This window comes from Streptomyces sp. NPDC028289 (assembly GCF_055565975.1).
In genome coordinates this window covers 1-230,686 of record NZ_JBVHTI010000009.1, presented here as the reverse complement: position 1 = coordinate 230,686, position 230,686 = coordinate 1, and the positions used below count along the sequence as shown (strand labels likewise).

Below are 230,686 nucleotides of genomic sequence, written 5' to 3'. Positions count from 1 at the left end.
TCGTCTGGGCGCTGGCCCAGGGCGAGAGCGATGTCACCGGCCTCGCCGAGCGGGTCGGCGGCGCGCTGCCCGCCGTCAGCCAGCACCTCACCAAGCTGAAGCTCGCCGGCCTCGTCCGCTCCCGCCGGGAGGGCCGCCGCCAGGTGTACCTGGTCGACGACCCGGACGTCGTCGACGTCGTACGCCTGCTCGTCGGCCGCCTCACCGCCCGTACCACCGGCGCCGAGCTCCCGGCCCCCCGACGGCTCCATGGTCTCTGAGGGCGAGGCCGCCACCTCGTTGCAGGTGCTGCGCCGACTGGACACGGGACCGCGCGGGCTGACCGAGGCCGAGGCCGCGTCCCGGCTCGCCGACCTCGGCGAGAACTCCCCGCCCCTGCCGCACACCGCCTCCTGGCCGCTGCGCGGCGCCCGTGCCCTGCGCGACCCCTTCACCGCCGTCCTCCTCACCCTCGGCCTGGTCTCCGCCCTCGTCGCCTCCTGGGGGACGGCCGTCGTGATCCTCGCCCTGGTGGGGGTCAGCTGCGGACTGCGCGCCGCCGGCGAACACCGCGCCGACCGCTCGCTGGCCGCCCTGCGCGAACTCGTCGCCGGCACCACCACCGTGCTGCGCCGCGCCGGCCCGGACGCGGAGCCGCGGGCCCGGGAGGTCCCGGTCGCCGACCTGGTCCCGGGCGACGTCGTCCGGCTCGGCCCCGGCGACCTGGTCCCGGCCGACGTACGACTGCTGCGCGCCCGCGGCCTGACCGTGCACCAGGCCGTGCTCACCGGCGAGTCGGCGCCCGTCGCCAAGGCCGCCGTCGACGTCCCCGCCGTCGCCGACGCGGCCGGGGGGACCGGTGCGGCCGACGCGGGGCCCTTCCAGGAGCCGTACCTCTGCTTCCAGGGCAGCGGGGTCGCCTCGGGCAGTGCCACGGCGGTGGTCGTGGAGACAGGGGAGCGGACCCGGTTCGCCGTCGCACAGGGCGCGGCCCCGCCGCGGGAGGCGAGCGCCTTCGACCGGTCCGTGCACGGCATCTCCTGGGTGCTCATCCGGTTCATGCTGCTCACCCCGCCGCTGGTCCTCATGGCCAACGCCGCCCTGCGCGGCCGCGGACTGGAGACGCTGCCCTTCGCCGTCGCGGTCGCCGTCGGGCTCACCCCCGAGATGCTCCCGGTGATCGTCACCACCTGCCTGGCCCGGGGCGCCGCGCTGCTGGCCCGCGCCCACCAGGTCGTCGTACGACGGCTGCCCGCGCTGCACGACCTGGGCGCCGTCGACGTGCTCTGCATCGACAAGACCGGCACCCTCACCCAGGACCGGCCCGTCGTCGAGCGCGCCCTCGGCCCCGACGGCGCCGACGACCCCGAGGTGCTGCGCTGGGCGGCCGCCGGCGCCTGGTGGACCCTGCAGCTCGCCGACCTGCCCGCCCCCGACGCCCTCGACGAGGCCCTGCTCACGGCCGCCGGGCCGGTGGGAGAGGAGTACGACGGGATCGGCGCCGTGCCCTTCGACCCCGAGCGGCGCACCGCCACCGCCGTCGTCGCCGGCACCCTCGGCACCCATGTCCTCGTCACCAAGGGCGCCGCCGAGGACGTACTCGACCGCTGCGACCTGGACCCCGCCGCACGCGAGCGCCTCCTCGCCCTCGCCGCCCGCGAGGCCGGGGCCGGGCTACGGGTCCTCGGCGTCGCCACCGCCCGACGCCCGTCCCGCGCCCGCCCCTACACGGCCGCCAACGAGCACGGGCTCACCTTCCGAGGCCTGGTCACCTTCCGGGACGCCCTCGCCCCGGGCGCCGCCGAGGCCCTGCGCGGTCTCACCGGCCTCGGTATCACGGTCCGGATCCTGACCGGCGACCATCCGGCCACCGCCGTGCGGGCCTGCCGGGACCTGGGGCTGGGAGCCGTCGAGGCGGGGGTGGCGGCGGACTGGGCCGGTCCGGAGGCGGGCGGGGCGGAACCGGACGGTGCCGTGGCGGTCCCCGGCCCCGTCGTCGTCGCCCGCTGCACCCCCGAGGACAAGGCCCGGATCGTCGCCGGGCTGCGTGCCGCCGGGCACACCGTCGGGTTCCTCGGGGACGGCGTCAACGACATCCCAGCCCTGCGCGCGGCCGACGTCGGGATCGCGCCCCGCACCGCCGTGGACCTCGCCCGCGAGACGGCCGACGTGGTGCTGGCCGAGAAGGACCTCGGCGCGATCGGGCACGCCGTCACCGCGGGCCGGCACAGCAGCGCCAACATCGCCTCCTATCTACGGGTCACGCTCTCCTCCAACCTCGGCAACGTCATCGCGATGCTCGCCGCCGGTCTGCTTCTCCCGTTCCTGCCGATGCTCCCGGTCCAGGTGCTGGCCCAGAACCTCTGCTTCGACGCCGCCCAGCTCGCCTTCGCGTACGACCGCCCCGGGCCTGCGGCACTGATCCGCCCGACCGTGCTGCGGCCGCGTGCCTTCCTGCGGTTCATCACCGGCTTCGGGGTGCTCAACGCGATCGCCGACCTCGCCACCTTCGGCGTCCTCGCGCTCGCCCTGCGCGGCCCCGACGCCCTCGACGACCAGGCCGTCTTCCACTCCGCCTGGTTCACCGAGAACCTGCTCACGCAGGCCCTGGTGATGTTCCTGCTGCGCGGCGGCAGCCGCTCCGGGCCCGTCGGCCGGGCCGCTGCCGCGCTCGCCGCCGTCGGCCTGCTGCTCCCGCCCGGCCCGCTGGGCGCGGCCCTGGGCATGACCGGGCTGCCGCCCGCCTACCACGCACTGCTCGCCGCCGTCCTGGGGCTGTACGCCGTGGCGCTGCGGGCGATCCGGGCACGCCACGACGGTCGCCGCCCGGCACAGTCGTAGGGCCGGGTTCGGACACTGTCTCCCAAGAGGGTTGTACAGTTGCGCAATGTAGCAATCGTGGCTGCCCGGCCGAGGCGCGTGAAGCACTCTCCGTCGGCACGAAACAACGTGAGAATGGGAGGGGGCGGTCATGCTCCGCAACGGACTCGAACCCTGGCACCTGCTGATCGTCGCGATCGTCTTCATCGTGCTCTTCGGTTCCCGGAAGCTGCCGGACACCGCCCGGGCCCTGGGCAAGTCGATGCGCATCCTGAAGAGCGAGGCGAAGGCCATGAAGGCCGACGAGGGGGTCGCGGCGGCGCCCGTGGAGCCGACGTCGGTGCAGATGGCGGCGGAACCGGCCGCGACTCCCGCGCAGCCGGAGCCCAAGACGGTCGGCGAGCCGACGGCCACGACGGGCTGACGTCACCTGACCCGTGCTTCGCGGGTCTCCGACGCGTACGGCGCGTCCGGTCCGGGCAAGCCCCGGGTCGGCCACGTCGCATGCACGGCGGGGCGTTTCGCCGCCCGACCGGCCGCCCCGACCGGCCGCGAGCGGTCGGCGCGGGGCGGTCACCGCCGGGCGGTGATGAAGGCACTGACCTTGTCGGCCAGTTCCTGTCCGGCCTGGTCCTTCCCGGCGTCGGCGGGCGCGGCGATGGCCGAGATGTGCGGGCGTGCCGAGGTGGCGCCGATGATCACGAACTCCTGGTGCGGGTTGGCGCGGGCCGCGGCCTCGGTCGCGGGTCTCATGCCGGTGCCGACGGTGACGATCAGCCCGCAGTGATGCTGCACGGCGCCGTTGAAGTACGGCAGGGCGGCCTTGGCGTCGATGGTGGGGGCCTGGAAACGCTGGGCGTTGACCCCGCCGGAGCGCGCCGCGTCCTGCATGCCCTGCCAGGACGCCTGGCTGAGCCGGGCGTCCGTGGCGCCCGCGGGCGAGACGAGCAGGCAGGCCCGGAAGTTGCGGGAGACGTTGGCGGCCCGGGGCCGGCCGCTCCGGCCCCCGGCGAGCAGCGCGGTGAGCGACAGGGCCGCCACCAGGACGGCGGCCGTGGTCGCCGCGATGACCGGGTGGCCGCGTACCAGACCGGCGAAGCGGTGGACGGGGCGCGCGGAGAGAGCCGGGAGCCGCATGCTGATCGGGTTCCTCCTGTGGATCACGTACGACGGCGGGAACGGCGGCGGCGGACGAGGAAGCCGCCCACCGCGGCGGCGGTCACCCCGGCCAGGGCGCCGACTGCCGCGATCGTTCCGCCAGGAGTGCCGCCCGTCGCGTCGGCCGCCTTCGGGGCGCCGTCCCCGGCGGCGGTGACCAGCGGATCGGCACTGGCGGCCGGAGCCGGCGCGCCCAGGGCCTTCAACGGGTCGACGATGCCGAAGCCGAAGCGGTCGTCCCGGCCGGAACCCCCGCCGGGGCGGTCGGCGGTGCCGATGAGCCGGGCGATGATCTGCCCGGCGTTCTCCGACGGGTACGCGGCACGCAGCAGCGCGGCGGCCGCGGAGACATAGGGAGCGGAATAGCTGGTTCCGTCCTTGCTGAGGTAACCGCCGCTGTTCCTCGTCGAGTAGATGTCCACCGCCGGGGCGGCCAGCGCGACGTAGGAACCGGACTCGCCGGAGGCCCAGAAGCCGCCGGCCCGGGTGGTGCCGGAGACGGCGACCACGCCGGGGAACGCGGCCGGATAGGTCACGGGGTTTCCCGCCCGGCCGTTGTTGCCCGCCGCCGCGACCACGACGATGTCGTGGCGGCGCGCGTAGGCGACGGCGTCGCGGATCTGTGGGTCGGGGTCGGTGGTCACCATCGAGATGTTGATGACCGAGGCCCCGTGGTCGGCGGCGTAGACGATGCCCCGGGCGAGGGCGAGCGGATCCGCGGCGTTGTCGGCGCTGACCCGGACCGGGAGCACCGTCGCCCTGGGGGCCAGCCCGGCCATGCCCTTGCCGGTGCCGCCGGAGCCCGCGATGACCCCGGCGACCGAGGTGCCGTGCGAGTCGGACGAGAGGTCGACCCGGCCGTCGGCTGCCTGCTGGGTGACGTCGGTCCCGGGCAGGACCCGCCCCGCCAGGTCGGGGTGACGTGCGTTCACCCCGGTGTCGACCACCGCGACCTTGACACCGGCACCCTGGCTGAGCCGCCAGATCCGTGAGGCGTCGAAGTGCTGTGCGTCCAGCGGCCATTCGGCGCCGAGGGGGGTGGGTGCGGCGGACTGCCGCGCGACGGCCGGAGATGCGGCGGCCAGGAGGAGCAGCAGTGGCAGGCCGGTGTATGCACAGGCGCGTAAAGCCCCCGACGGTCCCAGTCTCATCTGCCCCCGCAGCCCCTCTGATGTCCTGTGAGAGCAGCCTTACTCGCCAACTGGAAAGGTTGGGGCGGGAGTTGGGCAGGAAAGCTACAAGGCCTTGCAATGTACCGGTCAACCCTGGAGCGCAATGCCGGTCTTTGATGCGAATGGCCCGGGATATATGGCTGTCCCCGGTTGTCCTCGCGCTGATAGAAGATCCGGCTGTCCGGAGTTGGATGTTGGGCATCGCTGGGGGCAACGATGATGGGCCGTTTGTGGAGATCCGTCCGGCACGTGCCGTTGGCATTGAGAGCCACGGCGTTGGTGGCGACCGTCGCGCTGATCGGCGTACAGGGCAGCCAGGCCGCCCAGGCGTTACCGGGAACGGCGGCCACCCCGGCCACTCCGGGACAGCAGACCGGCACCGCGGCGGGCAAGAAGCACGCGGTCCCGGCCTCGGCGACCGGGAGCAGAGCCAGAACCGTGCTGCCCAACTCCCGTCCCGGCCGGGTCAAGGGCGCGGTGGGAGCGTACAAGGCCCACGGCACGAAGAGCGACCCGGTGAACTCCGGCAGCCGGATCCACAAAGCCCCGAAGCCCGTCGCCGCACCGGTGACGAAGAAGCATCGGGGCTTTGTCGCGTCCACCAGCGTGGAGCAGCCCAAGCTCGACACCGCCACCACGACCGTCTTCAGGAACGCCGACGGAACCTACACCGCGCAGGTCCATACACACGCGGTCAACTACCTTAAGCCGGACGGCACCTGGGCGCGCATCACGGCCGCCACCGGCACCTCCGCCGGCACCCCGGGAACGGCTGACGCCGCCTCCTACCGGACGGCCGCCGCCGCGGGCAACCCGACCGGCCAGGGCAACGCCTCCTCCTCGACCTACGTCGAGTCCGGCGTCACCCAGAACTTCCACGGCAACGGGCAGCTGTACGTCGGCAAGTACCAGAGCCACGACTACAACTCGTTCCTCCAGTTCAGCGGCTTCGGCACCCAGTTCGCCAACGACTACGTCGTCAACTCGACGCTCTGGCTGGACACCGAGTACTCCGGCCTGGACACGACCGGCACCTGCTCCGCCCAGGCGGTGAACGTCTACCCGGTCAGCGCCTCCTGGGATCCGGCGAAGATCAACACCTACCCGGGCCCGGCCTACGGGGCGCAGGCCGGCAGCGCCTCCTTCGCGGCCGGCACCGACTGCTCCAACGGCCGCCAGTGGGAGGGCATCTCCCTCGACACCAAGACGGTCATGAACTGGGCCCACGGCTGGGCGCCGAACTACGGGCTCGCACTCACGGCGGCCAGTACCGCCGCCGCGGCCAAGGAGTTCTACGCCGACGACCCCTACCTGGCCATCGAGTACACGCCCAACGGCGCCGGAGCCTCCTACTCCGAGGTGAGCTACGCCTCGCCGTGGAACAACCAGCCCGGCTGGGGCAAGGTCACCGTGCAGAACCGCGGTACGGCCACCTGGACCCCGACCAACGGCTACAAGCTCTCGTACCAGCTCTACACCGTCTCCGGCACCACCCGCACCCTGCTCACCAGCCCCGCCGCGACCCCGGCGGTGATGCCCTCGACGGTCGCACCGAACAAGCCGGTCACCGTCACCGCGTCGATCCCCGCGCTCACCGCCGGGCAGACCTATCTGATCTGCTGGGACATGTCCTACAACGGGACGCTGTTCTCCACCTACGGTGTCCCGCAGACCTGTTACTCCCTGCCCGTGGTCAACAACCCGCCGATCGTCGACACGTTCACGCCCGGCAACAACGGCTCGGTGTTCAGCCTCACCCCGACGCTGGCCGTGACCGCGCACGACCCGGACAACTACCCCGGCACCGCGCTCAGTTACTCGTTCAACGTCTACGCCAACGGCTCGACGACCGCGCTGGCCTCCTCGGGCTCGCTCACCACGTCCACCTGGACCGTCCCGGCCGGCAAGCTCGCCTACGGCAAGACGTTCTACTGGACCGCACAGGTCAGTGACGGCAACGCCGCCTCGTTGTGGTCCGCGCCCGACTACTTCACCATCCCGGCCGCGCCCCAGCCGCTCGTCACCGCGCATCTCGGCGCGGCTCCGTACGACGCCACCGTCAAGGGCGTCGACCCGCAGCTCGGCGACTACTCGACGCAGACCACCGACGCGACCATCCCGGGCCCGTCCGACGGCCCGACGCTCAGCGTCCAGCGCACCTACAACAGCCTCGACCCCGGTGTCTTCAAGGCGTTCGGCGCGGGCTGGTCGTCGTTGCTGGACATGCGCGCCACCGAGGACGCGGACGGTTCGGGCAACGTCGTGATCACCCTGGCGGACGGGCGCCAGGAACGGTTCGGCGCGAACGGCGACGGGACCTACAGCCCGCCGGCCGGCGACTACGCCGTCCTGTCCGCACCGGCGTCCGGGTACGGCACCTCCGGCTTCATGCTGACGGAGAAGTCGGGCACGCGGTACTTCTTCCAGAACCAGGTCACCGACCCTGTCACCGGCCAGACCTACTGGGGTCTGACCCAGTACGGCAACCGCAACGGTCACGGCCTGGACATCCAGTGGCTGCCCGTCACCCTCACCCTTCCGGACGGCAGCACCATCAAGCCCGAGGAGCCGACGGGGTTCGGCTACGTGCTCAGTCAGGACAACGGCTACAACAACGGCGACTTCAACGGTGCCGACATGGGTGTCACGCTCCAGCTCACCTGGGACGTCCAGCAGGTCACCGCCTCCGACGGCACCGTCAAGAACGTCCCGCACGTCGACAAGGTCACCTCCAAACCAGGCCTGTTCGCGACCACCCGCAACCCGTGGACGTACGGCTACGACTCCGCCGGCGACCTCACCTCGGTCTGCCCGCCCGCCAGCAGCAGCACCACCGCGACGGCCTGCACCCAGTACAGCTACACCTCCGGCGCCGGCTCCGGATCGCACTTCGCCTCGATGGTCCTGGACTCCAACCCCACGGACTACTGGCGGCTCGGCGACGCGACCGGCTCGGCCACCGCCAAGGACGGCGTCGTCGCCAACGAGGGCACCACCGACGCCACCGCGGCCAACGTCACGTTCGGCCAGGCGGGCCCGCTGGCCGGCACCCCCGCCACCGCGGCCTCCTTCAACGGCACCAGCTCCTACCTGGCGCTGCCCGACAACCTGCCGGCCAACGCCGGCAACCTCGCCCTCGGCATGTGGTTCAAGACCACGCAGGCGGGCGGGACGCTCTTCTCCTACCAGAGCGGAAAACCCGGCACCGCCGTCTCCGCGAACTACACCCCCTCCGTCTACATCGGCACCGACGGCAAGATCCATGCCGAGTTCTGGGACGGCAAGGCCACGCCGATGGCGTCGCCCGCGGCCGTCAACGACGGCAAGTGGCACTACGTGGTGCTGTCGGGGGCCCGCACCAGCCAGACCCTGTTCCTCGACGGTGCCCAGGTCGCCACCCGCACCGGCAGCACCATCACGGTGAGCGGCCAGCCCTACACCACCGTCGGCGCGGGCGAACTCGCCGGATCCTGGCCGTCGATCCCCTCCGGCAACGCCCTGGGCTGGTTCAACGGCCAGATCGAGGACGTCTCCTTCCTCCAGCACCCGCTCGGCCTGCCCGCCGTCCAGCAGGAGTACGCCTCCGCCACCCTCGCCTCCCGTGAACTGACGGGCACCACCCTGCCCTCCGGCAAGACCGCGCTCGCCGTCGGCTACGACGCGCTGACCGACCGCGCCTCCTCCGTCACGGACGCCGACGGCGGTGCCTACCAGCTGGCCACTCCGGTCACCACCGGGAGCAACGGCTACTACTACGGCGCCGTCCGCGGCACCCGGCCCGTCCACGACTACCCGATGACCGAATCGGCCGGCCTCACCGCCGCCGACCAGTACGGCGTCGACCGCCCGGCCGACGGCACGTCCGACGGCATCTACAACGACGTCATGCTGGGCGAACCCGGCATATTCGGCCCCGGCGGGGACACCGCGGCCGGCTTCAACGGCACCGACTCCTCCCTGTCGCTGCCCACCGGAGCCCTCGACGACAGCAGCGGAAACGCCTCCGTCGCCCTGTGGTTCAACACCAAGCAGGCGGGCGGCGTCCTCCTCTCGTACCAGAACGCCCCGATCGGCTCGGTGCCCACCAGCTACACCCCGGCCCTCTACATCGGCACGGACGGTCTGCTGCACGGGCAGTTCTGGGACGGCAGCCTCTCCCCGATGGCCTCCAAGGCGGCGGTCAACGACGGCAACTGGCACCTCGTGGTGATGACCGCGAGCGGCACCGGCCAGACCCTGTGGCTCGACGGACAGAGCCAGGCCACCCGCACCGGCAAGACCATCGCCGGCCAGGTGAAGACCTGGGGCGAGACCACGGTGAGCGTCGGCGCCGGGTACGTCGCCGGTTCCTGGCCGAAGCCGCCCGCCAACGCGCAGGGATACTTCAACGGCGAGATCGGCCAGGTCGGCATCTACCAGACCGACCTCGGCCAGAGCAGCGTGGAGGCCCCGCTCGGGCTGTACACGGCCAAGGGCTCGGCCACCCTGCTCATGCCGTCGACCACGCTGACCGTGACCGACCCCGCGCAGCACACCGAGACGTACACCTTCGACCCGTCGAACCGGAACCGCACCACCTCCGTCACCGACGCGGGCGGCGGCCGGACGACCTATGCCTACGACTCACTCGGCTTCCAGGACGCCGTCACCGACCCCGACGGGCACTCGACCAGCCGTCAGCACGACACGTACGGCAACGTCCTGGCGACCACGACCTGCCGCCAGGTGAACTCCTGCCAGACCTCCTACTTCAGCTACCACACCAACGCGTCCGACCCGATGGACCCGCTCAACGGCAAGGTCCTCTACGCGGCCGACGCCCGCTCCGGCGCGACCGGCACCGCCAACCCGGCCTACCGGACGGCCTACACCTACACCCCGTTCGGCGCCCTGGCCACCGTCACCACGCCCCCGACACCGGACTACCCGAGCGGCCGCAGGACCAGATACACGTACTACAACGACAACGAGACCTTCACGGACAACATCGGCGTGGCGTACACCGAGGTGTACGGGATGCTCGCCACGGTCACCGACCCGAGCGGCAAGGTCACCCGCTACCACTACTGCGGCACTGACCGCCTCGGGAAGGTGTGCAGCGAGACGGACCCATCCGGCCAGGTCACCTACTACTTGAACGACTTCCTCGGCCACCTCACCACCAAGGCGGTCAGCACCACCGCCTACCCGGTGACGTTCAGCTCCTCCGGCGCGCCGGTCGGCGGCGTGCAGACCACGTACACCTACGACGCGCTGGGCCGGACCCTCACCGAGACCGGTCCGGCGACCACCGACGCGGTCAGGGGCGTCACCCATACCCCGAAGACGACCTACACGTACGACGCCGACGGTGACCTGACCGGCACGTCGACCGCCGACACCACCGGCCACGACGCCACCCGTGCCACCGCCTACGTCTACGACGACAACGACCGAGTCAAGACCGTCACCGATCCGGCCGGCCAGGTCACCGGGTACACCTACGACAGCTTCGGCCACAGGACGACCGAGACGAACCCGGCCGGCACCACCTACCGCTACGCCTACTCGCCGACCGGCCAGCTGCTCACCACCACCCTGCTCGGCTGGACCGGCGACCCGACCGCCCCCTCCGACCCGACCGACCTGGTCGTGGAGTCCCGGGCCTACGACCCGGCGGGGCGGCTCGCGTCCGTCACCGACTCCATGGGCCGGACCACCGCCTACAGCTACTTCGACGACAACCTGCTCCAGTCGCAGACCGACGCCTCCGGCACCTCCGTCGCGACCACCACCAAGGCCTACGACTACGACGCCGCCGGCAACATGACGTGGGAGTGCGACGTCTGGTCCGGCACGGCCTGCCTCAAGCAGACCCAGTACACCGTGGACGCCGCCGACCGGACGACGAAGACGGCGGTCGACCCGTCCGGGGTCAACCGGATCACCGTCAACACCTTCGACCCGGACGACAACGTCCTGTCCCGCATCCTCACCGGCGGCGGCCAGACCCGGCAGATCGGCTACTCCTACGACGCCGCCGGGAACCGCATCGCCCAGTCCGTACGCACCGACACCACGGGGCCGACCGGCTACTGGCCGCTCGACGAGGGCGCGGTCACGGCCGCCGACTCCTCGGGCAGCGGCTTCACCGGCACGCCGTCCACCGGCACCTCCTGGGGGCCGCCCGGCAGCAACTACACGTCGTTCAACGGCACTTCCGGCGCCGTCCTCACCAGCGGCACACCCGTGGTGGACACCACCAAGGCCTTCTCCGTCTCGGCGTGGGCCTACCTGAGCGCCACCAGCACCACCAAGGACTTCACGGTCGTCAGCCAGCAGGGCGCCCAGAACAGCGCCTTCCAGCTGGAGTACAACCACACCACCAAGTCCTGGGCCTTCGTCCGAGCGAGCAACGACACCAGCACGGCCACCAACTACGTCGCCAGCGACCCCACTCCGGCCACCACCGGCACCTGGACCCACCTGGTCGGCATCATGGACGCGCTCGGCAACATGAGCCTGTACGTCAACAACGTCGAGGTCAGTGGTATCTGCCTCAACTGCACTCTGGTGACCGACCCCACACCGATGGCCAGCACCACGGGCGTGGCGATCGGCCGGGGCAAGGCCGCCGCCGCCTCGGTCAACTGGTTCGCGGGCCGGGTCCGCGACGTCCAGCTCTACGGGCGTGAACTCAAGCCCGTAGAGATCGGCCAGCTCTACACCTCGGCCACCACCACCGGTGAGTCCCCGGTCACCGTGGGCGCGGCGGGCTGGTGGAAGCTGGACGACGGTGAGAACCCGTCGGCCGGCGACCACTCCGGCGCGGGGAACGCCGCGACGCTGAACGCCTCGACGAACTGGTCGACGGAGAACGGCGGCTCCGCCGTCTTCGCCGGGGCCGGCCAGATCGCCACCGGCGGCCCGGTGGTCGACACCACCAAGGGCTTCTCGGTGTCCGCCTGGGCGAAGATCACCAGTACCCCGACCGGCACCTGGCAGACCGTCATGGCCCAACAGGGCACCCAGGCCTCCGGCTTCTCCCTCGACTACAACCCGACCGCGGGCCGGTGGGCGTTCGACCGGGCCACCACCGACGTCGCGTCCCCGACCCTCGCCGGTGCCACCTCCACCGCCGCCCCCACCCTCAACACCTGGACCCACCTGGTCGGCACGTACGACGCGAGCAGCGGCAAGATGACGCTGTACGTCAACGGCACCGCCCAGAACACGGCGACGGACACCACACCGATCGCGAGCTCCGGGGCGTTCGTCATCGGCCGGGGATACACGGCAGGCGCGGCCGCCCAGTACTTCAACGGCTCGGTCGGCAACGTCCAGACGTACAACCGCGTCCTGTCCGCCACCGAGGTCGCCGCGCTGCACACCTCGTCCGGCACCGCGGGCTCCGCGCCGCTGACCACCACCTGGACCTACGACCAGCGCGGCCTGCCGGTCACGATGACCGACGCGCGCGGCAACGCCGCCGGTGCCACCGCGTCCGCGTACACCACCACCTACGCCTACGACGAGGACGGCCGGCTCACCACCACGTCCTCGCCGCCCGTCAGTACCGAGACCGGCGGGGGCGCCGCCCAGCAGACCGTGGCGATCGCGAAGTCGGGCTACGACACCTTCGGCGAACCGGTCGAGACCGACGACGCCGACGGCAACATCGTCACCACCACCTACGACCTCGACGGCCGTGTCCAGGCCGTCTCCCAGCCGGCGTACACCCCGCCGGACGGCTCCGGCACCATCACCCCGACCACCTCCTACACGTACGACGCGCTCGGCGACGTGCACACCGAGACCGACCCGCTGAACCACACCGCGTCGTACGTCTACGACCAACTCGGCGACCGGGTCCAGCAGACCCTGCCCGGCGGTCTGGTCACCCACGTCGGCTACGACACCGACGGCGAGGTCCTCAACACCACCGACCCGACCGGTGCCAGGACCGAGGCGACGTACGACGCGCTCGGCCGCGAGGCCACCAGCACCCAGGTGGAGCGCAGGCCCACCCCGGCCGCGTACACCACCCACTACGGCTACGACGGCCTCGGCGACCTCACCTCGATCCAGGACCCGCTGGGCAACACCTCGGCCGCGGGTTACGACGCCCTCGGTGAGATCAGCTCGGTGACGGACTCGCTCAACAACACCACCTCGTACGCGTACGACGTCGCCGGACAGGTCGTCAGAACCACGGCCGCCGACTCCACGGCCAGCACCGAGAGCTACGACCAGGCCGAGCGGCTGGTCTCCATGACGCAGCTCGACGCGAACGGCGCCACCCTCGCCTCGACCTCGTACGGCTATGACGCGGCGGGCAACCAGACCACCGCCACCGACCCCAGGCAGCACACCAGCACCACCACCTACGATGCCTTGAACCGGGTGACCGGCCAGACCCAGCCGGTGGACGCCACCACCTCGATCACGACCTCCTTCGGTTACGACGCCGCGGGCAACGAGACCCGCTACACCGACGCCGACAAGAACGTGACCTACTACACCTACAACCCGCTGGGAGAGCAGGAGACCAGCGTCGCCCCCAGCGTCACCGGTCTCACCTCGGCCGCCGACCGCACCACGACGTTCTCCTACGACGCCGACGGCCACGAGCACAGCATCACCCGCCCCGGCGGGGTCAGGCTCACGGAGTCCTACGACGACAACGGCATGCTGACGGCGGAGTCCGGCAGCGGCGCCGAAGGCGCCACCGCGAGCCGTTCCTTCGGCTACGACGACGACGGCCGCCTCACCTCCGTCTCCGCACCGACCGGCACCGACACCTTCACCTACGACGACCGAGGCCTCCTCCTCACCCTGGGCGGTCCCAGCGGCACCGCGAACTACGCCTACGACGCCAACGGCGGAATCAGCAGCCGCACCGACGCCACCGGTACCGCCACCTTCGGCTACGACGCCGACGAACGGGTCAACAGCGAGACCGACCCGCTGACGGGCACCACGGCGACGCTGACGTACACCAAACTCGGGCAGCCCAAGACCGTCACCTACGGCACGAACGGAGCCACCCGCGGTTACGACTACAACACGCTGCACCAGCTCACCTCCGACGTCCTGAAGACCCCTTCCGGGGCCACGGAGGCGTCGGTGGCGTACACGTACAACGCCGACGGCCAGATGGCCACCCGGACCACCACCGGGACGGCGGGCTCCGGCACCAGCACCTACGACTACGACTACGCGGGCCGCCTGAAGTCCGCCACCACCGGCTCCTCGACCACCGCGTACGGCTACGACGCCAACGGCAACCGCACCAGCGCCGGTTCGAGCACGGCCACGTACAACGCCCGCAACGAACTGATGTCCGTCACGTCCGGCTCGACCACCACCACGTACGGCTACACCGCGCGGGGCACGACGTCGAGCGTCACCTCAGGCGGCTCCACCACCACGTACACCGCCGACGCCTTCGACCAGCTGACCGCCACCAGCGCGGGCGGCGGCTACACCTACGACGGCCTGGGCCGGCTGGCCACCGCCGCTTCCGGCGGCTCCACGCACACCTTCAGCTACGCCGACGGCACGAACAACGCCGTCTCCGACGGCACCCAGGACTTCGCCCGCGGTGCGGACGACGGCCTGCTGGCGGTGAGCGCGGCGGACGGCACCTCCCCACGGCTGGCCCTGACCGACAGCCACGGCGACGTGACCGCCACCTTCACCGCCACCGGCTCGGCGCTCGCCGGCTCCACCGCCTACGACCCCTACGGCACTCCCACCGCCACCAGCGGCAGCCAGACCGACCTCGGCTACCAGTCCGGCTGGACCGACCCGGGGACGGGCTACGTCAACGCCGCCGCCCGCTGGTACAACCCGGCCAACGGCGACTTCACCAGCGCCGACACGGTGAGCAACCCGCCCACCCCGGCCGTCAACGCCAACCCGTACGCGTACGGCAACGACGACCCGCTCGACGCCACCGACACCTCCGGCCACGACGCCTGCACTAGTGACGACATCAAGGCCCAGGAGGAGGCGTACGAGGCGCAGCAGGCCTGGCTCAAGCAGTGGCAGGCGGGTGCCTGGGACCGGATGGAGAAGTACTCCCAGGACCAGCACAAGGCCTGGGAGCGCGAGAACGCCCGGAAGATGGCCCAGAACGAGGCCGACGAACGAGCACTGCAGCAGCAGATCGCCGACCAGGAGCGGCAGTTCGAGAACGAGTTCAACGACGCCATGAACTGGGAGCCGTCGGGTCACTCGGGCGGCCACGGTTCGGGCTCGGACTCGGGTTCGTACAGCGTCTCCTACGGCAACTCGTACGGTTCCTACGGCTCGCACGGCTCGTCCGGCAGCAACTACTCGTTGTACTACGGAGTCGCGGCCGGAGGGGCGCTGACCTACGGCTACGGCGCTGCGAGCTCCGCGAGTGGCGGGGCCGCGGCCGAGGGGCTGGAGGCGGTCGGCGACGTCATCTGGGAGGAACTCGCCTCCGCCAGCGCCGAGGAACTCCTCTTCGGCCTCGCCCTGGCCGCCTCGGCGGACGACGACTGCGGCGCCCACGGCATCCCCACCCGTCCCAAGAACCAGAACCTCGGCGGCGTCAACACCACCCCGGTCATCGGCACCACCCCGGACGAGGACCCGGCCGCCGCGGCGGGACACGATGCGACCAGCTCGTCCGCGGCGCAGGACACCGACGCCGCCACGGCCGACAGCGGCGGACTGGGCGACGGCACCGGGACCAACAGGCGCGACGACCGCTGTGACACAGGCGCGGGATTCAACAGCAAGGGCAACATCGTCTACCTGCCACGCCATCTGCAGGCGGGTGAGTGCGTGGCCACGGGAGCGTTCGCCAGCCTCGACAAGTCCGACTACACGCCACCGCCCAGACCCAACCTCAGGTTCGGCCTGCCCGGACTGACCAACCTGCCGTCCGACAACCGTGCGAGAGGGCATCTCATCGGGTACGCGTTCGGCGGTTCCAACAAGGACACCCGGAACTTCGTTCCCATGTACCAGGTCGCCAACCAGGACATGTTCGACTACGCGGAGGCACCGGTCCTGAAGGCCATTCAGGGCGGTGGGCACGAGTTCATCGAGGTGACCCCCGTGTACGGTAATCCGTCCTCGCCGATTCCGACCGAGGTGCACTTCGTCGCCTTCGGCACCACCGACCTGGAGTGTGTCATCGAGAACACGCCCACGGGCGGTGCCCATTGCACGTAGACAGAGAAAGGCCGTTGCCGTGTCAGCCGCAGATGTCCTCACCCCCGTTCTCGGCCGGCCCCCGCAGCGGGCCGCGGGCACCTTCGAAGCTCTGGAAAGGGAATGGGGGGTGACCTTCCCCGAGGAATACGTGGACTTCGGCCGTGCCTACGGGGACGCGACGATCTCGGATTTCGTCTTCGTCTGCGGCCCCCGGACGCTTGAGTCGTACGCCGCGAGGATGGGGCCGAGGATGGAGCGCAGCCCCTTCGTGCCGGGGGAGGTGCTCCCCACCAAGGGCGGCATGCTGCTGTGGGGGAACACGGTCGAGGGCGACCAGCTGTTCCTCGTCGACCGGGGCGACGGCCGGTGGACCGTCGCCGCCTTCCGGCGCAACTGGGCGGACTGGTACGAGTCGGACCTGACGCTGCTGGAATGGCTGCGCCAGGCCCTCACCGGACAGACCGCCACGGACTGGCTGCCGGTCTGGCCGAGGCGTCACACCCTCGTGCCGGCACAGGAGTGATCGCGACACGTGCGCTCGGAAGGCGAACCGGTCCCGGCCCCGGCTTCCCGGGTGGCCGGGACCGGCCCCGCACATACGGAAGAGGCGGACCGAAACTCGTCGGTCCGCCTCTTTCACGGTTTCAGGCCGGTTCTCCCGCGCCTTCCCCGAAACCCTGCGCCTGCTGCGCAGCGGCCCGCGCGGCCCTGCGGCGCTTGCGCCGGCTCACCCGCGGTTCCTGGTCCGGCAGCCAGCCGAAGATCAGGCAGCTGCCGACGGCCCCGAGGGCGAGGCCCACGAAGAAGCCGCCCAGGTTGGAGGTGACCCAGCTGGCCAGGGAGCACAGCATGCCGAGGATGGAGTAGAAGAGGCGCTGTGAGGGGCTGAAGAGGGTCAGCAGGCCGCACAGCACCATGACCGCCGGCAGCAGATAGCCCGCCACACCCTGCACGCCGATATGGACGACGACCTTCAACGAGGCCTTCACGGTGAGCAGGATCCAGCCGCCGCCCAGGGTCAGCAGCAAGCCGCCCAGGAACGGCCGACGGGCCCGCCAACCGCGGAAGGCGGGCCGCCATCCTTGATCTGGAGTGTCTGTGCCGGACATCAGCAACCCGTGTCGCTGAAGCTGAGTTTCAGGCCGGGAAGCGTGAACGTCCCAGCGGTCGTCTTGTAGTTGGTCTGCCGCAGGTTGTTGATGTGCACGGTGTCGGACTGCTGGGCGAAGACGCCTATGGGTCCCTTGACGCCCGCCTTGTCGAGCTGGCTCGCGTCGTTGCCGATCTCGATGTTGGTGAAGGACGCGTCACCCGAAAGCAGGGTCGAGTCGGTGGTGAGATCGGTCGCCTCCACCTTCGACGAGCCGCTGCCCGCCTTGATCAGCAGGTTGGTGCCGCCGAGGTCGACGCTCTGGCACAGGCTGTCCAGGGTCGCCTTCTTGATCGCGGAGGTGACGACCAGCACCTGGCCGCCGGTGTCACCGGCGTTCGGGCTGCCGTCGGCCATGGTGTCGAGAGCGCCGAACTGTTCGAAGCCGGTGCCGTCGAGCGACTTGGCGGTGACCGTGAAGGGCATGCCGGAGATGAAGAGCGTCACCCCCAGCACCCCCTGGGCGGTCAGGACCCCGATACCGGCGAGGGCCAGGGTGGCCGGCACGGCCATCATGGCGGCCCGGCGGCCCCGGACCCGTCCGCGTCTCGGTGCCCCTCCGGTACCCCCGGTGGTCTCTGGTGTTTCGGAAAGAGAACCGCTTCCCGGGTTCTCAGGCGTGTTGTCGGCGGACGGAACGTCCGGGGACTCGGCCATGTCTGCTCCCATGCATTAGGTCACGCGGGTTGGGCTTCAGTGGCACGTTGTCCTGGCGCGGACAGCGGCTGCCGCGCACGCCTCCTCGCAACTCCCGGCGGGTGCAAGGGCTTTCTCGTTACGCAGCAGTAGCCAAGCCGAAAGTTACCGGCGGTTACTTTTCAGGGTCAAGACAGTTGTGAAAAAAGAGTGTTGAATTCGCGTCAGTTGTGTTCCGACCATGCATTCCCTTGATCGAATGCTCAACTCGCCTGATCGGCCTTGACGTTGACGGGTGATCAGGTCTACAACTCTCCCTGTTTCCTTCGGGTCCGTGGCGCCGGATCCGCCGAGCGGCATCGACCGCTTCCCGGCCTCTTCGATCACCGCTCCGCTCAGCGGCGTCGGCACGGTCGCTTCCCCCCAGGGGCCGTGCCCGTACGCCTTTGACCGGCCCGGTCGGAGGCCTAACCCCCCCAGGCTTTCGGCCGGTGTCCGGCCTGACCGCCGTTGCCGGCCCGTCACGTACGGAGAAGGCGTGACGAGCCGGCAACGGCCGGCGCTGCATTCGCGCGCCCTCGAACCCCCCACCTCACCCCACGCAAGACCCCCCAAAGAAAGAGGCAAACCCGCATGCGTACGCGATCCCTCCTCGCCCTCGCCGGTACCGTCGTCGCCCTCTCGGTCGCGGCCACCGTTCCGGCCTCCGCCGACGGCGCCGTGCTCACCACGGGCAGCGCCGGCGGCACCGCCGTCGCGGTCGGCGACACCCTCAGCGCGTCGCTGGCCAGCGGCACCACCGCCACCCTCTACTCCAGCGCCACCAGCACCAGCGGCATCACCTGTGCGGCCTCGACCTTCACCGCGACGGTCACCGACAACCCCGCCGCCTCCGGCACCGCCACCGAGTCGGCCACCGCGCAGACCTTCAGCAGCTGCACCAGCAACGTGACCGGCGTGACCGGCGTCTCCAGCATCACGGTCGACAACCTGCCCTACACCACCGCGGTCTCCTCGGACGGCACGGTCGCGGTCACCCCGCCGAGCGGCTCGACCATCCAGACCACGGTGAAGCTGACCACCCTCCTGGGCAGCATCACCTGCGTCTACCAGGCCGCGAGCCTGTCCGGAACCAGTTCCAACACCGACAACAGCCTCGCCTTCAGCAACCAGGCGTTCGCGAAGTCCTCCGGCTCCATCCTCTGCCCCTCCGCCGGCTACTTCACCGCCAAGTACGCCCCGGTCAGCGACAACGGTGCCGCCGTCTTCGTCAACTGACCTCGTTACACAGGCCGTTAGCGTCGACGCAGACGCAACGCCAGGGCGGCGCCGCCGGTGAGCACCAGCACCGCGGCGGCGCCGCCCGCCACCAGTGGCGCCGACGGGCCCGAACCGGAGTCCGTGTCGGAGGCCACCGGGGTGCTGTCGGCGGCGGTGCCGGTCGTTGGGGAGACCGGGGCCGCCGCCGTCCGTTGTACCCGGCCGGTGACGCTCGCCGAGGCGCTGGGAGCCGGCGTCGTACCGGACCGCGGTTTCGCGCCCGCCGTCGCCCCGCCGTCCTTCTCCGCGCCCGTCGGAGTGTCCTTCGCAGGGTCCTTCTTCGCGGCCTTCTTGGCCGTGAACACCACGTCGGAGCACGAGTAGTAGGTGTCCGGCGTGCTGCTGGTCTGCCAGACGGTGTACAGCACCTGACGTCCCGTCCGGTCGGCGGGCAGTGTCGCGGTGAAGTGGTACGCCCCGTTCGTCAGCGGCGGGTCCTTGAACTCCGCGAAGGGCCGCGCGGGCAGCTCGGACCACGTCAGCGGCTTCGCCGGGTCGTACCCGGGCTTCGTCAGATAGAGCCTGAACGTGCCGGAGTGCGCGATCGTCGCCGCGTACGTCATCGTCAGCCGGGCGCCCGGGGTCAGTTCGGTCGAGGGCCAGTCCGCGCGCGCCAGGTCGAGCCCCTTGTACGCCGGCAGATTGCCGCTGCACAACCTGCCGTCCGGAATCGCCTGCCGGTCCCGGCCGTTCACGCCCGCCACCCGCACGTCGTCCCAGGCGACGAAGTTCTGCCCGCTCGCCGCGATCGCCGCCTTGCAGGCCGCCGTCGAGGCGCTGCCGCCGCTGGGGGAGCAGGCGTAGGCCCGGCTCACGGGATAGGTGGGCGCGCCGTGTGCCCGGGCGGACCCCGCCGCCCACGACAGGAGCAGGAGCGGGGCCGCGACGGCGGCTCCCGCGACTCTCAGGCGGGCGGTCGTCCGAGTCATGCGGGACGTCTCCTCGGCGGGTGGCGGGTACGGGGTTCTGTCCGGTTGAGTACGGGAATCGGCGCCGCACTGTTCAGCGCGGTTGGTCACAGGGCCGGTTGAAGTGCACGGCACCGACCGGATCGCCCGTTTTGCAGTCTTTCCGGGTGTCATTGAGAACCAACCGTGCGGCTCGTATCGTGGCGATCACCGATGGCCGCCCGGTGGGCCGCGGCATTCGGGATACCGGCGCGGACGCTGGGGAGGCGCGTTCTGATCTCGTCCGTTCGTGCACTGCGGACCCGTTCACGTGGTCGCACGCGCGACTTGCCCGCGTCCCTCACCAGGTCCGCACAGTTGCCTCCCGTTGCCGCACGGTGAGCTATCGTGTGCACGGGGTAAAGAAACAAACCGCATGCCCCGTCGGTTTGGAAGCCGTGAAGCCCAGAGGGCGTCGAGCACTGAAGCCGTGTAGTCGTGAAGTCGTGGAGCCGTGAAGGAGCGTCGAGTCGATGGCGAGGCAGTTACGCGCGGAGCAGACCCGTGCCACGATCATCACGGCCGCCGCCGACCTCTTCGACCGGCACGGCTATGAATCCACCAGCCTGAGCGAGATCGTCGAACACGCGAAGGTCACCAAGGGGGCGCTCTACTTCCACTTCGCCGCCAAGGAGGACCTGGCGCACGCCATCATGGAGCTCCAGTCCCGCACCTCCAGCCAGCTGGTGAGGGAGATGGACAGCCGTGGTTACTCCTCGCTGGAAGCCCTGATGCGCACCACGTTCGCGATCGCGCGGCTCTCCGTCGACGGCCCGATCCCGCGCGCCGGGCTGCGCCTGGCCACCGCGGACGTCACCGTACGGCCGCCGCTGAGGCACCCGTTCACCGAGTGGCTGGAGTTCGCCACCCGCAAACTCATGGCCGCCGTCAAGGAGTCCGACGTCCACCCGGACATAGACGTCGGCGCGGTCGCGCACTCCCTGGTCTGCTTCTTCGTCGGCACCCGGGTCGCCGGCCGCAACCTGGAGCCGGTGGGGCGGCTGCCTCGCAGGGTCGCCGAGATGTGGCACCTGATGATCCGCAGCCTGGTCCCGGTGCACCGGCGCGCCCGCTACCTGACCCTCGCCACCCAGCTGGAGCGCGAGATCAGAACCGCCTGACAGGTGCCCGGCGGTGCGGCGGAGCCGGGCGGCCCGCGCGATAGCGTGGAGCCCATGCCCGACTCCGTCGCCGCACCCGTGATCCTCGGCACCACCGGCCCGTTCCCGCACAGCGTGCTGGCCGAACGGCACCCCGCGATCATCCGCCAGGTGCGGGACGCCTTCCCGTACGGCCCCGAGCAGCACCGCGCCCTCGACGCGCTGCTGCACAACTGCACCGAGGGCGTGATCGAACCTCTGCCCGGCGACGCGGGCGGCTGGCGTGACTGGGGACTGGACACCTACGTCGGCCGGTCCTGGTTCGACGTGCCGTGGCTGTGGTCGGAGAGCTGGTTCTACCGCCGGCTCCTGGACGCCGTCGGCTACTTCGGCCCCGGCCCCTGGCAGGGCATCGACCCCTTCCGCCCCTTCAAGCTCGCCGAACTCGACGCCAAGGAGACCGACGAGGAACTGGCCGCGCTCGACGACCTCGCCGGCGATGCGGACCGGGCCCTGCTGCACGGCTCCCTGTGGGGCAACCGCGCCGACCTCGGCTTCCGGCTCTCCGCCGCCGAGTCGGGCGAGGCCGTCGCCGCCCTGGTCGCCGACGACGCCGCCGCCCTGTGGCCGCTGCTCCACGGCGGCGGCACCCTGTGCCTCGTCGCCGACAACGCCGGCCGCGAACTCGTCCCCGACCTGCTGCTGATCGCCCACCTCCTGGACACGGACCGCATCGCACGGGCGGTCCTGCACATCAAGCCCCACCCGTACTACGTCTCCGACGCCACGACCGCCGACGTGCTCGACGCCCTGCGCAGGCTCACCGCGGCCCCGGGCGCCGCCGCCGGGTACGGCCGTACCCTCTGGTCGGCGATGGCCGACGGCCGCCTCACCGTGCGCGCCCACCCTTTCTCCTGCGCCCCGCTGCCGTACGCCGAGATGCCCGGCGACCTGCGCGCCGACTTCGCCTCCGCCGCGCTGACGATCTTCAAGGGGGACCTCAACTACCGTCGTCTGGTGGGCGACCGGCTCTGGGCGCCGACCACCCCCTTCGCCGAGGTCACCGCCTGGTTCCCGGGCCCGGTGGCGGCGCTGCGCACCCTCAAGTCCGATGTGGTCACCGGACTCTCCGCGGACACCGAAGCGGCCCTGGACGCGGCCGAGCCGGAGCGCTGGCGCACGGCCGGCACCCATGCCCTGATCCAGGTCAACCCAGGTGCATCGGCAGCGACTTGAGCCCGTTGATGAAGTTCGACACGAGCCGCCCGGCGGGACCGGCGGGTTCCAGCACGGCCGGCGCCTGCGCGTAGAGAGCGCGCAGCTGGAGCCGGGCGAAGTGGGCGCCCAGGCAGACGTGCGGTCCGTCCCCGAAGGACACGTGCGGGTTCGGCGCCCGGGTGAGGTCGAGCCGGTCGGGCCCGGCGAAGGCCCGCTCGTCACGGTTGGCCGAGGCGTGCAGGACGACCACCTTGTCGCCCGCCCTGATGCGCCGCCCGCCCAGCTCGGTGTCCCGCGCGGCCGTACGGCGGAAGGTCAGCACCGGGGGATGCCAGCGCAGCAACTCGTCCACCGCGGCGCCCGCCCCGGCCTTCCCGGCACGCAACAGGCGGTACGACTGCGGGTGTTCGGCCAGCGCCAGCAGTCCGCCGGGGGCGGCCGAGCGCACCGTGTCGTTGCCCGCGACGGTCAGCAGGAAGAAGAACATCTCCAGTTCGCCGTCGCCGAGTTCCGGGTCGTGGGCGAGGGCCGTCATGACGTCGTCGGCCGGGTTCCGGCGCTTGTGCGCAGCGAGTCGCCGGGCGTACCCGAACATGTCCCGGAGCATCGCGGGCGACCGCGGATCGACCGGCCTGCCCTCGCCGTCGAGCATCCCGGGCCCGGCCTCGTCAGGGTCCTGGTAGCCGATCACCCGCCGCGTCCAGTGCAGCAGCAGCCCCCGGTCGCTCTCCGGGACACCCAGCAGATCGGCGAGGTTGAGCAGCGCGTAGTCGTCGGTGACGGCGGCGACCAGGTCCACGGTGCCGTCCCCCGCCCGGGCCGCCTCCAGCGCCCGGGCGAACAGGGTCCGCGCCCGCTCCCGTACCACCGCCTCGAACCGCTCGATCCTCCCCGGAGTGAAGGCCCGGCTCACCGTCCGCCGCAGCCGCCCGTGGTCCGGCGGATCCTGATTGAGCATCATGCGCCGGATGAACGGCAGGTCCCCCGGGGCAGGGTCCCGGATCTGGGTCGCGCCGAGGTGCGACGAGTACGTCCCCGGGTCCTTGAGCACCCGCACCACGTCCGCGTGCCGTGCCACCGCCCAGAACCCCGGCCCGGCCGGCCACCCCAGTACTTCCGGCTCCCGCTGCCAGGACACCGGGTGGTGGTCGCGCAGGACGCGGTAGGCGGCGTACGGCACGCCGGCCGCGTACCGGCGCGGATCGAACACATCGGGGACGGGCGGGGCTGCACCGCCGTCGGCAGAGGTGGTCATGCGACCACGGTGGCCCGTGCGGCGGGACCGGGCAAGGCGGGCCGCAGCAGGGCGGCAGCCCGAAGGCGCGCTCCGTGAACGCCTCGCAGGGCCTTGTCCGCCCGGAATTCCCGGATTCCGCCCCGGTTCACGCGATGGTGTGATCATGTGCCCCGCGGTGGATGGCACTTGTGGCGCGCGGGTAGGGCCCCGGCCATGACGCAGCCGTTCGAACTCCCGCACTTCTACATGCCGTATCCCGCGCGGCTCAACCCGCATCTGGAGGAGGCCCGGGCCCATTCCACCGAGTGGGCCCGCGAGATGGGCATGCTGGAGGGTTCCGGGATCTGGACCCAGGCCGACCTGGAGGCACACGACTACGGCCTGCTGTGCAGCTACACCCACCCCGACTGCGACGGTCCCGCCCTCTCGCTGATCACCGACTGGTACGTGTGGGTGTTCTTCTTCGACGACCACTTCCTCGACATGTACAAGCGCACCCAGGACCGCGCCGCCGGCAAGGCCCACCTCGACCGGCTCCCGCTCTTCATGCCGCTCGACCCGGCGACGCCCGTGCCGGAGCCGCAGAACCCGGTCGAGGCGGGCCTCGCCGACCTGTGGGCGCGCACGGTGCCGTCGATGTCGGTCGACTGGCGGCGGCGCTTCTCGGTCGCCACCGAGCACCTGCTGAACGAGTCGATGTGGGAGCTGTCCAACATCAACGAGGGGCGGATCGCCAACCCCGTCGAGTACATCGAGATGCGCCGCAAGGTCGGCGGCGCCCCCTGGTCGGCGGGCCTGGTCGAGTACGCGACGGCCGAGGTGCCCGCCGTCGCCGCCGGCTCGCGGCCGCTGAGGGTGCTCATGGAGACCTTCGCCGACGCCGTCCACCTGCGCAACGACCTGTTCTCCTACCAGCGCGAGGTGGAGGACGAGGGCGAGAACAGCAACGGCGTCCTGGTCCTGGAGACCTTCTTCGACTGCACCACCCAGGAGGCCGCCGACGCGGTCAACGACATCCTCACCTCCCGCCTCCACCAGTTCGAGCACACCGCCCTCACCGAAGTCCCGGCCCTCGCCGCCGAGAAGGGTCTCACCCCCGGCCAGGCCGCCGCGATCGCCGCCTACACCAAGGGCCTGCAGGACTGGCAGTCCGGCGGCCATGAATGGCACCTGCGCTCCAGCCGCTACATGAACCAGGGCGCCGTCCCGTCCTCCCCCTGGCAGCACCTCACCGGCCCCGGAACCTCCGCCGCCGACGTCGGCGCCCTACTGGCCGCGGCCGCCGCGATGGGGGCACCGCCCGCGCCCTTCAGGCAGCGGGGGAGACTGCGCCCCTACACCCATGTGCCCTTCCAGCAGGTCGGCCCCTCCCTCCTGCCCGACTTCCACATGCCGTACGAGGTCGGGCTCAACCCGCATCTCGACGCCGCCCGGCCCCGGCTGACCGCCTGGATGCACGGCACCGGAATGCTGTCCGAGGGCGTCTGGGACGAGGACCGGCTGGCCGCCTCCGACCTCGCGCTCTGCGCCGCGGGACTCGACCCCGACGCCGGCCCCGGGGAACTCGACCTCAGCTCCCAGTGGCTGGCCTGGGGCACCTATGCCGACGACTACTACCCCCTCTGCTTCGGCACCCGGCGCGACCTGGCCGGCGCCCGGCTCGCCACGGCCCGCCTCTCGGCGTGCATGCCCCTCGCCGACGAGCCCGTGCCGGTGCCGGCCACCGGCATGGAACGCGGCCTGACCGACCTGTGGGCCCGCACCACCGCCGGGATGAGCCCCGAGGACCGGCTCGCCCTCAAGGAATCCGTCGACCGGATGACCGAGAGCTGGCTCTGGGAGATGTCCAACCAGCTCCAGCACCGCATCCCCGACCCCGTCGACTACCTGGAGATGCGCCGGTCCACCTTCGGCTCGGACCTCACCCTGAGCCTGGCCCGCCATGGCCACGGCCCCGCGATTCCCCCGGAGGTGTACCGCAGCGGCCCGGTGCGCTCCCTGGAGAACGCCGCCATCGACTACGGCATGCTCGTCAACGACGTCTTCTCCTACCAGAAGGAGATCCAGTACGAGGGCGAGCTGCACAACGCCGTCCTCGTCGTCCAGAACTTCTTCGGCGTCGACTACCCGACCGCGCTGCACGTCGTGCACGACCTGATGACCCAGCGGATGCGGCAGTTCGAACACGTCGTCGCAAGCGAACTCCCTGTCGTGTGCGACGACTTCGAGCTGTCCGCCGAGGCGCGCGAGGCCGTGCACGGCTACGTGCGCGACCTGCAGAACTGGATGGCCGGCATCCTCAACTGGCACCGGCACGTCGACCGCTACCAGGCGGACCACCTCGCCCGCCGGGCCCACGGCTTCGTCCCGGACCGCCCACCGCTCGCCCCGTCGCTGCCGGTCGGCTGACGGCGCCCGTCGCGCGGGTTCCTACCGGAGGGAGGTGTACAGACCCCGGGCCCGCTCGGCCTGCGCCAGGTCGCCCAGCCGCTCGAACTCCCCGGCCAGCCGGAGCAGCGGCGCCGGATCGAGGTCCTTTCTGCTGCCTGGCCGCAGCAGCAGGCTCTGGTCCATGAAGATGTCGTCGAGGCGGCGGATCAGTGCGACCCGGGCGAGCTCGGTCATCCCCTGCTCGGCCGCCAGCCGGGTCCACGTCGACAGCGGCTGGTCGGCCGGGTCGCCGGGGACCTCGTGCCGTACCGATGCCCACAGGGGCGGCCGGGGGTGCGGGTCGAGCAGGTCGTAGGCACAGCCTTCGTCCGCGTTCAGCAGGAGGAAGCCGGGCTCGGTGCGCAGCAGGGCCGCGTGCAGCATGCCGAGCAGCTCGACGGGGGAGCGGTCGGGCAGGCCCAGGGCGGCGCGGAGCTCGGCGCGCTCCTCGTCGATGCCGTGGTACTCGCGGATCTCCTCCTCGATCTCGGCGACGCGCGCGAGGATCGCCGTCTCGCCGTCCGCCGGAGACAGGTGCAGGAGGTCACGCCAGCCCGGCAGGCCGATCACGATCTCCAGCGCCTCGTCGACGGACGACCCTATGATCCCGGCCGAGCCCTCCGAGTCCGCGTAGAGCAACGAGCCGTCCGCGCACCCGAAATAGGTGCCGCCGGTGTCGCTCCCCGCCACCACCTCCAGGGAGCCGCCGGAGGCGAGGCGAACCGGCTCGGCATGGCCGTGGGCGGCTCGGTCCAGGTCGAAGTCGAAGGGGAACGCGGCCAGTTCGGCCAAGCGGCGGTGCTGCCGGAGCAGCCGCAGGCAGTGATCGGTCATGTCACAGAACGTAACAGCCGCCACTGACAACGGCCTCGGGTTCCGGCGGGCGGCGGAGCGGCGCCGCCCTCACACCGACGCGCGCGCCCGCTCCGTGGCGTGCGCGACCGCCGCCCGGGCCAGCGCCCGGATCACCGGATGCGCACGCGAGCCGTCGCCCGACAGCTCCGGCTGGAAGAGCGTGGCCAGGAAGAAGGGGTGGCCGGGCAGTTCGGCGACGCGGACGTGCCCGTCCTCGTCGTGGCCGGACAGCCGCAGCCCGTGGGCGCGCAGGATGTCCAGGTGGCGGGAGGGGCCGTACGAGCAGAAATAGCGCTCGACCGTGTGCCCGGAGCCGATCGCCGACTCGGCCAGTGTGCCCGGCTCGACCCGCACCGCGGCCTCGTGACCCACCAGCGAACAGGCCAGCGGCTCGATCAGGAGGTCCTCGGCGTCCGGGTCGTTCTCGGCGTGCGCGACCCGGGTCAGGCCGCAGACGTCGCGGGCGTACTCCAGGAGCGCGTGCTGGAAACCCCCGCAGGTGCCGAGGAAGGGGATGCCCTCCTCACGGGCGGTGCGGATCGCGCGCAGTACGCCCGCCTCGCTGCGGTACGGGCTGCCCGGCAGCACCCATACCGCGTCGAAGCCGCGCACCGCGTCCGCGGACTCGGCGTCCTCGGACGGGATCCAGTAGGCGTCGAGGACCAGCCGGTCGCGCTGGGCGAGGGCGTCGAGGAGGAACGGGATCCGGGTGTGCGACACGACGTTGGGGGAGCGGTCCCCGACCAGGGCGATCGTGGCGGTCCGAGCTGCGGAGTTCGTCATGGGCTCATCCTGGGCGCGGGGTCCGGTTCACGTCCAACGATCAATGATGCACTCTCGATAAGCATCACTGATGCGATCCTGTGCGGCATGGACCCGCACCTCCTGCGCACGTACGTCACCGTGGCCCGCCTCGCGTCCTTCTCGGAGGCCGCGCGCGAGCTGGGCTACACCCAGTCCGCGGTCTCCCAGCACATCGCCGCCCTCGAACAGGACCTCGGCGCCACCCTGCTCACCCGGCGTCCGGTGACCCCGACGGCCGCCGGTGACCGGCTCCTGGAGCACGCCGCCCCGCTGCTGCTGCGCCTGGAGGCGGCCCGCGCCGACGTCGTACGGATGGCCGCCGCGCCCGCGCCCGGCCTGACCCTGGCCGCCACCCCGACCGCCCTCGGCCCCGCCGTCCTCGCCGCGCTCCCCGCCGCCGGCGTCACCGTGCGCGTCCTGTCCCGCGACGGGATCCCGGCCGCCGTCGCCACCGGCACCGCCGACCTGGGCCTGCTCGACGGCCTCGCCGCCCCCAGCGACCCGCTGCGGCTGCCCGACGTGGCCCCCCTGACCACACGCGGCGCCGGCGAGGAGCCCGTCGCCGTTCTGCTCCCCGCCGGGCACCCCCTCGCCCGCCGCCCCGGACTGCGCCTCGCGGACCTGACCGACGCCCGCTGGCTCGACGCACCCGACGCGGCCCCGCCGCTGAGCCGGCTGCGCACCGCGACCGGCGGCGGCGCCTTCCGCCCGGCCCTGCGCTACGACGGCTCCGACGTGCGCACCCTCACCGCCCTGGCCGCCGCCGGCCACGGCCTCACCCTGCTGCCCCTGCGCGCGGCCACCGGCGTCCCCGGCACGGTCGCCGTCCCCGTCACCGCCCCGCGCCTCGTCCACCGCGTGGAACTGGTGTACGCCGGGACCCCCGCGGGGGCGGCGGCGGACCTGGTGGCGAGCCTTGTCGACGGTGCGCCCGTGGCGCAGGTGAGCGCTGAGCCTTCCCGCCCTTGACCCGGGGTCAGTCTCACTCGTTCGTGGTTCGTCGCGCCCGCGTGCGCCGGGTAGGGCTCGGGGTGGAGGCGAACCATGGAACAGACCGCATTGCGTCCCAAGCCGATCCCCGGTCAGGAACGCGGGGACAGCACCCCACCCGACCCGGCCCACCGCCCGCACGCCGCGCGCCGCCGCGGCAACCGGATCAGGACCCTGCTGCTCGGATCGTTCGTCGGCACGGTCCTGGTGCTGTCCGGGGTCGGCATCGGCACGATCGGCGCCACGGTGATCGGCATGAGCAGACTGGCGGAACTGCGGGAGCAGACCCCGCCCGCGAAACCGAGCCCCGCACCTCCGGCCACCCCCACCCCCTCGCCGACGGCCGCCGCGACCCTGGGCCTGGAGGCCGTGGACGCCGAGAAGGTGGGCGCCATGGTGACGGGCGTCCATGTGCCGGGCCCGGGCTACTCGGCGGGACTGGTGCGCGGCGACGTCCTGCTCCAGTTCGGCGCCCGACGGATCGACACCGCGGCCGACCTGGTCCGGGCGGTGACCGACGCCCGGCCGGGCAAGGAGGTCGAACTCACCGTGCGGCACGCGAGCGGGGGCTACCAGCAGCTGACTGTGGTGCCGGGCGTCGTCATCTGAGAACACCCGCACGGCTGCAGCCCAAAGGGGCGCGGGGAACTGCGCGACCGGCCACAACCCACCCGCACCGGCCACACAACCGCAACCCACAACGGCGGCTCTGCCCAACCGGCTCGCGCGCCCCCGCCGCACCCGGCAGGATGCATGCGGAGGCCTGCACAGCCCCGTCACCCGCGCAAGGAGGCCCAGGATGACCGGCACCACCCCCGCCGCCCCCTTCACCGCCGGCGACTACGAGTCCCGCATGACGCGCGCAGCGCACACCGCTGCGGACGCAGGCCTCGCCGGCCTCCTGATCGCCCCCGGCCCCGACCTGGTGTGGCTCACCGGCTACACCCCCACCGCGGTCACCGAACGGCTGACCCTCCTCGTCCTGGCCCCCGGCAGGGACCCCGTACTGATCGTCCCCACCCTGGAGGCCCCCGACGCCGAGAAGGCCGACGGCGCGGCCGTGCTGACCCTGCGGGACTGGATCGACGGCACCGACCCCTACGCCGTGACCGCCGACCTGCTCGACGGGACCGGCCGGTTCGGTATCAGCGACAACGCCTGGGCCATGCACCTGCTGGGCCTGCAGAAGACACTCCCCGACACGTCCTACGCCTCCCTCACCGACGCGCTGCCCATGCTCCGCGCCGTGAAGGACGCGGCCGAGCTGGAACTCCTCGCCGCGGCCGGAGCCGCCGCGGACTCGACGTTCGAGGAGATCCGCAAGGTTCCCTTCGCCGGCCGCCGCGAGTCCGACGTCGGACACGACCTCGCCGACCTGCTGCGCCGCTTCGGCCACGACCAGGTCGACTTCACCATCGTCGGCTCGGGGCCCAACGGCGCCAACCCGCACCACGAGGTCGGCGACCGGGTCATCCAGGACGGCGACATGGTCGTCCTCGACTTCGGCGGCCTCAAGGACGGCTACGGCTCCGACACCACCCGCACCGTGCACGTGGGCCCGCCCACCGCCGAGGAGCGCGAGGTGCACGACATCGTGCGCGCCGCACAGGAGGCGGGCTTCCGGGCCGTACGTCCCGGCGTCGCCTGCCAGGAGGTCGACCGGGCCGCCCGCGCGGTCATCACCGACGCCGGGTACGGCGAGTTCTTCATCCACCGCACCGGCCACGGCATCGGCGTCACCACGCACGAGCCGCCGTACATGATCGAGGGCGAGGAGCAGCCGCTCGTGCCCGGCATGTGCTTCTCCGTGGAGCCCGGCATCTACCTGCCCGGCCGCTTCGGGGTGCGCATCGAGGACATCGTCACGGTGACCGCGGACGGCGGCCGTCGTTTCAACAACACCACCCGCGAGATGGTGGTCGTGGGCTGACCGGCCCGGCCCCGGAACCATCCGCTCGCCCCTACCCCATCCCGAACGGCAACGGCGCGATCCATGACCCAGGCACCGACTCCCACCGCGGACACCGTCCGCCGACTGGTCCGTTCGCTGCTCAAGGAGGGCGCGGGCGGCGCCTCGGGCCCCGACGTGCGGCCCGTCGGGGAGGGCGGTGAACACTCCACCTGGTGGGTCGGCACCCGGCATGTGCTGCGCCTCGCCCCCGACCGGGACGCCTCCGTCCGCCAGCGCCGCGAACTGCGTCTGCGCGACCTGATGCGGCCGCACCTGCCGGTCGCCGTCCCGGCCGGCGTGGCGCACGGCGAGTGGGCGCCGGGGCTGACGTACACGCTGGACACCGTGCTCCCCGGCGGTACGGCCGAGGAGCACGACGTCTCCGCGGTCGGCGAGGCGGACCTGGCCGGGCTGCTCACCGGGCTGCGCGAGGTGCCCGTACGGCAGGCCGAGACGCTCGGCGTGCCGCGCACCCCGCCGCGCTCCCTGGAGGCGCTGCGCCGGATGGCGGTGCCCGCCGCCGAACGGCTCGCCGCCGCGGACGAGTTCGACCCCGCCCGGCTGCTCCAGCTGACCCCGCCGGGCGCCGCCCAGCTCGCCGCCCAGCCCGGTACCGCCGTGCTGGTCCACCACGACCTCAAGGGCGAGCACCTGGTGGTCAGCGCCGACGGCAGGGTGCGCGGCGTCCTCGACTGGACCGACGCGGCGGTCGGCGACCCCGCCGAGGACATCGCGGGGCTCGCCCTCGCGGTCGGCTCCGGCGCCGCCGTCCGCGCGGCCACCCTCGCCGGCTACGGCGCCCGCCCCTGTCTGCGCGGCCTGTGGCTGGCCCGCTGCGACACCGTCGTCCGCCTCGCCGGCCGCCTCGAAGGCCGCGACGACAGCCCCCTGCCGTTGCTGCGCACCCAACTCCGGCGCGCCTGGGAGGCGATCCTGCTGGAGCGGGTGACCGAACTGCGCGAGGACGCCGAGGACGACGAGGAGCTGTAGCGGCCCGCCCGGTGCCCGGGAACGACCCGGACGTGGATCAGGCCTGGGTCAGCACCACGCACGACTCGCCCGGCACCCGCAGCACCCCGTCCGCGTCCGGTGCCGCCACGCTGTCCCACGCGGCCAGGACCTCCACCCGGCCGGTGCCGAGCGGGATCTCGGCCGGCTCCTTGCCCAGGTTCACCGCCACCCGCACGTCCCCGCGCCGGAACGCCAGCCAGCGTGCCGCCTCGTCGTACGCCACCTTGGTGTCGGCGAGATCGGGATCGGTGAGGTCCGCCTGCTCGCGGCGCAGCGCCAGCAGGCGGCGGTACCAGGCCAGCACGCGCGCGTGCGGCTCGTGTTCCGGTTCCGACCAGTCCAGGCAGGAGCGGTCCCGGGTCGCCGGGTCCTGCGGGTCGGGCACGTCCTCCTCGGCCCACCCGTGCGCCGCGAACTCCCGCCGCCTGCCGCGTCGTACGGCCTCCGCGAGGTCCGGGTCCGTGTGGTCGGTGAAGAACTGCCAGGGGGTGCCGGCCGCCCACTCCTCGCCCATGAACAGCATCGGCGTGAAGGGCGCGGTCAGGCTCAGCGTGGCCGCGCAGGCCAGCAGGCCGGGGGAGAGGCTTGCCGAGAGCCGGTCGCCCTGGGCGCGGTTGCCGACCTGGTCGTGGGTCTGGGTGTAGCCGAGCAGCCGGTGCCCGGCCACCTGTGCGCGGTCCAGCGGGCGGCCGTGCCGGCGGCCGCGGAAGCTGGAGTACGTGCCGTCGTGGAAGTAGCCGCCCGTGAGCGTCTTGGCGAGGGCGGCGAACGGGGCCCGGGCGAAGTCGGCGTAGTAGCCCTGGGACTCGCCGGTCAGCGCGGCGTGCAGGGCGTGGTGGAAGTCGTCGTTCCACTGCGCGTCCAGGCCGAACCCGTGCTCCGTGCGCGGGGTGATGACCCGCGGATCGTTCAGGTCGGACTCGCCGACGAGGAACAGCGGCCGGCCCGACTGGGCCGCCAGACCGGCCACCGCGGACGACAGCTCCTCCAGGAAGTGGCACGCGCGCGTGTCGCACAGCGTGTGCACCGCGTCCAGGCGCAGCCCGTCGATCCGGTAGTCGCGCAGCCAGGCCAGCGCGCTGCCCACCAGGTACGCGCGCACCTCGTCCGACCCGGGCGCGTCCAGGTTGACCGCGGAGCCCCAGGGCGTCTGGTGCGCCTCCGTGAAATACGGCCCGAACGCGGGCAGGTAGTTGCCGGACGGGCCGAGGTGGTTGTGCACGACGTCCAGGACGACGCCGAGGCCGAGTTCATGGGCCCGGTCGACAAACCGTTTCAGCGACTCGGGGCCGCCGTACGGCTCGTGCACCGCCCACAGCGAGACGCCCTCGTACCCCCAGCCGTGTCGGCCGGGGAACGGGCACAGCGGCATCAACTCCACGTGCGTGATGCCCAGTTCCCGCAGGTGTTCGAGGCGGTCGGCAGCCGCGTCCAGGGTGCCCTCGGGGGTGTACGTGCCCACGTGCAGCTCGTAGAGCACCGCGCCCGGCAGCGCGCGTCCCGGCCAGGCGGCTCGCCACTCGTGGCGCTCGTGGTCGACGACCGCGCTGAGCCCGTCCGGTCCGTCCGGCTGGCGGCGCGATCGCGGGTCGGGCAGCACCGGGCCGTCGTCCAGGGCGAACCCGTACCGCGTGCCGTCCTCGGCGTCCGCCTCCCCGGTCCACCAGCCGGACCGTCCCGGGGCGCGCTCCAACGCGCGCGTGGCGCCGTCGCAATGGAGCGTCACACGGTCTGCCTGCGGTGCCCACACCTCGAACTGCACGGACGGTCCCCTTCGTCTGGCTCATCGTGAGGTAGTACGTCCATCGTGCCGTGAAACGAGATCAATCCGCTTTGAATCCCGGCTTTGCGGAACGGGTGTCGCCGTACGTACGCGCGCGTGACGGCCGTTTCCCTGTTTTCTGGACACCCGGGGTTCACTGACCCAGAATCGGCAGCGTGACGTCGTCCTTCGAGTTCCACACCTACCCCGCGCGGCTGTCCGACGCGGAGCGCGACAAAGTGCTGAGCGTGCTGCGTGACGGCGTCGCCATGGGACGGCTGTCGCACGACACGTTCGTGCGCCGCATGGAGCTGGCGCTGGCCGCCCGCCGCTCCGACGAACTCGCCGCGCTCACCGCCGACCTGCCGCAGGAGAACCGCTTCACGCGCATGCTCTTCGGCACCGTCGAGGCCGTCTCCGGCTTCACCGTGCGGCTGCGCCGGGCCTGGCAGGCCGAGCGGCTGCCCAAGCTGCTGCTGCCGCACCCGGGCAACGGTCACCCGCTGCGCATCGGCCGAGACCCCGCCAACGGGCTGCGGCTCAACCACGAGACGGTGTCCCGGGTGCACGCCGAGCTCCGCCGCCAGGGCGGCCTGTGGGTCCTCAGGGACCTCGGCTCCACCAACGGCACGACCGTGAACGGCCGCCGGGTGATCGGCGCCGCCGTCGTCCGCGAGGGCGACCAGGTCGGGTTCGGCCGGATGGCCTTCCGGCTCGCGAGCGACTGAACCCCGGGCCCGCCCGCCGTCACCCGGACCCGTCCTGCGCGGTGGCTGAAAAGTGTTTGTCCGTCGTGGTGTTGACGAACCTCCCGAGTCGTGACTGACTGTGCGTACACCGTGCACACCATGTGAACCGACGGCACCGCTCTGTGGAGGTGTGACCTGCCGCCCCTCCTCCGCTACCCGTCCGTGGACGAGCTCGCCTCGCGGGCGGCCGCACTGGTCGCCGACCGCCCCCGGGACGCCCGGCTGCGCAGGGTCGGGACCTCCCGTGCGGGCACCCCGATGTGGCTGCTTTCCATCGGTCACGGCACCCGACACGCCCTCGTCGTGGCGGGCCCGCACGCCAACGAACCCGTCGGCGGCGCCACCGTGCTGCGCCTCGCCGACCGCGTCCTCGCCGACCCGAGGCTCACCGAGGACGCCGACGTCACCTGGGACCTGCTGCTGTGCCTGGACCCCGACGGCTCACGGCGCAACGAGGGCTGGCTTGCCGGGCCTTACACCCTGGGCCACTACTTCCGGAACTTCTTCCGGCCCGGCTTCCTGGAGCAGCCCGAGTGGCTGCCCGACGGGGCGGACGCCGCCGCGCTGCCCGAGACCCGGGCACTGCTCGACCTCCAGGACGAGCTGCGGCCCTTCCTCCAGTGCTCGCTGCACGGCGTCGACGTCGGCGGCGGCTTCGTGGAGCTGACCCGCGAGCTGCCCGGCCTCGACCGGCGCCTCGCGCACACCGCCACCCGGCTCGGCATCCCCCGCGAACTCGGTGCCTACGACACCCTGTACTGGCCCACCCTGGGCCCGGCCGTCTACCGCGTCCCGCCGCCCCGCCGGGGCGACCTGGCCGCCGCCATCACCGAGGCCGCCGTCGAGTCCACCTGGTTCCACCCGTACCGGCACGGCACCGTCACCGCCATCGTCGAGGCGCCCATGTGGGGCGTGGCCGCCGTGCAGGACGGCACACCGCCCGCCGACCGGGACGCGGCGCTGCGCTCGGTCAGCCGGACCCTGCGGCGCGACACGGAGCTCCTGGACGGCATCCTGGCCCGGGTCCGGCCGCAGCTGTCCGCGGCGCCGGACGCGGCCCGGCTGCTCGCTCCGGTCGACGACTACCTGCTGGTCTGCCCCGGCCTCGCCGACGCCTGGGACCCCGACACGGACACCCGCAGCACCCGCCCGCTGCCCCCGCTCAGCTCCGCCCACCTGGCCGCCCTGCGCATCGCCGGGCGCCGGCTGGCCCTGCGCACCGCGGGCATGCTGCACCAGCTCCTGCGCAGCACCGGCCACGACCCGGCCGCCGCCCTGCCCGACCTGGACCGGCTGATCGACACCTGGTGCGCCGGCTACCGCGACGCCCTGGGCGCGCGCTGGATCCCGGTCGCCCGCCAGGCCGAGTACCAGACACGGATGGTCCTGAACGCCTTCGAACTGGCCCACCGCCACCTGCGCGGGCTTGCCCGATCGGGTGAGTCGGACTGGGGGACCGAGCCCGCCGTGCCGATGCACGGGGAATGACACATCTCAGAAAAGCGACAGCGGCCGCCGGCGCCCTGCTGGCCGCGGCCGCCCTTCTCGCCGCCGGCCCCGCCCAGGCCGCGCCGGCCGGAACGCGCGGCGACGACTACCTGTACCTGACCGTCACCCAGGGCGAGAACCTGTCCGGCGAAGCGCGCGGCACCGTCCTGCTGTGCGACCCGCCCCAGGGGTACTCGCACGCGGCCGAGACCTGTGCGGAACTCGCCGCGACGGGCGGCGACATCGGGCGCCTCACCCCGGCCAAGGACGCGATGTGCCCGATGGTCTACGCCCCGGTGACCGCCCAGGCGAGCGGCCAGTGGAACGGCAGGCCGATCGAGTACCGCGAGACGTTCCCGAACTCCTGCCAGATGGCGGCCCGGACCGGCCCGGTCTTCGCCCTCGACGACTGAGCCCGAGGGCGGCGTGCGGCCCCCGGGGCAGGCCCCGGGGCGGGTCCTCACGCCGCCCGCTCACGGGCGTGCTGCGCGGCCGCCAGCACGGTCCGGGACTGATGCTCCACCTGGCGCTCCAACGGCACCCAGCGGGCCCCGAAACGCTCGCCGTAGGCCTCGCACCAGGCGGCCACCAGCTCCTCCAGCCGCGGCGCCGCGTGGTCGTCCGCCTCCCGCAGCACCCGCAGCAGCATCGACGCGGCCCGCAACGGCAGCCGCCGCCCGAAGGCGTCGACGCTGCCGACGTACGCCATCGTGGTGTCGACCGGCGGCCGCTGGATCCAGTCCTGGGCCAGCCCGGGGATCAGCCCCAGCGCCCAGCGGGCGGCCCGCAGCAGCGGCCCGTCCAGGCCGCCCAGGCCGTCCAGCCGGGGCAGCACCTCGGCCAGCACCCGCTCCACCTCCCGCGAGTCCCGCAGCAGCCGGCGCGCCAGCCGGCGCATCGCCGCCGCCGGCGCCGGGTGCGGCGCCGGGTCGTCGACCAGGTCGCTCGCCCACATCGGCACCTCGACCACCGCCGTGAGACCGCCGTACCGGTGCGCGTGGTACCAGGTGCTGTGCCGTGCGTCGTCCGGCATGCTCGGGTACGCCACCCCGGTCTCCGGACCGGGCATCACCCGCACCCCGGGCCCGGAGTGCGGCCAGCCCGCGGCGTCCGAGGCGCCCGTCTCCACCGGGATGTGCAGCTCCGCCGCGGACTTGGCGAACGGTTCGGCGAGCCCCGGCACGTCCCTCGTCAACTGCACCCAGCTGCCGCCCAGGTCGGTGCCGTGCAGGGTCACCTGGAGGTAGGGGCGCAGTTCGTCGATCACCCCGAGCAGGGCCCTGGTCTCGGGCGGCAGCCGGTCCGGCGGCAGCACCGACGGCGACCACTCCGGCTGCTCAGGTCCCGCCGGCCGGTAGAAGCCGAGGTGGTAGTCGAACAGGCTGCGCGGGGCCGGGGTGACGTGCAGGCTCGCCCCGTCCGGGTCCGCGCAGAGCAGGAAGTGCCAGGAGTTCTCCGCCCGCAGCTCCCGCTCGTTCAGCACCCGTTCGGCCAGTACCTGGAGGGTGCCGCCTCCGGTCGGCTCGTTGGCGTGGGCACCCGCGACCACCAGGACCGCCCGGCGGGCGTGTCCGACGGACAGCAGGTGCAGCGGTCTTCCCGCGCGGGAGACCCCGATCTGCCGCAACGTGCACAGGCCGGGCCGGTGAGCGGCCAGCGCCCGGGCGGTGGCGACGAGTTCGGGAACACTGGGGTAACGCAGCTCCGGCAGGAGACTCACCCCCGACTTGTCCGCCCGGCTTCGCATTCCCCAGTCCCGCACGGCATAGGTGAACTGTCAAGAACTTCCCGGGGGAGGCTCCAGGGGGCGCCCAGAGGCGTGTGCGGTCGGCCGGCGGGGCTGATGGCGCGGACGGGGGTGCGAAGCCATTAAGGGGCGCGGAACGGCTCCGCGCGCCGATAACCGACGCCGTCGGCGCCCGACGAGTTTCAGTAAACCGACGGATCAGCCACATATTCACTCGTACGAGTGAATTCTGACGCCAGCCCCCGTCGGCTCTCGTCAGTTCCTGTCAGTTCCTGCCGGTTCCGGTGAGTTGCCTTCAGTCCCCCTCTCCCACCCGCTCCAGCAGCGCCACCGGCAGCCCGTCGAAGAGCTCGCCCACGCGCGCGTGCCCCGTGAACTCCCGCGCCGGCGCGAGCACGTCGGCCCACCGTCCCGGCGGCAGCGCCAGGACCGTGTCCCGCCAGCCGCCCGCCGCGGCCAGTCGCAACGACAGCCGGGTCACCGCGGTGACCACCTCCCCGGAGCGCGCGAACGCCAGGCAGTGCGCCGCGGCCGGCCCCTCGGCGGTCAGCGGCGCGTACGTCGCCGTGTCGCCGAAGACGTCCCGGCGCCGTGCCCGCAGCCGCAGCGCCGCCGCCGTCACCGCGTCCTTCTCGCCCGGATGTTCCGGCGGGAAGGAGACCGGCCGTCGGTTGTCCGGGTCCACCAGCGCCCGGTACTCGCCCTCCGTGCCCTGGTAGACGTCCGGTACCCCCGGCATCGTCAGATGGACCAGGGCCGTGCCCAGCACGTTGGCCCGGACGTGCGGCCCCAGCGAGGCCCGGAAGGCCGCCACCTGCTCTCCTGGCGCCCCGCACGGCCCCGCCGCGACGAACGAGACCACCGCCTCCTCGTACGGCGGCTCCTGCTCCGTCCAGCTCGTGTACAGGCCCGCCTCCCGCACGTGCTTCACCAGCGCCCCCCGGACCCGCTCCGGATCCGCCGGGCCGAGCCCGAACACCGTCTGCCAGGCCGCCCAGGCCAGCTGCGCGTCCGGCACCCCCTCCCCGTTCCGGGTCACCTCGGCCAGCACGTCCGCCCAGCGCTCCGGACACTCCGTCAGCACCGCCAGCGCGGCCCGCACGTCGGCACTGCGCTTGGTGTCGTGCGTCGTCACCACCGTCCCGGTGAGCGGCCAGTCGCGCTGCACGCGCGCGCAGTACGCGTGGAAGGCTTCCGGGGAGACCCCCGGACTGCCCGGGTCCCCGCCCACCTCGGTCGCCGACAGCAGCGGCACGTAGCGGTAGAACGCCGTGTCCTCCACGGACTTGGCCCGCAGCGCGGACGCGGTCTGCGCGAACCGCGTCCGGAACTCCGCGAGCCCCGGCCCGTCACCCGCCAGGAGCAGTCGGCGCACCACGTCCACCGCCCCGCCCTCCTCGGGCACAACGAAGGCCCGCCGGGCGTCCTCGGCGGCCTCCGCGGTGACCACGGCGGCCGCGTCACCGGAGGCGTACGGCCGGTACACCCGCATCCGCACCAGAAGCTCCTGCAGCGCGGTGCGCAGCGCCCAGGGCGCCCGGTCGCGCAGCGCGGGATCCGGCGACGTCGCGCACACGCGCGTGGCCGCCCGCGTCAGCCGGTCCGTCTCGGCCGCCAGCTCGTGCGTGATCACCTTGTACGCCGCCCGCCGCGCCGTGGCCGCCCAGTCGCCGCCCCGGTCCGTCTGCGGGGCCGCGAACCTCCGGTACTGGCCGAGCAGTTCACCGGCGCCCGCGGGATCCGTGAACAGGCCGTCCACGTGCCGCAGGGCGTCGTACCCGGTGGTCCCCGCGACCGCCCAGCCGGCCGGCAGGTGCTCGCCGTCGGCCAGGATCTTCTCCACGACCGTCCAGCGCCCGCCGGTCGCCTCGTGCAGCCGGGCGAGATAGCCGTCGGGGTCGGCGAGGCCGTCGGGATGGTCGACGCGCAGCCCGTCCACCACGCCCTCGCGCAGCAGCTGGAGGATCTTGGCATGGGTGGCCTCGAACACCTCCGGGTCCTCCACCCGCACCCCGATCAGCTCCGAGATGCTGAAGAACCGCCGGTAGTTCAGCTCGGTACGGGCCAGCCGCCACCACACCGGGCGGTACCACTGCGCGTCCAGCAGCTCCGGCAGCGGCAGGTCCGCGGTGCCGTCACGGAGGGGGAAGGCGTGCTCGTGGTAGCGCAGCACGTCACCGTCGACCACCAGCTGCCCGAGCACCTCGCCGACCGGCCCGCCCAGCACCGGCACCAGCAGCTGCCCGCCCTGCGCCTCCCAGTCGACGTCGAACCAGCGCGCGTACGGCGACTTCGGGCCCTCCCGGAGCACCTCCCACAGGGCGTGGTTGTGCCGGGGGGACATCGCCATGTGGTTGGGCACGATGTCCACGACGAGGCCGAGACCGTGTTCCCGCGCGGTGCGCGACAGCCCGCGGAGCGCGTCCTCGCCGCCGAGTTCCTCGCGCACGCGTGCGTGGTCGACGACGTCGTAGCCGTGCGTGGAGCCCGGGACGGCCTCCAGGACGGGGGAGAGGTGGAGGTGGGAGACGCCGAGCGAGGCCAGGTACGGCACGGCCGACGACGCCGCCGAGAAGGGGAAGCCGGGCTGGAGCTGGAGTCGGTAGGTGGCCGTGGGCGTGGCGGAGGAGGTGCGCTCAGCTGTCATGGAAACCTCGTACCCGCCCCGTCGGCTTCTCTGTCACCGGGTACGGCACCGCGCCCCGTAAGGGGCGCTGGGGGTACCCCCGGCCGAAGGCTGGGGGAGGAACTGCGCGACCAGCCCCCACCGGCCCGCACCCGTGCAACAGCCCGCCGGAGCCCGTTCCCTACGCCGGCCTCTTCAGAACGGTCAGGCTCCGGCCGATCAGCGTCAGCCGCTCTCCGGCGTCCACCTTGGGTCCCGGCGGCATCCCGTCCGCCCGCGCCGTGTCGACCACCACCTCCCACTCCCGGCCGTGATTCACCGGCACCACGAAGTCCAGCGGGTCCGGTGACGCGTTGAACATCAGCAGGAAGGAGTCGTCGGCGATCCGCTGCCCCCTGGTGCCCGGTTCCGAGATCGCGTTGCCGTTGAGGAACACCGTGAGGGCCGACGCCTGGGCCGAGTCCCAGTCCCGCTGGACCATCTCGTGGCCCTCCGGGGTGAACCAGGCGATGTCGGAGAGCTCGTCGTGGGTGCCCTCCACCGGGCGGCCGTGGAAGAAGCGGCGGCGCCGGAAGACCGGGTGCTCCTTGCGCAGCCGCGCCATCGCGCGCGTGAAGGTGAGCAGTTCGCTGTCATCCTCGGGAGCCGGCCAGTCCACCCAGGACACCTCGTTGTCCTGGCAGTACGCGTTGTTGTTGCCCTGCTGGGTGCGTGCGAACTCGTCGCCGTGGCCGAGCATCGGCACGCCCTGGGACAGCATCAGCGTGGCGATGAAGTTCCGCATCTGGCGCTCGCGCAGTTCGAGGATCGCGGGGTCGTCGGTGTGGCCCTCGACCCCGCAGTTCCAGGAGCGGTTGTGGCTCTCGCCGTCCCGGTTGTCCTCGCCGTTGGCCTGGTTGTGCTTGTCGTTGTACGACACCAGGTCGTGCAGCGTGAAGCCGTCGTGGCAGGTGACGAAGTTGATGGAGGCCAGCGGGCGGCGGCCGTCGTCCTGGTAGAGGTCGGAGGAGCCGGTCAGCCGGGACGCGAACTCCGCGAGCGCGCGCGGCTCGCCGCGCCACAGGTCGCGCACGGTGTCCCGGTACTTGCCGTTCCACTCGGTCCACAGCGGCGGGAAGTTGCCCACCTGGTAGCCGCCCTCGCCGACGTCCCAGGGCTCGGCGATCAGCTTCACCTGGGAGACGACCGGGTCCTGCTGCACCAGGTCGAAGAACGACGAAAGGCGGTCCACCTCGTGAAACTGCCTCGCCAGCGTCGCCGCGAGGTCGAAGCGGAAGCCGTCGACGTGCATCTCGGTGACCCAGTACCGCAGCGAGTCCATGATCATCTGAAGGACGTGCGGGGACCGCATCAGCAGCGAGTTGCCGGTGCCGGTGGTGTCCATGTAGTAACGCGGGTCGTCCGTCAGGCGGTAGTACGACTGGTTGTCCAGGCCGCGGAAGGACAGGGTCGGGCCCAGGTGGTTGCCCTCGGCGGTGTGGTTGTAGACCACGTCGAGGATCACCTCGATGCCGGCCTCGTGCAGCGCCCGGACCGCCGACTTGAACTCCAGGACCTGCTGGCCGCGGTCGCCCCAGGAGGCGTACGCGTTGTGCGGGGCGAAGAAGCCGATGGTGTTGTAGCCCCAGTAGTTGTTCAGGTCCATGTCGACCAGCCGGTGGTCGTTCACGAACTGGTGGACCGGCATCAGCTCCAGGGCCGTGACGCCCAGCGCCGTCAGATGGTCGATGACGGCCGGGTGGGCCAGGCCCGCGTAGGTGCCGCGCAGCTCCTCCGGCAGGCCCGGGTGGCGCATGGTCAGGCCCTTCACGTGGGCCTCGTAGATCACGGTGTGGTGGTACTCGGTGCGCGGCCGCCGGTCGTCGCCCCAGTCGAAGTACGGGTTGATCACCACGGACGTCATGGTGTGCGGCGCCGAGTCCAGGTCATTGCGCTTGTCGGGGTCGCCGAAGTGGTAGCCGTACACCTCCTCGCCCCAGCGCACCGACCCGCTGACCGCCTTCGCGTACGGGTCGAGCAGCAGCTTCGCCGAGTTGCAGCGCTGCCCGCGCCCGGGGTCGTACGGGCCGTGCACCCGGAAGCCGTACCGCTGGCCGGGCATCACGCCCGGCAGGTACGCGTGCCGTACGAAGGCGTCGCTCTCCCGCAGTTCCACCGCCGTCTCGGAGCCGTCGTCGTGCAGCAGACACAGCTCCACTCGGTCCGCGGCCTCCGTGAAGACCGCGAAGTTGGTCCCGGCGCCGTCGTACGTGGCGCCGAGCGGATATGCCTCTCCAGGCCAGACCTGCATGAAGTCGACTCTTCCAGGTGTGTCCCGCGCCCGGGGGCGCCTTGGTCATGAGTCTGCCCGAAAGTAATGGAACCCCTCCTGGCTTACGGCCCTCTTACCCGGCGACCAGTGCACACAGCGGCTTATGTGGCGAAGTGTGCCGAACCAGTGGGGCAATCACGTACTCCCTGTGACCAAGGGGGAGTAGGGGGAAGATGTGCGCAAGATAGTGCACCGCCATCTGGGCAAGGTGGTGGCCGGTGCGGGACTGGCGGTGGCGGGGACCGCCGTGATGGTCGGGATCACCCTGCCGGGCACGGCAGGGGCGAACGAGTCGGGAGGGAGCGACGGGAACGGCGCGGTCACCGCGCAGCAGGCGGGCCAGGGACAGGACGCCGCCAAGCCGGGCGTGGTGGAACAGGCACCGGCCGAGGGGAAGAAGGGCACGGGCAGCGACCCGCTGACCGACGACGAGACCAAGCGCGTCGAACAACTCGCTCTGACCAAGCAGATGTTCACCGCCGGGGAGAACGTCGAGGGCCGGCGCGGCCCGGAGCGGCTCAGCGTCGATCTCGCCGAGCCGGACGCGAGCGAACTGGACAGCTCGAACGCGCCGCGCCGCGCGGACGTGACGTTCTACGACTACCGGGACGACACCCTGGTCACCCGGACCGTCAACCTCGACACCGGCAAGGTCGAGCAGACCACCAGCCGGACGGGCGTCCAGCCGCCGCTCAGCCACGACGAGAACGTCGAGGCGCTCAAGCTGCTGATCGCCGACCCGCTCGGCGCCGGCCTGAAGGCGGACTTCAAGGACGCCACCGGCAGCGCGCTGACCGACCCGGAACAGCAGCTGCTGCTCAACAGCGCGGTCTACCGCGCCACTCCGGGGGCCCAGCCGGCCGCGCTCGACGCGTGCGGCGAACACCGCTGTGTGCGGCTCTTCCCGAAGGTGAAGAACGGACCCTGGATCGACGCCAGGTCGCTCATCGTCGACCTGAGCGCGCGCAAGGTCGTGAAGCTCGGCCGCTGAGCCGGCTCCTTCGGTCACCTTTCCACCCTGCATCTCCCGTACCAGGAGTCATTTCGTCATGCACGTGAACCTGCGCGCGAGCACGCGTGCGCCCAGAATCAGCCATGCCCGCAGGACGGCCGCCGTGGGCCTGTCCGCGGTCGCGCTGGCCGCCGGCGCCACCACCGCGGCCGGACCCGCCGTCGCCCAGCCGAAGCGGGCCGCCGCGGCCGCCGCCGACTGCTCCGCGGCCTACCGCATCGAGCAGAAGCTCTCCACCGGCACCACCTGGCGGATGTGCTGGCGCTACGACAGCAAGGCCGGACTGGTCCTGGAGCACATCTCCTACCAGCCCAAGGGCGAGGCCGCCCCCATCAAGGTGCTCTCCAGCGCCCGGCTCGCCCAGATCGACGTCCCCTACGACGACGGCAGCGTCGAGTACGACGACCTGACCGGCTTCGGCTTCGCCCAGGGCCTGGTGCCGCTCGCCTCGGCCGAGTGCCCCGGCGGCACCATCAAGACCGTCAAGGTCCCCGAGGCCTGGGATCCGGCCCACCCCGACGTCAACGGCCTGTGCACCACCACCCGTTCGCGCGGCCACGCGTACCGGATGCAGGCCGACACCGGCAACCGGGTGTACCAGCAGCAGGGCAAGGACCTGCTGATCTACACCGTCAACAAGGTCGGCTGGTACGAGTACATGACCGAGTGGCGGTTCCAGGACGACGGCACGATCAACATGAACGTCGGCGCCACCGGCAGCCTCTCGCCGGGCGACTACGACGCCGGGGACGGCCGCGGCTGGCCGATCGGCAAGGGCGCCCACGCCTACGCCACCAGCCACGCCCACAACGTCTTCTGGAAGCTGGACTTCGACCTCGACGGCTCCTCCAAGAGCCGTATCGAACAGTACGACTCGAAGGTCAGCGCCCCTGTGCACGGCCAGGAGGCGCCCAGCAACAAGACCACCCGCACCAATGTCACCAAGGAACTCGCAGGCGACGCCGAGAACATGCGCTGGTGGCGCGTGGTCAGCACGGCCGGCAAGAACAAGGACGGGCACGCGCGGTCGTACGAGATCGTCCGGGGTGCCAGCAGCAAGTACCCGGGTCACGCGTTCACTTCGCACGACGTCTACTTCACCCAGTACGACAAGTGCGAGCAGTTCGCCAGCAACAACCCGGGCTGCGCGACCGGTCACCCCAAGACGGTCGACAAGTTCGTCAACGGGCAGACCCTCACCAACCCCGTGGTCTGGGTGAACGTCGGCTTCCACCACATCGCGCGCGACGAGGACCAGCAGCCGATGCCGGTCCACTGGCAGGGCTTCTCCATCGCCCCCCGGGACGTCACCGCTATGAATCCTCTCACTCCGGCCGCCCTCGCTGATCAGAACGGACAGCCCGGAAACGGTAGTTGAGAAACGACCTGTCCATCCGGCTGCACCGCCGACCACTCCCGGAGTACCCTTCCTTGATCGTTGGCACAGGGAGAGCTCGGGGGAGCGGAAGGCGGTGCACGGGTGGGCTCGGGAGGCCTGGAGCTGCCCCCTGGTGACGAGGGTCACGAGGGGAACTCCAAAGACGTCCCGCCCGGCGCGGTGTCCCTGGCCCGGCCGATGGACGCCACGGGCTCCATCGGGCCGGAGCTGGAGTGGGACGCCGACGCCTGGCTGGAGGTGCGTACGCGCGCCCAGCGGGCCGGCCGGGCCTACATCTGGCTGAACCTCGTCGAGCAGCGGATGCGCACGGTCGTGGCCGCCGTGCTGCGGCCCATCTACGAACCCGTCCACGGCGACGAGTGGGTGGTCGCCGCGGCCGGTCCGGCCGGCCAGGAGTGGGTCCAGCGGGCCGTCGCGGTCCGCGAGGTCAGCCGCCGCAAGGGGTACCTGCTCGACCCCGCCGACGACAACGTGCTCAGCTTCCTCACCCTGCCCCAGCTGCGCGAGCTGATGGTGCAGCACTGGCCGTGCTTCGAGCCGTACTTCGACGAGCGCCGGGACGTCGAACTCGCCCTGGACGAGCTGGAGGTGACCCGCAACGTCGTCTCCCGCAACCGGGCGCTGTCCGGGGCCGTCCTCGACCAGGCCGAGCGCGCCTCCGCGCGGCTCCTGGAGATGCTCGGCGCGGGCGGCGACGTGCCCTCCGCGCGCCGGCTGCCGGTCGACGCCGTGGAGGACCTGGTCGGCGACCGTTACGCGGACGTCGTCGCCGTCCACCCCGACCGGGTCCGCCTCATGCGCCAGTTCCCGGCCGAGGACCTCTTCGGCGGCGCCCGCCGCCTGGACGCCATCGGCATCGGCCTCAACCTGCTCGTGCAGAACTTCTCCGGCCGCCGCCTGGTCCGCCTCGCCGAGACCGGCTGCCGGGTCCGCCTCCTCTTCCTCAACCCCGCCTCCAGCGCGGTCAAGCGCCGCGAGCGCGAACTCGGGATGAAACGGGGCGAACTGGCCCGCTCGGTCGAGATGAACATCCTCCACATGCGCCGGGTCCGCTCCCGGCTGCGCGACCCGGGCGCCTTCGAGATCCAGGTGTACGACGACACCCCCCGCTTCTCCGCCTACCTGGTGGACGGCGACGGCGCCGACGGCGTCGGGATCATCCAGTCCTATCTGCGCGGGGCGCGCGGGATGGAGTCACCCGTCCTGGTGCTCCGCAACGGCAGCAAGGTGGTCACGTCGGACGACGTCGTGGAGACGGGTCTCTTCCCGACATACCGCGAGGAGTTCGAGACGGCTTGGGCGGATTCGCGTCCGGTGTCCTGACGCGCGTGTGCGACCCGGACGTGCCGGTAAGCGGAACGCGGTCGTCTGATTGTCAGTGCCGCATGCGAGGGTGGAGACCACTGGGGGAAAGCACCACCAAGAAGGGGGGCCGCCCATGGGCTGGCACCAGGAGCTCCTGATCGGCTTCGACCTGGAGACGACGGGTACGGATCCGCGCGAGGCACGGATCGTCACGGGGGCCGTGATCGAGGTCAGGGCCGGGCAGGAACTGGGCCGCCGCGAGTGGCTGGCGGATCCGGGAGTGGAGATCCCGGCCGACGCGGTGGCGGTGCACGGCATCAGCAACGAGCGGGCCGCGGCCGAGGGCAGACCGGCCGACCAGGTCGCCGACGCCCTCGCCGACGTCCTCACCGGCTACTGGAAGACCGGTGTCCCGGTCGTCGCCTACAACGCGACCTTCGACCTCACCCTGCTCTCGGCGGAGCTGCGCCGGCACGGACTCCGGTCCCTCTCCGACCGCCTCGGCGGCCTCGACCCGGCGCCGGTCGTCGATCCGTACACCATCGACCGCTGGGTCGACCGCTACCGCCGCGGCAAGCGGAACCTGGAAGCGGTCTGCGCCGAGTACGGCATCACCCTCGCCGCGGCCCACAACGCCTCGGCCGACGCCCTCGCCGCGGCGCGGCTGGCCGGCGCGATAGCCGAGCGCCACCCGAAGATCGCGGCGCTGGGTCCGGCGGAGCTGCACCGGCGCCAGGTGGAGTGGTACGCGGAGTGGGCGGCGGACTTCCAGCAGTTCTTGCGGCGCAAGGGGGAGGCCGACGCGGTGGTGGACGGGGCGTGGCCCCTGCGGGAGCTGGCCGACGTCGTCTGAGTGCCCGGAAACGCTGCGGTGCGTGGTCGTTCGGCTGCGGCGCCGTCGTGGCTGGTCGCGCCCACGCGGCGGTAGCCGCACATCCAACACAGCCCCGCGCCCCTTTGGGGCGCTCCTCGGCGGGCGCTCCTCAGAAGGGGTACCAGCGCACCGACTCGTCGTCCTCCCGTAGCGACGCCACGCGGCGTTCGAACTCGGCCAGTGCCTTCGGGTTGCTCGGCGCGTGCTGGGCGACCCAGGCACAGCTGGCCGTCTCCCGGGCGCCGCGGAGTACACCGCAGCCCTCCCACTCGCGTACGTCCCACCCGTAGGCCGTGACGAACGAATCGTAGGCCTCGGCCGGCATCCCGTACCGGTCCCGGGACAGTGCCATCACCACCAGGTCGTGCTCGCGCAGGTCGGAGGAGAAGGTCTCCAGGTCGACCAGGACCGGGCCGTCCGGACCGACGTGCACGTTGCGGGGGAGCGCGTCCCCGTGGATCGGCCCCGGCGTCAGGCGGGGCGTCAGCGCGGCCGCGGCCGTCGCGAAGCCGTCCCGGCGCTCCCGGAGGTACGCCGCGTCGGCGGGGGCGATCGCGTCGCCGGCCAGCCGCAGCCAGCGCTCCACACCGTCCAGCAACTCGCGGGGCGGCAACGCGAAGGAAGGAGAGGGCAGTGCGTGCACGATCCGCAGCAGTTCGGCCAGATCCCGCGGCTCGGCCGGCCGCACCGGATCCGGCAGCCGGTGCCACACCGTCACCGGGTGGCCCTCGACGAGCAGCGCCTTCGGCTCGGCGGTGCGTACGGCCGGCACGTCCGCCTCCGCCAGCCACCCGGCGATCTCCAGCTCCCGGCGGGCCCGGTCGAGGAGCTCCGCGTCCCGGCCGACCTTCACCACCAGGTCCCCCGCGGCGAACACCGCGTTCTCGCCCAGCGCGAGCAGCGAGGCGCCGGCCGCCGCACCGGGCAGCACACCCGCCGCCGCCAGTACGTCCCGCGCCCTTGCCTCGTCCATGGTCCGCCTCCGTGTCCGTCCGCGAAGCCCGCGCGCCCGTGGCTGTGCGCGTGCACACGGCGTCGTCTTCTCGCCATCCGGCGGTCAGTCTCGCATCCACGGAGGCCGGACCGGGTGCGCGGTGCCTTGACGGGCGTATCGCAGCGAAGTTGGCAGACGGCGACCTTCGGCGACGGCATCTACCTTTGGCCTTGCGCAGGGTTCTCCCGTTCACGGCGGAGGTGAAGGGCATCTCAATATTGCTCTGCCCACGGCCTTTGGACGAGGATCTGCGCCGTTGGCCTTGGTCAGGTCATACGGGGCGCTGCTGGTTCTCGATGTACTGGCGTACGACGGTCAGCGGTGCTCCGCCGCAGCTTCCGGCGAAGTACGAGCCGGACCAGAAACGTCCGCCCCGCAGGTACCGGCGTACGTGCGCGTCGTACTCCTTGCGCAGGTAGCGGGAGGAGACGCCCTTGAGGGAGTTGACCAGTCTGGAGAGCTGGACCTTGGGCGGATAGTGCACCAGGAGGTGCACGTGGTCCTCTTCGCCGTTGAACTGCTTCAGCTCGGCCTCGAAGTCCTGGCAGACCTCCCGCATGATCTCCTCGCACCTGGTCAGCATGGCGTCCGTCATAGCCTTGCGCCGATACGTAGTGACAAAGACCAAGTGCACATGCAGGTTGTGGACGACGTGACGACCGGTGCGTACATCGGGATTCGGAATCCACCGTGGTGACATGAACCAAATGTTATCGTGTTCGAGTGATCACGGAACGTGTATGGAAGAAGCGGCAGTTCGGGCATCGTGCCCGACTCGCGCTGCCCCCTGCGCAGATCCGGCTCATGGACGACCAGGCGCACGCGGCCCGCACCCTGTGGAACCTGCTGCACGACTGGTGGACGATGCTGCCCAGGGACAAGCGTTCTCTGGCTGCCGCGGACACGGCGATCCGCCAGGCCCGAAGCGAGATCGACTGGCTCGCCGTCCTCCCCGCCCAGGCCGCGCAAGCCGTACTGAAGACGTACTTCCAGGCATGGAAGAACTGCTGGGACGGCCGCGCCGACGCGCCGAACTTCAAGGCCCGCATTCGCACGGTGATGTCCGTGGACATCCCGCAGGGGCGAGACTTGACCATCACCCGCGTGCACCGCCGCTGGGGCCTGGTCACCATCCCCAAGACCGGTCGGGTCCGGTTCCGCTGGACCAAGGACCTTCCCGTGGGCAAGCGTGCCGACAAGGAGAACCGGATCACCGGGGCGCGGCTGGTCAAGGACGAGCTCGGCTGGCACATCGCCTTCCGCGTCCAGACCCTCGAAGCAGGGCCCGAGCCCCACCAGGGAACCGAGGTCGGCATCGATGCCGGGGTGAACCTGCCCCTCGCTCTCTCCGACGGCGACCACCAGGACCACGGACGCCCGCCCCGCCTCCCCGGCGGGACAGCCGACCGGGACAAGTGGCTGAACCCGCGGGAGAAGGCCAAACTGCTTGGCCTGGAACAACGCGCCGCCAGGCGTCAGCACCACCGCAAGCGCGGGGAGAAGGCCTCCCGCCGCCTGCGGCACACCTACGACCAGATCAAGCGGCTCCGCGCAACAGCCACGCGCCGCGCCGTTGACTGGCAGCACAAGACCACTACCAGCATTGCCAAGCGGTACGGCACTGTCGTGGTCGAACAGCTCACCATCAAGAACATGGTCAAGTCCGCCAGGGGCACCATCGAGGAACCCGGTAGGAACGTCGCGCAGAAGTCCGGCCTAAACCGCTCCATCAGCCAGGAGGCATGGGGCCGCACCGTGACGACGCTGACGTACAAGACCGCCCGCCACGGAGGCACCCTGCACAAGGTCCCCGCCCCCGGCACCTCCCTGTGCTGCTCGGCCTGTGGTTTCACCACACCAGGCAGTCGGGAAGAGCAGGCCACGTTCGTGTGTGAAAACCCCGACTGCGGGTGGTCGGGCAACGCCGACTGGAACGCAGCCCGGAACATCCTGCACCTGTACCGGATGGGCCACGCGCTCATCCCGGCTGCCGGGAGGGCAGTCGTCAGGCGTCCCCGTGGCGTCAAGCCCGCCGCCGCAAGGTAGGCAGGAGTCTTCCTCGTTCGCGAGGGAGAACACTTCAACGTCAGCAGATCGTCCAGCAGGCGCCCAAGGGCTTCGACTGGGAGGTGCTGCCCGCCCCGGCCGGCGCCGACGGACTCGCCCAGGGCGTCAGCCCGCAGACGCTGTCCGTCGCCGCGGACAGCCCGCACAAGAAGGAGGCGGCCGAGTTCATCGACTTCCTGCTGCGGCCGCAGAACATGGTCCGGCTCGCCCTCGGCGACTGGATGCTGCCCACCGGAACCCAGGCCCTGAAGGATCCCGCCCTGCGCACCGCGAAGTACGGCTGGGCCACCGGTACCGCCCTGGCCGGGCGCCTGAGCCCGGCCCCCGCCCGGACGGTCCGCGGCTACCCCGAGTGGAAGGACAAGGTGGCCACCCCGGCCCTCCAGGAGTACTACAGCGGGGCCATCGGCCTCGACGAACTCCGCCACCGCCTGGAGAAGGACGGCAACCTGGTGCTGGCCCGCTACCAGCGCTGAGGCCCACAGGGGACAGGGCCCGTTGGCTCCCCCGGAGACCAACGGACCCTGTGTCGAAGGGTGTTGCCGCACGCGTTGCCGCAGGTGCTGCCGCACGGCTCAGACCGGCAGCCGCTCCTGCTCGCCCCGCGCCACCGGCGCGTCGGCCTCCGGCGACTCGTCGTGGGTCAGGTCCGGCAGCCACCGCAGCCAGCTGGGCAGGTACCAGTTGCGCTCGCCGAGCAGCGCCATCACCGCCGGGAGCAGCACGCCCCGGATGATCGTCGCGTCGATGAGGACCGCGGCCGCCAGGCCCACGCCCATCTGCTTCATGGACTGCATGGACAGCGTGCCGAAGATCGCGAACACGGCGACCATGATGACGGCGGCGCTGGTGACGACCCCGGCCGTGGTGACCACTCCGTGCTGGATCGCCTCCCTGGTGGACCGGCCGCGCAGCCGGGCCTCACGGATCCGGGAGACCACGAACACGTGGTAGTCCATGGACAGGCCGAACAGGATCACGAAGAGGAACAGCGGCAGCCAGGTGACGATCGCGCCGACGCCCTCCGCGCCCACCAGCGAGGCGCCCCAGCCGTGCTGGAAGACGGCGACGAGGATGCCGTAGGCGGCGCCCACCGAGAGCAGGTTGAGCAGGATCGAGGTGACCGCGACCGTCAGCGAGCGGAACGAGAGCAGCATCAGGAGGAAGGCGAAGACGACCACGAAGGCGAAGACCGGGACGACCGAGCCGAGCAGCTGGTCGTTGAAGTCCTGGTTGCCCGCGACGTTTCCGGTGATCGGCGCCTGCACGCCGGCGACCTTGCCGAGGGTGGCCGGCCGTACCTCGTCGCGCAGCTTCTGCAGGCTCTTGCCGGCCTTGTCCAGGTCGGAGCCGCCGACCAGCGGCACGGTGATCAGGGCGACGTTCTGGGCGTCGTGCAGCTTGATGTCGACGGGGCCGCGCGAGGCGCCCGAGCTGATCGCCCGCTCCTTGAAGTCGGTCAGCGCCTGCCTGACCTCCGGGGCGTTGATGTCCTTCGCCCTGACGACCACCTCGGCCGGCTCCGAGCCGCCCGGGAAGGCCTGGTTGACGCGGTCGTAGGTCTGCACGATCGGCAGCGAGTTCCCGAACTCCTGGTCAAGGGTGAGCTGCGAGGTCTTCATGCCGAGGGCGGGAGCGGCGACCGCGAGCAGCGCGCCCACCGCGACGAGCACGGAGACCAGCGGCCTGGCGAGGACGCCCCGCAGCACGGCCGTCCAGAAGCGGCTCTCGGACGGCCCGTGGGCCCGCTGGCGGCGCCGCAGGAACGGTATACGACCCTTCTCCACCCGGTGGCCCAGCAGGGAGAGCAGCGCGGGCAGCACGGTCACGGAGCCGACCATGGCGACCGCGACGACCATCAGGGAGGCCAGGCCCATCGCCTCGAACTCGGCGAGCCCGGTGAACAGCATGCCCGCCATCGCCACGCACACCGTGACACCGGAGACGATGATCGCCCGGCCGCTGGTGGCGGCGGCGATCCGGAGCGCCGCGCCCGCGTCCCGGCCGGCCTCCCGCTCCTCGCGCTCCCGGCGCAGGTAGAACAGGCAGTAGTCGACGCCGACCGCCATGCCGACCAGCAGCATCACGGAGTTGGCGGTGTCACTCATCGGCTGCAGGTGGCTGACCAGGCCCATCAGGCCCATCGTCGCCATGATCGCGGTGATCGCCAGGCCCACCGGCAGCAGGGCCGCCACCAGCGCGCCGAACGCGATCAGCAGGATGCCGAAGGCCACCGGCACGGCGGAGTACTCGGCCCGCTGGAAGTCCTTGCCGAAGGCGTCGTCGTACTGCTTGTTCATGCTGGCGCCGCCGATCTCCTCGATCCGCAGCGTGCCGTGCGCCTTCTGCACCCCGGCCACCGCGTCGAGCACCGGCTCCACCCGGTCGCCGGCGGTCTCGGAGTCGCCGCGCATGTCGAACTGGACCAGCGCGCTGCGGCCGTCCTTCGAGATCGTCCCGGTGACGTACGGCGAGGTGACGTCCGTGACCTTGCCGGTGCCGTCGACGGCCTTCACGACATCCGTGACGGCTGCCTTGAAGGCGGCGTCCGTGGCCTTGACCGACGGGTCCTTGGACTGGATCAGGACGGTCTCGCTCGCCGGTTCCTTGATGTCCGCGTCGTCGATGATCTTCGCCGCGGTGTGGGTCTCGCCCTTGAGCTGGTCGCTCTCGTCGACGTCGACCCGGCCGGCCGCCGAGCCGAGCCCCATCGCCAGGACGACGAACAGCACCCATATGCCCACGGCGGCCCAGCGGTGCCGGGCGCTCCAGCCGCCGGCCCGGGCCGCCAGCCCCCGCACCCGCGTTCCGTTCCCCATGACGGGATCCATGACGGGTATGCCCCCCTCGTGTGCGGTGACGGCCCCGGCCGCCACGTTCTCTTCACGACTTCCTTCGTTCGATTCGAAGGTATGGGCCGGATAAGACCGACTCCTCGTGCTGCCCGGTGAACTCCGGCGGCCGTCCCTCGTCGCCTGGGAGGATGTCGGGCCCTTACATCTATCCACCCATCTCGGGGGTGATGATCAGGGACGTCCCATCCGACGCCGTGGATCCTCTTTGTGATTACGAAACCTTGTTGAACAAGTCACAGGTGCGTGTAGGAGTTGATCCGGACCGGTCGGATCGGCCAGAGTTTCGGGCAGCCCGGCCTGACCGGCACGGCCGTCGTGCCAACCCCCACGGGGCACGACGGCCGTTCTAAGGTGTTCGAATGACGACGTATGCGGCGCTGCTGCGCGGGATCAACGTGGGTGGCAACAAGAAGCTCCCGATGGCCGACCTGCGCGCGCTGATGACCGGACTGGGGTACGACTCCGTCCAGACCTACCTGCAGAGCGGACAGGCCGTCTTCGCCGCCGCCCACGGGGACGCCGACTCCCTGGCGGCCGAGCTGACCGGGGCGATCGAGGAGCGGTTCGGGTTCTCCGTCGACGTGCTCGTCCGCGACCACGCCTACCTGGCGGCGGTCGCGGCGGCCTGCCCGTTCCCGGCCGCCGAACTGGCGGCCAAGCAGCTGCACGTCACGTACCTCTCCGCGCCGGTCACCGCGGAGCGCTACGCGGACATCGACCCGGCCGCCCACCTCCCCGAGGAGTTCCGCCTGGGTGACCGCGCCCTGTACCTGTACGCCCCGGACGGCCTCGGCCGCTCCAAGCTCGCCGAGGCGCTGTCCCGGCCCAGGATCCACAAGGGGCTGACCGCCACGACCCGGAACTGGAACACGGTGGTCAAGCTGGTGGAGTTGACGGCCGAGGGGGCGTGACCCTCCGGGTCCGAGGACCGGGGCCGGTGACCAGACCTTACATACTGATCGGATGAATCAAGGGAGTTGGCTGGATCCGGGCGACTAATTCCGTCACATTCATTGACCGGGGCATCCAAATGCTCCTACCTTTCCGGGCGTTGGGTACAGGCTGATCCCACGGGAGGGGTACATGCCCACGCACCGAAGAGCCGCCCTCGTCACCCTGGTCGCCGCCGCTCTCACCCTCGGCACCCCGAGCCTCGCCGCCCCGGCCGCCGCGGCGAAGGCCGAGGCCGGCGCCGATGCCACCGCATCCTCCGACGTCTACGTGGCACCGACCGGCGACGACCACGCCGACGGCAGCGCCCGCCACCCTGTCCGCACCCTGGACCGCGCCCGCGACCTGGTCCGGGCCAGAGTCGCCCACCAGCGCGCCGACCTGACCGTCCACCTCGCCCCGGGCACCTACCGCCGCACCGGGCCCCTCGTCCTCGACGCCCGGGACTCCGGCGGCAACGGCCACAAGGTCATCTGGCAGGGCACCGGCGACGCCACCCTGATCAGCGGCGGACGCCAGGTCACCGGCTGGCAGCGGGTGCCGGGCCGCGCCGGACTGTGGTCCGCACCGGCACCCCGAGGGCTCAGCGACACGCGGCAGTTGTACGTCGACGGGGTGCGCGCGCAACGGGCCCGCGGGGCCGTCCCGGTGACGCTCGCACAGACCGCCACCGGCTACAGCGCCTCCTCCGACGCCATCGCCCACTGGAAGCACCCGGCCGACGCCGAGTTCGTGTACACCAGCGGCGAGGCACTCTGGAACGTCGAGCGCAACGGCCTCGGCCAGTGGACCGAGCCGCGCTGCCGCATCGCCGCCGCCGAGGGCACCACGATCACCATGACCCAGCCCTGCTGGGACAACTCCAACAAACGCGTGGAGTTCCCCGACATCCCCGGCCGCACTGTGAGCATGGTCGGTCCGGGCAAGCTCACCAACGGCGGCGAGCCGTCGTACGTCGAGAACGCCTACGAACTCCTCGACCAGCCCGGCGAGTGGTACCTCGACCGGAGCGCCCACCGGGTCTACTACCTGCCCCGCAAGGGCGAGCACCTCGGCCGGGCCGACGTCGAGGCCGCCGCTGCCGAGAAGCTGGTCGAGGGGCGGGGCACGGCGGACGCGCCCGTGCACGACATCACCTTCAAGGGCGTCGAGTTCGGCTATGCCACCTGGCTGACCCCGTCGACGGCCGAGGGCTTCTCCGAGATCCAGGCCGGCTACACCATCACCGGGGACGAGGGCTGGGCCACCCAGGGGCTGTGCCAGTACGTCGAGGGCGGCACCTGCCCCTTCGCGTCCTGGACGAAGATGCCGGGCAACGTGTCCTTCGCCCACGGCCGGCACATCGACTTCGCCGACGACGTCTTCGCCCACCTGGGCGCGTCCGGACTGGAGTTGGGGGCGGGCTCGACGGACTCCGCGGTCAGCGGGAGCGTCTTCACCGACATCTCCGGAAACGGGGTCGAGGTCGGGGGCGTGGACGGCCAGGACCCGGCCGCGGGCGTCCAGGTGACGGACAACCACCTCTACGGGCTGCCCCGCGAGTACCACGGCGGAGTCGCGATCCTCAACGGCTACACCCAGGACGACACCATCGCCCACAACCAGATCGACCACGTCGGCTACTCGGCCGTCTCGCTGGGCTGGGGCGGCTGGCCCGACAAGATCGGCGACCCGGCCACCCCGAACCCCAGCCACGACAACGCCGTACGGAACAACCTGATCTTCGACTACATGCAGATGCTCGACGACGGCGGCGGCATCTACACCCAGGGACTGACCGGCACCTCCATGACCGACGGCGAGAAGGTCACCGGGAACGTCATCCACGACCAGTGGGGCCTCGGAAAGAACGTCTACACCGACAACGGCTGCACCTACGAGACGGTCGAGGGCAACGTCCTCTACAACGCCTCCTACGCCAACGTCGCCTCCCGGCACACCGACTACCGCGACACCCTCGGCAACAACGACCCGACCCTGGTCAAGGACAACTGGTGGGAGGAGGGCACGGCCGACGGCGACAACAAGGGCCTGGTCACCACCGGGAACCAGATCATGGCGGGCCTGTCCGACGTACCGTCGACCGTCCTGGACGCAGCCGGACTCGAACCCGCCTACCGTCACCTGCTCGACCGCCGGACCGGCGCCCTCTCCGTGCCCGAGGCGCCCTCCCGGGTCGGGACGAGCACGGCCGGTGCCGACGCGCTGTGGGTGACCTTCAACCCGGCCTTCGCGGACGGGGGTTCGCCGGTGACCGGATACACGGCCCGGGCCTACGACGCGGCGGGCCGTCAGGTCGCCGAACAGGACGTCTCCGCCGCCGAGTTCAAGCGGACCGCGCTGATCCGCCTCGGGGTGCCGGAAGGGAGCCCCGTCACGGTGACGGTCACGGCCCGCAACGCCCGCGGCGAGAGCGCCCCCTCGCTGGCCTCGGCGCCCCTGGCCCCGGCCGCCGCGAGCACTCTCCCGGCCGCGCCCACCGGCCCCAGGCTGCGGACGGCGGCCACCGCGGCCACCCTGGCCTGGACCCCGCCGACCGCCACGGGCGACGCCGAGGTCGTCGGCTACCGGGTGACCGTCTCCGACGGCCGTACCCCGATCGACGTCACCGGACGGGACGTCCTGGTCACCCGGCCCTCCGCCAAGGGCATGTTCCGGGTGATCGGCGGACTGCGGCCGGGCACCCGCTACACCGTGACCGTCGCCGCGGTGACCGCGGCCGGCGTGGGACCGGCGGCCACCGTCAGCGCCACCACCGCGTCAACCACCCAATAGAGGACATGTCGTTGGGCATCTGAACCGGTAAAGCGCCAGGTGTGACACCTTCGCCGTCCGATACGCAGAACCAAGTGCCGGCCACGGCGACGAGGCTCCCCGGAGCCCCGCCGCGGGCCGGCCGTTCGCGGTCCGACGGAGACCAGGGGAGCGCCGGACCGCGAACGCCTGCGCCAGGCCGGTCAGGCGCCCAGGGCGGCCAGGGCCGGGGTGCGCGCCGCGTCGTACCGCTCCAGCAGCACCCGCGCCACCTCCGGCGCCGGGCCGAGCACCTCGGCCAGCACGTCCGCCTCCGCCGCGCCCCGCGCGATCCGGTCGGGCAGGAAACCGGGGGCGAGGACGTACGGGGCCACCGCGACCCGGGCGCAGCCCAGCTCCCGGAGCTCGCGTACCGCGTCCTCGGTGCGGGGCAGGGACGCGGAGGCGAACGCGGGCCGCACGGCACACCAGCCGGTGTCCCGCCACTTGCGCGCGAGATGCGCGATCACCGCGATCGCCTCCGGGTCGGAGGACCCCGCCGAGGCCAGCACGACCCCGGTCGAGGACTTGTCGGCGGGGGCCAGCCCTGCCTCGTACAGCCGCCGTTCCAGGGCCGACAGGAGCAGCGGCGACGGGCCCAGCACCTCCGCCTGCCGGATCCGCAGCCGGGGCGGCGCGTCCCGCAGCACCGCCGGGATGTCCGCCTTCGCGTGGAAGGCGCGGGTCAGCAGCAACGGCAGGGCCACGACGTCACCGACGCCCTCCGCCGCCAGGGACTCCAGCACCCCGTGCACGGACGGGACGTTGAAGTCCAGGAAGCCCGTCTCCACGCGCAGCCCGGGCCGCAGCGACCGTACCCGGCGCACCAGGGCGTGGACGGTCGCGGCGTGCCGCGGATCGCGGCTGCCGTGGGCGATGACGAGGAGAACGGGCTTCGCAGGCATGGACCTCAGCTCTTCACCAGCAGGCCGCGGCTGCGCAGCACCCACCGCTCCAGCGGACTGAAGATCAGCAGGTCGATCGCGATACCGACGAACAGGATCAGGATGATGGCCTCGAACACCATGGCCATGTCGCTGGCGGTGCGCGCGTTCTCCAGGAGCTGGCCGAGGCCCACGCCGAGGTCCGGGAAGCTCGCGATGATCTCCGCCGCCATCAGCGAGCGCCAGGAGAACGCCCAGCCCTGCTTCAGACCGGCCACATAGCCGGGCATGGCGGCGGGCAGCACGACGTGCCAGATGCCCTTGACGCCCGTCGCGCCCATGGTGCGCCCGGCCCGCAGGAACAGCGGCGGCACCTGGTCGACGCCGGACACCAGGCCGTTGGCGATGGACGGGACCGCGCCGAGCAGGATCACGGCGTACATCATCGAGTTGTTCAGGCCCAGCCAGATCACGGCCGGCGGCACCCACGCCACCGACGGCAGCGACTGGAGGCCGGACAGGATCGGGCCGATCGCCGCGCGCACGAACTTCACCCGCGCCACCAGCAGCCCGAGCGGGGTACCGATGACGAGCGCGAAGAGGAAGCCGAGCAGGCCGCGGCTGACGCTGGTCCAGATGTAGCCGAGCAGGTCGCCCTTGAGCCAGGCGTCCTTGAACGCGTCGCCGACCGCCGTCGGCGAGGGCAGCTTGGACGGGTCGTCGACGACCGGGACGAGAAGCGTCCAGACCACGAGGACCACGGCGAGCGCGATGATCGGCGGCAGGATCTTGGCGGTGAAGGTCTGGCGGAGGGCCGGCCGGCCGGTGGGGGTGGTCTCCAGCGCGTCCAGGCCCGCCTCCACGCTCCCGGAGTCCGGGGAGGCTGTCGTGTCAGTGCTGGCCATGGCGGCGGATCTCCCCACGCAGTACATCGGTGATCTGAAGGGACAGCTCGGCCACCGGCGCGTCCTCGATGCGGCGCGGTTGCGGTATGCCGACCTCCCACTCGCGGGCGATCCGGCCCGGCCGGGACGAGAGCAGGATCACCCGCTGGGCGAGCCGTACCGCCTCGCGCACGTTGTGCGTGACGAACAGGACGGAGAGCCCCGTCTCCTGCCAGATCCGGGTCAGCTCGTCGTGCAGCACGTCCCGGGTGATGGCGTCCAGGGCCGAGAACGGCTCGTCCATCAGCAGGAGTCTGCTCTCCTGGGCGAGCGCGCGGGCCAGGGCCGCCCGCTGGCGCATACCGCCGGACAGCTCGTGGACGCGCTTGCCGTACGCGCCCCTCAGCCGGACCAGTTCGAGCAGCTGCTCGGCCTTGTCCCGGCGGTCGTTCTTGGGAACCCCCCTGAGCTTCAGGGCGAGTTCGATGTTCTTGCCCGCGGTCAGCCACGGGAAGAGGGCGTGCTCCTGGAACATCAGGGCGGGCCGCCCGTCCGTCGCGATGGAGCCCGCGGTGGGCCGGTCGAGCCCCGCCACCAGGTTCAGCAGCGTGGACTTGCCGCAGCCCGAGGCCCCCAGGAGGGTGACGAACTCGCCCGGCGCGACATCGAGGGTGATGTCGTCCAGGACGAGTTGCTGCCCGCCCGGAGTCGCGAAGGACTTCGAGACATGCTCAAGGCGTGCCGCGTACTCGACCGACTCGTCGGCCTTGGCGAGTGTCGTGGTCGTGGCCATGGTCGTCACCTCCTGGGATCTCGTCGGGACCGGCGTCAGCTGCTGCCGAGACCGGCGGCGTCGACCGGGCTCTGGCCGTCGGCCTTCAGCACCTTGTTGAGGATCGTCAGGTCGTAGATGTTCTTCAGCAGCGGGTCGGTGAGCAGACCGGCCTTGACGGCGTGCTGGGCCTCGGTGTTGAGGGTGGAGGCCAGCGGGTCGTCGGTGAACTTGATGGATGACCAGGCCGAGTTCAGGACGTCGTCGGGCAGCGCCTTGCCGGAGTCGACCGCCAGCTGCTTGTTGGCGGAGGCCTTCGCCGCGTCCGGGTTGGCGTTGATCCACTTGTTGGTCTCGACCGAGCCCTTGAGGACCGCCTCGACGACCTTCGGGTGCTCCTTGAGGAACTTCTGCGACACGATGATGTTCGTGATCACGAACTTCTTGTCGGGCCACAGCGAGGACTCGTCGAGCAGCACCTTGCCGCCCTCGGCGACCAGCTTGGACGCGGTCGGCTCCGGCACCCACGCGCCGTCGATCGAACCGGCCTTGAAGGCGTCCGGCGTGATCTTGTTGTCGGTGCGGACGACCGTGACGTCACCCTTGCCGCTCTGCGCGTCGACCTTCCAGCCCTGCTCGGCGACCCAGTTGAGGAACGCCACGTCCTGCGTGTTGCCCAGCTGCGGGGTCGCGATCTTCTTGCCCTTGACGTCCGCCAGCGACTTGATCTTCTTCGGGTTGACGACCAGCTTCACGCCGCCGGACGCCGAACCGCCGATGATCTTCAGGTCGGTGCCGTTGGACTTGGTGTAGCCGTTGATCGCCGGGGAGGGGCCGATCCAGCCGATGTCGATCGAGCCGGAGTTGAGCGCCTCGATCTCGGAGGGCCCGGCGTTGAAGATCGCGTACTTGGCCTTGGTGGCACCGAGCTCCTTCTGGAAGAAGCCCTTCTGGTTGCCGACCAGGGCGGTCGCGTGGGTCAGGTTGCCGAAGTAGCCGATCTTGACGGTGTCGAGACCGTCGATCTTCTTGGCCCCGGCGGCGACCTTGGTGGTGTCGCTCTTGTCGGAGTCCGACCCGTACCCGCAGGCGGCGAGCGTGAGCAGGGGGAGCGCGGCGAGCGCGGCTATGCCGCGGCGAAGGAGCTTGGAGCGGTAGGCAGGCACGGGAGGCTTTCCTCTCGTTGGCCCGGCGGTCACGGTCTCTCAGGTCGTGGCCGGGAGGTCGGCAGGTCTTCGTCGCATCCGGGACGTCGGGTGGGGGGCCAGGGCGCGCAGGCAGTGCGCGTACGTCAGCACGCACATCGCGCCACCCCGCCCTGCCCGCTCCCGAGGTCGCCGCTGCCGACGCGGCCGCCCTCCTTCGCGAACGTCGAGTAGACGTCGGTCATCGTCATGTCAGAAGTCCCAGCCGTCGTCTTCGGTCTCGTCCTTGACCGGCTCGGGGGAGGCGAACGACTCGCCGACCATGCCCGCGGTGAGCGTGGTGCCGTCGGCGGGGTCGATCAGGATGAACGAGCCGGTGCGGCGCGAGTCGGCGTAGGAGTCGACCGGCAGCGGCTCGGCGGCACGGATCTTCACCCGGCCGATGTCGTTGGCGACGAGCTGTCCCGGGTGCGGGTGCAGGGACAGGTCGTCGAGCGTCAGACGGGACGGGATGTCCTTGACGACCGCCTTGACCGTGCGGGTGCCGTGCTTGAGCAGCACCCGGTGGCCGACGGTCAGCGGCTGGTCGGCGACGTGGCAGACGGTCGCCTCGACGTCCTGGGTGGTCGCCGGGGCGTCCTTGGTCGGGACGATCAGGTCGCCGCGCGAGACGTCGATGTCGTCCGCGAGCAGGAGGGTCACCGACTGGGTGGTCCACGCCGTGTCGACCGGGTTGCCCAGCAGGTCGATGCCCGAGATCGTCGTCGTCCGGCCGGACGGCAGGACCGTGACCGGTTCGCCGACGTGGAAGGTGCCGGCCGCGATCTGGCCGGCGTACCCCCGGTAGTCCGGGTGGTCGGCGGTCTGCGGGCGGATCACGTACTGCACGGGCAGCCGGGCGTGGCAGTGCGCCAGGTCGTGGCTGACCGGGACGGTCTCCAGGTGCTCCAGGACGGTCGGGCCGCCGTACCAGTCCATGTTCGCGGACGGTTCCACGACGTTGTCGCCGACGAGCGCCGAGATCGGGATCGCGGTGATCTCCGGGACACCCAGCTCGGTCGCGTACGCCGTGAACTCCTCGGCGATCCCGGCGAAGATCGCCTCCTGGTAGCCGACCAGGTCCATCTTGTTGACGGCGAGGACGACGTGCGGGACGCGCAGCAGGGCGGCGATCGCGGCATGCCGGCGGGTCTGCTCGACGACGCCGTTGCGGGCGTCGACCAGGACCACGGTCAGCTCTGCGGTGGAGGCACCCGTCACCATGTTGCGGGTGTACTGCACGTGCCCGGGGGTGTCGGCGAGGATGAACCGGCGCCGGGGCGTGGCGAAGTAACGGTACGCCACGTCGATCGTGATGCCCTGCTCCCGCTCGGCCCGCAGCCCGTCGGTCAGCAGGGCGAGGTCCGGGGCGTCCTGGCCGCGACTGGCGGAGGCTCGCTCGACGGCCTCCAGCTGGTCGGCGAGGACCGACTTGGAGTCGTGCAGCAGCCGTCCGACGAGGGTGGACTTGCCGTCGTCGACCGAACCGGCGGTCGCGAACCGCAGCAGGGTCGTCTCGGTGAGGCCGAGTTCCGTGGTGCTCGTGCTCATGGTTAGAAGTACCCCTCGCGCTTGCGGTCTTCCATCGCGGCCTCGGAGAGCTTGTCGTCGGCACGCGTGGCGCCGCGCTCGGTGAGCCGGGAGGCGGCGATCTCGGCGATCACGGCGTCCAGCGTGCCGGCGTCGGAGTCGACGGCACCGGTGCAGGACATGTCGCCGACGGTCCGGTAGCGCACCTGGCGCTTCTCGACGGCCTCGGCGCCCTTCGGGCCGCCCCACTCGCCGGCGGTCAGCCACATGCCGTTGCGCTGGAAGACCTCGCGCTCGTGCGCGAAGTAGATCTGCGGCAGCTCGATGCCCTCGCGGGCGATGTACTGCCAGACGTCCAGCTCGGTCCAGTTGGAGAGCGGGAAGACGCGGACGTGCTCGCCGGGGGCGTGCCGGCCGTTGTAGAGGTTCCACAGCTCGGGGCGCTGGCGGCGCGGGTCCCACTGGGAGAACTCGTCGCGCAGGGAGAAGACGCGCTCCTTGGCGCGGGCCTTCTCCTCGTCGCGGCGGCCGCCGCCGAAGACGGCGTCGAACCTCTCGCTCTGGATCTTCTCGGTCAGCGGCAGCGTCTGCAGCGGGTTGCGGACGCCGTCCGGGCGCTCCTTGAGCACGCCCCGGTCGATGTAGTCCTGCACGGAGGCCACATGCAGCCGCAGCCCGTGCTTCTCGACCGTACGGTCCCGGTACTCCAGCACCTCGGGGAAGTTGTGTCCCGTGTCCACGTGCAGCAGCGAGAACGGGACCGCCGCGGGCGCGAACGCCTTGAGCGCCAGGTGCAGCATGACGATGGAGTCCTTGCCGCCGGAGAACAGGATCACCGGCCGTTCGAACTCACCTGCCACCTCGCGGAAGATGTGGACCGCCTCGGACTCCAGCGCGTCCAGGTGGGACAGGGCGTACGGGGTGCCCGTGCCCTCCCCGTGAGCCGCCACGGTCGTCGTCATGCCAGTCCCTTCCCGCTCAGCAGGGCGTACACGGACGCCGCGGACTCCTGCACGCTCTGGTGCTGCGACTCGATCCGCAGATCGGGCGTCTCGGGCTCCTCGTACGGGTCGTCGACGCCGGTCAGCCCGGTCAGCTCGCCCGCGGCCTGCTTGGCGTACAGACCCTTCACGTCGCGTACCGAGCACACCTCGACCGGGGTCGCCACGTGCACCTCGACGTACGCGGTGCCGTTCTCCTCGTGGCGCTTGCGCACCGCGTCGCGGCTGTCCGCGTAGGGGGCGATCACCGGGACGAGCGCCTTGACGCCGTTGCGGGCCAGCAGTTCGGCGACGAAACCGATGCGCTGCACGTTGGTGTGCCGGTCCTCGCGGCTGAAGCCGAGGCCCGCGGAGATGAACTCGCGGATCTCGTCGCCGTCGAGCACCTCGACGAGGTGGCCCTCCTCGCGGAGCCGGCCTGCCAGCTCGTACGCGATGGTGGTCTTGCCGGCGCTCGGCAGACCCGTGAGCCAGACGGTGGCTCCGGTCGTCACGTTGTTCTCCTGGTTCGTCGAAGGCCCGGTGGTCGTCATCCGTGCAGTCCGCACTCGGTCTTGGCCCGCCCCGCCCAGCGGCCGGCGCGTGCGTCCTCGCCCTCCAGCACCCGGCGGGTGCAGGGGGCGCAGCCGACGGAGGTGTAGCCGTCCATCAGCAGGGGGTTGGTCAGTACGCCGTGTTCGGCGACGTAGGCGTCCACGTCGTCCTGGGTCCAGCGGGCGATCGGGGAGATCTTGACCTTCTGCCGCTTCTCGTCCCAGCCGACGACCGGGGTGTTCGCCCGGGTCTCCGACTCGTCACGGCGCAGCCCGGTCGCCCAGGCGGTGTAGTTGTTCAGCCCGCGCTCCAGCGGCTGGACCTTGCGGAGCTTGCAGCACAGGTCGGGGTCGCGGTCGTGCAGCTTCGGGCCGTACTCCGCGTCCTGCTCGGCGACCGTCTGGCGCGGGGTGAGGGTGATGACGTTGACGTCCATCACGGCCTCGACCGCGTCCCGGGTGCCGATGGTCTCCGGGAAGTGGTAGCCGGTGTCGAGGAAGACGACGTCCACGCCCTTCTGGACGCGGGACGCCAGGTGGGCCACCACCGCGTCCTCCATGGAGGAGGTCACGCAGAAGCCCTTGCCGAAGGTGTCCACCGCCCACTGGAGGATCTCCAGCGCGGAGGCGTCCTCGAGGTCGCGCCCGGCCTGCTCGGCCAGCGCCTTCAACTCGTCGGTCGTGCGGTCTTCCTGAGCCGTGGTCATATCTGTTCCCCTCCAGCTTCGGAGTGCTTCAGCCCCCGGGCGAGCAGCCCGAGGAACTTCAGCTGGAATGCGCGGTTGCAGGCCGCGCATTCCCAGGCGCCGTGGCCCTGCTCGCTCGGACGCAGATCCTCGTCGCCGCAGTAGGGGCAGTAGAAGGGGGCGGCCCGCTCGCTCATGAGAGGGCCTCCTCGCTGGCGCGGGACGCCCAGGCGGCGAACCGCTCGCCGTCCGCGCGCTCCGCCAGGAAGCGCTTGAGCACCCGCTCGACGTAGTCCGGCAGCTCCTCCGAGGTCACCTTGAGACCACGGACCTTGCGGCCGAACCCGGCCTCCAGGCCGAGCGCGCCGCCCAGGTGCACCTGGTACCCCTCGACCTGCTCGCCCGCGTCGTTCAGGACCAGCTGGCCCTTGAGACCGATGTCCGCGACCTGGATACGGGCGCAGGCGTTCGGGCAGCCGTTGAGGTTGATGGTGAGCGGCTCGTCGAACTCGGGGAGCCGCCGCTCCAGCTCGTCGATCAGCGCGCTGCCGCGCTGCTTGGTCTCGACGATGGCGAGCTTGCAGTACTCGATGCCGGTGCAGGCCATGGTGCCGCGCCGGAACGGGGACGGCTTGGCGGTCAGGTCCAGCGCCTCCAGGGCCTCGACCAGCGACTCGACCTGCGCCTCGGTGACATCGAGGATGATCATCTTCTGCTCGACGGTGGTCCGCACCCGGCCCGAGCCGTGGGCCTCGGCGAGGTCCGCGATCTTCGCGAGGGTGGCGCCGTCCACGCGGCCGACGCGCGGGGCGAACCCGACGTAGAAGTTGCCGTCCTGCTGCCGGTGCACACCGACGTGGTCCCGCCAGCGCTGCAGCGGCTCGGCCGGCGCGGGGCCGTCGACGAGCGCGCGCTTGAGGTACTCGTCCTGGAGCACCTGGCGGAACTTCTCCGGGCCCCAGTCGGCGACCAGGAACTTCAGGCGGGCGCGGGTGCGCAGCCGACGGTAGCCGTAGTCCCGGAAGATGCCGACCACACCGGCCCACACCTCCGGGACCTCCGCCAGCGGAACCCAGGCGCCGAGCCGGACACCGATCTTCGGGTTGGTGGACAGGCCACCACCGACCCACAGGTCGAAGCCGGGGCCGTGCTCGGGGTGCTCGACACCGACGAACGCCACGTCGTTGATCTCGTGCACGACGTCCAGGAGCGGGGATCCGGAGATCGCCGTCTTGAACTTGCGCGGCAGGTTGGAGAACTCCTTGCTGCCGATGTACCGCTCGTGGATCTCGTCGATCGCCCAGCTGCCGTCGATGATCTCGTCCTCGGCGATGCCGGCCACCGGCGAGCCGATCACGACACGCGGGCAGTCGCCGCACGCCTCGGTGGTGGACAGGCCGACCGCCTCGAGACGGTTCCAGATCTCCGGGACGTCCTCGATGCGGATCCAGTGCAGTTGGATGTTCTGCCGGTCGGTGATGTCCGCACTGCCCCGGGCGAACTCCTGCGAGATCTCGCCGATCACCCGCAGCTGCTGCGTGGTGAGCCGCCCGCCGTCGATGCGCACCCGCAGCATGAAGTACTTGTCGTCCAGCTCCTCCGGCTCCAGGACGGCCGTCTTGCCGCCGTCGATGCCGGGCTTGCGCTGCGTGTACAGGCCCCACCAGCGCATCCGTCCGCGCAGGTCGTTGGGGTCGATCGAGTCGAAGCCACGCTTGGAGTAGATCGTCTCAATGCGTGTCCGCACATTGAGACCGTCGTCGTCCTTCTTGAACTGTTCGTTGCCGTTGAGCGGGGTGTAGTGACCCATAGCCCACTGACCCTCACCACGGTGACGGCTCACCTTGCGGCGGGGCGCGGAGGCGGCAGGGTTCTGCGGGGTGGCGGCCATGGCGATATACGTCCTTCGGGACAGGCGGGAAGCGGCTCTGACCTGCGCTTAGGGGCGCATGGGGCATGTCTGCGCGGCGTTGCGCAGGGGGAGAGGTCTGGACAGGACAGCGCGGCGGTGCTGTGCTCTCAGCCCGCCGGACAGATGGCGCTGGACATGCGGCCGAGGTCGACGTGCCGCCGACTCACCAAGGCAATTCCAGTTCCAGACATGACGGAAGCGTGTCACGCGGATCTCCGGCCAGTCCACCATCGTCCGCGATTCGGACTAATCTATTCTGAATATTGAGACAGAGTGTTGTGGGTCACGCCGGGTTTCACGCGGTGGTGTGCGCCCCGGGCCACGGTCCGGGCGCCGAGACGTCCGGTTCCTCCTCGGCCTTCGTGTCGAAGAGCCGGAACCCCCGCCGCTGGTAGTTCGCCATCGCGTGCTCGCCGTCCAGGCTGCACGTGTGCAGCCACACCCGCTTCGTCGGCGGCAGTCCGTCCCACCGCTCCGCCAGGTCCCAGGCGCGCGCGGCGCCGTACGAAAGCAGGTGACCGCCGATGCGGCGGCCCCGGAAGGCCGGGACCAGGCCGAAGTAGACGATCTCCACCACACCGTCGTCCTGCGGTTCGAGTTCCACGTAGCCCGCCGGGGTGCCCCGGTCGTACGCGACCCAGGTCTCCACGCCCGGCCGCGCCAGGTGCTGCTGCCAGCGGGCGTAGCTCCAGCCGAGCCGGTCGGTCCAGCGGATGTCACCGCCGACCGAGGCGTACAGGAACCGGCTGAACTCGGGGGAGGGGACCTCGGCGCGGACGATCCCGACCGTGCCGCCGTCCGGGGCGGCGGCGGGCAGGAGGTCGGCCGGGGAGGTCTGCTCCAGGGACCAGGTGGTCACGACGATGCTGCTCATGGGGCCAGGCAATCATCCCGGCCCCGGACGTGTCGACGGCTGTTATCCGAGTGACGCGTCGATCGAGCGCAGCGGGACCGAGAACAGCATGCGGTCCGAGACCGACCACACCTCGCCCGTGTCGGGCGCGTAGGAGAGCGAGCCGGTGTCCTCGGCCCAGCAGCGGTGCGAGGCGTCCGAGCCGCAGCGGGCTCCGTCCGCGCCCTCGGTGTCCTGCCGCCACAGGCTGCCGTGCCCGTCCATGGCGCCGGGCAGGTGCCCGACGTACCACTCGGAGCCGGTCGCGCCCGGCGGCCGGTACGACAGGACGCCCCGGATCTCCGAGGCCCCGGTCCGGTACGCCTCGACCGCGTCCGCCCGGCCGGAGGGGTCCGTGGCGAGCAGTCCGGCACGCTTCGGGTTCTCGTCGAACGCGTACCGCCACAGCCGGGCGTGCTGGTCGCTGCCGGCGGGTGTCCACTCGCCGAGGACCAGGCTGTCCGGGGCCGTCCCCCGGTCCACGGAGAGCGCGCTCGGACAGGGCGCACCGGTCCGGGAGCAGGGCCCGGCGGTGAAGCGGTACGAGCCCACGGCCGGCATCACGTACCGGAAACCGTCGGCCGACCAGCCGCCGGACACCCGGCCGACCGCCTCGGTCAGCACCGAGGTGCGCTGGATGCGGTTCAGGTCGTAGACGTAGAGCGCGTCGGCGCTGCCCTGGACGGTGGTGACCAGGAGCTTGTCCCCGTACCAGGCCATGCCGGAGATCTGCGAGGCCAGGCCCCGGTAGTTGCCGCCGTCGGCGCTGGGCACGGCCAGCAGGACCCAGGAGTACGAGGGGTGGGCCGGGTCGTTCGCGTTGATCACCGCGACCCTGGCCAGGCCCCGGGAGGCGGCGGGACCGGTGGAGGTGCTGTGCGTCCAGCCGGCCAGCACGACGCGGTTGGCGCCCCACAGGCCGTCGTCGTCGGCCTCCGAGGAGGTGGTCACCGAGGCCGGCTTCCAGTCGTCGGTGAGGGTGTCGGTGGGGTCCCAGCAGTACGCCGCGGTGGCGGCCGGGGTGACCGGCAGCGAGTCCCGGTCGTCGGAGTCGCAGTCGGCCGCCTCGCGCAGGGTGTGGTCCGAGGCGGCCAGTATGTCGGCGACCCCGACCGTGCCGCCCATCGCCGAGGCGAGCCGGTCCAGCGAGCGGCGCGGTACGAGGTGCTCCCGGAGTTGCAGCCGGGCGGTGTCGGCGGTGGAGGTCAGTGGCTTCAGCGCGCCGGGGTCCTCGGCGACCGTGGCCTGTGAGGCGCTGACGATCGTGGCCGCCGCGGTGAGCGCCAGCGCGGTGCCGGCCAGGGCAGCGCGCAGGGCCGCACCCCGTCTGCGCCGCCGGTGTCTGCCGCGATGCTTCATGTCTCCTCCCGAGGCGGGCCAACTGCGCCTGATGGTCAAAGCGTTGACCGAGGAGCAGGTGGGGAGCCCGTACCGGGATGCTACGGCAGCCGGGGCCGCCGTATCTCGAAGACCCCGCAAATATGCGGAAGATACCTCCCTGACTGCCCCGGATGCGTTAAATACGGCTGTGTTAAATACGTCCGGGCGTCCGGGACGCGGTCACCGCCGGGGCGGTCGAGGACGGCAGCAGGTCGCGCGGGTCGTCGGGGAGCAGCACCTCGATCTCCGCGTCCTCCCGGAAGCGGTAAGGCCGGTGTTCGAGAAGCGCCCCGAGGTACCGCCGGATCCTGGACATCTCCGCGCGTACGGTCACGGTCCGCGAGGCGTCCCCGAACACGTCCTCGGCCAGCCCGGCCGCGCTGCGCCCGCCCCGCCGCACCGCCAGCAGGTACAGCAACTCGGCGTGCCGGGGACTGAGTTCATGGGACCAGGAGACCGCGCCGCCGCCGACCGTCACGCACGGGCGGCGCGGCCGGGCCAGGTCGAGCACGAGCCGGTCCCCGCCCGCCGGCGCCGGCTCGTCCACCGCCCGCAGCAGCCAGCCACCGGCCAGCGGCTCCACCGCGCACAGCCCGAGCGCGGGCAGCCACCGGCGGCCCGGCGACAGCGACTTGGGCAGCGCGAGCCGCCGTGGATACGGCATGCCGGTGACCGCCGCGGTCCAGCCGTCGGCGTCCACCACCAGCGCCCGCCCGCCCAGCCGGGCCAGCACCGGCGCCGCGACCGCCCGCAGCCGCTCCAGCGCGTCCAGGTGCACCTCCCGCAGCCGGGCCTCGGCGAGCTTCGCCACCGAGTCCACCCAGGCCAGGGTCGCCGGATGCATGGTCTCCAGCGGGCCGCTGACGTCCACCACGCCGAGCAGGCTGCCGTCCCGGGGATCCGTGATCGGGGCGCCGGAACACGTCCAGGAGACGTGCGAGCGGACGAAGTGCTCGGCGGCGAACACCTGCACCGGCCTGCGCACCACCGCCGGGGTGCCGATCCCGTTGGTCCCGACGACGTCTTCGCGCCAGTCGGCGCCGAGTTCGAAGCCCAGCCCGTCCGCCTTGCGCAGCACCGGCGAGGATCCCTCCCGCCACAGCACGCGGCCGGCGGCGTCCGCCACCACCATGATGTGCTGGGCGACGTCCGCGACCGAAAGCAGTCCCTCGCGCAGCACCGGCAGCACGTCCTTGAGCGGTGACTCCTCGCGTCTGCGCCGGACTTCGTCGGCGGACAGCAGCCCGGACCGGAAGTCGTGGTCGGGGTCGACGCCGCTGCGCAGCATCCGCCCCCAGGACTGTTCGATCACCGGTCGGGGTGAGACGCGCCCACGCTGTCCGGCGAGTCTGGCCTCGCGCACCTCGTTCAGTACCCGCGCCGTCTGCGCCGCGTCCTTCGCGGCGAGTCGCGCCACGTCCATCGGCGGGTTCCCCACTGAGGTCCTCCCGGATACGCCTCGAAAAGGCATCGATGAGTCGCTGTCAAGCCGTCCGGGCGGCGGTTTCCGGTCCGACTGCGCGTCTCATACTGCCGTTTTCCGGTGCCGGAGGCACACAGTCCGCACACAGACACCAATATGTTGCAACCCCTTGCAACCCTGGTGAACGGGCCGGGGGTGGCCGAAACTTGAGCCGACGCCGCGGCGTCAGTGGCCTGTACATGGGCCGAAGAGGCGGGGGTGGTGCCGTGTCGGCGCAGCACCACCCCTGCCGCAGCCTGCGGCGCCTTGGCCGTGCGCGGCAGGGGGTGCGTTGTTGCGGTGCGTTGGCGGCTGACGGTTGTGGGGGGTTGCTCGCGCAGTTCCCCGCGCCCCTTTAGGTAAGGCAGGTCCCCTGGGTCAAGAAGTCACCCGGGCTCGATCCACTACTGCCGTGAGGTCCAGGCCGCCTGGCAGCGTGCCGAAGGTCGAGCCCCAGTCGTGGCCCAGACGGGACGCGCAGAAGGCGTCCGCCACCTCCGGTGGTGCGAAGCGGACCAGCAAGGAACCCTGGAGGACCGTCGCAAGCCGTTCCACCAGTCGCCTGGCGCGGGACTCCATGCCCTCCAGGTCGGCGAGTTCGGAGAAGAGGTCCTTGACGGCGCGGTCCAGGCGGTGGTCGGCGCCGTGGGCGCGGCCGATCTCCTGGAGGTAGGCGTCCAGCGCGCCCGGTTCGCGTTGCAGGGCGCGGAGCACGTCCAGGGCCTGGATGTTGCCGGCGCCCTCCCAGACGGAGTTGAGCGGCGACTCGCGGACCAGCCGGGGCAGGCCCGACTCCTCCACGTAGCCGTTGCCGCCCAGGCACTCGGCGGCCTCCACGACGAGCGGCGCGCAACGCTTCGTCACCCAGTACTTGGCGGCCGGCAACGCCAGCCGCAACAGGGCCCGTTCGGACTCGCTCCCGTCGTCGTAGGCGGCGGCCAGCCGCAGCGCGAGCGTGGTCGCGGCCTCCGACTCGATCGCGAGGTCGGCCAGGACGTTGCGCATCAGCGGCTGGTCGGCGAGCTTCGCACCGAAGGCCTCGCGGTGCGTGGCGTGGTGCACGGCCTGCGCCACCGCCTGCCGCATCAGCCCCGCCGAGCCCAGCACGCAGTCCAGCCGGGTCGCGGCGACCATCTCGATGATGGTCCGCACCCCACGCCCCTCCTCGCCCACCCGCCGGGCCCAGGTCCCGTCGAACTCGACCTCGGCCGACGCGTTGGACCGGTTGCCGAGCTTGTCCTTGAGCCGCTGGAGGAGGAAGACGTTGCGGGTGCCGTCCGCCAGGACGCGCGGCACGAGAAAACAGGTGACGCCGCCCGGGGCCCGGCCCAGCACCAGGAAGCCGTCCGACATGGGTGCCGAGCAGAACCACTTGTGTCCGGTCAGGGTGTACGTCCCGGCCTCGGCGAGCGGGGCGGCGGTGGTCGTGTTCGCCCGTACGTCGCTGCCACCCTGCTTCTCCGTCATGCCCATGCCGAACAGGGCGCCGGCCTTCCGCGCGGCGGGCCGCAGCTCACGGTCGTAGATCATGGAGGTCAGCAGCGGCTCCCACGCGGCGGCCAGCTCCGGATCGGTGCGCAGCGCGGGCACCGCCGCGTTGGTCATCGACAGCGGGCAGCAGTTGCCGGCCTCCACCTGGGTCCAGACCAGGAAGGCGGCGGCCCGCCGGACGTGCCCGGACGCCCGCACCCAGCCGGCGGTCAGGCCCGCGCCGACGCCCTTGCCGAGCAGCCGGTGCCAGGCGGGATGGAACTCGACCTCGTCGATCCGGTGGCCGTAGCGGTCGTGGGTGCGCAGCCGCGGTGGGTGCTCGTTCGCCTGGGCCCCCCACTCCTGCACCTGCGCCGAGCCGGCCGAGGCGCCGATCCCCGACAGCTCGGCGCGCACCTCGTCGAGCAGCTCCGGGTCGGTGTGCCGCCCGACGGCCTCGACCAGGGCCAGGTCGGCACCGAACAGGTCGTACCCGACCAGCGGGGGCGGCTGGTTGGTCACGGTGTGCGTGGTGTTGCCTGCCATGTCTGTGAACCTACCCCGGAAGGCGGCGGTGGCATCCAGCCTGACCCAACGGCCCCGGTCACCGCGCCCGCCCCGGCCGGAGCCCCGTGAGGTGAGGACGGCCCCGGACGGCGGATACCGTTAGGGCGTGCAGCCAGCAAGCGATACCCCCGAGCGGCCCTCCGGCCGGCTCCACCGGGCCAGAGCCCTCTACCGGAACGTCTCCAAGCGCAGGACCGCCTGGCTGCTGATCAAGGACACCGTCAATTCCTGCATGGAGTACCGCATCCTCGGCCTCGCCGCCGAGGCCGCCTTCTTCACCCTGCTGTCCGTCCCGCCGCTGCTGCTCAGCCTCATCGGACTGCTCGGCTACGTCGACGCCTGGACCGGCGCCGACACCATCGCCAGCCTGGAGAGCAACCTGCTGGAGGCCTCCCGTACGGTCCTGTCCGACAAGGGCGTCAAGGAGATCGCCGAGCCGATCCTGCACGACGTGATGAAGGGCGGCCGCCCCGACGTCATCTCCATCGGCTTCCTGTTCGCCCTGTGGTCGGGCTCCCGCGCGGTGAACGTCTTCATCGACACGATCACCGTGATGTACGGCCTCGACGGCGTCCGGGGCATCGTGAAGACCCGGATCGTCTCCTTCCTGCTCTTCATCGCCGCGCTGCTGATCGGCTCGGTCGCGCTCCCGCTGATGGTGGCCGGGCCGGACGCGGTGGTCGGGATCGTGCCCTGGTCGGAGACGCTCGTACAGGTCCTGTACTGGCCGGTCGTGATCGTCCTGTCCATCGTCTTCCTCACCACGCTGTACCACGTCTCCGTGCCGGTGCGCTCCCCGTGGATCGAGGACGTGCCCGGCGCCCTCGTCGCCCTGGCCATGTGGGTCCTCGGCAGCTTCCTGCTGCGCATCTACCTGACCAACACCATCGAGGGCGCGACGATCTACGGCTCCCTCGCCGCGTCCGTCGCCGTGCTGCTGTGGATCGGCGTGTCGGCCTTCGCCGTACTGGTCGGGGCCGCCGTGAACGCCGCGATCGACCGGGTCTGGCCGGCCGCCGCGACGGCCGCGGCGCGCGCCGCCAACGAGCGGCTGCGCGAGGCCCAGGTCGCCGAGTACGTGGCCCGTGCGGCCGCGGCGGCCCGCGAGGCGGGTCCGGACGACCCCGACGACCCGGACATGCCGTCGGAGTTCCCGGAGCGCTGGTCGCGGTTCCTGCCGCCGGAGGACGTCACGGCGCGGCTGCGGGCGCATGTGAAGAGCAGCCATCCGCCGCCGCGGAAGCCGGAGGCCTGAGGGGCCGACGCCGGGTTCGTCGTGGGGGCTCGCGCGGGGTGCGGTCTGCGGGCTCGCTGTGGTTGCTCGCGCCCGCGCGGCGGCAGCCGCATGTCGAACACAGCCCCGCGCCCCCAAAAGGGGCGCGTCTACGCTGGTGTCTGTGTACAGGGAACGGGCGTCTCGGCTCCCCGGTGCGGTCGTTTGGGTGAATACCCCCGTCGGGGACGGTCGCGTGCTGCCCGACGGCTGTATGGATCTGCTCTGGCACGAAGGGCGGCTGCTGGTCGCCGGGCCTGATACGCGCGGGTACGTCACCGGGGGCGGCGGAGGCCAGTGGGTGGGCCTTCGTTTCTGTCCCGGTACCGCGCCCGCCGTCCTCGGTGTGCCGGCGTACGCACTGCTCGATCAGCGGGTCGAGCTGAGTGACCTCTGGCCGGCCGGGGACGTGCGGCGGCTGCGGGACCGGGTCGCGGGTGCGGGTGATCCGGCCGCCGCGCTGGAGGAGATCGCTCTCGAGCGGGCCGTCCCGCCCGATCCGTCGCTGCGGCGGCTCGTCGAAGCCCTGGACGCCGGGCGGTCCGTGGCGGCCGCCGCCGACGGACTCGGTCTCGGCGCACGACAGTTGCACCGTCGAAGCCGGGCCGCCTTCGGCTACGGGCCCAAGACGCTCGCCCGGGTGCTGCGGATGCAGCGGGCGCTCGCGCTCGCCCGGGCCGGGGTTCCGCTCGCGGACACGGCGGTTCGGGCGGGGTACGCGGATCAGCCTCATCTCTCCCGGGAGGTGCGGGAGCTGGCGGGGCTGCCGTTGGGCGGGCTACTCGGCGGGTAGCGGCGCGAACAGGTCGACGCCGTTGCCGTCGGGGTCGTGCACGGTGGCGTACCGCTGGCCCCAGAACGCGTTCCAGGGCTTGAGCTCGCCGTGGTGGCCGGCGCCGACCAGGTCGTCGTAGAGCGCGTCCACCTCGGCGGGTGAGGCGCAGCGGAAGGCGAGGGCCGTGCGGCCGCCGTCGGTGGGCGGGCGCCAGGCCGGGTGGAAGGAGCGGATCGTCTCCTCGGTGTCCAGGGCCAGGGTGAGCCCGCCGGGCAACTCGGCCTCGACGTGCGGCTGTTCCTCGGCGCCGGCCGGGAACTCCAGGCCGAGGCGGCGATAGAAGGCGAGGGAGGCGGCCAGGTCGGAGGTGACGAGACCGATCACGGCGAATCGTGGAGTCATGCGGTCACCGTAGGCGGGGACCGGCCGGCGGTCTTGAAGGAATCGGACACGCGGTTCAGCGAAAAGTCCCTACGGGGGGAGGGGAGCGACAGGACCGCCGGCAGCGGAAGAAAACCGCTCCCCTGTGGAACACCTGTGCGGCACGATGGGCTCATGATCCGTGCCGTGCGCGTCCTGCCGACCCTGTTCCTCGCCGCCGCCCTGCTCACCGGCTGCGGAACCGAGAAAGCGGGCTCCGGAGACTCGGGCAAACCCGCCGACCCGGCCGAACTCGCTTCCAGGGCGAAGGCGTTGGGCATGGACCCGGAGTTGGTCTACGTCACCCGCGCGCCGGGCTTCACCCTCGCCCAGCAGTCCGTCGGCGTGCAGGGCGACGACGGCTTCTCCGCCTCGTACACGGACACGACCGGCGCCGTCATCCACCTCTACACCGACCACCCGCGCTACGCGGGGCAGCACAAGTACGAGGTGTCGGAGAAGAACTGCGTGGTGTGGCTGGAGGGCGAGGGCGGGGTCTCCGACGCGGTGCTGGGCAAGGCGCTGCGCACCGTCCACCGCCCCACCGCCGGCGAACTGGAGACCCTGCTGCCCACCCCCGACCCGGCCTTCACCGACGACCAGCCGGTGCAGCGCGGCGACCTGCCGACCAACGGCGACGGCGGGCCGCCCGACAACAGCGTGCCGACGCCCGGCCTTTGAGCCGGCCCCGGCCGTGGGCGATCATGCGGGCATGGCCCCGCGACTGCTCGTCCACACCCGCACCACCGGCTACCGCCACGACTCCATCCCCGACGCCCTCGCCGCCGTACGGGGGTTCGCCGGTGTCGACGCCGACGCCACCGAGGACCCGGCCGCCCTCGAGCAGCCCCTGGACGGGTACGCGGCCGTCGTCTTCCTCTCCACCAGCGGCGAGATCCTGACCCCGGCGGGGCGTGCGCGGCTCGCCGCCTACGTGGCGGCGGGCGGCGGCTTCGCCGGCGTGCACGCGGCGGCCTGCACGGAGTACGACTGGCCGTACTACGGCGAACTCCTCGGCGCCCGCTTCGACCGCCACCCGGAGTACCAGCCCGGCCGGGTGCTCGTCGAGGACCACGACCACCCCGCGACCCGGCACCTGCCCGCCGTCTGGGACTTCACCGACGAGTGGTACGACTTCCGCGACAGCCCGCGTGGCCGGGTGCGGGTCCTGCTGCGCGCCGACGAGGCGTCGTACGAAGGCGGCGGGATGGGGGACGACCACCCGCTGGCCTGGTGCCACGAGCAGGGGGCCGGACGGGTGTTCTACACAGCCCTGGGACACGCCCGGGAGGCCTACCGGGATTCCGGCTTCCTGGCCCACCTCCACGGGGGTGTCGCCTGGGCCGCACGGCTGGTCCAGTGACGTTTCTCCGGTGAACCGGATCCGCCATTGGGGTGAGTAAAGGTCGCGCACGGAGATGGTCACGTGCGTATCTAGAGATGCTCTTGTCTTGGCAAAGGGCTGCAGAGACGCGGAGGCCGGTCGTGCCGCCGCGCCACCCACAGGAGGAGCCGGACCTTGACTTACGGGAAGAAGCTGCGCGAGCAGATCGCCGGGCCGGGGACCACCCCGCTGATCGGCGTGTACGACATGTACTCGGCGTCGATCGCGGCCAAACACTACGACGGGATGTTCGTATCGGGCTTCGGCTTCGCCGCCTCGTACTACGGCCTGCCGGACATCGGATTCATCGCCTGGCCCGACATGGTGGCCTTCGTCCAGCGGCTGCGGGGCGCGTTCCCGCACCACCATCTCCTCGTCGACATCGACGACGGCTACGTCGACCCCGAGGTCGCCTGCCACGTCGTGGAAGGCCTGGAGCGGATCGGTGCCTCCGGGGTGATCCTGGAGGACCAGAAGCGGCCGCGCCGCTGCGGACACGCCGACGGCAAGCAGGTGCTGCCCCTGGAGGAGTACCTGGACAAGCTGGAGAAGGTCCTGGAGACCCGCCAGGACCTGGTCGTCGTGGCCCGTACGGACGCCACCGACGAGCACGACATCCTGCACCGCGCGGAGCGGCTCGCCGCCACCGACGCCGACGTGATCCTCGTCGACGGGGTGCGCAGCGAGGAGTGGATCCGCCGGATCCGCAAGGTCGTCGGCGACAAACCGCTGCTCTTCAACCAGATCGCCGGCGGCAAGTCGCCCCGGCTCTCGCTCACCGAGCTGGACGAACTCGGCGTCGACGTCGCGATCTACTCCACGCCCTGTCTGTTCGCCGCGCACGAGGCGATGGACCTGGCCCTGAGCGAGCTGAAGTCGGCGGACGGCCGGCTGCCGTCCGTCGACGCGGCCAGTGGCGTGGGCGTCAAGGCCTCCACCACCCTGCTGGAGCGCAACATCGCCCGGGAACGGCTCGACGAGCCCGAGGGCGTGGGCGTGTGACGAACCCGGGGGTGCGGCTGCGGGCGGCCGTGGTGGTCGCCGCAGCCCTGCTGGGCGGGGCCGCGGGACCGGCCTGTGCGGGCGGGAGCCTGATCACCGTGCTCGACAACTCCCACGCGGACTCCATCCTGGAGGTGGACCGCACGGCCAACATCCAGGCCGGGAGAGGGACGGCCGGCAGCGACCACGACGGCAGCGCCGTGGACGCGATCCAGGCGTTGATGGGGGAGCCGCGTCAGAACGACGACGACTGAGCGGCCGGTGGGGAACTGCGGGACCGTTGTGGCTGGTCGCGCAGTTCCCCACCGGCCTTCGGCCGGGGGTACCCCCAGCGCCCCTTTGGGGCGCCTTGGGCCTCAGTCCTCGTTCAGGTCCGGCCGGCCGTTCTCGTCCAGCTCCACGTCCTCCTTCGGGTCGTGCTCGTCGGTCGGGGTGGCGGCCACCGTGGCGTGGTGCTGGGCCGGGGCGACCGTCAGGGTCGTGGCCCGGGCGGTGCCCAGGGCCGTGGTCACGGCGGCTGCGGCCAGAGCAAGGGCCGCAGCGGTGCGCAGGGTGAGTTTCATGCCCCGGAAACGATCTTGAGAAGGGCGTGGTCACCGTCGTACGGCCGAACGGGCCGCCGGCGCCGCCGTACTCGCCCGCTCCACCAGCCTGGTCGACAGCTCCGTCCGGGTGCCCTCCGGGCGGTCCCCGTGCATCATCCGCACGAGCAGCCGCAGCGCCGTCGCCGCCATCTCCGAGAGCGGCTGGCGGACCGTGGTCAGCGCCGGGGTGCCCCAGCGGGCCTCGGGCAGGTCGTCGAAGCCGACCACGCTGATGTCGTCCGGCACCCGCAGCCCGCGCTCGGCCAGCGCGGCGTACACCCCGAGCGCCATCCGGTCCGAGCAGACGAACACGGCGGTCGGCGGCTCCGGCAGGTCCAGCAGTTCGTGCATACGGTGCCGGGCGGTGTCCTCGTCGAAGCCCGCGTGCCGGACGTACTCGCCGCGCGGGCGCTGCCCCGCCGAGGTGAGTGCCGAGCGGTAGCCGGACACCCGGGCGCCGCTGCACATCCGGCGCCGGTTGCCGGCGATCACCGCGATCCGCTCGTGGCCGAGCGCGAGCAGGTGCTCGGTCGCGGTGACCCCGCCCTGCCAGTTCGCCGCCCCGACGGAGACCACGCCGACCGGGGGTTCCTGGACCGGGTCGATCAGTACGTACGGGATACGGTGGTGCTCCAGCCAGGCATACTGCGCCTGCGTCAGCTCGGCCAGGTTGAACAGCACCCCGGAGGAACCGCGCGCGGTGAGCTTGTCCAGCCAGCCGCGCTCCGGGCGGCCGGCCCGCGTCCGGGCCGGCCCCGCCGACAGGATGACCTCCAGCCCCGCCTCGTACGCCGCCTCCTCCACCCCGTGCAGCACCGCGCCCGACCACGAGCTGTCGAGCGTCTGCACGACCAGGTCGATCAGGGTGGGGGCCTTCGTCGCGTCGAAGCGGGGTCGGCGGACGTAGCCGAGCCGTTCGAGGGCCTCGGTGACCCGGCGGCGGGTCTCGGGGGCCACGTCGTCACGGCCGTTCACCACCTTCGACGCGGTCGGTACGGAGACGCCCGCCTCGCGGGCCACCACCGCCAGGGTCGGACCGGCCGCCGCCACGCTCGTACCTCCGGCACGGACCATGGGGAACCCGCCTCTCCGGCCCGCCTTTGGGCCAACGAAAGTAACGAAAGTTGCGACCAACGCTGCTTCCGCGGTCTGCGTGCAAGCCGTGCAGTAAGCGCTTCCTACGATAGGTGCGCGTCAACACGGCGTGAAGACCTGGGAATTCGCGGGATCTTCGCGGGCGGGACTTTCGAAACTTCGAACAGGACGGGTCGGAGTTTGCGGGGTTATGCCGGTGTGCAGGTGACTCGGAAGTCCGTGAAGTCCGCGGTGAAGGAGGCGCCGACGAGGTCCACGGCGTGGATGGCGGCCATGGCGCCGGTGAAGCGGAGGCGGGTGCCGTGGTCGTCGGAGAGGCGGGTGAAGTCGAGGGGCGGGCCGATGGGGTGGCAGGGGCCGTTGGCCGCGTACCAGAAGCGGGCGTCGGCGCGGTGCACCGTGACGCCGAGGGTGAGGGGGCTGGTGGCGTCGACTTCCTGTACGGCTGCGCGGCGGGTCTCTGTCTCGTCCCGGGTGGTCAGGGCGAGCACGGTTCGGCCCGCGTCCTGCCACTGCTGGCCGTGCTGCGATTCGCCTTCAGGTTCTGTCCAGGTGAGGTCCAGGGCGTAGTAGGCCGAGGTGTTGTACCAGAGGAGCAGGCCGGCGGACTGGGTGAAGGTGGTGGGAGCTGCCTGGAGGGTCACCCGGGCCTCGGTGTGGTGTTCGGTGATGCGGCGGCCCAGGAGGTGGTGGGACCAGAGGGAGTCGGGGCCGTGGTGGCCGCGGAGGCGTAGCCAGCCGGGGCGGGTGGTGTCGTCCGTCCAGTTCGGGGCTGCTGGGGAGCGGAGGGTGTAGTAGGGGGGTGCGTTGTCGGGTGCGGCGCGGTGGGGGCTGGTCGCGCCCACGCGGCGGTAGCCGCATGTTGAATGCAGCCCCGCGCCCCTGACGGGGCGCCTGTGCTGGGGCGTCTCGACGGTGACCGCCGGACGAGGATCCCCGTGCCCGAGTCTCGGCCAGCCGTCCGCGTCCCACGTCACCGCCTGGATCGCCGTCTCGCGGCCGAGTGGGCACCGTAGGCCCTCTGGCGTCTTCAGGGGGCGTGCCGTGAGGTGGCTCAGGAACCACTCGCCCTCCGGTGTTTCCACCAACTCCGCATGCCCCGCCTTCTGCAACGGCCACTCCGGGTCGTCCCTCGACGTCAGCAGTGGCCGTTCGTCGAGTTCGTACGGGCCCGTCAGCTTCCTGCTGCGGGCCACCCGCACCCCGTGCTCGAACCCCGTCCCGCCCTCCGCCAGGACCAGGACGTACCAGCCGTTCCGCTTCAGCAGCTTGGGGCCCTCGATCAGCCGGTCCTGCTGGAGGAGGAGGTGGGTGGTGCCCACGGGGGTGAGCGTCTCCCGGTCCAGTTCCGTGGCGACGATCCCGGCGAAGCGTCGGCCGCCGGGGCGATGGTCGTTCTGGAGGTTGAGGACCCAGACGTGGCCGCCCTCGTGGAAGAGTGCGGGGTCGAAGCCGTGGCTCGGGACGCGGCGCGGGGGGCTCCAGGGGCCGGACACGTCCGGGGCCGTACTGATGTAGGTGTCCAGGTCGAAGTACGGGGTGCCGACCGAGCGGACGACCGAGTAGACCACCCAGAAGCGCTCCCCGTCCCAGCTCAGCGAAGGGGCCCAGATGCCGCCCGAGTCGGGGACGCCGGCCAGCGAGTCGCCGGGGGCCGCGCCCTCGACGTGGCCCGCGTACTCCCAGTGCGCCAGGTCGCGGGAGCGGTGGATCGGGATCGTCGGGAACCACTCGAAGGAGCTGTTCGCCAGGTAGTACCAGTCACCGGCGCGGACCAGGGAGGGGTCGGGGGCGAAGCCGCGGAGCACCGGGTTGTGGAGCCGGGTCACTTGAGGGCTCCCAGGGTGACGCCGGTACGCCAGTAGCGGCGCATCGCGATCATCATGATCGCCATCGGGACGATGGACAGGAGCGCGCCGGTGAGGACCAGGCTCGTCAGGTCGACGCCCGATTCCAGACGTTTGCCGGACCAGTTGTACAGGCCCAGGTTGAGCGTCCAGTTCTGTTCGCCGCGGAGCACGGTGAGGGGGAGGAAGAAGGCGTTCCAGGTGTTCACGAAGGCCAGGAGGAAGACCGTGGCGCCGCCGGTCGTCATCATGCGCAGGACGATCGAGAAGAAGATGCGTACCTCGCCGGCGCCGTCTATCCGGGCCGCTTCGAGGAGTTCGTACGGGACCGTGGCCTCGGTGTAGACCTTCGCCAGGTAGACGCTGAACGGGTTGATCAGGCAGGGGATCAGCATCGCCCAGGGGGTGTCCACCAGGCCGATCTTGGAGAACAGCAGATACAACGGCAGTGTCAGCAGGGCGATCGGTACCAGGAAGGAGCCGACCACGCACGCGAACACCAGGCCGCGGCCGGGGAACCGGAAGCGGGCGAGGCCGTAGCCGGTGGCGAGGGCGATGAGCGTGCCGCCGAGGGAGCCGACTCCGGCGTAGAGGAAGGAGTTGGCGGTCCAGCGCAGGAAGATGCCGTTCTCGTAGGTGAACAGCTGGTGCAGGTTGTCCCAGAGGTGCCAGCCGGAGAACCAGAGGCCGTTGCTCTGGTAGAGGGCGGTGCGGTCCTTCGTCGCGGCGACGATCAGCCACCAGACCGGGAAGAGGCTGTACGCGCTCGCCAGGGCCAGGCCGACGAGGAGGAAACGCTGTCCGCCCCGGGAACGGGCCGCCGGGTCGGGCCTGGTGATACGGCGGACGGGGTTCGTCCTCGGGCGCTCCTCGGTGAGTGCCATCAGTCGGCCTCCTTCGCGGTCAGCCGATAGAAGAGGAAGGAGGCGACGCCGAGGATCAGGGCCAGCAGGACCGAAAGGGCGGCCGCGTAGTGGTAGTTGCCCGCGTTGAAGGCCTGGTTGTAGATGACCATGATCGGGGTGAAGCTGTCGCCGACCGTCTGGGGTGTCACGTTCCGGAACAGCGCGGGCTCGTTGAAGATCTGGAGCATCTGGATGATCGACAGCATGCCGGTGAGGACCAACGCGCCCCGGACGTAGGGGACTTTGATGCTCAGGGCGATGCGGGACTCGGAGGCGCCGTCCAGCCGGGCCGCCTCGAAGAGTTCGCGCGGGACGCCTTGCAGCGCCGAGTAGATGATCACCATGTTGTAGCCGATGCCGTGCCAGGTGAGCAGGTTGCCGATGGACGGCCACACCATCGACGGCGCGAAGAAGTTCCAGTCCAGGCCGAACGCCTTGCCCAGGGGGGTGAGGGGGCCGACGTCCGGGCTGTAGAGGTTGATCCAGACGATCGCCGCGACCACGCCCGGGATCATGTACGGGACCAGGAGCAGGATGCGGAAACGGCCCGCCGCCCGCGACGTCAGCGTGTCCAGGAAGAGCGCGAGGAGCAGGCTGATCAGCAGCATCACGGGGATCTGCACGCAGGCGAAGACGAGCACGCGCAGGACCGAGTCGAGGAACGCCGGGTCCGTCAGGCCCTGCCGGTAGTTGGCGAGGCCCGAGAACCTGTCGGAGGTGCCGCCGAGGCCCAGGCCGGAGGACTGGGAGCGGTACAGCGACTCGTGGACGGCGTAACCGATCGGGATCAGGTAGAGGAAGACGAAACCTAGCTGGAAGGGCACCGTGAACGCGGCGCCCTTCCAGCGCTGGGAGCGGACCATCCGTGCGCCGCCTCAGCCCTTGACGCTGATGCCGCGGGACTTGAGGTCGTCGACCGTCCACTGCTGCATGTGGGCGAGGAGGTCGGTGACCTTCTGCTGCTTGGTGACCACCTTCGCCCAGCCGCTCTGCAACTCCGTGAACATGGCCGTCCAATCGGGGCCGAAGGCCCAGTCCGTGGTGACCGTGTTCAGACTGTCGGCGACCACCTTCTTCGCCGGGTCGTAGTTCGTACCGAGGAGCTTCTGCGAGATCGCCTCGTCGACATAGGCGCTGCTGTCGGCGAGCGCGGGCATCACCCCGTTGCCGGTGGTCGGGCTGGCCATCGTCTTCACCGCGCCGGAGTCGGTGGACATCCACAACGCGGCCTCCGCGGCCTGCTGCTGGTGTGCGCACTGCTTGGTGACGAGGGTGACGCTGCCGGTGAGGTTGGTGCCGGCCGGGGTCTTCGCGGCCTCGCCGGTGAAGGCGGGCCAGGGGGCGAGGGCCCACTTGCCGAAGGACTTGGTGAAGTTCTGCACCATGCCGGCCATCTGCCAGGTGGAGATCTGCCGGGTCGCGGTGCCGCCTACGTCGTAGTTGCGCTGTACGGCCGCGTAGTCGGCGAACGACAGCTTGGAGTCCAGGTCGTCGTCGATGATCTGCTGGATCACGTCGGCGGCCTTGAGGGTGCCCGCGTCCTGGAAGTCGACCTTCCAGGAGTTGCCGTCGATCGCGTACCAGTGGGCGCCGGCCTGCATCGCGAGCACTTCGAGCGTGCTGGGGTCCTCGCCCGCGTAGTTGGTGATCTTGATGCCGTGCTTCTTCAGGACCTCGCCGGCCGCGATGAACTCGTCCCAGGTGGTGGGGGCCTTGAGGCCGTACTTCTGGAAGATGTCGGTGCGGTAGATCGTGAAGTTCGGCGCGGAGCTGGTGGGGACGCCGTACAGCCTGCCCTGGACCTGCGCGGCCGACCAGGAGCCGGAGTTGAACCTGCCCTTGGCCGAGCCGACGTACTTCGTGATGTCGGCGAGGGCGCCCTGGGCGACCCAGCTCGTGACGTACTCGGCGGTGTTCTGCACGAGACAGGGCGCGTTGCCCGCCTTCACCGCGTTGGTGAGCTGCTTCTGCATGGTCAGCTGGTCGGTGACCTTCGTGTACTTCAGCCGGACGCCCTTGTGGGAGGCGTTGAACGCCTTCACCACGGCCTCCTGGCCGTTCGCCCAGCCCCAGAAGGGCAGCGTGACCGGGCCGGAGGCCGCGTCGGAGCCGCCGGAGCCGGAGCCCGATCCGCCGCAGGCGGAGAGCAGACCTGTCAGCGCGAGGCCCGCGATCGCGGCGCGGACCAACCTGGTGGAGTTCATTGGTGCTCTCCTTCGTGGATACCCCCGGCTTTAACTGGGGGAGGAAGCGAAGTTCCCGCGGAGCGGTCCAGGGAAGTCGGAATCGCCGCCAGGGCGACTTGGCGTCTGCTGGCCACCAGCCCAAACCTCGGGCTCACACAGGATCTGATAGAATGTGAGGTGTGACGCAGCAGGTCAAGCGGGCTTTCAAGTACCGCATTTACCCCTCCGACGAGCAGGCAGCGGAGCTGTCGCGCACGTTCGGTTGCGTCCGCCTCGTGTACAACAGGGCGCTGGAGGAGCGCACCCGCGCTTGGTACGGCGAGCAGCGACGGATCTCCTATGTGCAGTCGTCCGCCGCGCTCACCCAATGGAAGAAAAGCGAGGAACTCGCCTTCCTGGCCGAGGTGTCCTCCGTCCCGCTCCAGCAGGCGCTGCGCCCTCTTCAGAGCGCGTTCGCCGGCTTCTTCGCCAGGCGCGCCAAATACCCGCGCTTCAAGTCCAGGAAGAAGACCCGTGCGTCGGCCGAGTACACCCGCAGCGCCTTCACCTGGCGTGACGGGAAGCTGACCCTGGCCAAGATGGCCGGACCACTGGACATCCGCTGGTCGCGCCCTCTGCCCGAGGGTGCGGAGCCGACCACGGTGACTGTATCCCGCGACAGCGCGGGCCGCTGGTTCGTGTCCCTGCTCTGCGAGGACTCCATCCCCTCGCCACCCGCCGCCAATGCGGCGGTCGCCATTGACGCCGGGATTTCCTCCCTGGTGACCCTGTCCACCGGAGAAAAGATCGCCAACCCAAGGCACGAGCGACGGGACCGTGCCCGATTGGCCAGGGCGCAGCGGGAGTTGTCCCGCAAGGTCAAGGGTTCCGTGAACCGGGAGAAAGCCCGGCATCGCGTCGCCAAAGTGCACGCGCGGATCGCCGACCGGCGCCGCGACTTCCTGCATAAGCTGTCGACTCGTCTCGTCCGTGAGAACCAAACGGTCGTGATCGAGGACCTCACCGTCCGCAACCTGCTGAAGAACGGCAGGCTCGCGCGCGCCATCTCCGATGCGTCGTGGACGGAACTCCGCTCCATGCTGGAGTACAAGTGCGCCTGGTATGGGCGCGAACTCGTCGTGATCGACCGCTGGTTCCCAAGCTCGAAGCTGTGTGGGGCCTGCGGCACGGTCCGCGAGCAGCTGCCGCTGAACGTCCGCGAGTGGACGTGCGACCACTGCGGCACCGTACATGATCGCGATACGAATGCGGCACACAACATCCTGGCCGCCGGGCTGGCGGCGTCTGCCTGTGGAGACGGTGTAAGACCTCAACGGGAGTCCTCCCGGACGGGGCGGTCGTCAGCGAAGCAGGAACCCCAGCGGGCGACCGCTGGAATCCCCCGCCTGTAGGCGAGGAAAAGTCAACAGACCGTGTTCCTTCGGAGGTTGGTGCTCTGGGGGAGAGGGCGGCGGCTCGGCAGTACCTTAGAAACCGGTTTCCACGGGACAGTAGGACGGCTCTACCGCTCCCAGCAAGGGGTATGAGCCGGAATCTTTCGACGTGTGACGGGCCGAACGGTCCGTGCGCAGCAACCGGTGCGCATGAACAACCGGTTGCCGCCGAAGGGTTTTCGAAAGTGCGCCACGCCTCTTGACGATGCTCTCGCACGGGTTGAAGCTCCCCTCACCGCTCATGGCAACCGGTTGCCTAACCGAGTCGACGCCCCGTAACCCCCGAGCAGAGAGTGAGCAGTCCATGCAGAGGCATGCCCGTGCCCCGGTCGGCCGGCGCCGCTTCCTCGCGCTGGGGCGGCACCGCAGTCGGCGCGGCCGCCCTCGGCGGCTGTGCCCTTCAGGTGTCCGGCAGCGTCGGCGGCCCGGGCGAGACCGTCACGGTGATGGCGAAGCCCGACGACATCTCGACACCTCATCAAGCAGGCGCAGCGCGACCTGGGCGTCAGGATCAACACGGTGCTCTACAGCACCAGCAAGCTGATCGCGATGATGACCAACGGCACCCCGCCCGACCTGGTGCGCGGAGTCGGTGCCGTGGACGCCCCCTACTTCGCGGCCCGGGGTGTGATGGAGAACCTGGATCCCTACTTCGCGAGGAGCACCGTCCTCAGGCCGGCCGACCTGGACCCGGTCAACGACCTGTGGCGCTACGACGGCCGTACCCAGGGCAGGGGCCCGCGCTACGGCATGGCGAAGGACTTCTCCCAGGACTCCATGTACTGGTACAACACCGCGCTCTTCGACCGGGCAGGCGTCGACTACCCGCCGGAACTGGAACCGGTCACCTTCGACGGGTGGCTGGACACGGCCAAGCGGCTCACCCGGCGCAGGAACGGCCGTCGTCCCCATCCTGCTGATCTTCCTGATCGCCCAGCGCGGTTTCGTCGCCGGGATGTCCACGACCGGCCTGAAATAGCCCACTGTCGCAAGGAGTCACGCATGAACACGCCCCTGTCCCGCCGTACGGCCCTCCAGGCGGCCGGCGCCACCGCCCTCGCCGCCGGTCTGACCGGTCTGACGGCCACGGCGGCCCGGGCCGACGCCTCCGGCAACCACTCCGCCCCCAAGCTGGTGACCTACCCCCGCCCGGCCACCATGCCCACGAACACCGGCTTCAGGGTGAGAGTGCGCACCGCCCCCGACGGCGACTGGCAGACCCTGGACATCTGGCGGCCCCAGCTGGAGGAGATCAACGCCACCACCGGATCCGGCAAGGTCTACAGCACGTCGATGGTGTACTTCGACTTCCGGGGCTCCGTCGAGATCGAGGTCACGTACCTCAAGGGCGGGACCACCAAGGCCAGGATCCGCCCGGACGCGCTCGGCATCACACCCGAACTCGGCGGCGACACCCTGGTGTTCACCCTGGACGAGCCGAGGGACGTCGTCGTCCAGATCAACGACGAGATCTTCGACTGCCTGCATGTCGTCACCAACCACGTCGACTGCGATCCGCCGTCCCCCGACGACCCCGACGTCATCTACTTCGGTCCCGGTGTGCACTCCGTCCCCGGCAACGTGCTGACCGTGCCCAGCGGCAAGACCGTCTACCTGGCCGGCGGCGCCGTCCTGACCGCCCAGGTCTACTTCAAGGACGTCGAGAGGGCCGGCCTGACCGGACGCGGGGTCCTCTACAACAACCCGGGCGGTGCCATCCTCAGCGAGGGCAGCAGGAACATCCGGGTCGAGGACGTCATCATCCTCAACCCGGCCGGCTACGCGGGCACCTTCGCCGAGAGCCGGAACGTCCATGTGAAGAAGGCCCGCGCTTTCAGCTCGAAGGGCAACGGAGACGGCTTCGACGTCTTCTCCTCCACGGGGGTCACCTTCGACGGCTGCTTCATGCGCAACTCCGACGACTGCATCGCGATCTACTGCCACCGCTGGAACTACTACGGCGACACCCGCGACGTCACCGTCCAGAACTGCACCCTGTGGGCCGACGTCGCCCACCCGGTCAACGTCGGCACCCACGGCAACACCGACGCCCCCGAGACGATCGAGAACCTGCTCATCAGGAACATCGACGTCCTCGACCACCGAGAGCCGCAGATGAACTACCAGGGCTGCATCGCCCTCAACCCGGGCGACTCCAACCTCATCAAGAACGTCCGTATCGAGGACGTCCGCATCGAGGACTTCCGCTGGGGCCAGGTCATCTACATGAAGGTGATGTTCAACCCGAAGTACAACACCTCGGTCGGCCGCGGCATCCAGGACGTCTACGTCAAGAACCTCACCTACACCGGCACCCGTGCGAACCCCTCGCTCTTCCTCGGCTACGACGCCGACCACGCCATCACGAACGTCACCTTCGAGAACCTGGTGATCAACGGCCTGGTCGTCGCCGACTCGATGAAGAAGCCGACCTGGTACTACACCACCGACGAGATCCAGTGGTTCTACAACGAGCACGTGACGAACCTGAAGTTCCTCACCACCGCCGAGGCCGAGGCGGCCACCGCGTCATGAGCCTGCCCGCCACCAGCCGCCGGGGCTTCCTCGGCGGCACGGCGGCCCTGCTGCTGGCGTCGGGTACGAGCGGTCTGCTCGTGCCCGGCACCGCGGCGGCCGTCGAGACCGACACCGGTACCGGAGCCTTCGTCCACCCCGGCCTCCTGCACACCTCCGCCGACCTCGCCCGGATGAGGGCGGCGGTCGCGGCCGGGCAATCACCCGTCCACGACGGCTACCTGGCCCTCGCCGCCCACGCCCGCTCGCAGTCGACGTATCCGATCCAGAACACCGGCCAGATCACCTCCTGGGGGCGCGGCCCCGCCAACTTCCAGAACCAGGCCGTCGCCGACTCGGCCGCCGCCTACCAGAACGCCCTGCTGTGGGCCGTCACCGGCGACCGCGCCCACGCCGACAAGGCCCGCGACATCCTCAACTCCTGGTCGGCCTCCCTCACCGTCGTCACCGGCGCCGACGGCCCGCTCGGCGCCGGCCTGCAGGGCTTCAAGTTCGCCAACGCGGCCGAACTCCTGCGCCACACGGGCTACGACGGCTGGACGGACGCCGACATCGCCCGCTGCGAGGCCTCCTTCCTCGACGTCTGGTATCCGGCCGTCTCCGGCTACATGCTCTACGCCAACGGCAACTGGGACCTGACCGCCGTGCAGACCGTCCTCGCCATCGGCGTCTTCTGCGAGGAACGCACCCTCTTCGAGGACGCCCTGCGCTTCGCCGCCGCCGGCGCGGGCAACGGCAGCGTCCGCCACCGCGTCGTCACCGACGCCGGGCAGGGGCAGGAGTCCGGACGCGACCAGGGCCACGAACAGCTCGCGGTGGGCCTCCTGGGCGACGCGGCCCAGGTCGCCTGGAACCAGGGCGTCGACCTCTGGGCGTACGACGGCAACCGCATGCTCGCCAACGCCGAGTACGCCGCCCGCTACAACCTCGGCGGCGACGTCCCCTTCACCCCCGACCTCGACCGCACCGGCAAGTACCTCAAGCAGACGGTCTCGGCGGTCTCACGCGGCAGCCTCCCGCCGATCTACGAGATGTACTACGCCCACTACGCGGGCGTCCGCGGCCTGGAAACCCCGTACACGCGAGCCGCCGTCTTCCGCGGCACCGGCGGGGCCCGGGTCGTCGAGGGCAGCAACGACGACCTGCCGAGCTGGGGCACCTTCGCCTACGCCGGTGCGACGCCGTCCGCGGCGAGCGCGCCGACCCCGCCCGCCGGTGTCACGGCGGTGGGGGAGGACGGGGCCGTGACCGTGACCTGGCTGCCGTCGGCCTGGGCCGACTCCTACACGGTGCTGCGGGCGAGCGCCGCGGACGGCCGTTACGAGGAGATCGCGTCCGGGATCGCACGGCCGGCGTACACCGACCTGGGCGTGCACGCCGGACGGACCTACTACTACACGGTCACCGCCGCCAACTCCATCGACAGGAGCGGGAGTTCCGCGTGGGCGGCGGCCTGCGCAGGTCTCCCTCTTCCCTGGGCGACCCAGGACGTCGGGGAGGTGCGGATCCCCGGCTCCGCGGCCTTCGACGGCGAGCGTTTCGTCCTGGAGGCGAGCGGCACCGACGACACCCACCGCCTCGTCCACCTGCCACTGCGCGGCGACGGCACGGTCACCGCGCGGATCGTGTGGCCGCTCAGCTCGCAGTACTCCAAGATCGGTGTCACCGTCCGCGCCTCGCTGGACGCGACCGCCGCGCACGCCTCCATGCTGATCCAGGGACTGCCGCTGCACACCTGGAGCGGGGTGTGGACGGTACGGCCGGCGCGGGGCGCGGAGGTCTCCGCGACCGGGAGCACGCCCGTGCCGCCCTCGCAGCAGCAGGCGATCACGGTGAACGCGGCCTTCCCGCTCTCCGGCCTCGGTGCGCTGCCCGAATCGGCGACCCCCCTGGAGGCGCCCCACGTCGAGGGCGCGGGCGACGGCTACCGGCTGCGGGCGCCCTACTGGGTGCGCGTGACCCGGACGGGCCCACGCTGCACGGGCGCCATCTCGCCCGACGGTGTCCACTGGACAGAAGTCGGCTCCACCGACGTCGACCTGGGGAGGACCGCGTACGCGGGTCTGACGCTCACCTCCTGTCTCGGCGTCGACGAGGACTACGCGGAGACCGGCACCGGTGCCTTCGACAACGTCAGCGTGACCTCCCCGTCCGGCGCGGTGTGGTGTGTGCCGCGCCCCGCCCGCCCCGCCACCGACCTGCGCGCCGTCACCGGCACCGACGCCGTCGAGCTGGCCTGGAGCGACCCGGACCCGTCCGCGCGTTACACGGTGCTGCGCGCGACCCGGGCCGACGGCCCGTACCGGACTCTGGCCACCGGCGTCGGCCCGGTCGGCTTCGGCACCCGTGTCCGGTACGCCGACGCGACCGGGACACCGGGCACGACGTACCACTACCAGGTCGCGAAGACCAGCACCGCAGGCCGCGGCCCGCGCTCGGTGCCGGCCGCGGCCGCCATGCCGACCCCGACACCGCCCCGGCTCACCTCCGCCACCACCGCGTTCGCCAACCAGGGCGTCGGTTTCCGGCAGCTCCTGCGGGCCGCGCACGAGCCCGTGCTGTTCACGGCGGACGGACTGCCCGACGGGCTGCGGATCGACCGGCGGACCGGTCTGGTCTCCGGAACCCCCGCCGAGAAGGGCGAGTTCACGGTCACGACCACCGCGGCCAACGCCTCCGGGACCACCACCGGCACCCTCGCCCTCACGGTCGGCACCGCGCCGCCCGATCCGTGGACGTACGGGGACCTCGGCGACACCGTGCTCGACGACCGCGCCTTCGGGACGCTGGGTGTGGTCGCGATCACCACGCCGGGCAGTACGTCCTACGACGACGGCGCCTTCACCGTGCGGGGCGCGGGCGTCGACCTGAACGCCAACGGCCAGGGAATGACCGGCCAGTTCGTACGACGGCCCGTCAGCGGCGACTGCGAGATCGCCGCCCGGCTCGTCTCCCGCACCGGCGCGGGCGCCGACCGGGTGGGGCTGCTGATGGCGAAGTCGCTGTCGCCGTTCGACCAGGCCGCCGGAGCCGTCGTGACCGGCGGGACCACCGCACAGCTCATGCTCCGCAGGACCGTGGCCGGCGCCTCCGCCTTCACCGGCGGCGCGGCCGTCATCCTCCCCGCCCTGCTGCGGCTGAAGCGTACCGGGACCGCCTTCAGCGCAGCCCTGTCCACCGACGACGGCGTCACCTGGACCCCCCTCGCCGACGGAGAGATCCCTGCCTTCGGTGACGCCCCCTACTACGTGGGCCTCGTGGTGTGCTCCCGCACCCCGCTCGCCCTCGGCACCGCGCAGTTCGAAGAGGTGAGCGTCGCACTCACCTGAACTCCCCCCACCGAAGGAGAACCATCGCGATGAGCCGCCGCGAACAACAACAAGCTGATCCGGGCGGGTTGAGCCGCCGTGACGTCCTGAAGGCCGCCGCCGCCCTCGCCGTCGCCGCCTCGGTCACCGCCCCCGGGGTGGCCGACGCGGCCCCGTCGGCCTTCACCCACCCCGGCATGCTGCACAACGCCGGTGACATCAACCGCGCCAAGGTGCGGGTCGCCGCCGGCACCGACCCCTGGCTGTCCGGCTGGAACAGGCTGACCGCCAACTCCCACTCCCAGTCGACCTGGACCAACCGGGCGACCGCCACGATCATCCGCGGCGGCGACGGGCAGAACTACGGCCTGCTCTACAACGACATCGCCGCCGCCTACCAGAACGCGCTGCGCTGGAAGGTCGGCGGCACCGAGGCCAACGCGGCGTGCGCCGCCGCCATCCTCAACGCCTGGTCGACGACGCTGACCACCGTCACCGGAAACGCCGACCGGTTCCTCGCGGCCGGCCTCTACGGCTGGCAGTTCGCCAACGCCTGCGAGCTGATGCGCGACTACGACGGCTTCGACCTCGCCGCCGCCCAGGAGCTGCTGGCCGACGTCTTCTACCCGCTCAACAACAGCTTCCTGACCAACCACAACGACGCCTGCATCACCAACTACTGGGCCAACTGGGACCTGTGCAACATGGCCTCGATCCTGGCCATCGGGATCCTCAACGAGGACAGCGCCAAGTACGACCAGGCCGTCGCCTACTTCAAGTCGGGCGCGGGCAACGGCTCGATCGAGCACGCCGTGCCCTACCTGTACACCGACTCCGACGGCTACGCACTCGGCCAGTGGCAGGAGTCCGGGCGCGACCAGGGCCACACCGTCATGGGCATGGGCCAGATGGGCGCGGTCTGCGAGATGGCCTGGAACCAGGGCGATGACCTCTACTCCTACGACGACAGGAGGTTCATGAAGGCCGCCCAGTACGTCGCCAAGTACAACCTCGGCGACGACGTCCCCTTCACCACCTACACCTGGGGCACCGGCCAGAGCTGCGCCCAGTCGTCCCAGACCGTCGTCTCCGACAGTTCCCGGGGCCAGATCCGCCCGGTGTGGGCCATGCTCCACTTCCACTACAACCGGCGCCTGTACCTCGACGACAAGTACATCTCCGCCATGTACGACGACCTCGTCGCCCCCGAGGGCGGCGGCGGGGACTACGGCTCCGACAGCGGCGGCTACGACCAGCTCGGCTTCGGCACCCTGATGTACGCCAAGTAGCCGCGCGTATCCGCCCGACCGCCGTAGGTGCCGGAATACCGGAAGCAGATGTGATGCTCTTGTCATACCGGCGTACTGGCGCGCGCGGCGGGAGGAGCTGGTGGGCGGATGACGGCAGACCGGAGGGACCTGGCCGGGCCTGTGGCCGACACTCCGTACGGGGTGGTGCGCGGCAGGTGGGAGGACGGCGTCGCCGTGTTCCGCGGTATCCCCTACGCCGCCCCGCCCTTCGGGGAACACCGGTTCCTTCCGCCCGTGCCGCCCGAGCCCTGGGACGGCGTCCGGGACGCGGGCGCCTTCGGGCCGACGGCGCCCAAACCGCCGTACTCGGAGGCGTTCGCGCAGTACCTGTCGGATCCGGTGATCCCCGGCGACGACTGCCTCAACCTCAACGTCTGGACCCCGGAGCCGGGCCCCGGTGCCCGGCTCCCGGTCCTGGTCTGGCTGCACGGCGGAGCCCTGACCAGGGGGTCGTCGGCCGTACCCGTGTACGACGGTCATGCGTTCGCCCGGGACGGGGTCGTCCTCGTCTCGGTGAACTACCGGCTGGGCGTGGAGGGCTACGGACTGTTCCCGGACACCCCGCCCAACCCCGGCCTGCGTGACCAACTCGCCGCCCTGCGCTGGGTCCACGAGACCATCGCCGCGTTCGGCGGCGACCCGGACCGGGTGACCCTGTGCGGCCAGTCGGCCGGCGCCATCAGCGCCGGCGCGCTGCTCGCCGCCCCCCAGACCCAGGGCCTGATCCGCCGGGCCGTCCTGCAGAGCGGCCCGCCGGAGGCCTCCGAGTGGGACAAGGTACGGCGCATGGTCCGCCGGATGGCCAGCCGGCTGAAGATCCCCGCCACCGCCCAGGCCTTCGCCGAGGTCGACCGCGAGCTGCTGCTGCGCACCCAGGCCGAAGTGGGCAGGCTCAGCAGCCCGGTGCTGGGCGGCCCCGCCTTCGGGATCGTCGTCGACGGCGACCTCGTCCCGCGCGACCCGCTCCAGGCCCTCCTCGACGGCGAGGCGGCCGCGGGCGTCGACCTCCTGATGGGCTGGACCCGGGACGAGTACCGGCTCTGGCTGGTCCCCGGCGGCCTGCACGACCACGTCGACCGGCTCGGCCCGGTCGCCCTCGCCGGCGCCATGGCCCGCTGCCGCGTCGGCCACGAGGTGCCGCGCGGCTACCGCGTCCTGCATCCCGAGGCCGGTACCGCCGAGACCGTCGGCCAGATGGTCACCGACCACCTGCTCCGCCTCCCGCTGCACCGGCTGGCCGAGGCCCGCCCCGGCTCGTCGTACCTCTACGAGTTCGCCTGGCCCTCCAACCGCCCCGGCCTCGGCGCCTGCCACGCCCTGGAACTGGGCTTCGTCTTCGACACCGGGGAGGACCCCGAATCGGCCCGGCTGGCCGGCGCGGGCGCCCCGCAGGAGCTCGCCGACGCGATGCACGGCGCCTGGGTCCGCTTCGCCACCACCGGCGACCCCGGCTGGTGGCCCTGGGACGACACCCACCCGGTCCGCGTCCTCGGCGACGGCGAGCCCCGCACGGTGTCCGGCCCCCGGGACGCGGAGTTCGCCCTCTGGACCCGGCCCACCCCCGCCCACCCCGAACGCACCGTCGAACTGGCCCTGGCCGTACGCCGGTTGCGGCGCTCAGTCGCCGTCGTGCGGCGCCACTGACTCCCGTACGACCACATGTGTGCCGAGGAGCAGATGCTCGTCGGGCGACTCGCCGCCGCGGTGCTGGAGCGCGGTGCGCACCGCGAGCCGCCCCAGCTCCTCGTAGGGCACGTGCACGGTGGTCAGCGCCGGGTGCAGATCGCGGGCGAACGGTATGTCGTCGTACCCGGCGAGCGACACGTCCCCCGGCACCGCCAGGCCCGCCTCGTGCAGCGCGGTCAGCGCGCCCGCGGCCACCATGTCGGTGGCGGCGACCACGGCGCTGAACTCCAGCCGCCGCGCCAGCGCCTGCCGCAGCAGCCGGTGCCCGGAGTCCCGGGTGAAGTCGCCGTGCAGGAGCAGTGCGGGGTCGGGCTCGATGCCGCGGGCCCGGTGCGCGGCGAGATACCCCCGCTGCCTCCCCATCGCGGTCGTGTGGTCCGGCTTCCCGCCCAGGAACAGCACCCGGCGATGCCCCTGCGCGAGGACATGCGCGACCAGAGCGTAGGCCCCGCCCTCGTTGTCGTACTCGATGACCGTGACCGGCGCCCCGGGCCCGAGCGGCGGCCGCCCGCACAGCACGAGCCGGGAACCGGCGGAGGCGAGCGAGTCGGCCACCCGACGGGTCCGTTCCCGGTACTCGGCCGTGTCCGCCGCGCCGCCCACCAGGATCACGGCGGCCGCCCGCTGGGCCCGCATCATCTCGATGAACTCCAGCTCGCGCCGCACGTCCCCGTCGGTGCTGCACACCAGCGACAGATGCCCGAGCCGCGCCGCCTCCCGCTCCACGCCGTGCGCCATGTGCGCGAACGACGGCCCCGTGATGTCCTCCAGCACGAACGCCAACGTGGGCGTACCGGCCCCGGCGATCGCCTTGGCCCGGGCGTCGGCGACGTAGTCCATCTCACGGACGGCCCGCAGGACGCGGCTACGGGTGGCGGCACTGACGGGATAGTCGCCGCCCAGCACCCGGGACACGGTGGAGGCCGACACCCCGGCACGGGCGGCGACATCGCGAATGGTGCTCCGCCCCGCCTCTTCGCTCTTCCTGGTCAACCCCACCCCCGCCAACCGGTTCCCGAGGGGACCCTAGCGCCCCGTCCCGGACACGGGGAACATGGGGGACACGGCGACTGCAGCGCCCCGTCAGGGGTGCTGGGGGTACCCCCGGCCGAAGGCTGGGGGAGGAACTGCGCGACCAGCCCCCACCGTCCCGCAGTCGCGCGCGGCCCGCACCACCCACGACGAACCGGCGACCCTCAAACCACCCGGGCGATCCCGGCGATGGCCTCCGGCCCCACCCGACAGCACCCCCCGATCAACCGGGCCCCCGCATCCCGCCACCCCGCCACCTGCTCGGTGTCGAACAACGACCGGCCGGTCCACGCCCGAGCCTCCGCGTCCCACACCTCACCACTGTTGGGGTAGACGACCACCGGCTTCCCGGTCACCCTCGCCGCCACCTCAACCGCGTCTGACACATCCTCGGGCGCACAGCAGTTCACGCCCACGGCGATGACCTCGTCCACGTCCGCGGCCAAGGCGAACGCCTCCTCCAGCGGCTGTCCCGCCCGGGTCCGCCCGTCCGCCACGCTGTACGACAGCCAGGCCGGCACCCCCAGTCCCCGCACGGCCCGCAACAGCGCCTCGGCCTCGTCCGCGTCCGGCACGGTCTCCAGCGCGAGCACGTCCGGTCCCGCCCCGGCCAGCACCTCCAGCCGTGGCCGGTGGAACCGCTCCAGCTCGTCGACGTCCAGCCCGTACCGCCCCCGGTACTCGGACCCGTCCGCGAGCATCGCGCCGTACGGCCCGACCGACGCGGCCACCCACAACGGCCGTTCGATGCCCTCCGCCCGCGCCCGCCGTACCGCGTCGCGCCCCAGCTCCACGCTCAGCGCGAGCAGCCGCGCGGCCTCCTCGTGCGGGATCCCGCGCTTGGCGAAGCCCTCGAACGTGGCCTGGTAGCTCGCGGTGATCGCGACGTCCGCGCCCGCCCTGAAGTACGCGAGGTGCGCGTCGCTGACCGCGTCGGGCCGATCGGCCAGCAGCCGTGCCGACCACAGCTCGTCGCTCAGGTCGTGCCCGGCGGACGCCAGCTGGTTGGACATGCCGCCGTCGAGCACGACCGTCCCGGCGGCGAGGGCGTCGGCGAGGCTGGGGGAGTTGTCGCTGGTCATGCCCCCGACGCTAGTCGACCCGGCACCTAAGGACCCATTGTGTCCACTGTATGAACAGATGGCCCATCATGTGGACACCGGGTATACGATCACCCGACTCCCCTCCCCCCACCCCCCACTCCCCCCCCGAACGCCCGCACGCACATCCCCCGGAACCGCCATGACAGCCCCCGTCCCCGTCCCCGTTCCCACCCCCGCCGAGGCCACGGAACCCACCCCGGCCCCGTCCGGCCCCCGCCGCACCTTCGGCCTCGCCGCCGCGACCGCCCTGGTCATGGGCAACATCATCGGCGGCGGCATCTTCGCGCTGCCCGCCGCCGTCGCCCCGTACGGCACGGTCAGCCTGCTCGCCTTCGTCGTCCTGTCCGTCGCCGCCGTGCTGCTCGCCCTGCTCTTCGGCAAGCTGGCCCGCCGCAGCCCGGTCACCGGCGGCCTGTACGTGTACCCGCGCGACGCGTTCGGCCCGTTCGCCGGGTTCCTCTCCGCGTGGTCGTACTGGACGATGTGCTGGGTCAGCATCGCGGCCCTCGCCGTCGCGGTCGTCGGCTACGTCGACGTCCTCGTCCCCCTCCACGGCAACCACGTCCTCGAAGGCGCCGTCGCGCTCGCCGCGCTCTGGCTCCCGGCCGCCGCGAACTTCGCCGGCACCCGGTACGTGGGCGCGGTCCAGATCGTCTCGACGGTCCTGAAGTTCGTGCCGCTCCTCGTGGTCGCCACCGTCGGCCTGTTCTTCGTCGACACCGACAACTTCGGCCCGTTCAACGCCTCCGGCGACAGCACGCCGGGCGCCCTCGCCGCCGCGGCGGCCCTGCTCCTCTACAGCTTCCTGGGCGTCGAGTCGGCCGCGGTCAGCGCGGGCGAGGTCGAGAACCCCGAGCGCACGGTCGGCCGCGCCGGCGTGCTGGGCACGCTGGGCTCCGCCGTCGTCTACATCCTCGGCACGGTCGCCGTCTTCGGCCTGGTCCCGCACGACAAGCTGGTGAAGTCCGGCGCGCCCTTCGCCGACGCGGTGAACGCGATCACCGGGGGCGGCTGGGGCGGCACCGCGATCGCGCTGGTCGCCGTCGCCTCGATCGTCGGCTGCCTCAACGGCTGGATCCTGATGGCCGCGCAGATGCCGTACGCCGCCGCCCGCGACGGCCTCTTCCCGAAGCCGTTCGCGAAGGTCGGCAAGGGCGGGGTGCCCGGCTTCGGCGTCTGGGCGGTCGCCGTCCTCGGCACCCTCCTCATCGCCCTCAACTACACGGCCGGCCCCGACACCACGTTCCGCGTCCTGGTCCTCATCACCACCTTCACCGGCTGCGTCCCCTATCTCCTCTCCGCCGCCGCCCAGCTCTACTGGCTCGCCCAGGGCACCCGCGACCGGGTCCGCCCGGCCGGCCTGGTCCGCGACCTGATCGTCGCCGCCCTCTCCTTCGCCTTCTCCTTCTGGCTGATCGCCGGCGCCGGCTACGCGGCCGTCTACCAGGGCGTGCTGTTCCTGTTCGCGGGGATCCCGGTGTACGTGTGGCTGCGCGGGCGGCAGAGGGGGGACGCCACCCCCTGACGCCACCAGGCCGGGCTCCTCTACGCTCGCTGCCGTGACCGTCACCATCGTCCGTGCCTGCCTGCGCGACGGCCGCGGGGGCAGCCCCACCGCGGTCCTGGACGACCTGCCGCTCACCGACGAGGAACGGCGCGCGGTGCCCGCCCGGACCGGCGCCTCGCACGCGGTGTTCCTGTCGACCGACGAGGCCACCGGAGAGACATCGCTCCGCTTCTGCACCGCCACGGGCGAACTCCCCGGCTGCGGCCACGGCACCGTCGCCGCACTGGCCGTACTCGCCGAACGCACCGGGACCCGGGACGTCACCCTCCACACGCGGACCGGCACCCTCCAGGGCCGCGCGGTCCGTCACGCGAACGGCGTGCTGGAGGGCTGGTTCGCTCCGGGTCCGGTACACCTGCGCACGCCGACCGGCGCCGAACTGGACGACGTTCTCCCCGCCTTGGGGCTCTCCGGGAACGCCCCCGGCGCGGTCGTCGCCTCGCTCGGCCGGCCTCGTCTCCTGGTCCCGCTGCCCACCCGGTCCGCCGTCGCCGCGCTGACCCCCGACCTCGACCGCCTCCGCGCCGCCTGCGACCGGTCGGCCCTGCTGGGCTGCTACCTGTACTCGGCCCCGACACCGGACGGCCGTGTCACGGCCCGCATGTTCGCCCCTTCGATCGGTGTCCCCGAGGACATCGCCAACGCCAACAGCACGGCCTGCCTGGCCGCCCGCCTCGCCCCCGAGGGCTTCCCGGCCCTCACCGTGGACATGGGCGACTCCCTCGGCACCCCGGCGACGATCAGGGCGGTGGTACGCCGTACCGGGAACGGCACGCGGATCCTCGTGGGCGGCACGGCGGAGATCACCGGCGGACCGAGGGGCGTCCCGGTGTCGTCTCCGACGTGAGATCCCATTCCCCGCAGGGAATTGGCGGCCCCGGCCGCACGCCGCAGGATCTGGGGCGAAGCAGCCTTCCCGCCCAGGAGACAGACATGATCGAGATCGACCCGCAGCACCTTGCCGACCGCTACATGGCCCAGACGCCACGCACATCCTCCAGCCGCCCGTCGCGACCCGCCGGCCCGCCCGTCCGGCTCGGCTGCGCGAGTCCCACCGCGCCGGCCCACATAGGCCGGACGTACGACGGCCGGCTGCCCTGTCCGCCCGCCCCCGGCGACTACGCGTCCGGCCTGCGCGAGGTCCGTGGAGCGGCGGCCGACGCGGGCCGCTCGGCCGGGGACATCACCCCCGCACTGTTCGTGTCGGTACGGATCGACGACGACACCAGAGTGCGCCCGGCAGGCGCTGGACGCCTACGCACGGGCCGCCTACGGCATGCCACAGCCCGAACCGGAGAGGATCCAGGCCGTCGTCGCCGGTTCCGCCGCCCAGGTGCTCGAACGCCTGCGTGCGTACGTCGCCGCCGGCGCCCGGCACATCGTCGTACGTCTCGGTGTCCTGGACCTGCGCTCCCAGCGCGACCAGCTCGAACGCGTCGCGGATCTGGTCCCCGCCCGCCGGACGGCAGGGACCACACCTTGACCGCGACCCGGCGGGCGGCGCCGGTAGGCCGTCAGGACGCCTGCCGGCCGCCCTTGCGGCGTCCCCGGCGCTGGGTGCGCAGCCCCGCCGGGACCACCATGCCGCCGAGGAGGCCCAGGGCGAGGGCGTACGGCCACCAGCCGAAGGCGTCGTCGGCCGGGTTGGCGGCGGTGCGGGTGGTCACCGTCGGGGGAGCGCTGGGTGTGGTGTCGGGTGTGCCGGCCTCGGCCGAGGAGTGTGCCGACTCCGCGTCGAGGACCACGTCGTTGCCGTCGCCGCCCCGGTAGGTGATCCGGTAGACGGTGTCGGCCAGTTTGACCGCGGTGCCCTCGGTGAGGCCGTCGAAGGCGCCGGTGGTCGGGGCCCTGCCGGTGTGGTCGATCACGGTGATGCGACGGGCCGGGGCGGTGCCCGCGGCGGACAGGTCGAGGGCGCCGGACAGGGCGACGCGGCCCGTCACCTTCAACGGCTTGTGCTGCAGCGCCAGTTCGCCTCGCTTGTGCTGGGTGTAGTCCCCTTTCACCGTCAACCCGGTCGCCACCAGGCTGTCGCTCGTGACGGATCCCAGCACGGTGCCTTTCCCGGAGAGCGCGGTCAGCACCCGCAGGCCCGCCGCGCCCGGGTCCAGACGGGCCCCCGGCGAGGTGAGCCGGATCGCCTCGCTGTGCACGAGGGTCGCCCCGGAGCGCAGGGCGAGGGTGCCCTGGCCGACGGTGGTCGTCCCCGTGTACGTCACCGCGTCGCCGGTGAGCGTGGTGGTGGCCGCCCCCGACTGCACGAGGGACCCGGAGCCGCCGACGTGTGCCAGGCGGACCGGCGTCGAGGTGTTGCGGACGATCAGGGTGCCGTCGTCGTCGACGCGTCGGCGCTCGGTCCCCGTGAGGAGCGAGCCGTCGCCGCCCTTCGCGCCCGAACCCAGCCGCAGCACCGCACCGTTCTCGATCGTCGTCGAGCCGTCGTAGTCCTGGGCGGCCGCGAAGGTCACGTCGTTCCCGCGGGTGCCCGCGATCACGATGTCCCCGGCGCCGGGCGCGGCCAGCGTGTCGTGGTAGCGGCCGCCGCCGATCGGGGCGCCCAGGGTCACCGGGCCGTCGTAGTCGAAGGTGAGCCGGGAACGGCGGCCGCTCGCCTCGTGCAGGTTGATGTAGACGGTGTCCTTCGTCCCCGGCATGAAGATGCGGTGGGTCGTCCCGTCACCCCAGTGCACGTCGGCTCCTTCGATGTTGGTGCCGCGCTTGTTCGACTGGTGGGGAATCGCACGCCAGTTGAGCGAGGAGTCGCTGAGTGACGGGTTCGTGTCGCCGCCCCGGTCGCTGTAGCTGTACTGCCCGGTGAGGACCACCTTGCTGCCCGGCCGCGAGTGGACGTTGACGTCGCTGCCGTACTCCCGCTGGTAGAAGTCCTGGCGCAGGGTGACCGTCTGGCCGAGCGGGGTGTCGATGATCCAGGAGCCCTGGTTGAGGATCGCGCGGGCGTCGGGGAGGGACACCGGGTACTCGGGGCGGCCGACGGCCATCCCCGTGCCGTTGTCGATGACGCCGGAGAAGGGGTGCGTGCCCGCCAGGTCCAGCGTGCCCCACATGTTGCGGGGCTGGGTCACCAGGCCCGAGCCGCTGATGGTGCCGATGTTGAAGGTGCGGGTCAGGGACAGGCGCAGGGTGCCGTCGACGCGGATGTTGAGCTGGTTCAGCCGGTAGCCGGGGGTGTTGTAGGGGAAGTGGCCGATCAGACCGGTGCCGCCGCCCGTGCCGTACTGCAGGGTCGTACCGCGCTCGACGGTGATCGCGGGCGGGTCGGGGCGGGTGACCGTCGTGTACGGGTGGTTGCCGCCCTGGGTGCGCACGACCTGCCGTTGCCGTGCCTTCGGCAGGGTGAAGTCGCTGTCCCTGGTGAGGATCAGGGTGCCGCCGCCGCGCACGGTGAGCGTGCCCTCGCCGTGCAGGACACCGTCGTACGTCGTCGTCCCGGCGGGCACGGTGACGACCGTGTCGCCGGTGAGGGTCACGTCCCGGTCGGCGAGCACGTCGGCGGTGACGTCGCGGGCGCCGGCGGCACAGGCCGGGTGAGCGGAGGCCAGGAGGGCGGCGAGGGCGCCGACGGCCGCTGCGGTGGTGTGGAGATGGGTGCGCACGTGATCGGAGACGGGCCCGGACGGGCGTGGATAACAGAAAACCGAGTTCCGCGAGCGCATCACTCGGAAATCGCTTTCCCCCTTGTCTTGTCAGACCCGTTGACCTTCTCGTAACACACCCTTACCTTTTCGGCGATCTCAGAATCCCCCAGAACCCACCAGGAACACCCAAGGAGCGTGTGTGAGATGAGACGTGCGTACGCGATCCTGTTGTCCCTCTGCCTGGCGGTGATCGGCGCCCTGGCCGCCGCGGGACCGGCCGCGGCCGCCTCCCGGACCGTCACCAACGGCACCCGGTTCACCGACACCTCGGGGAACGTCGTCCACGCCCACGGCGGCGGGGTCGTCAAGGTCGGCAGCTACTACTACTGGTTCGGCGAGGACCGCAACTCCGACAACACCTTCAAGTCGGTGGACGCCTACCGCTCCACCGACCTGAAGACCTGGGAGTTCCGCAACCACGTCCTCACCCAGTCCTCCGCCTCCGAACTCGGCACCGCCTACATCGAGCGCCCGAAGGTCATCTACAACGCGTCCACGGGCAAGTTCGTGATGTGGATGCACAAGGAGAACGGCGTCGACTACAGCCAGGCCCGCGCCGCCGTCGCCGTCTCCGACACCGTCGACGGCACCTACACCTACCAGGGCAGTTTCCAGCCGCTCGGCCAGTACATGTCCCGCGACCTCACGACCTTCGTCGACACCGACGGCACCGCCTACATGGTCTCGGCGTCCAACGAGAACGCCGACCTGCACATCTACAAGCTCACCGCCGACTACACCGGCATCGACAGCCTGGTCGCCAACCCCTGGGCCGGCGCCAGCCGCGAGGCCCCGGCCCTCTTCAAGCGCAACGGCGTCTACTTCATGCTGACCTCGGCCGCCACCGGCTGGAGCCCCAACCAGCAGAAGTACGCCACCGCCACCTCGCTCGCCGGCCCCTGGACCTCCTGGACCAACGTCGGCGACTCCACGGCGTACGGTTCCCAGACCGCCTACGTCCTCCCGATCAGCGGCACTTCGGGCACCTCGTACCTCTACATGGGCGACCGCTGGGGCAACTCCTTCGGCGGCACGGTCAACGACTCCCGTTACGTCTGGCTGCCGTTGACCTTCCCGACCGACACCTCGATGTCGATGTCCTGGTACCCGGAGATCTCCGTCGACACGGCCGCCGGCACGGTCGGCGGGACCAGCGCCACGTACAACACGCTCATCGCGCGGCACAGCAGCAAGTGCGCCGACGTGCCGAACCAGTCCCTCTGGGAGGCCGTCGCGATCAGCCAGTACACGTGCAACGGCGGCACCAACCAGAAGTGGTGGTTCAAGGACCTGGGCACCGGCTACTACGAGCTGATGGGCCGCGGCAGCTCGCTCTGCCTCCAGGAGAACGACACGAACGTCACCCAGGAGGACTGCACCGGCGCCACCACCCAGCAGTGGTCGGTCGTCACCTCGGGGTCGTACGTGAACATCAAGGCCCGCACGTCCGGCGAGTGCCTGGACGTGAGCGGCGCGTCCACCGCCAACTCGGCCGCCGTCATCACGTACGCGTGCAACGGCGGCACGAACCAGCAGTGGACCCGCGGAACGTGATGGCGCCTCGGCTCAGGCCAGCAGGTCGATCGCGTCGATCGACGTGCCGGCGCTGAGGAACGACGTCGTCCCCGAGCCGCTCGCCACGTAGATCTTCAGCGTGTTGTACGCGCCGGTGTCCGTCAGCCAGGCGGACGCCGGCACGCTGTAGGTGAACGTGTAGTTGTTGCCCCGGTACGAGCCCACGGTCAGCGACCGGGTGCTCGGCTGGGTGGGCGGCGAGGGGACGGCCGAGGTCCAGGTGTCGTTGACGACGACCTGCGGCCGGCCGTTCGCGTAGGCCGTCGTCACGCCGATCCTGAGGGTGTGCGCGGCGGCGGCCTGGGCGGCGGTCAGCCTGAAGTAGACGACGATCCCGCTGTTGACGTCCTTCCACAGGTAGCAGGGGAAGGCCGAGGTCTCGGTGCCGCTGCCGATGACCACGTTGCCGGTCCAGGAGGCCGCCCGCACGTCCGACGGGTGCATGTACGTCATCAGGTCGGCGTTCTTGAACCCGCCCGGGGTGCCGTCCCAGTTGTTGATACGCCAGATCGCGGAGGCGTTGCTCGGGTCGTTGGAGGACGGGATCGCGATGGTGTTCAGGGTGGTGGTCGAACCCGCCGAGACGCTCACCGAACGGGTGTAGACGGCCAGTTCGCCCTTGAAGACGGTGAGGGTGTACGTCCCCGGCAGCACCCCCGCGATCGAGAAGTAGCCGTCCGACGGGCGCGCCGAACCCCAGTACTGCGCCGCCGGGTTGGCGAGGCCCACCGTGTACGCGTACGCCGTGTCCCGTCCCGAGATGCCGACGCCCGCGACCCGGCCGCGCCCGCCCGCCGCCACGTACCCGGAGATGCCGAGCGAGTCCGCCCACGTGGTGGTCAGGGTGCCCGGGTAGAGGGACGAGGACGGTGCGCCGCCGTCCGTGAAGGCGATGACGTACGGGCCCTGGAGACCGTAGCGCTCCGACTCGGTCTGGTTCTCGCCGTAGTACAGGATCTCGTACAGCCCGCCGCCGTCGGCGCTCTGGTGGCGCAGCAGCGAGCGGTAGAACGGGCCGCCGGAGGCCTTCTCGTGGTTGCTGCGCACGATCCACAGGCCGACGCTGCCGGTCGTCCAGCCGATGTAGTCGTAGTCCATCACCCGCAGCTTCGAGTAGTGCTTGGCGCGGGTCTGCCCGTCGGACTTCTCGAAGATGTCCGCGGACTCGATGACGGTGGGCGCGTAGGTGTAGGAATCCGGCTCGTCGTTGAGGAACAGGCCGGCCTTCACGCGCACGATGTAGCGGGTGGCGGTGACGGACGAGTCGGCCTTGTTGGTCCAGAGGTAGACGTTGTTCTCGCCGCTGCGGGCCGCGTAGTAGTGCTTCAGCGTGCCGTACGCCACGGAGACCAGGATCGTCGACCCCGACTGGGCGATGGTCACCGTGGAGGTGCCGAGCCCCGACTCGACGTGCGAGTTCTTGCCGCCGTAGCCCTGGTACTCGGTGCCCTTGTAGACCAGCGAGGTCAGGTCGCCGTTGGTCTTGCTGACCTTGAAGACCAGGCTCGCGCCGGTGTCCACGACGTAGTCGGAGCCGTCGTCCGACCAGCCGAAGCCCGCGGCCGAGGCGGTCTCGGCGAGCGGGCCGGCGAGGGCCGCGGTACCGGCGGCGGCCGCGCTGCCGAGGACGAAGGTGCGGCGTCCGAGCGGTCTCCCGGTGGATCCGGACATGGGGGTGCCTCCTTCGGTGGGGCGGGGGTGCGGGTGAGTGTGAGACTGACAGTTGAATCGATTTCGCGAAAGGGCTTTCGCCATCGTGGGGTTGGCAGTTTGCCGAAATGGGTCCAGGGGCTGGAAAGCGCTTGCCGATTAGGGGTACGGTCCGCGCCAGGTCATGTCGCCACGACGGAGGAGTCCCGAGTGAGACGTTTCAACGGTGTTCGCGTCGCCGCGCTCGCGGCGGCCGTCCTCGCCGCCTGCCTGACGGCCGCCCCCGCCGCCCAGGCCCATGGACGGCGGCCGCCCCTCGGCATCGAGAACTGCACCGCGACCGCCTGCCACTTCGACGTCCCGCCGGGCGACTACGACGTGACGGTCCGGCTCGGCGGCGCGACCGCGTCCGGCACGAGCATCAGCGGGGAGACCCGCCGCTCGCTCCTCCCCGAGACGGCCGTCGCCGCGGGGCGGCACGCGACCCGCAGCTTCACCGTCGACGTCCGCACCCCGGAAGGCGAGCCGACGGGCCCGGACGGAACCCCCGGGCTGGACCTCACCATCGGCGGCCCGGCCCCCGCACTCGCCGACATCCGCGTCACCCCTTCTTCCCGGCACACCAGGCAGCTGTTCCTGATAGGCGACTCCACCGTCTGCGACCAGCCGGCCGACCCCTACTCCGGCTGGGGCCAGCAGCTCCCGCAGTTCCTGCGCACGGGCGTTGCCGTCGCCAACTACGCGGACTCCGGCGAAAGTACGGTGACCTACCTCCAGAACCCGCAACTCTGGGGTACCGTCCAGCCGTTGATCCACCCGGGTGACCTGGTCCTCATCCAGCTGGCGCACAACGACAAGACGACGGACGAGGCGACCTACCGCGCGAATCTGGAGACCCTGGTGGCGGGCGTACGGGAGAAGGGCGGGCGGCCGGTGCTGGTCACACCCATCGTGCGCCGCTGGTTCAATGCCGACGGCACGCTGAACAACGACATCGCGCTTCTGGTCAACGGGCTCGGCGTCAATCATCCTGAGGTGATCCGCTCGGTCGCCGCCGCCGAGGACGTTCCGCTGATCGACCTCACGGCGAAGACCAAGGCGCTGGTGGAGTCGCTCGGCGTGGAGGGCTCCAAGGCGCTGTACCTGTACAACGAGAAGAAGGACAACACGCACACCTCCGCGTACGGAGCCACCGTCTACGCGGGCCTGGTGCGCGACGAACTGCTCGCCCAGCACCTGGTGCCCCGGGGCACCGTGCGGGCGCGATGAGCCCCTGGGGCGTCCCGACCGGAACCGGGGCGCCCCAGGTCCGAACGGCCCGAGGTTCGGTACGAGCGAGAAAGAGCACCGATGCAGCTGCCTCCCGAGGACCGCAGTTCCAGCCCGCGCACCGGCTACACCCGGGCCCACTGGGAGGCGGCGGCCGACGCCCTGCTCGCCGCCGTGGAGCCGTACGCCACCGACGACCGCGCCCTCTACCACCTCCCCGGCGACCGCCAGAGCTGGTCGGGCCGGCTCTCCGACGGCCTGGAGGGCTACGCCCGCACCCTGCTCCTCGCCGCCTTCCGCCGCGACGAGACCGCGCTCCAGCGGTACGCGGACGGACTCGCCGCCGGTGTGTCCGGTGTCTGGCCGCGCATCGAGGACCGCAGCCAGCCGCTGGTCGAGGCCGCCTCGATCGCCCTCGCCCTGCGCCTGACCCGCCCCCTGCTCTGGGACCGGCTCGACGACCCGGTACGGCAGCGCGCCGCGGCCTGGCTCGCCGACGCGCTGACCGCCGAACCCTGGCCCTGCAACTGGGAGTTGTTCCCGGTGACGGTCGGCGGCTTCCTCGCCGAGATCGGCCACGAGACCGAGGCCGCGCGCAAGGCGGTCGACCACGGCCTGGCCCGCATCGAGGACTGGTACGTCGGCGACGGCTGGTACACCGACGGCGACGGCCGCAAGTACGACTACTACAACGGCTGGGCGATGCACCTCTACCCGGTGCTGCACGCCTGGCTCGCCTCGGACGCAGAACTCCTCGACCTGTACGGCGGCCGCCTGGAACGTCATCTTGCCGACTACGCCCGCCTGTTCGGCGGCGACGGCGCCCCCATGCACCAGGGCCGCTCCCTGACGTACCGCTTCGCGACCACGGCACCGCTGTGGCTGGGCGCCCTCACCGGCCGTACGCCCCTGTCCCCCGGGGAGACCCGGCGACTGGCCTCCGGAGCGCTGAAGTACTTCCTGGACCGAGGCGCGGTGGACGCCCACGGACTCCTGACCCTCGGCTGGCACGGGCCCGACACCGCCGTGCTGCAGGGTTATTCGGGGCCTGCGTCTCCGTACTGGGCGAGCAAGGGCTTCCTCGGGCTGCTGCTCCCGCCGGAGCACGAGGTGTGGACGGCGACGGAGCAACCGGGCCCGGCGGAACGCGCCGACGCGGTCACCCCGATCGCCCCCGCCAACTGGCTGCTCCAGTCGACGCGTTCGGACGGCGTCGTCCGCCTCCACAACCACGGCAGCGAGGACGTCCGCTACGACCCGTACTACACCCGGCTCGGCTACTCCACCGTGACCGAGCCCTCGGCGTCGTACGACAACAGCGTGCTCGTCGGCGACGACCCGAGCCGCACGCGGATCGAGCCGCTGGGCGTGGGGGAGGGCTGGGCGGCCTCCCGGCACACGGCCGGGGCGGGCGCCCGGGTGACGAGCGCCGTGCTCGTGCACGGGGCCGCGGAGGTGCGGGCCTTCCTGGTGGCGGGGGCGCGGCCCGGGACGCCGGTCCGGGTGACGGGGTGGGCGGCACCCGAGGGCCTCCGGGCCGAACTGCTGCCCGCCGTGGGCCTCGACGACACGCTGACCGGGGCCACGGGGGACGGCCCGACCCTGTTCGTCGCACTGAGCCGCCTCACCGGCACGGCGGACGCCGAGCCGCTGGGGGAGACGGTGACCGTCCGCGCCGACGGCGACCGGGAGCTGACCGTTCTGTGGAGCGGGGGCGTCGGGCTGCGGGTCCGGTGGCAGGGGGACGGAGTGGATGTGGAGGACATCGGGCGGGGCTGAGCCGGGTCGGGCGCGGTGCGGACACCGCGCGCCGCCGCCCTCCGCCTCCGCCTGCCGGTGCGGCGGTCGACGCGGTTGCTGCCGCGCGGCGGCACTGCCGAGACGGCCGCCCGCGATCCGGTGCCGGCCCGTCGAGGTCATGCGCCGGATCGCGGAGTCGGTCACGGCGTGAGTCGCGCGATCCGCAGCGTCGTCGTGGTCGGGGACGACCCGTGAGCGGAGTGCCGTAGTTCGGGGTGACGGGTGCGTAGGCCCAGGTGAGGGAGCCGTCCTTGAGGACCGCTAGGTCACCGGTGAACCGCGCTCACCACCTTGTCGGCGCTGACGGGCGTGCCGTTCCAGTCGACCAGCCGAAGGTGCGTGCCCGTGAAGGTGCCGGTGCAGGTGCCGGCCGAGCACTTGGCGTTCTTCAGGGACTCCCAGAAGACCAGGAGCTTGTCCTTGCCGTACGGGGCGAGGTGGACGTCGACGTTCTCGACGGTCCTGGCGCTGGTGAGGTAGATCGCTTTGCCGGGGCCGGAGTTGCGGTTCTTGAGGAAGGCGATGGCGACCTGGTGGGTGGCGGTCTTCGGGGTGACCGTCCAGCCGCGGCCGCTGCTGTCGTCCGGGTTCTTCCTGGCGGAGGCCGCGCCCCGGGAGGCGAAGGCGGTCGCGTATTTTCCGGCGGACGACTTGACGAGGTCGCCGGTGCGGCCGGGGAAGGTGCCACCGCAGTACCCCGCCCAGCACTGCTCCCGCTGGACGACCGGGGCCACGTCCGGGGCGCCGATGCCGGTGGAGACGAACAGGCCCGAGCGCCAGTCGGCGAAGCAGAGGGAGGTGAAGGCGCCGGAGGCCTCGGCGTGCAGGGCGATGCCCTCGTTGTGGCTGCAGCCCCAACTCCAACCGCCGCTCAGCTTCTTGCCCGCCGCGCTGACGTACGACAGCTTGTCGCCGAAGTGCCCGTCGGCGAAGCCGCCCGCGCCGTGCACCACGAAGTAGGCGCCGTACTTGGAGCCGTTCCAGGTGAGCTGGCCGTCGAGGGTGGGGGAGGTGTCGTGGGAGGCGGTGCCGGTGAGCTTGGTGGTCCAGGTTCGTCTGCCGCCGGTGTAGCGGATGATCGCGGCGGCCGTCTCCTTCCACTTGTTGGTGTCGGCGACCCTGGTGAGCAGCGCGAACCCGTTGGTGTGGGCGACCAGACCGCCCACCTCCTTCGCGCCCTTGACGACCGTGTCGGCGCCGGACCGCTTGCCGCCCGCGGTGAGCGGGGTGACGTGCACCCCGTCGGCGGCGGGCCAGGCGACCCGGACCGTGCCGTCGGGGGCGACCGCGGTGGCGGTTCTGTTCCACTCCCGGGTGTTGTTGTAACCCGCTGAGAGATAGGGGTACTTGGCGCCGAGGCTCACCGCACCGTGGTCACCGGAACGTCGGCCGCCCGGAGCTTGGCGGCGTACGCCTCGCCCTCGTCGCGCAGCACGTCGGCCTCGTCGACGATCAGCAGCGCGGGCGGCAGGCCGGAGAGCTGCTCGGCGGTGGCCCTGGTTGGGGGAGGCGGTGATCTCTGCGCGCTGGTCCGAGTCGGTCGTGTAGGCGTCCCAGAACCACTCCATCAGCTTGCGGCTCAGGTAGTAGCCGGTGGCGAACTGGTCGTAGGAACCGGTGTTCATCGCCGCGTCCGTCACCGGGTAGTACATCGACTGCTGTACGAACGTGACGTCACCGCGCTCCTTGGCCATGAGGGCGAGAGCGGCCGTCATGTTCCCGCCGACCGATTCCCCGGCCACCGCCATGCGCTGTGCGTCGAGCCCCTTGGACGCTCCGTCGCGGACGATCCACTGGGCGGCGGCGTAGCCCTGCTCGATGGCCACCGGGTAGTGGGCTTCGGGGGACGGCGTGTACTCCACGAAGACCACGGCCGCACGTGCGCCGACCGCCAGTTCCCGCACCAGGCGGTCGTGGGTGCCGGCGTTGCCCAGCACCCAGCCACCGCCGTGCATGTACAGCACGACGGGCAGCATGCCGGTGGCGCCCTGCGGTTTGACGATGCGTACCCGTACGTCGCCGACGTCGGCCGGCACGGTGACCCACTCCTCGTCGACCGGCAGCTTGTCGACCGGCGCGGCCTGGAGGTCGTCGAGGACCTTGCGCGCCGCGGCGGGATCCAGCTCGTACAGGAACGGATGGTGCGAGGTTGCTTCGGCGACCTCCCGTGCTTCGCGTTCGAGGACGATCGAGGCGGTCCGGGAAGGGCATGGCGCCGAGTGCACAAGGCTGACGAGCGTCGCGATGCGCCGGCGCCGTGCGGCGGCCTGCGGAGTCTGCGCCCTGGGTCAGCCCCTCGGTGAGGACCCACTGTCCACCATAATCACACCTCCTCCGTCGCTGCATTCCAGGTGCGCGGCCGGTTGCTCTGCGTCATCCCTGCTGCGTCGCCCCTGCTGCGTCATCCGTGCGGTGTCACCCGGCCCCGAGCAGCGTCTCCCTGACCCGGTCGGCGAATCCGGCCGGGTCTTCCAGGGGGCCGAGATGGCCACCGGGGAACTCCGTGAAGGCCGCGCCGGTGTGCTCGGCGACGAACTCCGCCGTGCGGTACAGGAGCTGGTCCTTCGAGGCGGTTCCGGCCGCGATCGTGAGGCGGGGCAGGGCGGCCGGTGGGCGGTAGGCGGTGAAGGGGCGGAGGACGTGGGCGAGGAAGACGGCCATCGGGGTCCCGGGAGCCGGGCGGGCGGCGTCGAGCTGCTCGACGAGCTCGGTGCGCAGCCGCTCGCCGTCCGGCAGCAGGGTGACGCACGGCGGCTCGTGCGCGATGACGTGCCGGAGCCGGTCCGGGTGGCGGGCCAGCAGGTCGAGTGCGGTGATTCCGCCGGCGCTGGTGCCGAGGACGTACGCCGGCTCGCCGTCCGCCGGTACCTCGGCCAGCACCCGGTGCGCGCCCTCGCTCCAGTCCCGTACGGCCTGGTCGGCGACCGGGTCCCCGAGGTGGCCGTGGGCGAGGCCCAGCGGGTCGTACGTCACGACCGTGAAGTGCGGGGCCAGATGTTCCGTGAAGGGGCCCAGGCCCATCGGGTGCCCGGCTCCCCCGGGGACCACGAGCAGCACGGGGCCGCTGCCGGTGACGTCGTAGTGCAGGTCAGACATGGTGGTGCGTCTCCTCGCGGGGCCAGTTCTCGAGTGCGACGTGCAGGGCGCCGATCGCCCGGTCCCAGGAGGCGCGGACGTCGCGCGGCGCGTTGAAGCCGCCCGAGGCCTCCAGGGCGCAGTAGCCGTGGAAGGTGGCGCGCAACAGGCGTACGGCGTCGGTGAGATCGGGCTCGGCCAGGCCGTAGCCGCGCAGCATGCCGTAGGTGATCTCCACGGTGCGGCGCATGGCGGGGTTCCCGGGGTCGACGAGCGCGGGGTCGATACGGATCTGGGTCGCCGCGTAGCGCCCGGGATGGGCGAGCGCGTACGCGCGGTACGCGTCGGCGTAGGCGGCCAGCGCGTCCCGCCCGGACCGGCCGGCCACGGCGACGGCGATCCCGTCGATCATCTCGCCGCCCGCGAGGAGGGCGAGCCGGTGGCGCAGGTCCTGGAGGTTCCGGACGTGCGAGTAGAGGCTCGCGTCCCGTACGCCGAAGTGGCGGGCCAGCGCCGACAGCGAGACCTGCTCGAAGCCGGCCTCGTCGGCCAGCTCGGCCGCCGCCGCGACCAGGCGGTCGGCGGTGATCCCGGCACGTGCCATGTGATGCCTCCGTCTGGGGGTTCTAGGAGAAAGCCTAGAGACCCTAGGTATGGGGGGCAAGCGATTATGGCGCCCGCCCGGCGGCATAGGGTTGTGGACGAGCGGAAGGGGGAGCCGTGGCGTACGGGGCGCGACGGGTGGCGCGGGCGGGACAGAGGCGTGCGTCAGACGGCCGACCACTCTGGAGACAGCGGGACTTCGGGTTCTTCTGGCTCGCCCAGACCCTCTCCGTCCTCGGCGACTCGTTCAGCCTGGTCGCGCTCCCCCTGCTGGTGCTCCGGGCGACCGGCTCGGTGGCCCGGATGGGCCTGCTCACCGGTGTCGGCGGGGCCGCGATGGTGCTGGCGGCCGTGTTCGCCGGCGTGGTCGTGGACCGGGTCGACCGCCGCAGGCTCCTCATCGCCTGCGACCTGGTCCGTATGGTCCTCTACGGCCTGGTCCCGCTCGTCTGGCTCGCCGGGCCGCAGTTGTGGCTCCTGTACGTGGTCCTGCCCCTGTGCGAGGCCGTCGGCATGCTCTTCGCCGTCGGGTATGTCACCGTCGTCCGCGGGCTGGTCGGCACCGGCCGGCTCACCGAGGCCAACGGGCGGCTGAACGCGACGGCGGCCGCGGCCGGTGTGCTGGGCCCGCTGGGCGCGGGCCTGGTCGCCGCCTGGACGGGACCGGCCGACGCCGTGGCCGTGGACGCGGCCAGCTACGCGGTGTCGGCGGGCTGCCTGTTCTTCGTACGGCTGCGGGAGCGCGCCGGGGACGAGCGCGTGCCCAAGGACACGAGCGTGGGGCGCGACCTGCGCACCGGCATCGCGTACCTCGTCCGCCATCCCGTCCTGCGCTCGCTCACCGGCCTCCTCTCCCTCTTCAGCTTCCTCACCCTCGGCATCAACGACCTGGTGATCTACCACCTGCAGCACGATCTCGGCCACGACGACGGGACGGTCGGCACCGTGCTCGCGGTCGGTGCGGTCGGCACGATCACCGGGGCGCTGCTGGTCGCCCCGCTCCGCCGGCGGCTCGGCTTCGGGCCGACCTGGATCGGCACGACCGCGGTGTGCGGACTGGCCTTCGCCGGGCTCGGCAGGCTGCACACGGTGCCCGCCGTGGCCCTCGTGACCGCGGTCTACCTGGCCTGTGTGGGCGTGGCGGGCACCTGCTCCATGTCGCTGCGCCAGGAGATCACCCCAGAACCCCTCCTCGGCCGCGTCACCTCGGCGCACTGGACGCTCCAGTACTCGACGGCCCCGGTCGGCGCGGCCGTCCTCACCTGGGCCGCCGAGCGTCACGGCACCGCCCCAGTGGCCGCCGCGGCCGGAGTCTGCTGCACCCTGATCGCCCTCGCCGGCCTGTGCACCCCGATCCGTGGCGCGGGCCGCACCTGACCCGCGCGGGGACGGTCAGCCGTTCACCCCCGTGTAGTGCCCCAGCGCCCACCGCCACAGCAGCCGGGCGGCCAGGTAGGCGAGCAGACCCAGGAGGGGGGAGGCGGCCGCCAGCCAGTAGGGGGCGCCGGTGGAGTGGCCGTGGCCGGTGAGGACGGCCGCCGGGAAGTAGGCGACGAAGGCGAGCGGGAGGCCGTAGGTGAGCAGTCCGCCGACCGCCCGGGGCAGCACGTTCAGCGGGTAGCTGCCGAAGGTGCCGAGGAGTTCCTCCAGCCAGCGGCTCCAGTAGTCGGCGGCCGGGTAGCGCAGCGAGGCGCAGGCGACCACCGTGAACAGGGCCGCCTCCAGCAGCATCCCGCCCAGGACCGCCGCGATCAGGTACGAGACCCGGCCCGCCGTCCAGTCGAGGTGACTGCGGCCGAGCGCGCCCGCCATCAGGCCCGCGGCCACCGTCAGGTCACCGATGGCGTTGGTGGGGAAGTACTCCAGCTGCACCTGCCGGTACACGGGCATCGGGCGCAGCAGATAGGCGTCGATCCTGCCTTCCTGGATGTACCGGCCCACCCCGTGCACCCGGCCCAGGACCAGTACGAACAGACCGTGCGCCAGCATCCGCGTCGCCGGGATGAGCAGGACGTCCGAGCTGTCCCAGCCGCCCATCCCGGTGAACCGGGTGAGCAGCACGGTCGCGAACACGATCACCGACACCTGCCAGACCGCGCCGATCGCGATCATCATCAGGAACTCGGTGCGGTACTCCAGCTGCGCACGGAAGTTGAGGCGCGTGATGCGCCAGGCGATCCGGACGGCGTTCAACGGCCTCAGCCTCCCTGGGAGATGACACGGCGGGCGGCGCGCCGCCACACGAAACGGGTGAAGAGATACAGCGCCACGACCCAGCCGGCCTGGACACCGAGCTGCGGCCCGGCGTCCGACAGCGGGATCCGGCCCACGTACAGCGACAGCGGCACGCTCAGCGTCGCCTGGAAGGGCAGGAAGGAACTGAGCGTGACGAACCAGTGCGGGAAGAACCAGAGCGGCGCGTACACCCCGGACAGCAGGTTCTGCGCGAAGACCAGGATCAGCATCGCCGCGCTGTTGCGCAGCGTCCAGAAGCAGAACTGGTCGATGAGGAGCATGACGTAGTAGAGGACCAGCTGGCCGAGGAGCAGGCTGAGCGCGAACACCGCCGCCACCGCGGCCGACCGCGGCGGATCCACCACCCCGGCCGCCAGACAGACCGCGTATCCCGCCGACGCCCAGGTCAGCCCGTACAGTTGCTCGCCGACCGCGCGCAGCGCGTGGTAGCGCTGGGGCGGCAGCGGGCGCAGGTACCAGTAGACGATCGTGCCGAAGTGCATGTGCTGCATCACGGAGTCCCGGCCCGCGTACTGGTCCAGCTCCCGCAGCCGGGAGGCGAGCACGGCCAGCACCGCGTAGGTGACGGCCTGGCCGCGGTCCAGACCCGCGGTCGTACCCGTCTGGGAGTACAGGCCCCGCCACAGCGAGGCGACCAGCACCACCTGCACGGTCAGCCGCAGCAGGACCCCGGTCATCCGGGGCGGGGTGTACAGCTCGCCGAGCGGGGTGACCCGGGCGGCGCGCCAGGCGTACAGGAGGGCCATCTCAGACCGCCTCGGCCTTCGCCTGCGCGTAGGCCGCCCGCATCACGTCCTCCAGGTCCGCCTCGTCCACCGCCACACCGGTCACCTCGTACCGCTCGATGACCAGCTTCAGCGCCTCGTGGACCGTGGGCGCGGCCGGACCGTCCGGGCCGAACACCACCTGCGGGCCCTCCCGGCGCACCAGGGTGATGCCGGGCAGCGGGACGACCGGCGTGTGCGCGTCGGCGAGCGTGGCCCGCACCTGCCAGGTCGAGCCGAACCGGCGCCGCATCTCGTCCAGCGAGCCGTCGAGCACCAGCCGCCCGTGGTTGACCAGCACCACCCGCTCGGCGAGCCGCTCGACCTCGGTCATGTCGTGCGTGGTCAGCAGCACCGTACGGCCGCGTTCGGCCACCTGGTACCGCAGGAACTCGCGGACCTGCTCCTTCACCACCACGTCCATGCCGATGGTCGGCTCGTCCAGGAAGACGACCGGGGGATCGTGCAGCAGGGCGGCGGCCAGGTCGCAGCGCACCCGCTGGCCGAGCGAGAGGTGCCGGACCCGGGTGTCCCAGAAGGCGGAGAGTTCGAGAAGGTCGTCGAACTCCCCGAGGCGTGCCGCGTGTTCGGCCTTCGGTACCTCGTAGATGTCGCGGAGGATCGCGAACGACTCCCGCACCGGCAGGTCCCACCACAGCTGGGTCCGCTGTCCGAACACCGCGCCGATGTTGCGGGCGTTGCGCTCCCGTTCCCGGTACGGCACCACGCCCGCGACCCGGGCCTCGCCGGAGGTCGGGGTGAGGATCCCGGTGAGCATCTTGATGGTGGTCGACTTGCCCGCGCCGTTCGGGCCGAGCAGGGCGAGGAGTTCGCCCGGGGCGACATCGAAGGAGACGTCGGAGACCGCGTGTTTCTCGACGCGTTCGGGGTTGACCAGGGATCGCAGGGCGCCCGCGAAACCCGGGCGCCGGACGGTGGTGTGGAAGGTGCGGGACAGACCGCGGACCTCGATGGTTCCGGCCACGCTGGGGACCCTCTCGTTCCGTGCACGACGTGCGGCCGGTCGGCTTGTGAGGCCGACCGGCCGCGGATACGCCACGACGGTCGCAGAGCGCCGAGTAGCCCGGCAATGGATTAATCGAGCCGCGATTTGGACTATTCGATCACCGGGACGGCGGCGTCCACGGCCGGGAGGACCGCGTCGGCGGCCCGGAAGGCGGGGCGGTCAGCGGGCAGCCGGCACGGTGCGGCCCGGGCGTCCGCCGCCGCGTAGGCCCACCGGGCGCAGCGCGCCCTCCAGCGCGAACGTGGCCGCGCCCAGGCAGACCGGGTCGGTGGGGATGGGGGAGAGGACGATCTCGGTGGCGGCGAACGGCCGCCCGAGCGCGTGCCGCCGGACGGCCTCGCGCACCTCCGCCAGCAGCGGCTCCCCGAGCCGGCGGGCCACCCAGCTGCTGAGCACGACCAGTTCGGGGTTGAGCAGGTTGACCAGGTTGGCGATCCCGGCGCCGATGTAGCGGGCGGTGTCCCGTACGACCTCGACCGCGACCGGATCACCGTCCGCCAGGCCCTGGGCCAGCGCGCCCACGGTGGCCGTCTGGTCCTCCGGGTGCAGCAGCGGGCTCTGCGGGCTGAGCTCCTGCAGGTTCAGCATGATGCCGGGGGCGCCGACGTACGTCTCGACACAGCCGTGGTTGCCGCAGTGGCACGGCCGCCCGTCCAGGACGAGCGTCGTGTGTCCCCACTCCCCGGCGCTGTTGCTGACCCCCCGGTGCAGCCGGCCGCCGAGGGCGAGCCCGGCGCCGACCCCGGTCCCGAGGTTCACCACCACGGTGTCCCCGCGCCCCCGCGCCGCCCCGAACCACTGCTCGGCCACCGCACACGCCCGCAGCGGGTTGTCCAGGTGGAGCGGGTAGGCGATGTGTTCGGCGAGCAGGTCGAGCAACGGCACGTCGTGCCAGTCCCAGTTGGGCGCGTACTCGGCGATGCCGGTGGCCCGGTCGACCTGCCCCGGCACGCTCACCCCGACGCCCAGCACCCGCGCGCCTTCGATCCCGGCCTGCGCCACCACCGCGCCGACCGCCGCGGCCACCTGCCCCACCACCTGCTCCGGCCGGATCTCGCCGGGTCGCATGTCCTCCTCGGCGCGGGCCAGCACGTTCAGGGCGAGGTCGAACAGCTCGACGTGGACGTACGTCTCCGCGATGTCGACGCCGATCAGCGCGCCGCCCGAGGCGTTGACCGCGACGAGTCCCCGGGGACGGCCGCCGGCGGAGTCCTCGAAGCCGACCTCCGTGATCATCCGCAGCTCCAGCAGCTCCCCGACGAGGGTGGCGACCGTGGCCAGGCTCAGCCCGGTGACGGCCGCCAGCTCCTGCCGGGAGGTGGGAGACTCGGCGATGATGTGCCGCAGTACCTCGTAGCGGTTCGCGGTGCGGATGTCACGTGATGTGTGCTTCACGCGGCGCAAGGCTATGGCCTGGGAAGCGCTTTCGACAAGGCATTACGTTAAGGGTTTGATTAAGTCCGTCGGTCAGGTCCGTCAGCCGTCCAGGAGATCCGCCACGAAGGGGTTCGTGAACTTCCCGTCGGGGTCCAGGTCCCGGGCGAGGGCGCGGAAGTCGCCGAGGCGCGGATACCGCCGGCGCACGTCCGCCGCCGCGGCGGCGAAGACCTTGCCCCAGTGCGGCCGCGGGTCGAACGGCTCCAGCGCCTCCTCCAGCCGGCGCACCACGGGCAGGACGGCCGACAGGTCGTCCACCCAGGTGAAGTGCAGGGCGACCGAGTCACGGCCGTGGGCGGGGCTGAGCCACTGCGGATCGGCGGCGATCGTCCGCACCTCGCAGGTCTGCAGGACGGGGGAGACCGTCTGCCGGACGGCGTCGACGGCGTGCAGTGCCTCGAGGGCCGTCGTCCTCGGCAGCAGGTACTCGGACTGGAGCTCGTCGCCGCTGCTGGGGGTGAACTCCGCCCGGAAGTGCGGCAGCCGCTCGTGCCAGGGTCCCGGCACCCCGAACTGCTGGGTGCAGTTGCCGGCCGGCATGCCCGGCACCGGGTGCATCGCCTCGGTCGCGGGCGCGGCCCACCCGAAGTCCACGGCGGGCCGGTCGGTGCGCCGCTTCACCCACACCTGCCGGAAGCCCGGCTCCCGCCAGTCGGTGAACAGGCTGACGCTGTGGGCGGCGCCGGACACGGCCGGGAAGTCGAGGCCGTCCAGCGGCAGTTCGGTGTATACGGTCTGCGCCATGTCATAGGCCGCCTCCAGGTCCAGGGTGAGCGCGGTGACGGCCCCCAGCACCCCCAGCGAGGTCACCGCTCCCTCGAACCCCGCGTCCCCCCGCGCGATCCTCGCCGTCGAGCCGTCGGCGAGCACCAGCTCCACCTCCCGCACCGGCGCCGCGAGCGACCCGTTGGCCACGCCCGAGCCATGGGTGCCGGTGGCGACCGAGCCGGCCACCGAGATGTGCGGCAGCGAGGCCATGTTGGGCAGGGCGAGACCGTGCGCATGGACCGCGCGGGCCAGTTCGGCGTACCGCACCCCGCCCGCGACCCGGACCGTACGGGCCGCCGTGTCCACCTCGATCACCGGCGGCAGCCCGGCGATCGAGACCAGCACGCCCTCCGGGCCCGGATCGGCGATGTGGTTGAAGGAGTGCCCGCTGCCCAGCACCCGTACCCGCGCACTGCCGGCCACCAGCGACCGGAGCGCGTCGAGCGAGTGCGGGCGGTGGAACTCCTTCGCGGTGTACGTGATGTTGCGCGCCCAGTTGGTGACCGTCTGTGCCGGATCCGTCATCTCTGCCGTCCCATCCCTGTCGTTCGCCGGAGAGTGCCGGCCGTCCTTCGAGGAGTGTCCTTCGAGGAGTGTCCGCCCCCTCCGGGGAGTGCCTCTCCATTGACCCTCTCATTCGCCGAGACCTACGGTAGAGACCGGTTGCTATCCGCGCGTCACCGAGCCGGAAGGTCACTTCCTTGCCCGAGCGTCCCCAGGCAGTGTTCGCCATGACAGCCCAGAACGTGCCGCACATCTTCCCGCCGGAGGTACTGGCGCGACTGCGCGAGTGCGTAGAAATCGATCCCACTCTGGTGGTGCACGACTTCGCCGATCCCCGGGTACGGGAGACGCTCGCCCGCACCGAGGTCCTGGTCACCGGCTGGGGCTGCCCGGTCCTGGACACGGCCGCCCTGGACGCGGCGCCGAAACTGCGGGCGGTGCTGCACGCGGCCGGCTCGGTCAAGGGCTTCACCACGCCCGAGGTGTGGCGGCGGGGCATCGTCGTCTCCTCGGCCGCCGCCGCCAACGCGCTGCCGGTCGCCGAGTACACCCTCGCGATGATCCTGCTCGCCGGGAAGGACGTCTTCGCCTTCCGCGACCTGCTGCGCACCCGCCGCACCTTCCCGTACGGCGACATCGTCCCCGGCATCGGCAACTTCCACCGCCGGGTCGGCATCGTCGGCGCCTCCCGCATCGGCCGCCGCCTCGTCGAACTCCTGCGCCCGTACGACCTGTCGGTCACCCTCGCCGACCCCTACGTGGACGAGACGGAGGCCGCCCGGCTCGGCGTCCCCCTGCTGCCCCTCGACGACCTGCTGCGCACCTCGGACATCGTCAGCGTGCACGCCCCCCAGACCCCGGAGACCCGGCATCTCCTCGGCGCCCGCGAACTCGGCCTCATGCCGGACGGATCGGTACTGATCAACACCGCGCGCGGCTCCCTCCTCGACCACGACGCCCTGATCGCGGAGCTGCGCACCGGCCGCCTGACCGCGATCCTCGACGTGACCGACCCGGAGCCGCTGCCCGCCGACTCCCCGCTCTTCGACCTCCCCAACGCCTTCCTCACCCCGCACCTGGCCGGCTCGCAGGGCAACGAGGTGGCACGGCTCGGCCTCACCGTCGTGGAGGAGGCCGGCCGACTGCTGACCGGTGTCGGTCTCCTGCACGCCGTCGACCAGTCGGCCCTGGAGCGGGCCGCGTGACGGGCGGTCCGCCGGGCACCCCGGCCGTCTCGTAGGGTGACCTGAACACATGACGAAGGGGAGCCGAGCGGTGGCGAAGCGGACACAGCCGGCGCCGAACGGGGACGCCTCGACGGTGCGGGACGTGGCCGCGCGGGCCGGGGTCTCCGCGTCGACCGTCTCCCGGGTCCTCGGCGGCACCTACCCGGTGGCCGCCGCCACCCGCGCCAAGGTCCTGAAGGCCATGCGCGAGCTGGACTACGTGGTCAACGCGCACGCCCGCGCCCTCGGCGGCGCCACCAACAACACGGTCGCCTTCGTCGTCGACGACGTCACCGGCCCCTTCTACGCGCACATCGCCCGCGGGGTCGAGGAGCAGGCCTCGGCGGAGGGCAGGCTGTGCATGCTGTGCACCACGCACGGCGACCCGCGCCGCATCCTCGCCGTCGTGGAGACCATGCGAGAGCAGCGGGCCGACGCGGTGATCGTGGTGGGCGGCGCCCTTGAGGACAGGGCCTACCACGACCGCATGACCCACTTCGCGCACGCCCTGGACCGGTCCGGATCCCGGCTGGTCCTGGTCGGCCGCCCGCCGCTCGGCCCCGGCGTCCCGGCCACGGTCGTCGACTACGACAACGAGGGGGGTGCCTTCGCGCTCACCGGTCACCTTCTCTCCGGCGGCCACCGGCGCATCGCCTACCTCGGCCGGGTGCCCGGCCTGTCCACCAGCGCCCAGCGCATCGCCGGTTTCACCCGCGCCCACGAACTCCTCGGCCTCGCCCCGGACCCGGACCTCGTCCTCGACGGCGTCTTCTCCCGCTCCTACGGCTACCAGGCGACCCGTGAACTCCTCGCCTCCGGACGCGGTTTCACCGCGGTCTTCGCGGCCACCGACATGATCGCCACCGGCGTGATCCAGGCCCTGCGGGAGTCGGGCCGCCGCATCCCCGACGACGTCGCCGTGGCCGGTTACGACGACATCCCGGTCGCCCGGGACGTCTACCCGACGCTCACCACGGTCCACGTACCCCAGGAGGAACTGGGCCGCGCCGCCGTCCGCCTCGCCCTGCACCGCGACGAGCTGCCGGACGGGCAGCATCTGGTGCTGGGGACGCACGTGGTGCTGCGGGAGTCGACGCGACGGGCTGCCGGCGGTTGAGCGACCGGAACGCGGTCTACGGATTTCGTTGTCGCAGGCGTTGATCATTGCTGTAAACGTTGGCGGTATGGCCATGATGCCGCGATATCGGTAGCGTACGGGTATGACCCCCGATCCGCTGTCCCCGCGCCTTCCGGCGACCGACCTCACCCGCCATCGCCGGCTCCGCGAGCAGGGCAGCCTCGACCGGGCCGATCTGGAGGCGATTCTCGACGCCGGGTTCGTCTGCCATCTCGGGGTGGTGGTCGAAGGGCGTCCGCTGGTCGTGCCGACGGTGTACGGGCGGGACGAGCGGCAGCTGTACCTGCACGGCTCGGTCGCCAGCCGCAGCCTCGCGGGCGGGACCCCGGTGTGCGTCACGGTCACCCACGTCGACGGCCTGGTGCTGGCGCGGTCCGTCTTCGAGCACGGCGTCAACTACCGCAGCGCGGTGATCCACGGCGCCGCCCGCAAGGTGACCGACCCCGAGGAGAAACTGACGGGGCTGCGCCTCCTCACCGAACACACGGCCCCGGGCCAGTGGTCGTACGCCCGGCAGCCGAACCGCAGGGAGCTGGCCGCCACCACTCTCCTCGTCCTCTCCCTGGAAGAGGCCTCCGTCAAGATCCGCACCGGAGCTCCGGAGGACGGCGACGGACCGGACGCGGAACGGGGGCTGTGGGCCGGCGTTCTGCCGCTGACCTCGGCCTGGGGCGCGCCGGTGACGGATCCCGCACTGCACCCGGACACCTCCGTACCGGGACACATCGCGCGCCGAGAGGGGACCCGGCACGGCTGACGGCGAGGCGGGGGCATACCGTGAGGAGCTGAACGCCTGAGCCGGGAGGAGACACGGGATGGGCAGCCGTACCGCGCTGGTCGAGGATCTGATGGAGAGGTTCCCGCAGGTACCTCGGGAAGCCGTCTTCAAGGAGGACCTGCTCCGGGGCGGTGTGGCCTTCGACCCGTCCGCGCTGAGCGACAACGAGAGCGGCGAGGTCAAGCCGAAGTCGTACTTCATCTTCTCCTTCGACCACGGCACCCTGCCCGAGCTGGGCGAGGCCGCGCTGCGCCGGCCGCCGGAGGAGATCATCCTCACCGGCGGGCCGTACGACCTGCGGCGGACCGTGGTGTCCGTGCGGGTGAACCCGGCCTCCCCGTACCGGGTGGCCGCGGACGAGGAGGGCATGCTCGGGCTCTACCTCGACGGGAAGCGGATCGCCGACGTCGGGGTGCCGCCCATGCCGGAGTACTACCGGCACAAGCTCGCCAACGGGAAGTCCGTGATGGAGGTCGCCCCGACCATCCAGTGGGGCTACCTGATCTACCTCACCGTCTTCCGGGTCTGCCAGTACTTCGGCGCCAAGGAGGAGTGCCAGTACTGCGACATCAACCACAACTGGCGCCAGCACAAGGCGGCCGGGCGGCCGTACACGGGCGTGAAGGACGTCGAGGAGGTCCTCGAAGCCCTGGAGATCATCGACCGGTACGACACCGCCAGGACGTCCACCGCCTACACGCTGACCGGCGGCGCGATCACCAAGACCGTCTCCGGGCGTGACGAGGCCGACTTCTACGGCCACTACGCCAAGGCCATCGAGGAGCGGTTCCCGGGCCGGTGGATCGGCAAGGTCGTGGCCCAGGCGCTGCCGCGGGACGACGTGCAGCGGTTCAAGGACTACGGCGTGCAGATCTACCACCCCAACTACGAGGTGTGGGACGAGTACCTGTTCAAGATGTACTGCCCGGGCAAGGAGCGGTACGTCGGCCGGGACGAGTGGCACAAGCGGATCCTGGACTCCGCCGAGATCTTCGGCGCCCGGAACGTGATCCCCAACTTCGTGGCCGGCGTGGAGATGGCCGAGCCGTTCGGGTTCAAGACCGTCGACGAGGCGATCGCGTCCACCACCGAGGGGCTCCGCTTCTTCATGTCGCAGGGCATCACGCCCCGCTTCACCACCTGGTGCCCGGAGCCGACCACCCCGCTCGGCAAGGCCAACCCCCAGGGCGCCCCGCTGGAGTACCACATCCGGCTGCTGCAGGCCTACCGGCAGACGATGGAGGACTTCGGCCTCTCCTCGCCCCCCGGCTACGGCCCGCCCGGACCCGGCCGCGCCGTCTTCTCCGTCAGTTCCTTCATGGACAGCCTGCCCGCGGAGGCGCCGGCGGAGGTGTGATGCACAGGGCGACCCGGGGCTCGGCCGGGCGGGCGCGCAAGTGACTTACGGGAACGGTGAGTCGAAACGCGGTCGCTGTCCGTACTAGGGGCCGGAGTTGTGGGTCACGGCGGACACGAGGGTGTTCTCCGGGCGGCCGGCACAGTGGTTGACGTGAGGCCGGGGGCCGGTGGTATGGGTGTGACGGGGAGAATCCGTGGCACGACCACCGGTAACCGGTTTTGAATATGCCGCTTGTCAGTTGTGCAGGAGACGTGAAAGGCTCTGGGCCTGCCGCGAGGTTCCCCCCAACTCCGTTGCCGATACGGTGAGTTGACCTCGCTTTGGATGCAGGAGACCCATGCCCGACCTGCCGACCCCTCAGGACGCCGCCGAGGCAGCGCTGTTCTCCGAATGCTGGGACGCGGTGCTCTCCTACGCCGACCTGTGCACGTCCGGCTCTCTGACGGCCAATCAGCTGGCCACCGAGGCCTTCACGCTCGGCATGCGTGAGGCCCGTGAGGCGGACTTCGCGCCGGTCCGCAGCTCCGGGCGGCGCGCCGCCCGGCTTCCGATGATCCCGCTGCTGCTCACCGCCGTGCGCAACACGGCCGCCACCTGGGAGGCCGGGGGGCTGGGGCACAAGCTCGATCCGGACCTCCGGCTGTGGCTCAACTCGGAGAAGGCCACGCGCTACACGGGTCCGCCGCTGCAGCGGCCCGTCGCGCTGCGCGGCCTGCGCGACATGCAGGAGGCGGACGCCTCGCTGCTGTGGCTGGCCGAGGTGGAGGCGCTGCCGCTGTCCTCCGTGGCGCGCCGGCTCGGTCTCGACCAGGCCGTCGTCACCCAGGAGCTGGAGCAGGTGCGCGGACTCTTCCGCGACCGCTGCCACCGCGCCCACCTCGACACGCCGATGGAAGCCGAGTGCCGCAGCTACGCCCGGCTCCTCGACGCCGTCACCCGGTCCTCGGCGGCCGACACGCCCGATGACCTCTCCCGGCACCTCGCCACCTGTGTGCAGTGCGCCGAGGCCGCCGCCTGTCTGCGGCTGCACGGCGGCGGACTGCCCGCGGCGCTCGCCGGCGGGGTCATCGGCTGGGGCGGACTCGCCTACCTGGAGCGCCGTCGGCGCGCCGCCGAGGTGCGGCTCGGCGCGGGCCGCCCGGCCACCGCCGACAACGATGGCGGCGAACCCAAGGAGAGCGGCGGGCGGGGCAAGGTGCTGCGGCACGGTCTGCTCGGCGCGGCGGTGCTGATCTCGCTGGTGGCGCTCGGCGTGTCGATGATGCCGATGGGCGACGGCTCCGGCGACGACACGGTCACCGCCTCCCACGACGACCGTCAGCCCGTCGCCGACCCCACCGCCGCCGTCCCGTCGGCCGACCCGACCGCCACGCACACCGCGTCCGCCTCCGCGGCCCCCTCCTCCTCGGCCACCGCCGGGAAGCCGGGCCACAAGAACCCCGACCCGGAGCCCCAGGGCACCTCCTCGGCCACGGCGAGCACCGGCCACCACGGCACCGCCTCCGCCGGCCCCACCGCCCACGCGGCGGCCGGCTGCCAGGTCTCCTACGACCTGGTCAACCAGTGGACCGACGGCTTCCAGTCCACCGTCACCGTCACCACCACCCAGGCCCTGACCGGCTGGCGGGTCCAGTGGTCCTTCCGGGACGGCCAGAAGGTCACCCAGATGTGGGACGCGACCGTCAGCCAGAGCGGCGGCCGGGTCACCGCCGACGCCGCCGACTACAACCAGTCGGTCGCCGCGAACGGCTCCCTGTCCTTCGGCTTCCTCGCCACCTGGAGCGGCAGCAACTCGGCGCCGTACGCCTTCACGCTGAACGGCGCGTCCTGCTCGCTGAACTGAGCCGGGCCGCCCGCACGACCGGCGGCCGGGAGGACCCAAGAGGGTGGTCCGCCCGGCCGCTGACCGTACGTCAGGCCGGTTCTGCCGAACTCCCGCTCAGCACTGCGACTTGTAGAAGTACTTGCTGACCGACGGCTCGTTCATGTTGTCCTTGGTGATCGCCACCATGTTCGTGCCGATCGACTTGCTGACCGACTTGCCCTCGAAGGCGTCGGCGAGCTGGTCCACCGCCTGCCGTCCGATCGCCGCCGGGTCCTGGGCGACCAGCACCTGGAGGGTGCCCGCCTTCAGGGAGGCTATCTCGTCGGGCTCGGCGTCGAACGCGGCCACCTTCACCGCGCCCTCCTTGCCGGCCTGCTTCAGACCGGTGGCGATGCCCTGACCGGTGTTGGTGTTGCCCGCGAACACCCCGCCGAGATCCGGATGCGCGGCGAGCGTCGACTGGATCTGGGAGGCCGCGGTGGCCGGCAGGTCGTTGTCGTAGAGCGTGGGCAGCACCTTGATGTCCGGGTACTTGCCCATCTCCTCGGTGAAGCCCTTGATCCGCGCGTCGGTCGTCGACACACCGGGCTTGACGCTGATGACGATGACCGAGCCCTTCTCCTTCATCAGCTTGGCCAGCGCGTCGGCGGCGACCCGGCCGCCCTTCTCGTTGTCCGACGAGATCCGGGTGATGCCGATCGACGTGTCGGTCACCGTCGTGTCCACCAGCGCCACCTTGGTGCCCGCCGACTGGATCTGCTTGAGCGACGGCGTCAGCGCGCTGGTGTCGACCGGCGAGATCAGCAGCCCGTCGGGCCGGGACGCGGCCACCGAGTCGAGCAGCGGCCGCTGCACCGACACGTCCCACTGCGCGGAACCGTCTGCCGTGAAGTCCATCCCCTTGGCCTTGGCCTCCGCCTGCGCGGCACAGGTCATGGTGATGTAGAAGGGGTCGCTCTTCACGCCGGTGATCAGCCGGACCTTCTTGCCCTTGGCGCTGCCCGAACTCCCCGAGCCGCCACCGTCGTCGGACGAACCGCAGGCCGAGGCCCCCGCACCGAGGGCCAGGACCGTGCCCACCGCGACCAGCAGCCGGCGCCTGCTGCGAACGTTCCTCATCACAGAATCCTCCCTAGTCATGCGCGTTCCCGGGTCTTCCTGCGCAGCTGGTCGACGTAGACGGCCACGACCAGCACCACGCCCACCGCCACGTCCTGCCAGTACTGCTGGACGCCGATCACGATCAGCCCGGTGGTCAGCACCGCCGGGATGAACACACCGATCACCGTGCCCAGCACCGAACCCCGCCCGCCGAACAGGCTGGTACCGCCGAGGACCACCGCGGTGATCACCTTGAGGTTGTCGGTCGAGTGCCCGGCGATCGACGTCGTGCCGTACGAGGCCAGCCACATCACCGCGCCGAGCCCGGCCAGCAGCCCCATCAGCCCGTAGACCTTGACCAGTTGCCGGCCCACCGGAATGCCCGCCCGCCTAACGGCGGTCGGGTTGGACCCGATGGCGAGGGTGTGCTCGCCGAACCGGGTGCCGGCCAGCACCGCGCCGAAGATCGCGGTCACCACGGCCGCCAGGATCACCATCCAGGGGATGCCGGCCACCTTGCCGAAACCGAGGCTGTTCTGCAGATGCGTGGAGGCCGCCCCGGCCGGGTCCTGGCCGCCGGTGGCGAGTTCGGCGATCCCCAGCGCCGCGCCGAGCCCGCCCAGCGTCACGATCAGCGGCGGCACCTTGCCGGTCGCCACCACCGCGCCCTGCAGCGCACCCCACGCCGTGCCCACCGCCAGCGCGATGACGACACAGAACGCGACCGTGCCCCAGCCCGAAGTCGCCCCGCCGTGATGGATGTTGTACTCGCCCGCCGCCACGGCGGCCAGCACCAGCACCGAGCCGATCGACAGATCGATGCCCGCCGTGATGATCACGAACGTCATGCCGACGCCGAGCACCAGGTAGATGGCCGCGTTCACGGCGATCTGGGTGATGTCGTACGTGGTGAAGAACTTGCCCGGCGCCGCGATCGTGAAGAACAGGACCAGCGCCACCAGGATGACAAAGGTCCACAGTTCGTTGAGTGTTGCCGCGCGGCGCACCCAGTCGGGCACCCCGGACCGGCCGCCCACGGCCGCCGGGGCCTTCTCGCTCTGCGCCGTCATCGTGCGCCCTCCGCTTTCCCGGTCCCGTTCTCCCGGGTCCCGTTCGCCCCGTCCAGCGAGCCCGTCATCGCCCCGACCAGCTCCTCGATCGTCGTGTCGGCGGCGGTGTACGACGCGACCCGCCGGCCCAGCCGCAGCACCTCCACCCGGTCCGCGACCGACAGCACCTCGGGCATGTTGTGGCTGATCAGCACGACGCAGATGCCCCGGTCGGCGACCCTGCGCACGGTCTCCAGGACCCGGGCGCGCTGGACGACGCCCAGTGCGGCGGTCGGCTCGTCCATGAAGATGACCTTGTGGGCGAAGGCGACGGCACGGGCCACCGCGACCGACTGCCGCTGCCCGCCGGACAACGTTGTCACAGCGGCCGTCACATCCTTCAGCTCCACGCCGAGTTCAGCGAAGGCCTTGACCGCCTCCCGGCGCATCGCGGGCCGGTCGAGCACGCCGAGGCGTCCGAGCAGCCCCCCGCGCACGATCTCCCGGCCGAGGTAGAGGTTGGCCGCCGCGTCCAGGTCGGGCGCGAGCGACAGGTCCTGGTAGACGGTTTCCACGCCCTGCCGCTGGGCGTCCATCGGACCGGAGAACCGCACCGGCGCACCGTCCAGGCGGACCTCGCCGGCGTCGGGGGTGAGCACGCCCGACAGGACGTTCACCAGAGTGGACTTGCCGGCACCGTTGTCACCGATGAGGGCGACGACCTCGCCGGGGTATGCCGTGAAATCGGCGCCCGAGAGCGCCTGGACGTGGCCGAAACGCTTGACCACCCCATGTGCGGTGAGCAGTGGTTCCCTTGCAGAGGCCATGTTGTGCCTTCTGGTTGGTATCGTTAACAGCTTGGCTGATTCTTGGGGCGCCCACAGCGGGGTGTCAAGGGTGGTGCAGCCGGTCGCCGAGCGCGTATGTCGCGTCTCATCTCCCGCTGTTTGCAAGGGCGTTGATACGCGTGCGAGTTGGTAACGTTAACGAGTCGACGCTCAAACGTGACGCAGCTGGAGGACGTGGCGTGGCAGCCACCCGGCCGACCATGAAGGACGTTGCCGCGGAAGCGGGCGTCAGCACGATGACGGTGTCCCGCGTCGTCAACGGCGATTCGGCCGTCGCCCCGCGGACCGCCGCGCGGGTGGAGGCCGCGGTCCGCAAACTCGGCTACCAACGCGACGACGTGGCACGACAGTTGCGCCGCACCCATGAACTGAGCCAGATCATAGGCCTGTTGGTCGACGACGTGACCGACCCCTTCATGGCCGCGGTCGCCTCCGCCGCGGAGGACGTCGCCCGGCAGCGCGGCAGCATCATGCTCATCGGCTCCAGCCGCGCCGACCTGCGCCGCGAACGCGAGGTGATCGCCGCGTTCACCGCCCGCCGCGTCGACGGACTGATCCTCACCCCGGCCGCCGGCAGCCACCGCTTCCTGCGTCCCGCGCAGGCACAGGGCACCAAGATCGTCTGCGTGGACCGGGCGGCACCCGGTCTGGACGTGGACGCCGTGGTGGTCGACAACTTCGGCGCGGTGCGGGGGGCCGTGGAGCAGCTGGTGGCACACGGCCACCGCAGGATCGGCTACATCGGCGACACGCCGAAGATCTGGACGTTCGGCGAACGGCGGCGGGGCTATCTCGCGGCGCTGGCAGCCGCGGGCATCGCCGCCGACCCGGCGCTGGTCAGGGACGCCGTGCGCACCGGGCCCGAGGCGGCTGCGGCCGTCACCGGAATGCTTTCACTGCCCGACCCCCCGACGGCCCTCCTCGCCGGCAACGAACTGCTCGCCTTCGGCGCCCTGACCGCGGCCCCCGGCGATCTCGCCTTCGTCGCCTTCGACGACTTCGAGCTCGCCGCCCGGCTGACCCCGCCCGTCACCGTGATCGCCCAGGACCCGGTGGCCCTCGCGACCAGCGCGGCACACCTGCTGTTCGCCCGCATCCACGGCGACATCTCACCACCGCGCACGGTGGTCATGCCTACCCGGCTGATCCGGCGGGGGTCCGGGGAGATACCCGGGCCGTTCGTGGCAGGGACGTAGGGCGTCGATGCGGGCGTGGTCCGGCCGGATTCCGGATGCGGGCCGGTGGGGGCGGGCCGCGCAGTTCCCCGCGCCCCTTCAGGGCGCGACAGGTGCCGGTCCGCTCGATGCGCGCCGCGACATGGCCGGCGCGGGGAACTGCGCGACCAGCCGCGATGGCGCCGCAGTCGTCTGACGGCATGGCGCGGCACTTCCGGCGGAGCGCTCAGGTGGCCGTGGTGCGGCGACCCCCTCGGCTGCCGGAGCCATGGCCGCTCGTGCCGGCGGCCCCGCCGGAGGGCGTGCGCCGCCGGGAGCCGCGGTCGTCCTTGCCTGATGCGGTGCCGGTGGTGGTACCGGCAGCGGCTCGGCGGTCGGAACCGCGGCCGGCCGCGCCGCCTGCGGACCCACCGGATGCGGCCCGGCGCTCGGCACCACGGCTGTTGCCCGCGCCGACGGAACCGCGACCGCTCGTGCCGGCTGCACCACGGCCACCCGCCCCCGCGGCGTCCCCCGTGGCCCCGGCGGTCCCCTTGCGGCGGGCGGAGCGGCCGTCCGCCGCGGGCGTGCCAGCTCGTCCGCCCGTGGCCGTACCCGTGGCCGTTCCGGTGCCAGCGCTTCGGCGTCGGCGGGCGGAGCGCCTGCCCGGCTTGGGGTCGGTCTTCTGGTCCGGGCGGGACGCCGACGGCTGGGGGATCTCGATGACGACGGGCACACCGGAGGGCTCACGGGCGCCGGTGAGGGTCGTCAGCTCGGCGTCGCCCGACGCGATGCGGGCCGTGCGGGGGCGGATGCCCGCGTCCGACATGAGCCGGGTGACGTCCCGCTTCTGCTCGGGCAGGACCAGCGTGACCACGCTGCCCGAGCCCCCGGCGCGGGCTGTACGGCCGCCCCGGTGGACGTAGTCCTTGTGGTCGGTCGGCGGATCGACGTTCACGACGAGGTCGAGGTCGTCGATGTGTATGCCCCGGGCCGCGACGTTCGTCGCCACCAGAGCGGTGACATGGCCGTTCCTGAACTGCTCCAGCGTGCGGTTGCGCTGCGGCTGGGAGCGGCCGCCGTGCAGCGCCGCCGCGCGGACGCCGACGGCAAGGAGCCGCTTGGCGAGCCGGTCGGCGGATCTCTTGGTGTCGAGGAAGAGGATGACCCGGCCGTCGCGGGCCGCGATGCGCGTGGTGACGGCCTTCTTGTCGGTCTCGTCCTGGACGTGGAGCACGTGGTGCTCCATGGTGGTGACCGCCCCGGCGGACGGGTCCACGGAGTGCACCACGGGGTCGGTCAGGAACCGCTGCACCAGGCGGTCGATGTTGCGGTCGAGGGTGGCCGAGAAGAGCAGCCGCTGTCCGTCGGGCCGTACCTGCTGGATCAGCTTGGTGATCTGCGGCAGGAAGCCCATGTCGGTCATCTGGTCGGCCTCGTCCAGCACCGTGATGCGGACGTCGCCGAGTGTGCAGTCCCCGCGTTCCACGAGGTCGTTGAGCCGGCCGGGACTCGCGACGACCACCTCGGCGCCGCGCCGGAGGGTGGCGGCCTGCTTGGTGATCGACAGTCCGCCGACGACCGTGGCCACCCGGAGGTTCACCGCCGTCGCGTAGGGGGTCAGCGCGTCCGTCACCTGCTGGGCGAGCTCACGGGTGGGCACCAGCACGAGCGCGAGGGGCGCCTTGGGCTGCGCGCGCAGCCCTGCCGTACGGGCGAGGAGCGCCAGCCCGAACGCGAGGGTCTTGCCGGAGCCGGTGCGTCCCCGTCCCAGCAGGTCACGGCCGGCGAGTGAGTTGGGCAGCGTCGCGGCCTGGATGGGGAACGGGGTGGTCACCCCCTGCGCGGTCAGGGTCTTCAGCAGCGCCGCGGGCATGTCCAGGGCGGCGAAGTCCTCGACGGCGGGAAGCCCGGGTGTCGTGTTCTCCGGCAGCCGGAACTCACGCGCCGACGCCCCGGACGGCGGGGACACCGCGGAGGACGTGGACGACGAGGTGCGCCTGTTCGGCTTCTGGGGCCTGCGGGACATGCGGCTGTCTGCCTTCCTGGAACAGCACAAACCGGGGTCCGCACCTTGACGATACGGACCCCGGCGAGTGGATACGCGTGGAGACGCGTCCGATGATCAGGCGGGGACGATGTTCTCCGCCTGCGGGCCCTTCTGGCCCTGCGTGACGTCGAAGGAGACCCGCTGGCCCTCCTGGAGCTCACGGAAGCCCTGGGACTGGATGTTCGAGTAGTGGGCGAACACGTCCGGGCCGCCGCCGTCCTGCTGGATGAAGCCGAAACCCTTTTCGGCGTTGAACCACTTCACGGTTCCCTGTGCCATGACCTTCTCCGATCTGTAGGCAGAGGCCCCATCCGGAGATGCCGGTAAAACAACTAATGCGCCTGCAGGAGAAACATTCCCGTCAGGCGCACATAGGTTCATGGGTACCACAACTGCAACGTCGCAACCGTAGCACAGCCTCAGACCCGGTTCCGAGCGCGCGTTGGCTCGGGCTGCCCGAGGCGGTCCACGGCCGCCCACCGCGGAAGCATCACCAGCACCGTGCCCACGGCCAGGCCCAGGGCGGGCAGCACGGGGAACCGGCCGTCCGGCGCGAAGCCCCGCACGGCGAAGCGGCCCAGAGCGGCGACGTCCAGGGCCAGCCCGGCCCACAGCGGCCACGCACGGCGCAGCCCCGCGTCCGGCACGGTCCGCCCGTACAGCACGCCCAGCCCGCGTTCCAGCGGCCGCAGCGCGAAGACGACGCAGGCCAGGACGGCGCCGAGCACCAGCAGCCAGGGCACGCGCAGCCCCCACCACGCCGCGGACCCGAGCGTCGGCTCGGGCGCGAGGCCGGTGAGGTAGAACGCGGCGGCGGCGATCAGCACCGGCAGCATGTGCCACAGATACAGCGTCATGCTGGCCGCGCCCACGGGGCGGACCACCCGCCACACCCGCTCGCGGTCCAGCAGCCGCCGCACCGGCGGCGCGGCGAGGAGGCTGACGCCGACCTGGGCTACCACCCACGCCAGCATCGCGGCGGACGGCGGATCGGTGTTGCTGGGACTCTGACCGGTCACCAGGATCAGGCTGACCGGGAACGGCCCGAGGGCCACGAGCGCGGCGAAGGCCAGTCCGCCGCCCGCCGCCATCACGAGCGGCACGAGCCGACGGCCGGTCAGCCGACCGTCCCGCCAGCAGAAGCCCAGTTGGTAGGCGACACCCCACACGAGCACGTAGTCCAGCAGTCCGACATAGGGCGTGTGCACGGCAACCACGAGGGCGTCGGTCACCAGGGCGACCGCCCCCAGGACCGGCGGGACGCGCGGTCCCCACCGCAGGTGTGCCGCGTACAGCGGCGGTGTCAGGGCGCTGAGCAGCAGATACACCGGCAGGAACCAGAACTGCATCGCCATCGCCCATCCCACCAGCGCCAGCGTGTCCGCGTCCACGCCGGCCGCCGTGCAGATGCCGACGGCGAGCAGCACCGCACCGCTGTAGACGGCCACCGGCAGCAGCAGCCGCAGCGCCCGCCGCCCGAGCCACCCCGCGGGCGTCCCCCCTTCCGCCCGGGCCCGCGCCCAGGAACCACCCGCGGCATGGCCCCCGGCCAGGAAGAACAGCGGCATGATCTGGAACCCGAGGGTCAGCCACTGGGTCCAGGGCACGACCGCCAGCAGCTCCGGGGCGACGATCCGCCCGTCGGGCTCCCGGACCAGGGCGGTGATCAGCCAGTGGCCGAGCACCACCAGCACGATCGCCCACGCGCGCAGGAAGTCGACGTACCGGTCTCTGCTCATGGCGGTCATGATCCCGGGGCCTGCAGCCCGTCGTGGCGGAAAGCCCTGGCCGCAATCAATCCGTGCCCGGTACGACACCGTCCGCGAGGCACCTGGAGCCGGTCGCGAAGGAACCTCCCGACGCCGCGCCGTAATTCGGTGGCGGCGCGGTGCGCACAGCTTCTAAGGTTCGTGGCGTTGGAGCGGCCACCCCCGGGTGCCGCGGGTGACTCGGCTCGATCAGGGAGGTGTTGACCGATGGCTGTCGTTGCGATGTGCGCTGCCCGCGACCAGAAGTTCATCCATTCCACCTCCGCGGCCACCGGCTGACCTCTCGGCTTCCCGGGGCCGCCCCTGTGAAGGGTCACCCTTGACTTCCAGCTCTGCTGTTTTCTCCGCGCTCGCTCCCTACGGCTGGGACGAGACCTGGGCGAAGGAGTTCGCCCCCCACGACGCCGAAGGACTGCTCGCCGGACGGGTCGTCCGGGTCGACCGCGGGCAGTGCGACGTCGTCACCGCCGGCGGGCCGCTGCGCGCCGACACCGCCTTCGTCACCCCGCACGATCCGATGCGCGTCGTGTGCACCGGCGACTGGGTCGCCGTGGAACCCGGCGGCAACCCCCGTTACGTACGCGCGTGTCTGCCGCGCCGTACCGCCTTCGTGCGCTCCACCTCCTCCAAGCGGTCCGAGGGGCAGATCCTCGCCGCCAACGTCGACCACGCGATCGTCGCGGTGTCCCTCGCCGTCGAACTCGACCTCGGCCGCATCGAACGGTTCCTGGCGCTGGCCTGGGAGTCCGGGGCGCAGCCGGTCGTGGTCCTCACCAAGGCCGACCTCGTCCCGGACCAGGTGACCCTCGCGCACCTCGTCCAGGACGTGGAGACGACGGCCCCGGGCGTGCCGGTCCTGACGGTCAGCGCGCACGCGGGTGACGGCCTGGACGTGCTGGTCGCCCTCGTCGGCTCCGGTACCTCGGTGCTGCTCGGCCAGTCCGGCGCCGGCAAGTCCACCCTCGCCAACGCGCTCCTCGGGGAGGACGTGATGGACGTCCGGGCCGCCCGGGACGTCGACGGCAAGGGCCGCCACACCACCACCACCCGCAACCTCCTCGCGCTCCCGGGCGGGGGCGTGCTGATCGACACTCCCGGACTGCGGGGCGTGGGGCTGTACGACGCCGAGACCGGCGTCGGGCAGGTGTTCGCCGAGATCGAGGAACTGGCGGAGGGCTGCCGGTTCTCCGACTGCGAACACGAGAGCGAGCCGGGATGCGCGGTGCGCTCCGCGGTGGAGGCCGGTGAACTGCCCGTACGCCGACTGGAGAGCTACCGCAAGCTGATGCGGGAGAACCAGTGGATCGTCGCGAAGACCGACGCGCGGCTCCGGGCCGAGATGAAGAAGGACTGGAAGAAGAGGGGCGCGGAGGGGAAGGCGGCGATGGAGGCGAAGCGGGGGAGGTGGCGGTAGGGGCCTGACTGCCACCCCCACCCGGAGAGAAAACAGACGACCACCGCGGCTGCCCCCTCCGGCCCCCACCCCTCGCTCCGCCACCCGGGTGGTCTCGTGGTCGAGTTGCTGTCCAGGGCACCGCCCGTATGTCACTTTCCCCTCCTGTAGGCCTCGGAAGGGCAGGTGGGGATGGGCAAGGTCGGGCGAGTGCTCGTGGTGGCGTTGCTGTCGGTGATGGGGGTGAGCGGGCGAGCCGGTGCCGATCCGGAGCCCTCGCTGTGGGCGGGGAGCTGGGAGGCCGCGCCGTCCGGTACCGAACCGGCGGTGCCCGGCGCCGCGTACCGCAACGTCGTTCACCTGAGCGTCGGCGGCAGCGAGGTGCGGGTGCGGGTCAGCAACCGGCTGGGCAGCGCCCCGCTCCGGCTCGGGGCCGTCACCGTCGCCCTCCGGCAGGGCGGCGGCCCGGCCGCCGTACCCGGCTCCATGCGCGCCGCCACCTTCGCGGGCGCCGGCACCGCCGTCGTACCCGTCGGGCAGGACCTGGTCAGCGACCCGGTGCCGCTCGCCGTCCCGGCCGCCGCCGACCTGCTGGTCAGCGTCGAGACCCCGGGCGACTCCGGGCCCGCCACCTACCACCGGGTCGCGCTCCAGACGAGCTACCTCGCCGAGGACGGCGCCGGGCGGGCCGACGACGAGGACGGCGGCGCCTACACCCGCACCACCGGCCACTGGTACTACGTCACCGGCGTCGACGTGCAGGCCGTGACCCGCGGCACCGTGGTCGCCCTCGGCGACTCCCTCACCGACGGCAACGGCACCAGCATGGACGCCAACCACCGCTGGCCCGACCGCCTCGCGGAGCGGCTGCGGTCCTTCCGGGTCGGCGTCCTCAACGCCGGCATCTCCGGCAACCGGCTGCTGCTCGACGGCACCGGAGGACCGGCGGCCCTCAGCCGTCTGGACGCCGACGGGCTGGACCGCAGCGGGGCCCGGACCCTGGTGGTCCTCGAAGGGATCAACGACATCAAGGGCACCCCGGAGACCACGGACCCCGCCGAGCTCGTCCAGGCCTACCGGACCATCGTGGCCCGCGCCCACGAGCGGGGGATCCGGGTGGTGGGCGCGACCCTCACCCCGTACGAGGGGTACAGCGCGTACACCGCCGCCCGCGAGGCCGTACGGCAGCGGGTGAACGCGCTGATCCGCACCGGACACGTCTTCGACGCGTACGTCGACTTCGACGCCGTCGTACGGGATCCGCAGCAGCCCGGCCGCATCCTGCCCGCCTACGACCCCGGCGACCACCTGCACTTCAACGACACCGGCACGCGCGCCCTCGCCGACGCCGTCCCGCTCGCCGACCTGCTCTGAGCACTCAGCCCGCCCAGATCACCGCGGTCAGCCAGCCGGCCGCGACGAGCAGGCAGCCGAGCAGCTCGGCCAGGACGCTGGAGCCGCCCTCGTTCATCGCGGTGCGCAGGGCGGCCCGCGCCTCGGCACCGCGGCCGAGACGGAGGCGTTCGTGCAGGTAGATCCCGGCCATGAAGCCGGGGATCGCACCGAGGACGGGGAGCAGGACGAAGCCGAGGACGGCGCCGGTTCCGGCGTACACGCCCATCCTGGGGGTGGCACCGCTCGCCCGGAGCCGGCGTGGGGGCAGGACCCAGCGGACCACCAGCGCCACCAGCAGCACCAGGGTCGCCCCGACCAGGACCGTCCAGGCCACCGGGCGCGGGTCGTACAGCGCCCACCACAGCACGGCGGCCCACACCAGCCCGGTCCCCGGCACCCCGGGCACCAGTACCCCGCACAGGCCGAGCACCAGCACCAGGCCGACCAGCAGGAGTTCCCCTGCTCCCATCTGCCCAGAGTGCCGGACGGCGGGAGGATGCGCAGGTCAGTTCCGGGTCACCCAGCCCCGCTCGTACGCGTACCAGCCCAGCTGCATGCGGGTCGACACCCCGGCCAGCTCCATCAGCCGCCGCACCCGGCGCTGCACGGTCCGCAGGCCCACATCGAGCTGCTTGGCCACGCTGGCGTCGGTCAGGCCCGCCAGCAGGAGCGACAGCACCTCCAGGTCGGCGGCGTCGGGGCCGTCCGGCTCCTCCTCGAACACCCCGGTCGCGCCGAGGCGCAGCGGCAGCGCCTCCCGCCACACCGACTCGAACAGGCCGCAGAGGAGTTCCAGCAGGCCGCTGGCGTGCACCACCAGGGCGGCGGGTTCCGCGGCGTGCGAGGTGAGCGGGACCAGCGCCAGCGCGCGGTCGGCGACGACCAGCTTCGTCGGCACCCGCTCCACCACCCGCACCCGCTCGTCCCGGGCCAGCGCCGCCGTCAACTCCGGGACGGCGTCCGGCAGGGCGAGCGCCGGCCGCTCCACCACCACCCGGTAGCGCACGCCCCGGCCGGCGGCCTGCTCCTCCGCGTCGTTCTCCGGTCCGGAGACCACCACCGGGTCGCCGGTGACCAGGGCGCAGACCTCGTCCAGGGCGCCGAGCTGGAGCTGCCGGAACCGCCGGGCGACCGCCGGGGCGCCGGTCACCACCTCCACCAGGTCGTGCACCGCGGGCTCGGCGGCCGCCGCCCGGTACTCCTCCGCGAGCAGCGCCGCCGCCAGCTCCGCCTTCTCCAGCTCGTGCCGCTGCTGGGTGAGCAGCGCGCCCAGCGCGACCCCGGGCGGCGCCGCCACCCAGCGTTCCGGACGCCCCGGGGACCGGGCCGCCAGCCCGTGCCGCTCCAGCCGGCGCAGCGCGCGCTCGGTGTCCGGCTCCGCCAGCGTCAGACGCCGTGCCAGGCCGGGCACGTCGGCGGCGCCCGCGGACACCAGCGCCCGGTAGGCCGACTCGTCCCGTTCGTCCAGCCCCAGCACTGCCAGCATCGACCCGCGTCCCTCCCTCGAAGCCCGGTGGTGTGGCGGGAACCGGCCACGGCGCGAACCCGCCGCTGCACATCATCGCCGTACCGCGGGTCACTCTGCCAAGATCACGTCACCGCAGCACCTTCGCACGGAAAACCGATGCGCCGTTCACAGCTGACCACCAGGAAGACCCGTCACAATCTGGCCTTCCGGCCGGCGCCGTGGCGTTCGGCCGTGCGAACGGTGACCGGCACCATGACGCGCGTACGCGTAGGGGATCTGGGGCCGGTCACTCCGGTGTCGCCGGGTGGTTCTCCCGTGGGGGGTGGGACCACCCGGCGACTCACACGTGTCATCCCCCGCAGCCGCTGCACTCCGGTCGCTCCCCGTTGACTTTCGTCAATCGCCTCTCGTGTGTGTCGTCGGTACCGTCCGTCCCGCGCGTGTCGGCGATCCCCTTTCCTCGTACGGGTGTTCAGGATGTCCCTCGTCATGCCGTTCGAAGCGGGGGCGTGTGCGGGATTTTCCCGATGCCCCGTTTTCATCCGGCCCGTGCGGTGGACAATTAGGGGCATGAGCCAGCCAGGGGGTAGGCCCACCCGTCATGAGGACGACTGGTGGGGGCAGTTGTACGACGACTCCACCGAGGACACCGGACCCACGGCCGCACCCGATTCCCTGGACGACCGCTTCGCCTCGGCGAAGAAGACGGTGGGGGGACGGCGGGGCGTCACCGTGGAACCGGAGGACGAGCCGCCACCGCCGACCGTGCCGGCCCAGCGGGCACCCGCCGCCCCGGCCGAGGACATCAGGGCCGCTGCGAAGAAGACCTGGCCGTGGGACGAGGAGGACCAGGAGCTGCTGGAGGCGGACGACGACGCCCCGGTGGACCTCCCCTCCGCGCCCCGCCCCGACCTGCCCGCGCCGCCGCGTCCAGCCGCTGCCGTCGCGGAAACCCCGGACACCGCGGCCGCCCTGCCCGTCCCGGCCGCCGCCTCGGCCTCCTCCGTGGACTACGTCGGCTCCGGACCGCCCACCTACGACGCCGAGCCCACCGCCCTGCCCCCCGCCGACCCCGACGAACTCGACGACCTCGTCGCCGACACCGTCCTGGACGGTGCCCGGTACGGCGCCTGCACCCTGCGGGCCGTCTCGCAGCGCGGCGACTCCGCCCGGTACCGGGGCGAACCGCGCCGCGACGCCCTGCTCACCGCCCGCTTCGGGACCGGCGAACAGGCCCTGGTCCTGGTCGCGATGGCCACCGGCGCCCGGGCCACCCCCGGCGCGCACCGGGCCGCCGCCGAACTGTGCGAGTGGATCGCCCGGGCCGTGGGCCGCAGCCACCAGCGGCTCACCGAGGACATCCAGGCCGCCCGGCGCGGCGACCTCAAGTCCGGACTGCACCGGCTCACCGACCGCAGCCTCGGCAAGCTCCGCGCCAGCGCCGCCGAACAGGGCATCGCCCCCGAGGAGTACGCGGCCAGCCTGCGCTGCCTCCTCCTCCCCGCCCACCCCCAGTGCCGTACCCGCGTCTTCTTCGGGGTCGGCGAGGGCGGCCTGTTCCGGCTGCGGGGCGGCGAGTGGCAGGACATCGAACCGCGCGTCGACACCGACACCGCCGGCGAACCGGTGCTCGGCTTCGGCTCGCTGCCCGCCGAGACCCCGGCGGGCGACCGGCTCACCATGGACCTCGGCATCCCGACCCCGCCGAGCCCCTACGAACCGGCCCCCGAGCCGCCCCGCGACCCCTTCCTGTTCCGGGCCTCGGTAGCCCGCCCGGGTGATGCCCTCGTGATGTGCACGGGCGGCCTCGCCGACCCGCTGCGCGGCGAGCCCGCACTCTGCGCCTACCTGGCCCGACGCTGGTCCGGCCGCACCCCGCCGGGCCTCGCCGCGTTCCTCGCGGACGCCCAGGTCCGGGTCAAGGGGTACGCCGACGACCGTACGGCGGCGGCCGTCTGGGAGGCGTGAGCGCGCCCTCTGTGGATACATGGAAGGGCATCGCGGGGGGAAGTCCGGAGATCCGCGGAGCCGAAGGGTGCCCGACCGCCATGGCCAAGCAGAACGTCGCCGAACAGTTCGTCGACATCCTCGTCCGCGCCGGGGTGCGCCGCCTCTACGGCGTCGTCGGCGACAGCCTCAACCCGGTCGTCGACGCCGTCCGCCGCAACTCCGCCATCGACTGGATCCACGTCCGCCACGAGGAGACCGCCGCCTTCGCGGCCGGCGCCGAGGCCCAGATCACCGGCACGCTGGCGGCCTGCGCCGGCTCCTGCGGCCCGGGCAACCTGCACCTCATCAACGGCCTGTACGACGCCCACCGCTCGATGGCCCCGGTCCTCGCCCTCGCCTCCCACATCCCCTCCAGCGAGATCGGCCTCGGCTACTTCCAGGAGACCCACCCCGACCGGCTCTTCCAGGAGTGCAGCCACTACAGCGAACTGATCTCCAGCCCGCAGCAGATGCCCCGGCTGCTCCAGACCGCCATCCAGCACGCGGTCGGCCGCAGCGGGGTGAGCGTGGTGAGCCTGCCCGGTGACATCGCCGACCAGCCCGCCCCGGAGCAGTCCGCCTCGGCGGCCATCGTCACCTCCCGGCCCACCGTCCGCCCCGGCGACGCCGAACTCGACAAGCTGGTCGCGATGATCGACGCGGCGGACAAGGTGACCCTGTTCTGCGGCAGCGGCACGGCCGGCGCCCACGCGGAGGTCATGGAGCTGGCGGAGAAGGTCAAGTCCCCGGTCGGCCACGCCCTGCGCGGCAAGGAGTGGATCCAGTACGACAACCCGTACGACGTCGGCATGAGCGGGCTGCTCGGCTACGGCGCGGCCTACGAGGCCACCCACGAGTGCGACCTGCTGATCCTGCTCGGCACCGACTTCCCGTACAACGCCTTCCTCCCCGACGACGTGCAGATCGTCCAGGTCGACGTCCGCCCCGAGGTGCTGGGCCGCCGCTCCCGCCTGGACCTCGCGGTGTGGGGTGACGTGCGCGAGACGCTGCGCTGCCTGGTGCCGCGGGTGCGGGCCAAGGAGAACCGGCGGTTCCTCGACCGGATGCTGAAGAAACACGCGGACGCGCTGGAGGGGGTGGTGAAGGCGTACACGAGGAAGGTCGAGAAGCACGTCCCGATCCACCCGGAGTACGTGGCCTCGGTCCTCGACGAACTCGCCGACGACGACGCGGTGTTCACCGTCGACACCGGCATGTGCAACGTGTGGGCGGCCCGCTACATCTCGCCCAACGGCCGCCGCCGCGTGATCGGTTCGTTCTCGCACGGCTCGATGGCCAACGCGCTGCCGATGGCGATCGGCGCCCAGTTCACCGACCGGCGGCGGCAGGTCGTGTCCGTGTCCGGGGACGGCGGATTCGCCATGCTGATGGGCGACTTCCTGACCCTGGTCCAGTACGACCTGCCGGTGAAGGTGGTCCTTTTCAACAACTCGGCGCTGAGCATGGTCGAGTTGGAGATGCTGGTCGCGGGGCTGCCCGCGTACGGCACCGGTAACACCAATCCCAACTTCGCCGCCGTCGCGCTGGCCTGCGGAGCCTACGGCGTGCGGGTCGAGAAGCCCAAGCAGCTGGCGGGTGCGCTGAAGGACGCCTTCAAGCACAAGGGGCCGGCCCTGGTCGACGTGGTGACCGACCCCAACGCGCTGTCCATCCCGCCGAAGATCAAGGCCGAGATGGTCACCGGCTTCGCGCTCTCCGCGTCCAAGATGGTCCTCGACGGCGGCGTGGGCCGGATGGTCCAGATGGCCCGCTCCAACCTGCGCAACGTGCCGCGGCCGTGACCCGGGGCACCGCTCAGTCGGTGGGCACCCACTGGCGGACGCCGTCGACCGAGCCGTACCAGTAGTGCGGCAGGCCCTTGACGGAGCTGGTGCGGAACGGCCGGCCGTGGTCGTCGATCCGGACCGTGCCGCTGCGGCCCTGTGACGACCAGTCGAGTTCGAGGTACCAGCGGCAGTCACACCCCGCGGTGCTCGCCTTGACGCGCAGCACCTCGGGGTCCGTGGCGGAGACCCGGTAGGGCAGGTGCATGGTCGAGACGGTCTGCCCGTCGGGACCCTCACCGGCCACCGGGCGGGCGATCGGACGGTCCTTGTCCAGGTTCACGTCGAAGTACCGCGGAGTGAGCCCGCCGCCGCAGCCGTCGGCCATGGAGTAGGCGATGCCGGGCGCGGGAGCCGTACGGCCGACGACGCGCACCCGCAGAGCCTCCAGGACGACGGCGGTGGACGAACGGCCCTGCACGGACACGTCCACGATCGTGTTGCCGCCGTGCACCGCGCCCTGGGTGGCCGCCCAGGCGCCGGCGTCCTGCGGGGCGGGCGGTGGCGGGACCTGGGCCGGCTGCTTGTCGATGACGTAGTCGTGGTCGCAGCCCAGCTCCCACAGCTGCGAGTTCGCGGTCCAGGTGAGGGGAACGGCGGTCGGGGCCGGGGTGCCGGGAGTGCTGCCGGAGGGGGAGGAGGTCCTGGCGCCGCCCGAGGCGGTCGAGGACGAGGACGAGGTCGGGGACGACGGGGTGGCGGAGGCGGAGTTCGGGCCCGGGCCGGTGGCGCCGCTGCCGTGGCGCTGGGCGTCACCGGCGGCGGCCGGGGCGGAGGAGCCGGGGCCCTGGGCCGCGGTGCCTGCGGCCTGCCGGTCGTCGGGGAGGGCGGCCAGGGTGCCCAGCGTCGCCAGGAGCACGGTGGCCACGGCCGAGGCGACCAGTGTGCGACGCCGCCGGTACCAGGGGCGGGGGACGGGGGCGGCTTCCGGCGAGGGCTCGGTGGCGGAGCCGGGGATCTCCGCCGGTTCGCGGGCACCCGCCGGTGCGGGGGTGTCGGCCGCGGGGCCGGTGCTCTCCTCGGTCTCTGCGTTCTCCCCAGGCGTCGCGCTCTCTCCGGCGCGCGGTCGCTGGCGTGCCGCCACCGCGCGCAGCCAGCGCTCGTGGAGTGCGAGCCGTTCCTGCGGTGTCGCCCCGCAGAACGCGGCCAGGCGTTCCACCGGAGCGAAGTCCAGCGGTACCGCCTCGCCCGCGCAGTAGCGGTGCAGGGTGGAGGTGTTCATGTTCAGCCGACGGGCCAGGGAGCCGTAGCTCCGGTCCGTACGGTCCTTCAACTGCCGCAGCAGCGCCGCGAACTCCTCGACGTCGTCGCGCACGGGCGCCCTCCCCCGGTCCTCGCCATCCCAGGCACTCATATACCTGCACGTCAACGGGGCTGGGATGGTTCCAGGGCGGGGAAACGGGCGGCCGCCGTTGCGGTCCACGCCGGTGACGGCCGATGCTCTTGGTGTCGCACCGAGCAGGGCCGGACCGACCACCGGCCGCGTCGGCGGCAGCCCACACCCATGCACCGACCCACGGGGGAACACCCATGCCCAAGCGCACCCGAGCAGGCGCGCTCACCGCACTCGCCGGCGCCGCACTCGTCGCCGGTACCGCGCTCGCCGCTCCCGCGGCGGCCGCACCCAAGGCGCCCGGCTTCCTCAGGGCGGCCGACCTGCCGCCGCGGGCCGGCACGTCCTGGACGGCCGGCAAGGTCACCGCCGGCATTCCGGAGGAGGTCAGGCAGGACATCTGCATCGGCGTCGGGCTCGGCGGCGGCCAGGACTCCTGGTACCGGAAGTTCCGGACCGACCTCGACACGAGTGCCCGTCAGGTCAGCGCCGAGCTGCCCAGCGTCCGCCTGGCGAAGGGCCGGTTCGCGAAGCTCGACGAGGACATCGTGTCCTGTGCGGACCGGATCGAGATGGAGGACCCGCAGATGCGGGCCACGCTCCAGGACCACGGCACCCTCCCGGTCGGGGACGGCGCCCATGTCTACGCCCTGCGCACCGTGACCGCCTGGGGCACGAGTGACATCCGGCTGATCTCCATCGGCCGGGAGGGGCGCACCGTCACCGTCATGGACTGGGGGCAGCTCGGCGGCTTCGTGGACGCGCCCGTGAAGGCCTTCAAGAAGACCACCACCACGGCCGTGAACAAGCTCCACTGACGCAGGGGCACCGGGACCGGGGCCGCCCTCTCCCTCGGGGGAGGGGAGGGCGGCCCCAGACGTAAAGACGCAAGACACAAGACACAAGACGCAAAGACACGAAGACACAGAAAACGGGGAACAGACATGAGCAGCAAGACCCGCGCCGTCCTCACCGCCGGCGTCCTCGCCGTGGCCCTCGGGCTCGGCGCCACCGCCCAGGCCTCGGCCGGCGCACCGCGCACCGTCAGTGGCAGCCCGGCCGACAACATCAGCCGGATCGCCGACTTCTACGGCGCCTACATCGACGCGGAGAGCGACCCGGACGGCAGCGGCAACCTGCCCACCGCGCTGCGCGCCTACTACATCGCCCCGACCTACCTGAAGAAGCTGAAGGCCTGGGAGAACCGCGAGCACGCGGACGGGGTGCTGCGGGCCCAGAACACCCCGCTCAAGTGGAAGGTCACGGACCACGGCACCGGAAAGTACACGGAGGCCGTCATCACGCTCACCTGGAGCCGCAACACCACCTCGAAGCTGGTCGTCGACATGACCCGTGACACCCACAAGATCGTCAACATCGGCACCAAGGGCCTCGGGAGCAAGTAGCCGGAAGGACAGGTTTCGGCCAGGTTCGCCGGTGCCGTGGACCGGGGGAATCAGCTCGGCGGGTTGTGCGAGGGGCTGATTCGCGCCGGGTCCACGGCACCGGTGGCGCGTACGGGACGGTCCGGGCCGCGGCGTACGCGCGGGGGCGGATCCGGGACATGGCCGAACACCCGGTCGTCATCGGCGTGACATGACTGGCCCGTGCCCGAGCGGGCATGGATCCCCGTGAACGTGTTCGATCAGGAGGGGATCCGGCAAACAGCGTGCGGGCGGGGGTCATGAACAGTCAGGCACGAGGGGGCGGTCCCGTGGCCATCGGGGCCTCCTCGGCGAAGACGGCGGGGGAAGAGACCGACACGACGGAACGGGGAAACCCGTCGCAGCTCAGGCGCCGGCTGGGACGGTCGGACCTGCGGGCGGTGCCCGAGGCGCGCAGGGAACTGCGGGAACTGCTGCGGCACTGGGGGCGGCCCGGCCGCTCCGAGATAGCAGAACTGCTCACCAGTGAACTCGTCACCAACGCGCTCGTCCACACCGACCGGGAGGCGGTGCTGACGGCCCTCGTGGCACCGGGCCAACTGCGGGTGGAGGTAAGGGACTTCGTGTCCCGCAAACCGCGGATGTGCGCCCCCGGCACCGACACCGACGACGGCACGCACGGCCGGGGCCTGGTGCTGGTCGACGCCTTCGCCGACGCGTGGGGCGTCCAGTCGCACGAGGTGGGCAAGTCGGTGTGGTTCGAACTGGACGCGGAGGCCGCCTAGCCGGCTCCTCGTACCCAACGGGACGGGGGCGTGACCGTCATGGTCACGCCCCCGTCCCGAGGTGCTGTGCGGCAGCAGGCGATCAGCCGAACTGCTGCTCGAGGTCCTTGAGCTTGCGCTCCAGGGAGTCGAGGCGCGGCAGCGCCATTGTGTCGTCCTCCGCGGTCAGGTCGACGGTGATCGGGTCAGACCCTTTGCGGACGGGCTGAAGGGAGGGCCGCTGGCGTACGGGCAGCTGCTCCGGCGCCGCTATGGCAGGCTCCGCAGTGGGCTGAGGAGCGCGCTCGACCTGGTGCACCTCGTCCTGCCGGCCGGTGCGTCCGACGAAGCCGCGGTGGCCTCGGCTTATGGCCTTGAGCTGGGCCCGCTCCAGACGGTCCTGCTCGCGGCGGCGCAGCCGGTTGGCCTCCTTCTGGCGCTTGTCCTCGCGCACCTCGTCGACCGCCTCGTCCAGGCTGCGCACGCCCTCGAGGAGCATCAGCGACCAGGCCTTGTACGTCTCGCGGGGAGCGCGCAGCCAGCGGACGATACGGATCTGCGGCAGCGGGCGCGGCACCAGACCCTGCTCGCGCAGGGCGGCCTTGCGGGTCTGCTTCAGCGCGCGGTCGAAGAGGACGGCCGCGGACAGCGACATGCCGGCGAAGAACTGCGGGGCGCCGGCGTGGCCCCCGCCCCTGGGAGCGTGCACCCAGTTGAACCAGGCGGACGCGCCCGCGAAGGTCCATACGAGGATCCGGGAGCCGAGCGCCGCGTCACCGTGGCTGGCCTCGCGCACCGCGAGGACGGAGCAGAACATCGCGGCGCCGTCCAGGCCGAACGGCACCAGGTACTCCCAGCCGCCGGAGAGGTTGAGGTTCTGCTGGCCGAAGCCGACCAGTCCGTGGAAGGAGAGGGCTGCGGACACCGCCGCACAGCAGAACAGGAGCACGTAGGCGGCGGTGGCGTATATGGCCTCCTTGCGCCGGCGACGCTCCTCGCTGCGCTCCCACGAGTCGTCCTTCGCGTGCTCCCCGCCGGACCGCTTGGAGCGCGTCAGCACCGCCACCGCGACCAGCATGCCCAGGAGCAGTACGGCGCCGGGAAGCAGCCAGTTCAGCGATATGTCGGTCAGTCTCATCTAGGGGTCCCTTGCATTGGGATAGGGCGTATCGCCCGCCATAGTGGCCCAATCCCACTGGCCCTCAGGGGGTTTCGGGGCAAGAGGCCGCCAAGGAAGTGCAAGGGGATGCCCCAGGGCGGCATTCTGCTCGAACTGCCGCATGAGGGGCGGGAGTTGAGTTCGAGTAAGACTACCCATACGGGTGGTTCCTCGGAAAGTTCCTGCGGCAAGTGGGGAAGTTGTGAATTTCCTGTCCGCGCAGGGTGACCTTGCCACCGGCGATCTTAGTGGATGCCGGGGAGTGCTGTGTCCCGGGGGTGGGTGCTTCGAACAGCCTGAGGGGGGCTCAGGCCGCCGCGGCGGCCGTGAGTTTGGCGATCCGGTCGTCGTCGCAGGTGCGCGGGCAGGTGGCGCAGGTGTCCTCGGGGCGCAGCGTGTAGTACATGCAGCAGCTCGCCCGGTCCCGGGTCGGCAGCGGCTCCCCGGCCGGGCCGGACAGCACCCGGAAGGCGGCCGAGCCGACGTAGGGCCTGGTCGCGCCCGGGAGCAGCTGTTCGAGTTCCCGTACGGCCCGTGCCTCGTCCCCGAGCAGTCCGGCGATGTACCAGAGGCCCTCGACGACCTCGTCCGTCGCCATGCCCCACAGTGCGCGCCCGCGCCGCCGCATCCGCGGCCCGAAGCCGCCGAGGACCGGCTCCAGGTGCTCGGCGACGGCCGCCCGTACCTCGGCCCGCAGCGCCTCCTCGCCGGCCACGACGACCGCACCGGGCAGCGCCGCCGCCGGGTCGTCCGGGAGGCAGGCGAAGGAGGCGACCCGTACGGCCATCCGGCCCGCCGTGCGGTCGTACGACACCTCGGAGGCGGGGAGGCGGGGGACCCGGCGGTCCAGGAACCAGGGGAGGGTGATCAGGAGGCAGGCGGCCCAGCCGTAGCGGTGCAGGCCGAAGGTGGCGACCACGTCGGGGCGGGCCGGCTTTCCCTCGTCCCGCAGGATCTGGTCCTCGTCCCAGGCCAGGAAGGCGTCCAGGCCGGGGCCGCCGGCCGCCAGCTCGGCGGCGCCGACCCAGCCGCCGCCCCGGGGTGCCGGTTCGCCCGGTCCCAGCTCCGTGACCGCCAGGTCCGGGCAGACCTCGGTGAGGCGCGCGTAGGCGGCGGAGACGGGGGAGGACATGGGCTACCACCGATCGGGTGCGGGCCGACTGTCAGATAAGTAAGCCTTACCTTACCCATTCGTTCGGAAATTTGAACCAGCGCCTTGTGCGCCTAAGGTGCTTGACGGACAAGTAACAACCCGCCGTTAATGACCCAAGTGCCGACGAGCCGGAGGAGGACCCGTGAACCAGCGCGCGCACCCGGCTTCCGCCGAGACCGCCAGGGTGCCGGCGCAGTCGCGGTCCGGGGAGTCGGCGCGGGAGGCGCCCGGTTTCCCCGCCGGTCTGCCGGCCGCCCGGGGTGAGCACACCCACGGTGAGCGGCCGGTCCCGCAGCCCAGGCCCGCCGTGCAGCGGGCGTCCGTGCGCGGGCAGATCCTCGACGCGCTGCGCACCGCGCTGGTCGGCGGGGAGCTGGCGCCCGGCGAGGTGTACTCGGCGCCGGCGCTGGGGGAGCGGTTCGGGGTCTCCGCGACGCCGGTGCGCGAGGCGATGCAGCAGCTGGCGCTGGAGGGCGCGGTCGAGGTCGTGCCCAACCGCGGATTCCGGGTCGTCGAGCGGGGCGCTCGCGAGCTCGCGGAACTGGCCGAGGTGCGGGCGCTGATCGAGGTTCCGGTGATGATGCGGCTGGCGCGCAGCGTGCCGGCCGAGCGGTGGGCGGCGTTGCGGCCGCTGGCCGAGGAGTCGGTGCGGGTGGCGGCGACGGGGTGCCGGGCGACGTACGCGGAGGCCGACCGGGCGTTCCACCGGGCGGTGCTGGGCCTTGCGGGCAACGAGCAGCTGGTGCAGATCGCGGAGGACCTGCACAGGAGGGCTCTGCCGTTGCGCGGGGCTCGGGCGGAGCTGATGGCGGACGCGGCGGAGCATGCGGCGTTGCTGGAGGCGTTGATCTCGGGGGAGCTGGATGCGGTGCGGAGGTTGGTGGCCGGGCATTTCGCCGACGCGGGGTGACAGGGGGAGGGCGTTTGCGCGGCTATTCGCCGTGCGGGGTGGCGGCCGGGAGCCGGGTGCGAGTGCGTGGGGGGTTGCTCGCGCAGTTCCTCCCCCAGCCTTCGGCCGGGGGTACCCCCAGCGCCCCTTACGGGGCTCCTCAGTCGCGGGCAGTCGTGCCTCCCCCAGTGCCTTAAGGGCCTGGGAGGTGCCCCCCCAGGGCGGCACGGGTGGGCGCGGGCGGCAGCCGGCAAGCGCCGGTGAGCGTCCACGCCCCCGGCCTCAGCCCACTCAGTTGCCCTGTGCGGTCTTCTGGTACGCGTCGTGCCACGCGGCCTTCGCGCCCGAGTCGCCTATGCGGTAGACGTCGACGACCGCGCCGGCCGCCACGGCCACCGACAGCACGCCCACGACGATCCGGACCGGGAGGGCCGACCAGCGGGCGCCCTTGCCGGGAGCCTGCTCCTGCCCGCCGCGTCGCGTCGCCCACCACACCACCGTGGCCAGCACGAACAGGCCCAGGGCCCAGGGCAGCAGCCCGTCGCCCAGTTCGGTGTGCCGGCGGACCAGCGTGTCCTCGGTCACGTGCCGCTCCAGCCACTCGCCGGCCTGGGTCGCCAGCGGCACGCTGACCAGGGCGACCAGGGCGAGCGCGGGAAGCAGTACGCCCAGCCGCCGGGCGGCCCGCGGCCACAGCGCCGCGGCCACCAGGGCGAGTGCGGTCAGTGGAACCAGGACGACGACGATGTGGACCAGCAGGACATGGGCCGGCAGCCCGTTGACGGTGCTCATGGCGAAGCGCTCCTGAGAGGGTCGGGGCGCGTCACGCTGCCACAGCAGACTCTCAGTTTCCTCTGAGTCGGGTCTCAGGCGGTCGCCGCTCCCGGTGCGGGCGGAGTCAGCTGTCTCGCCAGCCAGGTGGGGACGCCGCCCAGGAGCCGGAACAGCCGTCCCGCCTCCTCCCGCAGGCGCGACGCCTCCGGCTCGGACTCCGTGTCGGCCAGGGAGGCCAGCGCCGGGGCGGTGCCCACCAGGTAACCCAGTTCCTCCCTGATCCGCAGCGACTCCGCGAAACCGTGCCGCGCCTCCGCCAACTCCCCGTCCCGCAGCGCCAGTCCGGCCAGGTGACGCCAGGTGAACGAGAGCAGGAGCGGGTCGGCGTGAGCGGTGGCGGCGGCGTGGGCCCGGCGGTAGGCGGCGCGGGCCGCCTGCGGGGAGCGGGTCAGGTTCTCCGCCAGCAGACCCCGGCGGAAGTCGAGCAGCGCCCGGCCCGGCGCCCCCGGCGGGATCAGCGCCGCCGCCCTCCCGAGCGCGGCCCGCGCCTCGTCCGCCCTGTCGCGGACACCGTGCAGCGTGGCGGCGTAGGCGAGTTGGCCGCGTTCGCAGGCGGCCGCGCCCCGCTCCTCGTCGGTCCGGGCCACCGCCTCCGCCGTCCGCAGCGCGTCCTCGGCCTCCTCCCAGCCCCCCTCGGTGTACAGACACCGCTCGACCATCAGCCCCGCCCGCTGCAGGGTGTACGTCGGCGTGTCCGACGGCAGCAGAGCCGCCGCGTCGGCCCAGCAGGCCCGCGAGCGCAGCCGCCATACCGCGGTCTGGAGCGGATCGTCACCGTCGGTCGTTCCGTTCCCAGACATGGCGGAGTACGCCACGTTGCCCTCCCCTTGCGCGCCGTCGAGCAGTGAAGTGGTGGCCGCATTCCAGCACCGATCGCCGCGCGGGGCCAAGAGGGTGGGTGAATAATTTCACAAAGTCGTGGGACGGCGGCGGCACTTGGCATGAGACGGTCGCACGCCCGCGTGACCTCAGCTCATCCGCAATGCCAAGAAGAAATCGAGCTTGTCCTCCAGCCGGGACAGGTCCCGGCCCGTCAACTGCTCGATCCTCCCCACGCGGTAGCGCAGCGTGTTGACGTGCAGGTGGAGACGGGTGGCGCAGCGGGTCCAGGAGCCGTCGCAGTCGAGGAACGCCTCCAGGGTGGGGATCAGTTCGGCGCGGTGGCGGCGGTCGTAGTCCCGGAGCGGGTCCAGCAGCCGGGCGGTGAAGGCGCGGCGGACGTCGTCGGGGACGAAGGGGAGGAGCAGCACGTGCGACGCGAGCTCCTGGTGGCCGGCCGCGCAGACCCGGCCGGGGCGGGCGGCGGCCACCCGGCGGGCGTGCCGGGCCTCCTCCAGGGCACCGCGCAGTCCCTCCGCCGAGTGCACGGCCGCGCTGACGCCGAGCGTGACCCGGCCGTCGTCGTCGAGACCCGCCGACAGCGGGACCCGTACCGACTCCAGGAGGACGTCGGCGTGGATGCCGGACTCGGAGCCGTCGTGCTCAGCGGTCACGGCGGGCAGCGGTACGAGGGCGATCGCCTCGTCGCCGGTGTGGGCCACCGCTATCCGGTCGGAGGGCTCCGGGCCGGTCGCCAGCGGGTCGACCAGGATCTCCTCCAGGAGGGACTGGGCGACCGGGCCGCCCTCGACCTCCCCGCCGTCCCACTCGACGCGGGCGACGACCACCTGCCAGTGCGGCGCGGCGCCGAACCCGGGCAACAGGACCGGGGCGGCCACCCGCAGCCGGGCGGCGATCTCGGCCGGTGCGGCGCCCGTCTGGACCAGCTCCAGGACCTCCTGCGCGAGCCTGCGCCGCACCGTGCGGGCCGCGTCGCGGCGGTCGCGCTCCACGGCGATCAGCTGGGTGACGCCCTGGAGCAGGTCGAGCCGCTCCTCCGGCCAGTCGCCCGCGTCCGCCTCGACCGCCAGCAGCCAGTCCGACAGCACGGTCTCGCGCACGTCCCGGGCGCCCTGCGGCGAGCGGCCGCTGGAGCGGATCGGGAAGAGGGAGTAGGTCGAGCCGCCGAGCAGCACGCGGTGCGGGCCGCGGCGGCCGGTGCGGGTGGCGGCCAGGTGCTCGGCGGCCAGCCCGGCACAGGCGTCGGCGGGCAGCGCGGGCCCGGACACCTTGGAGCCCGCGATCAGGCGGCCGGCCGGGGACAGCACCCAGGCACGCAGGTCCAGGTCGGAGCCGAGCAGGTCGAGGACCACGTCCGGGCCGCCGCCCGCCGGGCCCGAGGTCATCATCCGCCGGTGCCGGTCCACCACGGCCGCCAGGTCCCCGGCGCGCTCGCCGCTGACCTGCCGTACGACATGCTCGGTGATCGTCGCGAAGGCCACCGACTCGTGCACGGCGAAGAGCGGGAGCCGGTGGCGCGCGCAGGCCACGGCCAGGTCGTCCGGAACGTCGCCCAGCTCCGCCTCACCGGCCGCCAGCGCGACCACCCCGGCCTGCACCAGCAGTCGAACGAACGGCTCGGAGTCCGCCGCGTCCCGGCGCCACGCCAGGCCCGTCAGCACCAGCTCGCCGCCGGAGAGGTAGCGGCTCGGGTCGCGCAGGTCCGTGGTCATGACCCCGCGCACGGTACGGTCCAGCTCGTCCTCGCCGCCGAGCAGCCGCAGGCCCAGCGCATCGGTGTCCAGCAGTGCGCGCAGCCGCATCTCGTTGCCGCCGTTCTGTGTCTCGAAATCTACGATGAATCATGAAGGGTCACGGGGGAGGTGCCCGGCGGGCGCCTCCGTGGGCCGTCACCAAGGGCTGCCGGGCCGCAACCGGTGGTCGCCAGGGCGTTTCCTGCGTTTCCGCAGGAAAACCAAGAGGTTACTGATGCCCTCCGTTCATACGAATCTACAAGATGCCCGTGCTGGCCAGCCAACTCCTTCATGGTTTCGGTGACTGACCCCGCCGGAGTAAGGGGCGGTGTACTGACGTCATTCCGCGTTAACAGGACATGAACGAGCCGGGCCCGCCGCACACGGATTGGCTCAATCCGCACGACTCACGAGACTCACGAGACGGAGAAGAGAGCCGGTCATGGACTTCCTTCGCCCCGCCAGCTGGGAGGAGGCGCTCGCCGCGAAGGCCGAGCACCCCACCGCAGTGCCGATCGCGGGTGGCACCGATGTGATGGTCGAGATCAACTTCGACCACCGCCGGCCCGAGTACCTCCTCGATCTCAACCGCATCGGCGATCTCTACGAATGGGAGGTCGGCGAGGAGAGCGTACGGCTCGGCGCCTCCGTCCCGTACACCCGGATCATGGAGAACCTCCGCGCCGAGCTGCCCGGTCTCGCCCTCGCCTCGCACACCGTCGCCTCCCCGCAGATCCGCAACCGCGGCGGCGTCGGCGGCAACCTCGGCACCGCCTCCCCGGCCGGCGACGCCCACCCCGCGCTGCTCGCGGCCGGCGCCGAGGTCGAGGCCGAGTCGGTGCGCGGCACCCGGCTCATCCCCATCGACGACTTCTACACCGGCGTCAAGCGCAACGCCCTCGCGCCCGACGAGCTGATCCGCGCGGTGCACGTGAAGAAGGCCGACGGCCCGCAGCAGTACTCGAAGGTCGGTACGCGCAATGCCATGGTGATCGCCGTGTGCGCCTTCGGGCTCGCCCTGCATCCGGAGACGCGGACCGTGCGGACCGGGATCGGTTCGGCCGCCCCGACACCCGTGCGGGCGAAGACCGCCGAGGACTTCCTGAACGCGGCGCTCGACGAGGGCGGCTTCTGGGACAACGGGAAGATCATCACCCCGTCGGTCGCCAAGCAGTTCGCGGACCTGTGCGCCGCCGCCTGCAACCCGATCGACGACGTCCGGGGCACCGCGAGCTACCGCCGCCACGCGGTCGGCGTGATGGCCCGCCGCACCCTCACCTGGACCTGGGAGTCGTACCGCGGCACTACTGGGCAGAACCCTGAGCAGAAGGGGAGTGTCGCCTGATGCGCGTCAACTTCACCGTCAACGGACGTCCGCAGGAAGCCGACGACGTGTGGGAGGGCGAGTCCCTGCTGTACGTGCTGCGGGAGCGGCTCGGCCTGCCCGGTTCCAAGAACGCCTGTGAGCAGGGCGAGTGCGGGTCCTGCACCGTCCGGCTGGACGGCGTGCCCGTGTGCTCGTGCCTGGTCGCGGCGGGACAGGTGGAGGGCCGGGAGGTCGTCACCGTGGAGGGGCTGGCGGAGTTCGCGGAGCGGCGGGCCTGCGGCGGGACGGGCCACGGCGACAGTGCTATGTCACATGTCACGCGTGACACCTCGCAGAGCTGGCAGCCCAAGCCCCCCGCCGACTCCCAGACCGGCGAAGGCACCCGACTCTCCCCCGTCCAGCAGGCCTTCATCGACGCCGGCGCCGTCCAGTGCGGCTTCTGCACCCCCGGTCTGCTGGTCGCCGCCGACGAGATGCTGGAGCGCAACCCCAACCCGAGCGACGCGGACATCCGCGAGGCCCTCTCGGGCAACCTGTGCCGCTGCACCGGCTACGAGAAGATCATGGACGCGGTCCGCCTCGCGGCCGCCCGGCAGGGAGAGGCGGTCTGAACCGGATGCCCACCAACAGCGCCCCCCTCGGCACGCCCACCAAGGTCACCCAGGGCTCCCAGACCCGGGGCGGCATCGGCGAGTCCACGCTCCGCCCGGACGGCACCCTCAAGGTCACCGGCGAGTTCGCGTACTCGTCCGACATGTGGCACGAGGACATGCTCTGGGGCCAGATCCTCCGCTCCACGGTCGCGCACGCCGAGATCGTGTCCATCGACACCGGCGAGGCCCTCGCCCAGCCCGGCGTCTACGCCGTCATGACCTACGACGACCTGCCCACCGAGGTGAAGAACTACGGCCTGGAGATCCAGGACACCCCGGTCCTCGCCCACGGCAAGGTCCGCCACCACGGCGAACCGATCGCGATCGTCGCCGCCGACCACCCGGAGACCGCCCGCCGCGCGGCCGCGAAGATCAAGGTCGAGTACCGCGAACTGCCCGTCATCACCGACGAGGCCTCCGCCACCGCCCCGGACGCGGTCCACGTCCACGAGAACCGCGACGACCACCACGTCGGCCACGTCCCGCACCCCAACATCGTGCACCGCCAGCCGATCATCCGCGGCAACGCGGACGAGGCCGCCAAGAAGGCCGACGTCGTCGTCAAGGGCGAGTACTACTTCGGCATGCAGGACCAGGCCTTCCTCGGCCCCGAGTCCGGCCTCGCGGTGCCCGAGGAGGACGGCGGCGTCCACCTCTACATCGCCACCCAGTGGCTCCACTCCGACCTGCGCCAGATCGCCCCGGTGCTCGGCCTGCCCGAGGACAAGGTGCGGATGACGCTGTCCGGCGTCGGCGGCGCGTTCGGCGGCCGCGAGGACCTGTCGATGCAGATCCACGCCTGCCTGCTGGCCCTGCGTACCGGCAAGCCCGTCAAGATCGTCTACAACCGCTTCGAGTCCTTCTTCGGTCACGTCCACCGCCACCCGGCCCGCCTCTACTACGAGCACGGAGCAACGCGTGAAGGCAAGCTGACGCACGTCAAGTGCCGGATCGTGCTCGACGGCGGGGCGTACGCCTCCGCCTCCCCGGCCGTCGTCGGCAACGCCTCCTCGCTCGGCATCGGACCGTACGTCGTCGACGACGTCGAGATCGAGGCCATCGCCCTCTACACCAACAACCCGCCCTGCGGCGCGATGCGCGGCTTCGGCGCGGTCCAGGCGTGCTTCGCCTACGAGGCCCAGATGGACAAGGTCGCCAAGCAACTCGGCATGGACCCGGTGGAGTTCAGGAAGCTGAACGCCATGGAACAGGGGACGATCATGCCGACCGGCCAGCCGGTGGACTCGCCGGCCCCGGTCGCCGAACTCCTGCGCCGGGTCAAGGCGATGCCGCTGCCGCCCGAGCGCCAGTGGGAGAGCAGCGAGGGCGCGGACGTACGGCAGCTGCCCGGCGGTCTGTCCAACACCACGCACGGCGAAGGCGTCGTACGCGGCATCGGGTACGCGGTCGGCATCAAGAACGTCGGCTTCTCCGAGGGGTTCGACGACTACTCGACCGCGCGGGTGCGCATGGAGGTCGTCGGCGGCGAGCCGGTCGCCGTCGTGCACACGGCGATGGCGGAGGTCGGGCAGGGCGGGGTGACCGTCCACGCGCAGATCGCGCGCACCGAGCTCGGCGTGGCGCAGGTGACCATCCACCCGGCCAACACCCAGGTGGGTTCGGCCGGTTCGACCTCGGCCTCCCGGCAGACGTACGTCACCGGCGGCGCCGTGAAGAACTCCTGCGAGCTGGTGCGCGAGCAGGTGCTGGAGCTGGGCCGCCGCAAGTTCGGCACGTATCATCCGGCCTGGGCCACCGCCGAGCTGCTCCTGGAGGGCGGCAAGGTCGTCACCGACGGCGGCGAGGTGCTCGCCGACCTGGTGGACGTCCTCGGCGACGAGGCCGTGGAGATCGAGGCGGAGTGGCGGCACCGGCCGACCGTGCCCTTCGACCTGCACACCGGGCAGGGCCACGGCCACGTCCAGTACAGCTTCGCCGCACACCGCGCGGTCGTCGAGGTGGACACCGAGCTGGGCCTGGTCAAGGTCATCGAGCTGGCCTGCGCCCAGGACGTCGGCAAGGCGCTCAACCCGCTCTCCGTCGTCGGCCAGATCCAGGGCGGTACGACCCAGGGCCTGGGCATCGCGGTGATGGAGGAGATCATCGTCGACCCGAAGACCGCGAAGGTCAGGAACCCGTCCTTCACGGACTACCTGATCCCGACCATCCTGGACACGCCGACCATCCCGGTCGACGTCCTCGAACTCGCCGACGACCACGCCCCGTACGGGCTCCGCGGCATCGGCGAGGCCCCGACCCTGTCCTCGACCCCGGCGGTCCTCGCGGCGATCCGCAACGCGACCGGCCTGGAGCTCAACCGCACGCCGGTACGCCCGGAGCATCTGACGGGCAACGCGTGACCAAGGCGTGGCCGCGGCTTGCGGCCACGTTGTAACCCCGCTGCCGTTGCGGGCAGTCGTGCCTCCCCCAGTGCCTTGAGGGCCTGGGGGGACCCCCATGGCGGCACGGGTGGGCGCAACGGCACCCCGGCGCCGGGCAACTGCTCAACTCCCCGGCGCCAACCCCACAAGCGTGCACCTCCGGGCCGTCCCCCGGGTCATGCACTTCCCAAATCCCGTGTATCGCCGAAGACATCGGCACACACGGGGGCCCCTGTGAACCTTGGGAGACGGCACCATGACCCAGCAGTCACTTGAACCCAGGGCGACGGCCGAAGACGCGGGAGAAGGCACCCGCGTCCCGGCCGGACGGTCCTGGCTCGACCGGTACTTCCACATATCCCGGCGGGGATCGAGCGTCGCGCGTGAAGTCCGCGGCGGCGTCACCACCTTCATGGCGATGGCGTACATCCTCCTGCTCAACCCCCTGATCCTGTCCGGCAAGGACGCGGCCGGGGACACCCTCGGCCAGAAGGCGCTGATCACCGCGACGGCGTTCGCGGCCGCCTTCACCACGCTGCTGATGGGCTTCGTCGGCAAGGTGCCCCTCGCGCTCGCCGCCGGCCTCTCCGTCTCCGGCGTGCTCTCCTCGCAGGTCGCCCCGCAGATGACCTGGCCGCAGGCGATGGGCATGTGCGTGATGTACGGCGTCGTCATCATGCTCCTGGTCGTCACCGGCCTGCGCGAGATGATCATGAACGCGATCCCGCTCGCGCTCAAGCACGGCATCACCATGGGCATCGGCCTGTTCATCGCCCTCATCGGCTTCTACAAGTCCGGCTTCGTGCACCAGGGCAAGGCCACCCCGGTCACCCTCGGCCCGGCCGGCGAACTGGCCGGCTGGCCGGTGCTGCTCTTCGCCGGCACCCTGCTGCTGATCTTCATGCTGCAGGCCCGGAACGTCCCCGGCGCGATCCTGATCGGCATCGTCAGCGGCACCGTCGTGGCGGCCGCACTGAACGGCCTCGGAGTCATCGACCCCAAGCAGTGGGCCAGCGGCGCAGCCCCCGAACTGCACGGCTCCGCCGTCTCCATGCCGGACTTCTCGCTGTTCGGGCACGTCGAGTTCGGCGGCTGGGGCAGGGTCGGCGCGATGACGGTGGCGATGATCGTCTTCACCCTCGTGCTCGCCGGGTTCTTCGACGCGATGGCCACCATCATCGGCGTCGGCACCGAGGCGAAGCTGGCCGACGACAAGGGCCGGATGCCGGGCCTGTCCAAGGCGCTGTTCATCGACGGCGCGGGCGGCGCGATCGGCGGGGTCGCGGGCGGCTCCGGGCAGACGGTGTTCATCGAGTCGGCGACCGGCGTCGGCGAGGGTGCCCGTACGGGTCTCGCGTCCGTCGTCACCGGCCTGTTCTTCGCGGCCTGCCTGTTCTTCACCCCGCTCACCGCGATCGTCCCGCAGGAGGTCGCCTCGGCCGCGCTGGTGGTCATCGGCGCGATGATGCTGATGAACGCCCGGCACGTGGACTGGGCCGACCGGGCCACCGCCGTTCCGGTGTTCCTGACGGTCGTCCTGATGCCCTTCACCTACACCATCACCTCCGGTGTGGCCGCCGGCGTGATCTCGTACACCGCCATCAAGGCAGCTCAGGGCAGGGCACGGGAGATCGGGGCATTCATGTGGGGTCTGACAGGGATCTTCCTGGTCTATTTCGCCCTCAATCCCATTGAGAGCTGGCTGGGCGTTCACTAGGCGTTCCGCTGGTTCAGCCGTGACGGGCCGGTTGTTGTCCGCGGGTCCGTCGTGGCTGGTCGCGCAGTTCCTCCCCCAGCCTTCGGCCGGGGGCCCCAGCGCCCCTTACGGGGCGCCTTCGCCCAACCTCGTTAAGGAGATCCGGAAATGCTCGACATCGCCGAGGAGCTGAACCGGTGGGTCGCGGACGGACGTGACTTCGCCGTGGCCACGGTGGTGGCGGTCGGGGGGAGTGCGCCGCGGCAGCCCGGCGCCGCCCTCGCGGTGGATGGCGAGGGCACCGCCGTCGGCTCGGTCTCCGGCGGGTGCGTGGAGGGTGCCGTGTACGAGTTGTGCCGGCAGGCGCTGGAGGACGGGGAGACCGTCCTGGAGCGCTTCGGGTACAGCGACGAGGACGCCTTCGCCGTCGGTCTGACCTGTGGCGGCGTCATCGACATCCTCGTCACCCCGGTCCGGGCGGACGACCCCGCCCGGCCGGTGGTCGCCGCCGCGCTGGCCGCCGCCGCGCGCGGGGAGGCCGCGGCCCTCGCGCGGATCGTCACCGGGCCGGCGGAGCTGCTGAGCCGTGCCCTCCTGGTGGACGCCGACGGTTCCCAGGAGGGCGGCTTCGGCACCCACCCCGAGCTGGACCGCACGGTCGCCGCCGAGGCCGCCGCCTTCCTGGACGCGGGCCGCACCGGCACGCTGGAGATCGGAGAGCAGGGCTCTCGGTGCGGAGCACCGCTCACGGTGCTGGTCGAGTCGTCCGTCCCGCCGCCCCGGATGATCGTCTTCGGCGCGATCGACTTCGCGTCGGCGCTGGTCCGGGTAGGCAAGTTCCTCGGCTACCGCGTGACGGTGTGCGACGCGCGGCCCGTCTTCGCGACGCGCAACCGCTTCCCGGAGGCCGACGAGATCGTCGTCGAGTGGCCGCACCGGTACCTGGAGCGCACGCAGGTCGACGGCCGCACCGTCCTGTGCGTCCTCACCCACGACGCCAAGTTCGACGTCCCGCTGCTCCGGCTCGCCCTCCGCCTCCCGGTGGCCTACGTCGGCGCGATGGGCTCCCGCCGCACCCACCTCGACCGCAACGAACGCCTGCGCGAGATCGGCGTCACGGAACTGGAGCTGGCCCGCCTCCGGTCACCCATCGGCCTCGACCTCGGTGCCCGTACGCCCGAGGAGACCGCGCTGTCGATCGCGGCCGAGATCGTCGCGAACCGCAGGGGAGGCAGCGGGGTCTCCCTGACCGGCGCGCACACCCCGATCCACCACGACGTGACGTCGTCGCCGGTCCCGGCGCGGCGGATCGGGTCGGTGGCCTAGGGCCTGTCCGGCACCGCGGTCAGGGCCGCCGGAGGAGCGAGTTGACCGCGCGCCCGAACACGGCCCGGGAGGCCCTGCGCACCAGGGGGTCGAAAAGCGACGGCAGCCCCCGGATCCGCAGCTCCTCGTGCCAGACCACCCGGGTACGGCCGCCGGGGCCGGGGTGCACCGCCAGTTCGGCCCAGCCGAGCACCACCCGGCCGTGCTTGACGAGCCGGCACCGGCCGGGGCCGCCGTCCTCGGGAGGATGCCAGACGGTCACCTCCATGGGATCCTCGAAGGACAGCGGTCCGAGACCGGAGCGCGCCACGAAGACCGTGCCCTCGTGGGTCGGGGGATCGGTGAGCACGGTGATCCGGGTCAGCGGAACTACGTCGGCATGCCGGGACCACTCCGTGAGCCGGCGCCATGCCTCGTCGATCGGGAGCGGAGCCGTCCGCTGGAGGAGGAAGTTGACCACGGCACGATCGTAGGGAACCGGCCACCGGAAACGGGGCACGCCCCGACCGTTCGCAGGACCGACAGAATCGTCCAACCCGGACCGCAACCGGTTCCGGGCCCGTACGATTTCCGCCATGGGCGGGCAAACCGCCTGCTTTTACGGGGAGTTGGTCATCATGCCGTTGAAGACCTATGGCGTACTGATCACGAGGGCTGTCGGCGTCCGGCGCGAGGGCGCCGCCGAGACCCCGCACTACCAGATCCACCTCATGGACGACGCCGGCGTCCACTACCGTGCCGCCGTCAACGTCCTGTCCCAGCAGAAGCCCGCCGACCTGCTCTACCTCGTCGACGACGACTTCAAGCACCCCATCACCGCCCGGCTGGAGGGACTGGCCGGCGGCTGGAACACGCTGCCGCCGGGTCCCGGCGGACCCAACCTCGACTTCGTGCGCGGCAATCTCTTCGACCCGGCGAAGCTGCGCGTCCTGCCGGCGGACCGTCCCGGCCCCGACAACGACCTGGCCGACCTGCTCGACCACTACGTCCGGCGGGCCGTCGACGACCCCCGCGTCCGGCTGTACCTCTTCGGCGAGCGCTGGGGGCCCGAAACCGGCGTCAAGGACAAGGTGTTCGGCTTCCTGCCCGGCAACGGCGTGCACGACATCCATATGAACCAGGGCAACAGCGGCCGCTTCACCGGCGACGACGGGGTGTGGCAGGACGGCGGTCTCCTCATTCGCCTCCCGGGCGAGGACGGGAACCGGGATCGCTGGGTCGGGATCTTCCTCGCCTTCCAGAGCCAGGCCTGGCACACCGACGACGTCACCGGCCACACCCTTCCCGACGTCGACACCTCCCGGCCCGCCCCAGGCGAGCAGCCGGTCCGGGTCGTCGCCGCGCTCGTCAACCCGCCCGGCCCCACCCCCGAGGTGGAGACCGTCACCCTCCTCAACGCCTCGCCCGCGCCGGTCGACCTCACCGGCTGGCGCCTGCTCAACCGCATCGGCCAGGCCTCCCCGGTACCGGCCGGTCCGCTGGTCGCCGGCGCCACCCTCGCCGTGCCGCTGTCCGACGGCGCCCGGCTCGGCAACCGCGGCGGCGAGATCACCCTCCTCGACGCCGCCGGCCTCAAGGCGCACGGCGTGTCGTACACGGCCGAGCAGGCGGCCCGCGAAGGGTGGTGGGTCGTTTTCTGACCCGGCTCTGTCGGGAACGCACGGCGGTACGGCACGATGAGCGCGGTCCGTACCGCCGTCGTTGTCGTCCCGGGGGCGTCACGTGGAACACGAACTGCACGACAGGCACGACGCACACGACAAGCACGACGCACACGACAGACTCGACGACCTGATGCGCGAGCCCTACCCGCTCTACGCGCGGGCGCGGGCGGCGGAGGGGCTCGTGCGGGTGCCCGAACTCGACGCCTGGCTGGTCGCCCGGGACGCCGACGTCCGCGAAGTGCTGCGCCGCACCGAGGAGTTCTCGTCGGCGAACGCGTTACGGCCGGACGTCATGCCCTCGCCCGCCGCACTCGCCGTGCTCGGCGGCGGCTTCGGCGGCCCGCCGGTCGTGGTCACCTCGGACGGCGAACGGCACCAGCAGTTGCGCGCGCCGCTGCTGCGCGCACTCTCACCCTCCCGGATCGCGGCGGCCGTGCCGTACGCCCGTGAGCGCGCCGCCGCCCTCGTCGACGGGTTCGCGGCGGACGGCGGGGTGGAACTGATGTCGGCCTACGCCATGCGGCTGCCCGGCGAGGTCATCGGCAGGCTCGTCGGACTCGACCCCGCCGACGTGCCCCTGGTCGTGCACGGCGGGCGCCGTGCCGAGGAGCTGCTGTTCCGGCCGCTGCCGGAGGCCGCGCAGATCGCCGCCGCCGAGGACGTCGTCGCCATGCAGCACGTTCTCGACCGCTGCGCCCGGGACCGCTACTCCCGCCCCCGCGAGGACCTGGCCACGGAGATCGTCGCCTCCGTGGCCGAACCCGGCCACGCCGAACTCCCCCTGGAACAGCGCCACGAGGCCGTCGCCCACCTCCAGAACCTGTTGATCGCCGGGCACCTGACCACCACCGCGCTGATCGGTACCACCGTCCTGCACCTGCTGAGCCACCGGGACCAGTGGGAACTGCTCTGCCGGCAACCGGAGCTGATCCCCGCGGCCGTGGAGGAGGCGGCCCGCTACGACGGCGCGCTCCAGGGCTTCCGCCGGGTCACCACCCGTCCGGTCACCCTCGCCGGCACCGAACTCCCGGCCGGTGCCTCCCTGTTCGTCGCCTTCGGCGCGGCCAACCGGGATGCCTCCCGGCACCCCCGCCCCGACACGTTCGACATCACCCGGACCGCCCCCGCCCGCCACCTCGCCTTCGGCTTCGGCGCCCACGCCTGTGTCGGCGCCCAACTGGCCCGCGAGCAACTCCGCATCACAGTGGAGGAGCTGACCGGCCGGCTGCCGGGCCTGCGGCTCGCGGAGGGGCGTCCGGTCACCATGCGGCCGACGATGATCCACCGCTCGCCCGAGGAGCTGCACCTCGCCTGGGCCGTGTCCTAGGTGGCGTCCGGGGTTCGGCACCGGGCGGAGTCCCCCGTGGCGCAGCCGCCCGGGCCGCTCCGGTGGTCACTTCCCGGTGACGGACTCCACCCAGTCGATGAAGTTCGTCGTCGAATCGCCGGTGCGCTCGGCCATGGTGTGTCCCTGGGCCCAGACGGTGGCGAAGTCGACGTCGCGGATGCCGTAGTTCAGCAGGGCCAGCCGGATGTTGATCTCGGTGGTGTTGGCGGTGTCGCCCTGCATGATGCCGGTGCGGATGCGCCAGTGGCGCGCCACCTGCGAACGGCGGTAGCCGCCGAAGGCGGGCGAGAGGTAGTACAGCGGGTTGTACGCGTCGGCCCGCCAGGCCATGTCCTTGCCGACGCTGTCCTTCTTGGCGAAGTCGCTGTCGTACGCCGCGGAGCCGTAGTCGGAGCTCCAGCCGGAGTAGGTGGTGTACGTCGACTCGTTCGCCTTGACGACGTCGCGGGTGAGCGGCGCGAAGTGCGCCGGGGCGTCGAGCCCCATCGCGAAGACGCCGTTCTCGGTCTGGCCGCGGGAGTACCCGTCGAAGGCGCCGACCGGCTTGCTCGCGGTCTTCTGGCTCCTGGCGAAGCCCTCCAGGCCGGACACCGTGGCGGTGTTGGTGGCGGCGTCGTAGGTGACCCAGGTGCTGTCGGTGTTGAGGTAGGCGATGTAGTCGTCGACCGTCTCGTACGTGGTCGAGGATCCCGTCTGGCCCGATCCGGGCGGGCCGCCCATCGTCGTGACGGTGTACGGGAAGGTGTTGTCGGACAGGAAGTTGTTCAGCGAGGTGGTGATCACCTCGATCAGGTGGTCGTAGTAGCTGCCGGCCAGGTGGACGCCGCCGGCGGACTCGGTCAGCTTCAGGCGCCTGCCCCGCTCGTCACGCAGTCCCAGGCGGTTGACGTACCTGGGCCAGGCCTTCGCGAGGTCCGTCGAGTAGGCGCTGGTCCAGGTGCCGGACGCGCGCGTGCCGGTCGAGGCGAACTGGCCCATGTTCCACTCGTAGGACAGGTTGGCCTCGTGCAGGCTGGTGATCGGGCACCAGGCCATGACGCCTGCGACCGCGTCGCTGAGGGGCCGGCCGTGGGCGTCCGCCATCGCCGCGCCGATCGTGCGCAGGTACGGGTGGTACAGGGGGCTGTCACCGGACGCGCCCGCCACGGTGCCCTGGGCGCCGCCGCCGCTCATGCCGAACAGGACGATGTCGTCCGTGCTGCCGGGCAGGACGCTCCGGTTGTACCGCAGGAAGCGGACCGCGGCCTTGAGGTCGGTCACGCCCCAGGGGGCGGCGTCGGAGCGGGTGCCGGTCGAGCCGTCCCGGCCGCGCAGGCCCGGCCACACGTAGATGTGCCCGGCCTTCAGGTACTGCGAGACGCTGCTGTAGCTGTAGGACGTGGCCGGCTTCTGCGCGGCGTAGCCGGGGGTGTTGACCGGGATCACGATCGGCGCGGTGCGTCCCGAGTACGCGCCGACGGTCCCCTTCGGGTCGACCGTCGCGGTGTACGTGGTCCCGTCACTGTTCGCGGTGGCCCTCAGGTAGGCGCCCGGAACGTAGATCGACAGGTTCTCGTAGTCCGTCGTGGCCGGGTTGGCGACGTACACCTTCCCGAGCTGGTAGTACACGTCGTTGGCCGCGTCGTACGACCAGGCGGTGGAATCGAACTCCAGCGAGTACGCCGAGCTCGCCGTGGACGTGCTCGACGAGCCGTCCGGCGACGAGGTACCGGCGAAGGCCGTGCCTGCCGCGCCCTCGGCGATTCCGAACGCGGCCATGGCTGCCGCGCCCCGGACAACGGTTCTGCGGTTGATCTCCACCCGTGGACCTCCTTGTGCAGCGGGTTGCGTGGTCACTCGAGTCCCTGACTGTAGGGAAGACGCCCAGAGATTGTTGACAATTTCGATGATTATTTTGTTAGAAGGCGTGGCTCGGCCTTCGGCGCCTCCGGGTGTGAGCATGGAGGGAGGAGACCCCGACCTCGCCCGGGGAGGACGAACCGTGCGCTACCGGGACCGCGCTCACGCGGGCCGCGAACTCGCCGCCGTGCTGGCCGAGTTGCGCGACGAGGGTGCCCTGCCCGACCCGATCGTGCTGGCGCTGCCCCGGGGCGGTGTGGCCGTCGCCGCCGAGGTGGCGCGCGAGCTTCCGGCCCCGCTCGACGTGCTCGTCGTACGCAAGATCGGCGCCCCGCACCACGAGGAGTTCGGCGTCGGCGCGATCGCCGGGGACGACCCGCCGCTCCTGGACCGGGCGACCCTGGCCCACCTGGACCTGAGCGAGGACTCCCTCGCCCCGGTCGTCGAGCGGGAGCGGCAGGAACTGCGCCGCCGCGAGCGCCGCTACCGCGAGGGACGGCCACCGCCCGCACTGCGCGGCCGTACCGTGCTCGTCGTCGACGACGGCCTCGCCACCGGCTCCACCGCCCGCGCCGCGCTGCGCCACGTGCGGGGCCGGGGCCCCGCGCGGACCGTACTGGCGGTCCCGGTCGGCGCGCCCGACTCCCTGGACGCGCTCGCCGCCGAGGCCGACCTGGTCGTCTGTCCGTACCGCCCGGCCGTGTTCAGCGCGGTCGGGCAGTGGTACGACGACTTCGGGCAACTGACGGACGACGACGTGCTCGACGCGCTGCGCCGGGCCTGACCGGGACGGGGCGCGCGGTGCCGGAACTGGCCGAGGGCGAGGCACGACGCCGGTTCGCCGCGGCCCGGGTGGCACGGCTCGCGACCGTGGACGCGAACGGCCGCCCCCATCTGGTGCCGGTCGTCTTCGCCCGCCACGGCGCCGACGGGATCGTCACCGCCGTGGACCACAAACCCAAGACCACGACCGGCCTCAAGCGGCTGCGCAACATCGCCGCGCAGCCGTCCGTGTGCCTGCTCGCGGACGCGTACGACGAGAACTGGGACCACCTGTGGTGGGTCCGGGCGGACGGCGAGGCGAGGGTGGTTCCCGCCGACGCGGCGCTCGTCGGGCCGCTGAGCGCGAAATACCCGCAGTACCGGGAACACCCTCCGGCCGGCCCGGTCGTTCTCGTGACCGTGACGCGCTGGACCGGCTGGCGGGCGGCGCCCCCGTGAGCTGCCCGAACGTGACCTTCTCGCGGGCCGCCTACCCACTGGATACGATGTGAGCGATGGCGACGCGCATCGCGGGCTACGAGGTCCAGGGCGAGATCGGGCGCGGCGGCATGGCCGTCGTCTACCGTGCCAAGGACCTGCGTCTGGACCGGACCGTCGCCCTGAAGCTGCTGGCCCCCGAGATGGCGCGCAACGACACCTTCCGCCGCCGTTTCACCCACGAGTCACGGGTCGCCGCCGCCATAGACCACCCGCACATCGTGCCGATCTTCGAAGCCGGCGAGACGGACGGCGTGCTGTACATCGCGATGCGGTACGTGTCGGGGCCTGATCTGCGCGCCCTGCTGGACGAGGAGGGCGTGCTGCCGGTGGACGCGGCGCTGCGGATCGCCGCCCAGGTCGCCTCGGCGCTCGACGCGGCGCACGAGCACGATCTGGTGCACCGGGACGTGAAGCCCGGCAACGTGCTGGTGGCGCGGGGCACGGACAGCGAGCACCCCGAGCACGTCTACCTCACGGACTTCGGGCTCACCAAGAAGTCGCTGTCGCTGACCGGGTTCACGACGGTCGGCGAGTTCGTCGGCACGCTGGACTACGTGGCGCCGGAGCAGATCTCGGGGCGCCCGGTGGACGGCCGCTGCGATCTCTACAGTTTCGCCTGCGTGGTCTTCGAGATGCTCGCCGGCGGTCCGCCGTTCGTCCGGGACGAGGACATCGCGCTGCTGTGGGCGCACCAGTACGACGCCCCGCCCGCGCTGAGCGAGGTGCGGGCGGGGCTGCCGCCGGCGTTCGACGGCGTGTTCGCCAGGGCGCTGGCCAAGGTCCCCGAGGACCGGTACGGCTCCTGCCTGGAGTTCGTGTCGGCGCTGCGGTGCGCCGCGTACGGCCCCGGTCAGGCCGGGGAGCCCGCCGTCCACCGTGACGCCGACGGGGCCCCGACCGTCGGCCGTGACGTCGTCCGCACCCCGACCGTCGGCCGTGACGTCGTCCGCACCCCGACCGTCGGCCGGGCGGCCCCGGACACCCCGCAGCCGCCCGCCTGGGCCCGCCCGGTGTTCCGCGGGCGGCCGGGTCCCGGCCGCCTCAGTCCTCGGTGAGGTACTGCTCGGCCCAGACGGTCTTGCCGGTGCCGCCGTGCCGGGTGCCCCAGCGCCGGGTCAGCTGGCCGACCAGGAGGAGTCCGCGTCCCCCCTCGTCGTAGGTGTGGGCCCGCCGCATGTGCGGGGCGGTGTTGCTGGAGTCGAAGACCTCGCAGGTGAGGGGGCCGCCTGCTCCGGCAGGGTCTGCGGGAGCAGGCGGCGCTGCAGCGTCATGGTGGTGGTGTGCTGCCGCTGGGCGCGTGCGGCCCTCTGGATGCTGGTGGCCGTGCGCGCCGCGAGCTGTTCGGCCAGCCACAGGTCGTCCGCGTCGAACGGGTCGGTCCGCCGGTTCCGTCCGAAGAGCGCCACGCCGAAGGTGACGTCGCCCGCCCTGAGCGGCACCGCCAGCATCGCGTGCGCCCCGCTCTCCCCGACCCACGCGGCGGCCTGCGGATCCTCCCGCGCCCAGCGGCTCACGACCTCGTCGCCGCACGGGTACACCGTGCCCCGCCCCTCGGCCAGGCACCGGCCGGACGGCGACCACGGCGGGCAGCGCAGCACCTCCCCGGAGGGCCCGGGGAGCGGCGGCCCGTCGGGCAGCGACCGCACGGCGGCCCGGCGCCGGGTGCCCCCGGGCGACCTCGTCCGCACGCGGGGGAGCGTCCAGCAGGTCCACGGCGCACACGTCGGCGAAGTCGGGGACGGCGACCTCGGTCAGCTCCCGCGCGGTGCGCTGCACGTCGGAGCCGGTGCCGATGCGTATCCCGGCGTCGCCCAGCAGCAGCATCCGGCGCCGTGTCAGCTGCTGGGACACGTCGGCGTCGGCCGTCAGGGCCACCGCCCGCACCTGGCCGCCCGGGTCCGTCAGCGGCGTGAGCCCCGCGTGCCAGGTGCGCTCCGGGGCGGCCGGATCCAGATGGAGACGGATCTCCTGCGGTCCGGCGCCCTCCAGGACCCGAGCTCACCCGGCCGGCCATCTCCCTGGGGCTGTGATCCCGCCTCCGCCCGACAGATCCGCCCGCGTCGTGACAGCGTGGGAGCAGCGGCTGAGCACAGTGGTGTCCTGGAGGCGGAGATGACGGTGAACGGGCTCGGACTGGTGGTGCACGGCGGGCGTGCGGAGGCGGTGGAAGCGGCCTGTGCGGTACGGGCGTGGGCCGCGGAGCACGACGTGCGGTGCACGGACATCGACGTGTGGCACGACGGCGGACGGCACCACTCCGGGGAGGAGGTCGCGGCCGCCGGCGATCCCGACCTGATCGTCACCCTCGGCGGGGACGGCACCTTCCTGCGCGGCGCCCGGCTCGCCGCCCGCAACGACGCGCTGGTCCTCGGCGTAGACCTGGGCCGGGTCGGCTTCCTGACCGAGGTGCCGGTCTGCTCGGTGCGGGAGGCGCTGGACGCGATCCGCGAGGACCGCTACACCGTCGACAGCCGTCTGCTCCTGACGATGCGCGCCTCCCGGCGCCTGGAGGTGCCGGCCGACATGGAGCGGCTGATGCAGTACGGCCGCGGGCCGCTGCTCCCGCCGCCCCAGGTCCGCACGGACTGCGAGCAGGACACCGACTGGGGTGTCCCGCTGCACGTCGCCGCGGTCAACGACATCGTCCTGGAGAAGTTGTCCCGGGACCGCCAGGTCTCCGTCGGCGTCTACGTCTCCGGCCGGCTGCTCGCCTCCTACTCCGCCGACGCGCTGCTGGTGGCGACGCCGACCGGCTCGACCGCGTACAGCTTCGCCGCCGGCGGCCCCGTCGTCTCGCCGTGCGCGGAGGCCCTCGTCTTCACCCCGGTCGCCCCGCACATGACGTTCAACCGCTCGGTCGTCACCGCTCCGAACGAAGCGGTCGGCCTGCGCGTCCTGGAACGCTCGGGACAGGCCGCGGTCAGCGTCGACGGCCAGGTGCGGGGCGTCCTGGAGCCGGGGGACTGGATCGGCGTGTACGCCGCCCCGACCCGGCTGCGGGTGGTCCGGCTCGCCGCGATGGACTTCTACGGCCGCCTGCGCGAGCGCATGAACCTGACCGACGCCCCGGCCGCGGTCGCCGACGGCACCCCCGCCCCTCTGTGGTCGTTGCGCACGCCCCCGCCCGGCGACATGGCCCATATCTCCCTGCCGCTCATGGCGGCGGACTACATCGATGCGAAAGAACCGTGCGCCGACTGGAGGGACGGTGTCGGCCCCGCGCAGGCAAAGCTGGAAAAGTCGGCCTTGCCGCGTCATGGGCAGGAAGGCGACGAGAACCCCTGACGGCCTGGGGACACCTGGGGACAGGAGCTCCGGCCCGCGCGACAGGGTGCGAGCCGGAGCGGTGGACGGGGGTACCGGTCAGTCCGCGGGCCGCACCGTCGGCATGGCGAGCGCGACCGGGCCGGTCTTGCAGGAGTCGTGGCAGTCCTTCTCCAGGCTGCAGCACAGCGAGCAGATCGCACCGGAGTGGAACGGGCAGCCCGCCACGTCCGGCCGCTCGAAGCCGGTCGCGCACACCGTGCAGGTCAGCGTGGCCGCCGACGGCAGCCCGTCCGGGCCGAGCAGCGGCTCCGCGAGGTCGTCGACGCGGGCGATGTAGTACTTCCCCTTGGTCAGCACCGCGAACAGCGGCGAGAGCACCATCGCCAGGAACAGCGCGATGAACGGCGAGTACGCCTTGCCGTACTCCCCGAACGCGTTGAAGTACGCGGCGATCGAGACCGCCGACGCGATCAGCATCGAGCCGAAGCCGACCGGGTTGAAGTTGTACAGGTGGGCCCGCTTGAACTCGATGTACGACGGGCTCAGCTTCAGCGGCTTGTTGATGACCAGGTCGGCGACGACCGCGCCGATCCAGGCGATCGCCACGTTGGAGTAGAAGCCCAGCACGGTGTTGAGGAAGCCGAAGACACCGCCCTCCATCAGGGCCAGGGCGATGCCGACGTTGAGGAAGATGTAGACCACGCGCCCGGGGTGACGGTGCGTCAGCCGCGAGAAGAAGTTCGACCAGGACAGCGAACCGGAGTACGCGTTCGTCGAGTTGATCTTTATCTGGGAGAGGATCACGAAGAACGTGGCGAGACCGAGCGCGACCGGCGCCGCGAACGTCTTGAAGCCCGATACGTACTGCTGGATCGGCTCGTTCGCCTTGGCGAGGCCCACACTGCCGGCGATGTAGAAGGCGAGGAACGCGCCGCCGATCTGCTTGGCGGCCCCGAGCACCACCCACCCCGGACCGGCGGAGAGCACCGCGCCCCACCACTTCCGGCCGTTCTCCGGCGTCTTGTCCGGCATGAACCGCAGGTAGTCGACCTGCTCACCGATCTGCGCGATCAGCGACAGCGCGACGCCCGCACCCGCGCCCACCCCGAGCATGCTGATGCTCGACCCGGTCGGCGAGTTGCCCGCGAAGTGCGTGAACTCCGAGAACTTGCCCGGCTCCTGGATCGCGATGGACACGAACGGCGCGACCATCAGCACCAGCCAGACCGGCTGCGTCCACACCTGCATCTTCGACAGCGCGGTCATGCCGTAGATGACCAGCGGCAGGATGATGACCGAGCAGATCAGGTACCCGACGGCCAGCGGGATGTGCAGGCCCAGCTCCAGGGCCTGCGCCATGATCGAGCCTTCGAGGGCGAAGAAGATGAACGTGAAGCTGGCGTAGATGACCGAGGTGAGCGTCGAGCCGAGGTAGCCGAAGCCCGCGCCCCGGGTCAACAGGTCCATGTCGATGGAGTACTTGGCCGAGTAGTACGAGATCGGGATGCCGGTGAGGAAGATGACCACGGCCGCGGTCAGGATCGCCACCAGCGCACTGGAGAAGCCGTTGGAGATGGCGATCGAACCGCCGATGGCGAAGTCCGCGAGATAGGCGATGCCGCCCAGCGCGGTGGTGGCGACCACGTAGGGGGTCCAGCGCCGGAAGGACTTCGGCGCGTACCGCAGCGAGTAGTCCTCCAGCGTGTCGTTCTGCGCCCAGTCGTTGTAGGTCCGCCTGCTGTCCGTGCCACCGGGCGTGCCGCTGCCCGCCCCGCCGTCCGCCACGGCCGGCGGCGCCTCTTTTCCGACGATCTCCGTCACGACTCTTCCCTCTCTCGTCCCCGGTCGTTTGCACGGAAGAGTCGCGGCGCCCTGTTTCCCGAACGTTTCACCTGCTTTAAAAGACAAAGCTTGATACTTCCCATGGGAAGTAATGGGCGCTGTGGGCGAGTTGGGCTCAGAGCTGAGCGACGACGTGGAAGTCGAAGGCGTCCGCCCGCGCCAGGTACAGCCGTTGGGCGAGATGGTTGCCGCGCAGCCGTACGACGCCCCGCGGCCCCTCGTACGACACCGCGTCCCCGACCGCGCACATCGCCCGCACGTCCAGCGACCGGGCCTGCTCGGCCAGGGCCGCCAGCAGCCGCACCCCCTCGAAGCAGGACTCGCCGAGGCTCCCCACCACCGGGGCGTGCACACCGAACCGGGCCGCGTGGCGGGCGCCGAAGTCGAGGCTCTCGGCGGTCGCGAGGGTCTCGAAGAAACCGGCCGCCGCCCAGAGCCCGTCGGTGCCGTCCGCGCCGGTGGCCAGCAGGATGTTCTCGTCCATGTGGGTGCTCAGCCGAAGGCACCGCTGGTGCAGCCCGTACCCGGCGAACGCCCGGTTGAAGCGGGCCGCGTCCGCGCCCACCAGCAGCATCAGCACCGCGTCCGCCTCGCACCGCTCGATCCGGCGCAGCACCGCGGCGAAGCCCTCCGTCCCCAGCGGCACGAACACCTCGTCCCGCACCCGCCCGCCGCACTCCCGCGCGTACGACCGTGCCGTGCGCGCGGTCACTCGGGGCCACACGTAGTCGTTGCCCACCGTGCACCAGCGCCGCACCCCGGCCGCCTCCGCCAGCAGCCGCATCGCGGGCAGCAGTTGGGCGACGTCGGTCTCACCGGTCAGGAAGACACCGGGAGTCCGCTCGCCGCCCTCGTACTGCGCGGTGTAGACGTACGGCACCCGGCCCGCGATCCGGGGCAGCAGCGCCTGCCGTACCGCCGAGGTGTGCCAGCCCACCACCCCGTCCACGGCGCCCAGCGAGACCAGCGCCCCGACCTCGGCCGCCACCAGGGCCGGCGGCGCCCCGCCGTCCACGGTGACCAGCCGGACCTCCCGGCCCAACACCCCGCCCGCGGCGTTCAGTTCCTCCACGGCCAGCCGCGCGGCCGACTCGCACGACGGCCCGAGGACCCCCGCCGGCCCCTGCAGCGGCACGACCAGGGCGAGGAGCAGCGTGCCACTCCCGTCGCTCGGCGGCGCCGGACGCATCGGCCACCTCCGTGCGGGCATGGGGAACGCGGATTCCGGTCCCGGGCCCCGGCGCCGTCGCCAAGACTCGTATTCTGCGCGCACAGTAGACCTACCGGAAGGACACCGGCAATGCCGTCCGTACCCTCCTCGCCGGACCTCGCCCACCTCCTCAGCCATGCCGAGCGGCGGGTCGTGCGGCGGCTGGCCGCGGTGCTGGCCGAGGAGGACTGCACGGTCGAGGAGTGGCGGGTCCTGTCGCTCGTCGGGGACGGCCGGGGGCACCCGATGTCCGAGATCGCCGAGCACGCCCTGATGCCGGCGCCCAGCCTGACCAAGCTCGTCGACCGCATGGTCGCGGACAACCTCGTCCACCGCCGCCCCGACCCGCACGACCGCCGCCGCGTCCTGCTCCACCTCACCCCGCGCGGCGAGGACCTCCACGGCCGTGCCGCCCGCCGGGTCCACGGCGACCAGGCCCGGCTGCTCGAAGAGGTCGGCGACGGGGCGGCCCTGGCGAGTCTCCTCGCGCAGCTCTCGGCGGCGGCCGAGGTCCGGACAGCCGAGGTCCGGGCAACCGAGGTCCGGGCGGCCGGCCCGGGGCCGTCAGTCCTCCCGTAGCCGTATCGCCGCGGCGGGACGCGCCGGTACGCCGGAGGCCAGGCCTGCGGGATCAGGCCGGCGGTCACCAGCCGGTGAACAGCAGATGGTTCAGCAGCAGCCCGAGCAGTGCCTGCGCCGTGAGCCAGGCGCGCGGCCGGGGCAGGAACGCGCAGGCCGACAGCAGCCACATCGCGAACGGCAGCCAGATGCGCTCCGTCTCCGCCTTGCTCATCCCGGACAGGTCGGCGAGCAGCAGGGCCAGCAGGGCGGCGCCCACGAGGAACGCGAGCCGTTTCTCCGCGACCGGCGCGGTTCGGCGGCGGACCGGCACGGCACCCGCCCGCCGCAGCCCGGCCACCGTCGCCGGACCCGTGATGACCACCGTGCAGGCCAGGTTGGCCCACACCCAGTAGCCGTACGGCCGGGTCCCGCCGATCCCCTGGTAGTAGCGGGTGACCAGCAGCCGGTACCCCTGCCACCAGTCGAACCCGGCCAGGGTGAACACGAGCGGGACGACCGCCGCCCCCGCCACCAGCAGCGCGAGGACGACAGGGCGGGCCCGGACCCGGCGCCGGCCGAGCACCAGCACCGCCGCCCCGATCAGCGCGAAGAGCGTCAGGCCGTACGACAGGTAGCAGGTCAGCCCGAACAGCAGCCCCGCACCCGCCGCCCAGGCCACGGACCGGCCGGTCACCGCGAGTGCCAGCAGGGCCACCGTCCAGGCGGCGACCGCCGCGAAGTACCCGTCCGCCGAGGCGCCCACCCACACCGCGGCCGGGGCCATGACCAGGAACGGCGCGGCCCGCCGGGCGAGCCGCTCGTCGGCCAGGGCCCGCACCGCGACCAGCACGGCGACACAGGCCGTCGAACCGGCCGTGATGCACCAGGCGCCCGCCCAGCCGCCGCCGTGCAGCCCGATCCGGTCCAGGAGGACGAAAGTGAGCGTGGCCGCCGGCGGGTGCCCGGCGATGTGGGCCGGCCAGGGCGCCGGGGTGCCGCTGACGATGTGGTGGGTGAAGTCCCGCAGGGTCGCCGGGATGTCGTGGAAGCGGGAGACGACCGTCAGGTACTCGTTCGGGCTGGTGAGCCGGCCCGCCACGCCCCGCTGCCAGCCGTCGACCAGCGCCAGCGACCACGTCCAGGCCAGACAGGCGCCCCAGGCCGCGCCCAGCAGCCCGCGCCAGGGCAGCCGTACGGCCAGGTTCGGCCCGTACGCCACCACGGCGGCCGCGACCAGCACGGCGGCCGGGGTGCCCGGGCCGACGTGCGGGTCCCAGTCGGCGAACAGCGGCGGCCAGTGCACGAACAGGTTGCGGTAGGCGTCCTGGAGATGCCGGCCGACCAGCACGGCGGCGAGCACCAGCAGGGCGGCGGCGAGGACGGCGAGCAGATCGGCGAAGCGGCCGGCGGGATCGGCGGACGGATCGGCGGAGAGATCGGCGGGCCGATCACGGTGCGGAGCGCGGGTCACACCGGAACGCTAGGTCGGCGACCGCGCCGAACCCTGCATCAGGCGGCTGACGTCAGACTTTCGTCATGGGTCGCGCACCCGTTTTGGGGATTTCCCCGGCCTACGGTCGGACCATGAGACCCGACGATCCACGGCTCCCCACCTCACCCGGCTTCTGGCGCAGCCCGCTGCGCGGCACCTGGTTCACCTCGGTGCTCGGCCTGGTGCTGCTCGTCGGCATCACCGTGCTGTTCGTGACGGGACTGGTGTCGTACGCCGCGTACAACCCGGACCTGGCCCCGGTGAACGACCAGACCCCGGACAAGGGCGTCCTCGGCTTCTACCTCTTCTCCTGGCCGACGAACCCGTACTGGCTCTACCGGGTCACCCAGGGCCTGCACGTCACCCTCGGCATCGCCCTGATCCCGGTGCTGCTCGCCAAGCTGTGGTCGGTGGTGCCGAAGCTGTTCACGCTGCCCCCGGCCCGCTCGGTGGCCCACGCCCTGGAACGGGTCTCGCTGCTGCTGCTGGTCGGCGGCGGCCTCTTCGAGTTCACGACCGGCGTCCTCAACGTCCAGCTCGACTACGTCTTCCCAGGCTCCTTCTACCCCCTGCACTTCTACGGTGCCTGGGTGTTCTTCGCCGCGTTCGTGGCGCACGCGGCACTGAAGACGCCGACGGCGCTGCGGGCGGTCCGGGAACGCCAACGGCACCGGGACGAAGGAGAGTTGGAGACCCCCCGGCCGGACGCGCCCACCGTCTCCCGGCGCGGGGCGCTGTGGTTCGTGGGCGGCGCGTCCCTGCTGCTGCTCGTCACGACGGCCGGGCAGAGCATCGGGGGAGTATGGCGCCGCACCGCGCTGCTCGCACCGCACGGCGGAGCCGACCCGGGCAGCGGGCCGAACGGCTTCCAGATCAACAAGACGGCCGCGTACGCCGGGATCGGCGCGTCGGAGACCGGGGACGAGGCATGGCGGCTCGTCGTCACCGGACGCGACGGCCGGACGGTCCGCCTCAGCCGCGCCGAGCTGCTCCGAATGCCCCAGTACAGCGCCGCGCTGCCGATCGCCTGCGTCGAGGGCTGGTCGACCGCCGACCAGTGGTGGCGCGGGGTGCGGCTGCGCGACCTCGCCGCACTGGTCGGCTACGGCACCGCCCCGCCGGACGTGCTCGTCGAGTCGCTCCAGCGGCACGGCGCCTTCCGCCGCGGGGCCCTGCGCGCCAACCAGGTCGCCGACCCGCGCTCCCTGCTCGCCCTCCAGGTGAACGGCGATGACCTGTCCCCCGACCACGGCTACCCGGCGCGCGTGATCGTGCCCGCCGCACCCGGTGTCCTCAACACCAAGTGGGTGGCCCGGATGACCTTCGGAGACCTGTGATGCGCCCGCGCCTTGTCATCGGCAGCCCCCTGCAGATCCTTCTCCTGGCCTGCTCGTTCGCGCTCGCCGCCTACGCCGGCCTTCGGCTGCTGTCCGGCGACTGGCTCGGCGTGGTGCTGTGGGTGGTGGGGGCGGCGCTGCTGCACGACCTGGTCCTGCTGCCGCTGTACGCGCTGGCCGACCGGGCCGTGGCGCGGGGGCTGGGCGTCGCCGGGCGCCGGGTGGGGGTACCGCCCACGCCTTTCGGGCAGCGGGGGAGGACGATGTACGTCCGGGTCCCGGCCGCGCTCTCCGCGCTGCTCCTGCTGGTGTGGTTCCCGCTGATCAGCGGGATGGTGGCCGGGCACTACCGGTCGGCCACCGGCCTCTCCACGGACGGCTACCTGGCCCGCTGGCTGCTGATCACCGCGGTGCTCTTCGGCGGCTCGGCGCTCCTGCTGGCGCGGCGGCTGCGCAGGGCGACGAAGCGGCGCCCGCCGGTCGCCCACTGAGCCTCCGTCTCCCAGCCCCGCGCGTACCGCAGCAGGGCCGGGGTGCCGAGCCGCGCCCAGCGGAAGGGGGCGCCGACGGCCTCCTGGGCGTCGGTGAGGTGGACGTCGGCGCGTTCGTCGACGTCCACCGGCGCGGTCTCGGCGATCAGTAGTCCACCGGGGGCGAGGAGCCCGGCCACCCGGCCGAGCAGGGCGTGCGGGTCGCCGCCGATCCCGACGTTGCCGTCCATGAGCAGGACGGTGCCCCAGCGGCCCTCGCCGGGCAGCGGCTCGAAGACCGAGCGGCGCAGGGCCTGGCCGCCGAGCCGCACGGAGTGGTCCACGGCGGCCGCGCTGACGTCGATGCCGAGGACGGTACGGCCCCGGGCGGCGAGTTCCGCGACCAGCCGCCCGGGGCCGCAGCCGACGTCCAGGACCGCGCCCTCGCAGCGGTCGAGGACGGCCCGGTCGACCGGGTCGGCCCGCGCGCACCACCGCTCGACGTCCAGGGGTAGCAACCAGCCGTCCTTGCGGCGCAGGAACAGCGGGCCGTGCCCGGCGCGCAGGGCGGCGGCGTAGGGGTCGGCGCCGGTCCAGGGGACGGCCGGCGAGGTGGTCATCGGCGCTCCGTTCCGCAGTGCGCCGTGCACCGGGACAGCAGGGCGGCGAACCGGCCGTGCGGGACGAGGGCGGCGACGGCGGCCGCGTCGGCCGCGGTGTCCACGTCCCGCAGCCGGGGCAGGTCGCACACCCGCAGCCCGGCGCCGACGAGACGTTGGCGCTGGACGGCGCCGGTGTGCGGCGCGGACATCGGCACCCCGCGCAGCAGCGCCGGGTCCGGGTCGGCCAGCCCCAGCGCCCAGAACCCGCCGTCCTCGGCTCCACCGAAGTACGCGTCGCACTCCGCGAAGTCCACGGTGAGGAGGGCCGGGGTGACCTGCGGGGTGTCCATGCCGATGAGGAGGGCGGGGCCCGAGCAGCGGGCGAACGCGTCGGCGAGCCGCTCGTCCAGCCCGCCGGCGCACTGCGGTACGACGTCGAAGCCGGGCGGCAGCCAGGGGCCGGGGGCGCCGTCCAGGACCAGGATCCGGCGGGCGGCGGGGGCCGCGGCGACGGCGTCCAGGGTGTCGGCGAGCGAGGCCTCGGCGAGGGCGGCCGCCTGCGCGGGGGAGAAGGGCGGGGTGAGCCGGGTCTTGACCCTGCCGGGGCGGGGTTCCTTGGCGATGACGAGGAGGGTGGTCATGGGGGGTCCTTGGGTGGTGCGGGTGGGTGGGGGCTGAGGTGGGGGCGGGGACGCTCACCGGCGCTTGCCGGGTCCCCCCAGCCTTCGGCCGGGGGACCCCCAGCGCCCACCCGTGCCGCCCTGCGGCACGCCTGCCCGCAGCTGTGTGGCTGACTGACTACAGCGCCCCTTCAGGGGCGCTGGGGGCACCCCCGGCCGAAGGCTGGGGGAGGAACTGCGCGATCAGCCCCCACCGGCCGGCACCCGAGGTCGTTCCTTCAGCACCCGGCTCATGTCCCGCACCGCCTGAAAGGTGCCACGCCAGGTCCCCGTCACCTTGGACGTACCGGTGCGCGGCAGGTACGCCACCTCATGCTCGGTGATCCGCCACCCCGCGTCGGCGGCGCGCACGACCATCTGCAGCGGATAGCCGCTGCGCCGGTCGTCGAGCGACAGCGCGAGCAGCCCCTCGCGGCGAGCGGCCCGCAGCGGACCGAGGTCGTGCAGGCACAGTCCCGTGCGGCGCCGCAGCATCCGCGCCAGCGCCAGATTCCCCGCGCGGGCGTGCGCGGGCCACGCACCCCGCCCCTGCGGACGCCGGCGGCCGAGCACCAAGTCCGCCTCGCCGTCGAGGACTTCCCGCACGAACGGCACGAGAAGCCCCGGGTCCAGCGAGGCGTCGCAGTCGCAGAAGCAGACGATGCCGGCGGTCGCCGCGGTCAGCCCCGCATGGCACGCCGCGCCGAAGCCGCGCCGCGCCTCGTGGACGACGGTCGCCCCGTACGCCCGGGCGATGTCCGCCGAGCCGTCGGTGGAGCCGTTGTCCACCACGAGGGCCCGCCAGCCCGGCGGGATCCGGCCGAGCACCCAGGGCAGGGCCTCCGCCTCGTTCAGACAGGGCAGGACGACGTCCACGTCCGTCGCCGGGAAGGGGGAAGAAGGTGAGGTGGTCACGGCCTTCACCCTACGAACGCGAACCGGGCATACCGGGCCTCGACTGCTTACGAAACGCGGACGTCGCACCCCGGGCCCACTCTCGGCCGCGACACCCCCGACGGCACGGTGCGAGGGTGGAGGCATGCAGCAGCCGTACGAGTCCACCGAGGCCGGGGCCACCGCCGGTGCCGCCCGGATCCTGGTCGTGGACGACGATCCGACCGTCGCCGAGATCGTCTCCGGGTACCTGGACCGCGCCGGGTACCTGGTCGACCACGCCGGCGACGGTCCCACCGCCCTGACCCGCGCCGCCGCCCACTGGCCCGACCTGGTCGTGCTCGACCTGATGCTGCCCGGCATGGACGGCCTGGAGGTCTGCCGGCGGCTGCGCGGCCACGCCCCCGTCCCGGTCATCATGCTCACCGCACGCGGCGACGAGGACGACCGCATCCTCGGACTGGAGGTCGGCGCCGACGACTACGTCACCAAGCCCTTCAGCCCCCGGGAACTGGTCCTGCGGGTGGAGTCGGTGCTGCGCCGCAGCCGCCCCGCCCCCGCCGACCGGTCCTTCTCGTCCGCCGGACTCACCCTCGACCCCGGTGCCCGCCGCGCCACCAAGGACGGCGCCGAACTCGCCCTCACCCTGCGCGAGTTCGACCTCCTCGCCTTCTTCCTGCAGAACCCGGGACGGGCGTACGGCAGGGAGGACCTGATGCGCGCGGTGTGGGGCTGGGACTTCGGCGACCTGTCCACCGTCACGGTCCATGTCCGCCGGCTGCGCGCCAAGGTCGAGGACGATCCGGCCCGGCCACGGCTGATCCAGACGGTGTGGGGCGTCGGCTACCGCTTCGAGCCGAACGGGGAGCACCACCAGGACGATCAGGGTGGCCGGGAAGGGGCGGCCTGACATGCGCGACACCTTCCTCATCGCCCTGTACGCCTTCGCCGGCGCCGCCGGCACCGGACTGCTCGGTGCGGCCGCGCTGCGCCTGCTGCGGCGCCGCTCGCTGACCGCGTCCCTCACCGTGGTCGCCGCCGTCGGCGTGGTCGCGATGCTCGCCGGCACCCTGGCCGTCGCCTGGGCGATGTTCCTCTCCCCGCACGACCTGTCGGTGGTGACCACGGTCGTCGCGATGGCGGCCGTGGTGTCCCTCGCGACCGCACTCGTACTGGGCCGCTGGGTCGTCGCCCGCAGCCGTGAACTCGTCCTCGCGGCACGCTCGTTCGGCGAGGACGGCGACTTCGCCGCACCGCCGGTCCCGGCCACCGCCGAACTGGCCGAGGTGAGCCGCGAACTGGCGGCGACGAGCGCGAAACTCGCCGAGTCCCGGGAGCGGGAGCGGGCGTTGGAGACCTCACGCCGGGAACTCGTCGCCTGGATCTCGCACGACCTGCGCACCCCGCTGGCCGGTCTGCGTGCCATGTCGGAGGCCCTGGAGGACGGCGTCGCCACCGACCCCGACCGCTATCACAAGCAGATCCGCACCGAGGTCGAGCGCCTCAACGACATGGTCGGCGACCTCTTCGAACTCTCCCGCATCCACGCGGGCACCCTCGCGCTGAGCCCGAGCCGGATGTCGGTCTACGACCTCGTCGGAGACGCCCTCGCGGGTGTCGACCCGCTGGCCCGCGAGTACGGCGTACGGCTGGTCGGCGACCGGGTGGAGCAGGTGCCGGTCGAGGTGGACGGCAAGGAGATGAGCCGGGTGCTGGGCAACCTGCTGGTGAACGCCATCCGCCGGACGCCCCCCGACGGCACGGTCGCGGTCGCCGCCGAGCGGTCGGCCGAGGGCGCGGTCGTCCTGTCCGTCACGGACGGCTGCGGCGGCATCCCCGAGGAGGACCTGCCCCGCGTCTTCGACACCGGCTGGCGCGGCACCCACGCCCGGACCCCGCCGGCCGGAGCCGGCCTCGGCCTCGCCATCGTGCGCGGGATCGTCGAGGCCCACCGGGGCCGGGCCACCGTGCACAACATCCCCGGCGGCTGCCGCTTCGAGGTCACCCTCCCGGCGGCGCCGTAGCTCATCACGCCCGCGCGAACTCCCGCATCCCGTCAGCGAACCCGACCTCGGCCTTCCAGCCCAGTTCGGCCCGCAGCCGTGCGGAGTCGGCGGTGATGTGCCGTACGTCGCCCAGCCGGTACTCCCCGGTGACCACCGGCGAGGGCCCGCCGTGCGCCTCGGCGAGCGCGCGGGCCATCTCGCCGACGGTGTGCGGCTCGCCGCTTCCGGTGTTGTACGCGGTCAGCACACCCGGCGCCGGCCGTGCCTCCAGCGCCACCGCGTTGGCGGCGGCCACGTCCCGGACGTGCACGAAGTCCCGGCGCTGCCGCCCGTCCTCGTACACCCGGGGCGCCTCGCCTCGGGCGAGCGCGGAACGGAAGAAGGCGGCGACGCCCGCGTAGGGGGTGTCGCGGGGCATCCGGGGCCCGTACACGTTGTGGTAGCGGAGCGACACCGCCGACCCGCCCGTCGACCGGGCCCACGCGGCGGCCAGGTGCTCCTGGGCCAGCTTGGTCGTGGCGTACACGTTGCGCGGATCGACGGGCGCGTCCTCATCGACGAGCCCCGGCGTCAACTCGGCCCCGCACACCGGGCAGTTCGGCTCGAACCGCCCCGCGTCCAGGTCGGCGACCGCGCGCGGCCCGGGCCGTACGACACCGTGCCGCGGGCACTCGTACCGCCCCTCCCCGTACACGACCATCGACCCGGCCAGCACGAGGTGCCGTACCCCCGCCTCGGCCATCGCGGAGAGCAGCACGGCCGTACCGAGGTCGTTGCGCGAGACGTACTCCGCCGCGTCACCGAACCCGACCCCGAGGCCGACCATCGCGGCCTGGTGGCAGACCGCGTCGACGCCCGCGAGGGCCCGCCCCACCGCCACCGGACTGCGCACGTCGGCGCCCGCATCGTCCCGGACGTCGAACACGACCGGCTCGTGCCCGCGCGCGGTCAGCGCCTCGACGACATGGGACCCGATGAACCCGGCACCGCCGGTGACCAGTACACGCATGGGGCCACGCTAGGCGCGCGCGGCCCCCGGACCACGCGCCCACGCCCGCACGTCACGACTCCGTAAGGCGCGCGGCGGCCGACGCGTCACTCCGTTCCGTGGCCTCAGTAGCCGGCCAGCAGCGTGCGCACCCTGCGCAGGGTCTCCGGTCCGGCGGCGCTGTGCCAGCGGGCCGGGTCGGCGGGGCGGCGGCCCCACAGCAGCAGGACGCGTACGGCCGCGTCGCTCTCGATCGTCGCGGGGCCCTCGGGCGTGGCGAGCCGGATGCCGGCGCCGTCCGCGTCGGCGGTCACCACGACGTCGTCCATGCCGGGGGTGCGCAGCCGGCCCTCGATCCGCCCCTCCGGACCCAGATCGAGACCGGTGCGGCCGCGCTCCAGCAGCGGCCGACCGACCGACGTCACGCTGTGCTCCGTCATCCACGGCTCGTTGAGCGCCCGCACCGCCGTACGGTCGTCGCCGGTCAGGTCCCAGCGGTGCAGGATGAGCTCCTCCCGCATGTGCTCGGCGAAGAAGGGGACCTTCACCGTCCGGCCGGTCCACATCACCTCGGTGTCCGGCGAGAGGTCCTGGGCGGCGGCCGCGGCGACCTCGCTGAGCTTCTCGCAGCGGCTCAGGAACGCCGCCCACAGCTCGGCGTCCGACATCAGCCGGTAGGGTTCCTCGCGGTCGAAGCCCCTGGTCTCCACCGGCGCACCGGCGAGGAACGCCTGCAGCACCCGGGCCAGTTCCTCGGCGTTGCCGGGCTGGTGGGCCAGGACGTCCCGCACCGTCCACGCCTCGCACCACGTACCGTCGTCGGGCCGCCGCCCCTGGACGGCGTGCACGAAAGGGGCCAGCTCCGGCAGGGTCTCCTCGACCCGAGAGGGAATCATGCGCCATGGGTAGCCGGACCCGCCGCCGCCCAAACGCCCCCCACAGAGCCCGGCGGAGGCGGCCGGGCCCGCCTGTTGAACGGCCCGGCCGGGGGTCACGTACCTGTCGCTGTGGGCGGCACCGTGCCGCCCGAAGGCACCGGCGGTGCGCGGCAGCCGGTGTGCAGAGGAAGGGCTGAACCATTTCAGTGGATGCGAGTCGACCGGCCGGCAGTGCTCTCGACCTGGCCGTCCCCGTACGCCGGGAGGAGACCGGGACCGGGGACGGGAACGCGGCACAGGTCCGTCCGCGGGCGCACGCGCAGGTGCGGGGCCTGGACGGCCTCCGCGGCCTGGCGGCGCTGTACGTCGTCCTGTTCCACTGCTGGCTGTACACCTTCCCGGGCTATCCGCACAGTTCGGCACCCCCGTGGCTGGGCGGGCTGATGTTCGGGCGCCTCGCCGTCGTCTTCTTCCTGGTGCTGTCCGGGTTCTCCCTGGCGATCTCCCCGGCGCGGCACGGCTGGCGGACGGCCGGTGTCCGCGAGTTCCTGCGCCGACGCGCCTGGCGCATCCTCCCCCCGTACTGGGCGGCCCTGGCCATGAGCCTGCTGGTCTCGTGGTTCGTGGTGCCGGCCTCGCACTTCGGGCCGCCCACCGGCGCGACCGTCGTGGTGTACGGCCTGGTCGCCCAGGACATGGTCACCGCCCCGACGCCGAACGGCGCGTTCTGGTCGATAGGAGTGGAGTCCGAGCTCTACCTCCTCTTCCCCCTTCTCCTCCTCGTCCGCCGGCGCTGGGGCGCCGCGGTGCTGGCCGCTTCGGTGACGCTTCCGGTGGTCGTCATCGGCCTGACGGCGGCCGGCGCCAACCCGGTGGAGGGCGACAACTGGCTCGCTCCCCATCTCGCTCCGGTGTTCGCCGCAGGTGTGGCGGGCGCGGGGATCGTCACCGCCTCGGACAGGGTGCGACGACTGCCGTGGGGGTGGTTCGCCGTCCTGGCCGCCCTGCCGGTCCTGGCCCTCGGCGCCGTCCGGGGTTCCGCCTGGACGGTGAACCACTACTTCTGGATCGACCTCGCCATCGCTCCGGCCATGACGATGCTGCTCGCCGCCGTCGCGACCGGAAGGCCCGCCGTCCTCGTACGGCTCCTGACCGCGCGCCCCGTCCACGGCCTCGGCGGTTTCTCCTACAGCCTCTACCTGATCCATCTTCCGATCGTCCTGGCCGTGATTCGCCGGGTCGCCCCGCATTTCGTGTCACCGGGACTGCCCACGTTCTGGTTCACGCTGGCGGTGGGCCTGCCGGTTTCGGTCGTTTCGGCGTGGCTGTTCTCCAAGCTCTTCGAAATACCTTTCAAACGGAACAGGTCCTGGAAATCGCTGCTCGCGGCCCGTTCCCGCGCGTGAGAAAGGGCCCGGCCCGCTTCCGGCCGGGCCCTCGGTCCGCCGTCAGCCCGTCGCCGTCGATTTCTGGCCGGAGGGAGTGACGGCGTACCACTCCTGGTCCTTCCCCTCGCCGTTGGTCTGTCCGGCCGCCGTGTCGCCCACGTACCGGTAGAGCGGCCAGCCGGCGAGGGTGAGCTGTGTCTCGCCGTTCCGGTGGACCGTGCCGAGGAGGCTCTTCTCCACCCCCGAGGTCTGTACGGACTCCGGCACGATCACCGGCAGCCAGGTCTTGGTGCAGGCGCCGGAGCACGTCCACTTGGAGGGGTTCGGCTGGTCCTTGTCGTAGCGGTAGAGGGTCAGCCCCTTGTCGTCGGTGACGATGCTGCCCAGCCCCTGGGCCGCCCTGGTCAGCACGGCGGCGGTGGTGGCCGGCTGCCCGCTCGCGCTGCCGGCGGCGGGAGCCGGCGTGGAGGCGGCCGGATCCGACGCGGCCGGGGTCGCCGACGTGACCGGGGCGGCCGGGGCGGCGTTGCCGGTGCCGGTGCCGTTCGAGGAGCCGCACGCCCCCAGCAGGAAAGCGGAGGCGAGCCCCAGGGCGAGGCTCGGACCGATGCGTCGCGGGATCAAGGAAGGTGCCCTTCGTCGGAGTCGCGTCTACCTGGCCCTGAGTACGTCGGCCGCCTCCCGTCCGCTCAGCCGCCGCGATCACGTGACGCACTCTTGACCCGCGCCCGACGCCCGCAGCGTGATCGTGGGGACGACCGGCGGCGCGCCCGCGTTCGCAGCGACCCGGCCGTCCGGCAAGGCCACCGCGTCCGACTCCCTGGCCTTCGACCCCGACGCGTACACCGAGATCACGACGACGATCTCCACCGACGACGGCGACAAGGAGGTCACCTACCACTTCTGGTCGGCCATCACCTACGTGACCGACCCGGTGGACGAGACCTACCAGAGCCTGACCGTCAGCGTTCCCGTGTCGATCGACGGCACCGCCGTGGACGCCGCCGACGCCCCGATCCTCGTCTCCGACTCGATCGGCGGCTACCTCCCCTCCTCGGTGTCGACCAAGACAGGCGTGAGCAGCAGCCGGGCGCAGCCGGCGATGGCGGCCGGGTACGTCGCGGTGGAGCCGGGCGCCCGGGGCCGGACCCTGGTGGACTCCAGCGGCGACTACTACGGCACCGCGCCGGCGGCGCCCTGTCGGCCCTGCTGGGAGCCTCCGGCGGCAGCTCGCTGTACGGCAGTTGCCTCAGCGAACTCGGCGCGGCCGACGCCGACGACATCGTCTACGCCACCGGCGCCTGGTGCCCCGTCACCGACCTGGAGAACGCCGACGGCGCCTACGAGTGGAACTGGGGAACCGACACGCCCAGCAGCGGCGAGGAGGTCGACCAGGACGTCTCCGCTGGGACGGTTCGTCGGCCACGTTCTCCTGGTCCGACTACCTCGACCACGTCGGGTCCCGCGGCAAGGACGCCCCGGCCTTCGACGCCTTCGACCTGTCGGCCGGCGAGAACAACGAGTTCGGCGTCGACACCACCGAGGCCCGGCACTTCACCGACTACAGCCTGGCCAACGACACCTCCGGCACCGGCGGCACGTCACTGGACAGCGACATCCCCGGCAAGCTGGAGATGATGAACCCGATGTACTTCATCCCCCAGCCTTCGGCCGGGGGTACCCCCGGCGCCCCGAAGGGGCGCCGCCGCCCGGGTCACCGCGAGAGCGAGAGCAGGTGCCACTGCCAGGCGTCGAGGGCGACGAACAGGCCCGGGTCGGCCAGTTCGTCGCCCTGCCGGTCGTAGGTGTTCCCGTCGAGCAGCCCGGTCAGTCGGCAGGAGCGGCCCCGGAGTCCGTCCCAGGGCAGGGGAACCCGCCCCTGGGCGGGCTCCCCGGAGTAGTTGACGACCACGAGGCAGTGGTCCCGTGCCGTGGTCCAGGACCAGGCGAGCAGACTGCGGTGGGTGTCGTTGTCAGGCCAGCCGGTGCAGGCCAGCAGCTGCCAGTCGCCCTCGCGCACGGGGGCCACGGCGGCCACGAGGCGTTCGTGGAAGTCGCGCAGGGACGCGTCGGCGGGCTCCTCGGGCCGGCGCGACAGGAACACGGGCAGGCGGATCCGGCGGCCCTCGAACTGGCCCTCGTGCCAGAGGGTCGCGCCGGGCAGGGTGGCCACGGCCACGGCCGCCGCCCGTTCCCTGTCGCCCGGCAGGGCGGCGGCCGCCCGGGGTTCGTCGTGGTTCTCCAGGAACCGGACGAGTCCGCGCTGGTAGCCGAGGCCGGCCTGCACATGGGCGCGGACGGAGCCGGCGTCCTCGTGGACCAGCCGGTCGTAGAGCCGCTTGTCGTAGCAGTGGTCGAAGCCCTGCTGCTGGAGCGCCCATTCGAGGTCCCAGTACGCCTCCGCGACGAAGAGCAGGCCGGGGTGGCGCTCCCGCACCCGGCGGACGACGTACGGCCAGAAGTCCTCGACGGGGGCCTGCCCCGCCCGCTCGCCCCAGGTCCTGGCGAACACGTCGTTCATCGGAAGCATCGCCATGTCGCAGCGCACGCCGTCGGCCTGGTCGCCGATCGACACCAGCGTCTCGACCGTCGCGGTACGGAGCCGCTCGCTGAAGGCGTTCAGCTGGACCACGTCCGGCCAGGGCGGGAAGTAGGGGTCACGGCCCCGGGCGAACACGGTCCCGGCGGTCTCCAGGAACGCCTCCGGCGAGCGGGCCAGGTCCTCCGGCGTGCCCTGGACCAGGCAGTCCGGGCGCTCGGTGAGCCAGGGGTGGTCGGGGGCCACGTGGTTGGGGACGTAGTCCAGGATCAGGCGCACTCCGCGCGCGGCGAGTTCGGCCCGTGCAGCGGCCAGTCCCTCGGGGCCGCCGAGGGACCGGTCCACGACGTAGTCCCGTACGCAGTACGGCGATCCGGCGATGTCCGCCTCGGTGAGGCCGGGCAGCGCCTCGCGGAAGGAGGCGAGCAACTCCTCGTCGCCCAGGGCGATCCGCAGCCCGGCCGGGCTGCGCTCCCACACGCCCATCAGCCACACGGTGTCCACGCCCGGCCGCGCGACCCCGTCCCAGACCTCGCCGGGCACCTCGCCCAGGGTGACGGGACGCCCGTACCGTTCTCGCAGCTCGCCGAGCCAGACAAGGGTGTTGATCTCGTAGATCACCGTCATGACAGCGGCTCCTCCCGCAGGGCGCCCCAGTCTCCCGCGCCGACGACCCGGAACAGGGTGGCGGTGACCGCGGCCAGGCCGGTCCAGCCGGTCTGGTGGGAGGCGCCGAGGCCGGCGCCGTTGTCGCCGTGGAAGTACTCGTAGAACAGGATCAGGTCCTTCCAGTGCGGGTCCTTGGCGAACTCGGGCCGGGCGCCGTGCACCGGGCGGTGGCCGTCCTCGTCGCTCAGGAAGGTCGAGGTGAGCCGGCCGGAGATCTCGCGGGCGACCTCGTACAGGTTCAGCCGCCGGCCCGAACCGGTCGGGCACTCCACGGTGAACCCGTCGCCGTGGTAGGCGTGCAGGTTCAGCAGGGCGCGGACGAGCAGCAGGTTGACCGGGAACCACACCGGGCCACGCCAGTTGGAGTTGCCGCCGAACATGCCCGAGTCGGACTCGGCGGGCAGGTAGCCGACGCCGTACGTCTCCCCCTCGAACGTGTAGGGATGCGCCGCGTGGTGGCGGGACAGGGAGCGGATGCCGTGCGGGCCGAGGAACTCCTCCTCGTCGAGCATGCGGGCCAGGATCCGGCGCAGCCGGTCCTCGCCGAACAACGCGAACAGGTGCCGTCCCTCCGCGCCGGACCCGAGGACGTCGTGCGAGGCGACCAGGCCCTCGACGGCCGGGTGCCGCCGTACGAACTCACGTGCTCCCTCCACGAGTTCCGGGAACCGGCGGTCGGTCCAGGCAGCGACCACACTGGTCGCGACGAGCGGGATGAGACCGACCAGCGAGCGCACCCTGAGCGGGGTGGCGCTGCCGTCGGGCAGGCGCAGCACGTCGTAGAAGAAGCCGTCCTCCTCGTCCCACAGACTCGCGTTGTCCTTGCCGATGCGGTTCATGGCGACGGCGATCCACGCGAAGTGCTCGAAGAGCGTCTGCGCCTGCTCGATGTACACCGGGTTCTCCGCCGCCAGCTCGACGGCGATCTCCAGCAGGTTCTGGCAGTACAGCGCCATCCAGGCGGTGCCGTCGGCCTGGTCGAGGTGGCCGCCGGTGGGCAGCGGCGCGCTGCGGTCAAAGACGCCGATGTTGTCCAGGCCGAGGAAACCGCCCTGGAAGACGTTGTTGCCGTCGGCGTCCTTGCGGTTGAGCCACCAGGCGAGGTTCTTCATCAGCTTCTGGAAGGCGTTCTCCAGGAAGGCGCGGTCACCGCGGCCGGTGCGGTGCTTCTCCAGCTCGTAGACGAAGAGGACGGCCCAGGCGTGCACGGGCGGGTTGACGTCGCCGAAGTTCCATTCGTACGCCGGGATCTGGCCGTTGGGATGCAGGTACAGGCGGCGCAGCAGCAGCTCCAGCTGCGACTTGGCGAACCCGATGTCGACCATGGACAGCGCGATGGCGTGGAAGGCGAGGTCCCAGGCCGCGAACCACGGGTACTCCCACGTGTCCGGCATCGACATGATCTCGTCGTTGACCATGTGGTACCAGGCGCTGTTGCGGACGCGCGGGTCGGCGGCGAGCGGATCGACGCCGTGCTCGGCCAGCCAGCGCTCCACGTCGAGGTAGTAGTACTGCTTGCTCCACAGCATCCCGGCCAGTGCCTGCCGCACCAGCCGCCGCTCGTCCTCGCCCAGGCCGTCCGGGGCGACGCCCTCGAAGAAGGCGTCGGCCTCGGCCCGGCGGGTGTCCAGCACCGACCCGAACCCGCTCCACGGATCGGCGGGTTCACCGTCCGTCAGGCGCAGACGGACGGTGGCGCTGCCGCCGGCGGGCAGGGTGAGCACCTGGTGGACGGCGGCCTTGGTGCCGGTCCGTGCGGGATTGACGGCGGCCTGCTCGCCGTGGACGACGTACCGGCCGATGCCGTCCTTGACGTAGGGGGTGGCGTTGGGGCTGCCGAAGATCCGCTCGTTGTCGGTGTCGTTCTCGGTGAAGAGAGTCTCCGCCGCACCCTCGAAGTACAGTCGGCGCGGCCCGAGTTCCTCGTGGTCGGCGAGGATCGCGCCGTCCGCGTGCCGCAGGCCGGGCACCGCGGTGCCGCCCGCCCACGACCAGGTGTGCCGGAACCACAGCGTCGGCAGCAGATGGAGCGTGGCCTCGTCGGGTCCGCGGTTGTGCGCGGTGATCTCGACGAGCAGGTCCTCGGGGCCGGCCTTGGCGTACTCCACGAACACGTCGAAGTAGCGGTCCTCGTCGAAGACACCGGTGTCCAGCAGCTCGTACTCGGACTCGCCGCGCCCGCGGTCCCGGTTGACGGCCACGAGCTCGTCGTACGGGAACTCCGCCTGCGGGTACTTGTAGAGGAACTTCATGTACGAATGGGTCGGCGTGCTGTCGAGGTGGAAGTAGTACTCCTTGACGTCCTCACCGTGGTTGCCCTCGGCGTTGGTGAGGCCGAACATCCGCTCCTTGAGGATCGGGTCACGGCCGTTCCACAGCGCGAGTGCCAGGCACAGCCGCTGCTTGTCGTCGCTGACGCCCGCGATGCCGTCCTCGCCCCAGCGGTAGGCCCGGGAGCGGGCCTGGTCATGGGTGAAGTACGACCAGGCGTCGCCGTCGGGGCTGTAGTCCTCGCGCACCGTGCCCCACTGCCGCTCGCTCAGGTACGGCCCCCAGCGCCGCCACGCCACCCGCCCCGCGTCGGCCGCCGCCAGCCGCAGCCGCTCGGCGTCGGCCCTGCCGCCGTTCTCCGTGTCATCCGCCATCGCACGCCCTCCCGGTACGGCACCTGCACTCGGACTCGGACACCTCGGACTCGGTCGCCACCATTCTGCGGGGTCCGGGCCGGCCGGAGCAGCCGTCCGCGTCCTCCTGCGCCGGGGTTTCCCGGGGGCCGTGCGGTCCGTCTGCGCCGGGTTCGCACGCCCCCGCGGACGGTGCCGGCGCTCCCGCTCGCCCATCCCGCCCGGCGTGCGCATTTCCCGGTAGGGCAACATCTGCTCAGCTGCCACCCAACCGTGAGAGGTCGTCATGTCCGTTCGCCCTGCCGCCGTGCCGGCACTGCTGACCTGTCTGCTGCTGGCGGGCTGTTCGTCCGTCCAGCTCGGTACCTCGGACCCGTCCTCGTCGGGCGCTCCGGCGCCGCAGACGTCCTCGTCGGGTGCCGCGGGCGCGGCGCACGAGATCGCGGTCGGCGCCGGGCCGCAGAAGAAGTACACGGTGCAGCAGCAGCCGGCCGCCGGGTCGTGCCACTACCGGTACGAGAAGGGGGAGCCGCTGGAGGACAGCGCGTGCACCCCGGGCGCGATATCCCCCGCCGTCACCCAGGCCAACCTGAGGACGACGATCTGCCGCAAGGGCGGCTACACCTCCGGCGTCCGCCCGTCCGCCTACGTCACCGGCAAGGAGAAGAAGCTCAACGCCGCCTCCTACGGCTACACCGGTGCCATGCGCGAGGCCGAGTACGACCACCTGATAAGCCTCCAGCTCGGTGGCGACCCCAACGACCCGCGCAACCTGTGGCTCGAACCCGCGGACCCCGGCCACCGGGCCGGTCAGGGCGTCAACAACAAGAAGGACCCCGTGGAGACCAAGCTGCACACCGCGGTCTGCGCGGGCAAGGTCACCCTCGCCCAGGCGCAGCAGGCGATCGTCACCGACTGGACCACGGCCCTCGCCAGGCTCGGCCTCGGCTGAGTGCGGGGCGGACCGCTGCGCTCTGCTCCACCCCGCGCGGTCGCCGGCTGTTAGCGTGCGGACGCATGGCGGACAGCGTGTACGTGGGCAAGGCGGGCAAGGACGCGGCGACGGACCGGGGATGGCTGCTCGGCCACTTCAAGGAGCACGACGACCCACGGCACAGCCGAGCCGTCGAGGTCAAATGGGGCGTCCACCCACGCGGCGAACAGCGGACGCAGTGGGTGCAGGGCGAGGTGCGCACCACCCTCCTGGTGCTCGTCACCGGTCGTTTCCGCCTGGAGTTCCCCGGCCGTAGCGTGCTCCTGGAAGAGCAGGGCGACTACGTCGTCTGGGGCCAGGGAGTGGATCACTCCTGGGCCGCGGAGGACGATTCCGTCGTCCTGACCGTGCGATGGCCTTCCGTGCCCGGATACGCGGCGCCGTAGGACGGGCCGCCGGCACCCGGTGGCGCGGAGGCCGGCCACGTACGACGGGCCGGATCGCCGAGCGAGTCGCCCGCCGCATCGACGGAAAGGTCGTCGTCGACGGCCTGACGCTCGCCCTCCGCCCCGGGGGGACCGCCGGCCTGCTCGGCCCCGACGGGTCGGGCAGGCCGACGCTGCTGCGCCTGCTCGCGGGCGTCCTCGCCCCCACCGCCGGAGTCGTCACCCCCGGCGTCGCCCCCTGCCCCGACATCCTCGGCCTCTACGTCTTCACACCGCCCCGCAGGGCGCGACGAGCGGCGGTGCAGTTCCCTGGGCTCCGACATCTCACGTTCTGCGGGCGGCGTGCGTCTACCGGACAGGAGACAGGAGAAGGGAGACGCGGATGAGCACGCGGCACATCGTGGTCGAGACCCGCCTCGGACCGGTCACACTCGTCGCCAGGGGCGGGACGATCGCCGGCCTGTACTTCAGGCACCACGTCCGTCGGCCCCCGCAGGAGGCGTTCGGCCCCGAGGTGACCGACTCGACGGACGCGCTGCTGAACGAGGCGGTCCGGCAACTGGGCGACTACCTTGCGGGGCGACGCAGGCAGTTCGATCTCCCGCTCGCCGCCGAGGGCGACGCGTTCCGGCACGCCGTCTGGGACATCGTGAAGGCCGTCCAGTGCGGTGACACGACCACCTACGGGCGTATCGCCGAGCAGGTCGGAGACCGCCGCCTCGCGCAACGGGTCGGGCGGGCCGTGGGTGCGAACCCGCTGTGCATCGTCGTGCCGTGCCACCGCGTCGTCGGCTCCGACGGTTCCCTCACCGGATACGCCGGCGGGTTGAAGCGCAAGCAGGCGCTGCTGGAGATCGAGGAGCCGTCCGCGGCCGACGCAGGACGGTTGTTCTGACGGGGAAACACGCGTTTGTCGCCAGAGGCACGTCTTCAATGGGATGGACATGAAACAGCCGTTCGAGAACGTGGTCGCGCAGCACGGTGCCACGGTGCTGCGCGTCTGCCGGGTCGTCCTCGGCCCGCACGACGCGGACGACGCGTGGTCGGAGACCTTCCTCTCCGCCATGCGCGCCTATCCCGGCCTGCCCGAGACGGCGAACGTGGAGGCATGGCTCGTGACGATCGCGCACCGCAAGGCGATCGACGTGCTGCGTGCCGCGAAGCGGAGCCCGCTGCCGGTCGACGAGGTGCCGGAGGCTCCGGCACGGCGGGGCATTCCGGACTCCGGGGACTTTGACCTGTGGGCCGCGGTGAGAGACCTTCCCGGCAGACAACGCCAGGCCGTCGCCTACCGCTACGTGGCGGGACTGGCCTACGCCGAGATCGCGGAGATCCTCGGCGGCACCGCCGACGCGGCCCGCAGAGCCGCCGCGGACGGGCTCAAGAACCTCAGGAAGAGATATCCGGACGCGATCACGAAAGGAGCAGCATCATGAGCGGCACTCGCGACGATGGCGACATCACCGCCCTGCTGTCGACGCCCGTGGACGCCGACACCCTCAGCCGGCTCCACCGCCGTCTGGAGCAGGCGGCGGAGCGAGCCGATCTCGTCGATGTCGCCTACACCACCATCGACTCACCTGTCGGCGAACTGCTGCTCGCCGCCACCCCGAAGGGGCTGGTCCGCGTGGCGTACGCCGGCGAGGGCCACGATCGAGTCCTGGAAGCCCTCGGCCAGAGGCTCAGCCCGCGCATCCTGCGCGCCCCGAAGCGGCTGGACGGAGCGGCTCGCGAGATCGACGAGTACTTCGCCGGGCGCCGACGGGTCTTCGACCTGCCGCTGGACCTGTCCCTGTCCCGCGGATTCCGGCGCCTGGTGCAGACGCACCTGCCCGAGATCGGGTACGGCCAGACCCGCAGCTACCGGGACATGGCCGAACTCGTCGGCAATCCCAAGGCCGTCCGAGCGGTGGGCACCGCCTGCGCGACCAACCCGCTGCCGATCGTGGTCCCGTGCCACCGCGTGCTGCGCACCGACGGCACGCTCGGCGGTTACGTCGGCGGCCTCGAAGCCAAGACCACGCTGCTGAACCTGGAGGCCGTGGCATGAGCACCGCCGAGGAGGCGCCCAGGACCTCTGCCGCCGGCGACAGGCTCTAGGTGCCACCGCCGTCGGCCCGGTTCAGGGTGATGTCGTCGGCGTAGTAGCTGCCCTGCGCGTACCAGCCGTGCACGTGGACGGTCACGCTGGTCTGGGAGGCGCCTGTGGTGAAGGAGACGGTCAGGGGGCTGTACCGGGAGGGGGAGTCGGTCCAGGTGGAGGCGCCGCCGTTCACGCCCAGGTAGACGTAGGAGCCGCGGACCCAGCCGCTGAGTGAGTAGGTGGTGTCCGGCCGTACCGCGACGGTCTGGTCGCACTGCGCGGTGTCGCTCGAACTCACCGTCCCCTGGAGGGCTTTGGAGCCCGTGTGGACGGGGGAGGAGACGATCGAGCCCGGGTTGCCGGCGCAGTTCCACGGCGAGAGGCCGCCCGACTCGAAGCCGGGGTTGGCCAGAACGCCGGCGCCCCCGGCCACGCCCGGGACGGCCGATGTCGGGGCGGCCGACGCGCTCGCCGGGGGAGCGGCCGGGGTGGCCTCGGTGGGGCTGGGGATCAGCAGAGAGCCGCCGAACCCGACGACGGCCGCCGCGGCGACCCCGATCGACACGGCCGCCCGGCGCTGTCCGGGCCCCAGGCGCGGGCGGGTGCCGTCGTCGGGTGACGCGGGGAGCTCCGCTGTCCCGCCGTCGGCCGGGGCGCGGGGAACGGTTGCGTGGCCGCGATAGTCCTCGTCCTGGCGTATGTCGTCGAGCAACTGGGCCAGCGCGTCGGTGTTGCGCATGCGCAGCACGCGGACGGGTTCCGGCGCGGTGCGGTCGTCCGGTGTGTCGGACGCGGGCGGCGTGGGCACGGTGCTCTCCTTCCGTCCCGTGGCACAGACCGGTGCTGTCCCTGCGGAACTCATACGCACCGCCCGCTCCGGAGGTTCAACCGGGCCCCGCCGGGGGGGGGGGGGGAGCCACGCCCGACGCTCGTGAGGTCCGGGACAGCCGTACGCCGGCCTGGACGAAGAAGCCGGCCGGAGGCGACACCGCCCGCCTCGAGGGCGAACCCGTCGTCCGACTGACCAGCTACGGCCATGTGGCGCCTGTCCTGCTCGCCGCGGACGGCAGCGTGAGCGTCCCGCACCTGCATCCCGCGCCTCCGCTCGGAATCGCCCTGACGGACCCCGCGGACCACCTTCTCGACACGGTGCCTTTCGCCGCCGAGGACACGCTCCTCCTCTATACGGACGGTGTCATCGAAGCCCGTGACCGCAACGGCACCTTCTCTCCGCTCGCGGACCGGGCCGCGCGTTGGGCCGGCAGCGCCCCCGATGCGCTGCTCCGTCACCTCAGGCACGATCTGATGGCCCATACAGGCGGACGCCTCGGCGACGACGTCGCCCTGGTCGGCGTCTGCCACGCCTGCACCTCACGCGCGCGGCACCGTCCGCGACGGGCGTGGGGGCCCGGTGGACTCGGCCGCGGTGCCGGATCCGACCAGCCGCCGTGTCGAGTCCGTGGCAGGGTGTCAGTCGTGTTCGGTCCCGTCCGGTTCCGGCTGTACCTGCTGAGTCGGTGATGGCGGGAACAGGCGGTCCTCCAGGACGGGCAGTCCGAACAGCAGGAGAAGTGGTACCAACGGGGTGAGTAGAGCTGTGACGATCACGGCGCCTCCCCGCGAAGCTGGCGATCACGGCTGTCACTCGGCGGCAAGCCGGCCATGTCCACCGTGCGGCCGAACGAGGGACGCCGCACCCGGGGACCCAGGGTGTGTAGACCGAACGAGTGATGCGTGGTCCCGTCCGGGCAGGTGGCGGATCCCGTTGTGATCGCGCTGGACCGGCCTCATCGGCATTTCGCGGCATCGCGAGGGTAATCGGCGGGAAATAGTTCTGGGCCGGCTGCCGCACGGCTGTCCGCAGGAGCCGGCGGAGCCGTGGCGGCAACAACGCCGACGCAACCGGCCTCGATCACGGTCAAGGCAGGTCCCACGACCGTGAAGGCCGGTCAGACCGTCCGGTTCGCCGGACACACCTGGGCATTCGGCCCGGAGCGTCGGTCCTGCTCCACATGGACAAGAGCGGCAAGTGGATACCGGTCCACGTCAACTCCAGGGTGAAAAAGGGCGACACCTACGCCTTCGCCACCCGGGTCCACATGAATGGCACCCGGCAATTCCGTGTCGCCTCCGGCCAGACCCACTCTCCTGCCGTCAACGTGACGGTGCGGTGACTCCGCTCCCCGCGCCCTACCGCGCGGGTGCGGATCGGGCCGCCGTGTCGACGTCCGTGGTGGTGACGAGGCGATCCTGCTGGTTGCGGCAGTCGGCGTGCCGGAGGCGGACGACCGCGTCGAGTCCGCCGCCGGGGGCCGCCTCCAGGGTGACCTCGCCCCCTCCTGCGCGGGTGAGATGCCGGACCAGTGGCAGACCGAGGCCGGTGCCGTCGTGGTCGGCGTGGGGAGCTCGCCAGAAGCGGTCGAAGGCCCTGTGCCGTTCGGCCTCGGTCATGCCGGGGCCCTGGTCGATCACATGCAGCTCGGCCATGGGCGGGGTGCGGGTGCCTTGTGCGGGGGTGGTGACGACGGCCAGCGTGACGGCGGTTCCCGGCGCGGACACGCGGAGCGCGTTGGACAGCAGGTTGTCGATGATCTGTTCCAGTGCGCCGGGGACGGCCAGCACCGGAGAGGGCGCGCCTCCGGTCACGATGATGTCGACCTGCTGTTCGGCGGCGAAGGCCGTCCAGATGTCAGCGCGGTCGGCGACGACGGCGTTGAGGTCGGCGGCTTCCGCCCGGATCTCCGTGTTCTCCAGCCGTGCGAGCGCGAGCAGCCCCTGCACCATGCGGCTGAGCCGCTCCAGCTCCCCGAGCGCCGTGTCGAGACTGTCCTGCGCGCAGGGGGCGAGGTGCGGCTCGAAGTTCTCCAGGCGCAGGCGTAGCGCGGTCAGGGGCGTCTTCAGCTGGTGTGACACGTCGGAGGCGAACGCCTGCTGAGCCTTGAGCAGGTGCTGAAGCCGGGTCGCGGTCCGGGTGAACGACATGGCGAGCCTGCGCAGTTCCGGTGGCCCGTGGTCGGTCGCCGGGGGATCGGTGATCCGCCCTTCGGCGAGTTGCGCCGTGGCGCGTTCCAGGGCCTGCACGGGCCGGGTGATCGAGCGCGCGAGAGCGAACCCGATCAGGGAGGCCGCGGCGAGGACTCCGAGACCGACGGCGGCGAGGACCAGCCAGGTGGCGCGCACCCTGGCCTTGAGCGGGCCCAGCGCGTACACCGTTCGCACCACGCAGGGGACGGCGGGGTTGGACCCGCCCGGCACGGTGACGAAGAGGAAGTCACCGTCGGCGGGCGGGGCCCTGCGCGTGCCGACGGTGGGGCGATCGTGCAGTGCCGTGGAGATGTCCGGCTCGGCGGACAAATCCTCGCCGGCCGCGGCATGGGCGGCGGTGTCGGTCAGGACGACACCCCGGCGGTCGGCGACGAGCACGGTGCCGCCGGTCCGCCGACTGTACGCGAGGGCGAGGCCGGGCAGGTCGGCCGTCAGCCCGTGTTCCATCTTCTCCTCGCAGACCTCGGCGAGCGTCATCGCTCCTTGTTCCGCCGTGCGGGAGAAGCGGGCCACCTCGCTGCGGGCGTAGAAGACGCCGAAGGGCACTTCGAGTGCGAGCAGGACGAGCAGTATCAGGCTCAGGTGGCTGAGCAGGAGGCGACGGGTCACCGGAGCTCTCCGCCGCGTGTCCGCGCCGCGGCGGACGGGGTGTCGAGAGGTGCCGGGGGGACGAGGCGGAAGCCGACTCCGCGGATGTTCTCGATCCAGGACGCGTCGCCGAGTTTGCGCCGCAGCGCGGCGATGTGGACGTCCAGGGTCTTGGTCGGGCCGAAGAAGTTCGGCTCCCAGACAGCGTCGAGGATCTGCCGGCGGGAGCAGACGGCGCCGGGGTCCTCGGCGAGGCAGGTGAGCAGGTCGAACTCCTTGGGCGCGAGGGCGACGGACGTCTGGTGGAGGCGTACCTGCCGGGTACGCGAGTCGATGGTCAGGGGGCCGATCCGCTGGATGTCGGGTGTCCCGGGACGACCGGGGCCGTCCGAGGGCTCCGTAGATCCGCACCGCGGATCCGCCACCGCCGGGCGGGCGCGGCGGGTGACGGCACGGATCCGGGCGACGAGCTCCCGTACGCCGAAGGGCTTGGAGACGTAGTCGTCCGCACCCAGTTCGAGCCCGAGGACACGGTCCACCTCGTCGTCCCTGGCCGTGATCATGATGATCGGTACGGAGGAGCGGGATCTCAGCGTCCGGCACACGTCGATGCCGTCCATGTCCGGCAGCCCCAGGTCCAGCAGCACCATCGCCACCTCCGGCGCGGCCAGGCCCTCGGCCCCCGTTCTGGCGTGTTCCACGGTGAACCCGAAACGGCGCAGCCCCTCCGCCAACGGCCCGGCCACCCGGTCGTCGTCCTCGATCAGCAAGACACGCATGCCGAAAGGCTCACAGACACCGGCCACGGCGCGTGGAGCAAACGCCGCAAGCTCCCCCGAGCCAGTGATCTTCCACGGTCGGCCCATGCGCCGGGGCGCGGCTCCTTGACGACATCAAGGGACTGGCCAGCGTGGCGTAAACCGAGAGTTAAGAGGCCGGACGCCGGCACTCGGTCTGCCAGGTGACAGTCCGAATCTGATCCAAGGTCAGTCCGCGTGCCCCGGAGTTCTCCTCGGCCGGTGCGGCCGCACCGGCGCAAGGCGAAACGCTGCTTCGGGGGAGTCCAGGACCTCTCGCTGTATTCGCTCTGGCAATTCCCTTGATCGTCTTCCCGTAGCGTCGGTCGGGCGGCCGGTGCCACCGGAGCACCGCCGGACCACCCGCCCACCGCGAGAACCAGGGACACCGCATGCCCATCGACGAACTGCGCCGCGTCCGCCCGGACCTGGTGGAGCCCTTCGCGACCGCACTCCCGGGAGCACGCGCCACCGTGCTGTCCCGCCTGTGGGGCGCCTTCGGACGAGAACCCCTGCCCGGTGTGACCAGGCGTCGCCGTGGGGCCGGATCTCTGGTCGTCGAGCTGCAACGGGGCGGTTCGCTCTCGGCGGCCGAGGCGGGCGCGCGGCCGTTCGCCGACGTTCCGCGGGACTTCGCCGTGTCGGGGCCGGAGGGGCCGATCAGCGACCCGGTCCGGCTGCTGGGACAGCTGGGCCTGCGCAGCCCCGCGGCGGAGCGGCTGGCGGCCGAACTCGGCAACAGCGTCGTCAACCTGGCCCTCGCCAGAGCCGCGAACGCGGGCCGGAAGGTCTCCCCGGCCGACTCGGCGGATGCCGAGCAGGCGGTCGTCGACGGCCACCCGCAGCACCCCTGCTGCCGGACGCGCACCGGCATGTCCGTCGCCGACGTGCTCGCCTACGCGCCCGAACACCACCCGGTCGTCCGGCTGGCCCTGGTCCGGGTCCCGGCCGACCGCTGGCAGAGCGCCGGCGACTGGCCGCGGGCACTGCGCGACGGCGACGCGTTCCTGCTGCCGGTGCACCCCTGGCAGCGGGACCACGTGCTCCGCCACCACCGCGACCTGGCCGTCGTGGAGGAGACGATCCCGGCCCGCCCGCTGCTGTCGCTGCGTACCCTCGCACCGCTCGGCGCGCTGCCCGGCTGCCACGTCAAGACCGCCCTCGACGTGCAGGTCACCAACTACCGGCGCACCATCTCCGCGGCCGAGGTCGCTGACGGGCCCCCGCTGTCCGAGCTGGTCGCAGCCGTCCTCGACAAGGCCGGGCACAGCGGCAGCCTGCGCGTCCTGCGGGAGCTGGGCGGTGGCTCGGTGCGCGTGGACGGACTGCCCTCCGCGAGCCTGACGGCCATGATCCGGGAATCGACCGAGTGCCACCTCGGCGCCGGGGAGATCGCCGTACCGCTCACGGCCGTGCACGCGACCGGCGCCGCCGTGGTGGCGGGGGACCCGGTGCGCTGGCTGGCGGACCTCGCCGGCCTCGTCCTGCCGCCGGCCCTGACGCTGCTGTCCATGGGGGTGGCGCTGGAGGCCCATGGCCAGAACACCCTGGTCGTCCTGCGCGACGGGCGCCCGGTGCGGGTGCTGTACCGGGACCTGGACGGCGTACGGGTCAGCCCGCGCCGCCTGGCCCGGTGCGGGTTCACGCTGCCGCCGCTGCTCGGCACCCGCGCCGGCGACGACATCGGCGCGCTGCGCACCAAACTCTTCGGCGGCCTGGTCAGCGGGGTCTTCAGCGAGCTGGTCGACGTCCTCGCCCGGTCCCGGGCGGCTGAGCCACGGGCGCTGTGGGGCACGGTCGCCGAGGCCGGACGCCGCGTCTTCGCCGACCTGCCGGACCAGGAGGACGCGGCCGCGTTCTTCGGGGACACGATGCCGCTGAAGGCGACCGTCGCCATGCGCCTGTCCGAGAACCCGGGCGCCGCGCAGTGGACGTCCGTGCCCAACCCCCTGGCGCTGTCCCGTTGACCTCCGCCACCGACCGCTGTCCCACTGGAGCGACCACATGACCACCGACACGGCCCCCCACACCGAGGGCGCCACCACCGTCCTCTCCCCGACCGCGCAGCCGTCGCGGACGGCCGACCTCGTCACGACCCACACGCTGCTCAACTGCCTGGTCCGCGAGGTGTCCGCCCCCGAGCACCAGGTGACGGTCGTCGACGACCACCTCCTGCTACGACTGCCCCGCCGGGGCCTGCTGCTGCGTGCCGCGCTGCGGCGGACCTCGTTGATCGGAGCGCACCGCTTCCAGGGCTCCGTGCAGCGGCTCGACGGCGATGCCTGGGTGACCGTGGACTGGCGCGAGCTGGCCGACTGCATCCAGGAGGAACTGGAACAGCGCACGGGCCTGGCCAACGAGGAGTTCCTGGGCCAGGTGGCGGACAGCCGGGAGACGATCCGCGTCGTACTGGAGGAGCGGGCGGGCGGCCGGACGGCCGCGGACCCGTACGTGGCCTCGGAGCAGTCCCTGGTGTTCGGCCACCGTTTCCACCCCACGCCCAAGGCCCGTACCGGCGACCCGGCGGACTGGCTGGCGTACGGCCCGGAGACCGGCACCCGCTTCCCCCTGCGCTACCTGGCCGTGCGCCGCCACCTCGTACGGGAGGAGGGCGAGCCGCACACGCTGGACGCGCTGCACCAGGTGGCCGGCCCGGAGTTCGCCGTGCTCCCCGTGCACCCCTGGCAGTACCGGCTCCTGAAGGACCACGACCGGCTGCGCGAGGCGGTCGCCGCCGGGGACGTCGTGGACACCGGCACGGGCGGCCCGGAGCTGGTGCCGACCGCATCGGTGCGGACGCTGTACGCCCCGGAGACCGACGTGTTCCTGAAGTTCAGCCTCAACGTCCGCCTCACCAACTGCGTCCGCAAGCACGCGAGTTACGAACTGTCCGGGGCCGTCGCCCTCAACCGGCTGCTCCAGCCCGTCTTCGCCCGGCTCACCGAACGCTTCCCGGGCTGCGCGCTCCTGGCCGAGCCCGGCTACCGCACCCTCGACACGGCCGGCGACACCGCCCTCCTGGAGGGCTTCGGCGTCATCGTCCGCTCCGGCCTGCGCCACCACCTGCGGCCCGGGGTCACACCCCTGCTCGCCGCCGCCGTGGCCGACGAGTACCCGACCGGCGCGGCCCACGTCTCCCAGCTGCTCGCCCGCGGCGACGGCTCCATCCTGGCCTGGTGGGACGCGTACCTCGGGCTGTTGCTGCCGCCGGTGCTGGCCGCCTACTTCGAACACGGCGTCGTACTCGAACCCCACCTGCAGAACGTCGTCGTCGGCGTCGAGGCCGACGGCACGCCCGCGCAGATGTTCTTCCGCGACCTGGAGGGCACCAAGCTCCTGCCCGGCCGTCACCGGCAGGCCCTCGCCGACCTCCCGGACGACGTACGAGGTCCCCTCACCTACGATGCCGAACACGGCTGGAACCGGGTCGCGTACTGCCTCCTGGTCAACCACACCGCCGAGATGCTCAGCGCCCTGGCCGACCTCGACCCGGCCCTGGAGCCCGCCCTGTGGGGCCTGGTCCGCGACCACCTCGCCGGCTACGCCCGCACCGCCGCCGAACCGCCACGTCTGCGGGCCCTGCTGTCCGGCGTACCGCTGCCGGCCAAGGCGAACCTCCTGCTGCGCTGGTCCCGCAAGGCCGACCGGCACGCGACCTACGTGCCCCTGCCCAGCCCGCTCGGCGCGGACTTCCCCCGCGAGGTGGTCCGGTGAGGCCCGGGACGTACGACCTGGTCGCCGAACTGACCGACGACGAGCTGCCCGCCTACGTCTACGACCTGCCCGGTCTGCGCGAACACGTCCGCACGATCCGGGCCGCACTGCCGGACCGCGTCGAGCTGCTGTACGCGGCCAAGGCCAACTCCGACCCCCGGATCCTGCGCACCCTCGCCGGACACGTCCACGGCTTCGAGGTGGCCTCCGGCGGCGAACTGGACCACGTCCGCGCCACCGTCCCGGGCGCACCGGTCGCCTTCGGCGGTCCCGGCAAGACACCGCAGGAGCTCAGCCGCGCGCTGGACGCGGGAGCCGAGCGCCTGCACGTCGAGAGCGAACACGAACTCCGCCTGCTCGCCACCCTGCTGGGCGACCGGACCGTGGACGTCCTGCTGCGCGTCAACCTGCCCGTCGACGTGGGCCGGGTCGCCCTGGCCATGGGCGGCGGGCCGTTCGGCATGGATCCCGCACAACTGGACCGCTGCCTGGAGGTGCTGGAGCCGGTCCCGGGCGTCCGGCTGCGCGGCCTCCACTTCCACCTGGCCAGCGGCCTCCAGGCCCAGCCCCATCTCCTGCTCGTCGACAAGGTCCTCGCCTGGGCCGGGAGCTGGGCCCGCGATCGCGGAGTGGACCTGCGCGAAGTCAACGTGGGCGGCGGCATGGGCGTCGACTACACGCATCCGCCCAGGGTGTTCGACTGGCCCGCCCTCGGCGCCGGACTGCGCCGGATCCTCGCCCGCCACCCCCGCCTCACCCTGCGGATCGAGCCCGGCCGCTCGGTCACCGCGTACTGCGGCTGGTACGTCACCCAGGTCCTGGACCTCAAGTTCAGCCGGGGGCACGCGTTCGCCGTACTGCGCGGCGGCACCCACCACCTGCGCACCCCGGCCGCGAAACAGCACGACCAGCCCTTCGAGGTGATCCCCGACGAGACCTGGCCGCGGCCCTGGAAACGTCCGGAGGTCCGGGACGAGCCGGTGACGCTGGTCGGGCAGCTGTGCACGCCCAAGGACGTCCTGGCGAGCCGGATCATGATCGAACGGCTGCGCGTCGGCGACCGCGTCGCCTTCGCCATGGCCGGCGCCTACGCGTGGAACATCTCCCACCACGCGTTCCTCATGCACCCCCACCCGACCTTCCATCACTACGACGACGACACCGGCACGCCCGTCGCAGGCGGCACGTATGCCCGTCAGATGTCATGAACGCGGTCTTCCGCCTGCCGGCGACGCACGCGCTCGCCGTCCCCGGCTTCCGGCGCTACCTGCTCGGGCAGCTGGTCTCCAACATCGGCACGTGGATGCAGCGCGCCGCCCAGGACCTGCTCGTCCTCCACACCACCGGCAACAGCGGCAGCGCGGTCGGCATCGTGACCGCGCTGCAGTTCCTGCCGCAGACCCTGCTCGGCCTGACCGGAGGCGTGCTGGCCGACCGGTATCCGAAGCGACGGACGCTGCTCCTGACCCAGACGGCGATGGCCGCCCAGTCCCTCCTGCTGGGACTGCTCACGGTGACCGGAGCGGTGAACCTGCCGTCCCTCTACGCGCTGGCCTTCGCCCTCGGCACCGTCACCGCCGTGGACAGTCCCGCCCGCAACGCCTACATCTGCGAACTCGTCTCCCACGAGCAGACGGCCGGCGCGGTCGGCCTGAACGCCGCCCAGTTCAACGTGGCCCGCGCCCTCGGCCCGGCCCTCGCCGGCCTGACCGTCGCCGCCTTCGGCACCGGCCCGGTGTTCCTCCTGAACACGGCCTCGTACCTGGCCGTCCTCTACGGCCTGATCACCATCCGCACCGGCACACCGGACGCCCCCGCCCGCGCGCGACCGGGCCCCACCCGAGCGCGCGAGGCACTGCGCCACATCGCCACCACCCCGGAACTGCTCCTGCCGATCTGCCTCATCGCCTTCGTCGGCACCTTCGGTCTCAACTTCCAGGTCACCGTCTCGCTCGTCGCCGTCACGGTGTTCCACACGGGCGCCGCCGCCTTCGGCTGCCTCTCCGCCGCCTACGCGCTGGGCAGCCTGCTCGGCGCGATCCACTGGGCCCATCACAGGAAGCCGCCCACCGCCCGCCGGCTGACCTCCGCCACGACGGGATTCGGCGCACTGGAAGTCGCGCAGGGCCTCATGCCGGGCTACGGCTCGTTCCTGGTCCTGCTGTTCGTCACCGGATGTGCCGCGGTGACCGTGACCACCACCGCCAACGCCCTGGTCCAGCTCCATGCCGACCCACCGTTGCGGGGCCGCGTCCTTTCCGTGTATTTTCTCGTCCTCCTCGGCGGCACCCCCGTCGGCGCACCGCTGGTCGGCCTGGTGTCCGACGCTCTCGGAGCCCGCTTCACCCTGGTCCTGGGCGGCGTCGTCTCGCTCATCACCGCGCCGGCGCTCTCCGTCCTGTTCGCGAACCGAAACCGGCGGCGCGTGCGGGTGGAAGCGCTGCGGGCAGGCACCGAGACCGGGGTCGCGGCCTCCGAAGGCGGCTCGCTGCCGCCTCTGGCCAGGGGGCGGCCGCAGGCGTAGTGCGGGCACGCCTTACTCTTACAACATGTAGGAGATGTTGGGGTGGGGCCCTGACCGAGGAGTGGCGAGAATGAGTGAACACCGGCGCCGATCGCCGGGGCGGACCACACCGTCCGGCTCCGACGGCATGCACCACGGTGGCCGGGCCGCGGCGCGCAGGGCTGCGCAGTCCCGCGGCGGGCGCGCCCGCCGCGCGGAGCGCACGCGGCGTACGGACGCCGGACGTCCCGGCCGGCGCCGCCTGATCGACTACCCGCGGACGGGCAGACGCGGCCTCCGCCGATGGCTGCCGTCGTGGAAGCTGGTGTCGGGCACCTTCCTGCTGTTCGTCGCCGGCCTGCTGGGCCTGTTCGGCTACGCGTACGCCACGACGACCATTCCCAGCGCGAACCCCAGCACCCAGGCGCAGAGCAACACCTACTACTGGTCGGACGGCTCGGTGATGACCACCCAGGGGGCGACCAACCGGCAGAACGTCGACCTCGCCCAGGTGCCGAAGCTGGTGCAGTGGGACTTCCTCGCCGCGGAGAACGCCACCTTCTACTCCGATCCGGGCGTCGACACGCAGGGCATGCTCCGCGCCGTCTACCACATGGCCACGGGCGGCGAGGTGCAGTCGGGGTCCACCATCACCCAGCAGTTCGTGAAGAACACCTATCTCAGCCAGGACCAGTCGGTCACCCGCAAGCTCAGGGAGATCATGATCTCCCTGAAGATCGGCGGCCAGCTGTCCAAGCAGCAGATACTGCAGGGCTATCTCAACACCTGCTACTACGGCCGGGACGCCTACGGCATCGAGGCCGCGGCCCGTACCTACTACCACGTGCACGCCTTCCAGCTGAACGTCAGCCAGGGGGCCTTCATCGCCGCCACGGTCAACGAGCCGAGCCTGCTGATGCACGCCGACAGCGACCCGCAGGCCAAGGCCCAGGCCAAGGCCCGCTGGACGTACGTGCTGGACCGGATGGCCAAGATCCACAAGATCACCGGCGCCCAGGAACAGCAGTACCTCGCGGCGGGGTTCCCCACGCCCAGGCCGTACGCGCCGTCGGCGGGCATGGCCGGGCAGACCGGATACCTGGTGCAGGCCGCGGAGAAGTACGTCGAGGCCCACACGTCCCTCACGGACCAGCAGCTGGGCCACGGCGGCTACCAGATCTACACCACCTTCGACAAGAAGAAGGTCGGCGCCCTGTCGGCGTCCGTCACGGCGATGGAGCGGAAGCATCTCGATCCGCAGCACCGCGCGGCCGACAAGGACGTCCAGGTCGGCGCGGCGTCGATCGATCCGTCGAGCGGTGCGATCGTCGCGCTGTACGGCGGGCCCGGCTGGAACAAGGGGCACTGGACGGACAACGCGGACGCGACCGGCGTGCCGGTCGGCTCCACCTTCAAACCCGTCGACCTGGCCGCCGCCCTCGACCACGGCGCCGTCCTCTCTCCGGGGCAGCCGGCCTCACCGATCACCCCGGCCTCGAAGTTCGACGGCGACGACGGCATCACCATCAAGAACCAGCAGGGCCAGAAGCTCCCGGACGCGAACGACCCCACGGGGCTCCTGCACCAGCGCAACGACGTGACCACGAAGTGGGGTTACATCACCCTGCGCAAGGCGATGGAGCAGTCGGTCAACACCCCCTACGTCCAGCTCGGCGAGTACGTCGGCTACCACAACGTGGAGGACGAGGCCCTGAAGGCGGGGCTCCTGCGCACGAGCCTGCAGTACGACACCCCGGGCTTCTACATCGGTACCTCCACACCGTCGGCGATCCGGATGGCGGACGTGTACGCCACCTTCGACGACGGCGGAATCCAGCACGAGCCGTACTCGGTGACCAAGGTCGTCGCCGACGGCCGGCAGCTGACCGGCTTCGACAAGCCCAAGGGCACCACGGCCATGCCGGCTTCGACCGCCGACACCGTCACCGACGTCCTGCGAGACGTGGTGAAGAACGGCACCGGTACCAACGCCCAGGCCCTCGGCCGCCCGGCGGCCGGCAAGACGGGTACGACCGACGACTACAAGTCCGCCTGGTTCATCGGCTACACCCCGCAACTGACCACGGCCGTGAGCATGTTCAAGGAGGACCCGAAGAACGCCGGCCTCCAGTCGATGCAGGGCGTCGGCGGCTACGCCAAGGTCTTCGGCGCCGACATGCCCACCGAGGTGTGGACCGGCTACATGGCCGCCGCCCTCCAGGGACAACCCGTCCAGCAGTTCCCGCCCGCACCCGCGCTGGGCCAGTCCACGGACGAATACGGCGCGCCCTCGCCCACCCCCTCCGCCACCGCGGCCCAGAGCACACCCCCGGCCACCCCGACCGCGCCGGCCACCCCGACCCCCACCACCGCACCGTGCCGCGGGCACGGGAAGCACTGTGTCAGCCCGAGTCCGACCGACACCACCGGAACCACCGCCGGCACCGGTGGCGGCCTCCTCGGCGGCACGACCGGCGGCAGCACCTCGCCCACACCCACGCCGACGAGCACCACACCGGCGCCGACAAGCGGCCGCCGCGGGCCCTGAGCGGGGGCGGACACCGGCAGCGCAGCCGGTTCCGGGCGGCGTGTTCCCGGCCCGAGCGTTCACCCGCGGGGCAGGCCGGGGACGCCGTGTTCGCGCAGGGGGCCCTGTGTCTACAAGATGTAGTAAATTGGCCTGGCGGTCACTCTGGCGTCGTCGCCACGTCATTCGAGTGTCACCTCGCAAGCGCGAAGCGACCGGTGACAGAACCCGGACCCCATGGCCGCTCGCTCATCCCGTGAGCACTCGACGCGCTCACAAGGACGGAAGGACCTCTGCCCATGGCCGCGGCCGCCACCGCGCACCTGGCCCTCGACGGATCCGGCGTCGACGGCTCGTTGTTCACCTCGGTCACCGACTTCGCCCGTGACACCAAATGGCTCAACACGCCCATGGAGGTGTGGACCAACCTCGGTCTCGGGGTCTTCGCCCTCCTCATGATCGCGGGCTGGTGGACCGCACGGCGCCGTGACCCGCGGGCGATGACCGTCGCGCTGGCAGCGCCGGTCGCCGTCCTGACGGCCTTCGCCGTTGCCGAGGTCGTCAAGAAGCTCGTCGCGGAGGTGCGGCCCTGCCGGTCGATGCCCCACGCCTACCTGGTCGACACCTGCCCGGCACCTTCCGACTACGCCTTCCCCAGCGGGCACGCCACCGTGGCCGCCGCGACCGTGGCAGCGCTCTTCCTGCTCGACCGCCGGCTGAGCGCCGTCGCCGCCGTGTTCGCCCTGCTGGAGGGCTTCAGCCGGGTCTACGTCGGCGCCCACTACCCCCACGACGTCCTCGGCTCCGCCGCCGTCGCCCTCCCGGTCGCCTTCCTCGTCAGCTCGGCACTGGCCCGCTGGGCCACCCCGCTGGTCGGTTCCCTGAGCCAAGGGGCGCTGCGCCCGTTGCTGACGACCCAGCTCGTCGTCACCACAGCGCCGGCCCCCTGATCACCGCGACCGGCATCCGCCCGGATGGTGCGTACGAGGACGGCGGCCGCGGTTTTCTCGTCGTGGCGGCCGTGTCGGTGGACGCGGACCCGGCGTAGCCGGGCCGGGCGCCGACACCGGGCTCACGCCCGCCCGTGACCGGCCCTCTCGCTCGACGGGGTGAGGACCGGCGCGCCGGGCAGGTCAGAAGTGGCGCTCTCCGTGCTCCGGACGGTCAGGGGCGGCACAGCAGCCGTCCGGTCCGTGCCCAGGAGCACCGTCGTGGGCGGTCGGCGCGGCGGTGGTGGTGTCGGCATGTGCCCTGCACAGCGCCCACTGCGCGCTGTCCAGCATGCGGTCGCTGTCCGAGGCGGCGTTGGCCAGGCTCGCGCAGCAGACGGCCAGCAGCAGACCGCCCGCCAGCAGGGGCAGGCTCCGGCGGGCGGGCGGCGGGGCCAGCAGGGCCCGTACCCGCTGCGGCACCACTCCGCCGGTCGCGGCCAGCGCGGCGGGACGGGACGCACCGGCGGATGCCAGGGCGGCGCGGCCCACCGCGCGGGCGACGACCGTACGGTCACCGACCCGCTCGGCGGCCTCCTCGTCGGCCCAGCGCTCCAGGACGAAGTTGCCCGCGACGGCCACCGGCCGCAGCAACGGGTTCAGTGCGGCCGTGAGCCGCCACACGCTCTGGAAGACGTGGTGACGCCCGCGCAGGTGGGCCCGCTCGTGGGCGAGCAGTGCCTCGCGCTCGGCACCATCGAGACGGCGCAGCATCCCCCGGGAGACGACGATCCGGCCCGGCGCCCCAGGCAGTGCGAACGCCAGCGGGACGTCGTCGTCGAGTACGGCCAGCTCCGTGTGCCCGGCCAGCTCGGCACACTCCCGCCGGGCCCGGAGCAGGTGGCGGCCCTGCCGGACGGCGGCCACGCCGAGGGAGACGACGCACACCGCGAGCACCAGGGTGCTGACGGCCGCGACCACGGCATAGACGGGGTCCTGGGAGCGCAGCGCGGACACGGACCAGCGGCCCTCCTCGGCGATCTGCGGGATCTGCGCCACTCCGGTGAAAGCCAGCAGGGCGAGGGATCCCGCCGATCCGGCCGCCGTCACCAGCGCGGCGCAGGCCAGCGCCAGGGCTGCCGGGCGCGGGGGCAGCCGGTGCGCCACGGGCGGTGCGAGCACGGCGAGTGCCGCCGTGACGAGGAACGGGACGTAGACGCTGATCAGCACCGGCTCACCGCTTCCCGGGCGGGCGCCGGCTCTCGGGGAGGACGTCGTCGTGCCCGGACAGCAGCTGCTGCAGCAGGTGCTCGTCCTGTTCGGACAGTTCCGAGACGAAGCGGGCCAGCACCGCCTGACGGTCGGAGCCGCCCGTCAGCAGGGAGTGCATGCGCTGGGCGGTGTGCGACGCCTCGTCGCGGGCCGGCTCGTAGGCATAGCCACGGCCCTCGCGATGCCGTACCAGCATGCCCTTGTCATGCAGCCGGGACAGGATGGTGAGTACGGTCGTGTAGGCGAGGTCGCCCGGCAGCTGTTCCCGGACTTCCCGCGCGGTCCGCGGACCGTCCGCAGCCCAGAGCGCGGCGAGTACATCGCTCTCCAGCTGGCCGCGCGCCCGCCTGCCGGATGCCTCGTGGGCTTCCTCGTCTCCCTGGCCCGTCACCTCATCGTCCGCCTTCCCTCGCCGTCGTCGCGTACAGGCTACCCGCCCATGTCCTACTTGTTGTAGGACGTGCCCGTGCGGGAGAGTGCCAGGGCGTCACCTCTCCCGTCCCGCCCGAGGGCCCGGCGACATGTGAGATACCAGACGATTCCCGAACGGCTACTACGTCACGTAGAGGCAGGGCGTACCGTGGGGGCGTCGCGGGAAACGGGCAGCCTTCCGGTCCGTGCCTGTAGTCGTCCAGTACGCGGGACCGCCCAGAAAACTGAGAACTGTCGCTGGAGTACCTGGGGTCGGCCTGTGGCTTTCATTGTGGTGTGTGAGGATGACGCGGCGGTCCGTGACGTGCTCAAGCGTGCGCTCGAGCACGACGGCCATACGGTCGCCGTCGCTTCCACCGCGGACAGCCTGCTGCGGCGACTTGAGCCGCTTCCTCATCTGGTCGTCCTGGATCTGGGGCTCCCGGACGCCGATGGCCGCGATGTCTGCTTGGCGCTGCGGGCCCGTGGCGTCGATGCCCCGGTGCTGATGCTCACCGCTCTGGACGGCATGCATCACAAAGTGGGCGGCTTCGAGGCGGGCGCCGACGACTACATGACGAAACCGTTCGACATCCCGGAGTTGCTGGTGAGGGTCCGCGCCCTGCTGCGCAGAACAACCGCGACGACCCCACCGAGGGGCGTCGTTCTCGATCCGGCGAGACATGTCGTGACCCACGGTTCGACGAGCGAGAGCCTGACGCCGACCGAGTTCCGTCTGCTGGGCAGGCTCATCGCCTCGCAGGGCGACGCGGTACGCCGCCACGCCCTCGTCGCCGCGGGCTGGCCGCACGGCGCGCAGGTCAGCGACAACACCCTTGACTCCTTCGTGCGCCGGCTACGGACGAAACTCGGTGCGCTGGGCGTGGCCGATCGCCTGGCGACGGTCCGCGGGGTGGGCTATCGATGGGAGTGACGGGCTTCCGCGGGAGGGTCGTCGCGCTGGCGGTTCTGATCGCGACAGCGGTGGTCGCCGTGCTCGTGGTGGTCTCGCACGTGCTGCTGAGCCAGGTGACCGACGCCGACGCGAACGCTCTGGCGCACACACGTGCGGAGGCCGTGGCGGCGAACGCAGCCGTACGCGGTGGCCACGTCGTGCTGATCGAGGGCGGCAACGAAGCGCTGGACACGGTCTCGTGGGTGTACGCCGACGGGCACCTCATCGACGGAATCGTGCCGGGCAGCGTCCTCGACCGCGTCGACGCACTCGTCGGCTCCGGAAAGTCCCAGACCACCACGGTCGGCGGGCACCTGCTGTACGCCCAGCCGATCCGGCTGGCAGGCCACCACGTCATGGTGGTCGTGCGGGTGGATCTGACGCCGTACGAGACGTCGGAGCAGCGCAGCCTGACGATGTCGCTCATGCTGGGCGGCATCGCGATCCTGCTCGCCGGCGTCGTCGCGCACCTCGTGGTGGGCCGTGCGCTGCGGGTCGTCCACGAAATGGCCGCTCTCGCCGACGACTGGGGCGATCACGAGCCCGGGCGCCGATTCGACCTCGGAGTTCCGCGGGATGAATTCGGGGAGCTCGGGCGGACTCTCGATCGCCTGCTCGACCGTGTGGACAACGCGCTCGCGGACGAGCGCCGGCTCACCGACGAGATCGCCCACGAGCTGCGGACGCCCCTGACGGCCCTGCGGGGCGAGGCACAGCTGGCGCAGCTCTCCGGTCACCAGGTGGCACCGGAGTCCGTTCTGACCGAGGTCGACCGCCTGAACACGGCGATCACGACGATTCTGGGTGCCGCCCGGACACGGATCGACGGCGGTACCCGCTGCGATCTCGGGGCGGCGGCGCGACAGGCGATCGCCGGTCGCTCCATCGAACTCGCCGTCCCGACCGACGTCGACGTCGCCGTGGCGACCGAACTCGTCGTGGCAGTGCTGTCACCTCTGTTGGAGAACGGCCTGCGGCATGCGAGTTCGCGCGTCTGGGTCACGGGGCGCGTCCAGCCCCAGGGCGTCGTGATCGATGTCCTCGACGACGGCCCGGGGTTCGATCCGGCAGAGGTCGACCGGGTCTTCGAAGCGGGCGTGACCAGCGGTGACGGGCACGGTCTCGGGCTGGCCGTGGTCAAGCGTCTCGCCGCGTCCGCGGGAGTGGCGGTCCGTGCGATCGCGGATGGCCACGGTCGCGTCGAGGTGACCTTCCCCACGGCGGAGGCGGTCGCGTAGTCAGGTTGTGTGCAGGTTGGCCGGGCCAGCCTCGGCGCATGACTACGACGAGCGAAGCCCGCACACGCCGCAGTGGGCGGCTGATGCTGAACAAGGTTCCCGAGGTCACCGTCTGGTTCTGGGTGATCAAGATCCTGTGCACGACCGTCGGCGAGAGCTTCGCCGACTGGATCAACATGAAGCTGGGCGTCGGCCTGGTGAACACGGCCTGGATCTTCACCGCGGTGTTCGTCGTGGTCCTGGGCGTCCAGCTGCGGCTGAAGCGGTACGTGCCGTTCCCGTACTGGCTGACCGTGGTCGTTGTCAGTGTCACGGGCACGCTGTACACCGACATCCTGACCGACCAGCTCAACGTGCCGCTGTGGATCAGCACCACGGTGTTCTCGGTCCTGCTCGCCGTGGTCTTCGGCGCGTGGTGGCTGCGCGAGCGCACCCTCTCGATCCACTCGGTCAACACGCTGCCGCGTGAGTCGTTCTACTGGCTCACCGTTCTCGTCACCTTCGCGCTCGGCACCGCGACCGGCGACTGGACCCTCGAGCTCACCGGCTGGAGCCCGGGCGTCTCGGTCCTGCTGCCGCTCGGCCTCATCGCGGCGATCATGCTGCTGTGGAGGTTCGGCGCGAACCCGGTGCTGTCCTTCTGGCTCGCCTACATCCTGACCCGCCCGCTGGGTGCCAACATCGGCGACTGGCTCGCCTCCCCGAAGGTCGCCCAGCCGGGCGAGCCGACCGGTCTCGCGCTGGGCACCTTCACCACCAGCCTGATCTTCCTCGGCCTGATCCTGGCGACCGTCATCTACCTGACGGTGACGCGCTCCGACGTGATCGAGACCTACGACGCCACGCACACCCCGCAGATCACCGCCGACCCCCGAAGGGAGCGCGTCGCGCTGGCGGGCTTCGGCCTCCTCGCCGTCGCCACCGTGGGCCTGCTGGTCTGGGCGCACGGCCGGCCGCACGTCGGCCCGGCGCCGGAGGAGGACGCCACCTCCACCGTTCACCTCGCCCCCGGCCAGGCCGTGAAGAAGTTCCCGGCCGCGAAGGTCGACGCGCTGAAGGCACTCGCATCGACCTCGCTCAAGGACGCACAGTCGGGGAACGCGACCGGCGCCCACGCGGCTGCCCAGTCCCTGCGAGACCTCTGGGATGCCGACCAAGCGACGTTGCAGCCGCTGGACAACACCGGCTGGACGTTCCTCGACGCCCAGATGGACCAGGTCCTGAAGACCTTCGGCATCGACCACTCCAACGCGCCGATGCCGGCGGCGCAGCAGGAGGCCGAACTCAACACCCTCCTCACGGACATGCGCTGACGGACCTGATCGGCGGCGACTCCGCCGGAGTCGCCGCCGTGACAACGCCGTGGCCGGGACACGTGGACTTCGGCCACCGGCTGCCCGCGGCCCTGTTCGCCCTCGTCATCGGCGCGGTCGCCCTCGCGCAGCTGCGGCACATCGCGCGCCACGCCGCCTGAACAGGGACGGGGCAGGCGTTCAGGAGGTTTTCAGGTCGACGCTGCCAAGGTCGTTGGCGATCGCGTCGCCGCGGTCGCCCACGTGGCACGGCGCTCGCCCCCATAGCCGGGCGAGCGCCGTGCCGTGCGACCACACAAGGAGCCCCCCACCTTGCAGCAGCCGAACGACCTCACCGATCCCGACGTCGCGAGCACGACGAAATCGGTGATGAAGAAACTGCCCGAGGTCACCCTCGCCTTCTGGATCATGAAGATCGCGGCGACGACCCTGGGCGAGACGGCCGGCGACCTCTTCTCCCAGACCCTGAAGCTGGGTTACTTCCTCACCACGATCGCGCTGTTCCTGGTCTTCGTGGTGACCCTCGTCGTCCAGCTCGGGTCCCGCCGCTACAACCCCTTCTTCTACTGGACGGTCATCCTGTCGACCAGCATGGCCGGCACCACGATGTCCGACTTCATGAACCGCGACGCCAGCACCAGGTACCTGTCCGGCGGCGCCACCTCACTCGGCTGGGGGCCACAGGGCCTCGGTCTCGGCTATCCCGTCGGCGCGGCGATCCTCATCTCGATCCTGCTGGTCATCTTCGCCGTCTGGAGGCTGAGCGGGATGACCTTCCGGATCCGTGACATCGTCACCTTCCGCGGCGAGGCCCTGTTCTGGTCGGCGATCCTCGTCTCCAACACGCTCGGCACCTCCATGGGCGACTTCCTGTCCGACAGCTCCGGCCTCGGCTACGCGGGCGGCGCGCTGCTGGTGACCGGGGTGCTCGCCGTACTGGTCGCCCTGATGAAGGTGCCCGTGGTGCCCAACGTCCTGCTGTTCTGGATCGCGTTCGTCCTCACCCGCCCGCTCGGCGCCACCGCGGGCGACTTCCTGACCAAGCCGGTCGCCAAGGGCGGTCTCGACCTGGGCACCCCCGGCTCCTCCGCGGTCCTGCTGGCCGTCCTGCTCGGCCTCATGGCCTACGCGCACGTCCAGGAGGGCAGGACCCGCGGCGAGCGGGCGTAGCCGACTGACGACAGGTCATGTCACCGGGCCGAGCGGCGGCGGGCGCCGGTCACGCCACAGCCGTGACACCGGTTGCCAGGCCGACGGTCCGAGCCTGGTCGGCTGCCGGTCCTGGCGCTGCTCGCCCGTCGCCCGGCACTGTGAACCAGCGAGGTGTGCGCCGTACCGGGGAGCCGTGGGCGGGTTCTCAATCCGGCGGATCAGGCTGCTGTTCCAGCCGGTACCCGTGGCCCCGCAACGTGGTGATCCGGGGCAGCCGGGACTGCCTCCCCTCCGCCTGCGCCGCCTCGGTGAGTCTGCGGCGCAGGCCCGCCAACGTCACGTCGAGGGTCTTGGTGGAGCCGAACCAGTTCTCGTCCCACACCTCGGCCATCAGCGTCTCGCGCGAGACCGCTTCGCCGACCCGCGCCGCCAGCACCGCGAGCAGGTCGAACTCCTTGGCCCGCAGGGGGACGTCGACGCCGAGCAGCGCGCAGCGGCGGGCCGCCACGTCGACGACCAGATCGCCCAGCCGTACCGGTTCCCGGGCCGGTACGGCCGCCACGCGCCGTCTGAGGTGGGCCCGCAGCCGGGCGAGCAGCACGGTCAGGCTGAACGGCTTGACCAAGTAGTCGTCGGCGCCGGCGTCCAGCCCGGCGACGATGTCGATGTCGTCGGTCCGTGCCGTCAGCACCACGATCAACAGGTCGGGGAGGCGGGCGCGCAGCCGCCGGGCGACGTCCAGGCCGTCCATGTCCGGCAGTCCCAGGTCCAGCAGCAGTACCTCGTACGGTGCCCGCCCGGCCTCCGCCAGCGCGCCCGCTCCGGTGCGGCACCACGTCGGGACGTAGTCGTGGCCGCGCAGGCCGGTCTCCAGGTGGCGGCCGATGGTGTCGTCGTCCTCGACGACGAGGACGCGCAGTCGGCTGCGGTCCGATGCGGCGGGGGTGCGCATGGTCGACAGCCTAGGAGTCGCCGGGGCGAGGGGCTCGCCGTGGGTGCACGCCGGGTTCACAGGTCGCGGAGCTCCTCCACGGCGGGGCGGTGGCTGCCGCGGATGCCGTTGAGGGCCGCTGCCAGGATGGCGGCGACGGCGGCTGCCCCGGTGAGTGCCAGGTAGGCACCGGGGATCGACAGGGCGGCGGGTGGCGGATCGAAGACGCCGGTCAGGACCTTGACCAGCATCTCCGACAGGGCCCAGCCGATGAGGGCGCCTCCGGCCAGGCCACCGACGGCCAGCAACAGGGCCTCGGAGAGGACCATGCCACGCAGGTGGCGTGGTCGCGCGCCGAGGACGGTGGCGATGGCGAAGGTCCGGCGGCGTTCGGCGAGTCCGAGGGCGAGGACCAGGCCGCCGGCCCCGGCGGCGAGCAGGACGGCGAAGGCGAGCTCGATGCGGGTGAGGCCGGCCAGGTCGACGGAGGTCAGGCTGGTGCCGACGGTGCCGCGGGTCTGGGTGAGGTCGGTGACGGTGGCCCGGGTACCGAGCTGCCCCCGCAGGCGGGCGGCGATCTGCTGCTGGTTCGTGCCACCGGTGTCGAGGAGGAAGGCGCCGGCCGAGTCGTCGCCGGTGGCCTTGGCGATGTAGGAGGCGTTGGCGACGAAGAAGCTGTCCTTGGGGGCGGTGGGGAACTCCTTGGCGATGCCGGCGTAGTGGAAGGGGACCGTGCGCAGGGACTTGGTGCGCGCGTCCTGGATGCGCAGGTTGACGGTGTCGCCCGGGGAGAGCTGGAAGTCGTTGACGGTCTCGACGCTGACGAGGAGGTTGTCCGGGCGCTGCGCGAGGCGGCGCATCAGTTGGTCGGCGGTGCCGCCGGCGAAGTAGGCGTCCTGGAGCGAGGTGGCCCTGGCGACGCTGTCCGGTCGGACGCCGTAGAGGTCCTGCAGGTCGGAGCCGACGTAGGCGAAGCGGTGCTGGAGGGGTTCGACATGCCGTACGCCGGAGATCTTCAGCGCTGCTCCGGACGTGGGCGGGACGTGGGCACCCGGCGGCTCGGTGACGGTGACGTCGGCGCCGTTGGTCAGCCGGGCGTCGACCTCGGCCTGCTGGTGGTAGGTGGCGTTGAAGACGGCGGTGGAGATCGCGAAGGAGACGGCGAGGGCGAGCAGGACCACCGACCGGGCGAACGGGCGGCGGCGCCGGGCCAGGACGGCGGCGGTGGTGCCGGCCAGGGTCGCGGTCAGCGGCCGGACCAGCCGGGCCAGGGCGGGCCGGCCGTGGGTGAGGGCGAGCAGGGTGAGACGCCACAGGAGCAGGGCCGCGCCGATCCACAGCAGAGCGGGCCCGAGAAAGGCCCAGTACGACACGGAGATGCTGGGGACGCCCTCCGGGGCCAGGACGAGTGCGTACTGGTTGCCGGAGGAGGCACGGAAGACGAGCCACGAGCCGATCAGGAGGGCGAAGTCCAGGCCGCAGCGCAGCCACCAGGGCGACCGGGAGCGTCGTACGTCCTCCTGCTTGCGGGTGTCGGAGACGGTCACCGTGCGCAGGTCCCGCAGGGCCGGTACGAGGACCGCGCCCGCCGCCACCGCGGCCCCGAGCACGAAGGCGACGGCGTACCACACGTACCAACTGCCGGCGCTCGCGCCGAAGGAGGCCGTGCCGAAGGCGAGACGGCCGGTGAGGGCGGCGATGCCCAGCCCGGCCAGACCGCCGGCGAGGCCGATCAGGGCGGCCTCCAGACCGGCGAGTGCGGTGATCTGGCGGGGCCGCAGACCGCGCAGCCGCAGCAGCCCCTGCTCTTGACGGCGCCGTTCGCCGCCGGCCGAGGCGACCGCCGCCGTCAGCGCGGCGGCCAGCACCGCGCCCGGCACACCGAGGAAGAGGAAGAGGATCTGGGCGTACAGGGCGTCCTGGCGGGCCGAGTCGAGAGCCGCGCCGATGTTGTTGCCGACCAGGGCCGTACCGGCGGAGCGGGCTTCGAGGTTGTGGGCGGCTCCGGTGACGGCGGAGTACGCGGCGGCCGGGTCGGAGGGCAACCGGGCGTTGTCGCGGGCGGCGTGGATCTGGGTGGTGACGCCGGTGGCACCGCGGGTGAGGGCGGCGAACCGGGTGGCGGGCAGGAGGACGACGTTGTCCGGGGGCGCGGTCGGCTGGGACTGGCTGGGGGCTCCGACGGTCTGGAAGAGGGAGTCGGCCTGCGGCAGGTCGACCACACCGTCCACCTTCACCTGGCGCAGACCGGCACCGGGGAACTGGACACCGATGGTGTCGCCGGGTGCCGCGTGCAGGTTGGAGGCGGTCTGCTGGGCCAGCAGCACTCCGGTGGACGAGCCGGAGAGCGTGCGCATGGCGTCGGGGAACCGGGCGCGGTAGCCGTCGGGCAGGCCGAGGGCCATGCCGGGGCCGGTGGCCTGGGTGCTGCCCTGCACGCGGGCGGTGAAGCCGCTGGTGTGCGCGAAGCCGACGGGCAGGGCGGTGCGGGTGCCCGGGGTCCCGGCCACCAGGGACAGGACCGTACGCGGGTCGGCGCCGGGCTGCACCTGCACCTGCCAGTCCACGGCGACCGAGCGCACGGCGCGCTGGGTCATCGACGCCTTCGACGCGGTGAGGAAGGAGCCGAGCGCGGCGACCAGGGCGACCGCGAGCGCGACGCCGGTCAGGGCGGCCAGCAGCCGGCCGGTGCGGTGGCGGGCCAGTCCGCTCGCCCAGGTGGTGATCACGGGACCTCCTCGGGTGCGAGCAGGCGTCCGTCGCGCATGCTCCGGCGGACGGTGAGCCGGGCGGCGACGGCCGGGTCGTGGGTCGTGACGAGGAGGGCCGCGCCGGTGTGGTCGGCGGCCGTCAGGAGGGCGTCCAGGACGTGGCTGCCGGTGGCGTGGTCGAGGCGCCCGGTGGGTTCGTCGGCGAGGATCAGGCGGGGCTCCTGGGCCAGGACCCGGGCGACGGCCACCCGCTGGGCCTGACCGCCGGAGATCTCCTCGGGGAGCCGGTCGGCCAGGTCGGCGGCGTCCACCAGGGCGAGTGCCGCGAGCGCGCACAGTCGCGCCTCGCCCTCCGGACGATCGGTGAGGACCAGGGGCAGAGCGGTGTTCTCCACCACGTTCAGGGCGGGTATCAGGCTGTCGCCCTGGAAGACCAGGCCGATGTCGTACGGCCCGAGCGCCGCGGCCCGGGAGACGGTGCCGCTGGTGGGCTGTTCCAGCCCGGCGAGCAGGTGCAGCAGTGAGCTCTTGCCCGACCCCGAGGGGCCGACGACCGCGAGCCGGTCCCCGGCCCGGACCTCCAGGTCGGCCCCGTGCACGGCCACGACCGCCTGAGGCCCACGGCCGAAGGTCAGGGCCGCGTCCGCGCAGCTGACAAGCACCTCATCCGACGGCATCGGATGCCTCCTCGTGGGCCCGGTGCGGGGCCTCGGTGGCCTTCCCGTCCGTCAGGGTGATCACCCGGTCCGCGATACGGACTGCTTCCCGGCTGTGCGTGACGATCAGCACCGCGCACCCCTCCGCGGCCCGCTCCCGTACCATCGAAAGGACCAACTGCTCGGTCTCGCCGTCGAGTTCACCGGTCGGTTCGTCGGCGAGCAGGACGGCGGGGGAGTTGGCCAGCGCGACGGCGAGCCCGGCCCGCGCCAGCTCTCCGCCGGACAACTGGCGCGGCAGGGCGTGCGCCCGGTCGGCGAGCCCTACCCGGGCCAGTAGTTCCCCGGCCGGGACGAGGGCCCTGCGCCCCCGCGCCCGCTGCGGCAGGCGGACGTTGTCGCGCACGCTGAGGTGCGGAAGCAGGTTGCGGGTCTGGAGCAGGACGCCGATGTGCCGGGCCCGCAGCCGGGCCCGCTCGGTCTCGGGCCGATGGCTGATCCGTACGCCGTCGACGCGGACCTCACCGCCGGAGGGCTCGTCGAGTCCGGCGAGGCACGCCAGCAGGGTCGACTTGCCGGCCCCGGACGGGCCCACGACCGCGACCGTCTCGCCACGACGCACCTTCAGCGTCACTCCGCGCAGCGCGAGCGTCTCCTCCTCGCCGGCCCGGTAGAAGCGGTACAGCTCGCGGGCCGTGAGCACGTCGCCGGCGGCGCCGCCGGTCCGTGTGCCGTCGGACATGGTGCTCACCGCCAGGTGAAGGAGTCGCTGACGATGCGCCACGGGTCGACGTTGTCGGCCTTGACCGGTCCGGACAGGGTCAGGTCCACCTCGTGCCCCGCGCGGTAGAACGCGTACCGCTCGAAAGCGTCCCGCACCACCTTGCCGGTGACCGGGTCCCTCGCCGAGTCGCCCTGATACGTCAGCAGGACCACCCGGCCGGCGTGCCGGGTCACCTCACTCACCTTGGGTGCGGAGAACTTCGGTACCTGGGAACGGAGCTGAGGTACGACGGCGTTGGTGACCGAGCCGGCCGTGGGCGCGCCGGAGGCGGAGACCGCGGTGATCCGCACGGTGTTGAGCTTGTCGGTGAACGCGGTGGTGCCGCCCTGGCTCGTGCGGGCCCAGCCCTCGGGCACCTTCACGGTGAAGCCGGTGTAGGAACCGCCGGTCGGCTGGTAGGCGACGTACACCTGGTTGTCGGGGATGTCACCGGGCGGGTTGGACTCGGTGGGTGCCGGCTGGTTCTGTCCGCTGACGGTGACCGGACCGGACGCAGGGCTGCCGGAGCCGGCGTGCGACCCGGAACCGGCGCAGCCGGCGGTCACGGCCGCCGCGAGGGCGAGTCCGACGACCGCGTACGTCCTTGTGCGTGCTGTCATGGCCACTGCCCTCCAGGGGAGTCCTCGGACCCGACGGTCATGGCACCGACGCTAGGAGGAGCCCGGTTAACGCCCCGCCCACCGAGGGTTAGACGACGGCAAAACCGTGTGGCGCACCGCATCCGCCCAGGTGAACGGCCCGCATGATGAGGGCATGAGACAGCGCGTGGTGCGAGTCGCCCTGACCGCCGCTCTGGTCGCCGTCGTCCTCCTGGCCGTCCCGCTGGCGCTGGCGATCAGGTCCTCCCTGTACGCGGACCAGCGCGACACCCTGGAACGGTCGGCCCTGGCCGCGGCCGTACATGTGAGCCCGGATTTCGTGACCGGCGACCCGGTGGAACTGCCCGCGCCCCCGTCCGGCGGCCGTCTCGGCCTGTACGACCCTCAATTGCGACTGCGCGCGGGCAGCGGCCCCCGGTCCGGCGACACCCCGGTCCGGCACAGCCTCGGCGGTGAGGTGGCACGGAGCCGGGCGGGCCAGGACCTGGTGGCGGCCGTACCCGTCTCCCACGCCGAGAAGGTGATCGGCGTCGTACGGGCCTCGTCTCCCGCCGGTGCCGTACGGAACCGGGTGGCCATCGCCTGGCTGCTGCTGCTCGGCGTCGCCGCACTCGCGCTGACCGTCGCCGTCCTCGTCGCCCGCCGTCAGGCCCGGGTGCTGGCCGCGCCGCTGGAGGATCTCTCCCGCCAGTGCCGGGCGGTGACCGAAGGCGACCTGAGCGTACGGGCCGCCCCGAGCAGCGTCGCCGAGATCGACCAGGTCGCCCGCACCCACAACGAAATGCTGCACAGCCTTTCGGAACTCCTGCGCCGCGAACGTGACTTCACCGCCAACGCCTCCCACCAGCTGCGCACCCCGCTCACCGGTCTGCAACTCGCCCTGGAGGCGGGCCTCGCCCAGGACGACGACGCCCGGCTGCGGCCCGTACTGGCCGAGGCGCTGGCCACCACGCAACGCCTGCACCACACGGTGGAGGAGGTGCTGCGCCTGTCCCGCTCCGGAGAGGTGGCCCGCCCCACCGCCAGGACGATCGCCGTACGACAGCTGCTGCGGGAGACGGAGGACCGGTGGCACGGCCTCTTCGCCCAGGACGGAAGACGCCTGGAGTGCGCCACCCAGGAGACACCGGCCGACATCCGGGTTCCGGGCGCGTCCGTCTCGGAGGTGCTCGGGATCCTGCTGGACAACGCCCGGGTGCACGGGCATGGCACGGTCCGCGTGGCGGTGCGGGACCTGACGGACGCCCTCGCCTTCGACGTGAGCGACGAGGGCACCGTGACGGGCGAGCCGTCACGGCTCTTCGACCGCGGGCGCACCGGCGACGGAGAGGGAACCGGCATCGGTCTGGCCCTCGCTCGTGAACTGTCCGTGTCGCTCGGAGGCAGGCTCTCCCTGACCAACCGGCACCCGGCCACGTTCACCTTGCTCCTTCCCGTCGAAGGGGACGAGACATGAGGCGGGGCCGCCCCGGTGGCTGTCACCTGAGCGGCCCCGTGCCGGTGGTGGTCAGCCGGTCGCCCCTGCCGGGGTCGTGGTGGTCTTGAAGCCCTCCGTCTTGTTGGCCCGGAAGGCGAAGTCGTTGGTGAACGTCTTGCTGAGGTCCACCGCGCCCTTCACGTTCCCGACGAGCTGCTCCGTGGCCAGGGAGGTCTTCGGGCCGCCGGCCGGCATGATGCCGTCGGGGAGGAACTGGCCCTTGTCCTCGGTCAGGGCGGTGATGTAGTCGGCCTTGGTCACCAACTGGTTCGACACGAACGACGTCGGCAGCTTGTTCGCGATGTCGGCCGCGCTGTGCGTGTTGATCCAGTGCATGGTGGCGACGAGTGCGTCGACGACCTTCTGCACCGTGTCCTTGTGGGAGTCGACCCAGTCGGTGCGGGCGAGCACGCCGGCCGCGGGGTAGGCGCCGCCCATCGCCGCCGTGGCGCCCTGCGTGGTGGCCAGGTCGATCGCGGAGCTGCCGACACCCTTCTTCTGGATCGCGGCGACCGTCGGCTGCGTCGTCATCACGCAGTCGACCTTGCCGTTCTGCAGGGCGGCGATGGCGGTGGAGCCCGCGCCGACCCCGATCCGGTGGAACTGGCTGGTCTTGACGCCCTTCTTGGCGGCCAGGAACTGGGTGAGCGTGTCGGTGCCCGAGCCCAGGTCGGTGACGCCGAGGGTCTTGCCCTTGAAGTCGGCACCCGAGGTGACGCCCGACTTCTTGGTGCACATCTCCCGCTCGCCCGGTGCGCCGGACAGCTGGACGACGTCCTCGACCGCTTTGCCCTTCGCCTGGAACTCGATCGTGTGGTTGTACCAGGCGCCCGCCATGTCCACCTGCCCCGAAGCCATGGCCTCCTCGGCGCCGACACCGCCGTCCTGCTCGGTGCTGAGCTGGACGTCGACGCCGTACTTCTTGTAGAAGCCCAGGTTCTGGGCGAGCTGGTAGGGCAGGTAGATCTGCTTGTCGATGCCACCGACCATGAGCTTGACGGTCGGTGTGGAGCCGGAGCCGCTGCTCGCGGTGGTGCTGCCGGAGTTGCCGGAACAGGCGGCGGTCGCGCCGAGGGTGAGAACGGCGAGGAGAGACGCGGCAACGGTGGCGGGTCGTCTGGACATGGCAGGCCACATTCCTTTGGTGAGGTGGGACAGGGAAGAGCGGGGGAGGGGAGGGAGGGGCCGAGTCAGAGGGCGTTGGATGCCTCGGAGGGGGCCGGCGGTCGCCAGGCCAGCAGCCGGTGCTCGAGCTTGCCGATCACCCACTCGGCGCCGAGCACGATGACCGAGATGACGAGCATCGTGGCGAACACGCCGTTCGGGTCGAAGTTGTTCTGCGCGGTCTTGATGACCAGGCCGAGGCCGCTCTGCGCGCCGAGCACCTCGCCGACCAGCGCGCCGACGATCGCGAAGCCGAAGGCGCTGTGCAGGCTGGCGATGATCCAGGTGAGCGCGGAGGGCACGGTGACGTGCCGGATGATCTGCAGCTGGGAGGCGCCGAGCACCCTGGCGTTGGCGAGGATGTTGCGGTCGACCTCGCGCACGCCCTGGAAGGCGTTGAAGAAGACGATGAAGAACACCAGCACCGCGGCGAGCAGGATCTTCGGCAGCACGCCGATGCCGAACGCGACGATGAAGATCGAGCCGAGGACGATCCGCGGGATCGCGTTGACCATCTTGATGTAGGGGCCGAGGACGTCGGCGAGGAAGCGGCTCTGGCCCAGCGCGACACCGAAGACCACGCCGGTGACGGCCCCGAGGGCGAAGCCGACCAGCGCCTCCTGGATCGTCGTCCAGATGTTCGCGTAGAAGGACCCGAACTCGGTGCCGTGCCGGAAGAGGTCGACCAGCCGCTTGGCGATGCCGGAGGGCTGCCCGAAGAAGAACGGGTCGACGATGCCCCAGGTGGTGAACGCCTGCCAGCCGCCGATGACCAGGACCGCGAGGCCGACGCGACCGGCCCAGACCAGGGCGACGCGGCGCCGGCGAGCGCGTTTGGCGGCGGCCCCGGCCGAGAGATGTGCTCCGCCCTCGACGGGAGCGGGGGAAACTGCGGACGCCGTGCTCATGCCGTACCTCCTGCGGTGCGTGCGTAGGCGCGCTCCACCTCCTCGCGCAGCGAGTCCCAGATCTGGTGCTGAAGTTCGATGAAGCGGGGCTGGAAGCGGATCTCCTGGACCGAGCCGCGCGGGCGGGGCAGGTCGATGTCGAAGACCGCCTTGACCGACCCGGGGCTGGACGTCATGACGACGACCCGGTCGGCGAGCGCCACGGCCTCGTCGAGGTCGTGGGTGATGAAGATGACCGACGGCCGGATCTGCTCCCACAGACCGAGCAGCTCGGTCGACATGATCGCCTTGGTCTGCACGTCCAGGGCGCCGAACGGCTCGTCCATGATCAGGATCCGGGGTTCGTTGATCAGTGCCGCGGCCATCGCCACGCGCTTGCGCATACCGCCGGAGAGCTGGTGCGGGTAGCGGTCCTCGAACCCCGTGAGGCCCACCCGGCGCAGCCAGTCGCGTGCCGACGCCTGGGCCTGCTGCTTGGGCACCCCGCGGAAGACGGGGCCCATCAGCACGTTGCCGAGCACGGTCTTCCAGGGCAGCAGCGCGTCGGCCTGGAACATGAAGCTGACGCCGTCGGTGACACCGTCCACCTCACGGCCACCGACCCTGACCGAGCCCTCGCTGGGCCGGTCGAGCCCGGACACCATGCCCAGCGTCGTCGACTTGCCACAGCCGGTCGGGCCCACCACCGCGCAGAACTGGCCGGGCTCCACCGTGAACGAAACGTCCTGCAGTGCCGTGAACACCTCACCCGCAGGGGTCAGAAATCGTTTGGTGAGCCCGGAAATCTCGACTCGCGCGCTGTCCTGGCCGCCCTTCTCGGCGACCGGGCTCAGCGCGGCATCGTTGCGTGAAGCCATCTGCGGCTGTCTCCTTCCTGACCTCGGGGGTCGGACCTCGGGGGTCGAGGAAGGCAGACGTTAGGGGCCGCCGGGTGTTACGTCGCTGTTTCATCCGTATCCCGCGTTAGCCGTGTAAGCGGGGCTTCTGCTCGTTCTGCTCAGTGAGCGGGGGGTGGGCAGAAGGCCGGGAGCGGGGGCACAATCACGCCACCACGGGCACGGCGCAGAGGCCGCGCCCGGCAGCCGTACGACAGGCGAGAGACACCGGTGAAACCCATCCGTATGCTGCTCGGCCGTGGCGGGAAGGGGCGGCTCTCCGCGCGGATCCTGGCCAACCAGCTGGCCATCCTGGCGCTGACCGGGCTGATCGGTTTCGTGCTGTTCGCCTTCGCGCAGCGGGGCGAGATCGACCGTGCCTACGAGCAGCGGGCCCTCGACATCGCGCAGACGACGGCCGCCGAACCGCAGATCCGGCAGTCCATGCAGTACGGGGGCGGCGGCGACGTGGTGCAGACCGTGGCCGAACGGATCCGCAAGGCGTCAGGGGCGTCGTACGTGGTCGTGCTCGACCTGCGCGGCATCCGCCACTCCCATCCCGACCCGGCGCTGATCGGCGAAGCGACGGGCGATCCCATCGTGGTGCTGGACGGCAGGCCCCAGGTCGGTACCGACCAGGGCGCGACCGGACGTTCCGCCAACGGCAAGGCTCCGCTGTACGGGCCCACCGGCAAGCTGGTCGGCGAGGTCTCCGCGGGCATTCCCGAGCACTATGTGCTGGGCGAACTGTGGCGCGAACTGCCCACCTTCGGCCTGTACAGCGCCATCGCCGTCGCGCTCGGCTCGGCGGCCGCCTTCCTGCTGGCCAGGCGGCTCAAGCGGACGACGTTCGGGCTGGAACTGGAGGAGATCGCCGGGCTGCTGCAGGACCGGGAGGCGATGCTGCACGGTATCCGTGAGGGAGTCGTCGCCTTCGATCCCGACGGCCGGATCACGGTGGTCAACGACGAGGCCCGCGACCTGCTCGGCCTCGGCACCGCGCTCGGCAGCACGCTGGCGGAGGTACTGCCGGACGGGCGGCTGCGCCGTGCCCTGGACGGCACCCTGGCGGGCAGCGACATCAGCGTGCTCACCGACGACCACTGCCTGGTCGTCAACCGGATGCCGGTCGCCCTGCACGGCCGCGAACTGGGCGCGGTGGTCACCGTGCGCGACCGCACCGAACTCATCGGGCTGTTGCGCGAACTGGACTCGGTCCGCGGGCTCACCGACGCGCTGCGCGCCCAGCAGCACGAGTTCACCAACCGTATGCACACGATGGCCGGGCTGCTGGACATCGGCGATCACGACGCCGCCTACGAGTTCGCCGTCGAGACGGCCGGCGCCGACCAGGCGCTGACCGAATCCGTACGGGAACGGATCGGCAACCCGTTGCTCGTGGGACTGATCGTCGCCAAGATCACGGTGGCCGCGGAACGCGGGGTGCGGATCGTCCTCAGCGAGGACTCCGCCCTCGGCGAGGACCCGCCGCATCTGCGCCGGCTGCTGACCATCGTCGGCAACCTGCTGGACAACGCGATCGACGCGTCCGCCTCCGCGTCCGCGACCGGACCGGCCCGGCAGGGCGGTCCGGAGGTGCGACTGTCGTTGATCGAGGCCGTCGACATGGTACGGGTGGAGGTGGCCGACACCGGGCCGGGCATCCCGCCGGGCACCAGCGAGTCGATCTTCGAGGACGGCTGGTCGACGCGCCCGGACCGGGGGACCGCGCGGCGCGGCCTTGGACTCGCTCTCGTCCACCGGCTGGTGCAGCGGCACGGCGGCACGATCACGGTCAGCGAAGGGCCGGGTGCGGTCTTCACCCTGACGTTGCCGGTGCCCGACACCGTCCCGGCCCCGCAGGGCGCCCTGTTCACGACGGCTCCGCCGGTGCCGGTCGGCGCGCGCGACGGTGTGGCCGGCGGTGACCGCTGGTGATCCGGACCCTGGTGGTGGACGACGATTTCCGGGTCAGCCGCGTCCACTGCGACTACGCCTCCCGCGTCAGGGGCTTCGAGGTGGTCGGCCAGGCGGCGACCGTGGCCGCGGCGCTGGACGCCGTACGCGACCTCCACCCGGACCTGCTGCTGCTCGATGTCTTCCTGCCGGACGGCAGCGGACTCGACGTGCTGCGCCGGCTGAGCGGAGACGAGGGCGGCGACCGTCCCGACGCCATCATGATCACCGCCGACCGGGACATCGCCTCGGTGCGGAGCGCGATGAAACTCGGCGCCGTCGGCTACCTGGTCAAACCCTTCGGAGCGCCCGACCTCGCCGAGCGGCTCACCGCCTACCGCGAGCTGCAGCACCGAATGGAGGCTCTCGGGACGGTCCCGGAGACCGACCAGGCCGATGTGGACGCCCTGTTCAGCGCCGCCCGCCCGCCGGCCGTGCCCCGCGTCCCCGCCAAGGGCCACTCCGCGCCGACGCTCGCCCTGCTGCACCAGACCCTGCGCACCACGGACGACGCCCTGTCGGCCGCGGAGGCCGCCGAACGCACCGGGGTCTCCCGTGCCACGGCCCAGCGCTATCTCTCCTACCTCGTCAAGGAGGGCATGGTCCGGCTCGAACTGCGCTACGGAGCCACCGGACGTCCCGAGCACCGTTACCGCGTCGCGCACTGAGCCGGATCAGGGCAGAGCGGTCGGAGTGAGAGCAGGGGCGTCGTGGTCGTCGCGCGGGTGGGACAGGGCGAGGTAGCCGACCAGGGCGGCGCACACCAGCGCGGCGAGGATCGCCGTGGTGCCGAAGCCGACGCCTGTGCCGAGCGGCTTGTCCATGCCGAGCCAGTCGGCGAGTGAGGCGCCGAGGGGGCGGGTGAGGACGTACGAGGCCCAGAAGGCGGCGATGGCGTTGAGTCCGGCGAAGCGGTGCAGCAGCCATGGCACCAGGATCGCCGCGCCGAACAGCAGCGCGGAGTGCACGAACCCGAGGTCGAGGTAGAAGCCGGTGAGGTCGCCGGCGGCGGTGCCCAGGGCGAAGGTGAGCAGCACGGTCAGCCAGTAGAAGACCTCGCGACGGCGCGTGGTGACGGTGTGGATCGACAGCGTGCGCTCGGTCGCGTACCAGGCGGCGAAGCAGCAGGCCAGGGCGATCGCGTAGCCGGTCGTCGTGACCGGCAGGGGTACGTGCAGTCCGATGCGGAAGCAGTCCGCGGCGGCGGTGCCGAAGACCGCGATCATCGCGACGGTGAACCAGTATGGCGCGGGGTGGTACCGCGAGGAACGGAACTGCCACCAGAATGCGCCCACCAGTGCGGCGGCACTCGTCCCGGCGGACAGCCACAGGCTCCACTGGCCGAGAAAGTCGGAGGTGGCCTCACCCATGCCGGTGGTGAGGACCTTGACGATCCAGAAGAGGGCGGTGGCCTCGGCGACTTTCGTCGGTGCATTCCCCACTGTTTCCTGTTTCATTTCCGTTCCTCTCGCTTCTCTGTGATTTCTCTGTGCGGGTTTTCGGGGGTGTCCTTTCGGCGAGGCTAGAAATGCGGCTGGGAGTGGCGCGTCAGCCGATGGTCGCTACTTTCCGCAGGTGTACGACCTTCGGTTGATGTCCGGTGCGGCGGTGTCCCGTAGCCTCGGGAGCGTGATTTCGATCGGCCCGGAATTCCTTGAGCGTGTGCGCAGGCCGTCCCTCGCGCCCTTGCTGGTGTTCGGGCCGCCCCTCGTCTGCGCCGCCGTCGCGGTCCATGAACTGCTCTACAACCGGGCCAGTGCGATGGACTGGACGCTGGCGGCGGTGGTGATCGCGCCGCTGGTGCTGCGCCGCCGGGCTCCGGTCGCCGTCTTCTGGTGCTGCTGGGTGGTGGCCGTGCTGACCTGGGCCCTGGGCACCGTCTCGCTGGCCGAGTCGGCCGTCCTCGTCGCCCTGTACACCGTCGCCGCCGAGCGCAGCCTGCGGTATTCGCTGGGTGCGGCGCTCGCTGTCGCGGCCGGCGCCGGTGTGGTGGCGGTGCGGTTCGGGCCGCCGGGCAGCGTCAACGACGTCGTGGTGGTGCTCACCGGCCTGGCCGCGGCGGCCTTCTTCCTGGGGACGACCGTGCGGGCGCAGAGCCGCTACCTGGTCTCCGTGGAGGACCGCGCCCAGCGGTTGGAGCAGGAACGCGCGCAGCAGTCCCGACTCGCCGCGGCGGCTGAACGCACCCGCATCGCACGGGAGATGCACGACATCGTGGCCCACGGCCTGGTCGTCGTCGTCGCCCTCGCGGAGGCCGCCGCGGCCACGACGGCGACCGATCCGGACGGTGCCCGCGACAAGATGCTCCAGGCCGCCTCGACCGGCCGGCAGTCCCTGACCGGCATGCGCCGCCTGCTCGGCGTCCTGCGGGCGGAGGACGGGGCCGACCGGGCACCACAGCCCGACCTGGGCTCGCTCAAGACCTTGGTGGACGAGACCCGCCGCACCGGCCTGGACGTCAGGCTCACCGAGACCGGCACCGAGGAGCAGTTGGACGCCGAAGTGCAGACCATCCTCTACCGGATCGTGCAGGAGTCGCTGACGAACGTCGTCAAGCACGCGACGGAGGCGTCGAAGGTCGACATCGTCCTGCTCCGCGATCCCCGCCGGGTCGCGTTCACCGTCACCGACGACGGCAGACCGGTGTCCGGCCCCTGCCCGGACACCCGTACCGGCAACGGTCTTACCGGCATGCGGGAGCGCGTCGCCCTGTTCGACGGTGACCTGACCGCGGGACCCACGGCCACAGGATGGACGGTCTCCGGTGAACTGAAGCTGAGCGAGCCGCGATGACCGTCAAGGTCCTCCTCGCCGACGACCAGGCGCTCGTCCGTATGGCGTTCCGCAGCCTCCTCGGCACGATGCCGGACATCACGGTCGTCGGGGAGGCCGCCGACGGCCGGCAGGCCGTCGACCTCGTCCGGCGGACGGCGCCGGACGTGGTCCTCATGGACGTCCGCATGCCCATGATGGACGGCATCGAGGCGACCCGTCGGATCACGAACACCTCGCCGTGCCGCGTCCTCATCCTGACCACCTTCGACCTCGACGAGTACGCGTTCGAGGGGCTGCGGGCGGGAGCATGCGGATTCCTCCTCAAGGACGTCGTCCCGGCCGTGCTGCACCAGGCGATCCGGGCCGTGGCCTGCGGCGATGCCGTCCTCACCCCGCGCATCACCCGCGACCTCGTCGACCGTTTCGCCAAGGCCGCGCCCTGGCCCCGCGACGAGGCGGCCGGCGCGCTGTTCGCCCGGCTGACGGCCAGGGAACGGGACGTCTTCCACCTCATCGCCACCGGCCTGACGAACGCGGAGATCGCCCAGCGCCTCCACCTCACCGAGGCCACCGTCAAGACCCACATCACGCGCCTCCTGGCCAAGCTCCAGCTCCGGGACCGGGTGCAGGTCGTGATCTTCGCCTACGAGCACCGACTGCGCCCGCACGGAACATGACCGCTTCACCTCCGCGAGGCGGCGGTAAGAGACGGGTGCCTTCCGGCGGGTCATTTCACGCAAACCGCTTACCGGCTACAGCCTTGTAGACGCCAGGTGAACTGCAGATGATCGAAACGGGGCGTCCACTCGTCCCTGCCCCGAACGGCGAGAGCGCGAACTCCGTCCCGGGCGGCCGGACGAGCCTCCGGCGCGGCGGAACCGGCCGGCCCAGCCTGCGGTTGCCGCCCGGCGGGGGCGAGGCAGAGGAGGCAGTCCTTGGCAGGCACCCATCCTGGCGGAGTGGGCGTCGAGACCCGCCGTCGTACCGCACCGCGGCCGGCCGTACTGCCCCCGACCGGGGCCTCGGCCCTCGGAGTCCCGGACGCCGGCCCCCAGCAGTGGCACCGCGGTATGACCCTGGTGGCCACGATCAGCCTGTTCATCGGCACGCGCGCCGCCTGGACGACCGCGATGGCGACGCGTCCGCCGGTCGCCGCCGTCATCTCCGTCTGCTACGCCTCGATCCTCGCCTGCGCCGTCCTCGCCCTCCTCGTACGGAGCCGACGGGCACTGATCAGGGTCGACGCGGCGGTACTGGTCACCGCGGTCGCACTGGTGATCTGCGGCTACCTGCTCGACCACACGGGCGCGGACGAAGCCGCGCTGACCGCCCAGGCCGCGGACCAGATCCTGCAAGGCCGTCCGGTCTACGGCCAACCGTGGCCCTGGTTGTTCGACACGCACGGCGTCGGGATCACCAAGACCATGTCCGGCGGCGCCGACTACACGTACGGCTATCCGCCGCTGACCGCCCTGCTGGCCGCACCGGTGCACGCCGCCCTCCACTCCACGGCAGCCGCGACCCTGGTCACCACCGTCGCGCTGGCGGCCTCCTCCGTCCTGCTGTGGTTCCTGCTCCCGGCACCCTGGCGATCCGCCGGTACGGCAGTCTGCCTCGGCTTCGGCCTCCTGCCCCACTACGCCTACGCCGGTTACCCGGCCATCACGGCCCTCGCCCTGCTCGTCCCCGTCGTGGTCCGCTGGCCCGGCACGGGCGAGGGCGGCCGGCTCGGGGCAGGGGGCGTCCTGCGGGCTGCCTGCCTGGGCGCCGCCTGCGCCGCCCAGCAACTCGCCTGGTTCCTCGCCCCGTTCCTCCTGATCGGCCTGTACGCCGTCCGGCGCGGTGAACTCGGCCCCCGGCGCGCCCTGGCGGTCACCGCCCGCTACACGGCCACCGCCGCTCTCACCTGGTCCGCGGCCAACGCGTACTTCGCGGTCGAGGACTTCTCCGGCTGGCTGCACGGCATCCTGCTGCCACTCGACCAGAAGGCGATCCTGCACGGCCAGGGCGTGATGGGCATCTCCTACTACTTCACCGACGGCAGCAGCCGCCTCGACTTCTACTCGTACGGCAGCCAGTTGCTCCTGCTCGGCCTGCTCGCGGCCACGCTGCTGTTCGTCCGGCGGCTCGGCCCGGCTCTCACCGTCCTGCCGTGGCTCGCGTTCTACCTCGCCACCCGCTCCCAGGACGGCTACTTCCTGATGATGACCCCGCTGTGGCTGGCTGCCGCCGCCACCGCGCCGGCCGCCGCGTTCGCCACCGCCTGGCAGCCGCGCCTGCCCCGCCTCGCCGACCGACGCGCCAAGGCCGTCGTCGCGGCCGGGTTGCTCGCCCCCGCCGTCGCATGCGTGGTGATCGCCGCCGCGAGCCCGCCGCCTCTGCGCATGAGCCTCACGCCGCACTTCGCCAAGCACGGGTCGCGCGTCGGTGTCACCACCATCGACGTCCGGGCCGTCAACACCACCGGTACGGCGCTCGAGCCCCACTTCGCGAGCCGTACCGGCCAGGGCGCCTCCAACTGGTGGACGACCACCTCGGGTCCGGCCGTCCTGGCCCCGCACGCTGCCGCCGACTACCGGGTGGAGCCCGAGGGGGGATTCCGCGCGATGCCCGTCGGCCACGGGCCGGGGAGCTATCTCATCGCCGTCACCGGCACCCCGATGACGATCGCTTCCGCCCGCATCCCGGCACGTTCCGCGGTCCGGTAAGAGCCACACCGGCCCTGTTCCGCCCGCTGGAGCACGGAGCCGGCCTGGGGGTTGCAGATGCCGCCCTCCGACGACCCGGGTGTCCCACTGCCCGCCGCGCGGCTGCGCACCCTGCTCGCCGACCCCCCCGCAAGCTCACCGCCGACCGCGCACTCGCCTGACGCCCTGACGAGCTCCGGCCGATCCCGCGCACCGGCCCCGCCGGGAGAGGTTCCGGCCGGGCACGACCGCCCTTTCGCCGGGCCGGAATCTCAACGCGCGGCAGCCGGCGACCGCCGATACCGGCAGCAGGCATCCGAATGCGATTTACAGTCCCGCGTGGAACCGTGGCTGACAGAGGAGCCGCGGAGGTGCCCCGAGTTCCCCTCCATAAACAAGGCAACATCCACGTATGAACGGATGACCGCAGGGAAATCGGGGCGCAGGAGGTTGATAACCATGGTTCCCCTGCTTCTAGTTCTGCTTCTGGCACTCCTTCTGTTCGGCGCGGGCTTCGCCCTGAAGGTCCTCTGGTGGGTCGCGGTCGTCGTTCTGGTCGTGTGGCTCCTCGGCTTCGTGATGAGGTCCACCACCACGGGGGGCGGCCGGGGTCGCTGGTACCGATGGTGACCTGACCGCCCCTGAGCGTCGCTGAAGGACCCGTCCGAAACCAGGACGGGTCCTTCGCGCGTGTTGCGGCCGGAGGGGCGGAGCATCCTACGGGCATCTTGCGGGCATCTTGCGGGCCAAAAAATGCTCCACGAGTCACGCCGGGATATCGGGGTAGGGGCGCCCCGCCGGGGACAGGAGGCGTCAGCGCGTGGGAACCTGCGCAACCTCCCGACGCGTCCCGTCCCCGGTCCCTGGGAGCACACGACATCCCGGGAAGCAGCCGCGGTGGGAGATCGTCGAGGGCGTCCGCCACCCCGTCGGCGACGGCATCAAGTGGCGCTGCATGGCTGCCGCCTTCGCGCCCTGGCGGACGGTCTGCGGCTTCGACCGGCGCTGGGCTGTACCCGGGAGGGGGTGTCGGCGTCATCCGTGACCGGCTTCATCGCGAGGTCCACCTGGCCGGCGGGAAAACGCCCCGGGCGGGGGCAATGATCATTGACCCACAGAGCATCAAGGCGTGCGAGACCGTCGGCAGGGTGAACAGGCCGAGGGTCTCCTGAGCCGGCCAGAATGCCCGGTCCCACGGACGCCTGGATCGACGTGGCAGGTCAGGGGGGTGTGAGGGTGTCGAGTTGCGCTGCGAGGTCGGGGTGGGCGCCGATCAGGTGGGGACGGGTGTCGCCGAGGGGGCGGATGAGCTCGGCGGGGTCGTCCTGGGCGAGGGCCGCGTGGAGCCTGCCGAGCGGGAGGCGAGCCGCGGTGGGCAGGTCGGTGAGGGCGGTGATCTGGCCGGCGATGCGGCGCAGGTCGGCTGCGTTGCGGCGGGCCCAGGTGGCTGTGGTGCGTTCGGCGGCGCGGCGTTCACGGGTGGCCTGGACGCGCTGTTCGCCGGTGGTTCCGGCGGGTCCGGGACGGCCGCGCAGGTAGCGGCGTTCGGCGGCCTGGCGGCTGGCTACGCCGAGGGGGTGGGCGAGGTCGGCCCAGCTGGCTCCGGCGTCGCGGGCGGTCTCGATCAAGCCGGTTTCCCACCCGGCGAGTCGCTCGCGTACCTGCCGCAGCAGCAGGAGGGAGGCCAGGGCCTGGTCCGTGCCGACCTGCGGAGCGTCAGGAGTGTGGGGGGTCTCGTACTGGGCGGTACGCAGGGCTTCGTCCATGGCTTCGAGTGCTGCCGCGGCGGCGAGGAACGACGCCGGGCTGTTCGCGTCGGCGCTGGGTGAAGCCGGCTGGTCGGCCGGGGTCATGGGCACCTCCTTCGGGTTGTCATCCTTCGGACGACACCGTGTTTGTCATCGCTTGGATGACATGTTACAACGGTGTCAGTGAGGCGCATTGGCAGCCACTGCCCGAACCTCTGGAGGTGTTTCCGATGTTGATG

At 72.0% G+C, this 230,686-nt stretch carries 190 protein-coding genes and 6 pseudogenes (1 of these 196 cut by a window edge); 101 read left to right on the top strand and 95 right to left on the bottom strand.

From position 1 onward, the window contains the following. From ACZ4UV_RS40840 to tatA, 3 genes are all read left to right on the top strand, one after another. Positions 1-260, top strand: partial view of an ArsR/SmtB family transcription factor gene (locus ACZ4UV_RS40840; protein WP_467845065.1) — the 3' portion only. 94 nt of this gene lie to the left of the window's left edge; the window shows 260 of its 354 coding nt (coding positions 95-354); its start codon lies beyond the left edge, outside the window; the stop codon is at positions 258-260. Further along, positions 250-2,820 (top strand): magnesium-translocating P-type ATPase, encoded by a 2,571-nt coding sequence (mgtA, locus tag ACZ4UV_RS40835; RefSeq protein WP_467845063.1) that lies wholly within the window; start codon positions 250-252, stop codon positions 2,818-2,820. The genes ACZ4UV_RS40840 and mgtA overlap by 11 nt, the downstream gene beginning before the upstream one ends. A gap of 130 nt (positions 2,821-2,950) precedes the next feature. Beyond that, positions 2,951-3,223, top strand: coding sequence for a Sec-independent protein translocase subunit TatA (gene tatA / locus ACZ4UV_RS40830; protein ID WP_451016778.1), 273 nt, complete (start codon positions 2,951-2,953; stop codon positions 3,221-3,223). A 149-nt stretch (positions 3,224-3,372) separates the two neighbouring features. On the opposite strand, the gene ACZ4UV_RS40825 is transcribed toward tatA, so the two are convergent. Continuing rightward, entirely contained in the window at positions 3,373-3,936 is a 564-nt protein-coding gene (locus ACZ4UV_RS40825; RefSeq protein WP_451016779.1) for a hypothetical protein, read from the bottom strand. A gap of 23 nt (positions 3,937-3,959) precedes the next feature. After that, positions 3,960-5,108, bottom strand: a complete 1,149-nt coding sequence (mycP, locus tag ACZ4UV_RS40820; RefSeq protein WP_451016780.1) for a type VII secretion-associated serine protease mycosin — start codon at positions 5,106-5,108, stop codon at positions 3,960-3,962. Between the two features lie 249 nt (positions 5,109-5,357). Between mycP and ACZ4UV_RS40815 the strand changes: the two genes are divergently transcribed. Together ACZ4UV_RS40815 and ACZ4UV_RS40810 are read left to right on the top strand one after the other, a co-directional pair. Beyond that, positions 5,358-16,319, top strand: coding sequence for a LamG-like jellyroll fold domain-containing protein (locus tag ACZ4UV_RS40815; RefSeq protein ID WP_467845058.1), 10,962 nt, complete (start codon positions 5,358-5,360; stop codon positions 16,317-16,319). Between the two features lie 19 nt (positions 16,320-16,338). Then, positions 16,339-16,824, top strand: coding sequence for an SMI1/KNR4 family protein (locus ACZ4UV_RS40810; RefSeq protein ID WP_451016781.1), 486 nt, complete (start codon positions 16,339-16,341; stop codon positions 16,822-16,824). Positions 16,825-16,945: 121 nt separating this feature from the next. On the opposite strand, the gene ACZ4UV_RS40805 is transcribed toward ACZ4UV_RS40810, so the two are convergent. Further along, on the bottom strand, positions 16,946-17,410 hold the full coding sequence (locus tag ACZ4UV_RS40805; RefSeq protein ID WP_451016782.1) for a DUF6114 domain-containing protein: 465 nt from the start codon (positions 17,408-17,410) through the stop codon (positions 16,946-16,948). Beyond that, the gene (locus ACZ4UV_RS40800; protein ID WP_451016783.1) at positions 17,410-18,108 is read right to left on the bottom strand and encodes a DUF6230 family protein; all 699 of its coding nucleotides are present in this window, start codon (positions 18,106-18,108) and stop codon (positions 17,410-17,412) included. Before ACZ4UV_RS40800 ends, ACZ4UV_RS40805 begins: the two co-directional genes overlap by 1 nt. A gap of 612 nt (positions 18,109-18,720) precedes the next feature. Here ACZ4UV_RS40800 and ACZ4UV_RS40795 point away from each other — a divergent pair. Next, positions 18,721-19,365 carry a Tat pathway signal sequence domain protein gene (locus ACZ4UV_RS40795; RefSeq protein WP_451016784.1) on the top strand — a complete coding sequence of 215 codons (645 nt, stop codon included), beginning with the start codon at positions 18,721-18,723 and terminating at the stop codon, positions 19,363-19,365. A 17-nt stretch (positions 19,366-19,382) separates the two neighbouring features. Here the strand turns inward: ACZ4UV_RS40795 and ACZ4UV_RS40790 are convergent, their stop codons facing one another. Beyond that, positions 19,383-20,336 (bottom strand): lytic polysaccharide monooxygenase, encoded by a 954-nt coding sequence (locus tag ACZ4UV_RS40790; protein WP_467845053.1) that lies wholly within the window; start codon positions 20,334-20,336, stop codon positions 19,383-19,385. A gap of 491 nt (positions 20,337-20,827) precedes the next feature. Between ACZ4UV_RS40790 and ACZ4UV_RS40785 the strand changes: the two genes are divergently transcribed. After that, positions 20,828-21,475, top strand: a complete 648-nt coding sequence (locus ACZ4UV_RS40785; protein WP_351492647.1) for a ScbR family autoregulator-binding transcription factor — start codon at positions 20,828-20,830, stop codon at positions 21,473-21,475. Between the two features lie 54 nt (positions 21,476-21,529). Further along, positions 21,530-22,690: a damage-control phosphatase ARMT1 family protein gene (locus ACZ4UV_RS40780; protein ID WP_467845049.1), complete on the top strand. Its 1,161-nt coding sequence runs from the start codon at positions 21,530-21,532 to the stop codon at positions 22,688-22,690. On the opposite strand, the gene ACZ4UV_RS40775 is transcribed toward ACZ4UV_RS40780, so the two are convergent. After that, complete coding sequence (locus tag ACZ4UV_RS40775; RefSeq protein WP_467845047.1) at positions 22,662-23,927, bottom strand: cytochrome P450; 1,266 nt, start codon at positions 23,925-23,927, stop codon at positions 22,662-22,664. The two genes, ACZ4UV_RS40780 and ACZ4UV_RS40775, sit on opposite strands and share 29 nt — an antisense overlap. A 195-nt stretch (positions 23,928-24,122) precedes the next feature. On the opposite strand from ACZ4UV_RS40775, the gene cyc2 reads away from it, so the two are divergent. Further along, complete coding sequence (cyc2, locus tag ACZ4UV_RS40770; protein ID WP_467845044.1) at positions 24,123-26,318, top strand: germacradienol/geosmin synthase Cyc2; 2,196 nt, start codon at positions 24,123-24,125, stop codon at positions 26,316-26,318. 21 nt (positions 26,319-26,339) lie between these two features. On the opposite strand, the gene ACZ4UV_RS40765 is transcribed toward cyc2, so the two are convergent. Together ACZ4UV_RS40765 and ACZ4UV_RS40760 are read right to left on the bottom strand one after the other, a co-directional pair. Then, positions 26,340-27,173 (bottom strand): hypothetical protein, encoded by an 834-nt coding sequence (locus ACZ4UV_RS40765; protein ID WP_451016789.1) that lies wholly within the window; start codon positions 27,171-27,173, stop codon positions 26,340-26,342. 69 nt (positions 27,174-27,242) lie between these two features. Next, complete coding sequence (locus ACZ4UV_RS40760; protein ID WP_451016790.1) at positions 27,243-27,977, bottom strand: CTP synthase C-terminal region-related (seleno)protein; 735 nt, start codon at positions 27,975-27,977, stop codon at positions 27,243-27,245. Positions 27,978-28,064: 87 nt separating this feature from the next. Here ACZ4UV_RS40760 and ACZ4UV_RS40755 point away from each other — a divergent pair, with 87 nt between their 5' ends. From ACZ4UV_RS40755 to ACZ4UV_RS40740, 4 genes are all read left to right on the top strand, one after another. After that, complete coding sequence (locus ACZ4UV_RS40755) at positions 28,065-28,967, top strand: LysR family transcriptional regulator (RefSeq protein WP_451016791.1); 903 nt, start codon at positions 28,065-28,067, stop codon at positions 28,965-28,967. A gap of 75 nt (positions 28,968-29,042) precedes the next feature. Further along, positions 29,043-29,597, top strand: coding sequence for a PDZ domain-containing protein (locus ACZ4UV_RS40750; RefSeq protein WP_467845039.1), 555 nt, complete (start codon positions 29,043-29,045; stop codon positions 29,595-29,597). A gap of 190 nt (positions 29,598-29,787) precedes the next feature. Further along, the gene (locus ACZ4UV_RS40745) at positions 29,788-30,918 is read left to right on the top strand and encodes an aminopeptidase P family protein (protein WP_467845036.1); all 1,131 of its coding nucleotides are present in this window, start codon (positions 29,788-29,790) and stop codon (positions 30,916-30,918) included. Between the two features lie 63 nt (positions 30,919-30,981). Further along, a complete protein-coding gene (locus ACZ4UV_RS40740) occupies positions 30,982-31,929 on the top strand; it encodes an aminoglycoside phosphotransferase family protein (RefSeq protein ID WP_467845033.1) in 948 nt (315 codons plus the stop codon). A gap of 37 nt (positions 31,930-31,966) precedes the next feature. Here the strand turns inward: ACZ4UV_RS40740 and treZ are convergent, their stop codons facing one another. Continuing rightward, on the bottom strand, positions 31,967-33,712 hold the full coding sequence (gene treZ / locus ACZ4UV_RS40735; protein WP_390034843.1) for a malto-oligosyltrehalose trehalohydrolase: 1,746 nt from the start codon (positions 33,710-33,712) through the stop codon (positions 31,967-31,969). Between the two features lie 176 nt (positions 33,713-33,888). Between treZ and ACZ4UV_RS40730 the strand changes: the two genes are divergently transcribed. The 3 genes from ACZ4UV_RS40730 (at position 33,889) to ACZ4UV_RS40720 (ending at position 36,362) form a co-directional block, all read left to right on the top strand. After that, a complete protein-coding gene (locus ACZ4UV_RS40730; RefSeq protein WP_467845030.1) occupies positions 33,889-34,440 on the top strand; it encodes an FHA domain-containing protein in 552 nt (183 codons plus the stop codon). Positions 34,441-34,581: 141 nt separating this feature from the next. Next, positions 34,582-35,949 carry a M14 family zinc carboxypeptidase gene (locus ACZ4UV_RS40725; protein ID WP_451023074.1) on the top strand — a complete coding sequence of 456 codons (1,368 nt, stop codon included), beginning with the start codon at positions 34,582-34,584 and terminating at the stop codon, positions 35,947-35,949. Then, positions 35,946-36,362 (top strand): SSI family serine proteinase inhibitor, encoded by a 417-nt coding sequence (locus ACZ4UV_RS40720; RefSeq protein WP_451023072.1) that lies wholly within the window; start codon positions 35,946-35,948, stop codon positions 36,360-36,362. Before ACZ4UV_RS40725 ends, ACZ4UV_RS40720 begins: the two co-directional genes overlap by 4 nt. Before the next feature lie 47 nt (positions 36,363-36,409). Here the strand turns inward: ACZ4UV_RS40720 and ACZ4UV_RS40715 are convergent, their stop codons facing one another. The 3 genes from ACZ4UV_RS40715 to glgX form a co-directional block, all read right to left on the bottom strand. Next, positions 36,410-37,669, bottom strand: coding sequence for a M14 family zinc carboxypeptidase (locus ACZ4UV_RS40715; protein ID WP_467845479.1), 1,260 nt, complete (start codon positions 37,667-37,669; stop codon positions 36,410-36,412). Between the two features lie 322 nt (positions 37,670-37,991). Then, positions 37,992-40,343, bottom strand: coding sequence for a malto-oligosyltrehalose synthase (treY, locus tag ACZ4UV_RS40710; protein WP_451023137.1), 2,352 nt, complete (start codon positions 40,341-40,343; stop codon positions 37,992-37,994). 160 nt (positions 40,344-40,503) lie between these two features. Beyond that, positions 40,504-42,612 (bottom strand): glycogen debranching protein GlgX, encoded by a 2,109-nt coding sequence (glgX, locus tag ACZ4UV_RS40705; protein WP_351492625.1) that lies wholly within the window; start codon positions 42,610-42,612, stop codon positions 40,504-40,506. A 196-nt stretch (positions 42,613-42,808) separates the two neighbouring features. Here glgX and ACZ4UV_RS40700 point away from each other — a divergent pair, with 196 nt between their 5' ends. The 4 genes from ACZ4UV_RS40700 to ACZ4UV_RS40685 all read left to right on the top strand — a co-directional run bounded on the left by ACZ4UV_RS40700 (position 42,809) and on the right by ACZ4UV_RS40685 (position 47,202). After that, positions 42,809-43,624: a Tat pathway signal sequence domain protein gene (locus tag ACZ4UV_RS40700; RefSeq protein ID WP_451019704.1), complete on the top strand. Its 816-nt coding sequence runs from the start codon at positions 42,809-42,811 to the stop codon at positions 43,622-43,624. Between the two features lie 58 nt (positions 43,625-43,682). Next, the gene (locus tag ACZ4UV_RS40695; RefSeq protein ID WP_451019703.1) at positions 43,683-45,023 is read left to right on the top strand and encodes a copper amine oxidase; all 1,341 of its coding nucleotides are present in this window, start codon (positions 43,683-43,685) and stop codon (positions 45,021-45,023) included. A 102-nt stretch (positions 45,024-45,125) separates the two neighbouring features. Next, on the top strand, positions 45,126-46,367 hold the full coding sequence (locus ACZ4UV_RS40690) for an SAV2148 family HEPN domain-containing protein (protein WP_451019702.1): 1,242 nt from the start codon (positions 45,126-45,128) through the stop codon (positions 46,365-46,367). A 115-nt stretch (positions 46,368-46,482) separates the two neighbouring features. After that, entirely contained in the window at positions 46,483-47,202 is a 720-nt protein-coding gene (locus ACZ4UV_RS40685) for a 3'-5' exonuclease (RefSeq protein ID WP_451019701.1), read from the top strand. 130 nt (positions 47,203-47,332) lie between these two features. Here ACZ4UV_RS40685 and ACZ4UV_RS40680 read toward each other — a convergent pair whose 3' ends face one another. Further along, positions 47,333-48,196: a phosphotransferase enzyme family protein gene (locus ACZ4UV_RS40680; protein ID WP_467845023.1), complete on the bottom strand. Its 864-nt coding sequence runs from the start codon at positions 48,194-48,196 to the stop codon at positions 47,333-47,335. A 292-nt stretch (positions 48,197-48,488) separates the two neighbouring features. Continuing rightward, complete coding sequence (gene tnpA, locus ACZ4UV_RS40675; RefSeq protein WP_467845020.1) at positions 48,489-48,917, bottom strand: IS200/IS605 family transposase; 429 nt, start codon at positions 48,915-48,917, stop codon at positions 48,489-48,491. A gap of 23 nt (positions 48,918-48,940) precedes the next feature. Here tnpA and ACZ4UV_RS40670 point away from each other — a divergent pair, with 23 nt between their 5' ends. Further along, positions 48,941-50,263, top strand: a complete 1,323-nt coding sequence (locus tag ACZ4UV_RS40670; protein WP_467845018.1) for an RNA-guided endonuclease InsQ/TnpB family protein — start codon at positions 48,941-48,943, stop codon at positions 50,261-50,263. A gap of 38 nt (positions 50,264-50,301) precedes the next feature. Further along, positions 50,302-50,760: pseudogene (locus tag ACZ4UV_RS40665) on the top strand (extracellular solute-binding protein); the annotation flags it as partial. A 99-nt stretch (positions 50,761-50,859) separates the two neighbouring features. On the opposite strand, the gene ACZ4UV_RS40660 reads toward ACZ4UV_RS40665, so the two are convergent. Next, complete coding sequence (locus tag ACZ4UV_RS40660) at positions 50,860-53,103, bottom strand: MMPL family transporter (RefSeq protein WP_451019699.1); 2,244 nt, start codon at positions 53,101-53,103, stop codon at positions 50,860-50,862. A 395-nt stretch (positions 53,104-53,498) separates the two neighbouring features. On the opposite strand from ACZ4UV_RS40660, the gene ACZ4UV_RS40655 reads away from it, so the two are divergent. Both ACZ4UV_RS40655 and ACZ4UV_RS40650 read left to right on the top strand, forming a co-directional pair. Then, positions 53,499-54,050, top strand: coding sequence for a DUF1697 domain-containing protein (locus ACZ4UV_RS40655; protein ID WP_467845014.1), 552 nt, complete (start codon positions 53,499-53,501; stop codon positions 54,048-54,050). A 172-nt stretch (positions 54,051-54,222) separates the two neighbouring features. Further along, positions 54,223-56,865, top strand: a complete 2,643-nt coding sequence (locus ACZ4UV_RS40650; protein ID WP_451019697.1) for a right-handed parallel beta-helix repeat-containing protein — start codon at positions 54,223-54,225, stop codon at positions 56,863-56,865. Between the two features lie 182 nt (positions 56,866-57,047). On the opposite strand, the gene ACZ4UV_RS40645 is transcribed toward ACZ4UV_RS40650, so the two are convergent. From ACZ4UV_RS40645 to ACZ4UV_RS40575, 15 genes are all read right to left on the bottom strand, one after another. Beyond that, positions 57,048-57,788, bottom strand: coding sequence for a sirohydrochlorin chelatase (locus ACZ4UV_RS40645; RefSeq protein ID WP_451019696.1), 741 nt, complete (start codon positions 57,786-57,788; stop codon positions 57,048-57,050). Positions 57,789-57,793: 5 nt separating this feature from the next. Next, positions 57,794-58,672: an ABC transporter permease gene (locus tag ACZ4UV_RS40640; RefSeq protein WP_451019695.1), complete on the bottom strand. Its 879-nt coding sequence runs from the start codon at positions 58,670-58,672 to the stop codon at positions 57,794-57,796. After that, on the bottom strand, positions 58,659-59,444 hold the full coding sequence (locus ACZ4UV_RS40635; RefSeq protein WP_390034824.1) for an ABC transporter ATP-binding protein: 786 nt from the start codon (positions 59,442-59,444) through the stop codon (positions 58,659-58,661). Before ACZ4UV_RS40635 ends, ACZ4UV_RS40640 begins: the two co-directional genes overlap by 14 nt. A gap of 35 nt (positions 59,445-59,479) precedes the next feature. Next, positions 59,480-60,589, bottom strand: a complete 1,110-nt coding sequence (locus ACZ4UV_RS40630; RefSeq protein WP_467845007.1) for an aliphatic sulfonate ABC transporter substrate-binding protein — start codon at positions 60,587-60,589, stop codon at positions 59,480-59,482. A gap of 231 nt (positions 60,590-60,820) precedes the next feature. Beyond that, positions 60,821-62,158 (bottom strand): sulfate adenylyltransferase subunit 1, encoded by a 1,338-nt coding sequence (locus ACZ4UV_RS40625; RefSeq protein ID WP_467845004.1) that lies wholly within the window; start codon positions 62,156-62,158, stop codon positions 60,821-60,823. Between the two features lie 2 nt (positions 62,159-62,160). Next, entirely contained in the window at positions 62,161-63,099 is a 939-nt protein-coding gene (gene cysD, locus ACZ4UV_RS40620; RefSeq protein WP_467845001.1) for a sulfate adenylyltransferase subunit CysD, read from the bottom strand. After that, positions 63,096-63,671, bottom strand: a complete 576-nt coding sequence (gene cysC / locus ACZ4UV_RS40615; protein WP_351493068.1) for an adenylyl-sulfate kinase — start codon at positions 63,669-63,671, stop codon at positions 63,096-63,098. The genes cysD and cysC overlap by 4 nt, the downstream gene beginning before the upstream one ends. Next, positions 63,668-64,378 carry a phosphoadenylyl-sulfate reductase gene (locus tag ACZ4UV_RS40610; RefSeq protein ID WP_467844999.1) on the bottom strand — a complete coding sequence of 237 codons (711 nt, stop codon included), beginning with the start codon at positions 64,376-64,378 and terminating at the stop codon, positions 63,668-63,670. The genes cysC and ACZ4UV_RS40610 overlap by 4 nt, the downstream gene beginning before the upstream one ends. Then, positions 64,375-64,554, bottom strand: a complete 180-nt coding sequence (locus ACZ4UV_RS40605) for a hypothetical protein (protein ID WP_351328653.1) — start codon at positions 64,552-64,554, stop codon at positions 64,375-64,377. The genes ACZ4UV_RS40610 and ACZ4UV_RS40605 overlap by 4 nt, the downstream gene beginning before the upstream one ends. Beyond that, positions 64,551-66,248: a nitrite/sulfite reductase gene (locus ACZ4UV_RS40600; RefSeq protein WP_451021083.1), complete on the bottom strand. Its 1,698-nt coding sequence runs from the start codon at positions 66,246-66,248 to the stop codon at positions 64,551-64,553. The genes ACZ4UV_RS40605 and ACZ4UV_RS40600 overlap by 4 nt, the downstream gene beginning before the upstream one ends. Positions 66,249-66,376: 128 nt before the next feature. Continuing rightward, positions 66,377-66,460, bottom strand: a complete 84-nt coding sequence (locus tag ACZ4UV_RS40595) for a putative leader peptide (RefSeq protein ID WP_309500612.1) — start codon at positions 66,458-66,460, stop codon at positions 66,377-66,379. Between the two features lie 104 nt (positions 66,461-66,564). After that, positions 66,565-67,143, bottom strand: a complete 579-nt coding sequence (locus ACZ4UV_RS40590; protein WP_451021082.1) for a GNAT family N-acetyltransferase — start codon at positions 67,141-67,143, stop codon at positions 66,565-66,567. A 42-nt stretch (positions 67,144-67,185) separates the two neighbouring features. Beyond that, positions 67,186-68,520, bottom strand: coding sequence for a hypothetical protein (locus ACZ4UV_RS40585; RefSeq protein ID WP_451021081.1), 1,335 nt, complete (start codon positions 68,518-68,520; stop codon positions 67,186-67,188). 172 nt (positions 68,521-68,692) lie between these two features. Further along, positions 68,693-69,964, bottom strand: coding sequence for a GAF domain-containing protein (locus tag ACZ4UV_RS40580; protein ID WP_451021080.1), 1,272 nt, complete (start codon positions 69,962-69,964; stop codon positions 68,693-68,695). A gap of 417 nt (positions 69,965-70,381) precedes the next feature. Continuing rightward, positions 70,382-72,019 (bottom strand): acyl-CoA dehydrogenase family protein, encoded by a 1,638-nt coding sequence (locus ACZ4UV_RS40575; RefSeq protein ID WP_467844994.1) that lies wholly within the window; start codon positions 72,017-72,019, stop codon positions 70,382-70,384. A 127-nt stretch (positions 72,020-72,146) separates the two neighbouring features. Here ACZ4UV_RS40575 and ACZ4UV_RS40570 point away from each other — a divergent pair, with 127 nt between their 5' ends. Then, complete coding sequence (locus ACZ4UV_RS40570; RefSeq protein ID WP_451021078.1) at positions 72,147-73,295, top strand: YihY/virulence factor BrkB family protein; 1,149 nt, start codon at positions 72,147-72,149, stop codon at positions 73,293-73,295. Positions 73,296-73,437: 142 nt separating this feature from the next. Next, complete coding sequence (locus ACZ4UV_RS40565) at positions 73,438-74,106, top strand: helix-turn-helix transcriptional regulator (protein WP_451021077.1); 669 nt, start codon at positions 73,438-73,440, stop codon at positions 74,104-74,106. Here the strand turns inward: ACZ4UV_RS40565 and ACZ4UV_RS40560 are convergent. After that, the gene (locus ACZ4UV_RS40560) at positions 74,092-74,490 is read right to left on the bottom strand and encodes a VOC family protein (RefSeq protein ID WP_467844990.1); all 399 of its coding nucleotides are present in this window, start codon (positions 74,488-74,490) and stop codon (positions 74,092-74,094) included. The genes ACZ4UV_RS40565 and ACZ4UV_RS40560 overlap by 15 nt on opposite strands. A 153-nt stretch (positions 74,491-74,643) precedes the next feature. On the opposite strand from ACZ4UV_RS40560, the gene ACZ4UV_RS40555 reads away from it, so the two are divergent. The 4 genes from ACZ4UV_RS40555 to ACZ4UV_RS40540 all read left to right on the top strand — a co-directional run bounded on the left by ACZ4UV_RS40555 (position 74,644) and on the right by ACZ4UV_RS40540 (position 77,148). Next, positions 74,644-75,189, top strand: coding sequence for a membrane lipoprotein (locus ACZ4UV_RS40555; RefSeq protein WP_467844988.1), 546 nt, complete (start codon positions 74,644-74,646; stop codon positions 75,187-75,189). 31 nt (positions 75,190-75,220) lie between these two features. After that, complete coding sequence (locus ACZ4UV_RS40550; RefSeq protein ID WP_467844985.1) at positions 75,221-75,871, top strand: ThuA domain-containing protein; 651 nt, start codon at positions 75,221-75,223, stop codon at positions 75,869-75,871. A gap of 156 nt (positions 75,872-76,027) precedes the next feature. Continuing rightward, positions 76,028-76,894 carry an isocitrate lyase/PEP mutase family protein gene (locus tag ACZ4UV_RS40545; protein ID WP_351493091.1) on the top strand — a complete coding sequence of 289 codons (867 nt, stop codon included), beginning with the start codon at positions 76,028-76,030 and terminating at the stop codon, positions 76,892-76,894. Beyond that, positions 76,891-77,148 (top strand): hypothetical protein, encoded by a 258-nt coding sequence (locus ACZ4UV_RS40540; RefSeq protein WP_351493093.1) that lies wholly within the window; start codon positions 76,891-76,893, stop codon positions 77,146-77,148. The genes ACZ4UV_RS40545 and ACZ4UV_RS40540 overlap by 4 nt, the downstream gene beginning before the upstream one ends. Before the next feature lie 102 nt (positions 77,149-77,250). On the opposite strand, the gene ACZ4UV_RS40535 is transcribed toward ACZ4UV_RS40540, so the two are convergent. The 6 genes from ACZ4UV_RS40535 to ACZ4UV_RS40510 form a co-directional block, all read right to left on the bottom strand. Beyond that, a complete protein-coding gene (locus ACZ4UV_RS40535) occupies positions 77,251-77,457 on the bottom strand; it encodes a hypothetical protein (protein WP_390034809.1) in 207 nt (68 codons plus the stop codon). Positions 77,458-77,487: 30 nt separating this feature from the next. Beyond that, entirely contained in the window at positions 77,488-78,552 is a 1,065-nt protein-coding gene (locus ACZ4UV_RS40530; RefSeq protein ID WP_390034808.1) for a LacI family DNA-binding transcriptional regulator, read from the bottom strand. A gap of 209 nt (positions 78,553-78,761) precedes the next feature. Next, the gene (locus ACZ4UV_RS40525) at positions 78,762-80,402 is read right to left on the bottom strand and encodes a glycoside hydrolase family 43 protein (RefSeq protein WP_467844982.1); all 1,641 of its coding nucleotides are present in this window, start codon (positions 80,400-80,402) and stop codon (positions 78,762-78,764) included. Then, positions 80,399-81,304 (bottom strand): carbohydrate ABC transporter permease, encoded by a 906-nt coding sequence (locus ACZ4UV_RS40520; protein WP_451019758.1) that lies wholly within the window; start codon positions 81,302-81,304, stop codon positions 80,399-80,401. Before ACZ4UV_RS40520 ends, ACZ4UV_RS40525 begins: the two co-directional genes overlap by 4 nt. Further along, positions 81,304-82,188: a carbohydrate ABC transporter permease gene (locus ACZ4UV_RS40515; protein WP_451019757.1), complete on the bottom strand. Its 885-nt coding sequence runs from the start codon at positions 82,186-82,188 to the stop codon at positions 81,304-81,306. The genes ACZ4UV_RS40520 and ACZ4UV_RS40515 overlap by 1 nt, the downstream gene beginning before the upstream one ends. Positions 82,189-82,200: 12 nt before the next feature. Beyond that, positions 82,201-83,529 carry an ABC transporter substrate-binding protein gene (locus tag ACZ4UV_RS40510; protein WP_451019756.1) on the bottom strand — a complete coding sequence of 443 codons (1,329 nt, stop codon included), beginning with the start codon at positions 83,527-83,529 and terminating at the stop codon, positions 82,201-82,203. A gap of 161 nt (positions 83,530-83,690) precedes the next feature. On the opposite strand from ACZ4UV_RS40510, the gene ACZ4UV_RS40505 reads away from it, so the two are divergent. From ACZ4UV_RS40505 to ACZ4UV_RS40480, 6 genes and pseudogenes are all read left to right on the top strand, one after another. Then, positions 83,691-84,902, top strand: coding sequence for an RNA-guided endonuclease InsQ/TnpB family protein (locus ACZ4UV_RS40505; RefSeq protein ID WP_467844979.1), 1,212 nt, complete (start codon positions 83,691-83,693; stop codon positions 84,900-84,902). Between the two features lie 591 nt (positions 84,903-85,493). Continuing rightward, a pseudogene (locus ACZ4UV_RS40500) lies at positions 85,494-85,778 on the top strand (extracellular solute-binding protein); the annotation flags it as partial. A gap of 168 nt (positions 85,779-85,946) precedes the next feature. After that, positions 85,947-87,479, top strand: a complete 1,533-nt coding sequence (locus ACZ4UV_RS40495; protein WP_467845476.1) for a glycosyl hydrolase family 28 protein — start codon at positions 85,947-85,949, stop codon at positions 87,477-87,479. Next, positions 87,476-90,808, top strand: a complete 3,333-nt coding sequence (locus tag ACZ4UV_RS40490) for an alginate lyase family protein (RefSeq protein ID WP_467844976.1) — start codon at positions 87,476-87,478, stop codon at positions 90,806-90,808. Before ACZ4UV_RS40495 ends, ACZ4UV_RS40490 begins: the two co-directional genes overlap by 4 nt. A gap of 29 nt (positions 90,809-90,837) precedes the next feature. Beyond that, positions 90,838-92,076, top strand: coding sequence for an alginate lyase family protein (locus ACZ4UV_RS40485; RefSeq protein WP_451019753.1), 1,239 nt, complete (start codon positions 90,838-90,840; stop codon positions 92,074-92,076). 108 nt (positions 92,077-92,184) lie between these two features. Further along, positions 92,185-93,741: a carboxylesterase/lipase family protein gene (locus ACZ4UV_RS40480; RefSeq protein WP_451019752.1), complete on the top strand. Its 1,557-nt coding sequence runs from the start codon at positions 92,185-92,187 to the stop codon at positions 93,739-93,741. Here ACZ4UV_RS40480 and ACZ4UV_RS40475 read toward each other — a convergent pair. Together ACZ4UV_RS40475 and mmuM are read right to left on the bottom strand one after the other, a co-directional pair. Continuing rightward, positions 93,715-94,776 (bottom strand): LacI family DNA-binding transcriptional regulator, encoded by a 1,062-nt coding sequence (locus tag ACZ4UV_RS40475; protein WP_467844972.1) that lies wholly within the window; start codon positions 94,774-94,776, stop codon positions 93,715-93,717. The two genes, ACZ4UV_RS40480 and ACZ4UV_RS40475, sit on opposite strands and share 27 nt — an antisense overlap. A 203-nt stretch (positions 94,777-94,979) precedes the next feature. Further along, on the bottom strand, positions 94,980-95,897 hold the full coding sequence (mmuM, locus tag ACZ4UV_RS40470; RefSeq protein WP_467844969.1) for a homocysteine S-methyltransferase: 918 nt from the start codon (positions 95,895-95,897) through the stop codon (positions 94,980-94,982). Between the two features lie 160 nt (positions 95,898-96,057). Between mmuM and ACZ4UV_RS40465 the strand changes: the two genes are divergently transcribed. From ACZ4UV_RS40465 to ACZ4UV_RS40455, 3 genes are all read left to right on the top strand, one after another. Further along, positions 96,058-97,443 (top strand): amino acid permease, encoded by a 1,386-nt coding sequence (locus ACZ4UV_RS40465; RefSeq protein WP_451020835.1) that lies wholly within the window; start codon positions 96,058-96,060, stop codon positions 97,441-97,443. Between the two features lie 34 nt (positions 97,444-97,477). Further along, positions 97,478-98,332, top strand: coding sequence for a PhzF family phenazine biosynthesis protein (locus ACZ4UV_RS40460; protein WP_451020834.1), 855 nt, complete (start codon positions 97,478-97,480; stop codon positions 98,330-98,332). Between the two features lie 429 nt (positions 98,333-98,761). Further along, on the top strand, positions 98,762-98,968 hold the full coding sequence (locus ACZ4UV_RS40455; RefSeq protein WP_451020833.1) for a hypothetical protein: 207 nt from the start codon (positions 98,762-98,764) through the stop codon (positions 98,966-98,968). Between the two features lie 31 nt (positions 98,969-98,999). Here the strand turns inward: ACZ4UV_RS40455 and ACZ4UV_RS40450 are convergent, their stop codons facing one another. After that, positions 99,000-101,099 carry an autotransporter gene (locus ACZ4UV_RS40450; RefSeq protein WP_467844965.1) on the bottom strand — a complete coding sequence of 700 codons (2,100 nt, stop codon included), beginning with the start codon at positions 101,097-101,099 and terminating at the stop codon, positions 99,000-99,002. A 186-nt stretch (positions 101,100-101,285) separates the two neighbouring features. Here ACZ4UV_RS40450 and ACZ4UV_RS40445 point away from each other — a divergent pair, with 186 nt between their 5' ends. Further along, positions 101,286-102,695, top strand: a complete 1,410-nt coding sequence (locus tag ACZ4UV_RS40445; RefSeq protein WP_451020832.1) for an RICIN domain-containing protein — start codon at positions 101,286-101,288, stop codon at positions 102,693-102,695. A 12-nt stretch (positions 102,696-102,707) separates the two neighbouring features. Here the strand turns inward: ACZ4UV_RS40445 and ACZ4UV_RS40440 are convergent, their stop codons facing one another. Continuing rightward, a complete protein-coding gene (locus tag ACZ4UV_RS40440) occupies positions 102,708-104,387 on the bottom strand; it encodes a rhamnogalacturonan lyase B N-terminal domain-containing protein (protein WP_451020831.1) in 1,680 nt (559 codons plus the stop codon). Positions 104,388-104,576: 189 nt separating this feature from the next. Here ACZ4UV_RS40440 and ACZ4UV_RS40435 point away from each other — a divergent pair, with 189 nt between their 5' ends. Then, on the top strand, positions 104,577-105,635 hold the full coding sequence (locus tag ACZ4UV_RS40435) for a rhamnogalacturonan acetylesterase (protein WP_451020830.1): 1,059 nt from the start codon (positions 104,577-104,579) through the stop codon (positions 105,633-105,635). Positions 105,636-105,716: 81 nt separating this feature from the next. Further along, positions 105,717-107,414: a DUF2264 domain-containing protein gene (locus ACZ4UV_RS40430; protein ID WP_451020829.1), complete on the top strand. Its 1,698-nt coding sequence runs from the start codon at positions 105,717-105,719 to the stop codon at positions 107,412-107,414. A gap of 287 nt (positions 107,415-107,701) precedes the next feature. Here the strand turns inward: ACZ4UV_RS40430 and ACZ4UV_RS40425 are convergent, their stop codons facing one another. The 4 genes and pseudogenes from ACZ4UV_RS40425 to ACZ4UV_RS40410 form a co-directional block, all read right to left on the bottom strand. Further along, positions 107,702-108,799, bottom strand: coding sequence for a hypothetical protein (locus ACZ4UV_RS40425; protein WP_467844961.1), 1,098 nt, complete (start codon positions 108,797-108,799; stop codon positions 107,702-107,704). Continuing rightward, positions 108,799-109,660 (bottom strand): annotated as a pseudogene (locus ACZ4UV_RS40420) (alpha/beta hydrolase); the annotation flags it as partial. The gene ACZ4UV_RS40425 and the pseudogene ACZ4UV_RS40420, both read right to left, overlap by 1 nt. A 190-nt stretch (positions 109,661-109,850) precedes the next feature. Continuing rightward, on the bottom strand, positions 109,851-110,531 hold the full coding sequence (locus ACZ4UV_RS40415) for an alpha/beta fold hydrolase (RefSeq protein ID WP_467844960.1): 681 nt from the start codon (positions 110,529-110,531) through the stop codon (positions 109,851-109,853). Continuing rightward, positions 110,524-111,114 carry a TetR/AcrR family transcriptional regulator gene (locus tag ACZ4UV_RS40410; protein WP_390034785.1) on the bottom strand — a complete coding sequence of 197 codons (591 nt, stop codon included), beginning with the start codon at positions 111,112-111,114 and terminating at the stop codon, positions 110,524-110,526. The genes ACZ4UV_RS40415 and ACZ4UV_RS40410 overlap by 8 nt, the downstream gene beginning before the upstream one ends. Before the next feature lie 116 nt (positions 111,115-111,230). Here ACZ4UV_RS40410 and ACZ4UV_RS40405 point away from each other — a divergent pair, with 116 nt between their 5' ends. Further along, complete coding sequence (locus ACZ4UV_RS40405) at positions 111,231-112,490, top strand: MFS transporter (protein WP_451017162.1); 1,260 nt, start codon at positions 111,231-111,233, stop codon at positions 112,488-112,490. A 15-nt stretch (positions 112,491-112,505) separates the two neighbouring features. Here ACZ4UV_RS40405 and ACZ4UV_RS40400 read toward each other — a convergent pair whose 3' ends face one another. The 5 genes from ACZ4UV_RS40400 to ACZ4UV_RS40380 all read right to left on the bottom strand — a co-directional run bounded on the left by ACZ4UV_RS40400 (position 112,506) and on the right by ACZ4UV_RS40380 (position 117,890). Then, complete coding sequence (locus ACZ4UV_RS40400) at positions 112,506-113,306, bottom strand: ABC transporter permease (RefSeq protein ID WP_351493143.1); 801 nt, start codon at positions 113,304-113,306, stop codon at positions 112,506-112,508. Between the two features lie 5 nt (positions 113,307-113,311). Next, a complete protein-coding gene (locus ACZ4UV_RS40395) occupies positions 113,312-114,115 on the bottom strand; it encodes an ABC transporter permease (protein WP_390034783.1) in 804 nt (267 codons plus the stop codon). 1 nt (position 114,116) lies between these two features. Next, complete coding sequence (locus ACZ4UV_RS40390) at positions 114,117-115,118, bottom strand: ABC transporter ATP-binding protein (RefSeq protein ID WP_390034782.1); 1,002 nt, start codon at positions 115,116-115,118, stop codon at positions 114,117-114,119. Between the two features lie 201 nt (positions 115,119-115,319). After that, positions 115,320-116,564 (bottom strand): ROK family transcriptional regulator, encoded by a 1,245-nt coding sequence (locus ACZ4UV_RS40385; protein WP_390034781.1) that lies wholly within the window; start codon positions 116,562-116,564, stop codon positions 115,320-115,322. 72 nt (positions 116,565-116,636) lie between these two features. Beyond that, positions 116,637-117,890, bottom strand: a complete 1,254-nt coding sequence (locus ACZ4UV_RS40380; RefSeq protein WP_451017161.1) for an FAD-binding protein — start codon at positions 117,888-117,890, stop codon at positions 116,637-116,639. Between the two features lie 176 nt (positions 117,891-118,066). Between ACZ4UV_RS40380 and ACZ4UV_RS40375 the strand changes: the two genes are divergently transcribed. The 5 genes from ACZ4UV_RS40375 (at position 118,067) to ACZ4UV_RS40355 (ending at position 124,214) form a co-directional block, all read left to right on the top strand. Then, positions 118,067-119,074 carry a hydroxyacid dehydrogenase gene (locus ACZ4UV_RS40375; protein WP_467844952.1) on the top strand — a complete coding sequence of 336 codons (1,008 nt, stop codon included), beginning with the start codon at positions 118,067-118,069 and terminating at the stop codon, positions 119,072-119,074. A 49-nt stretch (positions 119,075-119,123) separates the two neighbouring features. Beyond that, positions 119,124-120,212 (top strand): LacI family DNA-binding transcriptional regulator, encoded by a 1,089-nt coding sequence (locus tag ACZ4UV_RS40370; protein ID WP_451017159.1) that lies wholly within the window; start codon positions 119,124-119,126, stop codon positions 120,210-120,212. Between the two features lie 103 nt (positions 120,213-120,315). Then, positions 120,316-120,990 (top strand): pyridoxamine 5'-phosphate oxidase family protein, encoded by a 675-nt coding sequence (locus ACZ4UV_RS40365; protein ID WP_451017158.1) that lies wholly within the window; start codon positions 120,316-120,318, stop codon positions 120,988-120,990. 58 nt (positions 120,991-121,048) lie between these two features. Further along, a complete protein-coding gene (locus tag ACZ4UV_RS40360) occupies positions 121,049-122,368 on the top strand; it encodes a radical SAM protein (protein ID WP_390034777.1) in 1,320 nt (439 codons plus the stop codon). Between the two features lie 340 nt (positions 122,369-122,708). Next, positions 122,709-124,214, top strand: coding sequence for a cellulose-binding domain-containing protein (locus ACZ4UV_RS40355; protein WP_467844948.1), 1,506 nt, complete (start codon positions 122,709-122,711; stop codon positions 124,212-124,214). A gap of 96 nt (positions 124,215-124,310) precedes the next feature. Here the strand turns inward: ACZ4UV_RS40355 and ACZ4UV_RS40350 are convergent, their stop codons facing one another. Genes ACZ4UV_RS40350 through ACZ4UV_RS40340 form a run of 3 tightly spaced genes read right to left on the bottom strand, consistent with a single transcriptional unit; the run spans position 124,311 to position 127,173 of the window. Continuing rightward, positions 124,311-125,315, bottom strand: a complete 1,005-nt coding sequence (locus tag ACZ4UV_RS40350) for an ABC transporter substrate-binding protein (RefSeq protein WP_390034775.1) — start codon at positions 125,313-125,315, stop codon at positions 124,311-124,313. A gap of 17 nt (positions 125,316-125,332) precedes the next feature. Beyond that, positions 125,333-126,367 (bottom strand): ABC transporter permease, encoded by a 1,035-nt coding sequence (locus tag ACZ4UV_RS40345; protein ID WP_451017156.1) that lies wholly within the window; start codon positions 126,365-126,367, stop codon positions 125,333-125,335. Further along, complete coding sequence (locus ACZ4UV_RS40340) at positions 126,364-127,173, bottom strand: ATP-binding cassette domain-containing protein (RefSeq protein WP_390034773.1); 810 nt, start codon at positions 127,171-127,173, stop codon at positions 126,364-126,366. Before ACZ4UV_RS40340 ends, ACZ4UV_RS40345 begins: the two co-directional genes overlap by 4 nt. 200 nt (positions 127,174-127,373) lie before the next feature. Between ACZ4UV_RS40340 and ACZ4UV_RS40335 the strand changes: the two genes are divergently transcribed. Further along, positions 127,374-128,390, top strand: a complete 1,017-nt coding sequence (locus ACZ4UV_RS40335) for a LacI family DNA-binding transcriptional regulator (RefSeq protein ID WP_451017155.1) — start codon at positions 127,374-127,376, stop codon at positions 128,388-128,390. Between the two features lie 205 nt (positions 128,391-128,595). Here ACZ4UV_RS40335 and ACZ4UV_RS40330 read toward each other — a convergent pair whose 3' ends face one another. The 3 genes from ACZ4UV_RS40330 to ACZ4UV_RS40320 form a co-directional block, all read right to left on the bottom strand. Then, positions 128,596-130,377 carry a DEAD/DEAH box helicase gene (locus ACZ4UV_RS40330; RefSeq protein ID WP_451017154.1) on the bottom strand — a complete coding sequence of 594 codons (1,782 nt, stop codon included), beginning with the start codon at positions 130,375-130,377 and terminating at the stop codon, positions 128,596-128,598. Between the two features lie 96 nt (positions 130,378-130,473). Continuing rightward, on the bottom strand, positions 130,474-130,677 hold the full coding sequence (locus ACZ4UV_RS40325) for a cold-shock protein (RefSeq protein WP_016578941.1): 204 nt from the start codon (positions 130,675-130,677) through the stop codon (positions 130,474-130,476). A 140-nt stretch (positions 130,678-130,817) separates the two neighbouring features. Beyond that, positions 130,818-132,137 (bottom strand): acyltransferase family protein, encoded by a 1,320-nt coding sequence (locus tag ACZ4UV_RS40320; protein ID WP_467844942.1) that lies wholly within the window; start codon positions 132,135-132,137, stop codon positions 130,818-130,820. Between the two features lie 349 nt (positions 132,138-132,486). Here ACZ4UV_RS40320 and rsgA point away from each other — a divergent pair, with 349 nt between their 5' ends. Both rsgA and ACZ4UV_RS40310 read left to right on the top strand, forming a co-directional pair. Then, positions 132,487-133,581, top strand: coding sequence for a ribosome small subunit-dependent GTPase A (gene rsgA / locus ACZ4UV_RS40315; protein WP_451017152.1), 1,095 nt, complete (start codon positions 132,487-132,489; stop codon positions 133,579-133,581). 171 nt (positions 133,582-133,752) lie between these two features. Then, positions 133,753-134,934 carry an SGNH/GDSL hydrolase family protein gene (locus ACZ4UV_RS40310; protein WP_451017151.1) on the top strand — a complete coding sequence of 394 codons (1,182 nt, stop codon included), beginning with the start codon at positions 133,753-133,755 and terminating at the stop codon, positions 134,932-134,934. A gap of 4 nt (positions 134,935-134,938) precedes the next feature. Here the strand turns inward: ACZ4UV_RS40310 and ACZ4UV_RS40305 are convergent, their stop codons facing one another. Together ACZ4UV_RS40305 and ACZ4UV_RS40300 are read right to left on the bottom strand one after the other, a co-directional pair. Further along, positions 134,939-135,424: a DUF456 domain-containing protein gene (locus ACZ4UV_RS40305; RefSeq protein ID WP_451017150.1), complete on the bottom strand. Its 486-nt coding sequence runs from the start codon at positions 135,422-135,424 to the stop codon at positions 134,939-134,941. Between the two features lie 36 nt (positions 135,425-135,460). Continuing rightward, a complete protein-coding gene (locus ACZ4UV_RS40300; RefSeq protein WP_467844938.1) occupies positions 135,461-136,441 on the bottom strand; it encodes a helix-turn-helix domain-containing protein in 981 nt (326 codons plus the stop codon). Between the two features lie 552 nt (positions 136,442-136,993). On the opposite strand from ACZ4UV_RS40300, the gene ACZ4UV_RS40295 reads away from it, so the two are divergent. Beyond that, positions 136,994-138,391: a protein phosphatase 2C domain-containing protein gene (locus tag ACZ4UV_RS40295; protein WP_451017148.1), complete on the top strand. Its 1,398-nt coding sequence runs from the start codon at positions 136,994-136,996 to the stop codon at positions 138,389-138,391. An 80-nt stretch (positions 138,392-138,471) separates the two neighbouring features. Next, entirely contained in the window at positions 138,472-140,214 is a 1,743-nt protein-coding gene (locus ACZ4UV_RS40290; RefSeq protein WP_390034764.1) for a pyruvate dehydrogenase, read from the top strand. 13 nt (positions 140,215-140,227) lie between these two features. On the opposite strand, the gene ACZ4UV_RS40285 is transcribed toward ACZ4UV_RS40290, so the two are convergent. Next, a complete protein-coding gene (locus ACZ4UV_RS40285) occupies positions 140,228-141,610 on the bottom strand; it encodes a helix-turn-helix domain-containing protein (RefSeq protein WP_467844934.1) in 1,383 nt (460 codons plus the stop codon). 176 nt (positions 141,611-141,786) lie between these two features. On the opposite strand from ACZ4UV_RS40285, the gene ACZ4UV_RS40280 reads away from it, so the two are divergent. The 3 genes from ACZ4UV_RS40280 to ACZ4UV_RS40270 all read left to right on the top strand — a co-directional run bounded on the left by ACZ4UV_RS40280 (position 141,787) and on the right by ACZ4UV_RS40270 (position 143,759). Continuing rightward, positions 141,787-142,407 (top strand): hypothetical protein, encoded by a 621-nt coding sequence (locus ACZ4UV_RS40280; RefSeq protein WP_467844932.1) that lies wholly within the window; start codon positions 141,787-141,789, stop codon positions 142,405-142,407. Between the two features lie 126 nt (positions 142,408-142,533). Next, entirely contained in the window at positions 142,534-142,995 is a 462-nt protein-coding gene (locus ACZ4UV_RS40275; RefSeq protein WP_451017145.1) for a hypothetical protein, read from the top strand. Positions 142,996-143,303: 308 nt separating this feature from the next. After that, positions 143,304-143,759, top strand: coding sequence for an ATP-binding protein (locus ACZ4UV_RS40270; RefSeq protein ID WP_467844929.1), 456 nt, complete (start codon positions 143,304-143,306; stop codon positions 143,757-143,759). 82 nt (positions 143,760-143,841) lie between these two features. On the opposite strand, the gene ACZ4UV_RS40265 is transcribed toward ACZ4UV_RS40270, so the two are convergent. Together ACZ4UV_RS40265 and ACZ4UV_RS40260 are read right to left on the bottom strand one after the other, a co-directional pair. Then, positions 143,842-144,876: a DUF2637 domain-containing protein gene (locus ACZ4UV_RS40265; protein WP_451017144.1), complete on the bottom strand. Its 1,035-nt coding sequence runs from the start codon at positions 144,874-144,876 to the stop codon at positions 143,842-143,844. Between the two features lie 328 nt (positions 144,877-145,204). Then, a complete protein-coding gene (locus ACZ4UV_RS40260) occupies positions 145,205-146,029 on the bottom strand; it encodes a (2Fe-2S)-binding protein (RefSeq protein ID WP_451017143.1) in 825 nt (274 codons plus the stop codon). Positions 146,030-146,192: 163 nt separating this feature from the next. On the opposite strand from ACZ4UV_RS40260, the gene ACZ4UV_RS40255 reads away from it, so the two are divergent. Further along, positions 146,193-146,960 (top strand): GntR family transcriptional regulator, encoded by a 768-nt coding sequence (locus ACZ4UV_RS40255; RefSeq protein ID WP_390034758.1) that lies wholly within the window; start codon positions 146,193-146,195, stop codon positions 146,958-146,960. Between the two features lie 270 nt (positions 146,961-147,230). Here ACZ4UV_RS40255 and ACZ4UV_RS40250 read toward each other — a convergent pair whose 3' ends face one another. The 3 genes from ACZ4UV_RS40250 to ACZ4UV_RS40240 form a co-directional block, all read right to left on the bottom strand. Then, positions 147,231-147,731, bottom strand: coding sequence for a DUF2231 domain-containing protein (locus ACZ4UV_RS40250; protein ID WP_390034757.1), 501 nt, complete (start codon positions 147,729-147,731; stop codon positions 147,231-147,233). A gap of 74 nt (positions 147,732-147,805) precedes the next feature. Beyond that, positions 147,806-148,573 (bottom strand): hypothetical protein, encoded by a 768-nt coding sequence (locus ACZ4UV_RS40245; RefSeq protein ID WP_388915327.1) that lies wholly within the window; start codon positions 148,571-148,573, stop codon positions 147,806-147,808. Between the two features lie 168 nt (positions 148,574-148,741). Beyond that, positions 148,742-150,415, bottom strand: coding sequence for a PucR family transcriptional regulator (locus ACZ4UV_RS40240; RefSeq protein ID WP_451021482.1), 1,674 nt, complete (start codon positions 150,413-150,415; stop codon positions 148,742-148,744). Between the two features lie 373 nt (positions 150,416-150,788). Between ACZ4UV_RS40240 and ACZ4UV_RS40235 the strand changes: the two genes are divergently transcribed. From ACZ4UV_RS40235 to ACZ4UV_RS40215, 5 genes are all read left to right on the top strand, one after another. Continuing rightward, positions 150,789-151,691 carry an FAD binding domain-containing protein gene (locus ACZ4UV_RS40235; RefSeq protein WP_351499136.1) on the top strand — a complete coding sequence of 301 codons (903 nt, stop codon included), beginning with the start codon at positions 150,789-150,791 and terminating at the stop codon, positions 151,689-151,691. Next, positions 151,691-152,284 (top strand): (2Fe-2S)-binding protein, encoded by a 594-nt coding sequence (locus tag ACZ4UV_RS40230; RefSeq protein ID WP_467844923.1) that lies wholly within the window; start codon positions 151,691-151,693, stop codon positions 152,282-152,284. The genes ACZ4UV_RS40235 and ACZ4UV_RS40230 overlap by 1 nt, the downstream gene beginning before the upstream one ends. 5 nt (positions 152,285-152,289) lie before the next feature. Then, positions 152,290-154,686 carry a xanthine dehydrogenase family protein molybdopterin-binding subunit gene (locus ACZ4UV_RS40225; protein ID WP_451021484.1) on the top strand — a complete coding sequence of 799 codons (2,397 nt, stop codon included), beginning with the start codon at positions 152,290-152,292 and terminating at the stop codon, positions 154,684-154,686. A gap of 277 nt (positions 154,687-154,963) precedes the next feature. Beyond that, positions 154,964-156,424: an NCS2 family permease gene (locus tag ACZ4UV_RS40220; RefSeq protein ID WP_467844920.1), complete on the top strand. Its 1,461-nt coding sequence runs from the start codon at positions 154,964-154,966 to the stop codon at positions 156,422-156,424. 147 nt (positions 156,425-156,571) lie between these two features. Continuing rightward, positions 156,572-157,729 carry an XdhC family protein gene (locus tag ACZ4UV_RS40215; RefSeq protein WP_467844917.1) on the top strand — a complete coding sequence of 386 codons (1,158 nt, stop codon included), beginning with the start codon at positions 156,572-156,574 and terminating at the stop codon, positions 157,727-157,729. A gap of 19 nt (positions 157,730-157,748) precedes the next feature. On the opposite strand, the gene ACZ4UV_RS40210 is transcribed toward ACZ4UV_RS40215, so the two are convergent. Beyond that, on the bottom strand, positions 157,749-158,189 hold the full coding sequence (locus tag ACZ4UV_RS40210; protein ID WP_451021487.1) for an SRPBCC family protein: 441 nt from the start codon (positions 158,187-158,189) through the stop codon (positions 157,749-157,751). A 157-nt stretch (positions 158,190-158,346) separates the two neighbouring features. On the opposite strand from ACZ4UV_RS40210, the gene ACZ4UV_RS40205 reads away from it, so the two are divergent. After that, entirely contained in the window at positions 158,347-159,369 is a 1,023-nt protein-coding gene (locus ACZ4UV_RS40205; RefSeq protein ID WP_467845473.1) for a DUF2278 family protein, read from the top strand. 154 nt (positions 159,370-159,523) lie between these two features. Continuing rightward, a complete protein-coding gene (locus tag ACZ4UV_RS40200; RefSeq protein WP_467845470.1) occupies positions 159,524-160,720 on the top strand; it encodes a cytochrome P450 in 1,197 nt (398 codons plus the stop codon). Between the two features lie 66 nt (positions 160,721-160,786). On the opposite strand, the gene ACZ4UV_RS40195 is transcribed toward ACZ4UV_RS40200, so the two are convergent. Further along, a complete protein-coding gene (locus ACZ4UV_RS40195; protein WP_467844914.1) occupies positions 160,787-162,541 on the bottom strand; it encodes an esterase in 1,755 nt (584 codons plus the stop codon). Positions 162,542-162,680: 139 nt separating this feature from the next. Here ACZ4UV_RS40195 and ACZ4UV_RS40190 point away from each other — a divergent pair, with 139 nt between their 5' ends. The 3 genes from ACZ4UV_RS40190 to ACZ4UV_RS40180 are packed head-to-tail and all read left to right on the top strand — an operon-like array spanning position 162,681 to position 164,898. After that, on the top strand, positions 162,681-163,364 hold the full coding sequence (locus ACZ4UV_RS40190; RefSeq protein WP_451020704.1) for a phosphoribosyltransferase: 684 nt from the start codon (positions 162,681-162,683) through the stop codon (positions 163,362-163,364). A gap of 17 nt (positions 163,365-163,381) precedes the next feature. Beyond that, positions 163,382-163,801: a TIGR03668 family PPOX class F420-dependent oxidoreductase gene (locus ACZ4UV_RS40185; RefSeq protein WP_451020703.1), complete on the top strand. Its 420-nt coding sequence runs from the start codon at positions 163,382-163,384 to the stop codon at positions 163,799-163,801. A gap of 56 nt (positions 163,802-163,857) precedes the next feature. Continuing rightward, a complete protein-coding gene (locus ACZ4UV_RS40180; protein ID WP_451020702.1) occupies positions 163,858-164,898 on the top strand; it encodes a serine/threonine-protein kinase in 1,041 nt (346 codons plus the stop codon). Here ACZ4UV_RS40180 and ACZ4UV_RS40175 read toward each other — a convergent pair. Then, a pseudogene (locus tag ACZ4UV_RS40175) lies at positions 164,885-165,061 on the bottom strand (ATP-binding protein); the annotation flags it as partial. The gene ACZ4UV_RS40180 and the pseudogene ACZ4UV_RS40175 sit on opposite strands and share 14 nt — an antisense overlap. A 146-nt stretch (positions 165,062-165,207) precedes the next feature. Further along, positions 165,208-165,357, bottom strand: a pseudogene (locus ACZ4UV_RS40170) (hypothetical protein); the annotation flags it as partial. A 598-nt stretch (positions 165,358-165,955) separates the two neighbouring features. Here ACZ4UV_RS40170 and ACZ4UV_RS40165 point away from each other — a divergent pair. Then, a pseudogene (locus ACZ4UV_RS40165) lies at positions 165,956-167,011 on the top strand (NAD(+)/NADH kinase); the annotation flags it as partial. Positions 167,012-167,206: 195 nt separating this feature from the next. On the opposite strand, the gene ACZ4UV_RS40160 reads toward ACZ4UV_RS40165, so the two are convergent. Both ACZ4UV_RS40160 and ACZ4UV_RS40155 read right to left on the bottom strand, forming a co-directional pair. Then, positions 167,207-168,931, bottom strand: coding sequence for a purine-cytosine permease family protein (locus ACZ4UV_RS40160; RefSeq protein ID WP_467844909.1), 1,725 nt, complete (start codon positions 168,929-168,931; stop codon positions 167,207-167,209). Positions 168,932-169,067: 136 nt separating this feature from the next. Continuing rightward, positions 169,068-170,141 (bottom strand): substrate-binding domain-containing protein, encoded by a 1,074-nt coding sequence (locus ACZ4UV_RS40155; protein WP_451020700.1) that lies wholly within the window; start codon positions 170,139-170,141, stop codon positions 169,068-169,070. A 111-nt stretch (positions 170,142-170,252) separates the two neighbouring features. Here ACZ4UV_RS40155 and ACZ4UV_RS40150 point away from each other — a divergent pair, with 111 nt between their 5' ends. Then, positions 170,253-170,741 carry a MarR family winged helix-turn-helix transcriptional regulator gene (locus ACZ4UV_RS40150; RefSeq protein WP_451020699.1) on the top strand — a complete coding sequence of 163 codons (489 nt, stop codon included), beginning with the start codon at positions 170,253-170,255 and terminating at the stop codon, positions 170,739-170,741. 64 nt (positions 170,742-170,805) lie between these two features. Here ACZ4UV_RS40150 and ACZ4UV_RS40145 read toward each other — a convergent pair whose 3' ends face one another. Then, positions 170,806-172,194: a hypothetical protein gene (locus ACZ4UV_RS40145; protein ID WP_467844905.1), complete on the bottom strand. Its 1,389-nt coding sequence runs from the start codon at positions 172,192-172,194 to the stop codon at positions 170,806-170,808. A gap of 113 nt (positions 172,195-172,307) precedes the next feature. Here ACZ4UV_RS40145 and ACZ4UV_RS40140 point away from each other — a divergent pair, with 113 nt between their 5' ends. Both ACZ4UV_RS40140 and ACZ4UV_RS40135 read left to right on the top strand, forming a co-directional pair. Beyond that, positions 172,308-173,552, top strand: coding sequence for a molybdopterin-dependent oxidoreductase (locus ACZ4UV_RS40140; RefSeq protein WP_451020697.1), 1,245 nt, complete (start codon positions 172,308-172,310; stop codon positions 173,550-173,552). Next, positions 173,552-174,043: a hypothetical protein gene (locus ACZ4UV_RS40135; protein WP_467844902.1), complete on the top strand. Its 492-nt coding sequence runs from the start codon at positions 173,552-173,554 to the stop codon at positions 174,041-174,043. The genes ACZ4UV_RS40140 and ACZ4UV_RS40135 overlap by 1 nt, the downstream gene beginning before the upstream one ends. Here ACZ4UV_RS40135 and ACZ4UV_RS40130 read toward each other — a convergent pair. The 3 genes from ACZ4UV_RS40130 to ACZ4UV_RS40120 all read right to left on the bottom strand — a co-directional run bounded on the left by ACZ4UV_RS40130 (position 173,932) and on the right by ACZ4UV_RS40120 (position 176,207). Beyond that, positions 173,932-174,642: a class I SAM-dependent methyltransferase gene (locus ACZ4UV_RS40130; RefSeq protein ID WP_467844899.1), complete on the bottom strand. Its 711-nt coding sequence runs from the start codon at positions 174,640-174,642 to the stop codon at positions 173,932-173,934. The two genes, ACZ4UV_RS40135 and ACZ4UV_RS40130, sit on opposite strands and share 112 nt — an antisense overlap. Further along, positions 174,639-175,265, bottom strand: coding sequence for a TIGR04282 family arsenosugar biosynthesis glycosyltransferase (locus ACZ4UV_RS40125; RefSeq protein WP_467844897.1), 627 nt, complete (start codon positions 175,263-175,265; stop codon positions 174,639-174,641). Before ACZ4UV_RS40125 ends, ACZ4UV_RS40130 begins: the two co-directional genes overlap by 4 nt. Positions 175,266-175,487: 222 nt before the next feature. Next, positions 175,488-176,207 carry a glycosyltransferase family 2 protein gene (locus tag ACZ4UV_RS40120; protein ID WP_467844894.1) on the bottom strand — a complete coding sequence of 240 codons (720 nt, stop codon included), beginning with the start codon at positions 176,205-176,207 and terminating at the stop codon, positions 175,488-175,490. 115 nt (positions 176,208-176,322) lie between these two features. On the opposite strand from ACZ4UV_RS40120, the gene ACZ4UV_RS40115 reads away from it, so the two are divergent. Beyond that, a complete protein-coding gene (locus ACZ4UV_RS40115; protein WP_451022336.1) occupies positions 176,323-177,087 on the top strand; it encodes a response regulator transcription factor in 765 nt (254 codons plus the stop codon). Position 177,088: 1 nt separating this feature from the next. Continuing rightward, positions 177,089-178,201 (top strand): sensor histidine kinase, encoded by a 1,113-nt coding sequence (locus ACZ4UV_RS40110; RefSeq protein ID WP_451022337.1) that lies wholly within the window; start codon positions 177,089-177,091, stop codon positions 178,199-178,201. Between the two features lie 4 nt (positions 178,202-178,205). Here the strand turns inward: ACZ4UV_RS40110 and ACZ4UV_RS40105 are convergent, their stop codons facing one another. Next, positions 178,206-179,192, bottom strand: coding sequence for an NAD-dependent epimerase/dehydratase family protein (locus tag ACZ4UV_RS40105; protein ID WP_451022338.1), 987 nt, complete (start codon positions 179,190-179,192; stop codon positions 178,206-178,208). Positions 179,193-179,296: 104 nt separating this feature from the next. Then, a complete protein-coding gene (locus ACZ4UV_RS40100; RefSeq protein WP_467844889.1) occupies positions 179,297-180,067 on the bottom strand; it encodes a maleylpyruvate isomerase N-terminal domain-containing protein in 771 nt (256 codons plus the stop codon). A 188-nt stretch (positions 180,068-180,255) separates the two neighbouring features. Here ACZ4UV_RS40100 and ACZ4UV_RS40095 point away from each other — a divergent pair, with 188 nt between their 5' ends. After that, positions 180,256-181,455, top strand: a complete 1,200-nt coding sequence (locus tag ACZ4UV_RS40095; RefSeq protein WP_451022340.1) for an acyltransferase family protein — start codon at positions 180,256-180,258, stop codon at positions 181,453-181,455. A 42-nt stretch (positions 181,456-181,497) separates the two neighbouring features. Here the strand turns inward: ACZ4UV_RS40095 and ACZ4UV_RS40090 are convergent, their stop codons facing one another. Both ACZ4UV_RS40090 and ACZ4UV_RS40085 read right to left on the bottom strand, forming a co-directional pair. Next, positions 181,498-182,061: a hypothetical protein gene (locus ACZ4UV_RS40090; RefSeq protein ID WP_467844886.1), complete on the bottom strand. Its 564-nt coding sequence runs from the start codon at positions 182,059-182,061 to the stop codon at positions 181,498-181,500. 78 nt (positions 182,062-182,139) lie between these two features. Beyond that, positions 182,140-182,331 (bottom strand): hypothetical protein, encoded by a 192-nt coding sequence (locus tag ACZ4UV_RS40085; protein ID WP_451022342.1) that lies wholly within the window; start codon positions 182,329-182,331, stop codon positions 182,140-182,142. Positions 182,332-182,783: 452 nt separating this feature from the next. Between ACZ4UV_RS40085 and ACZ4UV_RS40080 the strand changes: the two genes are divergently transcribed. Then, positions 182,784-183,242 carry a hypothetical protein gene (locus ACZ4UV_RS40080; RefSeq protein ID WP_467844883.1) on the top strand — a complete coding sequence of 153 codons (459 nt, stop codon included), beginning with the start codon at positions 182,784-182,786 and terminating at the stop codon, positions 183,240-183,242. Here ACZ4UV_RS40080 and ACZ4UV_RS40075 read toward each other — a convergent pair. Both ACZ4UV_RS40075 and ACZ4UV_RS40070 read right to left on the bottom strand, forming a co-directional pair. Next, a complete protein-coding gene (locus ACZ4UV_RS40075) occupies positions 183,152-184,603 on the bottom strand; it encodes an alpha-amylase (RefSeq protein ID WP_467844881.1) in 1,452 nt (483 codons plus the stop codon). The genes ACZ4UV_RS40080 and ACZ4UV_RS40075 overlap by 91 nt on opposite strands. Next, the gene (locus ACZ4UV_RS40070) at positions 184,600-187,290 is read right to left on the bottom strand and encodes an MGH1-like glycoside hydrolase domain-containing protein (protein ID WP_467844878.1); all 2,691 of its coding nucleotides are present in this window, start codon (positions 187,288-187,290) and stop codon (positions 184,600-184,602) included. Before ACZ4UV_RS40070 ends, ACZ4UV_RS40075 begins: the two co-directional genes overlap by 4 nt. Positions 187,291-187,555: 265 nt before the next feature. On the opposite strand from ACZ4UV_RS40070, the gene ACZ4UV_RS40065 reads away from it, so the two are divergent. From ACZ4UV_RS40065 to ACZ4UV_RS40040, 6 genes are all read left to right on the top strand, one after another. Then, positions 187,556-188,221 (top strand): hypothetical protein, encoded by a 666-nt coding sequence (locus ACZ4UV_RS40065; protein WP_451020850.1) that lies wholly within the window; start codon positions 187,556-187,558, stop codon positions 188,219-188,221. Between the two features lie 65 nt (positions 188,222-188,286). Next, positions 188,287-188,649, top strand: a complete 363-nt coding sequence (locus ACZ4UV_RS40060) for a signal peptidase I (protein ID WP_351499496.1) — start codon at positions 188,287-188,289, stop codon at positions 188,647-188,649. Further along, positions 188,616-189,035 (top strand): ATP-binding cassette domain-containing protein, encoded by a 420-nt coding sequence (locus ACZ4UV_RS40055; RefSeq protein ID WP_451020851.1) that lies wholly within the window; start codon positions 188,616-188,618, stop codon positions 189,033-189,035. Before ACZ4UV_RS40060 ends, ACZ4UV_RS40055 begins: the two co-directional genes overlap by 34 nt. Then, entirely contained in the window at positions 189,032-189,544 is a 513-nt protein-coding gene (locus tag ACZ4UV_RS40050; protein WP_451020852.1) for a methylated-DNA--[protein]-cysteine S-methyltransferase, read from the top strand. The genes ACZ4UV_RS40055 and ACZ4UV_RS40050 overlap by 4 nt, the downstream gene beginning before the upstream one ends. 49 nt (positions 189,545-189,593) lie before the next feature. After that, on the top strand, positions 189,594-190,085 hold the full coding sequence (locus tag ACZ4UV_RS40045; RefSeq protein ID WP_451020853.1) for an RNA polymerase sigma factor: 492 nt from the start codon (positions 189,594-189,596) through the stop codon (positions 190,083-190,085). After that, complete coding sequence (locus ACZ4UV_RS40040; protein WP_451020854.1) at positions 190,082-190,699, top strand: methylated-DNA--[protein]-cysteine S-methyltransferase; 618 nt, start codon at positions 190,082-190,084, stop codon at positions 190,697-190,699. The genes ACZ4UV_RS40045 and ACZ4UV_RS40040 overlap by 4 nt, the downstream gene beginning before the upstream one ends. A 46-nt stretch (positions 190,700-190,745) precedes the next feature. Here the strand turns inward: ACZ4UV_RS40040 and ACZ4UV_RS40035 are convergent, their stop codons facing one another. Beyond that, the gene (locus tag ACZ4UV_RS40035) at positions 190,746-191,249 is read right to left on the bottom strand and encodes a carbohydrate binding domain-containing protein (protein ID WP_451020861.1); all 504 of its coding nucleotides are present in this window, start codon (positions 191,247-191,249) and stop codon (positions 190,746-190,748) included. A 521-nt stretch (positions 191,250-191,770) separates the two neighbouring features. Here ACZ4UV_RS40035 and ACZ4UV_RS40030 point away from each other — a divergent pair. After that, positions 191,771-192,253, top strand: coding sequence for a PP2C family protein-serine/threonine phosphatase (locus ACZ4UV_RS40030; RefSeq protein ID WP_451020855.1), 483 nt, complete (start codon positions 191,771-191,773; stop codon positions 192,251-192,253). 491 nt (positions 192,254-192,744) lie between these two features. Further along, positions 192,745-192,906: a hypothetical protein gene (locus tag ACZ4UV_RS40025; RefSeq protein ID WP_467844874.1), complete on the top strand. Its 162-nt coding sequence runs from the start codon at positions 192,745-192,747 to the stop codon at positions 192,904-192,906. A gap of 16 nt (positions 192,907-192,922) precedes the next feature. Here the strand turns inward: ACZ4UV_RS40025 and ACZ4UV_RS40020 are convergent, their stop codons facing one another. Then, positions 192,923-194,386, bottom strand: coding sequence for a sensor histidine kinase (locus ACZ4UV_RS40020; protein ID WP_467844871.1), 1,464 nt, complete (start codon positions 194,384-194,386; stop codon positions 192,923-192,925). Then, positions 194,383-195,144, bottom strand: a complete 762-nt coding sequence (locus ACZ4UV_RS40015; protein WP_451020858.1) for a response regulator transcription factor — start codon at positions 195,142-195,144, stop codon at positions 194,383-194,385. The genes ACZ4UV_RS40020 and ACZ4UV_RS40015 overlap by 4 nt, the downstream gene beginning before the upstream one ends. Positions 195,145-195,554: 410 nt before the next feature. Here ACZ4UV_RS40015 and ACZ4UV_RS40010 point away from each other — a divergent pair, with 410 nt between their 5' ends. The 6 genes from ACZ4UV_RS40010 to ACZ4UV_RS39985 all read left to right on the top strand — a co-directional run bounded on the left by ACZ4UV_RS40010 (position 195,555) and on the right by ACZ4UV_RS39985 (position 204,856). Next, positions 195,555-197,129, top strand: a complete 1,575-nt coding sequence (locus ACZ4UV_RS40010; protein WP_451020859.1) for an IucA/IucC family protein — start codon at positions 195,555-195,557, stop codon at positions 197,127-197,129. A 37-nt stretch (positions 197,130-197,166) separates the two neighbouring features. Continuing rightward, entirely contained in the window at positions 197,167-198,876 is a 1,710-nt protein-coding gene (locus ACZ4UV_RS40005) for an IucA/IucC family protein (protein WP_467844867.1), read from the top strand. After that, entirely contained in the window at positions 198,873-200,084 is a 1,212-nt protein-coding gene (locus tag ACZ4UV_RS40000) for a type III PLP-dependent enzyme (protein ID WP_467844865.1), read from the top strand. Before ACZ4UV_RS40005 ends, ACZ4UV_RS40000 begins: the two co-directional genes overlap by 4 nt. After that, the gene (locus ACZ4UV_RS39995) at positions 200,081-201,400 is read left to right on the top strand and encodes an MFS transporter (RefSeq protein ID WP_467844863.1); all 1,320 of its coding nucleotides are present in this window, start codon (positions 200,081-200,083) and stop codon (positions 201,398-201,400) included. Before ACZ4UV_RS40000 ends, ACZ4UV_RS39995 begins: the two co-directional genes overlap by 4 nt. A gap of 70 nt (positions 201,401-201,470) precedes the next feature. Next, positions 201,471-203,927, top strand: a complete 2,457-nt coding sequence (locus tag ACZ4UV_RS39990; protein WP_467844861.1) for a transglycosylase domain-containing protein — start codon at positions 201,471-201,473, stop codon at positions 203,925-203,927. Between the two features lie 278 nt (positions 203,928-204,205). Further along, positions 204,206-204,856, top strand: a complete 651-nt coding sequence (locus ACZ4UV_RS39985) for a phosphatase PAP2 family protein (protein WP_451021461.1) — start codon at positions 204,206-204,208, stop codon at positions 204,854-204,856. A 183-nt stretch (positions 204,857-205,039) separates the two neighbouring features. Here the strand turns inward: ACZ4UV_RS39985 and ACZ4UV_RS39980 are convergent, their stop codons facing one another. Further along, positions 205,040-206,065, bottom strand: a complete 1,026-nt coding sequence (locus ACZ4UV_RS39980) for a M56 family metallopeptidase (protein ID WP_467844857.1) — start codon at positions 206,063-206,065, stop codon at positions 205,040-205,042. Between the two features lie 4 nt (positions 206,066-206,069). Next, positions 206,070-206,498, bottom strand: coding sequence for a BlaI/MecI/CopY family transcriptional regulator (locus tag ACZ4UV_RS39975; protein WP_351498313.1), 429 nt, complete (start codon positions 206,496-206,498; stop codon positions 206,070-206,072). A 300-nt stretch (positions 206,499-206,798) separates the two neighbouring features. Between ACZ4UV_RS39975 and ACZ4UV_RS39970 the strand changes: the two genes are divergently transcribed. The 5 genes from ACZ4UV_RS39970 (at position 206,799) to ACZ4UV_RS39950 (ending at position 211,194) form a co-directional block, all read left to right on the top strand. Further along, positions 206,799-207,452, top strand: a complete 654-nt coding sequence (locus ACZ4UV_RS39970; protein WP_390034710.1) for a response regulator transcription factor — start codon at positions 206,799-206,801, stop codon at positions 207,450-207,452. Continuing rightward, complete coding sequence (locus ACZ4UV_RS39965) at positions 207,443-208,711, top strand: sensor histidine kinase (protein WP_451021459.1); 1,269 nt, start codon at positions 207,443-207,445, stop codon at positions 208,709-208,711. The genes ACZ4UV_RS39970 and ACZ4UV_RS39965 overlap by 10 nt, the downstream gene beginning before the upstream one ends. Before the next feature lie 38 nt (positions 208,712-208,749). Next, positions 208,750-210,024, top strand: a complete 1,275-nt coding sequence (locus ACZ4UV_RS39960) for a COG4705 family protein (RefSeq protein ID WP_451021458.1) — start codon at positions 208,750-208,752, stop codon at positions 210,022-210,024. A 38-nt stretch (positions 210,025-210,062) separates the two neighbouring features. Continuing rightward, positions 210,063-210,185 (top strand): hypothetical protein, encoded by a 123-nt coding sequence (locus ACZ4UV_RS39955; RefSeq protein ID WP_467844853.1) that lies wholly within the window; start codon positions 210,063-210,065, stop codon positions 210,183-210,185. Between the two features lie 151 nt (positions 210,186-210,336). After that, entirely contained in the window at positions 210,337-211,194 is an 858-nt protein-coding gene (locus ACZ4UV_RS39950; protein ID WP_467844850.1) for a COG4705 family protein, read from the top strand. Positions 211,195-211,381: 187 nt separating this feature from the next. On the opposite strand, the gene ACZ4UV_RS39945 is transcribed toward ACZ4UV_RS39950, so the two are convergent. The 5 genes from ACZ4UV_RS39945 to ACZ4UV_RS39925 are packed head-to-tail and all read right to left on the bottom strand — an operon-like array spanning position 211,382 to position 216,857. Continuing rightward, complete coding sequence (locus tag ACZ4UV_RS39945) at positions 211,382-212,128, bottom strand: response regulator transcription factor (RefSeq protein ID WP_451019691.1); 747 nt, start codon at positions 212,126-212,128, stop codon at positions 211,382-211,384. 56 nt (positions 212,129-212,184) lie between these two features. Beyond that, entirely contained in the window at positions 212,185-214,836 is a 2,652-nt protein-coding gene (locus ACZ4UV_RS39940; RefSeq protein WP_467844846.1) for an ABC transporter permease, read from the bottom strand. Beyond that, the gene (locus ACZ4UV_RS39935; RefSeq protein ID WP_451019689.1) at positions 214,833-215,495 is read right to left on the bottom strand and encodes an ABC transporter ATP-binding protein; all 663 of its coding nucleotides are present in this window, start codon (positions 215,493-215,495) and stop codon (positions 214,833-214,835) included. The genes ACZ4UV_RS39940 and ACZ4UV_RS39935 overlap by 4 nt, the downstream gene beginning before the upstream one ends. Then, complete coding sequence (locus tag ACZ4UV_RS39930; protein ID WP_451019688.1) at positions 215,482-216,216, bottom strand: ABC transporter ATP-binding protein; 735 nt, start codon at positions 216,214-216,216, stop codon at positions 215,482-215,484. Before ACZ4UV_RS39930 ends, ACZ4UV_RS39935 begins: the two co-directional genes overlap by 14 nt. Before the next feature lie 5 nt (positions 216,217-216,221). Beyond that, entirely contained in the window at positions 216,222-216,857 is a 636-nt protein-coding gene (locus ACZ4UV_RS39925) for a hypothetical protein (RefSeq protein ID WP_451019687.1), read from the bottom strand. Between the two features lie 154 nt (positions 216,858-217,011). Between ACZ4UV_RS39925 and ACZ4UV_RS39920 the strand changes: the two genes are divergently transcribed. Continuing rightward, positions 217,012-218,313 carry a sensor histidine kinase gene (locus ACZ4UV_RS39920; protein ID WP_451019686.1) on the top strand — a complete coding sequence of 434 codons (1,302 nt, stop codon included), beginning with the start codon at positions 217,012-217,014 and terminating at the stop codon, positions 218,311-218,313. Positions 218,314-218,364: 51 nt separating this feature from the next. Here the strand turns inward: ACZ4UV_RS39920 and ACZ4UV_RS39915 are convergent, their stop codons facing one another. The 3 genes from ACZ4UV_RS39915 to ACZ4UV_RS39905 form a co-directional block, all read right to left on the bottom strand. Continuing rightward, positions 218,365-219,459, bottom strand: coding sequence for an ABC transporter substrate-binding protein (locus tag ACZ4UV_RS39915; RefSeq protein WP_451019685.1), 1,095 nt, complete (start codon positions 219,457-219,459; stop codon positions 218,365-218,367). Between the two features lie 65 nt (positions 219,460-219,524). After that, positions 219,525-220,406, bottom strand: coding sequence for an ABC transporter permease (locus ACZ4UV_RS39910; protein WP_451019684.1), 882 nt, complete (start codon positions 220,404-220,406; stop codon positions 219,525-219,527). After that, positions 220,403-221,263, bottom strand: a complete 861-nt coding sequence (locus ACZ4UV_RS39905; protein ID WP_451019683.1) for an ABC transporter ATP-binding protein — start codon at positions 221,261-221,263, stop codon at positions 220,403-220,405. Before ACZ4UV_RS39905 ends, ACZ4UV_RS39910 begins: the two co-directional genes overlap by 4 nt. 249 nt (positions 221,264-221,512) lie before the next feature. On the opposite strand from ACZ4UV_RS39905, the gene ACZ4UV_RS39900 reads away from it, so the two are divergent. Both ACZ4UV_RS39900 and ACZ4UV_RS39895 read left to right on the top strand, forming a co-directional pair. Next, positions 221,513-223,219, top strand: coding sequence for an ATP-binding protein (locus ACZ4UV_RS39900; RefSeq protein ID WP_390034700.1), 1,707 nt, complete (start codon positions 221,513-221,515; stop codon positions 223,217-223,219). Next, positions 223,216-223,905, top strand: coding sequence for a response regulator (locus ACZ4UV_RS39895; protein ID WP_390034699.1), 690 nt, complete (start codon positions 223,216-223,218; stop codon positions 223,903-223,905). Before ACZ4UV_RS39900 ends, ACZ4UV_RS39895 begins: the two co-directional genes overlap by 4 nt. A 6-nt stretch (positions 223,906-223,911) precedes the next feature. Here the strand turns inward: ACZ4UV_RS39895 and ACZ4UV_RS39890 are convergent, their stop codons facing one another. Beyond that, complete coding sequence (locus ACZ4UV_RS39890) at positions 223,912-224,694, bottom strand: COG4705 family protein (RefSeq protein ID WP_467844840.1); 783 nt, start codon at positions 224,692-224,694, stop codon at positions 223,912-223,914. Between the two features lie 205 nt (positions 224,695-224,899). On the opposite strand from ACZ4UV_RS39890, the gene ACZ4UV_RS39885 reads away from it, so the two are divergent. The 4 genes from ACZ4UV_RS39885 to ACZ4UV_RS39870 all read left to right on the top strand — a co-directional run bounded on the left by ACZ4UV_RS39885 (position 224,900) and on the right by ACZ4UV_RS39870 (position 229,329). Further along, positions 224,900-226,030 carry a sensor histidine kinase gene (locus tag ACZ4UV_RS39885; protein WP_467844837.1) on the top strand — a complete coding sequence of 377 codons (1,131 nt, stop codon included), beginning with the start codon at positions 224,900-224,902 and terminating at the stop codon, positions 226,028-226,030. After that, positions 226,027-226,689, top strand: a complete 663-nt coding sequence (locus ACZ4UV_RS39880; RefSeq protein WP_451019680.1) for a response regulator transcription factor — start codon at positions 226,027-226,029, stop codon at positions 226,687-226,689. Before ACZ4UV_RS39885 ends, ACZ4UV_RS39880 begins: the two co-directional genes overlap by 4 nt. A 393-nt stretch (positions 226,690-227,082) precedes the next feature. After that, positions 227,083-228,720, top strand: coding sequence for a hypothetical protein (locus tag ACZ4UV_RS39875; protein ID WP_467845466.1), 1,638 nt, complete (start codon positions 227,083-227,085; stop codon positions 228,718-228,720). 438 nt (positions 228,721-229,158) lie between these two features. After that, complete coding sequence (locus ACZ4UV_RS39870; protein WP_390035185.1) at positions 229,159-229,329, top strand: hydrophobic protein; 171 nt, start codon at positions 229,159-229,161, stop codon at positions 229,327-229,329. 590 nt (positions 229,330-229,919) lie between these two features. On the opposite strand, the gene ACZ4UV_RS39865 is transcribed toward ACZ4UV_RS39870, so the two are convergent. Continuing rightward, entirely contained in the window at positions 229,920-230,552 is a 633-nt protein-coding gene (locus ACZ4UV_RS39865; protein WP_451019679.1) for a type III effector protein, read from the bottom strand. Positions 230,553-230,686: the final 134 nt, after the last annotated feature.

Bases quoted from the DNA above. Each gene is read 5' to 3' on its own strand.
- ACZ4UV_RS40040 (WP_451020854.1), top strand. From the start codon at position 190,082: ATGAGCGGCACTCGCGACGATGGCGACATCACCGCCCTGCTGTCGACG.
- ACZ4UV_RS40645 (WP_451019696.1), bottom strand. From the start codon at position 57,788: ATGCCTGCGAAGCCCGTTCTCCTCGTCATCGCCCACGGCAGCCGCGAT.
- ACZ4UV_RS40155 (WP_451020700.1), bottom strand. From the start codon at position 170,141: ATGCGTCCGGCGCCGCCGAGCGACGGGAGTGGCACGCTGCTCCTCGCC.
- ACZ4UV_RS40220 (WP_467844920.1), top strand. From the start codon at position 154,964: ATGACCCAGCAGTCACTTGAACCCAGGGCGACGGCCGAAGACGCGGGA.
- ACZ4UV_RS40010 (WP_451020859.1), top strand. From the start codon at position 195,555: ATGCCCATCGACGAACTGCGCCGCGTCCGCCCGGACCTGGTGGAGCCC.
- ACZ4UV_RS40660 (WP_451019699.1), bottom strand. From the start codon at position 53,103: ATGGGGAACGGAACGCGGGTGCGGGGGCTGGCGGCCCGGGCCGGCGGC.
- ACZ4UV_RS40740 (WP_467845033.1), top strand. From the start codon at position 30,982: ATGACCCAGGCACCGACTCCCACCGCGGACACCGTCCGCCGACTGGTC.
- ACZ4UV_RS40760 (WP_451016790.1), bottom strand. From the start codon at position 27,977: ATGACGAACTCCGCAGCTCGGACCGCCACGATCGCCCTGGTCGGGGAC.
- ACZ4UV_RS39930 (WP_451019688.1), bottom strand. From the start codon at position 216,216: ATGTCCGACGGCACACGGACCGGCGGCGCCGCCGGCGACGTGCTCACG.
- cysC (WP_351493068.1), bottom strand. From the start codon at position 63,671: ATGACGACCACCGGGCCTTCGACGAACCAGGAGAACAACGTGACGACC.
- ACZ4UV_RS39935 (WP_451019689.1), bottom strand. From the start codon at position 215,495: ATGCCGTCGGATGAGGTGCTTGTCAGCTGCGCGGACGCGGCCCTGACC.
- ACZ4UV_RS40015 (WP_451020858.1), bottom strand. From the start codon at position 195,144: ATGCGTGTCTTGCTGATCGAGGACGACGACCGGGTGGCCGGGCCGTTG.
- ACZ4UV_RS39945 (WP_451019691.1), bottom strand. From the start codon at position 212,128: ATGCGCACCCCCGCCGCATCGGACCGCAGCCGACTGCGCGTCCTCGTC.
- ACZ4UV_RS40115 (WP_451022336.1), top strand. From the start codon at position 176,323: ATGCAGCAGCCGTACGAGTCCACCGAGGCCGGGGCCACCGCCGGTGCC.
- ACZ4UV_RS40550 (WP_467844985.1), top strand. From the start codon at position 75,221: ATGGCCCCGCGACTGCTCGTCCACACCCGCACCACCGGCTACCGCCAC.
- ACZ4UV_RS40780 (WP_467845049.1), top strand. From the start codon at position 21,530: ATGCCCGACTCCGTCGCCGCACCCGTGATCCTCGGCACCACCGGCCCG.
- ACZ4UV_RS40775 (WP_467845047.1), bottom strand. From the start codon at position 23,927: ATGACCACCTCTGCCGACGGCGGTGCAGCCCCGCCCGTCCCCGATGTG.
- ACZ4UV_RS40100 (WP_467844889.1), bottom strand. From the start codon at position 180,067: ATGATTCCCTCTCGGGTCGAGGAGACCCTGCCGGAGCTGGCCCCTTTC.
- ACZ4UV_RS40625 (WP_467845004.1), bottom strand. From the start codon at position 62,158: ATGAGCACGAGCACCACGGAACTCGGCCTCACCGAGACGACCCTGCTG.
- ACZ4UV_RS40320 (WP_467844942.1), bottom strand. From the start codon at position 132,137: ATGAGCAGAGACCGGTACGTCGACTTCCTGCGCGCGTGGGCGATCGTG.
- ACZ4UV_RS40600 (WP_451021083.1), bottom strand. From the start codon at position 66,248: ATGGCCGCCACCCCGCAGAACCCTGCCGCCTCCGCGCCCCGCCGCAAG.
- ACZ4UV_RS39865 (WP_451019679.1), bottom strand. From the start codon at position 230,552: ATGACCCCGGCCGACCAGCCGGCTTCACCCAGCGCCGACGCGAACAGC.
- cysD (WP_467845001.1), bottom strand. From the start codon at position 63,099: ATGACGACGACCGTGGCGGCTCACGGGGAGGGCACGGGCACCCCGTAC.
- ACZ4UV_RS40360 (WP_390034777.1), top strand. From the start codon at position 121,049: ATGGGCAGCCGTACCGCGCTGGTCGAGGATCTGATGGAGAGGTTCCCG.
- ACZ4UV_RS40510 (WP_451019756.1), bottom strand. From the start codon at position 83,529: ATGAACTCCACCAGGTTGGTCCGCGCCGCGATCGCGGGCCTCGCGCTG.
- ACZ4UV_RS39925 (WP_451019687.1), bottom strand. From the start codon at position 216,857: ATGACAGCACGCACAAGGACGTACGCGGTCGTCGGACTCGCCCTCGCG.
- ACZ4UV_RS40050 (WP_451020852.1), top strand. From the start codon at position 189,032: ATGAGCACGCGGCACATCGTGGTCGAGACCCGCCTCGGACCGGTCACA.
- ACZ4UV_RS40150 (WP_451020699.1), top strand. From the start codon at position 170,253: ATGCCGTCCGTACCCTCCTCGCCGGACCTCGCCCACCTCCTCAGCCAT.
- ACZ4UV_RS40055 (WP_451020851.1), top strand. From the start codon at position 188,616: ATGGCCTTCCGTGCCCGGATACGCGGCGCCGTAGGACGGGCCGCCGGC.
- ACZ4UV_RS40330 (WP_451017154.1), bottom strand. From the start codon at position 130,377: ATGTCCCGCAGGCCCCAGAAGCCGAACAGGCGCACCTCGTCGTCCACG.
- ACZ4UV_RS40795 (WP_451016784.1), top strand. From the start codon at position 18,721: ATGCGTACGCGATCCCTCCTCGCCCTCGCCGGTACCGTCGTCGCCCTC.
- mgtA (WP_467845063.1), top strand. From the start codon at position 250: ATGGTCTCTGAGGGCGAGGCCGCCACCTCGTTGCAGGTGCTGCGCCGA.
- ACZ4UV_RS40590 (WP_451021082.1), bottom strand. From the start codon at position 67,143: ATGAGCAGCATCGTCGTGACCACCTGGTCCCTGGAGCAGACCTCCCCG.
- ACZ4UV_RS40580 (WP_451021080.1), bottom strand. From the start codon at position 69,964: ATGGACGTGGCGCGACTCGCCGCGAAGGACGCGGCGCAGACGGCGCGG.
- ACZ4UV_RS40240 (WP_451021482.1), bottom strand. From the start codon at position 150,415: ATGCGGCTGCGCGCACTGCTGGACACCGATGCGCTGGGCCTGCGGCTG.
- ACZ4UV_RS40685 (WP_451019701.1), top strand. From the start codon at position 46,483: ATGGGCTGGCACCAGGAGCTCCTGATCGGCTTCGACCTGGAGACGACG.
- ACZ4UV_RS40345 (WP_451017156.1), bottom strand. From the start codon at position 126,367: ATGACGGCGCAGAGCGAGAAGGCCCCGGCGGCCGTGGGCGGCCGGTCC.
- ACZ4UV_RS40490 (WP_467844976.1), top strand. From the start codon at position 87,476: ATGAGCCTGCCCGCCACCAGCCGCCGGGGCTTCCTCGGCGGCACGGCG.
- ACZ4UV_RS40370 (WP_451017159.1), top strand. From the start codon at position 119,124: ATGACGAAGGGGAGCCGAGCGGTGGCGAAGCGGACACAGCCGGCGCCG.
- ACZ4UV_RS39965 (WP_451021459.1), top strand. From the start codon at position 207,443: ATGGGAGTGACGGGCTTCCGCGGGAGGGTCGTCGCGCTGGCGGTTCTG.
- ACZ4UV_RS39995 (WP_467844863.1), top strand. From the start codon at position 200,081: ATGAACGCGGTCTTCCGCCTGCCGGCGACGCACGCGCTCGCCGTCCCC.
- ACZ4UV_RS40295 (WP_451017148.1), top strand. From the start codon at position 136,994: ATGAGCCAGCCAGGGGGTAGGCCCACCCGTCATGAGGACGACTGGTGG.
- ACZ4UV_RS40415 (WP_467844960.1), bottom strand. From the start codon at position 110,531: ATGTCTGACCTGCACTACGACGTCACCGGCAGCGGCCCCGTGCTGCTC.
- ACZ4UV_RS40720 (WP_451023072.1), top strand. From the start codon at position 35,946: ATGACACATCTCAGAAAAGCGACAGCGGCCGCCGGCGCCCTGCTGGCC.
- glgX (WP_351492625.1), bottom strand. From the start codon at position 42,612: ATGCAGGTCTGGCCTGGAGAGGCATATCCGCTCGGCGCCACGTACGAC.
- ACZ4UV_RS40280 (WP_467844932.1), top strand. From the start codon at position 141,787: ATGCCCAAGCGCACCCGAGCAGGCGCGCTCACCGCACTCGCCGGCGCC.
- ACZ4UV_RS40695 (WP_451019703.1), top strand. From the start codon at position 43,683: ATGCACGTGAACCTGCGCGCGAGCACGCGTGCGCCCAGAATCAGCCAT.
- ACZ4UV_RS40340 (WP_390034773.1), bottom strand. From the start codon at position 127,173: ATGGCCTCTGCAAGGGAACCACTGCTCACCGCACATGGGGTGGTCAAG.
- mycP (WP_451016780.1), bottom strand. From the start codon at position 5,108: ATGAGACTGGGACCGTCGGGGGCTTTACGCGCCTGTGCATACACCGGC.
- ACZ4UV_RS40215 (WP_467844917.1), top strand. From the start codon at position 156,572: ATGCTCGACATCGCCGAGGAGCTGAACCGGTGGGTCGCGGACGGACGT.
- ACZ4UV_RS40180 (WP_451020702.1), top strand. From the start codon at position 163,858: ATGGCGACGCGCATCGCGGGCTACGAGGTCCAGGGCGAGATCGGGCGC.
- ACZ4UV_RS40635 (WP_390034824.1), bottom strand. From the start codon at position 59,444: ATGGCCACGACCACGACACTCGCCAAGGCCGACGAGTCGGTCGAGTAC.
- ACZ4UV_RS40585 (WP_451021081.1), bottom strand. From the start codon at position 68,520: ATGAAGCATCGCGGCAGACACCGGCGGCGCAGACGGGGTGCGGCCCTG.
- ACZ4UV_RS39870 (WP_390035185.1), top strand. From the start codon at position 229,159: ATGGTTCCCCTGCTTCTAGTTCTGCTTCTGGCACTCCTTCTGTTCGGC.
- ACZ4UV_RS40750 (WP_467845039.1), top strand. From the start codon at position 29,043: ATGGAACAGACCGCATTGCGTCCCAAGCCGATCCCCGGTCAGGAACGC.
- ACZ4UV_RS40230 (WP_467844923.1), top strand. From the start codon at position 151,691: ATGCGCGTCAACTTCACCGTCAACGGACGTCCGCAGGAAGCCGACGAC.
- ACZ4UV_RS40200 (WP_467845470.1), top strand. From the start codon at position 159,524: ATGCGCGAGCCCTACCCGCTCTACGCGCGGGCGCGGGCGGCGGAGGGG.
- ACZ4UV_RS40520 (WP_451019758.1), bottom strand. From the start codon at position 81,304: ATGGCACTCACCGAGGAGCGCCCGAGGACGAACCCCGTCCGCCGTATC.
- ACZ4UV_RS40485 (WP_451019753.1), top strand. From the start codon at position 90,838: ATGAGCCGCCGCGAACAACAACAAGCTGATCCGGGCGGGTTGAGCCGC.
- ACZ4UV_RS39875 (WP_467845466.1), top strand. From the start codon at position 227,083: ATGACCCTGGTGGCCACGATCAGCCTGTTCATCGGCACGCGCGCCGCC.
- ACZ4UV_RS40395 (WP_390034783.1), bottom strand. From the start codon at position 114,115: ATGGCCCTCCTGTACGCCTGGCGCGCCGCCCGGGTCACCCCGCTCGGC.
- ACZ4UV_RS39915 (WP_451019685.1), bottom strand. From the start codon at position 219,459: ATGTCCAGACGACCCGCCACCGTTGCCGCGTCTCTCCTCGCCGTTCTC.
- tnpA (WP_467845020.1), bottom strand. From the start codon at position 48,917: ATGTCACCACGGTGGATTCCGAATCCCGATGTACGCACCGGTCGTCAC.
- ACZ4UV_RS40260 (WP_451017143.1), bottom strand. From the start codon at position 146,029: ATGTCCTCCCCCGTCTCCGCCGCCTACGCGCGCCTCACCGAGGTCTGC.
- ACZ4UV_RS40130 (WP_467844899.1), bottom strand. From the start codon at position 174,642: ATGACCACCTCGCCGGCCGTCCCCTGGACCGGCGCCGACCCCTACGCC.
- mmuM (WP_467844969.1), bottom strand. From the start codon at position 95,897: ATGACCAGCGACAACTCCCCCAGCCTCGCCGACGCCCTCGCCGCCGGG.
- ACZ4UV_RS40650 (WP_451019697.1), top strand. From the start codon at position 54,223: ATGCCCACGCACCGAAGAGCCGCCCTCGTCACCCTGGTCGCCGCCGCT.
- ACZ4UV_RS40575 (WP_467844994.1), bottom strand. From the start codon at position 72,019: ATGGCAGGCAACACCACGCACACCGTGACCAACCAGCCGCCCCCGCTG.
- ACZ4UV_RS39890 (WP_467844840.1), bottom strand. From the start codon at position 224,694: ATGAAACAGGAAACAGTGGGGAATGCACCGACGAAAGTCGCCGAGGCC.
- ACZ4UV_RS40350 (WP_390034775.1), bottom strand. From the start codon at position 125,315: ATGAGGAACGTTCGCAGCAGGCGCCGGCTGCTGGTCGCGGTGGGCACG.
- ACZ4UV_RS40075 (WP_467844881.1), bottom strand. From the start codon at position 184,603: ATGACGGTGATCTACGAGATCAACACCCTTGTCTGGCTCGGCGAGCTG.
- ACZ4UV_RS40365 (WP_451017158.1), top strand. From the start codon at position 120,316: ATGACCCCCGATCCGCTGTCCCCGCGCCTTCCGGCGACCGACCTCACC.
- ACZ4UV_RS40290 (WP_390034764.1), top strand. From the start codon at position 138,472: ATGGCCAAGCAGAACGTCGCCGAACAGTTCGTCGACATCCTCGTCCGC.
- ACZ4UV_RS40555 (WP_467844988.1), top strand. From the start codon at position 74,644: ATGATCCGTGCCGTGCGCGTCCTGCCGACCCTGTTCCTCGCCGCCGCC.
- ACZ4UV_RS40305 (WP_451017150.1), bottom strand. From the start codon at position 135,424: ATGGGAGCAGGGGAACTCCTGCTGGTCGGCCTGGTGCTGGTGCTCGGC.
- ACZ4UV_RS40595 (WP_309500612.1), bottom strand. From the start codon at position 66,460: ATGTCTGGAACTGGAATTGCCTTGGTGAGTCGGCGGCACGTCGACCTC.
- ACZ4UV_RS39960 (WP_451021458.1), top strand. From the start codon at position 208,750: ATGACTACGACGAGCGAAGCCCGCACACGCCGCAGTGGGCGGCTGATG.
- ACZ4UV_RS40480 (WP_451019752.1), top strand. From the start codon at position 92,185: ATGACGGCAGACCGGAGGGACCTGGCCGGGCCTGTGGCCGACACTCCG.
- ACZ4UV_RS40265 (WP_451017144.1), bottom strand. From the start codon at position 144,876: ATGAGACTGACCGACATATCGCTGAACTGGCTGCTTCCCGGCGCCGTA.
- ACZ4UV_RS39910 (WP_451019684.1), bottom strand. From the start codon at position 220,406: ATGAGCACGGCGTCCGCAGTTTCCCCCGCTCCCGTCGAGGGCGGAGCA.
- ACZ4UV_RS39880 (WP_451019680.1), top strand. From the start codon at position 226,027: ATGACCGTCAAGGTCCTCCTCGCCGACGACCAGGCGCTCGTCCGTATG.
- ACZ4UV_RS39985 (WP_451021461.1), top strand. From the start codon at position 204,206: ATGGCCGCGGCCGCCACCGCGCACCTGGCCCTCGACGGATCCGGCGTC.
- ACZ4UV_RS40235 (WP_351499136.1), top strand. From the start codon at position 150,789: ATGGACTTCCTTCGCCCCGCCAGCTGGGAGGAGGCGCTCGCCGCGAAG.
- ACZ4UV_RS40300 (WP_467844938.1), bottom strand. From the start codon at position 136,441: ATGCTGGCAGTGCTGGGGCTGGACGAACGGGACGAGTCGGCCTACCGG.
- ACZ4UV_RS40765 (WP_451016789.1), bottom strand. From the start codon at position 27,173: ATGACCGATCACTGCCTGCGGCTGCTCCGGCAGCACCGCCGCTTGGCC.
- ACZ4UV_RS40640 (WP_451019695.1), bottom strand. From the start codon at position 58,672: ATGGCCAGCACTGACACGACAGCCTCCCCGGACTCCGGGAGCGTGGAG.
- ACZ4UV_RS40105 (WP_451022338.1), bottom strand. From the start codon at position 179,192: ATGCGTGTACTGGTCACCGGCGGTGCCGGGTTCATCGGGTCCCATGTC.
- ACZ4UV_RS40205 (WP_467845473.1), top strand. From the start codon at position 158,347: ATGCCGTTGAAGACCTATGGCGTACTGATCACGAGGGCTGTCGGCGTC.
- ACZ4UV_RS40825 (WP_451016779.1), bottom strand. From the start codon at position 3,936: ATGCGGCTCCCGGCTCTCTCCGCGCGCCCCGTCCACCGCTTCGCCGGT.
- ACZ4UV_RS40045 (WP_451020853.1), top strand. From the start codon at position 189,594: ATGAAACAGCCGTTCGAGAACGTGGTCGCGCAGCACGGTGCCACGGTG.
- ACZ4UV_RS40445 (WP_451020832.1), top strand. From the start codon at position 101,286: ATGAGACGTGCGTACGCGATCCTGTTGTCCCTCTGCCTGGCGGTGATC.
- ACZ4UV_RS40025 (WP_467844874.1), top strand. From the start codon at position 192,745: ATGGACAAGAGCGGCAAGTGGATACCGGTCCACGTCAACTCCAGGGTG.
- ACZ4UV_RS40110 (WP_451022337.1), top strand. From the start codon at position 177,089: ATGCGCGACACCTTCCTCATCGCCCTGTACGCCTTCGCCGGCGCCGCC.
- ACZ4UV_RS40285 (WP_467844934.1), bottom strand. From the start codon at position 141,610: ATGAGTGCCTGGGATGGCGAGGACCGGGGGAGGGCGCCCGTGCGCGAC.
- ACZ4UV_RS40465 (WP_451020835.1), top strand. From the start codon at position 96,058: ATGACAGCCCCCGTCCCCGTCCCCGTTCCCACCCCCGCCGAGGCCACG.
- ACZ4UV_RS40070 (WP_467844878.1), bottom strand. From the start codon at position 187,290: ATGGCGGATGACACGGAGAACGGCGGCAGGGCCGACGCCGAGCGGCTG.
- ACZ4UV_RS40410 (WP_390034785.1), bottom strand. From the start codon at position 111,114: ATGGCACGTGCCGGGATCACCGCCGACCGCCTGGTCGCGGCGGCGGCC.
- ACZ4UV_RS40190 (WP_451020704.1), top strand. From the start codon at position 162,681: ATGGAGGGAGGAGACCCCGACCTCGCCCGGGGAGGACGAACCGTGCGC.
- tatA (WP_451016778.1), top strand. From the start codon at position 2,951: ATGCTCCGCAACGGACTCGAACCCTGGCACCTGCTGATCGTCGCGATC.
- cyc2 (WP_467845044.1), top strand. From the start codon at position 24,123: ATGACGCAGCCGTTCGAACTCCCGCACTTCTACATGCCGTATCCCGCG.
- ACZ4UV_RS40535 (WP_390034809.1), bottom strand. From the start codon at position 77,457: ATGAAACTCACCCTGCGCACCGCTGCGGCCCTTGCTCTGGCCGCAGCC.
- ACZ4UV_RS40310 (WP_451017151.1), top strand. From the start codon at position 133,753: ATGGGCAAGGTCGGGCGAGTGCTCGTGGTGGCGTTGCTGTCGGTGATG.
- ACZ4UV_RS40135 (WP_467844902.1), top strand. From the start codon at position 173,552: ATGCGCCCGCGCCTTGTCATCGGCAGCCCCCTGCAGATCCTTCTCCTG.
- ACZ4UV_RS40440 (WP_451020831.1), bottom strand. From the start codon at position 104,387: ATGTCCGGATCCACCGGGAGACCGCTCGGACGCCGCACCTTCGTCCTC.
- ACZ4UV_RS40275 (WP_451017145.1), top strand. From the start codon at position 142,534: ATGAGCAGCAAGACCCGCGCCGTCCTCACCGCCGGCGTCCTCGCCGTG.
- ACZ4UV_RS40325 (WP_016578941.1), bottom strand. From the start codon at position 130,677: ATGGCACAGGGAACCGTGAAGTGGTTCAACGCCGAAAAGGGTTTCGGC.
- ACZ4UV_RS40745 (WP_467845036.1), top strand. From the start codon at position 29,788: ATGACCGGCACCACCCCCGCCGCCCCCTTCACCGCCGGCGACTACGAG.
- ACZ4UV_RS40605 (WP_351328653.1), bottom strand. From the start codon at position 64,554: ATGAGCGAGCGGGCCGCCCCCTTCTACTGCCCCTACTGCGGCGACGAG.
- ACZ4UV_RS40785 (WP_351492647.1), top strand. From the start codon at position 20,828: ATGGCGAGGCAGTTACGCGCGGAGCAGACCCGTGCCACGATCATCACG.
- ACZ4UV_RS40065 (WP_451020850.1), top strand. From the start codon at position 187,556: ATGTCCGTTCGCCCTGCCGCCGTGCCGGCACTGCTGACCTGTCTGCTG.
- ACZ4UV_RS40225 (WP_451021484.1), top strand. From the start codon at position 152,290: ATGCCCACCAACAGCGCCCCCCTCGGCACGCCCACCAAGGTCACCCAG.
- ACZ4UV_RS39905 (WP_451019683.1), bottom strand. From the start codon at position 221,263: ATGGCTTCACGCAACGATGCCGCGCTGAGCCCGGTCGCCGAGAAGGGC.
- ACZ4UV_RS40245 (WP_388915327.1), bottom strand. From the start codon at position 148,573: ATGTCTGGGAACGGAACGACCGACGGTGACGATCCGCTCCAGACCGCG.
- ACZ4UV_RS40790 (WP_467845053.1), bottom strand. From the start codon at position 20,336: ATGACTCGGACGACCGCCCGCCTGAGAGTCGCGGGAGCCGCCGTCGCG.
- ACZ4UV_RS39990 (WP_467844861.1), top strand. From the start codon at position 201,471: ATGAGTGAACACCGGCGCCGATCGCCGGGGCGGACCACACCGTCCGGC.
- ACZ4UV_RS40430 (WP_451020829.1), top strand. From the start codon at position 105,717: ATGCAGCTGCCTCCCGAGGACCGCAGTTCCAGCCCGCGCACCGGCTAC.
- ACZ4UV_RS40680 (WP_467845023.1), bottom strand. From the start codon at position 48,196: ATGGACGAGGCAAGGGCGCGGGACGTACTGGCGGCGGCGGGTGTGCTG.
- ACZ4UV_RS40560 (WP_467844990.1), bottom strand. From the start codon at position 74,490: ATGACTCCACGATTCGCCGTGATCGGTCTCGTCACCTCCGACCTGGCC.
- ACZ4UV_RS40495 (WP_467845476.1), top strand. From the start codon at position 85,947: ATGAACACGCCCCTGTCCCGCCGTACGGCCCTCCAGGCGGCCGGCGCC.
- ACZ4UV_RS40800 (WP_451016783.1), bottom strand. From the start codon at position 18,108: ATGGCCGAGTCCCCGGACGTTCCGTCCGCCGACAACACGCCTGAGAAC.
- ACZ4UV_RS40140 (WP_451020697.1), top strand. From the start codon at position 172,308: ATGAGACCCGACGATCCACGGCTCCCCACCTCACCCGGCTTCTGGCGC.
- ACZ4UV_RS40380 (WP_451017161.1), bottom strand. From the start codon at position 117,890: ATGACGGATCCGGCACAGACGGTCACCAACTGGGCGCGCAACATCACG.
- ACZ4UV_RS40755 (WP_451016791.1), top strand. From the start codon at position 28,065: ATGGACCCGCACCTCCTGCGCACGTACGTCACCGTGGCCCGCCTCGCG.
- ACZ4UV_RS40125 (WP_467844897.1), bottom strand. From the start codon at position 175,265: ATGACCACCCTCCTCGTCATCGCCAAGGAACCCCGCCCCGGCAGGGTC.
- ACZ4UV_RS40655 (WP_467845014.1), top strand. From the start codon at position 53,499: ATGACGACGTATGCGGCGCTGCTGCGCGGGATCAACGTGGGTGGCAAC.
- ACZ4UV_RS39920 (WP_451019686.1), top strand. From the start codon at position 217,012: ATGAGACAGCGCGTGGTGCGAGTCGCCCTGACCGCCGCTCTGGTCGCC.
- treY (WP_451023137.1), bottom strand. From the start codon at position 40,343: ATGACAGCTGAGCGCACCTCCTCCGCCACGCCCACGGCCACCTACCGA.
- ACZ4UV_RS40250 (WP_390034757.1), bottom strand. From the start codon at position 147,731: ATGAGCACCGTCAACGGGCTGCCGGCCCATGTCCTGCTGGTCCACATC.
- ACZ4UV_RS40515 (WP_451019757.1), bottom strand. From the start codon at position 82,188: ATGGTCCGCTCCCAGCGCTGGAAGGGCGCCGCGTTCACGGTGCCCTTC.
- ACZ4UV_RS40455 (WP_451020833.1), top strand. From the start codon at position 98,762: ATGCCACAGCCCGAACCGGAGAGGATCCAGGCCGTCGTCGCCGGTTCC.
- ACZ4UV_RS40530 (WP_390034808.1), bottom strand. From the start codon at position 78,552: ATGGTCCGTGCCGGAGGTACGAGCGTGGCGGCGGCCGGTCCGACCCTG.
- ACZ4UV_RS40355 (WP_467844948.1), top strand. From the start codon at position 122,709: ATGCCCGACCTGCCGACCCCTCAGGACGCCGCCGAGGCAGCGCTGTTC.
- ACZ4UV_RS40805 (WP_451016782.1), bottom strand. From the start codon at position 17,410: ATGTCCGGCACAGACACTCCAGATCAAGGATGGCGGCCCGCCTTCCGC.
- ACZ4UV_RS40005 (WP_467844867.1), top strand. From the start codon at position 197,167: ATGACCACCGACACGGCCCCCCACACCGAGGGCGCCACCACCGTCCTC.
- ACZ4UV_RS40610 (WP_467844999.1), bottom strand. From the start codon at position 64,378: ATGACCACGGCTCAGGAAGACCGCACGACCGACGAGTTGAAGGCGCTG.
- ACZ4UV_RS40060 (WP_351499496.1), top strand. From the start codon at position 188,287: ATGGCGGACAGCGTGTACGTGGGCAAGGCGGGCAAGGACGCGGCGACG.